The organism is Wolbachia endosymbiont (group A) of Lypha dubia (genome assembly GCF_964028575.1).
Lineage (GTDB): Bacteria > Pseudomonadota > Alphaproteobacteria > Rickettsiales > Anaplasmataceae > Wolbachia > Wolbachia pipientis.
Genome location: NZ_OZ034796.1, coordinates 1 through 230,686 on the forward strand (window position 1 = coordinate 1; position 230,686 = coordinate 230,686).

General features: G+C 35.9%; 210 protein-coding genes, 10 tRNA genes and 21 pseudogenes (1 of these 241 cut by a window edge). 120 read left to right on the top strand and 121 right to left on the bottom strand.

Features of this window, described 5'->3' with window-relative positions; translation table 11 throughout:
- The 10 genes from ABWU72_RS00005 to ABWU72_RS00050 form a co-directional block, all read left to right on the top strand.
- Nucleotides 1–947: glutamate--tRNA ligase (locus tag ABWU72_RS00005; RefSeq protein WP_353283752.1), on the top strand; the 947-nt coding region annotated here is incomplete at its 5' end.
- 20 nt (nucleotides 948–967) lie between these two features.
- A complete protein-coding gene (locus ABWU72_RS00010) occupies nucleotides 968–1,123 on the top strand; it encodes a hypothetical protein (protein ID WP_265041105.1) in 156 nt (51 codons plus the stop codon).
- Between the two features lie 112 nt (nucleotides 1,124–1,235).
- Nucleotides 1,236–1,412 carry a hypothetical protein gene (locus ABWU72_RS00015; RefSeq protein ID WP_155968519.1) on the top strand — a complete coding sequence of 59 codons (177 nt, stop codon included), beginning with the start codon at nucleotides 1,236–1,238 and terminating at the stop codon, nucleotides 1,410–1,412.
- A 364-nt stretch (nucleotides 1,413–1,776) separates the two neighbouring features.
- Complete coding sequence (gene dnaE, locus ABWU72_RS00020; RefSeq protein ID WP_155969603.1) at nucleotides 1,777–5,106, top strand: DNA polymerase III subunit alpha; 3,330 nt, start codon at nucleotides 1,777–1,779, stop codon at nucleotides 5,104–5,106.
- Nucleotides 5,107–5,154: 48 nt separating this feature from the next.
- Nucleotides 5,155–5,928 (top strand): 30S ribosomal protein S6, encoded by a 774-nt coding sequence (locus tag ABWU72_RS00025; protein WP_155969085.1) that lies wholly within the window; start codon nucleotides 5,155–5,157, stop codon nucleotides 5,926–5,928.
- Complete coding sequence (gene rpsR, locus ABWU72_RS00030) at nucleotides 5,928–6,203, top strand: 30S ribosomal protein S18 (protein WP_007548890.1); 276 nt, start codon at nucleotides 5,928–5,930, stop codon at nucleotides 6,201–6,203. The genes ABWU72_RS00025 and rpsR overlap by 1 nt, the downstream gene beginning before the upstream one ends.
- Before the next feature lie 7 nt (nucleotides 6,204–6,210).
- Nucleotides 6,211–6,765: a 50S ribosomal protein L9 gene (gene rplI, locus ABWU72_RS00035; protein ID WP_007548891.1), complete on the top strand. Its 555-nt coding sequence runs from the start codon at nucleotides 6,211–6,213 to the stop codon at nucleotides 6,763–6,765.
- A gap of 32 nt (nucleotides 6,766–6,797) precedes the next feature.
- Complete coding sequence (locus ABWU72_RS00040) at nucleotides 6,798–6,995, top strand: hypothetical protein (protein WP_246484351.1); 198 nt, start codon at nucleotides 6,798–6,800, stop codon at nucleotides 6,993–6,995.
- Nucleotides 6,992–8,284 carry an adenylosuccinate lyase gene (purB, locus tag ABWU72_RS00045; RefSeq protein WP_155969087.1) on the top strand — a complete coding sequence of 431 codons (1,293 nt, stop codon included), beginning with the start codon at nucleotides 6,992–6,994 and terminating at the stop codon, nucleotides 8,282–8,284. The genes ABWU72_RS00040 and purB overlap by 4 nt, the downstream gene beginning before the upstream one ends.
- Nucleotides 8,284–8,356 (top strand) — tRNA-Met (locus ABWU72_RS00050). Before purB ends, ABWU72_RS00050 begins: the two co-directional genes overlap by 1 nt.
- Before the next feature lie 170 nt (nucleotides 8,357–8,526).
- Here the strand turns inward: ABWU72_RS00050 and ABWU72_RS00055 are convergent.
- Nucleotides 8,527–9,783, bottom strand: a complete 1,257-nt coding sequence (locus tag ABWU72_RS00055) for an iron-containing alcohol dehydrogenase (RefSeq protein WP_155969089.1) — start codon at nucleotides 9,781–9,783, stop codon at nucleotides 8,527–8,529.
- A gap of 42 nt (nucleotides 9,784–9,825) precedes the next feature.
- Here ABWU72_RS00055 and dapE point away from each other — a divergent pair, with 42 nt between their 5' ends.
- Together dapE and ABWU72_RS00065 are read left to right on the top strand one after the other, a co-directional pair.
- On the top strand, nucleotides 9,826–11,022 hold the full coding sequence (dapE, locus tag ABWU72_RS00060) for a succinyl-diaminopimelate desuccinylase (RefSeq protein ID WP_155969091.1): 1,197 nt from the start codon (nucleotides 9,826–9,828) through the stop codon (nucleotides 11,020–11,022).
- A gap of 265 nt (nucleotides 11,023–11,287) precedes the next feature.
- Nucleotides 11,288–12,091: pseudogene (locus ABWU72_RS00065) on the top strand (IS110 family transposase); the annotation flags it as partial.
- A gap of 21 nt (nucleotides 12,092–12,112) precedes the next feature.
- Here the strand turns inward: ABWU72_RS00065 and ABWU72_RS00070 are convergent.
- The gene (locus ABWU72_RS00070) at nucleotides 12,113–14,158 is read right to left on the bottom strand and encodes a recombinase family protein (protein WP_236514263.1); all 2,046 of its coding nucleotides are present in this window, start codon (nucleotides 14,156–14,158) and stop codon (nucleotides 12,113–12,115) included.
- A gap of 373 nt (nucleotides 14,159–14,531) precedes the next feature.
- Here ABWU72_RS00070 and ABWU72_RS00075 point away from each other — a divergent pair.
- A pseudogene (locus ABWU72_RS00075) lies at nucleotides 14,532–14,744 on the top strand (IS110 family transposase); the annotation flags it as partial.
- A 45-nt stretch (nucleotides 14,745–14,789) separates the two neighbouring features.
- Here the strand turns inward: ABWU72_RS00075 and ABWU72_RS00080 are convergent.
- From ABWU72_RS00080 to icd, 4 genes are all read right to left on the bottom strand, one after another.
- Nucleotides 14,790–15,719: a patatin-like phospholipase family protein gene (locus tag ABWU72_RS00080; protein ID WP_264735396.1), complete on the bottom strand. Its 930-nt coding sequence runs from the start codon at nucleotides 15,717–15,719 to the stop codon at nucleotides 14,790–14,792.
- Nucleotides 15,720–16,129: 410 nt separating this feature from the next.
- Nucleotides 16,130–16,768 (bottom strand): endonuclease III, encoded by a 639-nt coding sequence (gene nth / locus ABWU72_RS00085; RefSeq protein WP_006279797.1) that lies wholly within the window; start codon nucleotides 16,766–16,768, stop codon nucleotides 16,130–16,132.
- Nucleotides 16,769–16,807: 39 nt separating this feature from the next.
- Nucleotides 16,808–18,139 carry a DnaJ domain-containing protein gene (locus tag ABWU72_RS00090; RefSeq protein ID WP_353283753.1) on the bottom strand — a complete coding sequence of 444 codons (1,332 nt, stop codon included), beginning with the start codon at nucleotides 18,137–18,139 and terminating at the stop codon, nucleotides 16,808–16,810.
- Nucleotides 18,140–18,222: 83 nt separating this feature from the next.
- The gene (icd, locus tag ABWU72_RS00095; RefSeq protein WP_155969097.1) at nucleotides 18,223–19,659 is read right to left on the bottom strand and encodes an isocitrate dehydrogenase; all 1,437 of its coding nucleotides are present in this window, start codon (nucleotides 19,657–19,659) and stop codon (nucleotides 18,223–18,225) included.
- Nucleotides 19,660–19,804: 145 nt separating this feature from the next.
- On the opposite strand from icd, the gene ABWU72_RS00100 reads away from it, so the two are divergent.
- A complete protein-coding gene (locus ABWU72_RS00100; protein ID WP_155969099.1) occupies nucleotides 19,805–20,347 on the top strand; it encodes an RDD family protein in 543 nt (180 codons plus the stop codon).
- A gap of 49 nt (nucleotides 20,348–20,396) precedes the next feature.
- Nucleotides 20,397–20,753 carry an RDD family protein gene (locus ABWU72_RS00105; protein WP_246484352.1) on the top strand — a complete coding sequence of 119 codons (357 nt, stop codon included), beginning with the start codon at nucleotides 20,397–20,399 and terminating at the stop codon, nucleotides 20,751–20,753.
- On the opposite strand, the gene ABWU72_RS00110 is transcribed toward ABWU72_RS00105, so the two are convergent.
- The 4 genes from ABWU72_RS00110 to ABWU72_RS00125 form a co-directional block, all read right to left on the bottom strand.
- Nucleotides 20,674–21,165: an IS630 family transposase gene (locus ABWU72_RS00110; protein ID WP_155968340.1), complete on the bottom strand. Its 492-nt coding sequence runs from the start codon at nucleotides 21,163–21,165 to the stop codon at nucleotides 20,674–20,676. The genes ABWU72_RS00105 and ABWU72_RS00110 overlap by 80 nt on opposite strands.
- Before the next feature lie 19 nt (nucleotides 21,166–21,184).
- The gene (locus ABWU72_RS00115; RefSeq protein ID WP_155968342.1) at nucleotides 21,185–21,532 is read right to left on the bottom strand and encodes an IS630 transposase-related protein; all 348 of its coding nucleotides are present in this window, start codon (nucleotides 21,530–21,532) and stop codon (nucleotides 21,185–21,187) included.
- 401 nt (nucleotides 21,533–21,933) lie between these two features.
- Nucleotides 21,934–23,337 (bottom strand): transcription termination factor Rho, encoded by a 1,404-nt coding sequence (gene rho, locus ABWU72_RS00120; protein WP_007549497.1) that lies wholly within the window; start codon nucleotides 23,335–23,337, stop codon nucleotides 21,934–21,936.
- A 199-nt stretch (nucleotides 23,338–23,536) separates the two neighbouring features.
- Nucleotides 23,537–24,139 carry a cell cycle transcriptional regulator TrcR gene (locus ABWU72_RS00125; RefSeq protein ID WP_010082495.1) on the bottom strand — a complete coding sequence of 201 codons (603 nt, stop codon included), beginning with the start codon at nucleotides 24,137–24,139 and terminating at the stop codon, nucleotides 23,537–23,539.
- Between the two features lie 320 nt (nucleotides 24,140–24,459).
- Here ABWU72_RS00125 and ABWU72_RS00130 point away from each other — a divergent pair.
- The 5 genes and pseudogenes from ABWU72_RS00130 to trpS all read left to right on the top strand — a co-directional run.
- Nucleotides 24,460–26,271: pseudogene (locus tag ABWU72_RS00130) on the top strand (SurA N-terminal domain-containing protein); the annotation flags it as partial.
- Between the two features lie 401 nt (nucleotides 26,272–26,672).
- The gene (gene rpsP / locus ABWU72_RS00135; protein ID WP_006279266.1) at nucleotides 26,673–26,993 is read left to right on the top strand and encodes a 30S ribosomal protein S16; all 321 of its coding nucleotides are present in this window, start codon (nucleotides 26,673–26,675) and stop codon (nucleotides 26,991–26,993) included.
- A 10-nt stretch (nucleotides 26,994–27,003) separates the two neighbouring features.
- A complete protein-coding gene (locus tag ABWU72_RS00140; protein WP_010962840.1) occupies nucleotides 27,004–27,990 on the top strand; it encodes a polyprenyl synthetase family protein in 987 nt (328 codons plus the stop codon).
- A gap of 61 nt (nucleotides 27,991–28,051) precedes the next feature.
- A complete protein-coding gene (locus tag ABWU72_RS00145) occupies nucleotides 28,052–28,621 on the top strand; it encodes a nucleotide exchange factor GrpE (protein ID WP_155969407.1) in 570 nt (189 codons plus the stop codon).
- A gap of 17 nt (nucleotides 28,622–28,638) precedes the next feature.
- Nucleotides 28,639–29,637 (top strand): tryptophan--tRNA ligase, encoded by a 999-nt coding sequence (trpS, locus tag ABWU72_RS00150; protein WP_353283754.1) that lies wholly within the window; start codon nucleotides 28,639–28,641, stop codon nucleotides 29,635–29,637.
- A 175-nt stretch (nucleotides 29,638–29,812) separates the two neighbouring features.
- On the opposite strand, the gene ABWU72_RS00155 is transcribed toward trpS, so the two are convergent.
- From ABWU72_RS00155 to ABWU72_RS00165, 3 genes and pseudogenes are all read right to left on the bottom strand, one after another.
- Nucleotides 29,813–30,574 carry an alpha/beta hydrolase gene (locus ABWU72_RS00155; protein WP_012673268.1) on the bottom strand — a complete coding sequence of 254 codons (762 nt, stop codon included), beginning with the start codon at nucleotides 30,572–30,574 and terminating at the stop codon, nucleotides 29,813–29,815.
- Between the two features lies 1 nt (nucleotide 30,575).
- Nucleotides 30,576–31,103 (bottom strand): c-type cytochrome, encoded by a 528-nt coding sequence (locus ABWU72_RS00160; protein WP_010082469.1) that lies wholly within the window; start codon nucleotides 31,101–31,103, stop codon nucleotides 30,576–30,578.
- 440 nt (nucleotides 31,104–31,543) lie between these two features.
- A pseudogene (locus ABWU72_RS00165) lies at nucleotides 31,544–32,799 on the bottom strand (IS4 family transposase).
- A 181-nt stretch (nucleotides 32,800–32,980) separates the two neighbouring features.
- On the opposite strand from ABWU72_RS00165, the gene ABWU72_RS00170 reads away from it, so the two are divergent.
- The 5 genes from ABWU72_RS00170 (at nucleotide 32,981) to ABWU72_RS00190 (ending at nucleotide 36,517) form a co-directional block, all read left to right on the top strand.
- Nucleotides 32,981–33,145 (top strand): hypothetical protein, encoded by a 165-nt coding sequence (locus tag ABWU72_RS00170; RefSeq protein WP_162829040.1) that lies wholly within the window; start codon nucleotides 32,981–32,983, stop codon nucleotides 33,143–33,145.
- A gap of 452 nt (nucleotides 33,146–33,597) precedes the next feature.
- Nucleotides 33,598–34,251: a hypothetical protein gene (locus ABWU72_RS00175; protein ID WP_174515724.1), complete on the top strand. Its 654-nt coding sequence runs from the start codon at nucleotides 33,598–33,600 to the stop codon at nucleotides 34,249–34,251.
- A complete protein-coding gene (locus ABWU72_RS00180; RefSeq protein WP_155969411.1) occupies nucleotides 34,248–34,793 on the top strand; it encodes a hypothetical protein in 546 nt (181 codons plus the stop codon). The genes ABWU72_RS00175 and ABWU72_RS00180 overlap by 4 nt, the downstream gene beginning before the upstream one ends.
- Nucleotides 34,794–34,895: 102 nt before the next feature.
- Nucleotides 34,896–36,164 carry a proline--tRNA ligase gene (gene proS / locus ABWU72_RS00185; protein ID WP_155969413.1) on the top strand — a complete coding sequence of 423 codons (1,269 nt, stop codon included), beginning with the start codon at nucleotides 34,896–34,898 and terminating at the stop codon, nucleotides 36,162–36,164.
- On the top strand, nucleotides 36,161–36,517 hold the full coding sequence (locus tag ABWU72_RS00190; protein ID WP_151807997.1) for a holo-[acyl-carrier-protein] synthase: 357 nt from the start codon (nucleotides 36,161–36,163) through the stop codon (nucleotides 36,515–36,517). The genes proS and ABWU72_RS00190 overlap by 4 nt, the downstream gene beginning before the upstream one ends.
- A 168-nt stretch (nucleotides 36,518–36,685) precedes the next feature.
- Here ABWU72_RS00190 and ABWU72_RS00195 read toward each other — a convergent pair whose 3' ends face one another.
- Nucleotides 36,686–36,928: a WPE palindromic element domain-containing protein gene (locus ABWU72_RS00195; protein ID WP_174515723.1), complete on the bottom strand. Its 243-nt coding sequence runs from the start codon at nucleotides 36,926–36,928 to the stop codon at nucleotides 36,686–36,688.
- 89 nt (nucleotides 36,929–37,017) lie between these two features.
- On the opposite strand from ABWU72_RS00195, the gene ABWU72_RS00200 reads away from it, so the two are divergent.
- Nucleotides 37,018–38,514 (top strand): proton-conducting transporter membrane subunit, encoded by a 1,497-nt coding sequence (locus tag ABWU72_RS00200; RefSeq protein WP_010962853.1) that lies wholly within the window; start codon nucleotides 37,018–37,020, stop codon nucleotides 38,512–38,514.
- Here ABWU72_RS00200 and ABWU72_RS00205 read toward each other — a convergent pair.
- A complete protein-coding gene (locus ABWU72_RS00205; RefSeq protein ID WP_010082435.1) occupies nucleotides 38,511–39,173 on the bottom strand; it encodes a hypothetical protein in 663 nt (220 codons plus the stop codon). The two genes, ABWU72_RS00200 and ABWU72_RS00205, sit on opposite strands and share 4 nt — an antisense overlap.
- 293 nt (nucleotides 39,174–39,466) lie before the next feature.
- Here ABWU72_RS00205 and ABWU72_RS00210 point away from each other — a divergent pair.
- Nucleotides 39,467–40,299 (top strand): annotated as a pseudogene (locus ABWU72_RS00210) (IS5 family transposase).
- A gap of 26 nt (nucleotides 40,300–40,325) precedes the next feature.
- On the opposite strand, the pseudogene ABWU72_RS00215 reads toward ABWU72_RS00210, so the two are convergent.
- From ABWU72_RS00215 to ABWU72_RS00230, 4 genes and pseudogenes are all read right to left on the bottom strand, one after another.
- A pseudogene (locus tag ABWU72_RS00215) lies at nucleotides 40,326–40,955 on the bottom strand (hypothetical protein); the annotation flags it as partial.
- A 73-nt stretch (nucleotides 40,956–41,028) separates the two neighbouring features.
- A complete protein-coding gene (locus ABWU72_RS00220) occupies nucleotides 41,029–41,850 on the bottom strand; it encodes a DNA polymerase III subunit delta' (RefSeq protein WP_155969419.1) in 822 nt (273 codons plus the stop codon).
- Between the two features lie 17 nt (nucleotides 41,851–41,867).
- Complete coding sequence (locus ABWU72_RS00225; RefSeq protein ID WP_006280292.1) at nucleotides 41,868–42,455, bottom strand: L-threonylcarbamoyladenylate synthase; 588 nt, start codon at nucleotides 42,453–42,455, stop codon at nucleotides 41,868–41,870.
- 118 nt (nucleotides 42,456–42,573) lie between these two features.
- Nucleotides 42,574–43,044, bottom strand: a complete 471-nt coding sequence (locus tag ABWU72_RS00230; protein ID WP_010082479.1) for a hypothetical protein — start codon at nucleotides 43,042–43,044, stop codon at nucleotides 42,574–42,576.
- Between the two features lie 75 nt (nucleotides 43,045–43,119).
- Between ABWU72_RS00230 and miaA the strand changes: the two genes are divergently transcribed.
- Nucleotides 43,120–44,004: a tRNA (adenosine(37)-N6)-dimethylallyltransferase MiaA gene (miaA, locus tag ABWU72_RS00235; protein ID WP_155969421.1), complete on the top strand. Its 885-nt coding sequence runs from the start codon at nucleotides 43,120–43,122 to the stop codon at nucleotides 44,002–44,004.
- Here the strand turns inward: miaA and ABWU72_RS00240 are convergent.
- The 3 genes and pseudogenes from ABWU72_RS00240 to ABWU72_RS00250 all read right to left on the bottom strand — a co-directional run.
- Nucleotides 44,001–44,285, bottom strand: a pseudogene (locus ABWU72_RS00240) (hypothetical protein); the annotation flags it as partial. The gene miaA and the pseudogene ABWU72_RS00240 sit on opposite strands and share 4 nt — an antisense overlap.
- Before the next feature lie 122 nt (nucleotides 44,286–44,407).
- Nucleotides 44,408–45,712 carry a group II intron reverse transcriptase/maturase gene (ltrA, locus tag ABWU72_RS00245; RefSeq protein WP_017531706.1) on the bottom strand — a complete coding sequence of 435 codons (1,305 nt, stop codon included), beginning with the start codon at nucleotides 45,710–45,712 and terminating at the stop codon, nucleotides 44,408–44,410.
- Between the two features lie 460 nt (nucleotides 45,713–46,172).
- A complete protein-coding gene (locus ABWU72_RS00250) occupies nucleotides 46,173–46,742 on the bottom strand; it encodes a hypothetical protein (protein ID WP_353283755.1) in 570 nt (189 codons plus the stop codon).
- Nucleotides 46,743–47,038: 296 nt separating this feature from the next.
- Between ABWU72_RS00250 and recG the strand changes: the two genes are divergently transcribed.
- Nucleotides 47,039–49,060: an ATP-dependent DNA helicase RecG gene (gene recG, locus ABWU72_RS00255; RefSeq protein WP_038199133.1), complete on the top strand. Its 2,022-nt coding sequence runs from the start codon at nucleotides 47,039–47,041 to the stop codon at nucleotides 49,058–49,060.
- 291 nt (nucleotides 49,061–49,351) lie between these two features.
- Here the strand turns inward: recG and ABWU72_RS00260 are convergent, their stop codons facing one another.
- The gene (locus tag ABWU72_RS00260; protein WP_155968519.1) at nucleotides 49,352–49,528 is read right to left on the bottom strand and encodes a hypothetical protein; all 177 of its coding nucleotides are present in this window, start codon (nucleotides 49,526–49,528) and stop codon (nucleotides 49,352–49,354) included.
- Nucleotides 49,529–49,655: 127 nt separating this feature from the next.
- Between ABWU72_RS00260 and ABWU72_RS00265 the strand changes: the two genes are divergently transcribed.
- Nucleotides 49,656–49,856, top strand: coding sequence for a hypothetical protein (locus ABWU72_RS00265; RefSeq protein WP_213863044.1), 201 nt, complete (start codon nucleotides 49,656–49,658; stop codon nucleotides 49,854–49,856).
- Between the two features lie 270 nt (nucleotides 49,857–50,126).
- Nucleotides 50,127–50,414: a hypothetical protein gene (locus tag ABWU72_RS00270; protein WP_155969365.1), complete on the top strand. Its 288-nt coding sequence runs from the start codon at nucleotides 50,127–50,129 to the stop codon at nucleotides 50,412–50,414.
- Between the two features lie 15 nt (nucleotides 50,415–50,429).
- Here the strand turns inward: ABWU72_RS00270 and ABWU72_RS00275 are convergent, their stop codons facing one another.
- The 3 genes and pseudogenes from ABWU72_RS00275 to cutA form a co-directional block, all read right to left on the bottom strand.
- Nucleotides 50,430–50,879 carry a hypothetical protein gene (locus ABWU72_RS00275; protein ID WP_231115844.1) on the bottom strand — a complete coding sequence of 150 codons (450 nt, stop codon included), beginning with the start codon at nucleotides 50,877–50,879 and terminating at the stop codon, nucleotides 50,430–50,432.
- Nucleotides 50,880–51,014: 135 nt separating this feature from the next.
- Nucleotides 51,015–51,089, bottom strand: a tRNA-Gln gene (locus ABWU72_RS00280).
- Nucleotides 51,080–51,385, bottom strand: a pseudogene (gene cutA / locus ABWU72_RS00285) (divalent-cation tolerance protein CutA); the annotation flags it as partial. The pseudogene cutA and the gene ABWU72_RS00280, both read right to left, overlap by 10 nt.
- A gap of 177 nt (nucleotides 51,386–51,562) precedes the next feature.
- Between cutA and ABWU72_RS00290 the strand changes: the two are divergent.
- A complete protein-coding gene (locus ABWU72_RS00290; protein WP_213863596.1) occupies nucleotides 51,563–51,865 on the top strand; it encodes a hypothetical protein in 303 nt (100 codons plus the stop codon).
- On the opposite strand, the gene walE1 is transcribed toward ABWU72_RS00290, so the two are convergent.
- On the bottom strand, nucleotides 51,840–53,363 hold the full coding sequence (gene walE1, locus ABWU72_RS00295) for an actin bundler (RefSeq protein WP_155969361.1): 1,524 nt from the start codon (nucleotides 53,361–53,363) through the stop codon (nucleotides 51,840–51,842). The genes ABWU72_RS00290 and walE1 overlap by 26 nt on opposite strands.
- Before the next feature lie 155 nt (nucleotides 53,364–53,518).
- On the opposite strand from walE1, the gene ABWU72_RS00300 reads away from it, so the two are divergent.
- The 8 genes and pseudogenes from ABWU72_RS00300 to terL (ABWU72_RS00335) form a co-directional block, all read left to right on the top strand.
- On the top strand, nucleotides 53,519–53,734 hold the full coding sequence (locus tag ABWU72_RS00300; RefSeq protein WP_006279848.1) for a hypothetical protein: 216 nt from the start codon (nucleotides 53,519–53,521) through the stop codon (nucleotides 53,732–53,734).
- 82 nt (nucleotides 53,735–53,816) lie between these two features.
- On the top strand, nucleotides 53,817–54,851 hold the full coding sequence (gene hflK, locus ABWU72_RS00305; protein ID WP_010962866.1) for an FtsH protease activity modulator HflK: 1,035 nt from the start codon (nucleotides 53,817–53,819) through the stop codon (nucleotides 54,849–54,851).
- A 2-nt stretch (nucleotides 54,852–54,853) separates the two neighbouring features.
- Nucleotides 54,854–55,726 (top strand): protease modulator HflC, encoded by an 873-nt coding sequence (gene hflC, locus ABWU72_RS00310; protein ID WP_155969359.1) that lies wholly within the window; start codon nucleotides 54,854–54,856, stop codon nucleotides 55,724–55,726.
- A gap of 3 nt (nucleotides 55,727–55,729) precedes the next feature.
- Entirely contained in the window at nucleotides 55,730–57,214 is a 1,485-nt protein-coding gene (locus ABWU72_RS00315; protein ID WP_012673276.1) for a DegQ family serine endoprotease, read from the top strand.
- Between the two features lie 116 nt (nucleotides 57,215–57,330).
- A pseudogene (locus ABWU72_RS00320) lies at nucleotides 57,331–58,495 on the top strand (WPE palindromic element domain-containing protein); the annotation flags it as partial.
- A 51-nt stretch (nucleotides 58,496–58,546) separates the two neighbouring features.
- Complete coding sequence (locus tag ABWU72_RS00325; RefSeq protein ID WP_155968342.1) at nucleotides 58,547–58,894, top strand: IS630 transposase-related protein; 348 nt, start codon at nucleotides 58,547–58,549, stop codon at nucleotides 58,892–58,894.
- A 28-nt stretch (nucleotides 58,895–58,922) separates the two neighbouring features.
- The gene (locus ABWU72_RS00330) at nucleotides 58,923–59,405 is read left to right on the top strand and encodes an IS630 family transposase (protein WP_231115908.1); all 483 of its coding nucleotides are present in this window, start codon (nucleotides 58,923–58,925) and stop codon (nucleotides 59,403–59,405) included.
- A gap of 5 nt (nucleotides 59,406–59,410) precedes the next feature.
- Nucleotides 59,411–59,726: pseudogene (gene terL / locus ABWU72_RS00335) on the top strand (phage terminase large subunit); the annotation flags it as partial.
- A 54-nt stretch (nucleotides 59,727–59,780) separates the two neighbouring features.
- Here terL (ABWU72_RS00335) and ABWU72_RS00340 read toward each other — a convergent pair.
- The 12 genes and pseudogenes from ABWU72_RS00340 to ABWU72_RS00395 all read right to left on the bottom strand — a co-directional run.
- Nucleotides 59,781–61,967 (bottom strand): hypothetical protein, encoded by a 2,187-nt coding sequence (locus tag ABWU72_RS00340; RefSeq protein ID WP_353283756.1) that lies wholly within the window; start codon nucleotides 61,965–61,967, stop codon nucleotides 59,781–59,783.
- Between the two features lie 43 nt (nucleotides 61,968–62,010).
- Nucleotides 62,011–62,244 carry a hypothetical protein gene (locus ABWU72_RS00345; protein WP_353283757.1) on the bottom strand — a complete coding sequence of 78 codons (234 nt, stop codon included), beginning with the start codon at nucleotides 62,242–62,244 and terminating at the stop codon, nucleotides 62,011–62,013.
- Between the two features lie 106 nt (nucleotides 62,245–62,350).
- A complete protein-coding gene (gene ltrA, locus ABWU72_RS00350; protein WP_017531706.1) occupies nucleotides 62,351–63,655 on the bottom strand; it encodes a group II intron reverse transcriptase/maturase in 1,305 nt (434 codons plus the stop codon).
- Between the two features lie 826 nt (nucleotides 63,656–64,481).
- On the bottom strand, nucleotides 64,482–65,264 hold the full coding sequence (locus ABWU72_RS00355) for a hypothetical protein (protein ID WP_353283758.1): 783 nt from the start codon (nucleotides 65,262–65,264) through the stop codon (nucleotides 64,482–64,484).
- Nucleotides 65,239–66,918 carry a recombinase family protein gene (locus ABWU72_RS00360; RefSeq protein ID WP_353283759.1) on the bottom strand — a complete coding sequence of 560 codons (1,680 nt, stop codon included), beginning with the start codon at nucleotides 66,916–66,918 and terminating at the stop codon, nucleotides 65,239–65,241. The genes ABWU72_RS00355 and ABWU72_RS00360 overlap by 26 nt, the downstream gene beginning before the upstream one ends.
- A 214-nt stretch (nucleotides 66,919–67,132) precedes the next feature.
- Entirely contained in the window at nucleotides 67,133–68,749 is a 1,617-nt protein-coding gene (locus ABWU72_RS00365) for a recombinase family protein (protein ID WP_353283760.1), read from the bottom strand.
- Nucleotides 68,658–68,909: a hypothetical protein gene (locus tag ABWU72_RS00370; RefSeq protein ID WP_353283761.1), complete on the bottom strand. Its 252-nt coding sequence runs from the start codon at nucleotides 68,907–68,909 to the stop codon at nucleotides 68,658–68,660. The genes ABWU72_RS00365 and ABWU72_RS00370 overlap by 92 nt, the downstream gene beginning before the upstream one ends.
- A 186-nt stretch (nucleotides 68,910–69,095) precedes the next feature.
- Nucleotides 69,096–69,659, bottom strand: coding sequence for an ankyrin repeat domain-containing protein (locus tag ABWU72_RS00375; protein ID WP_353275780.1), 564 nt, complete (start codon nucleotides 69,657–69,659; stop codon nucleotides 69,096–69,098).
- A gap of 195 nt (nucleotides 69,660–69,854) precedes the next feature.
- A complete protein-coding gene (locus ABWU72_RS00380) occupies nucleotides 69,855–70,553 on the bottom strand; it encodes an ankyrin repeat domain-containing protein (RefSeq protein ID WP_353283762.1) in 699 nt (232 codons plus the stop codon).
- 192 nt (nucleotides 70,554–70,745) lie between these two features.
- Nucleotides 70,746–71,897, bottom strand: coding sequence for a phage tail protein (locus ABWU72_RS00385; protein ID WP_353283763.1), 1,152 nt, complete (start codon nucleotides 71,895–71,897; stop codon nucleotides 70,746–70,748).
- Nucleotides 71,897–72,679, bottom strand: coding sequence for a baseplate J/gp47 family protein (locus ABWU72_RS00390; RefSeq protein ID WP_353283764.1), 783 nt, complete (start codon nucleotides 72,677–72,679; stop codon nucleotides 71,897–71,899). Before ABWU72_RS00390 ends, ABWU72_RS00385 begins: the two co-directional genes overlap by 1 nt.
- 2 nt (nucleotides 72,680–72,681) lie before the next feature.
- A pseudogene (locus ABWU72_RS00395) lies at nucleotides 72,682–72,891 on the bottom strand (baseplate assembly protein W); the annotation flags it as partial.
- Between the two features lie 370 nt (nucleotides 72,892–73,261).
- Here ABWU72_RS00395 and ABWU72_RS00400 point away from each other — a divergent pair.
- Entirely contained in the window at nucleotides 73,262–75,307 is a 2,046-nt protein-coding gene (locus ABWU72_RS00400; RefSeq protein WP_236514263.1) for a recombinase family protein, read from the top strand.
- A 17-nt stretch (nucleotides 75,308–75,324) separates the two neighbouring features.
- Here ABWU72_RS00400 and ABWU72_RS00405 read toward each other — a convergent pair.
- From ABWU72_RS00405 to ABWU72_RS00495, 19 genes and pseudogenes are all read right to left on the bottom strand, one after another.
- Nucleotides 75,325–75,417 (bottom strand): annotated as a pseudogene (locus ABWU72_RS00405) (baseplate assembly protein W); the annotation flags it as partial.
- 37 nt (nucleotides 75,418–75,454) lie between these two features.
- Nucleotides 75,455–75,709 (bottom strand): PAAR domain-containing protein, encoded by a 255-nt coding sequence (locus ABWU72_RS00410; protein WP_353283765.1) that lies wholly within the window; start codon nucleotides 75,707–75,709, stop codon nucleotides 75,455–75,457.
- A 3-nt stretch (nucleotides 75,710–75,712) separates the two neighbouring features.
- On the bottom strand, nucleotides 75,713–76,177 hold the full coding sequence (locus ABWU72_RS00415; RefSeq protein ID WP_353283766.1) for a phage baseplate assembly protein V: 465 nt from the start codon (nucleotides 76,175–76,177) through the stop codon (nucleotides 75,713–75,715).
- Entirely contained in the window at nucleotides 76,164–76,640 is a 477-nt protein-coding gene (locus tag ABWU72_RS00420; RefSeq protein WP_410530105.1) for a hypothetical protein, read from the bottom strand. The genes ABWU72_RS00415 and ABWU72_RS00420 overlap by 14 nt, the downstream gene beginning before the upstream one ends.
- Nucleotides 76,637–76,957, bottom strand: coding sequence for a hypothetical protein (locus ABWU72_RS00425; RefSeq protein ID WP_353283767.1), 321 nt, complete (start codon nucleotides 76,955–76,957; stop codon nucleotides 76,637–76,639). The genes ABWU72_RS00420 and ABWU72_RS00425 overlap by 4 nt, the downstream gene beginning before the upstream one ends.
- A gap of 192 nt (nucleotides 76,958–77,149) precedes the next feature.
- On the bottom strand, nucleotides 77,150–77,452 hold the full coding sequence (locus ABWU72_RS00430; RefSeq protein ID WP_353283768.1) for a hypothetical protein: 303 nt from the start codon (nucleotides 77,450–77,452) through the stop codon (nucleotides 77,150–77,152).
- 6 nt (nucleotides 77,453–77,458) lie between these two features.
- Nucleotides 77,459–77,845 carry a VOC family protein gene (locus ABWU72_RS00435; protein WP_353283769.1) on the bottom strand — a complete coding sequence of 129 codons (387 nt, stop codon included), beginning with the start codon at nucleotides 77,843–77,845 and terminating at the stop codon, nucleotides 77,459–77,461.
- Between the two features lie 52 nt (nucleotides 77,846–77,897).
- Nucleotides 77,898–78,899 (bottom strand): annotated as a pseudogene (locus ABWU72_RS00440) (major capsid protein).
- 48 nt (nucleotides 78,900–78,947) lie between these two features.
- Nucleotides 78,948–79,319, bottom strand: a complete 372-nt coding sequence (locus tag ABWU72_RS00445) for a head decoration protein (protein ID WP_353283770.1) — start codon at nucleotides 79,317–79,319, stop codon at nucleotides 78,948–78,950.
- 113 nt (nucleotides 79,320–79,432) lie between these two features.
- Nucleotides 79,433–80,518: a S49 family peptidase gene (locus tag ABWU72_RS00450; protein WP_353283771.1), complete on the bottom strand. Its 1,086-nt coding sequence runs from the start codon at nucleotides 80,516–80,518 to the stop codon at nucleotides 79,433–79,435.
- Nucleotides 80,515–81,930, bottom strand: a complete 1,416-nt coding sequence (locus ABWU72_RS00455; RefSeq protein ID WP_353283772.1) for a phage portal protein — start codon at nucleotides 81,928–81,930, stop codon at nucleotides 80,515–80,517. Before ABWU72_RS00455 ends, ABWU72_RS00450 begins: the two co-directional genes overlap by 4 nt.
- Nucleotides 81,930–82,961 (bottom strand): YhcG family protein, encoded by a 1,032-nt coding sequence (locus tag ABWU72_RS00460; RefSeq protein ID WP_264374238.1) that lies wholly within the window; start codon nucleotides 82,959–82,961, stop codon nucleotides 81,930–81,932. Before ABWU72_RS00460 ends, ABWU72_RS00455 begins: the two co-directional genes overlap by 1 nt.
- 26 nt (nucleotides 82,962–82,987) lie before the next feature.
- Nucleotides 82,988–83,206 carry a gpW family head-tail joining protein gene (gene gpW, locus ABWU72_RS00465; RefSeq protein ID WP_353284050.1) on the bottom strand — a complete coding sequence of 73 codons (219 nt, stop codon included), beginning with the start codon at nucleotides 83,204–83,206 and terminating at the stop codon, nucleotides 82,988–82,990.
- Nucleotides 83,199–85,016, bottom strand: coding sequence for a phage terminase large subunit family protein (locus ABWU72_RS00470; RefSeq protein WP_353283773.1), 1,818 nt, complete (start codon nucleotides 85,014–85,016; stop codon nucleotides 83,199–83,201). Before ABWU72_RS00470 ends, gpW begins: the two co-directional genes overlap by 8 nt.
- A 316-nt stretch (nucleotides 85,017–85,332) precedes the next feature.
- Complete coding sequence (locus ABWU72_RS00475) at nucleotides 85,333–85,824, bottom strand: IS630 family transposase (protein WP_155968340.1); 492 nt, start codon at nucleotides 85,822–85,824, stop codon at nucleotides 85,333–85,335.
- 19 nt (nucleotides 85,825–85,843) lie between these two features.
- Nucleotides 85,844–86,191 carry an IS630 transposase-related protein gene (locus ABWU72_RS00480; RefSeq protein WP_155968342.1) on the bottom strand — a complete coding sequence of 116 codons (348 nt, stop codon included), beginning with the start codon at nucleotides 86,189–86,191 and terminating at the stop codon, nucleotides 85,844–85,846.
- 51 nt (nucleotides 86,192–86,242) lie between these two features.
- Nucleotides 86,243–86,653 (bottom strand): annotated as a pseudogene (locus ABWU72_RS00485) (hypothetical protein); the annotation flags it as partial.
- 19 nt (nucleotides 86,654–86,672) lie between these two features.
- Nucleotides 86,673–87,911 carry a DNA modification methylase gene (locus ABWU72_RS00490; protein ID WP_353283774.1) on the bottom strand — a complete coding sequence of 413 codons (1,239 nt, stop codon included), beginning with the start codon at nucleotides 87,909–87,911 and terminating at the stop codon, nucleotides 86,673–86,675.
- A gap of 126 nt (nucleotides 87,912–88,037) precedes the next feature.
- Nucleotides 88,038–88,496 (bottom strand): Holliday junction resolvase, encoded by a 459-nt coding sequence (locus tag ABWU72_RS00495; protein WP_353283775.1) that lies wholly within the window; start codon nucleotides 88,494–88,496, stop codon nucleotides 88,038–88,040.
- Between the two features lie 831 nt (nucleotides 88,497–89,327).
- Here ABWU72_RS00495 and ABWU72_RS00500 point away from each other — a divergent pair.
- A complete protein-coding gene (locus ABWU72_RS00500) occupies nucleotides 89,328–90,332 on the top strand; it encodes a virulence RhuM family protein (RefSeq protein ID WP_410530106.1) in 1,005 nt (334 codons plus the stop codon).
- A gap of 1,139 nt (nucleotides 90,333–91,471) precedes the next feature.
- On the opposite strand, the gene ABWU72_RS00505 is transcribed toward ABWU72_RS00500, so the two are convergent.
- A complete protein-coding gene (locus ABWU72_RS00505; RefSeq protein ID WP_353283776.1) occupies nucleotides 91,472–93,028 on the bottom strand; it encodes an ATP-binding protein in 1,557 nt (518 codons plus the stop codon).
- A 129-nt stretch (nucleotides 93,029–93,157) separates the two neighbouring features.
- Nucleotides 93,158–94,462, bottom strand: coding sequence for a group II intron reverse transcriptase/maturase (gene ltrA, locus ABWU72_RS00510; RefSeq protein WP_017531706.1), 1,305 nt, complete (start codon nucleotides 94,460–94,462; stop codon nucleotides 93,158–93,160).
- Between the two features lie 792 nt (nucleotides 94,463–95,254).
- On the opposite strand from ltrA (ABWU72_RS00510), the gene ABWU72_RS00515 reads away from it, so the two are divergent.
- Nucleotides 95,255–96,169, top strand: a complete 915-nt coding sequence (locus tag ABWU72_RS00515; protein WP_353283777.1) for an Rpn family recombination-promoting nuclease/putative transposase — start codon at nucleotides 95,255–95,257, stop codon at nucleotides 96,167–96,169.
- Nucleotides 96,170–96,172: 3 nt separating this feature from the next.
- Here ABWU72_RS00515 and ABWU72_RS00520 read toward each other — a convergent pair whose 3' ends face one another.
- The 3 genes from ABWU72_RS00520 to ltrA (ABWU72_RS00530) form a co-directional block, all read right to left on the bottom strand.
- On the bottom strand, nucleotides 96,173–98,239 hold the full coding sequence (locus ABWU72_RS00520; protein ID WP_353283778.1) for an ankyrin repeat domain-containing protein: 2,067 nt from the start codon (nucleotides 98,237–98,239) through the stop codon (nucleotides 96,173–96,175).
- A 56-nt stretch (nucleotides 98,240–98,295) separates the two neighbouring features.
- The gene (locus tag ABWU72_RS00525; RefSeq protein ID WP_353283779.1) at nucleotides 98,296–99,261 is read right to left on the bottom strand and encodes a DEAD/DEAH box helicase family protein; all 966 of its coding nucleotides are present in this window, start codon (nucleotides 99,259–99,261) and stop codon (nucleotides 98,296–98,298) included.
- Between the two features lie 498 nt (nucleotides 99,262–99,759).
- Complete coding sequence (gene ltrA, locus ABWU72_RS00530; protein ID WP_353283780.1) at nucleotides 99,760–101,538, bottom strand: group II intron reverse transcriptase/maturase; 1,779 nt, start codon at nucleotides 101,536–101,538, stop codon at nucleotides 99,760–99,762.
- Nucleotides 101,539–102,504: 966 nt separating this feature from the next.
- Between ltrA (ABWU72_RS00530) and ABWU72_RS00535 the strand changes: the two genes are divergently transcribed.
- The 3 genes from ABWU72_RS00535 (at nucleotide 102,505) to ABWU72_RS00545 (ending at nucleotide 107,814) form a co-directional block, all read left to right on the top strand.
- On the top strand, nucleotides 102,505–103,932 hold the full coding sequence (locus ABWU72_RS00535) for a hypothetical protein (protein WP_353283781.1): 1,428 nt from the start codon (nucleotides 102,505–102,507) through the stop codon (nucleotides 103,930–103,932).
- Between the two features lie 276 nt (nucleotides 103,933–104,208).
- Nucleotides 104,209–104,403 carry a hypothetical protein gene (locus ABWU72_RS00540; protein WP_353283782.1) on the top strand — a complete coding sequence of 65 codons (195 nt, stop codon included), beginning with the start codon at nucleotides 104,209–104,211 and terminating at the stop codon, nucleotides 104,401–104,403.
- Between the two features lie 33 nt (nucleotides 104,404–104,436).
- Nucleotides 104,437–107,814, top strand: coding sequence for a hypothetical protein (locus tag ABWU72_RS00545; protein WP_353283783.1), 3,378 nt, complete (start codon nucleotides 104,437–104,439; stop codon nucleotides 107,812–107,814).
- A 226-nt stretch (nucleotides 107,815–108,040) separates the two neighbouring features.
- On the opposite strand, the gene ABWU72_RS00550 is transcribed toward ABWU72_RS00545, so the two are convergent.
- Nucleotides 108,041–110,113, bottom strand: coding sequence for an ankyrin repeat domain-containing protein (locus tag ABWU72_RS00550; protein ID WP_353283784.1), 2,073 nt, complete (start codon nucleotides 110,111–110,113; stop codon nucleotides 108,041–108,043).
- A gap of 620 nt (nucleotides 110,114–110,733) precedes the next feature.
- Nucleotides 110,734–111,183, bottom strand: a pseudogene (locus tag ABWU72_RS00555) (hypothetical protein); the annotation flags it as partial.
- A gap of 522 nt (nucleotides 111,184–111,705) precedes the next feature.
- Here ABWU72_RS00555 and ABWU72_RS00560 point away from each other — a divergent pair.
- From ABWU72_RS00560 to ABWU72_RS00570, 3 genes are all read left to right on the top strand, one after another.
- Nucleotides 111,706–112,995, top strand: a complete 1,290-nt coding sequence (locus ABWU72_RS00560) for a hypothetical protein (protein ID WP_353283785.1) — start codon at nucleotides 111,706–111,708, stop codon at nucleotides 112,993–112,995.
- Nucleotides 112,996–113,415: 420 nt separating this feature from the next.
- Nucleotides 113,416–113,610, top strand: a complete 195-nt coding sequence (locus ABWU72_RS00565; RefSeq protein WP_265031946.1) for a hypothetical protein — start codon at nucleotides 113,416–113,418, stop codon at nucleotides 113,608–113,610.
- A gap of 37 nt (nucleotides 113,611–113,647) precedes the next feature.
- A complete protein-coding gene (locus ABWU72_RS00570; protein WP_353283786.1) occupies nucleotides 113,648–116,131 on the top strand; it encodes a hypothetical protein in 2,484 nt (827 codons plus the stop codon).
- Nucleotides 116,132–116,311: 180 nt separating this feature from the next.
- Here the strand turns inward: ABWU72_RS00570 and uvrB are convergent, their stop codons facing one another.
- Nucleotides 116,312–118,219 carry an excinuclease ABC subunit UvrB gene (uvrB, locus tag ABWU72_RS00575; protein ID WP_353283787.1) on the bottom strand — a complete coding sequence of 636 codons (1,908 nt, stop codon included), beginning with the start codon at nucleotides 118,217–118,219 and terminating at the stop codon, nucleotides 116,312–116,314.
- Between the two features lie 395 nt (nucleotides 118,220–118,614).
- Nucleotides 118,615–118,908: pseudogene (locus tag ABWU72_RS00580) on the bottom strand (transposase); the annotation flags it as partial.
- Between the two features lie 112 nt (nucleotides 118,909–119,020).
- Between ABWU72_RS00580 and ABWU72_RS00585 the strand changes: the two are divergent.
- Nucleotides 119,021–119,834, top strand: a pseudogene (locus ABWU72_RS00585) (IS982 family transposase).
- Between the two features lie 41 nt (nucleotides 119,835–119,875).
- Nucleotides 119,876–120,094 (top strand): transposase, encoded by a 219-nt coding sequence (locus tag ABWU72_RS00590; protein WP_065095234.1) that lies wholly within the window; start codon nucleotides 119,876–119,878, stop codon nucleotides 120,092–120,094.
- A 344-nt stretch (nucleotides 120,095–120,438) separates the two neighbouring features.
- Here ABWU72_RS00590 and ABWU72_RS00595 read toward each other — a convergent pair whose 3' ends face one another.
- The 4 genes from ABWU72_RS00595 to ABWU72_RS00610 form a co-directional block, all read right to left on the bottom strand.
- Nucleotides 120,439–120,825 (bottom strand): cytochrome c-type biogenesis protein CcmH, encoded by a 387-nt coding sequence (locus tag ABWU72_RS00595; RefSeq protein ID WP_015589263.1) that lies wholly within the window; start codon nucleotides 120,823–120,825, stop codon nucleotides 120,439–120,441.
- Nucleotides 120,809–121,849: a hypothetical protein gene (locus ABWU72_RS00600; RefSeq protein WP_155969178.1), complete on the bottom strand. Its 1,041-nt coding sequence runs from the start codon at nucleotides 121,847–121,849 to the stop codon at nucleotides 120,809–120,811. Before ABWU72_RS00600 ends, ABWU72_RS00595 begins: the two co-directional genes overlap by 17 nt.
- Nucleotides 121,850–121,851: 2 nt before the next feature.
- Nucleotides 121,852–122,211, bottom strand: coding sequence for a ferredoxin family 2Fe-2S iron-sulfur cluster binding protein (locus ABWU72_RS00605; protein ID WP_155969176.1), 360 nt, complete (start codon nucleotides 122,209–122,211; stop codon nucleotides 121,852–121,854).
- 96 nt (nucleotides 122,212–122,307) lie between these two features.
- On the bottom strand, nucleotides 122,308–122,430 hold the full coding sequence (locus ABWU72_RS00610) for a hypothetical protein (protein WP_007549233.1): 123 nt from the start codon (nucleotides 122,428–122,430) through the stop codon (nucleotides 122,308–122,310).
- A gap of 770 nt (nucleotides 122,431–123,200) precedes the next feature.
- On the opposite strand from ABWU72_RS00610, the gene ABWU72_RS00615 reads away from it, so the two are divergent.
- Genes ABWU72_RS00615 through ABWU72_RS00625 form a run of 3 tightly spaced genes read left to right on the top strand, consistent with a single transcriptional unit; the run spans nucleotide 123,201 to nucleotide 125,688 of the window.
- Complete coding sequence (locus tag ABWU72_RS00615) at nucleotides 123,201–124,754, top strand: Mur ligase family protein (protein ID WP_353283788.1); 1,554 nt, start codon at nucleotides 123,201–123,203, stop codon at nucleotides 124,752–124,754.
- 6 nt (nucleotides 124,755–124,760) lie between these two features.
- Complete coding sequence (locus ABWU72_RS00620; RefSeq protein WP_155969172.1) at nucleotides 124,761–125,351, top strand: COQ9 family protein; 591 nt, start codon at nucleotides 124,761–124,763, stop codon at nucleotides 125,349–125,351.
- A 4-nt stretch (nucleotides 125,352–125,355) separates the two neighbouring features.
- The gene (locus ABWU72_RS00625; RefSeq protein WP_006279274.1) at nucleotides 125,356–125,688 is read left to right on the top strand and encodes a hypothetical protein; all 333 of its coding nucleotides are present in this window, start codon (nucleotides 125,356–125,358) and stop codon (nucleotides 125,686–125,688) included.
- On the opposite strand, the gene rsmD is transcribed toward ABWU72_RS00625, so the two are convergent.
- The 8 genes from rsmD to ABWU72_RS00665 form a co-directional block, all read right to left on the bottom strand.
- A complete protein-coding gene (rsmD, locus tag ABWU72_RS00630; protein WP_006280837.1) occupies nucleotides 125,646–126,194 on the bottom strand; it encodes a 16S rRNA (guanine(966)-N(2))-methyltransferase RsmD in 549 nt (182 codons plus the stop codon). The two genes, ABWU72_RS00625 and rsmD, sit on opposite strands and share 43 nt — an antisense overlap.
- Nucleotides 126,195–126,316: 122 nt before the next feature.
- Nucleotides 126,317–126,949: a hypothetical protein gene (locus ABWU72_RS00635; RefSeq protein ID WP_010082417.1), complete on the bottom strand. Its 633-nt coding sequence runs from the start codon at nucleotides 126,947–126,949 to the stop codon at nucleotides 126,317–126,319.
- A complete protein-coding gene (locus tag ABWU72_RS00640) occupies nucleotides 126,939–130,643 on the bottom strand; it encodes a type IV secretion system protein (protein ID WP_155969170.1) in 3,705 nt (1,234 codons plus the stop codon). The genes ABWU72_RS00635 and ABWU72_RS00640 overlap by 11 nt, the downstream gene beginning before the upstream one ends.
- Before the next feature lie 89 nt (nucleotides 130,644–130,732).
- Nucleotides 130,733–133,678, bottom strand: a complete 2,946-nt coding sequence (locus ABWU72_RS00645) for a type IV secretion system protein (RefSeq protein WP_155969168.1) — start codon at nucleotides 133,676–133,678, stop codon at nucleotides 130,733–130,735.
- The gene (locus ABWU72_RS00650; protein ID WP_174515792.1) at nucleotides 133,675–136,062 is read right to left on the bottom strand and encodes a type IV secretion system protein; all 2,388 of its coding nucleotides are present in this window, start codon (nucleotides 136,060–136,062) and stop codon (nucleotides 133,675–133,677) included. The genes ABWU72_RS00645 and ABWU72_RS00650 overlap by 4 nt, the downstream gene beginning before the upstream one ends.
- A gap of 9 nt (nucleotides 136,063–136,071) precedes the next feature.
- Complete coding sequence (locus tag ABWU72_RS00655; RefSeq protein WP_213863603.1) at nucleotides 136,072–138,636, bottom strand: type IV secretion system protein; 2,565 nt, start codon at nucleotides 138,634–138,636, stop codon at nucleotides 136,072–136,074.
- Nucleotides 138,629–141,034, bottom strand: a complete 2,406-nt coding sequence (locus tag ABWU72_RS00660) for a VirB4 family type IV secretion/conjugal transfer ATPase (protein ID WP_010962886.1) — start codon at nucleotides 141,032–141,034, stop codon at nucleotides 138,629–138,631. Before ABWU72_RS00660 ends, ABWU72_RS00655 begins: the two co-directional genes overlap by 8 nt.
- Nucleotides 141,035–141,043: 9 nt before the next feature.
- Nucleotides 141,044–141,340, bottom strand: coding sequence for a type IV secretion system protein VirB3 (locus ABWU72_RS00665; RefSeq protein WP_007548615.1), 297 nt, complete (start codon nucleotides 141,338–141,340; stop codon nucleotides 141,044–141,046).
- 108 nt (nucleotides 141,341–141,448) lie between these two features.
- On the opposite strand from ABWU72_RS00665, the gene ABWU72_RS00670 reads away from it, so the two are divergent.
- A complete protein-coding gene (locus tag ABWU72_RS00670) occupies nucleotides 141,449–142,984 on the top strand; it encodes a lysine--tRNA ligase (protein ID WP_155969159.1) in 1,536 nt (511 codons plus the stop codon).
- Between the two features lie 301 nt (nucleotides 142,985–143,285).
- Here ABWU72_RS00670 and ABWU72_RS00675 read toward each other — a convergent pair whose 3' ends face one another.
- Nucleotides 143,286–143,462 carry a hypothetical protein gene (locus ABWU72_RS00675; protein WP_179945715.1) on the bottom strand — a complete coding sequence of 59 codons (177 nt, stop codon included), beginning with the start codon at nucleotides 143,460–143,462 and terminating at the stop codon, nucleotides 143,286–143,288.
- Between the two features lie 141 nt (nucleotides 143,463–143,603).
- On the opposite strand from ABWU72_RS00675, the gene ABWU72_RS08190 reads away from it, so the two are divergent.
- The 3 genes from ABWU72_RS08190 to ABWU72_RS00690 all read left to right on the top strand — a co-directional run bounded on the left by ABWU72_RS08190 (nucleotide 143,604) and on the right by ABWU72_RS00690 (nucleotide 145,784).
- Nucleotides 143,604–143,765, top strand: a complete 162-nt coding sequence (locus ABWU72_RS08190; RefSeq protein WP_010962888.1) for a hypothetical protein — start codon at nucleotides 143,604–143,606, stop codon at nucleotides 143,763–143,765.
- A gap of 140 nt (nucleotides 143,766–143,905) precedes the next feature.
- Complete coding sequence (locus ABWU72_RS00685; protein WP_353283789.1) at nucleotides 143,906–144,184, top strand: hypothetical protein; 279 nt, start codon at nucleotides 143,906–143,908, stop codon at nucleotides 144,182–144,184.
- Nucleotides 144,087–145,784 (top strand): recombinase family protein, encoded by a 1,698-nt coding sequence (locus ABWU72_RS00690; protein WP_353283790.1) that lies wholly within the window; start codon nucleotides 144,087–144,089, stop codon nucleotides 145,782–145,784. Before ABWU72_RS00685 ends, ABWU72_RS00690 begins: the two co-directional genes overlap by 98 nt.
- 225 nt (nucleotides 145,785–146,009) lie before the next feature.
- Here ABWU72_RS00690 and alaS read toward each other — a convergent pair whose 3' ends face one another.
- Nucleotides 146,010–148,652, bottom strand: coding sequence for an alanine--tRNA ligase (gene alaS / locus ABWU72_RS00695; RefSeq protein ID WP_155969157.1), 2,643 nt, complete (start codon nucleotides 148,650–148,652; stop codon nucleotides 146,010–146,012).
- Nucleotides 148,653–148,817: 165 nt separating this feature from the next.
- On the opposite strand from alaS, the gene ABWU72_RS00700 reads away from it, so the two are divergent.
- From ABWU72_RS00700 to gpmI, 7 genes are all read left to right on the top strand, one after another.
- Nucleotides 148,818–149,261, top strand: a complete 444-nt coding sequence (locus tag ABWU72_RS00700) for a PAS domain-containing protein (RefSeq protein WP_155969155.1) — start codon at nucleotides 148,818–148,820, stop codon at nucleotides 149,259–149,261.
- 98 nt (nucleotides 149,262–149,359) lie between these two features.
- A complete protein-coding gene (gene rpmI / locus ABWU72_RS00705) occupies nucleotides 149,360–149,566 on the top strand; it encodes a 50S ribosomal protein L35 (RefSeq protein ID WP_007548610.1) in 207 nt (68 codons plus the stop codon).
- Between the two features lie 20 nt (nucleotides 149,567–149,586).
- Complete coding sequence (rplT, locus tag ABWU72_RS00710) at nucleotides 149,587–149,952, top strand: 50S ribosomal protein L20 (protein WP_006279340.1); 366 nt, start codon at nucleotides 149,587–149,589, stop codon at nucleotides 149,950–149,952.
- A 12-nt stretch (nucleotides 149,953–149,964) separates the two neighbouring features.
- Entirely contained in the window at nucleotides 149,965–150,864 is a 900-nt protein-coding gene (fmt, locus tag ABWU72_RS00715) for a methionyl-tRNA formyltransferase (RefSeq protein WP_155969153.1), read from the top strand.
- Nucleotides 150,865–150,944: 80 nt separating this feature from the next.
- The gene (purH, locus tag ABWU72_RS00720; protein ID WP_353283791.1) at nucleotides 150,945–152,456 is read left to right on the top strand and encodes a bifunctional phosphoribosylaminoimidazolecarboxamide formyltransferase/IMP cyclohydrolase; all 1,512 of its coding nucleotides are present in this window, start codon (nucleotides 150,945–150,947) and stop codon (nucleotides 152,454–152,456) included.
- Between the two features lie 633 nt (nucleotides 152,457–153,089).
- Nucleotides 153,090–153,161, top strand: a tRNA-Asn gene (locus tag ABWU72_RS00725).
- Between the two features lie 33 nt (nucleotides 153,162–153,194).
- Nucleotides 153,195–154,715: a 2,3-bisphosphoglycerate-independent phosphoglycerate mutase gene (gpmI, locus tag ABWU72_RS00730; protein ID WP_155969149.1), complete on the top strand. Its 1,521-nt coding sequence runs from the start codon at nucleotides 153,195–153,197 to the stop codon at nucleotides 154,713–154,715.
- A gap of 39 nt (nucleotides 154,716–154,754) precedes the next feature.
- Here gpmI and fabD read toward each other — a convergent pair whose 3' ends face one another.
- Nucleotides 154,755–155,735 (bottom strand): ACP S-malonyltransferase, encoded by a 981-nt coding sequence (fabD, locus tag ABWU72_RS00735; protein WP_155969147.1) that lies wholly within the window; start codon nucleotides 155,733–155,735, stop codon nucleotides 154,755–154,757.
- Between the two features lie 128 nt (nucleotides 155,736–155,863).
- Here fabD and rpmE point away from each other — a divergent pair, with 128 nt between their 5' ends.
- The 3 genes from rpmE to ABWU72_RS00750 all read left to right on the top strand — a co-directional run bounded on the left by rpmE (nucleotide 155,864) and on the right by ABWU72_RS00750 (nucleotide 158,438).
- On the top strand, nucleotides 155,864–156,067 hold the full coding sequence (gene rpmE, locus ABWU72_RS00740; protein ID WP_007548602.1) for a 50S ribosomal protein L31: 204 nt from the start codon (nucleotides 155,864–155,866) through the stop codon (nucleotides 156,065–156,067).
- Between the two features lie 38 nt (nucleotides 156,068–156,105).
- Nucleotides 156,106–156,891 (top strand): NAD kinase, encoded by a 786-nt coding sequence (locus ABWU72_RS00745; RefSeq protein WP_155969145.1) that lies wholly within the window; start codon nucleotides 156,106–156,108, stop codon nucleotides 156,889–156,891.
- An 83-nt stretch (nucleotides 156,892–156,974) separates the two neighbouring features.
- The gene (locus ABWU72_RS00750; protein WP_213863604.1) at nucleotides 156,975–158,438 is read left to right on the top strand and encodes a hypothetical protein; all 1,464 of its coding nucleotides are present in this window, start codon (nucleotides 156,975–156,977) and stop codon (nucleotides 158,436–158,438) included.
- Between the two features lie 240 nt (nucleotides 158,439–158,678).
- On the opposite strand, the gene ABWU72_RS00755 is transcribed toward ABWU72_RS00750, so the two are convergent.
- Together ABWU72_RS00755 and ABWU72_RS00760 are read right to left on the bottom strand one after the other, a co-directional pair.
- Nucleotides 158,679–158,843 carry an IS3 family transposase gene (locus tag ABWU72_RS00755; RefSeq protein WP_353283792.1) on the bottom strand — a complete coding sequence of 55 codons (165 nt, stop codon included), beginning with the start codon at nucleotides 158,841–158,843 and terminating at the stop codon, nucleotides 158,679–158,681.
- Nucleotides 158,833–158,997: a DDE-type integrase/transposase/recombinase gene (locus ABWU72_RS00760; protein WP_156768648.1), complete on the bottom strand. Its 165-nt coding sequence runs from the start codon at nucleotides 158,995–158,997 to the stop codon at nucleotides 158,833–158,835. Before ABWU72_RS00760 ends, ABWU72_RS00755 begins: the two co-directional genes overlap by 11 nt.
- A gap of 57 nt (nucleotides 158,998–159,054) precedes the next feature.
- On the opposite strand from ABWU72_RS00760, the gene ABWU72_RS00765 reads away from it, so the two are divergent.
- Together ABWU72_RS00765 and ABWU72_RS00770 are read left to right on the top strand one after the other, a co-directional pair.
- A complete protein-coding gene (locus ABWU72_RS00765; protein WP_155968342.1) occupies nucleotides 159,055–159,402 on the top strand; it encodes an IS630 transposase-related protein in 348 nt (115 codons plus the stop codon).
- A 28-nt stretch (nucleotides 159,403–159,430) separates the two neighbouring features.
- A complete protein-coding gene (locus ABWU72_RS00770; RefSeq protein ID WP_353284051.1) occupies nucleotides 159,431–159,913 on the top strand; it encodes an IS630 family transposase in 483 nt (160 codons plus the stop codon).
- A gap of 89 nt (nucleotides 159,914–160,002) precedes the next feature.
- Here ABWU72_RS00770 and ABWU72_RS00775 read toward each other — a convergent pair whose 3' ends face one another.
- The 4 genes and pseudogenes from ABWU72_RS00775 to ABWU72_RS00790 all read right to left on the bottom strand — a co-directional run bounded on the left by ABWU72_RS00775 (nucleotide 160,003) and on the right by ABWU72_RS00790 (nucleotide 161,767).
- Nucleotides 160,003–160,356 (bottom strand): IS3 family transposase, encoded by a 354-nt coding sequence (locus tag ABWU72_RS00775; protein WP_080717636.1) that lies wholly within the window; start codon nucleotides 160,354–160,356, stop codon nucleotides 160,003–160,005.
- Nucleotides 160,341–160,643, bottom strand: coding sequence for a transposase (locus ABWU72_RS00780; protein ID WP_353283793.1), 303 nt, complete (start codon nucleotides 160,641–160,643; stop codon nucleotides 160,341–160,343). The genes ABWU72_RS00775 and ABWU72_RS00780 overlap by 16 nt, the downstream gene beginning before the upstream one ends.
- 72 nt (nucleotides 160,644–160,715) lie before the next feature.
- Nucleotides 160,716–161,368: pseudogene (locus ABWU72_RS00785) on the bottom strand (IS630 family transposase); the annotation flags it as partial.
- 33 nt (nucleotides 161,369–161,401) lie between these two features.
- Nucleotides 161,402–161,767: a transposase gene (locus tag ABWU72_RS00790; protein ID WP_155969141.1), complete on the bottom strand. Its 366-nt coding sequence runs from the start codon at nucleotides 161,765–161,767 to the stop codon at nucleotides 161,402–161,404.
- A 279-nt stretch (nucleotides 161,768–162,046) separates the two neighbouring features.
- On the opposite strand from ABWU72_RS00790, the gene ABWU72_RS00795 reads away from it, so the two are divergent.
- Nucleotides 162,047–162,223, top strand: a complete 177-nt coding sequence (locus ABWU72_RS00795) for a hypothetical protein (protein WP_179945715.1) — start codon at nucleotides 162,047–162,049, stop codon at nucleotides 162,221–162,223.
- Nucleotides 162,224–162,511: 288 nt separating this feature from the next.
- Here the strand turns inward: ABWU72_RS00795 and ABWU72_RS00800 are convergent.
- Nucleotides 162,512–162,584: transfer RNA gene (locus ABWU72_RS00800), tRNA-Gly, on the bottom strand.
- A 172-nt stretch (nucleotides 162,585–162,756) separates the two neighbouring features.
- On the opposite strand from ABWU72_RS00800, the gene ABWU72_RS00805 reads away from it, so the two are divergent.
- From ABWU72_RS00805 to ABWU72_RS00845, 9 genes and pseudogenes are all read left to right on the top strand, one after another.
- A complete protein-coding gene (locus ABWU72_RS00805; protein ID WP_015589270.1) occupies nucleotides 162,757–163,377 on the top strand; it encodes a ribonuclease D in 621 nt (206 codons plus the stop codon).
- Between the two features lie 116 nt (nucleotides 163,378–163,493).
- Nucleotides 163,494–163,817: a thioredoxin gene (gene trxA, locus ABWU72_RS00810; RefSeq protein WP_007548839.1), complete on the top strand. Its 324-nt coding sequence runs from the start codon at nucleotides 163,494–163,496 to the stop codon at nucleotides 163,815–163,817.
- 42 nt (nucleotides 163,818–163,859) lie between these two features.
- Nucleotides 163,860–163,936: transfer RNA gene (locus tag ABWU72_RS00815), tRNA-Ile, on the top strand.
- A gap of 78 nt (nucleotides 163,937–164,014) precedes the next feature.
- Nucleotides 164,015–164,671, top strand: a complete 657-nt coding sequence (locus tag ABWU72_RS00820; protein WP_155969607.1) for a CADD family putative folate metabolism protein — start codon at nucleotides 164,015–164,017, stop codon at nucleotides 164,669–164,671.
- A 39-nt stretch (nucleotides 164,672–164,710) separates the two neighbouring features.
- Nucleotides 164,711–165,097 (top strand): dihydroneopterin aldolase, encoded by a 387-nt coding sequence (locus ABWU72_RS00825; RefSeq protein WP_007548841.1) that lies wholly within the window; start codon nucleotides 164,711–164,713, stop codon nucleotides 165,095–165,097.
- Entirely contained in the window at nucleotides 165,094–166,374 is a 1,281-nt protein-coding gene (gene folP / locus ABWU72_RS00830) for a dihydropteroate synthase (protein ID WP_155969139.1), read from the top strand. The genes ABWU72_RS00825 and folP overlap by 4 nt, the downstream gene beginning before the upstream one ends.
- A complete protein-coding gene (locus ABWU72_RS00835) occupies nucleotides 166,371–166,859 on the top strand; it encodes a dihydrofolate reductase (protein ID WP_155969137.1) in 489 nt (162 codons plus the stop codon). The genes folP and ABWU72_RS00835 overlap by 4 nt, the downstream gene beginning before the upstream one ends.
- 1 nt (nucleotide 166,860) lies before the next feature.
- Nucleotides 166,861–167,589 carry a putative folate metabolism gamma-glutamate ligase gene (locus tag ABWU72_RS00840; protein ID WP_155969135.1) on the top strand — a complete coding sequence of 243 codons (729 nt, stop codon included), beginning with the start codon at nucleotides 166,861–166,863 and terminating at the stop codon, nucleotides 167,587–167,589.
- Nucleotides 167,590–167,705: 116 nt separating this feature from the next.
- A pseudogene (locus ABWU72_RS00845) lies at nucleotides 167,706–168,165 on the top strand (winged helix-turn-helix domain-containing protein); the annotation flags it as partial.
- 26 nt (nucleotides 168,166–168,191) lie between these two features.
- On the opposite strand, the gene ABWU72_RS00850 reads toward ABWU72_RS00845, so the two are convergent.
- Nucleotides 168,192–168,683, bottom strand: coding sequence for an IS630 family transposase (locus tag ABWU72_RS00850; protein ID WP_155968340.1), 492 nt, complete (start codon nucleotides 168,681–168,683; stop codon nucleotides 168,192–168,194).
- Between the two features lie 19 nt (nucleotides 168,684–168,702).
- Complete coding sequence (locus ABWU72_RS00855; RefSeq protein ID WP_155968342.1) at nucleotides 168,703–169,050, bottom strand: IS630 transposase-related protein; 348 nt, start codon at nucleotides 169,048–169,050, stop codon at nucleotides 168,703–168,705.
- Nucleotides 169,051–169,087: 37 nt separating this feature from the next.
- On the opposite strand from ABWU72_RS00855, the pseudogene ABWU72_RS00860 reads away from it, so the two are divergent.
- The 3 genes and pseudogenes from ABWU72_RS00860 to ABWU72_RS00870 form a co-directional block, all read left to right on the top strand.
- Nucleotides 169,088–169,327, top strand: a pseudogene (locus ABWU72_RS00860) (IS630 family transposase); the annotation flags it as partial.
- 33 nt (nucleotides 169,328–169,360) lie between these two features.
- A protein-coding gene (locus ABWU72_RS00865) for an IS5 family transposase (RefSeq protein ID WP_236515026.1) occupies nucleotides 169,361–170,187 on the top strand; the annotation gives its coding sequence in 2 pieces (ribosomal slippage) (nucleotides 169,361–169,748 and nucleotides 169,748–170,187; 828 coding nt in all).
- Between the two features lie 16 nt (nucleotides 170,188–170,203).
- A pseudogene (locus ABWU72_RS00870) lies at nucleotides 170,204–170,512 on the top strand (transposase); the annotation flags it as partial.
- Nucleotides 170,513–170,825: 313 nt separating this feature from the next.
- Here ABWU72_RS00870 and ABWU72_RS00875 read toward each other — a convergent pair.
- Nucleotides 170,826–171,002: a hypothetical protein gene (locus tag ABWU72_RS00875; RefSeq protein WP_155968924.1), complete on the bottom strand. Its 177-nt coding sequence runs from the start codon at nucleotides 171,000–171,002 to the stop codon at nucleotides 170,826–170,828.
- A 419-nt stretch (nucleotides 171,003–171,421) separates the two neighbouring features.
- Here ABWU72_RS00875 and radA point away from each other — a divergent pair, with 419 nt between their 5' ends.
- Entirely contained in the window at nucleotides 171,422–172,765 is a 1,344-nt protein-coding gene (gene radA / locus ABWU72_RS00880) for a DNA repair protein RadA (RefSeq protein WP_151808023.1), read from the top strand.
- Here radA and ftsY read toward each other — a convergent pair.
- A complete protein-coding gene (ftsY, locus tag ABWU72_RS00885; protein WP_353283794.1) occupies nucleotides 172,752–173,663 on the bottom strand; it encodes a signal recognition particle-docking protein FtsY in 912 nt (303 codons plus the stop codon). The two genes, radA and ftsY, sit on opposite strands and share 14 nt — an antisense overlap.
- 180 nt (nucleotides 173,664–173,843) lie before the next feature.
- Between ftsY and iscU the strand changes: the two genes are divergently transcribed.
- From iscU to hscA, 4 genes are read left to right on the top strand one after another with little or no spacing between them, the layout of a single operon-like run.
- Nucleotides 173,844–174,227 (top strand): Fe-S cluster assembly scaffold IscU, encoded by a 384-nt coding sequence (iscU, locus tag ABWU72_RS00890; protein WP_151808025.1) that lies wholly within the window; start codon nucleotides 173,844–173,846, stop codon nucleotides 174,225–174,227.
- 12 nt (nucleotides 174,228–174,239) lie between these two features.
- Nucleotides 174,240–174,653, top strand: coding sequence for a HesB/IscA family protein (locus tag ABWU72_RS00895; protein WP_155968926.1), 414 nt, complete (start codon nucleotides 174,240–174,242; stop codon nucleotides 174,651–174,653).
- The gene (locus ABWU72_RS00900) at nucleotides 174,646–175,104 is read left to right on the top strand and encodes an iron-sulfur cluster co-chaperone HscB C-terminal domain-containing protein (protein ID WP_155968928.1); all 459 of its coding nucleotides are present in this window, start codon (nucleotides 174,646–174,648) and stop codon (nucleotides 175,102–175,104) included. The genes ABWU72_RS00895 and ABWU72_RS00900 overlap by 8 nt, the downstream gene beginning before the upstream one ends.
- Entirely contained in the window at nucleotides 175,082–176,830 is a 1,749-nt protein-coding gene (hscA, locus tag ABWU72_RS00905; RefSeq protein ID WP_155968930.1) for a Fe-S protein assembly chaperone HscA, read from the top strand. The genes ABWU72_RS00900 and hscA overlap by 23 nt, the downstream gene beginning before the upstream one ends.
- 7 nt (nucleotides 176,831–176,837) lie before the next feature.
- Here the strand turns inward: hscA and lepB are convergent, their stop codons facing one another.
- The 4 genes from lepB to ABWU72_RS00925 form a co-directional block, all read right to left on the bottom strand.
- Nucleotides 176,838–177,584, bottom strand: a complete 747-nt coding sequence (gene lepB / locus ABWU72_RS00910) for a signal peptidase I (protein WP_155969584.1) — start codon at nucleotides 177,582–177,584, stop codon at nucleotides 176,838–176,840.
- A 771-nt stretch (nucleotides 177,585–178,355) separates the two neighbouring features.
- Nucleotides 178,356–178,487, bottom strand: a complete 132-nt coding sequence (locus ABWU72_RS00915; RefSeq protein WP_255317428.1) for a hypothetical protein — start codon at nucleotides 178,485–178,487, stop codon at nucleotides 178,356–178,358.
- Between the two features lie 45 nt (nucleotides 178,488–178,532).
- Nucleotides 178,533–179,420 carry an aspartate carbamoyltransferase catalytic subunit gene (locus tag ABWU72_RS00920; protein ID WP_353283795.1) on the bottom strand — a complete coding sequence of 296 codons (888 nt, stop codon included), beginning with the start codon at nucleotides 179,418–179,420 and terminating at the stop codon, nucleotides 178,533–178,535.
- A 203-nt stretch (nucleotides 179,421–179,623) separates the two neighbouring features.
- Complete coding sequence (locus ABWU72_RS00925) at nucleotides 179,624–180,649, bottom strand: extracellular solute-binding protein (RefSeq protein WP_095866589.1); 1,026 nt, start codon at nucleotides 180,647–180,649, stop codon at nucleotides 179,624–179,626.
- A gap of 854 nt (nucleotides 180,650–181,503) precedes the next feature.
- Here ABWU72_RS00925 and terL (ABWU72_RS00930) point away from each other — a divergent pair.
- Complete coding sequence (terL, locus tag ABWU72_RS00930) at nucleotides 181,504–182,967, top strand: phage terminase large subunit (protein ID WP_155968932.1); 1,464 nt, start codon at nucleotides 181,504–181,506, stop codon at nucleotides 182,965–182,967.
- Nucleotides 182,968–183,376: 409 nt separating this feature from the next.
- Here the strand turns inward: terL (ABWU72_RS00930) and ABWU72_RS00935 are convergent, their stop codons facing one another.
- A complete protein-coding gene (locus tag ABWU72_RS00935) occupies nucleotides 183,377–184,354 on the bottom strand; it encodes an LD-carboxypeptidase (protein ID WP_155968934.1) in 978 nt (325 codons plus the stop codon).
- The gene (gene lipB / locus ABWU72_RS00940; protein WP_155968936.1) at nucleotides 184,354–184,971 is read right to left on the bottom strand and encodes a lipoyl(octanoyl) transferase LipB; all 618 of its coding nucleotides are present in this window, start codon (nucleotides 184,969–184,971) and stop codon (nucleotides 184,354–184,356) included. The genes ABWU72_RS00935 and lipB overlap by 1 nt, the downstream gene beginning before the upstream one ends.
- Before the next feature lie 251 nt (nucleotides 184,972–185,222).
- Here lipB and ABWU72_RS00945 point away from each other — a divergent pair, with 251 nt between their 5' ends.
- The 3 genes from ABWU72_RS00945 (at nucleotide 185,223) to ABWU72_RS00955 (ending at nucleotide 187,124) form a co-directional block, all read left to right on the top strand.
- Nucleotides 185,223–185,456 (top strand): DUF6290 family protein, encoded by a 234-nt coding sequence (locus tag ABWU72_RS00945; RefSeq protein WP_010081986.1) that lies wholly within the window; start codon nucleotides 185,223–185,225, stop codon nucleotides 185,454–185,456.
- Nucleotides 185,453–185,695: a type II toxin-antitoxin system RelE family toxin gene (locus tag ABWU72_RS00950; protein WP_227738598.1), complete on the top strand. Its 243-nt coding sequence runs from the start codon at nucleotides 185,453–185,455 to the stop codon at nucleotides 185,693–185,695. The genes ABWU72_RS00945 and ABWU72_RS00950 overlap by 4 nt, the downstream gene beginning before the upstream one ends.
- 235 nt (nucleotides 185,696–185,930) lie before the next feature.
- Nucleotides 185,931–187,124: a phage portal protein gene (locus tag ABWU72_RS00955; RefSeq protein ID WP_353283796.1), complete on the top strand. Its 1,194-nt coding sequence runs from the start codon at nucleotides 185,931–185,933 to the stop codon at nucleotides 187,122–187,124.
- A 54-nt stretch (nucleotides 187,125–187,178) separates the two neighbouring features.
- On the opposite strand, the gene ABWU72_RS00960 is transcribed toward ABWU72_RS00955, so the two are convergent.
- Both ABWU72_RS00960 and murJ read right to left on the bottom strand, forming a co-directional pair.
- A complete protein-coding gene (locus ABWU72_RS00960) occupies nucleotides 187,179–189,722 on the bottom strand; it encodes an AsmA-like C-terminal region-containing protein (RefSeq protein WP_353283797.1) in 2,544 nt (847 codons plus the stop codon).
- 3 nt (nucleotides 189,723–189,725) lie between these two features.
- Entirely contained in the window at nucleotides 189,726–191,213 is a 1,488-nt protein-coding gene (gene murJ / locus ABWU72_RS00965) for a murein biosynthesis integral membrane protein MurJ (protein ID WP_010962984.1), read from the bottom strand.
- 150 nt (nucleotides 191,214–191,363) lie between these two features.
- On the opposite strand from murJ, the gene ABWU72_RS00970 reads away from it, so the two are divergent.
- From ABWU72_RS00970 to ABWU72_RS01030, 13 genes are all read left to right on the top strand, one after another.
- Nucleotides 191,364–191,439: transfer RNA gene (locus tag ABWU72_RS00970), tRNA-His, on the top strand.
- Nucleotides 191,440–191,504: 65 nt separating this feature from the next.
- Complete coding sequence (locus ABWU72_RS00975; protein ID WP_353283798.1) at nucleotides 191,505–191,960, top strand: hypothetical protein; 456 nt, start codon at nucleotides 191,505–191,507, stop codon at nucleotides 191,958–191,960.
- Between the two features lie 111 nt (nucleotides 191,961–192,071).
- Complete coding sequence (gene mnmG, locus ABWU72_RS00980) at nucleotides 192,072–193,994, top strand: tRNA uridine-5-carboxymethylaminomethyl(34) synthesis enzyme MnmG (protein WP_155968945.1); 1,923 nt, start codon at nucleotides 192,072–192,074, stop codon at nucleotides 193,992–193,994.
- A gap of 8 nt (nucleotides 193,995–194,002) precedes the next feature.
- Nucleotides 194,003–195,670: an aminopeptidase P family protein gene (locus ABWU72_RS00985; RefSeq protein ID WP_155968947.1), complete on the top strand. Its 1,668-nt coding sequence runs from the start codon at nucleotides 194,003–194,005 to the stop codon at nucleotides 195,668–195,670.
- Nucleotides 195,671–195,791: 121 nt separating this feature from the next.
- Nucleotides 195,792–196,157, top strand: a complete 366-nt coding sequence (locus tag ABWU72_RS00990; protein ID WP_155968949.1) for a hypothetical protein — start codon at nucleotides 195,792–195,794, stop codon at nucleotides 196,155–196,157.
- Between the two features lie 397 nt (nucleotides 196,158–196,554).
- Nucleotides 196,555–197,199, top strand: a complete 645-nt coding sequence (locus tag ABWU72_RS00995) for an alpha/beta hydrolase (protein WP_015589325.1) — start codon at nucleotides 196,555–196,557, stop codon at nucleotides 197,197–197,199.
- Between the two features lie 5 nt (nucleotides 197,200–197,204).
- Nucleotides 197,205–198,020, top strand: a complete 816-nt coding sequence (locus ABWU72_RS01000) for an SDR family oxidoreductase (protein ID WP_155968951.1) — start codon at nucleotides 197,205–197,207, stop codon at nucleotides 198,018–198,020.
- 232 nt (nucleotides 198,021–198,252) lie between these two features.
- Nucleotides 198,253–198,537 carry a transposase gene (locus tag ABWU72_RS01005; RefSeq protein WP_265031984.1) on the top strand — a complete coding sequence of 95 codons (285 nt, stop codon included), beginning with the start codon at nucleotides 198,253–198,255 and terminating at the stop codon, nucleotides 198,535–198,537.
- A gap of 88 nt (nucleotides 198,538–198,625) precedes the next feature.
- Complete coding sequence (locus tag ABWU72_RS01010) at nucleotides 198,626–198,973, top strand: IS3 family transposase (RefSeq protein ID WP_082246251.1); 348 nt, start codon at nucleotides 198,626–198,628, stop codon at nucleotides 198,971–198,973.
- Between the two features lie 3 nt (nucleotides 198,974–198,976).
- Nucleotides 198,977–199,141: a hypothetical protein gene (locus ABWU72_RS01015; protein ID WP_153296803.1), complete on the top strand. Its 165-nt coding sequence runs from the start codon at nucleotides 198,977–198,979 to the stop codon at nucleotides 199,139–199,141.
- The gene (locus ABWU72_RS01020) at nucleotides 199,131–199,295 is read left to right on the top strand and encodes an IS3 family transposase (protein WP_151807939.1); all 165 of its coding nucleotides are present in this window, start codon (nucleotides 199,131–199,133) and stop codon (nucleotides 199,293–199,295) included. Before ABWU72_RS01015 ends, ABWU72_RS01020 begins: the two co-directional genes overlap by 11 nt.
- A gap of 214 nt (nucleotides 199,296–199,509) precedes the next feature.
- Nucleotides 199,510–202,095, top strand: coding sequence for a DNA polymerase I (gene polA, locus ABWU72_RS01025; RefSeq protein WP_353283799.1), 2,586 nt, complete (start codon nucleotides 199,510–199,512; stop codon nucleotides 202,093–202,095).
- Between the two features lie 49 nt (nucleotides 202,096–202,144).
- Nucleotides 202,145–203,347 (top strand): hypothetical protein, encoded by a 1,203-nt coding sequence (locus ABWU72_RS01030; protein ID WP_353283800.1) that lies wholly within the window; start codon nucleotides 202,145–202,147, stop codon nucleotides 203,345–203,347.
- 20 nt (nucleotides 203,348–203,367) lie between these two features.
- Here ABWU72_RS01030 and ABWU72_RS01035 read toward each other — a convergent pair whose 3' ends face one another.
- The 4 genes from ABWU72_RS01035 to ABWU72_RS01050 all read right to left on the bottom strand — a co-directional run bounded on the left by ABWU72_RS01035 (nucleotide 203,368) and on the right by ABWU72_RS01050 (nucleotide 205,745).
- Nucleotides 203,368–204,147 carry an exodeoxyribonuclease III gene (locus ABWU72_RS01035; RefSeq protein ID WP_151807813.1) on the bottom strand — a complete coding sequence of 260 codons (780 nt, stop codon included), beginning with the start codon at nucleotides 204,145–204,147 and terminating at the stop codon, nucleotides 203,368–203,370.
- On the bottom strand, nucleotides 204,147–204,854 hold the full coding sequence (locus ABWU72_RS01040) for a uroporphyrinogen-III synthase (RefSeq protein ID WP_155968957.1): 708 nt from the start codon (nucleotides 204,852–204,854) through the stop codon (nucleotides 204,147–204,149). Before ABWU72_RS01040 ends, ABWU72_RS01035 begins: the two co-directional genes overlap by 1 nt.
- 244 nt (nucleotides 204,855–205,098) lie before the next feature.
- Nucleotides 205,099–205,590 carry a hypothetical protein gene (locus ABWU72_RS01045; protein ID WP_155969024.1) on the bottom strand — a complete coding sequence of 164 codons (492 nt, stop codon included), beginning with the start codon at nucleotides 205,588–205,590 and terminating at the stop codon, nucleotides 205,099–205,101.
- A 70-nt stretch (nucleotides 205,591–205,660) separates the two neighbouring features.
- A tRNA-Leu gene (locus ABWU72_RS01050) sits at nucleotides 205,661–205,745 on the bottom strand.
- 62 nt (nucleotides 205,746–205,807) lie between these two features.
- On the opposite strand from ABWU72_RS01050, the gene tldD reads away from it, so the two are divergent.
- The gene (gene tldD, locus ABWU72_RS01055; protein ID WP_353283801.1) at nucleotides 205,808–207,226 is read left to right on the top strand and encodes a metalloprotease TldD; all 1,419 of its coding nucleotides are present in this window, start codon (nucleotides 205,808–205,810) and stop codon (nucleotides 207,224–207,226) included.
- Between the two features lie 286 nt (nucleotides 207,227–207,512).
- Nucleotides 207,513–208,760 carry an IscS subfamily cysteine desulfurase gene (locus ABWU72_RS01060; RefSeq protein ID WP_151807811.1) on the top strand — a complete coding sequence of 416 codons (1,248 nt, stop codon included), beginning with the start codon at nucleotides 207,513–207,515 and terminating at the stop codon, nucleotides 208,758–208,760.
- A 34-nt stretch (nucleotides 208,761–208,794) separates the two neighbouring features.
- Here the strand turns inward: ABWU72_RS01060 and ABWU72_RS01065 are convergent, their stop codons facing one another.
- The 5 genes from ABWU72_RS01065 to ABWU72_RS01085 form a co-directional block, all read right to left on the bottom strand.
- Nucleotides 208,795–209,706, bottom strand: a complete 912-nt coding sequence (locus ABWU72_RS01065) for an Rpn family recombination-promoting nuclease/putative transposase (protein WP_155969034.1) — start codon at nucleotides 209,704–209,706, stop codon at nucleotides 208,795–208,797.
- Nucleotides 209,707–209,949: 243 nt separating this feature from the next.
- On the bottom strand, nucleotides 209,950–211,113 hold the full coding sequence (gene dxr, locus ABWU72_RS01070) for a 1-deoxy-D-xylulose-5-phosphate reductoisomerase (protein ID WP_353283802.1): 1,164 nt from the start codon (nucleotides 211,111–211,113) through the stop codon (nucleotides 209,950–209,952).
- A 72-nt stretch (nucleotides 211,114–211,185) separates the two neighbouring features.
- A complete protein-coding gene (locus ABWU72_RS01075; protein WP_155969038.1) occupies nucleotides 211,186–211,683 on the bottom strand; it encodes a hypothetical protein in 498 nt (165 codons plus the stop codon).
- A gap of 320 nt (nucleotides 211,684–212,003) precedes the next feature.
- Nucleotides 212,004–212,705: an ABC transporter ATP-binding protein gene (locus tag ABWU72_RS01080; RefSeq protein WP_353283803.1), complete on the bottom strand. Its 702-nt coding sequence runs from the start codon at nucleotides 212,703–212,705 to the stop codon at nucleotides 212,004–212,006.
- Entirely contained in the window at nucleotides 212,698–213,480 is a 783-nt protein-coding gene (locus ABWU72_RS01085; RefSeq protein WP_006280452.1) for an MlaE family ABC transporter permease, read from the bottom strand. The genes ABWU72_RS01080 and ABWU72_RS01085 overlap by 8 nt, the downstream gene beginning before the upstream one ends.
- Before the next feature lie 332 nt (nucleotides 213,481–213,812).
- Here ABWU72_RS01085 and rpmF point away from each other — a divergent pair, with 332 nt between their 5' ends.
- The 3 genes from rpmF to ABWU72_RS01100 are packed head-to-tail and all read left to right on the top strand — an operon-like array spanning nucleotide 213,813 to nucleotide 215,992.
- Nucleotides 213,813–213,995 (top strand): 50S ribosomal protein L32, encoded by a 183-nt coding sequence (rpmF, locus tag ABWU72_RS01090; protein WP_041573607.1) that lies wholly within the window; start codon nucleotides 213,813–213,815, stop codon nucleotides 213,993–213,995.
- Nucleotides 213,996–214,005: 10 nt separating this feature from the next.
- A complete protein-coding gene (gene plsX, locus ABWU72_RS01095) occupies nucleotides 214,006–215,043 on the top strand; it encodes a phosphate acyltransferase PlsX (RefSeq protein ID WP_353284052.1) in 1,038 nt (345 codons plus the stop codon).
- Entirely contained in the window at nucleotides 215,036–215,992 is a 957-nt protein-coding gene (locus ABWU72_RS01100) for a beta-ketoacyl-ACP synthase III (RefSeq protein WP_155969044.1), read from the top strand. Before plsX ends, ABWU72_RS01100 begins: the two co-directional genes overlap by 8 nt.
- Before the next feature lie 734 nt (nucleotides 215,993–216,726).
- On the opposite strand, the gene ABWU72_RS01105 is transcribed toward ABWU72_RS01100, so the two are convergent.
- The 3 genes from ABWU72_RS01105 to mnmE all read right to left on the bottom strand — a co-directional run bounded on the left by ABWU72_RS01105 (nucleotide 216,727) and on the right by mnmE (nucleotide 219,375).
- Nucleotides 216,727–217,743 (bottom strand): NAD(P)/FAD-dependent oxidoreductase, encoded by a 1,017-nt coding sequence (locus ABWU72_RS01105; RefSeq protein WP_155969045.1) that lies wholly within the window; start codon nucleotides 217,741–217,743, stop codon nucleotides 216,727–216,729.
- Between the two features lie 168 nt (nucleotides 217,744–217,911).
- A tRNA-Ser gene (locus tag ABWU72_RS01110) sits at nucleotides 217,912–217,999 on the bottom strand.
- Nucleotides 218,000–218,046: 47 nt separating this feature from the next.
- Nucleotides 218,047–219,375 (bottom strand): tRNA uridine-5-carboxymethylaminomethyl(34) synthesis GTPase MnmE, encoded by a 1,329-nt coding sequence (mnmE, locus tag ABWU72_RS01115; RefSeq protein ID WP_155969046.1) that lies wholly within the window; start codon nucleotides 219,373–219,375, stop codon nucleotides 218,047–218,049.
- A 131-nt stretch (nucleotides 219,376–219,506) separates the two neighbouring features.
- Here mnmE and nuoI point away from each other — a divergent pair, with 131 nt between their 5' ends.
- The 5 genes from nuoI to infC are packed head-to-tail and all read left to right on the top strand — an operon-like array spanning nucleotide 219,507 to nucleotide 222,749.
- The gene (gene nuoI, locus ABWU72_RS01120) at nucleotides 219,507–219,989 is read left to right on the top strand and encodes an NADH-quinone oxidoreductase subunit NuoI (protein WP_038199316.1); all 483 of its coding nucleotides are present in this window, start codon (nucleotides 219,507–219,509) and stop codon (nucleotides 219,987–219,989) included.
- Nucleotides 219,989–220,111, top strand: a complete 123-nt coding sequence (locus tag ABWU72_RS01125; protein WP_255322257.1) for a hypothetical protein — start codon at nucleotides 219,989–219,991, stop codon at nucleotides 220,109–220,111. The genes nuoI and ABWU72_RS01125 overlap by 1 nt, the downstream gene beginning before the upstream one ends.
- A complete protein-coding gene (locus ABWU72_RS01130) occupies nucleotides 220,105–220,320 on the top strand; it encodes a hypothetical protein (protein WP_155969049.1) in 216 nt (71 codons plus the stop codon). Before ABWU72_RS01125 ends, ABWU72_RS01130 begins: the two co-directional genes overlap by 7 nt.
- The gene (thrS, locus tag ABWU72_RS01135; protein WP_353283804.1) at nucleotides 220,317–222,218 is read left to right on the top strand and encodes a threonine--tRNA ligase; all 1,902 of its coding nucleotides are present in this window, start codon (nucleotides 220,317–220,319) and stop codon (nucleotides 222,216–222,218) included. The genes ABWU72_RS01130 and thrS overlap by 4 nt, the downstream gene beginning before the upstream one ends.
- A 12-nt stretch (nucleotides 222,219–222,230) precedes the next feature.
- On the top strand, nucleotides 222,231–222,749 hold the full coding sequence (gene infC / locus ABWU72_RS01140) for a translation initiation factor IF-3 (RefSeq protein WP_006279610.1): 519 nt from the start codon (nucleotides 222,231–222,233) through the stop codon (nucleotides 222,747–222,749).
- A gap of 28 nt (nucleotides 222,750–222,777) precedes the next feature.
- On the opposite strand, the gene nuoF is transcribed toward infC, so the two are convergent.
- The gene (nuoF, locus tag ABWU72_RS01145; RefSeq protein WP_155969053.1) at nucleotides 222,778–224,031 is read right to left on the bottom strand and encodes an NADH-quinone oxidoreductase subunit NuoF; all 1,254 of its coding nucleotides are present in this window, start codon (nucleotides 224,029–224,031) and stop codon (nucleotides 222,778–222,780) included.
- A 19-nt stretch (nucleotides 224,032–224,050) separates the two neighbouring features.
- Nucleotides 224,051–224,123, bottom strand: a tRNA-Lys gene (locus ABWU72_RS01150).
- Nucleotides 224,124–224,443: 320 nt separating this feature from the next.
- On the opposite strand from ABWU72_RS01150, the gene ABWU72_RS01155 reads away from it, so the two are divergent.
- The 4 genes from ABWU72_RS01155 (at nucleotide 224,444) to ABWU72_RS01170 (ending at nucleotide 227,040) form a co-directional block, all read left to right on the top strand.
- Nucleotides 224,444–224,519: transfer RNA gene (locus ABWU72_RS01155), tRNA-Ala, on the top strand.
- 212 nt (nucleotides 224,520–224,731) lie between these two features.
- On the top strand, nucleotides 224,732–226,204 hold the full coding sequence (locus ABWU72_RS01160) for a magnesium transporter MgtE N-terminal domain-containing protein (RefSeq protein ID WP_213863613.1): 1,473 nt from the start codon (nucleotides 224,732–224,734) through the stop codon (nucleotides 226,202–226,204).
- A 45-nt stretch (nucleotides 226,205–226,249) separates the two neighbouring features.
- Nucleotides 226,250–226,702 carry a hypothetical protein gene (locus ABWU72_RS01165; RefSeq protein ID WP_353283805.1) on the top strand — a complete coding sequence of 151 codons (453 nt, stop codon included), beginning with the start codon at nucleotides 226,250–226,252 and terminating at the stop codon, nucleotides 226,700–226,702.
- Nucleotides 226,703–226,803: 101 nt separating this feature from the next.
- Nucleotides 226,804–227,040 (top strand): hypothetical protein, encoded by a 237-nt coding sequence (locus tag ABWU72_RS01170; RefSeq protein ID WP_353283806.1) that lies wholly within the window; start codon nucleotides 226,804–226,806, stop codon nucleotides 227,038–227,040.
- A gap of 6 nt (nucleotides 227,041–227,046) precedes the next feature.
- On the opposite strand, the gene ABWU72_RS01175 is transcribed toward ABWU72_RS01170, so the two are convergent.
- Together ABWU72_RS01175 and ABWU72_RS01180 are read right to left on the bottom strand one after the other, a co-directional pair.
- A complete protein-coding gene (locus ABWU72_RS01175; protein WP_155968340.1) occupies nucleotides 227,047–227,538 on the bottom strand; it encodes an IS630 family transposase in 492 nt (163 codons plus the stop codon).
- A 19-nt stretch (nucleotides 227,539–227,557) separates the two neighbouring features.
- On the bottom strand, nucleotides 227,558–227,905 hold the full coding sequence (locus ABWU72_RS01180; RefSeq protein ID WP_155968342.1) for an IS630 transposase-related protein: 348 nt from the start codon (nucleotides 227,903–227,905) through the stop codon (nucleotides 227,558–227,560).
- Nucleotides 227,906–227,943: 38 nt separating this feature from the next.
- Between ABWU72_RS01180 and ABWU72_RS01185 the strand changes: the two genes are divergently transcribed.
- The gene (locus tag ABWU72_RS01185; RefSeq protein WP_353283807.1) at nucleotides 227,944–228,126 is read left to right on the top strand and encodes a hypothetical protein; all 183 of its coding nucleotides are present in this window, start codon (nucleotides 227,944–227,946) and stop codon (nucleotides 228,124–228,126) included.
- A gap of 97 nt (nucleotides 228,127–228,223) precedes the next feature.
- Here the strand turns inward: ABWU72_RS01185 and ccmE are convergent, their stop codons facing one another.
- The 4 genes in view from ccmE to ABWU72_RS01205 are tightly spaced (at most 12 nt apart) and all read right to left on the bottom strand, a layout consistent with a single transcriptional unit that may run on beyond the window.
- Nucleotides 228,224–228,616, bottom strand: coding sequence for a cytochrome c maturation protein CcmE (gene ccmE, locus ABWU72_RS01190; protein ID WP_155969452.1), 393 nt, complete (start codon nucleotides 228,614–228,616; stop codon nucleotides 228,224–228,226).
- Complete coding sequence (locus ABWU72_RS01195; RefSeq protein WP_182158513.1) at nucleotides 228,600–228,737, bottom strand: hypothetical protein; 138 nt, start codon at nucleotides 228,735–228,737, stop codon at nucleotides 228,600–228,602. The genes ccmE and ABWU72_RS01195 overlap by 17 nt, the downstream gene beginning before the upstream one ends.
- Nucleotides 228,734–229,585: a biotin--[acetyl-CoA-carboxylase] ligase gene (locus tag ABWU72_RS01200; protein ID WP_155969450.1), complete on the bottom strand. Its 852-nt coding sequence runs from the start codon at nucleotides 229,583–229,585 to the stop codon at nucleotides 228,734–228,736. Before ABWU72_RS01200 ends, ABWU72_RS01195 begins: the two co-directional genes overlap by 4 nt.
- A 12-nt stretch (nucleotides 229,586–229,597) precedes the next feature.
- Nucleotides 229,598–230,686, bottom strand: the 3' portion of a protein-coding gene (locus ABWU72_RS01205) for an NADH-quinone oxidoreductase subunit N (protein WP_155969448.1). The gene runs 288 nt beyond the window's last position; only the last 1,089 of its 1,377 coding nucleotides appear in the window; the start codon falls outside the window, past its right edge; the stop codon is at nucleotides 229,598–229,600.

Below are 230,686 nucleotides of genomic sequence, written 5' to 3' on the forward strand. Positions count from 1 at the left end.
CTGAGCAAGAGAAAATTAGTTATGAGCAAGAAGGAAGAAGACCACATTTTAGATTTAAGTTGGATAGAAATGAAGTTGTTAAATGGAATGATGAAGTTAAAGGTGAAATAAATATTGCAACAAGTCACATCAGCGATCCTGTGGTAAAAAGAGAAGATGGAATTTACACATACATGTTACCTTCTGTTACTGATGATGTTGACTTTAATGTAACTCATATTGTACGCGGGGAAGATCATGTAACTAATACCGCAGTGCAAATCCAAATGATTAAAGCATTAAAAGCGAAAATCCCTACATTTGCTCACCTTTCTCTGCTACATTTTGATGATAGCAAAATATCCAAGCGAACCGGCGTGCTGGACATTAAATCTATAAAAGAAGATGAAATTGAACCGATGGCACTAGTTAGTTATTTAGTGAAGCTTGGAACATCCAATCCAATTGAAGCTTGCGCCTGTATGCAATCTTTGATTGATTCATTTGACATTAAAAAATTTAGCTCAGCATGTACGCAATTTAGCTTGAGTGAAGCATACAAGCTAAATAGCAAAGTGCTGCAACAAATGCCATTTGAAATTATACAAGAACGTTTAAATCAAATTGGAGTGGACTCCTCAGAGTTTTGGTATTTTATAAAGAACAATATAGAAAGGTTTTCTGAGGTGGCCAAGTGGTGGAAAATATGCAAATCCGATATAGAGCCTGTGATTCTTGATAAGGAGCTTATAAAAATTGCGTTCAATGCATTGCCCCAAGGTGATTGTAATGAAAACACGTTGTCAGAATGGGTCAAAACTATTCGACAAACAGTGGATATAAAGGCAAAAAACCTATTTACGCAGTTGCGTTCAGCTTTAACAGGAACAGAAACAGGACCAGAGCTCGCTAAATTATTAATTTTTATCGGCAAAGAAAATATCATTGCAAGGTTAAAAGAAAAGTGAAAACTAAAGAATTATAGCTAATGCAATCCCTACGTCATACCGCGATTCATTCGCGGTATCTCTTAGCCGCTAACAAGCAGCGGGATGACGATTGTCAGGGTGTCATCCAAGTAGCCTCTTTCTTGTCATCCCAGTGTCTGGGCACTGGGATGACAAAAAAAGGAGCACTGGAATGACAGCAATCTACGTCATACCGCGATTCATTCGCGGTATCTCAGCCGCTAACAAGAGATCCCGCTAGCGGGATGACGGTTGTCGTTTAGCCATAAACATTAAGAAATTTACCAAATGAAAAAAAAGGCAAAAGAAGCCCCGTGGTTATTATCCGCTTTAAAATATTGGCGTTTTTTATGTTTTAAACGCTTGACAAGCGAGATTCAGCCGCTTTTAATTGCAACTAACTTACGCTGCAAATGTTTAAGAAATTTACTAAGCAGAAAAAAAGACAAAGAATCCCCGAGTTAGCTAGTCTTTTACTATCTCTGTCGAGTATTGGCATTTTTTGATGTCTTGTAACGCTTTATAAGCGCGTTCAGCTTATTTAGATAAAAATCTAGATGTAGATGAAGTTTTGTAAAGACATACAGTATCTATATACTGCAAAAAATTGAACATAAGACGCCGATACATTAAGTAATCCTTACCTTTTAATCTGCAGATTGGCGAAAGCAAATACAATAGCTTCACTATCATGATAAGGGAGCTGGCGGAGTTTGTCAAGTAAGTTTTTGTATTTTAATTTTAGAATTTTATAGGCTTTTGTTCTCATGAAAATTATGTTCTCATGAGTAAATTAATGTTATCCTTTTTTGTTGATCTAAAGTTTCTTATGTTCATACACTTACGTGTTCATAGTGTTTATTCGCTGCTTGAAAGCTCGGTTAAAATTGAGGAGCTGATCGGCCTTTGTTTGCGAAATAAAATGCCAGCGGTTGCAATTACTGATTCAGGTAACTTGTTTGGTTCACTTGAGTTTGCAGAATATGCAGCAAGTAGAGGAATACAGCTAATAATAGGATGCAATATTATAGTTAAACATTCAGAACAAAATTTACCTATATTATTGCTTGCAAAAAATGAGCAAGGGTACACTAATTTAGTCACTTTGGTGAGTGAGTCTTTTAGAAAGCGCAAGAATAATAGCGATATTCCTTACGTTGATTTTGATGAGCTATTAAATTTAAGTGTAGGTCTGATCGCTTTAACCGGTGGATGTTTGGCTCAACTATTGTTGGGGCAAGATAAAGAAACGGTTGAAAAACTGCTTTCAGCATTTAATGGTCATTTATATGTTGAATTGCAGCGTCATGGGCTGAATAAAGAGCTAGAGCTTGAAGAAGCTTTGATAGACTTTGCTTATCAGCGCAATATACCACTAGTTGCAACGAACGATGTGTTTTTTCCAAATAGGTCTGACTATGAGGCTTATGATATATTAACGTGTATATCGGAGGGGAGTTATGCCCTGGAGAATAACAGAAAGAAGTTAACTACCGAGCATTACTTCAAGTCTGTGGCAGAAATGGAGGAGCTGTTCAGCGACATTCCCGAAGCAATTCATAACACTTTAGTGATAGCTAAGCGGTGCTCTTACATGCCAAGAAGCAGGCAGCCTATTTTGCCTAAATTTCCTTGTCGAGAAAATAAAACTGAGAATGAAGAACTGAGGGAGCAGGCAGTTGCAGGATTAGAATTCCGTATTGCGAATGAGACAGACATAGACCTTAAACAATACTACGATCGGCTGAATTACGAACTGAGTGTGATAACTTCGATGAACTACGCTGGCTACTTTTTGATAGTTTCTGATTTCATTCGTTGGAGCAAAGCAAATGGCATTCCAGTTGGTCCAGGAAGAGGCTCTGGTGCAGGCTCAATTGTTGCTTGGGGCTTACAGATTACAGACCTTGATCCAATAAAGTTTGGCCTAATATTTGAAAGATTTTTGAATCCTGATCGTATATCGATGCCTGACTTTGATATTGATTTTTGCCAGGAAAAAAGAGACCTGGTTATTGATTATGTTCAGAAAAAGTACGGTTATGTTGCTCAAATAATCACTTTTGGAAAATTGCAGGCAAGGGCAGTATTGCGTGATGTTGGGAGGGTATTACAAATGCCTTACTCTCAAGTGGATAAAATATCTAAAATGGTTCCATTTAATCCAGTAAATCCTGTAACTTTATCGCAAGCGATAGAGTTTGATCAAAATCTGCAGAAAGAACGGGATAGTGATGAGGTAATTGCAAAGCTTCTTGATATATCTCTTAAGCTTGAAGGAATATATCGTCACGTTTCAACCCATGCTGCTGGAATTGTAATATGTGATCAAAAGTTGGAAAATTTTGTTCCTGTGTATTATGATCCAAATTCAGCTTTGCCAATCACTCAATACAGCATGAAATATGTGGAGAAAGCTGGGCTAATAAAATTTGATTTTCTTGGGCTTGGTACGCTAACGCTAATAGATCATGTGTGTCGTTTAATTAATCGTGATAGACAAAAGATCGATATTTCTTCAGTTCCTTTAGATGACCAAAAAACCTATGAGATGCTCTCAAGCGGTGATTCAATTGGAGTGTTCCAGCTTGAAAGTTCGGGAATGAGAGAAGCTTTAATTAAACTAAAACCGGACTGCATTGAGGACATCATCGCTTTAATCTCTCTTTATCGTCCAGGACCTATGGATAACATTCCAACTTATGTTGCAAGAAAACATGGACTTGAAAAGCCAGATTATATTCATCCATTACTTGAGGGAATATTAAAAGAAACGTTTGGGGTAATAATCTACCAAGAACAGGTGATGGAAATAGCGCGTATTCTCTCTGGATATAGTCTCGCAGAAGCAGATTTGCTAAGACGTGCCATGGGTAAGAAAATCAAGGAAGAGATGGATAAACAACGTGAACTTTTCATCCAAGGGGCAACGAAGAATGGCGTTGATTATGACAGGGCAAGTTATATTTTTGACCTTGTTGCAAAATTTGCTGGTTATGGGTTCAATAAATCTCATGCTGCAGCATATGCGGTTATATCTTATCAAACGGCTTACCTTAAAGCTAATTATCCATTAGAATTTTTTACAGCACTAATGAATCTGAATATTGATGATAGAGATAAACTGAATTTATTTTATCATGCAGCAAAGTTTAGTGGCGTTACCGTTCTTTCACCTGATATAAACAAGTCTCAAGCTGAATTCTCAATAGAGGATGAACGCATACGTTATGGTATTGCTGCCTTGAGGAATGTTGGTTTTTCTATAGCGGAAGGAATAGTGAACGTACGTTCAAGCGCTTGTAAGGACATATGGGAATTCATTCAAAATTCAGGTCATATAATAAATAAGAGAGCGCTAGAAAGCCTGATTAAATCCGGAGCATTCGATAGCGTGCATAAGAACAGAAAGCAGCTATATGAGTCAATGGACATGCTGATTTACTTTGCAAATAAAAACAAACAGGATAGAGAATCAAGTCAAGCTGCTTTGTTTGGTAGTCTTGATGTCCTCAAACCGAAACTTGAGAATGTGGAAGATTTTGATGAGGAGGAAAAATTAGAACATGAGTTATTTTCACTAGGATTTTATTTAACTAATCATCCACTTGAAAAATTTAGAACTCTTCTGGAAAAGTTAAATATTGGGTTTATCGGAGAAAATAGAACAGCAAAAACTGCTGGGGTAATATTAAATGCACGTATGAGAACTTCAGAGCGTGGAAGGTTTGTTATCCTTACACTTTCTGATCCCCATAACGTTTCTGAAATAGCATTCTATAATAATGAAATAATAGAAGAAAAAAGAGATTTATTTTCACCAGGAACATTTGTGATAATTGATCTTGAAGCTTCGGAAAATACGACAAGATTAGCAGGCAAGGATATATCTGAGTTTACAAAAAGAGTCACTTCTATAATAAAAGAATTAGTTCTCACCACTGAGTGCACGGATTCGCAAAAAGCCGCTATGGAATTAAACACAATATTGAAAGATGAAGGCAGAACCAAAATAATGCTAAAACTTCTTCTCGAAAAACATAAAGTGAGCATCTTATTACCAGGTGCATACTCAATTGCTCCTCAAGTTATTTATGAAATATCTAACTTAAGCTGGATTAAAGGCGTAGAAATTAATACAAATAACTTGCTTATATAAAAAAGCTTTATATAATGAAATATTTAATCGGTATTAAAGGAAGATATAGTGAATCTTTATGAATTTACTTTTATAGCACAACAAGGATTGTTACAGCAAGAAGTAGAGGAGATGGTCCAAGAGCTAGCTGTTTCATTGAAAAATATTAAAGCAGATGTTATGTTCCAGCAAATCAGGGATATTCTGAAAAAAGGAAATGACAAGCTTACAACACAAGAGTTAGAAGTGCGTGCTGAAAACATTAAAGAAGGTCTAGTTGCTTACTCTGATTTCTTGGAAGATCTTACAAAAATTTTATGGGTTGAATTGGAAGAAGATCTTTCAAATTTGAAAGAAGTGAAGTCAAAAATCGATAAAGAGTTGAAAGATGACCTAAAAGATTTAGGAATAATGCAAGATTTTACAAAATTTCTAGGAGGCAGTACTAAAAGTGCGTTTATCCATAACGCAGTAAATGCTTTGAAGAGAAATATTTCAGAACATCTAATAAAGATTTTTCAAGATATTTTGAAAGATTTTAGAATAAACGGTCCAACTCAATCGAGCAAAGCGTTGGAAATGCTTTTGAAAAACATTGAAGCATCAGGATTAATCAAGTATGAACATTGGGGTCTTTTGGATTTTGCATATCACAAAAATAAAATGAAGAGCGGTCATTATTGTATAATGTGCATAAGTTCTACTGCAAGCATTCTGGATGAATTTATGCGTAGAATGAAACTTAATGAGAACGTTATTCGCCACTTTCCTGTGCAGGTTGATAAAATTTTTGAAGGTAAATCTCATATGATGAATAAACAAATTGAGGAGCAAAGCGCATAATGATGAAAAGACGAAATAGTTTTAATAATTCTTACGTATCTGTAAATAATAGGACTGGCTTTAGGCGTTCTAAAGTTTGCCCTCTTGCTGCGTCTAAAGATGAAGACATAGATTATAAGAATATAGATTTATTATCCAAGTTTACCTCTGACTATGGTAGGATATTACCTAGAAGATTAACAGGCGTATGTGCAAAAAAACAAAGGAAGTTACGCTTAGCGATTATAAGGGCACGTTTTTTAGCTCTTATTCCTTACTGTACTAAAAAAGTTTAGGTAATTTATGTTGATAATTTTAAAGGAAAATATAAGGACTTTAGGTAAGCTTGGTGAAGTTGTCAAAGTTAAACCAGGTTATGCACGTAATTTTCTTTTTCCACAAAGAAAAGCGGTGAAAGCTACCAAGGAAAATTTAACAAAGCTAGAGGAGCAACGTTTATTACTGGAAGAAGAGAATATAAAAAGATTAAATGTAGCAAAAGAGCTTGCGTTGTCACTACATGATAAGTTTGTGGTATTAATAAAGCAAGCTTCAGAGGATGGTAAAATTTTTGGTTCTGTAACAACACGTGAAATTGCGAAAATTTTACTACAAGAAGGACATGTGATAGATCACCGTAGTTTATCTTTTGGTGGAATAAGCATCAAAAACTTGGGTGAATACCAAGTAAACGTAGAATTACATAGTGAAGTAGTAGTACCAATTACTATATACGTCGTGAAATCCGAAACAGATGCAAATGAGCTAAGGCAAGTAAAATTGCAAAATCAGAAATCTGAGCAACAAGAGGCAGAGCAAGATGCGAATAAAGAAGCTGCTGATGGTGATGATAGCTGATCCCTTGTTATAGCCGAAAAGAAATGTCTGCCATGGCTAAGCTGGTGTCATCCCAGTGCTCCCCTCCTGTCATCCCAGTGCGTGACACTGGGATCCAGTTTATTTCATCATGGACATTATTTTATGCTTCTAGAATCCGTTGTCCATTGAATAATTTGCAAATACTTTTATATCTGGATTCCAGTGTCACGCACTGGAATGACACCATTATTGGAATAAATCAAAAATGATTCCCCGCTATAGCAGAAAAGAAATGTCTTCCATTTGGGAGGAAAATAATAAATTTAATATATGGCTTAAAATAGAAAAATTAGCGTGTGAAGCTCAAGCAAAGTTAGGAGTGATTCCGAATAATATTGCTGAGAACCTCTCTGGTGCTATTGAATTTGATGTTGAATGTATCAACGAAATTGAATCCATTGTAAAACATGATGTTATAGCTTTTCTGACATATGTTGCTGAAAAAGCGGGAGTTGATGTTCGTTATCTCCACTATGGAATGACAAGTTCTGATGTTTTGGATACATGCCTTGCGGTGCAACTGAAAGAGTCCTGTGATATTTTGCTCGAGAATCTAAAAAATTTACTTGCAGCATTGAAAAAAAAAGCTGAGGACTATAAAGATATTGTTTGTGTTGGACGCAGTCACGGAATGCATGCAGAACCAACAACTCTTGGAATAAAATTTGCCAGATTTTATGCTGAATTTAAACGCAATTATCAGAGATTAATTAGCGCGCAAAAAGAAATCTCAATTTGTAAAATATCAGGTGCGGTAGGCAATTTTGCAAATGTTGATCCGTTTGTTGAAGAGTATGTAGCGAAAGAAATGGGACTCATACCTGAAACCATATCATCTCAAATCATTCCTCGTGATAGACATGCCATGTTCTTTTCAGTTTTGGGAGTGATTGCAAGCTCAATGGAAAATATTGCAATTGAAATTCGTCATTTGCAAAGAACTGAAATCGGCGAAATTTCTGAGCATTTTTCCACTGGGCAAAAGGGGAGTTCTGCTATGCCGCATAAGTGTAATCCTATTTTAAGTGAAAATTTAACTGGGCTCTCACGTTTAATACGCAGCTATGTGTTTCCTGCGTTAGAAAATGTTGCATTGTGGCACGAACGTGATATATCACACTCGTCTGTGGAAAGATGCATTGCTCCTGATGCTTGTATAACAATGGATTTTGCTTTAGTGCGATTAACAGATTTGATAGATAAATTGGTGATCAATAAGGAAAACATTGAAAAGAACTTAAATTCTTCAAAAGGTTTAGTTTTCTCACAGCGTGTATTGCTTGAGTTAGTAAATAGTGGTTTGGCGAGGGAAGAGGCGTATAAAATTGTTCAGAGCAATGCAATGAAAGTGAAACAAAACAACAGTGATTTTCTGGCCGAATTGAAACAAGATAAACTCTTACTTAAGGTTATTAACTCGGAAAAACTTGAATCTTTGTTTGATTTGAAATACTATACAAAACATGTAGGTCACATGTATAGCAAGGTTTTCAATTAGGCTGAGTAGCTCAGTTGGTAGAGCAGGAGGATCATAATCTCTTGGTCGGGGGTTCGAGTCCCTCCTCAGCCACTCGCACTAAACTATGTTTAGCAAGATAGTGCTATTGGTGAAACCCAGTGTCAACTACTTGGAGTGAGTTGTGTATCCACTCAGGTGAAGAGACAATGGATAAGAAATTGTGAAAAGGGTTTAGCTTTTGGCCTATGATCTCTTTAAATGACAGAATTTCACTACAAAACTTAACTTTCTTCTATGCAGTTAGCTAAGTCAAGAAAGGTGAATCTATCTCTTGTTGTAAACGCAAGATCGACCACTTTACAATATTGTTCTTTATTCCAACTGAGGTGCTCTGGTAAGTGTGGAATTGATAGATCTTCAAATATTTTTTGCAGGTGTTTTGCAGGTAGTAAATTTTGCTTAATTAAACTGGAAATATTATGCCATTCTTTACAAATAATCTCTTGGATTTTTTGCTGCATAATTTGCTTCTGTTCAAAAGTTCTTACAAATTCGATATTATCAAAGCACTGAGTTATATGTTTTACATCTAAAGTGGTCGGTTTGATAATCGGGTTTTGTATTGATAATATCTTTTCCTGCAAATTAGCCATGGTAATCGTCGTAACAGCAATTTTTTCGCCATGTAGTAAGGAATGATCTCTTGTTACCATTTCCATTGCGTGAGCTATCATATGCTCTCCTTGGCTTGCAGAATAGCTGCCTTTTGATATTACCATTCCAAGTCCTGAAATTAGTAGAACTTCCATAAGTAATAGGACCACTTTTCTACTTCTTTTAGTAAGCGCCGTATACTCTCTTAGCAAAATTTGCTCCAAATCGCGAACAAGTGTAAAAGGTAATTCATTGTATTCTGTGCCAAGCAACAAATGAGATAGTAGCCAGTCAGCCTGAACTGTTGAACGACAAATGAAATCTGCAAATCCGCTTAATGTGAGACGCAGTGGTGCATTGGCAAGTATGTCTATATCTATATATACTGCTCTTGGAAGATGTGCTTTGAACGATTTTTTATATCCATTTACTAATATTGAAGCATTTGCAGAGGTATATCCATTCATAGAAGCGGCTGTTGGGAACGATATATAATCTTTTTTCTCGAGGTAGCTTGCATATTTGCAGATATCGTTAACAGTGCCGCTACCAAATGCAACTATTAAGTCACTGTCTTTTGCTTTGTTTCTAACTAGATTTACGGTTTCAAGAGAGGCAGCTCTGCTTGGTGTCATTTCTCCACCTGGTGTCATTCCAGCGCGTGACACTGGAATGACAGGTGGGGCTGGAATAATTAAATGAGAAATTTTATTAAATACGTTTTTGTTTAAAAGTTTTGCTGTATTTTCATCTGCAACTAGAAAGATGTCATTTCCGTGTCGTGTGCATATTTCATAGATATCATCAGCAAGGTGGTAATCTGTTATTACTTCCCTTAGAAAAGTTTGTTCGGCTTGATGTAATATTTGTTTTAAATAGTGCATAGAGTGTTTACAATATAGCAATATAAGTATTTTAAGATTGACATGAAAATTGACCCTGTAGAGCTAACTAAGAAATTGATCTCTTTTGAGAGTATAACACCAAGGGACGGCGGGGCAATAGAGTATATAGCAACAATCTTCAAGAAGAGTGGCTTTGATTGTGAAATTTTAGAGTTTGGTGATAAAGTTAAAAATCTTTATGCGAAATATATAAATGGAGTACCAAATTTGTGCTTTGCTGGGCATGTTGATGTTGTACCACCGGGTCAGTTAAAAGATTGGGCATTTGGTCCATTTAATCCAGAAGTGAGGGATGGTATATTATATGGAAGAGGGGCGGCTGATATGAAAAGCGGAGTAGCTGCGTTTATTGCTGCTATGGTAAATTTGATTGCAGAGAAGTTTCAATTTAATGGTTCGATAAGTGCATTGATTACCAGTGCTGAAGAAAGCACGGAAGAATATGGAACAAAGGCAGTTTTGGAATGGATGAAAAGTAAGCAAAAAAAGGTGGATTTCTGTGTGGTTGCTGAACCAACCAGTAGTGAGAAATTAGGTGATACCATAAAAATAGGCAGAAGAGGTTCTGTAACATTTGAATTAATTTGCCATGGAAAACAAGGGCACGTTGCCTATCCAGACCTAGCAGATAATCCAATATATAAGGTAATATCGATATTGAGTAAGGTAAAAAATACTACTTTTGATCATGGTAATAAATATTTTCAGCCTTCACATTGCGAAGTTACTACTATCGATGTTGGAAATAATACTAGCAATCTAATACCTGGTTCAGCAACTACACGTTTTAACATTCGATATAACAATGAACAAACACCGGGTGGCTTATATAAGCTGATTGATGAAATATGCTCCAGTGTAACTAACGATTATAAACTTTCTGTGCATAGCAGCAGGGACGTTTTCCTCTCTACTCCCGATAGAAATACTGATATTATGCTTGATGCGATAAATAAAGTTACCAGTATTGATGCTGCGCTGAGCACAAGTGGTGGCACATCTGACGCTGCGTTTATCAAAGATGTTTGTCCAGTGATTGAATTTGGTATAATCAACAAAACCGCACATCAGATAAACGAATGCGTATTAGTAAACGATATACACAAGTTAACAGCTATATATAAGGAATTTATAGAAAATTATTTCAATCCCACTAATAAAATATTAAATCAGGTCAACGTGATTAGTAATATATCTAGTGGTCCATTGTTAGCTTAGATGTAATCAGATCTCTTGCATAACTGTTGTTTGAATAATAACTTATATCTTGTAAAAAGCATCTAGTGTTTTAAGCTTAAGCATTAGGTGGAGAAGGGAAGAACTCTGAATCGTAACTTAGATATAAAATCTGTTTACAAGATAAGAGCCCCCTTCTCAAAAGTTTAGGCTGGACGGTATCATAGAAAGACCTCAATGGTTCTAATTCTGTATTCATAAGGTAACCCTTACTTTTCATTTTAAATAGTAACGTATGGAGTTATATATGATCAACAACTTTCTTGGTATAGATGTTTCAAAAGAACGCTTTGATGTTTTTCTTTCGTTTATAAGTAAAAAAGGAAAACGTGAAGCTAGGAAAAGGAAATTTAAAAATGATGATACTGGATTTCAAGGTCTGCTGGACTTTCTACAAAAACATAACGTAGAAAAAGTAAAAGCTTGCATGGAATCCACCGGTTGTTATAGTGAAGCTTTAGCTGAATTCCTTTACAAGGCTGGATATTTTGTTAGTGTTGTAAACCCAGCTCGCATAAATTTTTATGCAAAAAGTAAGCTCGCACGGCAAAAGAATGACCAGTCTGATGCAGAGATTATTGCTGATTATTGTCAAAGACAAGAACCTACTCGTTGGACACCACCTTCTCCTGAAATGAAAAAATTAAAACATCTTTATCGTTGCTCGGTTGCGTTAAAAGACGAGTTAACATTAGTAAATAACCACTTAGAAAAAAAAGAGAGACTGCCTGAAGAAGTTGCAAATGCTTGGGAAGACCTTGCAATGAATATAACTCAAAAAATAGAAACAATAAAAAACTCCGTACGTGAACTATTAAATCAACACAAAGAATTGTTGGAAAATTTTCAACTTCTATTGACTATTCCAGGCATAGGAGAAGAATCAGCAATAGCTATTTTAGCTGAAGTTTCTGACATAGAGGCTTTTAGAGATGCCAGGCAATTGGCGGCGTATGCAGGTGTTATACCACGAAATATGACGTCAGGTTCCTCTGTATATGCCAAGCCTAAGCTAAGTAAGTCAGGTTCACGGACATTGCGTAAGGCTCTTTGACTATGCATGTTGATACTCCTATAAAAAATTTATATTGTTGAATTTGCCATTTTTAAAATCCATCAGAATTTTAATAGTTTCTGGTTTATCCTCAAATAAGTATTTGCCCTTGGCTTTACTATCATCTTTTCGTATTTTAATTTGACCACTATTGATTTTATGGTAAAGCCAATTCCTAGAAACTTTGAGGATCTTTGCAACTTGTGTAACAGTAAGGTAGCCAGGTGCAAGGAGACGTGGTTGATGTCTTTTTCGAAAAATATCATTTTTTAATCGAATACTTTCGACTGTACTTCTTAAAACAACATTTTTCTTTGGAGAGCGATATCCTTGTTTTTCTAAGTACTTGGCGATTTCTATATCTGATTTACCCTCCTTACTTAACTTTATTATAAGCTGTTCCATTTCTGTTGCTGTGGTTAATTCATAAAAGGATTTTACTGGAATAGGGACATGAAAAGTAGTAGTTTCTCCACCATGCCATACAATACGTATTTGTAAGCAATCGCGTTTGATCCGGTGTGCTACTACCTTATCAATTATGCAACGAAGAAAGGATTTTTGCTGCTGACTTGACAGAACTGACTTATGCCAAATTTCAGGTAATTTCCTACCCACATCTAAAAATACTGTTTTCAGCTCTTCAGATAATTGAAGATTAGGTTTCTTTGGATGTTGACGTTCGAATGTAATTTCTGCTTGCTTGAGTTCGTTCAATGCTTGTTCCCAACGTTTTTCAAGTTCTGCAGCTACAAGACGATTATCAGGATCAACTTGATTAAATTGTCGTTCTGCCAACTTAGCTTGATATCTCAGACGTTCTAATTGTTGCAAATGTACTTTATTAAGGGCTTGTTCAGATTGTGACTGTGAATCAATAGCATTAGTATAAGCATCTAGTTCAATTTGACTAAGTGCTGCAAAAAATTTAGAAACCACTGCACAATCGATAATATCAGTTAGTAAACGCTGACATACAGGTTCATGATACTTTCGTTGCAGGTAATTACACATATAATAGTTTCTTTCTTTATATCGCATTGTCATTTTGTATCCACATTCTCCACAATAGATTATTCCCTGCAATAATGCTTCTCCTGATCTAGCTATGCCACGCGTGCTATTGTATTCATACTTTGCATAATTGTCTTTTAGTGTCATCTGAATTTTTATAAAGCTTTCCCAATCTATATAAGCTGGATATTTATCTTTTATTAAAATTTTCCATTCTTCCATTGGCATGCTTTTTGTTGTTTTTTCAGCAGAGGATATTTTATGACTTCTAGTACGACCATAAACAAATGCTCCAGCATAAGCTGGATTTTTAAGTATCGAGAGAATTTTTCCACGTGTCGGTTTTTTCCATTGCAACTCTTTAAACTTATCATACCTAGGAATAGTAAGTTGATGGTCATTAAAATGCTTTAGAACTTTTGATGCTGCTCGTTTCTCTAGAAAAGTTTCAAAAATAAGCTTAATACGATGCTGAACTTCAAGATTATGATCCTTATGTACTGAACCATCGGTATGACGAATAAGACCAACTGGAAGAGATAAGGCTAAATCACCTCGTGCTGCTTTATTCAATAATCCAGCATTTAGTCTAGCTCTTATAGTAGATAACTCCATTTCAGCAAGTTGCCCTTTTAGACCCAGTAATAATCGACCATTAATGGTACCAGGATCATAGATACCATCACGATCAGCTATTAAACACTGTTTATAGCCACATATATCTAGTAACGGATACCAGTCAGAACAATTGCGTGATAAACGGGTTACATCATAGGAAAGTATGATCCCTACCTTCGCTAAAGTGACTTTAGTAACAAGTTCTTTAAATCCTTCACGCTTTTCAGCACTAGCACCAGTTATACCAAGATCAGTGTCAATTATAATAATACTATCAGCTTTCCAGCCAAGATCAATTGCCTTTTGTTTCAGCGCATACTGCAACTCTAGACTTTCTTGATTGCTTAATATTTGATGATGTGTTGATTGTCTGATGTAAATTATCGCTTCGCGTGCTAAATGTTGTGCTGTGATTAGCTCTGATGTACTCATGGATAACCTCTTTGGATACTAATAATATATTTTCTAAAACTTCTGACTTAAAACGTTGTGGCATTTTCTGCCACACTTGACATGATTTACATGGCATAATTTATACTCCTTTGCTAGAGAAACAAACTCGTATAATGAAGTCCATGTTAACTTGCTGGTGAGAAAATCTTGCTTACTAGCTAAGTTAGTAGAAAAAAATGGAATATGTAGAGTGATGTCATCACGATAAATAACAGATACATTACCACCTTTGTAGGCTGTTGAACTGAAAGATGATACGGGAAAAGTTCTGCCAAATAGTGGATGTGTTGGATCTGTAACTGTAATTTCTTTGGCTACTTGATTGTTGAAGGGGGTATTAAGGTGACTGATCGTTTATTTTCCTGCTATAGTAGCTAAAAATCACAACTCTATTATTAAGACTTACTGCGAAAGATTAAAGGAAAAAGGCAAGCATAATATGGCCGTTGTGGGAGCTGCAATGCGTAAATTACTCCATATAGTTTTTGGTGTTTTAAGTTCAAGGAAGGCTTTTAATCCAGATCATATCAAGAACTATAGAGTTAGGAGGTTTACTGAAGCTTAAAAGGAAACGTTCAAAAATGCGAGTTCTAGATTAAAAGGTTAAAGTTTATGATACTACTGTACAGAATTTATCTATTGCTTTTTGATTACATTCAATCATCGTTTGTGCTTCTTTTTTTAAACACTTGATATTTTCGTATGTTGTATTGTCCATCTCCGTTGATGCTACTTTTAGCTGCGATTGAATTCTGATATAGCTATTGTTAATAATCTGGTCTAACTGATAATTTACACAATCTAGTCCAGAGGCAAACATTACGTTTATCAATGGCTTAATCCAGGATATTTTGCCAAATCTTTTCGATCTGAGGTATTTAATGGAATGAGACGATCTGCCAGTACCGATGGAAAGAAGTACTACATCATCGTTAGGAAATAGCTTTCTGCTGCTTGCATAGCTACATGCTGCTGGATTATTGGCAAAAACTCCTCCATCTATTAATACCATTTCCTTTTGGTTGACTTTTAAATATTTAGGTGCAAAGTAAGTAGGTGCTGCAGTTGCTGCTCTCAATACATCCCTTAATTTAATAAAATTTCTATCCTCTTTCCAGCTTTTGAAGAAAAATGGGCAGTTATTGTGAATATCGTAACTCGTAATCAACACATTACTTAAAGTGTTTTTAAGGATATCATCGCCAAAATATTTATGAAGTACATACTCAATATTTTTACTGGGGTATTGTGCACCGTTAATCCAAGAAAATATTGATCTTCTTAGAAATGAAGACTTAAAAATATAAGGTCCGTACTCCTGATAAAGATTAACCAAGTCATCAGCTGAATATTGTAGCTTTCCTTTGCTATCTTTTTTACATAGTCCTGCTACAATAGTAGCACCAGTTGAAGTACCCACCAATAAATCAAAAATTTGAGAAATAGGTTTACCCGTTTTTTGCTCTATTCTGGATAATATCATTGCTGGAATAATTCCTCTTATTCCACCACCATCAATTGAGAGAATATATTTTGTCATTTGTACTAAACTTTAGATGTTTTTGAGTATCTTTATTACCTGGTTACTCAAAATTGCTGCTTGTTTTATAAGAGATAGATTCGCTGAACGTATAACTGATGCACTGCCTCTCACATTGACTTTAACAGAGTTGCTTAGTAACTTTGTAAAACAATTCTCATAAAATAAGAAGGCACAGTAAAAAATTGGTGTAACTGTGTATAAGTACGCCACACAAACTGAAAGTACTTATACACAGTTACACTAATTTATAGAAGGTATCAGCCTAAATTAAAACTTTTTGTTATTTTTTATTCTTTTTAGCTAAATAATTTGTTGACAATAAAAACGGTATCTTGTATCATTCCAGCAAAATGTGTCAAGTAAGTTTTTTCGTTTCTATAGCTACTTGGATGACAAAAGAAGAAATACTAGACTTTATACCTTTTGCACTCAAATTCACATAAATCATGAATTATGCACGTTTCACACGAAGGTTTCTGTGCTTTGCAAACATATCTACCATGCAAAACTAGCCAATGATGAGCATAAAGCAGGTATTTTTTGGGAACCACATTTAAAAGAGATTGCTCTGTTTTAAACACATCTTTTTCTTTCACAAGCCCAATTCTATTGCTCACTCTAAAAACGTGAGTATCAACTGCCAATGTTGGAATGCCAAGCCCTGAATTTAAGAACACATTAGCGCTCTTTCTCCCCACTCCAGGCAAAGACACCAAATCATCAAAATTAGTAGGTACTTTGCTGTTGTATCGTTCTACCAATATTTTACTAAGCCCGATTATATTTTTTGCTTTGGAATTATATAAACCAATACTGCTTATGCATTTTTTCAGCTCACTCTGCCCAAAGCTCAGCATTTTTTCTGGCGTATCAGCGATATTAAATAGTTCTCTTGTAATTTTATTAACGCTTACATCAGTTGTCCGCGCTGATAAAACTATCGCAACCAGTAACGTAAAATGATTGGTATAATTTAGCTCTATTTTTGGCGCAGGATTTGATTGTTGAAACTTTTCAAATATTAGTTCTACTTTTTTTGAGTCCATGCATAGAGCTAAAAGTTTATACTATACCGTAATATTCTACTATGCAAATTCAACCGCTTGAGGTCTAGGTGGCTGTTCAGTGTTAACATCAGACATATTAGTGTTCACTTCATCGAAATTCCTCTCAGCAAATTCGCTTGCCACCTCTGTAAAACACTTTCTAACAAGAGGCATAATTATTGGCATTAATAGCCTTCGTGGATCATACCGTCCTAACAGATCAGTTTCCTTTTGCACTCTATCTCTTAGATCTTCCTCAAGTAAATCTTTCATGTGTTTTTCAGTGTATATTTCACAAGCCTTTGAAAATGTAGGACTAAATATCTCAGTAGCTAGCAGTACTAACAATGACAAAGTACCAAATATTGTCACATCAACATAAAAACTGCCAGAGATAAAACCCTCTATCATTAAAGAAGTAAAAAAGACAGGCAAAGGGTAAAAAACAAAAAGCTTATAGCATAAGTAAATACAATTTATTCTATTTACATATTGATCAGTAGAAATTTCAGAGTTTTTGTATTTTTTTTCGTAATGTTGTGTTAAAGCAGATAAAATCTCTGTCATAATAAGATTTAATGCTACTAGTGGCAAGCATAAACACATCAAGGTATCACTGGCAATTAACCAAGTAGGCAAGAAACAATAGCAATAAATTGCTTCAGCAAAAGCTAAAAAAAGTAAATACTTTACTTTTTTCTTTAAAGTACTAGATAGCAAATCGTCTCTACGCTTTATAAACTTTTGCATTAGCGCTTGTTTGTCTTCCCTTATTAAACTTCCATTCTTTGTTAAAGGGGCGATATAACTAAATAATTGTATGTTAGGTTTAAGCAAGTGTTCGTCAAGCTCATTTCTCAGCTCTTTGACTTTATCATCGAAAAGTGAGCTATATCTTGGCCAAGAATTTATATAATGGATTAATTTATTTTGGTGTTGCAGATCCTGTATTAGCGAGCTGCTTTTTTTTTCAAGTATAGAAGCAAGCTCAGCAAAATTCCTTCCTCTAACTTCCTCTTCAGTGATATTCAATTTTTCAAATAATTTCTTCCTATAATGGAATTCACGCGCTGTTAAATGCCCATCACTTTCAGCATCAACGCTAATTTTAACACAAGGGTCCCCTGACTTTAAAGGTTCAATATATGCATTTAATTCTTTATAAGCTTTGTCAAGATTTTTAAATCTTTCTTCATTTCCACCTTTATCAGGGTGGTGTACAAGAATCAATTTTCTATATTGTTTTTTTAAAACGCTACTAAGCTCTTGATGATCCTTACCTATAACTTGCTTAGCTTCTATTTCCAATACGTTGAACAGATCAGCATTATCACAAAACTCCTGACCAGTTAACTTAAAATGTTGACCCATTACTACATCTCACATAAATAAATTATATCTCTAGTATAATCTATTTAAATGTTTTATGCAATCATAAGAATGTCAAACGATCATTAAGAGAAAAACCCCTCTTTCCCATCATACAAATACAATTTGTCCATTCTCACCACGTCAAAATTGTGTTCTTCGAGTTTGATTAGCAAGTTATTTACATCACTATTTGTAATAGCTTGCTTTTCATTATTTGCGATAAACCTATAGGTTATTTGGTCACTTGAAGGTTTTGAGTTTCCTGGCCAAATCGCAAGTCCTTTTGAGTATATTGCTATCATTTGCAGATTACTTGATTCAAATAATCCTACTATTTGATCAACATTACTGGATTTGTCCCAAGCGAGAGTTATATCACTACCCACTAGCTTTTTAACTTTGTAATCTTGTTCGTAATTGTCTTGTACTTTATTTATTTTACTATCCAAATTTATTTTACTATCCGAACCACTGCCAATTATAAGCTCAGCAGGTTTCTTTCCTAAATTATCTATAACAGCTTCTGCAAATTCTTTGGTACCAACTTTCTGTTTACTTCTTTTCTCCTTATATAAATCGGCAGTGTGTATTCCATCCTCCAAAGTCTTGAGCCATGCATCGTAGATTAGTTTTGCAGTACCCACTTGACCTATGTAAATTAGCATATGCACTGCAGCATTTAAAAGACCAGAAGGATTGGCTATGTTTTTTCCTGCAATATCAGGGGCAGAACCGTGCACTGCTTCAAACATTGCGTATTCATTCCCGATGTTGCTACTTCCGGCAAGCCCCACAGATCCAGAGGTTTGTGCGACTATATCTGATAATATGTCGCCATATAAGTTCTCGGTTACTATAACATCAAAATTCTCCGGTTCTGTTGCAACACGCGCCATTCCAATATCAACTATATAATGTTCTGCCTTTATATCTGGGTATTCCTTTGCAATGCGATCAAACGCGGCATGGAAAGTTCCGTCAGTCATTTTCATGATGTTATCTTTAGTCAGGCAAGTTACTTTTTTTCTGTTGTGTTTTTTTGCATATTCAAAAGCGTACCTGCATATCTTCTCTGAGCCAGATCTAGTAATAATTTTAGTGCATTGGTAAGAGTCACCAGTGAGCCTATGCTCTATTCCGGTGTAAACGTCCTCTTCATTTTCACGTATCACTACGATATCAAACTTATCGAATTTATTTTCTATAACAGGATGATATGAAATGCATGGTCTGATATTTGCATACAACCCTAGATTTTTTCTGAGTGCAACGTTTAAGCTTTTGTGCCCTTTACCTTGAGGAGTTGTTGTCGGAGATTTTAATAATATTTTTGTCCTTTCAATTGATTCCCAACCACTTGGAGAAATTCCGTGAGACCATTCTTTACTGTAAACACGCTCCCCTATTTCAATAATATCTATTGAGATTTCCGCTTCTGCTTCGCGCAATATCGACAGCACCGCTTCCATGATTTCTGGTCCGATACCGTCGCCATATGCAACTGTGATTAGTGTTGACATAACTTCCCTAGTTATAAATGATTTAATATTAATTTAAATAATAGAGTGGCACAAGTAGCTAATATTACCCAAGTTAGTATATTTACGGTTATTTAATAACGTATTTTTATATCATATGATGATATTATGAAATATAGGTGGGGTTATGAATACTGAAATAAATGTTAAAGTAAATTATGTAGGATTTACAAGGCGTATTGTAGCAGAAATACTTGACCTCATCATATTTTCCCCTCATTTTATCTTCGGTTTTATCTATGGTGTATTCATCGTATCATTACAAGATCAAGATAAAGATAAAGACTCTTTTCAGGAACTTGCACAACTAGCAACAGAAATACCATTTATAGTTTCTACAGTGGTCGCAACATTAGTACTAACAATATCCAAAATATTAATGGTAACAAAACTTGGTGGTACCCCAGGAAAACTATTGTGTGGTATGCATATTAAAGATGCTAATACATTTACAAATGTTACCCTTATGCAAGCAACAATAAGATGTATTTCTAAGGGAAGCATCTGGATTATTTTTCGCTTTTTGCTTCATCTGCATTATCATGGTTATACTTTTCTATATCTTTTAATTGTGCTAATTTTATTTTTGTTTGCAGTATTTGATCAACGCAAACAGACTTTTTACGATAAAATTGCAAAAACAGTAGTGATAGACTATAAATCTAGTTGATATTTTTCTTTATAGGTAGTACATGGATAAAAAAGTAAACTACTCAACGATGACAAGACGTACTCTAGCATTTATAGTTGATTGTATTTTATTTATCGCAATACCATTTGGTTTAATGGCGGTGGGTTTCTCACTTACACACGCAATACAAGGGATCATGGGTGCAATAATTGTAATCACCACGATTGTATTTTCTTTATTTTTAATGATACCATGTATATTTCATATATTCATGCTAGTAAAATTTGGCGGCACTCCAGGACACTTGTTATTTAGCATGCGTGTAAAAGACAAAGATACATTTGAGTCAATCACTATAGTATTTTCTAAAATGAATGATAAATTTCCATTATGGTATTACCAACCAAAAGTTGTAAGTCTGTATATTTATGCATTAAAGGTCTGAGGCGGCTTTTGATGGTATTCCAACAATGCTCTATAGGGTTCAAATCTGGTGAATATGTTGGTAGATAGAGCAAACGGCATCTAGCATTATCTATTAACTCCTTTGTTTTGGGAGTTTTATGGAATGTGGCATTGTCCATAACTATTGTAGTACCATGTGGCAATTTAGGTAATAACATCTTCTCTAACCATGTATTGAATACCTCTTTGTCACACCCACCTTTGAAAGTCATTGGTGCAATAAATCTCTTTCCAATCCACCCGCCTATTATACTGATTCTCTCTCGTTTTCTTCCTGGAATATCTGCATAAATTTTCTTTCCTATTGGAGCACGTCCATACTCTCGGTATAACCTATTATCAACTCCTGCTTCATCTATATATAAGATGCTGGAATGGTCTATTTTTGAGATTTTATCGGTAAATCGCTGCCTATCTTCTTGATTGCGCTCTTGATATAGTGTAACTTTTTTTTAAAGTAATTCTTAGCTGTTTCAGCCTATACCAAATTGAATTTATTCCAAATCCAAGATTTTGTTTCATCTCTGCCAGCGTATGATCTGGATTCTTTTTAACATATTCTTCGAGTATTTTTGGGTCTATTTTTCGAATAAAGCTGCCGTTTTTCGATGGCCTTAGGCTTTCACCAGCGGCTTTCTTTCTTAACCAGCGGTACAGAGTTGCTATTCCTATCTCCAAAAGCTCTGCCACCTCAACCTTTGACTTCCCTTTTTCTATCATCGATACTGCCCTTTCCCTTAAATCCACACTATACGCCATTATAACTCAAATAGCTTATTATACCTTTATCATTTACTTTGGGAAGTACTATACAATGCAAGCAATGAAAAGGACTATAGCTCTTTTTATAATTTATTGCATATCACTTTGTAATCCCATTTTATTCTTAGCTATACTAATCTTAGTTTTAGTATGTGCAGTAGGTGATGAACATAAACAAGCTTTTCACGACAAAATTGCAAACACGGTAGTGATAGATTATAAACCTAGTTGATATTTTCCTTTAGCTGTCTGCCACCAAGGGTGTCATTCCAGTGTCACGCGCTAACTTAAGGTAAATTGCCAACTTAACTATAAATATATTTTGGTAAATCCAAATTATTTTAGCTATAAGAGCGTTTTACTTTTTGCTCAGCATATCCATCATAACTGGCTTACTTTTAGTGATTCATGGAGTTAAAAAAGTCAGCATTGCTCTTTGTTAAAAGTAGTTTGTCACGTAAAAATTCCATTGCTTCAACGGGTCCCATAGGATTGAGTATCCTACGCACCACCCATATTTTATTTAGTATAGCCTTATCAACTAATAGCTCTTCCTTCCTTGTTCCGGATTTTGTAATATCAATAGCTGGAAATATACGTTTATCAGAAAGTTTTCTATCAAGTATGATCTCAGCATTTCCTGTACCTTTAAACTCTTCAAAAATAACTTCATCCATTTTTGAACCAGTCTCTATAAGAGCTGTGGCGATTATAGTTAAAGAACCCCCATTCTCAATATTACGAGCTGCTCCAAAAAAGCGTTTTGGTCTCTGCAGTGCGTTTGAATCTACACCACCAGTTAGAACTTTCCCAGACGAAGGAATAACCGCATTATAAGCACGTGCAAGTCTAGTAATATTGTCAAGTAGAATTACCACATCTTTTTTATGCTCAACCATTCTTTTAGCTTTTTCTATTACTATTTCAGCAAGCTGTACGTGACGGTAAGCAGGCTCATCGAATGTAGAACTTACTACCTCACCTTTTACAGAACGTATCATATCTGTTACTTCTTCAGGTCTTTCATCTATAAGTAACACTATTAATTCTACTTCAGGGTGATTTATAGCTATAGAGTTAGCCATTTGCTGAAGCAATACTGTTTTTCCTGTGCGAGGTGGAGCAACTACTAACGCTCTTTGACCTTTTCCAAGAGGAGCTACTATATCTATAGCACGCATGCTTAAGCCTTTTTTATCATCACCATTATTACACTCAAGTACTATGCTTTCCTCAGGATAAAGAGGAAGCAAATTATCAAAATGGACGTACTTTCTTAATTCACTTACTTCAGTAGAGTTTATACTTTGAACCTTAGTTAAAGTAAAATATCTCTCTTTATCACCAGGTGGCCTTATTTCTCCATATGCCATATCTCCTGTACGTAAATTAAACTTCTTTATTTGCCCGTTAGAAATATAAACATCATCGGTACTTGGGGCATAATTTGCACTTGCTGAACGTAAGAAACCAAAACCATCAGGCAATATTTCCACTATTCCACTCCCTGTGGTTATGCCTCCTTCTTCACTCATTTTTTTCATTAAGCTGAATATTATTTCCTGCTTTAGCATTCTACCATTGCTTTTACCGTTAGTTGAAATTTTTCTTTCTTCAGCTAACTCTAACAATTCTTCTGCTGTTTTCTCTTTTAATTCGCTCAGATCTAATGTTTTTCTGTTTTTCTCAGTACCTTCATTGACCATCTGTTTTACTGTATCGTTATTGTAAATTTGCTCACTTTTTTCAGGTTGAGCTGTAACCTTTCCTTTTGCCAAAACATCTTCATTGATTGTTGTCATAATCCTCCAAAAATTTTAATTGATGCTTACTAACCTAAAATGTGACTATAAGATAATAAATTAGGCTGAGTTAGTTTCAGTGCGTATTAAGCTTAATTATCATTAAACCCCGTACTTTACTTACATTATACTAATAAACACTAGCAAGTCAAGTTAATTTAATGTTAACAAAACACAAAAATTTGAGGATTTTCAATAGCTATTCTTTATATTTTTTTAACCTTTCTTGCTTCTCCTCTTCTACTTTTGCTTTTTCCACTTCTGCTTCTAAATTTTCTTGACTACATAAGCCGAGTAGTACAGGATCTTGGGGTTTTATATTTTGCATGTTATGATGAGATCCATCTCTTACCTGCTCAACTGTGTAATTTGTTGTACTAATTAATTTAGCTATAACGTTATTGTCCAAGATAGGAAATTTTTTTACTAAATAATAAATCGCATCAGGTTTATCTCTACGTCTTGCCGTAGAGGCAAAGCCAAGAATGCTACCAATCGCTTTACTCCTTTTTTTTATATTTTTTATAATCAAATTTGGTACACGATTTGGATTTTTTTTGCAATCATCGATTTCTTTTTCAGTAATTATTCCAGAAATAATAGGGTTATATTTTTCTACTTCTATTTCCTCATCAGCTATGTCTTGTACTTCTTCAAGGGCCAATCTGCAACATTGTGCTATTTGATTAAAAGTTAAACCAGTGTTGTCTACTAACCAAGCAGCTATTTGCACTAGAAACTGTTTATTTCTATCGTTATTGCCCTTAGAAGATTCCATTGACATCAAAAAAGCATCTCCCATTTAAAGTATCCCTTACTGTTATACAGAGCTAAAATATAAACTATTAAAACTAAAAAAGCATTAATTTTGTCATTCAATAACTTTTTGTTTGTCACTTCCCACCTCTTAAGTTAATTAAATGCGCTTACCTTTAAGCATATTTCAAACAAAATATTTCCCCTTCCTAAGGTATAGTATAACTCAGTTAAACATATGTTCCTATTTAAGATTAGAGAGTTAAATTTTAAGTTAATATATTATATATATTATCTAATAAAGCAACAGGTTTACAAGTATTAAATTATCACTATTCTATAATTAACCATTAATTAACTGAGTTTAAAATGAATGTTAAAAATTTTTTCACTAAAATAACCGTTGTCCTTTTAGCTTGCTTGTTAATCTTTGTGGGAGTTGGCAACCTTTTATCAGGTGATGATGAAAAAGAAGAGGTAGCTAGGGTTGGAAAAGAAGTTATAACGTCAGATGAGTATAAGTCGCTATATCAAAATTATGGAAAACAAATTTCTGGATCTGATGCGAGTAGAGAACAAGTAAAAAAGCTGAAATATGATTTGCTTAACGCACTTATAGAGCAAAAACTATTGTTTAACCTAACTAGTGAGCTGGGGTTGACAGTTGGAGAAGAATCTATAAAAAACCATATTAAAAACACCAAATACTTTCAAAATGATAAAGGTGAATTTGACAAAAATAAATTCTATGAAACGCTAAATGACCTGCATATGACAGAGAAAGAGTATATAGCAAAGCTAGAGAAAGTCCTGCCTGCAATGATGTTCATGACTTCATTATTTAAAGATAATTATCCAGTAACTTTTGGCGAGAAAATTGATGAGCAGATATACAAAAGTCGCTACCAAACTAGAGTAGTTGATATTGTTAAAATAACTGAAGATGCAGTTACAAACATTCCTGAACCAGATGATCAAGCCTTACTTGATTTGTACGAAAGAAATAAATCCCATTTTTATTATCCTGAGTATCGAACTGCGCAATATATTTCCCTAGGCCAAAAGTATTTTGAAGATCAAATCAAGATCTCAGATGAAGAAGTTGATGGTATAATAGAACAACAAGAACTTAAAAATCAAAGAGATATATTCAATGCAATATTTTCTACCAAAGAAGAAGCTGAGACAGCAAGAAGAGCATTTGAGGAGGGTAAAACAAGCTTTGAACAGATAGTAGAAGAGTTTGGCAAAGCAAAACTTGAGGAAACTAGAGTAAATAATATAACTAAGGATTTTTTACCAGAAGACGTGAGAGAGAAGGTATTTGCTCTTAAAGTAGGTGAAGTAAGTGAAGTTTTAGCAAGCAGTTTTGGTTGGCACATAGTAAAAGTGGAAAGTGCGCATCAAATCTCTGATGAAGACTTAGTTGATTTAAAAAAAGACATAAAGTCAGTTCTAACTAACCAAAAGTCTTTTGAAAGAGTCAATGATTTCATAAACCAAGTGAACTATAAGATATACAATGGTTCAGAAATTGAAGAAATATTGAGTGAATATAATTTACCTATACAAACTATTGGTCCAGTAGATGCGAGTGGAAAAGATCAAAGCGGTAATAACGTAGGAGATTCTGGTGATTTGATTTCTTTCATTTTTTCGCGAGAAAAGGATCAGAAAGGTTATTTTAAGGGCGTTGGGGACGCTGTTGTTAGTGTAAAAATCATCGATATCGTTCCACCTAAATCACAAAGTTTTGAAGAAGGCAGGGCATTAGCGGTAGAGCTTTGGCGTAGTGAGTTTATAAAAGAAAGAATGTTTAAATTCGGGCAAGAGGTTGCAGTTCAACTAAGAGAAAAAACAGATTTGGAAGAAATTCAAGGTGTGGAATTAGTTAAAGGTCAGCAGATGCACCGCAATAAAGTGGATCAACAAAACTACCCCTTTTCTTTTGTAGAAGAGATTTTCAATATGAAAACAACTGGTTCAGTGACAGATCCTATTCAATACAATAATGAAATTATAATAGGTGTTCTAAAAGAAATGCATTCATCAAATGGCAAATTAAACATGCTTGACACTGGAAAACGTGTGATGATATCGCTAAAAGAGCAATTAATTAGCTATCTGGAATCAAAGTATAAAGTCGAAGTTAATCACGCTATACTTGATGATATATAGTCAAAAATCTTATAAGTTGCTTCAAACGCATCCAGTGCCCAGACACACAACTGTACGAACATTTCGATTTGAGAGCAATCTTCACTAGAAAGGATGTCATCCCAGTGCCCAGACACTGGGATCCAGGAATTTTATTAAGTTGGTAAGCATAAAAGTAGCCGTTTTATGTTAAAATACAACGTTTTAATGATTAAAAAAAGGCTGGATTCCAGTGTCAAGCACTGGAATGACACCATTTGCTGTGCAATTTACCTTCAAAAATGAATGTTCGTATAGCTGTGCGCCCGGCACTGCCCTACATTATTGGTAATTATATTATAAGGTGCAAAAGTTGTATAATTCATTTGACTTAAAACGGCTCATTGTATAAAATTGTGGCTAATATATGAATAAAGGTTAACATGGCAGTTAAAATAAGGTTGGCGAGGTTTGGCGCAAAGAAACGCCCTTTTTATAGGATAGTTGTAGCTGATTCACGAGCACCAAGAGATGGGCGTTTTATTGAGAAAATAGGACAATATGATCCAATGTTACCAAAAGACAATAAAAATCGTGTTGTGGTGAAAGCTGATAGATTAAAACATTGGCTAAGTGTAGGCGCGCAGGCAACTGAAAGAGTACTGTGGTTTATCAAAAAAGGCATAGTAACTTTAGAAACAGAACCAAAGAAAACAGAAAAGAAGAAAGTAGAGAACGAGAAAGCACAAGGGCAAGAGGCATAAGTCTCTTAAAATGCTAAATACTGATTTAACAAACAGCGATAAATTAGACGATATTGTATCTTCTGATTTGTCAGCTATGAATGACTTTGTCTTCAAAAATGTCAATGATGAAGATGCTAAGCTTGCTACTGATATTATATCTCATCTTGTTAGGTCAGGTGGAAAAAAAATAAGGCCTAAACTAGTTTTTATTATATGTAAAATGCTAAACTATTCTGGGGAGAATAGGATCAACGTTGCTGCATCGGTAGAGTTTATACACAATGCTACTTTACTTCATGATGATGTGCTCGATGAAAGTGAGGCACGCCATGGAGTTAAAACAGCGAATAAGATTTGGGGAAATAAATCAAGCATTTTAGTTGGTGATCTATTGTTGACTCTAGCATTTAGATGGCTTATAGAGTGTGGAAATTTAAATATTCTCTCTATTTTATCTAAAGCATCGCATTTACTTGTGAAGGGTGAAATAAAGCAGATGACAGCACGCTTTGACCCCCACACAGTCAGGGAAAATTATTTTGATATCATTGGAGAAAAGACAGCATCTTTATTTTCTGCATGCTGTGAAGCTGCATCAACAGTATCTGGTGCAACAAATGACGAAACAGAGAGGCTAAAGAATTTTGGTTTTAATTTTGGTATGGCATTTCAAATAGTTGATGATATGCTCGATTATACTGCTAATCAAGGCACTTCTGGAAAGCAAGTCGGAAAAGACTTTTTCGAAGGTAAAGTCACCTTACCTGCTATTATAGCATACGAAAAGGGCAGTCCAGCAGAGCAAAAATTCTGGGAAAAATGCTTTTCTTCAGCTAGACACAATTTTGACCAAGCATTACACTATATTAATCACCATAATGCCATTCAGCTTTCTATGGAAAAAGCTAGACACTACATTAATATGGCACAAAATGATATTAGTACTTTTTCTGATTCTTTTTATAAAACTACTTTAATTAACTTTTTAAATGCGAGCATAGAAAGACGAATGTAGCTGGCGCTTGATATTTTCAGATTAATTGTTATATATTTATTAGATTCTTAAGGGTAATGATATGTCAGATAGCAGTAAGGAGAAAAAGAAGAAGTTTGCTGATATGGTAAGTAGGCAGAAAGGTGACGACCAACAAAGTGATAACCATAAGCAAACTGATGATTTAAATGAAGATCTCAATACATTAAGAGAACGTGCAGCTCAGCTTGAAGATCATTTACGCCGTGCTGTTGCAGATAATGAAAACGTCAAACGTATAATGCAAAAGCAAATTAGCGATGCAAGTGACTACGCAGTCACAAAACTTGCACGTGATATGATCGACTCGTGCGACAATTTAAAAAGAGTAATGGAAATTTTGAAAGACGGTGATCCTGTTCATGAGGGGATTAAAGTAGCTTATCAAAAAATTATAAATGATCTAAAAAAACATGGAATAGAGGAAGTAGATCCACTTGGTGAGCTTTTTGATAGTAATTTACACCAAGCTGTTGTGGAAAGAGAAGACAATGAAAAAAAGCCTGGCACCATTGTAGAAGTACTACAAACTGGTTATACTATCAAAAATAGGTTGCTCCGTCCTGCAATGGTTATTCTTTCTAAGAAATCTGCTGATTGTGGAAGCGATTAGCATGAGGTAAATGTATAATGACAAGTATTGTCTTTTCAGGTATCCAGCCAAGTGGCGTACTACATTTAGGTAATTATCTTGGTGCAATCAAACAGTGGATAGACTTACAGGATAAATACAAATCTCTTTTTTGTATTGTCGACCTACACGCAATCACAGCAAATAAGCTTCCCGCAAGTGAATTAAAAAGTAATATTTTCAAAACAGCAGCAGCTTATATTGCATGCGGAATAGATACAGAAAAGTCCATTATTTTTAGTCAGTCCACAGTTAGTGGTCATGCAGAACTGGGCTGGCTGCTTGGATGCTATACACCAATTGGTTGGCTTAATCGCATGACTCAATTTAAAGATAAAGCTGGCAGCGATAAACAAAAAGCCTCTCTTGGATTATATAGTTATCCAGTACTTATGGCTGCAGATATATTGTTGTATCAAACTAAATACGTTCCTGTTGGTGATGATCAAAAACAGCATTTGGAGCTTGCACGTGATATTGCATCAGCTTTTAACAATCATTATAAGCTGGATTATTTCATCGTACCTGAAATCTTAACTTTGGATTGCACATCAAGGATAATGAGCTTAAGGGATGGCACAAGCAAGATGAGTAAATCTGATCCTTCAGAACATTCGTGCATTCACCTTGATGATACGGATGACTTAATTGTCAAAAAAATAGAAAAAGCAAAAACAGATTCAATTCTAGGCTTTGCTACTTTAAAGTGCCGACCAGAAATAAGCAATTTGATAAACATTTATTCAGTGCTTAGTAATGTAAATGCAGAAAAAGTATGTGAAGAAGTGAACAAACATGACATGAAGCACTTCAAAAAAGAGTTAGCTGATTTAATTATCAGTGTTATATCACCCATACGTGAGAAAATGAATGATCTTTTAAAAGACCAATTCCATTTACATGAAATATTAAAAAAAGGCACAAAGAAAGCAGCAGAAATTGCAACCCATAATATAAAAGAAATCAAGGATATTATTGGATTTGCTCAATATCTGTAAGGTTCCAAAGTGTGATGGTGCGAACCGTCATACCGCCGCGGTATCTCAGCCGCTAACACGTAGCGGGATGACGGTTTTTCAAATTGTCGGTAAATCTAAGTCAGTTTAGCTATAGGCAGCAATTTTCTGTATTTATTTTAAGTTGAAGAAAGCTCAAATGAAAAATCGTGTTTTGCTAAAAATCACAGAATGCAGTCTGGTTACAAAATTCTCTAATGGTCTTAAATAAAACTTCCAGTGAATGATTGTCAGACATATTGTGCTCTGCTGATTTTATTAAGTGTACTTCAACATCGGTTGACTTAATTTTTTCAGCTAAATTCAATGAAGTTTGATAAGGAACATCTTTATCATTAATGCTATGCAGCAAGCGCACAGGACAGTTTATATCTATTGTCTTTTTGTTTAAAAGAAGGTTCTTTCTGCCATCTTCGATCAAATTTTTAGTTATTTTGTATGTACAATGCTCTGAAGTAAAATCTATTACACCTTTAGAATCTAGTTCTTCTTTTTGCTTGCCTGACAATTGCTTGAATATCAAATCTTCAGTAAAATCGGGAGCAGACGATATACCAATTAGTGCTGCAATTTTTTCTGGAAATTGAAGGGCAGTGAGCAACATCAGCCATCCTCCCATACTTGAACCTATAATTATTTGTTTATCGCTAGTTAATTCACTCATTACTTTAGCACAATTTTTTTGCCAATCACTTATCGTGTAATCAATAAAATTACCACTTGAATGACCGTGACCAAAATAATCAAATAGCACAAGTGCTACGTCATTTTCTTGGCAAAATTTGTAAATAGCAGTTGCTTTAGTTCCATCCATATTGGATGCAAATCCACCGAAAAAAACTACAGAAGCTTTCTTTCCTTGTAGCTTTCGATATGCTATGTGACCATTATTTCCATCAAACAATTTACAATAATCCATACTACTTTGGCAAAGCAACCGGGCTATCACTCAATTGATGCAAATAACTAACTAGATCTGCAATTTCTTGTGGATTGGAAATACCTGCAAATGCCATACGTGTACCTTTTATATAGGCTTTTGGGTTCTTTAAAAAGGCAAATAGCTCCTCATACCCCCATTTTCCACCTCTTTCAAGCACTGCTTTTGAGTAATTGAATGAGTTACCAAGATGGGCCTTTTTATTTCCAACTATGTTCCATAAGTTTGGTCCTACTTTATTCATTCCACCTTTCTCAAAACTATGGCAGGCTATACATTTTTTTGCTGCTGATTTACCTTTCTCAAAGCTAGCATTCTGCATGAGCGCTCCAATATCAAGCGCCACTTGCTCGATTTTTTGCTGGAACTCATTGCTGCCAGCAGCTACTATCGTTTGGTGTTCAATCTTATATTCTTCTGGACTGTAAAGCATATCAACTACATTACTAACTATCATAATGATTAGCCCAGAAAGTAAAATCGATGCTGCAATCTTATTAAGCTCCATAGTTAATTTTTATTAAGTAATGTTACTTAAATTATGCGAATATTTTCGCAAATAGCAACCAATTACCTTGAAGCTCGCTAAAGATGAGAGTCTCTATAGCTGACCCAAGAAAGGTTTTCCTACGTCCATACCGCCGCGAACCGTCATACCGCGATTCATTCGCGGTATCTCAGCCGCTAACAAGAGATCCCGCTAACAAGTAGCGGGATGACGAGGTTCACTGCCATTAAGTTAAGGAAAGAATGGTTAAAAACTGAACTAAAAAGTCAGAAATAATTAAGGATTTATGACAAATGCTGAAACAGAATAGAGTAAACTTTAAAGCAGATAAACTCTGAAGTGTAAATTACTTAAGAAACAGTTTGTTTAGAAGTCATTTTACAGGAGCTATGGCAATAAGCTACCCAGTTATTATCAGAAGATATGAATACTACCTCTAGTCAAAATATGTGTTTTCTAACCCTTTTTTGGTAATTGAACGAACGAAGATAAGGTACCTTATGACGATCAACTTTCCTTCCCTTTCTTACCGCCAAAGTGTTCATCAAAAATAGCTTTGATAATTGATCCATAATGCAGTCAGTATCTGATTCCGTAGCAAAAATGTCGAAAGCCAAGTTTTTGATCGCGTTAAATGAGACAGATTTGTTAATGCTCCTCTTAAGCTTATCATCGGTTAAGTCCATATTCAACGCTTCTTCTACATCTTCTGTCATAACACTTTCTAGGTTGCTAATAATGATAGCTGACCAAAAATCCTGTTTAACAGACTCAACACTTTTTCCTGTAAAATTTTCTAGACTTAGTCTTCCTTTGAGTTTTGCAAAAAATGTCTCAACTCCCCAGCGTAAAAAATATAACTCCTTAAATCCTCCAGTTTGAAACTTTTGTTCATCCATTAATGATGTAGCTAACACTTCAATTTCACCAGATGGCAGTACCACTTTGAAGCGTTATTCCACTATTTTCTTGTTTTATCTTACGCTGAGCACATATGGTAACCTCAACACTAGATGGGCTTTTTTCTTCAAACATAGCATTCACTTCATTAAAAGATGATCTGGGACATCGAATGACATAAGCAATTTTTCTTTTTGTAAGGCTAGAAAGAAATTTATAAGATAAATATACAAATCAGTAAGTCATTAGTATTTACAACTTTAAGCATTTCATCTGCTAAGTTAATTTCATGAGTGTTACCTCTATCTAACACTGACCTTATGGCAACATTATTTAGCACATCTTAACAAACCGCAAAGGTTGCACTTGCATAATCACCTAAATCTTTTGGTTTTTGGTTACGTATTTTTCTTGAGCCAAATTCATTTTTTATTTCAACGCTTGTTGGTAAAATGATTTTGGAGGCATCAAGAGCTCACACTCTAAAGCCAAAACAAGTTTTAAATTTTTGGTCTTGGTAGTACAAGGAAACCACACCTTCGTTAATTTCTGAAAATGCACTGTGTTTCATTTTTTTTCTTGCTTGACTAAAAGCACTAGCAGTAACGGTATAGTCTTTTTTCCTATATAAAATAAATTCGTTTAGTATTACTTGCAGCGACTTTACACTTTTTCTTAAAATTAAGATAAATATGTCAATAAAAGATAACTTCCTCTTTCTCATAAAATCTTTTGAAGATGATTTATGGGATTCTATAAATTCTAGACTTGCCAATTCATTTTGAATAAATTTTATTACTGCCTTTTTTACTCATACTACCTTTAAACTTATTGGTATACATCATTATCCCATAAAATCTATCTTTTTTCCTTAACTTAATGGCAGTGAGACGAGGTTATCGTCATGCCGCCACGAACCGTCATACCGCGATTCATTCGCGGTATCTCTTAGCCGCTAACAAGTAGCTGGATGACGATTGTCAGGGTGTAATCCCAGTGTCCCTATGATGTCATCCCAGTGCCCAGACACTGGGATCCAGGAAAGTTTGCTTGTAAGCAAGCAAACTAGCACAGAAAGTGGTTACAACATTTTCGATGAGATTATATGGAAAACTGGATCCCAGTGTCAAGCACTGGGATGACAAAAAAAGGAGCACTGGAATGGCACCATTTGTTATGTTTAACAAAGTTCGTACTTAGCTTCATGTTAGCCATAAATATTTAAGAAATTTACCAAATGGAAAAAAAGGCAAAAGAAGCCCCATGGTTAACTAGTTCTGACACTGGTTTCCATCCAAGACGGCAGTAGCCCCTTCGGTGTCATTCCAGTGTCAAGCACTGGAATGACACCATTTTGGATGGAAACCAGTGTCAAGCACTGGAATGACAAAGGAGAGCAGTGTCAGCTACTTGGATGACACCTTTTTTCTACTTAGTGTGGGTTATACAAGAAGTCTATTGTATGGCTATTGCTGGTCGTATATTACTTATAGCTTATCTATTCAAATTGCAACTTTGTTTTTCATAATTAATTATTGACAGAAATTATTAATTGGGTTATTATTAAATTATCGTTAACAAGTGAGGCAAAGAAATGATGATATCCAATAATTCTTCATTGCTAAAAGATAGTCAGGAGCTTACTAAAACTAAGCAGACTATATGGAAACCTTTAATTGCTGTTTCATTATTATCTATATTTAGTTTCATATCTGGTCAATATCTTCCTTATGTTATTATAGCAGTTTCTGGTTCTGGTCCTATTGCAGCAGTTCCTTTAGCAATTTTTGCTGTTTCTACGGTTGTTGCACTTATTTCAGTGACATATCTTGTTAAACTGGCTATTTCTAGAGATGATAATAAGAAAGAAGTAGGTCTTAATGGACAGAAATTCGGCCATACTCCATCTCAAGAACCACAAAAATTTGTGTGTAAAAATTGTACTAATCTGGAGAATAAATCAAATGTACCTACTCCTCAATCACCTCCAGTAACATTGGGTACACAACCAAATCCAAGTGTCAGTGTACCACCGCCACCACCTCCTCCATTGCCACAAGATGCTGCACTACCACCTCCGCCTCCGCATTTTTTTACAGCTTCCAAGCGTACGGAGCAACCTAAGAATGATGCACCGAAGAAGGCTGGTGAACCTGAGAATAATAATCATTCTACTCTGTTTGAACAGATAAGAGGAGGTACTACGTTAAAAAGAGTGGGCAGCAACAAAATTTTACAAATGAATTGAAAGCAAAATTAGAAAGTAGTGGGGGCACTGACAAAAAAGAAACACCAGAAGAGTTTGCTGCAAGAATAGATAGGGAGCAAGCAGAGAGAAAGAAGTCGGATGATAATGATTCAGATTGGACAAAGAGACTTAAGGAGAGAGCAGCAGTCATGCAACTCTCAGATAGTGAAAGTGAGCATTCTGATTCTATTAGCGATTCAGATTGGACTACAGATGAAAGCAAAGACACACAGAAAGAGATAGAGCAGGAAAAAGAGGAGCAGACAAAACACACAAATTCCCCATCAAGCAAGGAAGAAGGAAGCGGGGGTCTTGACAGTGGTATAGGATCTAGAGCCACATCTCCGATACATCCTGAACAAGAAACAGAGGAGTCACCGGTACCGCCAAGTTCGTGTGTTGATTCACCACAAGTAAATAATGTTGACTCAGTGGATAATGAGGTGCAAGATTCACCTCCTCTTTCTGTTGAGGATCGCATAGCACAGTTTGGTGGAAAAGCGTTGCGATGCCAAAAGGAAAATGTTGTACAAGGACTATGATAACTATGAAATGGTCAGCCATGCACTTCCCTTCCTTTTCAAAATAAGTTTACCTACAGGTCTGATTGTATTAAGATTACTTAATACAATCAGATCTATTATATGCGCTTATCCAAATATTACCTGCCAACTCTAAAGGAAAAGCCTGCCCATGCTAAAATTATCTCCCATCAATATTCTTTGCGTGCAGGTTTAATAAAGCAGATAGCATCTGGCATCTATACGTGGTTACCACTTGGTCTCTTAGTGCTTAAGAATATTGAAGATATTATCAGAGATGAAATGAACAAATCCGGTGCTATTGAAGCATTAATGCCTTGTGTGCAACCAGCAAGTCTTTGGCGAGAATCAGGGCGTTACGATGATTACGGTAAGGAAATGCTACGCATAAAGGATAGGCATGAGGAAGATATGCTTTTTGGTCCAACGCATGAGGAGATAGCAACTGATTTAATTAGAGATGTGGTAAAAAGTTACAAAGATTTGCCACTTTGTTTATACCAAATTCAATGGAAATTCCGTGATGAGGTAAGACCACGTTATGGTGTTATGAGGGGCAGGGAATTTTTGATGAAGGATGCATACAGTTTTGATGTAGATTACGAAGGTGCACTGAATTCATATAATTTGATGTACAAAACTTACATAAAAATCTTCAAACGCATGGGATTTACTCCAATTGGAGTTCGAGCTGATACGGGGCCAATTGGAGGAAATTTGAGCCACGAGTTTCATATATTGGCAAACACTGGTGAGAGCACTTTATATTATGACAATAAATTTTCTGAACTACTAGAGAGTGAAGATATTGAAAGTTTAAAGAGTATATACGCAGTTGCAGATGATATGCATGATCCTGAGACTTGCCCTATATCACAAGAGCAGTTAAATGTTAGTAAAGGTATTGAAATAGGGCATATTTTTTATTTTGGCGACAAATATTCAAAGCCTATGAAGGCAAGTGTTACTTCTCAAGATGGAAAAAATGTCAATATACATATGGGTTCGTATGGCATTGGGGTTTCAAGGCTTGTTGGTGCAATAATAGAAGCTTTTCATGATGATAAAGGAATTATCTGGCCAGAATCGGTGGCTCCTTTCAGAATTGGTTTAATCAATTTACAAACGAAAGTAACGGAGGCTGCAGATAAAATATACAAAGCTTTGAAAAGCGATGAAGTGCTTTACGATGATACGGAAGGGAGTGTAGGAGTAAAATTTTCTAGAATGGATCTGATAGGCTTGCCGTGGCAAATAATTGTCGGAAAGAAAGCAGTAAGTGAAAATATAGTTGAAGTAAAAAATAGAGCAACTGGAGAGGTAAAGGAAATGCAGATTGAGGAAGCAATAAATCACTTTAGCGCAAAATGATACACGGTATCGGCACTGACATAGTATATATACCAAGAATATTGAGAATATTACAAAAATACGGGGAAAAATTTCTCAATAGAATCTACACTGAAAAGGAAATAGAGCTAAGTAGAAAGTATAATAGTCAAGAAATGCGAGCAAGGTATTTTGCTAAACGCTTTGCAGCAAAAGAAGCTTTTGTTAAAGCACGAGGTAGTGGTCAGGGTATTACAATGAAAGATATAGAAATATACAATGATGTAAGAGGCAAGCCATATCTTACCGTTAGCAAGGATTTTATCTCCAAAATTCATCTTTCTTTAAGTGACGATGGAGATTACGCTACTGCATTTGTTGTAATTTGCGTCTAGCAGATATTTTCAATTTATGCAGTTGACTTTGTGCTATCTATATAGCTAAACTGACTTACGACAATTTGAAAAACCGTCATTCCGCTACTAGTTAGCGGAATCTATGCTGAGATACCGCGGCGGTATGACGGTTCGCGGTGGCATGACGATAAGCTCGTCATCCCGCTACTAGTTAGCGGATGAGATACCGCGAATGAATCGCGGTATGACGGTTCGTGGTGGTATGACGTAGATTGCTGTCATTCCAGTGCTTGGCACTGGAATCCAGCCTTTATTATGCAGCCACTTAGTTGAAATTAAGTTTTCTGGATCCAAGTAGTCAGGGCACTGGGATGACATCTTTGTTGTGTTTAACAAAAACAAATGTTCGTACAGTTGTGGAATGAATCGCAGTATAGCTATAGCATACACAAACGACTAGTTTGCCAAAAAAACATAGCGGTTTTTCTATGATTTTAGTATAATTCTAGCTTTACCTAAACAAAAAGATGAATTATTTAATGGACTGTGTTTTAACGTCTCTTTCCTTACCATTTTCAATTACTGAGAATTATTTATTAATTACTGCGTTGATTCCACTTTTAAGTGCGTTAGTTATTTTTTTTACTGGTAAATGGCCCGGAGTGAACAATAGTATTACTGTCACTTCTTCTGTACTTCTGTTTACGTATACGTGTCTGTGCACTTTATATTGGGTATATGGTGATCATTCTCAATTTATTCTCATGGATTTTGGTAATAATTTGCACATTAGTTTAAAGCTAGAGTCTACCGGAGTAATATTCAGTTTATTAATATCGTTTTTATGGGTGCTGACCAGTATATATGCAATATGTTATATGCAGAATAACTATGCTGATAGCAATCACTCAAGTTTTCTATGCTTTTTTTCAATATCGATTGGCTGTGCAATGTTTATTGCTTTTTCTGGAGACTTGCTCACTACATTTGTCTTTTATGAGCTTCTAACTATTAGTACATACCCTCTGGTTACTTACAACTCAACAAATGAATCAATGATTGCAGGACGCTATTACTTTGGCGTGCTATTTTTCTCTTCTTTGGTATTATTTTTTCCTGCAATAGGCCTTTTATATCATGAATTTCATACTTTAGACTTTGTAAGCGGTGGAATATTCAAATTTGATACTTCACTCATCACTTTCATTGCAGTGTGTTTTGCTATGCTGATTTACGGAATAGGAAAAGCTGCATTAATGCCAATGCATTTTTGGTTACCAAAAGCAATGGTTGCACCAACTCCTGTGAGTGCACTACTGCACGCTGTTGCTGTTGTGAAATCCGGAGTTTTCATCATCATAAAAGTTATATTATACACTTTCGGCGTCGATAACATGCAACGTTTTGTGCAGCAAAATTGGTTTGCTGGAGGGTGGCTTCCGTACGCTGCTGGATTTACTATTATTACTGCATCATTGATTGCACTAAAGCAAAAAGAATTAAAGAAGTTGCTTGCTTACTCTACCATCTCTCAATTGTCGTATATTATATTATTCGCTTCAATTTTTAGTGATCTCAGCATGAGGGTTGCAATTTTTCAATTAGTTTGCCACGCATTTGCAAAAATCACTTTGTTTTTCGTTGCCGGAGCAATAATAACGAGAGCAGGTGAGAAATATATAGATAAGATTTACGGTATAGGACGCAGTATGCCAATTAGCATGACAGCATTTGCTATAGGTGCATTGTCTATGATAGGGGTGCCGCCTGCTCCGACTTTTTGGGGTAAATTTCTCATTTTTCAAGCTGTTTTCAACTCTGGCAATGTAATACTTTCTGTGTTTGTAACTCTAGTGTTAATTGTTAGTACTATACTCAACGCTCTGTACTTTTTACCGATAATTTACAATGCCTTTTTCTTAAAACCTTCTCAGAATTACTTTATTAAAAAAACACCAATTCTTCTAGTTTTACCTCCAGTTATTACTGCTATGTGCACTTTGGTTATTTTTTTTAGCTACCAAGTAATATTTTAAAATCTGTATTTATAACCATTAACAATAAATTTAAATGGTATTATACCAGCCAGAGTTGCTTTTATATTCGACAAAGTGAAGCTAATCTCCACAGTATCCTCCTTATTTTGCTCGGTTGTAAAAACTACAGTAGCATTTCCAGCAAATGTAACTAAGTCCTTGGTCGATCGATCAATAGATAATGTTATTACATTTATGTTGGCGATTTTTCTTTTAGATAAAGACAAATTACCAGCTTCATTATTCGTTTTTTCCTGAAAGCCTTGATAGATTTTATGTATAGAATTGTTTCTTATAAAATTTTCTTGGTACTTCGGTTCAACGATCTTAATGGACTCGTATATTTCAATGTATTTACTTATTAAGTACCTCGCTGTGGAAGTGTATTCATCTTCCTTTTTACTGAAACTAAGCTTATGCATTGCAGAGAACTCATCTTCTGTGTGGTTCATATACTTCACAAAATTTAAATCTTTTTTAATAGGAAATAACAGGTATATGTTTAATGTTAATAAACATAAGCATACTAGGAGAAGCGATACTATTAATGCCATCCAAGATCTTTCTGCTACACAAAACAGATACCTATGGCAGTACCATTCGACTGCTTTACTGAAATAACTTTTGTTTTTTACTGATTCAAGCAATTTATCTTCCATAACACAATACTACCAGACCTAATCGGATCATTATAATAACAATAAGCTTAGATACTCTAAAAAAAACTTTAAAATATGTCTAAATTTTCCCAAATAGGATGAATGATTATATCACCTTGTTCTGCAATGAGGTAGAATTTATCGATTTTGCTCACATCTATATTTATCATTTTTACACTGAAATTTTCAGGATCATAAGTATTACTTTCTACACTTTTGTGATAATTATAATAAGAGGTTGTCCGGAAACAAGTAAAAGGCTATAATATCTGAAATTTTAGTACGGGGTAAAGATGAGAAAAAAGTATCCAACAGATCTAAGCGAAAGGGAATGGGCAAGAATAGAAAAACACTTCAGAGTATCATACAAGAAAGGAGGAAGGCCGCCAAAGTATAGCAAAAGAGAAATATTAGAAGCAATTTTCTATGTATTGCGTACAGGGTGTCAATGGCGGTATTTACCAAATGATTTTCCGCTATGGAAGACTGTGTATGAGCAGTTCAGGCAATGGAAGAAGCAGGGAATTTTTGAGAAAATGAATTATGAAATTACAAAATATAGTAGAAGAAAAATAGGAAGGAATGAGCAGCCGAGTGCCTGTATAGTAGATAGTCAATCTGTAAAGACTACAGAAAAGGGGGGATCAAAGGCTATGATGGAAGTAAAAAAGTAAAGGGTAGAAAAAGGCATATAATTACAGACACTCAGGGTTTTATACTAGGTTGTTACGTAGGCGCTGCTAACGAAAATGATAGAGATGGTATTAAAATAGCATTAAACAATATGAGAACAAAATATACTAAAGTTAAAAAAATGTGGGCTGACATGGGATACCAAGGAAGAAATTTAAAGAATCACATAAAGGAAGAATATGACATAGATATTGAAATTGTTAAAAGGCCTCCATGTAGATTTTGGGTGCACAAAGATACGCCACCTGAGCTACTACCAACAAGAGAACAAGGGTTTAAAGTACAGCCAAGAAGATGGGTTGTAGAAAGGACTTTTGCTTGGGTTAATAGGAATAGAAGGCTATCGAAGGAGTATGATTTACTCACAACATCCACTGAGAATTTCATATACCTAGCTATGAGTAGGGTTATGTTAAAGAGGGAATATGCTTGAATTTACTAGTTTCCGGACAACCTCTAATGTAATTTATTTTGATCATCAAAATAACCAAATTCATCAGCAAAGGTTCCCACTTTTCTACCTTTACCACTTTTGACTAGCTCAAATAGATCAATTACATGGTTTTGGGATCCAGGCTCAATAGGCCCTTCTGCAGCAAAAAATTTAGGTGCATGACCAATGTATTCCTTAAATTTTAGATTATGAGTCTTTTTTACACTACCAAAATCCACAAATTTATATTCATCTGAAATACCAGAATATTGTGGATCATACTTTTTATATTCAAAAAACTCATTACCTAAAAAATTACAAAACGTTAATTTATAATTATCATGATCGGATTTTACGACTTTAAGGTAATGAAAATCTCCAGGAATCTTTACTTCCTCTTCCGTAATATGATTACGTACAACAAGCTCACCATTTAGCATATGATAGCCAATTTTTGGCAAAGTAGCTATATTGATTGTCTTGTTTAGCTTAAAATTTGCTTCATAAATGCCACTTAACAACTCCTTTCCTTTTTCTAGGGTTATGTCTTGATCTGAAGCTATATTCTTAATTAAGCTTAATTTTTTCTGCATGTTCAATATGGCTTTCGTCAAAACTTCTATTGATTGCCATACAGTTAATTTATTATCAGTCAAATTATATACTTCGAGTATTAAATTAACAGAATTTTATCATGAATTTATGTTAAAAGTATTATACTTTGTAAACTTATGTCATGATATTAACTACATTAGCTAAAACATGCTTTTTATCTAAGTGGAGTTGCTTTGCGGCAACGAAAAGTTCATCTATTTTTTTCCACTGACTTAGCAGAATTTCAACACCATTTACCTCTCTCTTTATGCTTTCTAAAATGAAGGCCTGAATTATATATGATGCTAGTTCTAGTTCGATTTCGCTATTAATTACTTTATTAATCATATTGGGATTCTTTAAATCATGAAGAAATTTATAAAAGCATTTGTATGCTTCATAAGCATCACTACTTATTGTATTTATTATCATTCCTGGCATTCCAGGAAATAAAGTAATCATTTCGTCAAACGTTTGATTATCAAATTTACATTGAGATGAAGCAACTTGCTTTGTTTCATCATAAGTTAATGGGAGTAAATTTAGCTGAAAGCACCTACACAAGATAGTGGTTTGTATATCATATGGCTTATGGCTAATTATAAATATCTTAGAATTTTTTGGCGGCTCTTCTAATATTTTCAATATTGCGTTTTTAGCGTGATTAGTCATTGCCTCTAAGCTATCTATTATAGCTATTTTGTGTTCTGATTGAATGGGACTTAAGTGTAGAAAGTTTTTCATTTCTCTGACTTTTTCTATTCCGATAGTATCACCTTCAACAATGTGTAAGTCCAATGCTACTTCATTATAGTTTTTTATGAGTAACCAATTGGAGAAGGATTTTGCAAGTGTTGCTTTTCCTATACCTCTTTTACCACAGATCAGCCAAGACTGAACAGATAAGTTGTTCATTATTTTTTTTTTGGCTTGGTTGTGGCCTATTACTTTTTTCATTCTTTCTCCTATAGATTTTAGTTTGAAAATGCGTTGTTTACTGTTTGTAATGAAATTGCACCTTCCCTTAAAACCTTAATCTTATCTTCGGTTAAGTCAATAATAGTAGATTCTATACCAGAAACTAGTTCGTCATCTTCAATCACTACAGATAAATGTTGCTTAATGGATTGTGGTATATCGTTTGCCTTACATACACTTTCTTTTCCTGAAATATTTGTACTAGTTGCAACTATTGGAACTTTCAGTTTGTTTAGTATTGAAATTGCAATAGGATGCTCAGGAATTCTGATACCTATACTATCTTTAAAGAATTCGTTTGGCAATATGTTGTTGTTTTTAAGTGGTAAAATATAGGTAATTGGTCCAGGAGAAAAGTGGTTTATTAAATCAATATATCTTTCCTTTACCTTTGCTATTTTTGTCAAATTGTAAATATCACTAACAAATATAGACAGTGGTTTATTTTGAGAGCGTTTCTTTATCTGATATATTTTTCCTATAGATTCATTATCTAGTGCATTACAAGCAAGAGCATACACTGTTTCTGTTGGAAAACACACTAATAAATTGTTCTGTATTGCATTTATTATTTTAGATACCATATAGCTAAAAACTTATTCATAACAACTAGATCAGTTTTGTTGCACTGTATCTTATATAGTAACTGCTAGTTTTTGTAAACGTAATGCAACGCAGCTTACCATTTGTTATGCAGATTTGCTACAACCCAAACTCTTCATTGACTTTATCAATTATTGCCTGTGGTGGATCCTCTCCCCATCCTGAATACAAAATCTCTCCATAGTCTGCAACATCTATAGAGCCAGTTCTGCTTTTTGCTAGAAACATTTCTCTTTTCTCTTTATCAACTAATACATAATGCCACGCTGATTTTCCACGATCTTTACCACGGACTAAGTATATAAGATCTGACCTACTTCTTTTTGTTGCATCAGCAAAAGATCTTTCATTGACAGTTCTGCTTTTACTTTTTATGCCGCCACTTTCAGAAAAAGCTTCCTTGGATTCGGTTTTTTTGCCTGCTAATTCAGAAATTTTTCCTTTTTCCCCTAATGCCCGTTCTTTGGTGTTTTGAGACGAATACTTACTGGAAAAACCTTCCCCTGTACCGCCAGGAGTCCTGTTTGTGAAACGCTTAGTAAATGAATTATTGTCGTTGTTTTCTGCCATAAAAATCTCCAAACTTTAGATTGTAGAATCCAAACTTTTACTACACTTTATCATATGTTAATTAAATTAATATAAATGAAAAATAATATAGTAATTATTACAGGAATTACGGCCTCAGGTAAATCAGAATTATGCGATAACCTGATAGAAAAATATGGAAATATTAGTATAATAAATTGTGATTCAAAGCAGGTATATGAAGAAATTCCCATAATTACTGCTCAACCGCCAAAGCAAGAAGAATTTTATAAACTATATGGTTATGTTTCAGCAAAAGAAAATTATTCCGTGGGTCTATGGTTAGAAGATTTAGAAAAAGAAGTTAATCACGCATTAGAAAATGCTCAAATACCTATCATCACTGGAGGAAGCGGGCTTTACATCAGCAGTTTAATCAAAGGCTTATCATCAATGCCACAAATAAGTCAGGAAGTGAGGAAAAATGTAAGCGAATTAAGGAAAAATTTAAGTAAAGAGGAGTTTTACAAATTAGCGCTAAGCAAAGATCCAAGGATTCAAGGTAAAGTGTTCATGAATGACTCGCACCGCCTTTCAAGGGCACTTGAAGTTATCACTGAAACTGGCAAGTCAATTTTTGTATGGCAAGAGAATAGACAGCCTCCTTTATTCAATAATTTTAAGATATATACAATTCTGCCTAAACGTGAAGATGTATACCGAAAAATAAATTCTCGTTTCATTACAATGATTGAAAATGGAGCAATTGATGAAGTAAAAAAGCTACTTAGCATGAACCTAGCCCCACATTTGCCAGCTATGAAAGCACACGGAGTGCCAGAAATTATAAAGTACTTGAAAGGTGAGATTACTTTAGACGAAGCGATACAAATTGCTCAAACAAACACAAGACACTACGCGAAACGTCAGTATACCTGGTTTAAAAAACAATTTCTAAATGCTGAAGTGATTGATTGTGCAAACAAGCTCAAGATATTTTAATTCAGGCCGTGCTCATTACTACGAATAGGGGGTTCCATATTTTCCAGATGGTCGCTTACTTCTAGTGGATCGCCTAAACCATGCTCTATTTTTATTTTAAAAAATCCAAGCCTCTCGCAAAATTTCTGAAAACACTCTTTTATAACGTCAAACAAGTTTTTATCACCTATATTATAGTCCTTCAGTCTCTTAGGAACAGTAAGTGACAATTTACCATCTTCATATGTTACATTTTTATCACCTTGAGACTTAAGTGTGAATTCTAGCGAGCTATCCAATTTGTTTGGTAGAAGTCATAGTTTTAAATCCTCCTGATTAAGTTTTATCGCTATGACTCCCCCACCAGAACCGTGCTTGCAGCTTTCCCGCACACGGCTCCACAATGTAGTATTCACAGCATTTCCTATTTTGTATATAATGAGTAGCATATTCTTGGTTTTGGTAATGGATTAACTTGTAGATAGTGTATAAATTGCTTTGAATTCATACTCTTCTTCTGACTACGTCGGTTTATCCATTTATACGCTAGCTTGATTACCCGCCAGAAGAATTTATTCAACCACCGGTAATTTCCGCTAACTCCGAAGTAGTTATAGTGTCCTGTTAGTTTTGCTTTAAGTATTGACCACCAATCTTTAAGGTGAACTTTATTTCGGATCTTTTTCACCCATTCTTTGATTTCTTTAAGTTTTCTAGATAGATTTTCTTTCGAGGTTTTATGACCTACCATTACTCTACCTTTACGACTCCTTGTACCATAATGGGTGAATCCTAGAAAGTTGAAACTTTCCGTTTTTCGTTTCTCCCTTATTCCTTGTTGCCACTCCTTTTTGCCAAACTTTACTATTCTTGTTTTGTCTTCAGATATTTCCAGTCCAAATTTTCCTAGCCTTTGTTTCAGTGACTCTAAGAGTTCTCTAGCATCTTTTTCTCTTTCGCAGCAAATCAGGTGATCATCTGCATACCTAACTAGCTCCATATAACCTTTAGATCTTAGCTTGAATTTCTTTTCAAACCACAAATCCAGCACATAATGCAAGTATATATTAGCTAGTATAGGACTTACTATTCCCCCCTGAGGTGTGCCTAGTTCAGTTGCTTCATAATGTCCTGCTTCGACTACTCCTGCCTTAAGAAATCGTTTTACTAACCACAGTATGTTTGGGTCTGTTATCCGTTCTCTCAAGCATCTCATTAGCCATTTGTGCTGGACATTATCAAAGAATTTCTTGATATCAACTTCTACTACATAGTTAGTTGGTCTGTACATAACTGCTTTATTTAGTGCATTTACCGCTTGATGACAGCTTCTACCAGGACGAAAACCATATGAGTTATCCAGAAAGTTAGCTTCATAAATATTTTCTAATATCTTCTTCAGCATTATCTGGACTAACTTATCTTCTGTAGACGGTACTCCAAGCCCGCGTTTCTCTTTGCTTCCAGCTTTTGGTATATATACTCTTTTCACTGGTTGCGGTTGATATCGCTTTCTTTTCATACTATCCACCAGAGTGTTGAGCTTCTCTTCAAGATTTTCTCCATAAGCTTCTACTGTCACCTGGTCTATACCGCATGCTTTGTTATGCTTTAGCTCTTTATAACATTCAGCAAGATTCTCTGCGTTTATCAGATGAATTAACGATGTAAATTTCAATCGTTTATCTTGCCTGGCTCTTACTGCTATCTGATTTAGTTTTCTTTGCACGTTATTCCAACCTCCGTTGTATTGGCATAGCAATTCCTAAACCAGTCACTATATTGCTGACCGCTTCCCCTTGTATGTGGCTTTCCCACACTCTGAGTACTATCAATCAGTCCGACTTCCTTTATATCTTCCGTCAGTACTCGCCTTTGTTGACTTGTTCCAACGTACCTTAATAGGAATACAAAGGATCTCCCAAGTTTACGTAAACTCCATCTCAACACGTGATACGGCCTCAGATCCCGATAGAGTGAGTGATAACTTGCCCTATTGTTACCCTTCTTGCTGTCTTCCACTATATGCAACGTGTCGACCTCTATGACATCGAGAATTTCGGGACTCAATACCTTCACTTTCGTTGTACCCTGTGTTGTCCATTCCACTAGCTTTACTACGCTCGTTACCTTACGCAGCATAGTGGTTTGTTCCAGCCTGCTGGCTAGGCTTTGCCTGGGTTGGATTTTCACCAACTGGACTTTACGCACTTTGCTTGGCGCACACATAATTCTTCTTCCAGTTCTGCAAAAGTGCGAACTGCAATTTTTTCTTCAATTCTGATTGCCGCATGACTTGGATCACTACAATTAATATGTGTTACATGATTAGACTGAAACAATAACCCATATGTTTCAGCTAAATGAAGGATAGGTCCTCCTTTACCATACAATGCACCCACATAAGCAGCCTGGTTACAATTAGTGATTAGTTCTTCTAGAATAGAATCATTTGGAACTTCTGCTTCAGCATATTCAAATAGCTCTGTAAAAACTTGTTTTACAAATTGGCGGTACTTATTTTTGTCATTTGAAATGAGGTTGGTATGTTTATTATATAATTCATCAACAAGCTCTTTTGTTATAACTTTGTTCTGAATAACAAGTTTCATTCTTGGAAGATCTACGTACATAGTTGCACCAGAATTCGCTTCAGCACTATCTTTACCAGCCCTCAACCTGCTAAAACCAAACTTTTCTGCTTGAGCTCTTAGTGTAACTATTGGATTTTCCTTTTCTTTTGGTGTAGAGCTGTTCATCATTAATACCTTGATATAGACTGCTAATGGTATAATAACACATAAAAATGATTAATAAGTTAATAAAATACCTACTATAAGCCCTATGATAGCAAATATAGTTAGGGGTAACTTAGGCTTACCGACGATTTTAAAAACAACAAATTCGTCATTCCGTTACGTGTTAGCGGCTGAGATACCGCGAATGAATCGCGGTATGACGTTAGAGAGCTGTGCTAGCTATAGTGCATACCTGACCATAAGGTGACAAGATTTTAAAAAGGCTCTATAACAGTTTTACACATGTATGAATCTCAATGAGCAATCAGATTTTTCTAAATAGCAGGCTGGAGAATATACCTAAGTTTCATTCCGCAATATTACCTAAACTTTGTGGTGGGGACAAGGTGGTGGATCTGCTGTTTTATAAGCCACTTAGTTATGTGGATAGAAGCAAGTTACTATCTGATGCTCGAGTTGGAGAATTTACAACTTTCATTGCAAAAGTTTATGAACATCAGTCGCCCACTTTTAGAGGTAGACCATATAAAATAGTCGTTGAAAGTGAGAGTCAGTATATATTCATAGTCTTTTTTAATTACTCAGTTAAGTATTTATATAAACTATTTCCAATTGGAGCGAATGTGATCATCAGTGGCAAACTCGAAAAATTTGCTGAACATTGGCAAATTACTCATCCAGATTACGTGTCGCTTGACATCAACCAATTTAAAGAAATAGCTTGCATAGAGCCAGTTTACCAATTATGCCGTGGCATTACCAATAAGCGCATTGGGAACATAATAAGCTCTAATCTAAAAGAATTGCCTGATTTACCAGAGTGGATAGATGATACATTAATCAAGCAAAAAAAATGGTTAAGTTGGAGGGAAAGCATCATAAAGTTGCACAGACCAAGCTCATTGGTGGAAGCTGAGGTTTGTAGAAAAAGGCTTGCTTATGATGAATTGTTTGCGTATCAGCTAGCGCTGAAACTTGCAAGAAAAAATCATGTGAAAGAAAGGGGAAGAGAATTTATAATATTGAGTAAATATAAAGAGCAAGTTTTAAATGAATTGTCGTTTCAATTAACAAATGATCAAACTCGTGCAATAGATGAGATCTCAGAGAGACAAAAATCCAAGTATCGCATGATAAGCTTGCTGCAAGGTGATGTTGGTAGTGGCAAAACCGTAGTTGCACTTTTTGCAATGATAAATGTGGTAGAAAACAACATGCAGGCAGCTCTAATGGCACCGACTACTATCTTGGCGGAGCAACATTATAATTGGATTGAGGAAGTTTTATCCTGTACCGATATAAAAGTTGCGCTGCTTACTGGTAAAACTTCGCGCAAGGAAAGAAAGATTATCATGAACGAACTTGCAAGTGGTGTTTTAAATATAGTGATTGGCACTCATGCACTATTTCAAGCTAACGTTACATTTAAAAATTTAGGGCTTGCAGTCATAGACGAGCAACAGCGATTTGGAGTGATGCAGAGAAATCGCTTGGTAGGAAAAGGAGAAAATGCCGATATACTTTTCGTTACTGCAACTCCCATTCCAAGAACTTTGCAGCAAGCTATGTATGGTGACGTTGAATGTTCAATTTTGAAAGAAAAACCAAAATCCAGATTGCCAATAAAAACTGTAACTATGAACATTAGTAGGGTGCCAGATGTTATTGAAAAGCTAAAAGGTGCTATAAACAGGGGCGAAAAAGCATATTGGATTTGTCCATATATAGAAGAAAACGAAGAGACCAATATTGCTGCAGCAGAGATGCGTTTTCAGGAATTACAAAAAACATTTCTTGATAAAGTCGGGATAATACACGGAAAATTGACTCAGGAGCAGAAAGATCAAGTTATGTTTTCCTTCAAAAGGAATGAATTTTCTCTGCTTGTTGCAACCACTGTGATAGAAGTTGGTATAGATGTGCCAGATGCAACCATCATGATTATAGAAAATGCAGAGCAATTTGGGTTATCACAATTGCATCAGTTAAGAGGCAGAGTAGGGCGAGGAAACAAGCCATCTTTTTGTGTATTATTATACGATAATTTAAGTAAAAGCTCATCTTCAAAGTTAAAGATCATGTGTGAGTCACAAGATGGATTTTACATTGCTGAAAGGGATATGATGCTAAGAGGCAGTGGAGATATTTTAGGCACAAAACAATCAGGATGTATGGAATTTAAATTTGCTGATTTATATCAGGACAAAGAGCTGCTCAATCTCGCGTATAATAACGCAAAAGGCGCAATGGCTGATTTTGAATTACTGCTTGATATATTTGAATATAGGAGTAGATTACATTTTTCAAAATTTCAGTAGGAAAACCAGGTAGCCCGCAGAAACGAAAAAACTTCCTTGACAAACCTCGCCAGCCCCCTTATCATGAAACTGAAGCTATTGTATTTGCTTTCGCCAATCTGCAGATTAAAAGGTAAGGATTACTTAATGTATCGGCGTCTTATGTTCAATTTTTTGCAGTATATAGATACTGTATGTCTTTACAAAACTTCATCTACATCTAGATTTTTATCTAAATAAGCTGAACGCGCTTATAAAGCGTTACAAGACATCAAAAAATGCCAATACTCGACAGAGATAGTAAAAGACTAGCTAACTCGGGGATTCTTTGTCTTTTTTTCTGCTTAGTAAATTTCTTAAACATTTGCAGCGTAAGTTAGTTGCAATTAAAAGCGGCTGAATCTCGCTTGTCAAGCGTTTAAAACATAAAAAACGCCAATATTTTAAAGCGGATAATAACCACGGGGCTTCTTTTGCCTTTTTTTTCATTTGGTAAATTTCTTAATGTTTATGGCTAAACGACAACCGTCATCCCGCTGCTTGTTAGCGGGATCTCTTGTTAGCGGCTGAGATACCGCGAATGAATCGCGGTATGACGTAGATTGCTGTCATTCCAGTGCTCCTTTTTTTGTCATCCAAGCAGCCTCCTATGGTGTCATCCCAGTGCCCAGACACTGGGATCCAGCATTTCATGCAATCCCATCAAGAACGTTGTATTTTACATAACACTTTTATGCTTACCAACCCAGTGTCCAATCAAAATTCCTGGATCCCAGTGTCTGGGCACTGGGATGACATCATAGGGACACTGGGATGACACCATAGGGGCACTGCCGTCATAAAGGAACCAGTGTCAGCTACTTGAATGACATCATGGGGGCGCTGGCCTGACAACCGTCATCCCGCTGCTTGTTAGCGCCGCGGCGGTATGACGGTCCGCTGCTTGTTAGCGAGATACCGCGAATGAATCGCGGTATGACGGTGTAATGACGGTCAAGTAATTCGTTATCCCGCTGCTTGTTAGCGGAATCTGCTGTGGCGACATAAACTCAAATCATTTCAAATTTCAATCCAAAGAGGTATCATTATGTCAAACAACTTCAATTTTAAAGAATTTTTTAACCACTATGAAACAAATAGTACGTCAGATGATATACAAAGGTATTATTTGCTGTGGAAATCAGTAATAGCGCAGGCAATGATTGATGCAGCAAGTAACTGTAAAAAAACAGAAAGCTTGGTAGAAAAACGTAAGGCAATTTCTTGGTTGTCAGACTTTAGTCAAGATTTTGTGCACACATGTATATTGGCTGATTGTGATCCGATATACGTAAAAAATAAAATACAGCCAACCTTAAAAAGCCTTACTAGATAAAGCCTTTTTATATACTTAATGAGGTTTACTCCTTTTACCGAAAAAAATATAATTCAATCTCCTATCTATAGTTGCCTCTATATCTTTGATTAATAGCTGCTTTATCATGTTTACTTTTCGCTTTGCATCTTGAGCTTGACGCTCATTGTTACCACTGTTATTGCTGTAATTATTCTTATCACTATAACTACTGCCACTTGTGTTACTGAACTCACTACCCTTTTTTCTTCTTGTGTTGAGTATCTGTATTATCTTTTCCTTTAAAAAGGACTTCCAGCCTGTGCCAAGTAATAACTTATAGAGAAAATGCGGAGTAAGAAACGCCACTAATATTCGAATAGAAATTCCGTAACCGAGATCTTCCCTATTTTCATAATACCACTTGCAATATTGAAACAAACGGTAAAACGCATTTTTGAAAGAGCAAAATTCTACAGCATACCAAAAACCATTGCTGAGAAACATGAGCACAATGCTGAATGTGTAAAGATACATTGTGAAGAGAAACAGTTTCACAATTATATCTTTTAGACTACCTAATATATAATTCAATAATCTTAATTTATAGAAAAGTGATATCATTTCACACCCACTTCAATATGGCTGGGGTGGAAGGATTCGAACCTTCGCGTGGCGGTATCAAAAACCGCTGCCTTACCACTTGGCTACACCCCAATACTACTTACATCAATAACACTATTAGCCCAATTAGTAAAAGATTTATTTGCTTTTTCTATGGGCATCACAGCAATAGCTGGCTGATCATAAGAATGCATTGCTTCGATTTTTTCTACAATTTTATCAACTTGATCATTCCTGCTCTTCATAATTGCCACTACTTCACAACCACTGTTAATTTCACCCTTCCATAAATACAGAGAATTTACTTCAGTTACACATACAATTAACTTCTCGTTTAACAATTCTTCAGAAATAGTTTTAGCCTCATTTAAATTTGAAAAAGTTGAAAACTAAATTATTCATTAGAATCTATATAAACGCATTGCTACTATACTCCACTCAGGTTTATTCATCAAGAGAAAATAACGCCAGCGCGTACTGTATGAACATTTGTTTGCAAAGGTAGTATGTTAAGTGTTATAGCTAGTTTGCCTCAAACGTAAAGGTGTCATCCCAGTGCCCCTGTGATGTCATTCCAGTGCTTGACACTGGAATCCAGTTTTCCATATAATCTCATCGAAAACGTTGTAACCACTTTCTATGCTAGTTTGCTTGTAAACAAGCAAACTTTCCTGGATCCCAGTGTCAGCTACTCGGATGACACCTTTCCTAGCAGAGAAATCACAATGTTCATACGGTTGTACGCATACCGCTGGGATCTAGGATTTTTCTATAGTTTAAAAACAAAAAAAGGACGTTACTCATTGAGTAACATCCTTTTGGAGAAGGTAGAAGTTTTACTTATTACACTGTTCCTGGAGTTGCTGTAGCTCTTGAGTTGACAGGTTCTGCACTAGGTTGATCTAGAGATGCGCGTCGTTTTGCCAACTTTTCTTCGAGTTCTCTGTCAAATTCTTCTTTTAAAGGAAGAACTTGTTTTCTTGTTAGCGTAGAAGAACCAGAACCCATTCCACTATCAGTAGAATTACTGTGAGTGAGAGTTCTGTTACTCAAACTATCCAGGTTTTGCTCCACAATAGGATCACTGAGAACATCTTCACTGAAAGAACTTTGTCCATTTAAGTTAGTCAATGAGGCGCTTCTAGGTAGTTCTGGTGGAGCAACTGGAGTAAGCTTAGGAGTTAAGCTACTAGATGAATTGCTTCTACGGACTGTTGCAAAGTTCTGAGAATCTGAATCAGAGACAGTAGCAGTACTTTCAGTTCCTATAGAATTTAGTGAATTGCTTTTTGACAAGCTGTTAGATTGTTCAGAGCCTTTTCTTCCCAGTGAAGAGAATGATGATGACACAGACCTAGTTAAACTTTTGACAGAAGGCCTGTTAGCTTTTTTCTCTGCTCTGTCAAACATATTGCTTACGCTTGAGTACAAATGATTTTCTCTACATTCTTTAATAACCTTCTTAATTTCATCGTAATGTTCAGAGAAAACACTGTCGATGAAATAACTACCTTTAGGTAATGACCTTTGTGTTAACAAGTTATGCAAGCTTTTTTCATTTAAATTATTAATGAATTCTTTCTGTACTTGCCATCCAGAAGTATGTTCAATCTCCCCTGATTTTGCCTTCTCTGCCATTTTTAAATCAATTTCTGACGATATTCCAGAAAGTACATTTTTCACTAACCCAGAATTATTTCCTTTATCAGCAAAAATTGCTTTCATATCATTTCTTATTTCGTCAGATTTCTTAATTGCATCTGGAGTAAACCTTTTTACCTTATCTAAATAGTCCGTCTCACCAGATGCCTTATGGAACTTATTTGCCACTCCTTCGCCTACAAAACTAGCGCCTTTTTTCAGTGAATCTACTGAATGTTCATAACCTTCTTTCACCTTATCTTTAACATGCACAGCACCATCTCTAACTTTTCCGGCAGCGTATGTTGATGCGTCCTTAACTTTCCCAGCAGTATATTTCACCCCATCAACTGTTTTTTCTGCTGACCACTTGAGCCCTTTATATCCAGATTGAACTGTTTTTACAGCGACTTTTACAGCGAAATATAAAGCAAGACCAACTATAGCACCTGGTATAGCAAGTGTTGCACCAACTGCCAAAAGTGGTAGTACTGCCGTAAATAATCCACTTGCTGCACTTACTACAAGAATCTTATCTCCTTGTTTCATCTTAGAGAATTCTGTATCCCCTTTTAACAGGTCAGTAATTCTTTCTTTTAGCTTCTTGGGATCATTAGCAATATCTGAATTTGGTAGATTTTGCATCGTTTTATTCAAATCAAAACTATCTTCTGGTTGGTTTTGTTGAGTTCCAACAGAATTTGAATTTTTTTCATTATGTAACATTTTAAACCTCACTATTAATTAAATATATTATAATTGTATTCCTTGATTCTTAAGTTAGTGTTAAATTGATTGCCAGTATTTATTTGTCTTCAAATAATTTCGCTTGACGTGTTTTGTGGTAACGTAGAAAATTAGGTCAAGAAGCTGCAGCATTTATGAAGTATAGAAAAAGAACACTCATCTTTTTGGCTGTTATAACTTTAATAATAATAGCTTTACTATTTAGGTATAATTCCCATTTTCACAAAGACGTAGTGCACTTAAAGAGTGACAACAAAGAATTCAAAAAAAAGCCAGAAAATTCCATAGAGTCAACCATACTACATAGAGAAAAGGAAGTGTACGATCATGTTTTCCATCCTGATGATTAATTTGTAAATAAAATAGCAATTTATGTTTGCATTTTCTTATTAAAGAAGTAATATTAGCGTATTAATTATAGAATCAATCATTATGTTTGATGATAATAATCCTTGGAATCTGGGGAAGAAACCGGTAGGGAACAAAACTCCTAATAATGAAGATATTTTAAGTAAAGCTGTATCTGATATAAGGTTCTTTCTTAATGGATTAACCAGAAACAGGGGCAAAAAACCTTATTTCATCATTTTCATTATTTTGCTGTTCTATGCTTGCACTGGCTTTTATATTGTCCATCCTAGTGAAGAAAGTATAGAACTTACCTTTGGTAAATATTCTAATACAGAAACACCTGGTTTGCGTTATCACTTCCCCTACCCTATTGGCAAGGTTTTTAAAGTGAACGTTAAGGAAGTAAATCGTGAAGAAATTGGGGTAAGTAGTTCTTATGGGCGAGATACAGATCGCGGTGAAGGCGTGATGCTAACTGGAGATGAAAATATAGTCAACGTTAACTTCGAGGTTCAATGGCGCGTTAGAGATGCTAAGGACTATTTATTCAAAGTGCGGGATTACAAACCCGGTTTCAGTGTTAAAAATGCTGCTGAAAGTGCCATGAGAGAAATAATAGGTAAAAATACGATCTCTTTTGCACTTGGTCAAGGCAGACCAGAAATTTCTAGAGATACTAGAATTCTATTGCAGCAGATTCTTGATGGATACCAAATGGGTATAGAGATTTTATCTGTTCAAATGAAAAAAATTGATCCACCAGAAAAAGTCATTAGCTCATTTAGAGATGTACAAAGTGCTCGTGCAGACAAAGAGCGTACTATAAACGAAGCATATGCTTATAATAATGATATTATACCTCGAGCAAAGGGTGAAGCGATAAAGATAAAATTAGATGCACAAGCATATGAAAATGAAATAATAAATGAAGCAAAAGGTAATGCAAATCGCTTTTTATCTCTTTATGAGGAATATAGACAGAATCCTTCTCTCGTTAAGAATCGTATTTATCTTGAAACTATGGAAAATATTTTCAGTAAGGTAGACAAAGTTGTTGTAACTGATGATCTGAAAGGTATGTTTTCTTATTTACCTCTTACAAATTTAGGAAAATAACCATGAGTAGTAATATTAAAATTGTTTTTGTTTCTGTATTTGTTGTTTTATTGATTGCTTTATCTAATTCAATATTTGTTGTGCAAGAAACAAAGCAAGCAATAGTTATACAACTGGGTAAAGTTGTAAGGGATGTTAGGGAAAGTGGCTTATATTTTAAGTTGCCATTCATAAATAGTGTAGAGTTTCTTGATAAAAGAGTTTTAGATTTAAGTCCTGATAAGATCCCAAGGGAAGTGATAACAGCGGATCAAAAACGTATTATAGTAGATGCGTATGCAAAATATAAAATAACAAATCCTGTTACTTTTTACCAGGCTGTGAGGAATGAATCAGGTCTGGTTAGAAGATTATATCCGGTTATAGAAGCTCACATAAGAGAAAATATAGGCAGATTTTCGTTGATTAGCTTGTTGAATGAAAAAAGATCAGAGGTTATGCAATTGATTCAGCGTGGAGTTTATTCTGAAGCTGAAAAATTTGGCATAGAAATAATAGATGTAAGAATTAAGAGAGCAGATTTACCAGAAGAAAATAGTTCTGCAATATTTCGCCGTATGCAAACTGAAAGGGAAAAAGAAGCAAAAGAAATTAGAGCAGAAGGAGAGCAAGCTGGGCAGGAAGTTAGATCAAAAGCTGATAAATTAAAAAGGGAAATTATCTCCAGTGCAGTAAAAGAATCGTACGAAATAAGGGGCCGTGGTTATGCTGAAGCAACTAGAATTTATAATGAGGCATTTAAGGTTGATGAAGAGTTCTTTAACTTTTATCGCTCTATGAGCGCTTACAGTAAATCATTTGCCGAAAATAATACTAAATTTGTACTTTCACCAAACAATAACTTTTTAGATATTTTAAATAAAGGATGGAAATAATTTATGAAAAGTAAGGCATTTATTTTATCTATATTTGCATATTTTCTAATTGCGTTTTCTTCGTATGCTAATATGTTTGATTGGAATGCAAAAAAGGTCGTTGATGCTAGCACTACTGCATGCAACTGTAATCAAGGACTTGCCGATTTAGTGGAAGAACTCATTCCTGCGGTTGTAAATATTTCAAGCGAACAAATCATCAAACAAGAAAATAACAGTAGAACTAGAGTTCCATCTATGCCAGGAAATAATTTTTTTGATGATTTTAGAGAGTTTTTTGAGCATTTTGATCAGTTTTTTATGGATAGGGGCCCTAGTGTTAACAAAGAGGTGGTGTTGCTTGGTTCTGGGTTTATTATAGATAAAGGTGGAACTATAGTAACCAATTATCACGTTATTAAAAACGCCAAAGATATCACAGTTACTATGAACGATAATACTTATTTCAAAGCAGAAGTTTTAGGCTATGATGCAAGAACTGATCTTGCTGTGCTTAAGATTAATTCTGATAAAGATCTTTCTTCTGTTGCATTTGGTGATTCTGATAAAGCAAGGGTTGGTGATACGGTTATGGCAATAGGTAACCCATTTGGTTTGGGTGGCTCTGTAAGCACAGGAATTATATCTGCAAGGTCCAGGGACATTAGTATTGGCACTATGAATGAATTTATTCAAACTGATGCTGCAATTAATAGGGGTAACTCTGGAGGACCGTTATTTGATTTAAATGGAAAAGTTATAGGTATTAATACTGCTATCTATTCTCCATCTGAGTCTGGCGGCAACGTGGGTATAGGTTTTGCCATACCATCTAATTTAGCTATGTCAATTATTGACACATTAAAAAGTGGCAAAAAAATAAAACATGGTTGGCTTGGTGTGCAAGTTCAGCCTATAACGAAAGAATTTGCTGAGTCCTTGGGTTTAAAAGATATAAAAGGCGCATTGGTTGCAAGTATAGTAAAGGATAGTCCTGCAGAAAAAGGTGGGATTAAAGTAGGTGATATATTATTAGAATTTGACGGTAAAAAAATCGATAGAATGACACAATTACCTCAAATGGTTTCAAGAGCTGGACCTGAGAAAAAAGTGCAAGTTAAGTTACTTAGAAAGAGCAAAGAGGTTAATATTAAAGTTGTGATCGGAGAATCTACAAATGATGGCCAAGATAACAATCAAGAAGAAAATAAATCAACATCTGATTATGTAACCGGTTTAACTGTCTCAAATCTGCCAAAAGAATCAAAAGAAAGTAATCCTACAAAAGGTGTGATAGTTACCAATGTAGATAGTAACAGTAATGCCACGCTGCGTGGTATTAAAAAAGGAGACATTATTATCCAATTAGATGGAACCGATATAGAAAATACTAATGATTTTCAAAAACAAGTTGATTCAGCAGTAAAGAAAAACGGTAAAGATTCAATAATGTTGCTCATTTACCGCAATGGAAATCAATTCTTTACTTCGATAAAGTTGAAGAAATAGCACTCGTAGGTTATTTACTAAATTAGCAGCATTGTAAGCCTGTCATTATAACACCTCAATCTTACAAGACAAATCAAAACTATTAAAGTCTACATTCCATTCACTAAAATACACATATGGATAATATAAATTTTCTAAAATTCATTGAACTGTGCTTTCAAACAGTGGTGCCGGGATGTGAGTATAATGATTATCAGTACATAAAAGTCATAGCAGACAGGCTGGAAGCAGCGAATGCTGGCGAAGTAAGGCGCATAATATTCAATATGCCTCCGCGTTCAATGAAGTCCATATGTATGAGTGTTGCGTGGCCCGCATGGATACTGGGCAACTGCAAGAATAATAGTTGCAAGTTATTCTAAGTTGCTTAGTGAAAAACATTCGCTTGATACGAGGTGCATAATGCAATCTGATTGGTATAAAGAACTATTTCCAGAGGTAGAACTATCCAAAGACCAGAACACTAAATATAAATTCCAAACAGTGCAGAGAGGATACAGAATCGCAACATCAGTTGGAGGAACATTAACCGGTGAAGGTGGTGACTTTATTATTGTGGATGATCCGCTTAACCCTGCTCAAGCTTTGAGTGAAACATTTAGAAAACGTGCCACAAACTGGTTCGATCAGACTTTAGTAACGAGACTCAACGATAGAAAAAAAGGAGTAATTGTGCTTGTGATGCATAGGCTCCACCTGGAAGACTTAACTGGGCACCTCTTATCTAAGCCAAAAAACATATGGCATCACATTTGTTTGCCAATGATTTCTGAAAATAAGGAGGTTATTTATTCAATTAATAACCATACTGGTGTCATTCCAACCCCCCCTCCTGTCATCCCAGTGCCCAGACACTGGGATCCAGAAAATTCAACCGCAAAAGACTGGATTCCAGCATCAAGTGCTGGAATGACACTACCTGCAAGAGTATTATACTCAAGAGAAGAGAATGAGTTATTATATCCCCTGGAGGGAGGAAGAGAAGAAGTTGAGATGATAAAAGTTGAACTCGGGAGTTACGCTTTTGCTGCTCAATACCAACAAAACCCCCTGCCGCTTTCAAGTGGTATAATAAAACAAGAGTGGTTAAAGCGCTATAAAAATTTCCCTGATAATCCCTCACATGTAACTCAAAGCTGGGACACTGCAGTTTCAACAAACGATTCCAGCGACTTTAGCATCTGCACCACCTGGGCAAAAATAGATAATAAATTCTATTTACTTGATGTATATCGAGCAAAGCTTGAGTACCCAAAGCTTAAAGAGCAAGTTCTGTCACTATAGTACTTCCCAAAGTAAATGATAAAGGTATAATAAGCTATTTGAGTTATAATGGCGTATAGTGTGGATTTAAGGGAAAGGGCAGTATCGATGATAGAAAAAGGGAAGTCAAAGGTTGAGGTGGCAGAGCTTTTGGAGATAGGAATAGCAACTCTGTACCGCTGGTTAAGAAAGAAAGCCGCTGGTGAAAGCCTAAGGCCATCGAAAAACGGCAGCTTTATTCGAAAAATAGACCCAAAAATACTCGAAGAATATGTTAAAAAGAATCCAGATCATACGCTGGCAGAGATGAAACAAAATCTTGGATTTGGAATAAATTCAATTTGGTATAGGCTGAAACAGCTAAGAATTACTTTAAAAAAAAGTTACACTATATCAAGAGCGCAATCAAGAAGATAGGCAGCGATTTACCGATAAAATCTCAAAAATAGACCATTCCAGCATCTTATATATAGATGAAGCAGGAGTTGATAATAGGTTATACCGAGAGTATGGACGTGCTCCAATAGGAAAGAAAATTTATGCAGATATTCCAGGAAGAAAACGAGAGAGAATCAGTATAATAGGCGGGTGGATTGGAAAGAGATTTATTGCACCAATGACTTTCAAAGGTGGGTGTGACAAAGAGGTATTCAATACATGGTTAGAGAAGATGTTATTACCTAAATTGCCACATGGTACTACAATAGTTATGGACAATGCCACATTCCATAAAACTCCCAAAACAAAGGAGTTAATAGATAATGCTAGATGCCGTTTGCTCTATCTACCAACATATTCACCAGATTTGAACCCTATAGAGCATTGTTGGAATACCATCAAAAGCCGCCTCAGACCTTTAATGCATAAATATACAGACTTACAACTTTTGGTTGGTAATACCATAATGGAAATTTATCATTCATTTTAGAAAATACTATAGCTGCAAGATGGACGCCACACGCAATTTTGATCGAAGCAAAAACGAGTGGTCAACAATTAACACAAGAGCTAAAGGCAAATAGCGATCTACCGATTATCGAAATAATTCCACACAATGACAAACTCACTCAAAATTGTTCCGGTGATAGAGTCTGGTAGGGTTTTTTTGCCACAGCAAGCAGTATGGCTCAGCGATTTCGAGTACGAAATTTTAATGTTCCCAGAAGCTCGCCATGATGATCAAGTGGATAGTACCGCGCAATATCTGCAATGGATGAGAAAAACTAACACCAGTGCTTTCAGGGTCAGGGATTTTGGCTCCAACCCTAATAAAACACTTGGGTGGATATCTAAAAACCTAAATTTATTTTCTCAAAGCCTCTGATACAGGCTCTACCTCACACTCTTTAACCTCTGAAGGGACACTTCCCTTATGTTGCACAGCAGGAGAACCCATAGAACAAAAACCACTATCTCTATCAACTTTTTTAGAACTAGAGTTATCAGGTGACGATAATTGTGCTTCTGCAAGTCGCCGTAACTGTGATTCTTCACTCTCACATAGAAATCTGCTTAGCTCCCTTTTCCCCGAAAGAGTACGCGTCAAATATAAATGCCACTCCTCCCCAGGGGAGAAATAGTTGGAGTTTAGCTTCTTTCGCTCCTCAGGAGAAAGAAATGGGCGTAGTTCCTCTCTCTGATCAGGATTAAGACGTTGTTGCCACTCTGGTACACCTTCATGCGTAGGAGAAGTCACCGCTGAGGGTGGATTACTTTTTGCTTTTATTCTGCCTGGGAATGAAGAAGATGATTCAGAAACAGGTAGTTTTTCAGGTACAGAACCCCCAGGAGCACTTACACTTGAAGATATCGAATACACCGAACCACGTCCTTTGTTATTTCGCTTAAGAGAAGGTAGCACATTGCCTTTTAGTTTTGACCACATACTACCTATAGACGAATTACTACACAAAAGACCATCCCCATGTTTCTTCTCCGGAGATTTACTATCTTGTGGCTTTGCTTTAGAACACTCATCACTACTTTTTCGATCACTTTCATCAGTAACTTGCTGTTTTTCAGGTTCCTCATTACAAATGTTCTCCGTATCTTTTAGAGAATCTTCAGAATTTAAGAATGTTGAACTATCCCATGCTCTAAAAGAAGGAATCGATGATGATCTTTTCTGATCCGGAATATTAGCCTCTGTTAGCGTACCTTCACCAGCACTTAGATCTCTAGATATCCCTGGAACACCACAACTAGTTGTAGCATAACTCAGATCTGTCAATGGCCTATCACTCGTTCTAACTGAATTTACATAATTGAGCAACCGCAGTCCTTCTTCTTTTTCTGATCCTTGCCTGGGAGAATCCTTTACTCCACCCTGACTACACGTGGGAGACTCCAATTTCATACCTGACAGTTCAGTCGATGGTGATCGTGACAATGCTCGAAAACGAAGCTCAGGGTCAATGGACAGTTCATGGTCTTTGTTGATTACAGAGTTTTTTATTATTTTGGTTATCACACAGTGAGAAATTTCTTTATTAGAAAAGTCTATGCCATATATTCCACTGTCTCCACATATTGGTAATTCTGCTTGAACTTTACTATAAAGATTATTAAATACAGCATAATTGAATGCATAACTTAGTTTAAGAGCTTCTTCACTTGCTAATATCCTAGGCTCTCCATTATCTAATACAACAGGTATAAGAATTTTGGCTGTTTTTTCATTTAAAGGGAAATTACGAATAAAGCCAGCCACTGTCACTCTTGTCGCTTGACCAATAGATTCTATTATCATATCTTTAAATAACTTCACTTTATAATTAGCACTACTTTCAACTCCAAGATACATACCTACAAGCCATGCCTTATACCGTGTTACACTATCAATAAAACGAGCGTCATCAAAAACATCTTTGATATATACACTATTGTCTTTAACCTTTAAAGGCTTCTTAGGAACATTTTCATATCTTTCTCTCATCCTTGATAAAAACTTACTCTTAAATTGCTGACTTAATTCTTTATTATCAAATTTAGAACAACACAAATATTTTCCCTTATTAAATGGTACAGTTGTGCTGCTAATTTGCATATCTTCTCGAATATCTTTTGCAAGTGAAGAAGCCAAATGAGACTTTAGATTGAAAATTACGCCATCATCTACAGATGTTACAAACTTAATACTACCTTGTTTATCTACGAACCAATCTCCTTTATAGTTCTTAAGTGGAAAAGATTCAACATCTTTATAGTTTTCAAACGGAAAAGAATTAACATCAAAAATTAGCTTAGCTGTATCCAATATTTCTGCTTTATTACCTTTTTCAATGCCGTAGAATTCACGTATTATCTTCCTTTTTATACTGTCCAGATATCTTCTACACTGATACGTACCCATACTCTTATCAAATGAGACTACAATATAGTCCTCCTTGCCCCTGCTTTGCAGCGTAAAATTAGTTTTAACTGTATTACGAGCATAATTATGTACATTAAAAGCACTAACCAATGCTCTTACTGTTTCTCTATTAGGCATACCAACCTCCCCATTTTTAAATTACAACAACTATTCTTTATTACTACCTTTTGTTACCGCTACCAACTCCACTAGAGCTTGACCCGCTCATAGAACTGCTAGGCTGCTCAGACTGACGTTTCCTTTCTTCTATTTTCCTAGCTGTATCACGATGATCATCAAACCTTTCTTTTTCCACCGAAAGTAATTTTCCACCACCTGGTGCTGTATTCTCACGCTTCCACTTTTCAGCATCAAAACCTTTTTTATCATTACCGCTATGTTTGGTAGAAGTCATAGTTTTAAATCCTCCTGATTAAGTTTTATCGCTATGACTCCCCCACCAGAACCGTGCTTGCAGCTTTCCCGCACACGGCTCCACAATGTAGTATTCACAGCATTTCCTATTTTGTATATAATGAGTAGCATATTCTTGGTTTTGGTAATGGATTAACTTGTAGATAGTGTATAAATTGCTTTGAATTCATACTCTTCTTCTGACTACGTCGGTTTATCCATTTATACGCTAGCTTGATTACCCGCCAGAAGAATTTATTCAACCACCGGTAATTTCCGCTAACTCCGAAGTAGTTATAGTGTCCTGTTAGTTTTGCTTTAAGTATTGACCACCAATCTTTAAGGTGAACTTTATTTCGGATCTTTTTCACCCATTCTTTGATTTCTTTAAGTTTTCTAGATAGATTTTCTTTCGAGGTTTTATGACCTACCATTACTCTACCTTTACGACTCCTTGTACCATAATGGGTGAATCCTAGAAAGTTGAAACTTTCCGTTTTTCGTTTCTCCCTTATTCCTTGTTGCCACTCCTTTTTGCCAAACTTTACTATTCTTGTTTTGTCTTCAGATATTTCCAGTCCAAATTTTCCTAGCCTTTGTTTCAGTGACTCTAAGAGTTCTCTAGCATCTTTTTCTCTTTCGCAGCAAATCAGGTGATCATCTGCATACCTAACTAGCTCCATATAACCTTTAGATCTTAGCTTGAATTTCTTTTCAAACCACAAATCCAGCACATAATGCAAGTATATATTAGCTAGTATAGGACTTACTATTCCCCCCTGAGGTGTGCCTAGTTCAGTTGCTTCATAATGTCCTGCTTCGACTACTCCTGCCTTAAGAAATCGTTTTACTAACCACAGTATGTTTGGGTCTGTTATCCGTTCTCTCAAGCATCTCATTAGCCATTTGTGCTGGACATTATCAAAGAATTTCTTGATATCAACTTCTACTACATAGTTAGTTGGTCTGTACATAACTGCTTTATTTAGTGCATTTACCGCTTGATGACAGCTTCTACCAGGACGAAAACCATATGAGTTATCCAGAAAGTTAGCTTCATAAATATTTTCTAATATCTTCTTCAGCATTATCTGGACTAACTTATCTTCTGTAGACGGTACTCCAAGCCCGCGTTTCTCTTTGCTTCCAGCTTTTGGTATATATACTCTTTTCACTGGTTGCGGTTGATATCGCTTTCTTTTCATACTATCCACCAGAGTGTTGAGCTTCTCTTCAAGATTTTCTCCATAAGCTTCTACTGTCACCTGGTCTATACCGCATGCTTTGTTATGCTTTAGCTCTTTATAACATTCAGCAAGATTCTCTGCGTTTATCAGATGAATTAACGATGTAAATTTCAATCGTTTATCTTGCCTGGCTCTTACTGCTATCTGATTTAGTTTTCTTTGCACGTTATTCCAACCTCCGTTGTATTGGCATAGCAATTCCTAAACCAGTCACTATATTGCTGACCGCTTCCCCTTGTATGTGGCTTTCCCACACTCTGAGTACTATCAATCAGTCCGACTTCCTTTATATCTTCCGTCAGTACTCGCCTTTGTTGACTTGTTCCAACGTACCTTAATAGGAATACAAAGGATCTCCCAAGTTTACGTAAACTCCATCTCAACACGTGATACGGCCTCAGATCCCGATAGAGTGAGTGATAACTTGCCCTATTGTTACCCTTCTTGCTGTCTTCCACTATATGCAACGTGTCGACCTCTATGACATCGAGAATTTCGGGACTCAATACCTTCACTTTCGTTGTACCCTGTGTTGTCCATTCCACTAGCTTTACTACGCTCGTTACCTTACGCAGCATAGTGGTTTGTTCCAGCCTGCTGGCTAGGCTTTGCCTGGGTTGGATTTTCACCAACTGGACTTTACGCACTTTGCTTGGCGCACGCATATTGCCTCCTAAGTAAAAATATTATGTAACTAATATACTAAAAATAAAATTAAGTGCAAGCATTTTTTTATATTTTTTTTAAAAAAACTTTATTCACTCTTTTTCATAAAACTCAACTTTCAAGATTCCAGCGTCACGCGCTGGAATGACAAGTCATTGGCAACCCTAAGTTCCCTACGTCATACCGCGATTCATTCGCGGTATCTCAAGCATAGATTCCGCTAACACGTAGCGGAATGACGAACTGTCGACATCTATCTATATGCCCCTGGATTCCAGTACTGGAATGACACCCTTTTTTGTCATCTAAGTATTAGCTATCCCCACTATGGTGTCTTTCCTACTGACTGACCTTCTGCACATTTCTCAACTTTTACATCATTAGTCAATTCTTTTGGTGGTTGAGCATTATTCACAGAACTTTCATTCTCAGGACCATTCCAAAAACCAACTGTAAAATCAAGTCTCTCAACAGGTTGCTTTTTAGCCTCTATGTTAGAAGCAGATTTTCCTGGAGTACTTCCACTAGCTTTGTCAGGTTGCCTTGGATCAGGAACAGGACTCTTAGCAGATTGATTCGAAGCTTTTTTGTCAGAAACAAAGCTTTGAGCAGATTGGCTTGAAGCTTGATAGGTATTATTGTTATCTTGCTCTATCATTTTTCTCCAATCACTATTGCATCCATAAACCTCTTTTCTCCCCTGCCCCGTCCCCGTCGTATTCGTTGCAGTCTTTGGAGCAGGTGGACACACCTCTTTCTCCGGCTTCGCTTTTTTATCTTCTTTATTTACTTCTTGTTTTGGCAAATTCTCAATATCCTCCTTACCTCTATCATGTGTTTGCACAAAAGGTACTCGATCTTTCAGAGAATTTGACAAAAGATCAAGTTCTGGTTTGCTCAGAACAACTGGCCTTACAAATCCTGGTGAAATTTCAAAAAGGAAAACTGGCACTTTAGGTTTTTCTCTTTCGTCTAACTTGATTTCTACGTTTTCGCAAACTTCTTTATTTTCTTCCTTTAATGATGTTTTTTCTGCTTTTTTATCTTCTTTTTCTGTAGATGCCTCTACCGCAGCCGCCAACTCAACTCCAAACATCTCTGCGAACATTGTAACAATCCATCCGACAACGGCCATTTGTAACCTGAGTTTCAGGAACCCTAGGACAATGTTGCACATTTTGATTTTGCCCACTCTGAGCAACAAATTCCTTTATTCGAAATACTATAGTGACATCATCAACGTTAACCTCTATCCTCTTAACTAATTTCCTTATTACACTACGCTTTTCTAACCAATCATATTGATCAATCTCTGACTCGATTCCGGAAGAAAACTTCTTTATGCTGCTTATGATCATTGCAAACTCTTGCTGTGTCTCTTTCTGATCTTTCATTCTTTCTTTTTCCTCTTCCACTTCTTTTAAGTGTACTTTCATTTCTGTGATTCTTGACTCAAATTCCTCTTGATTTATGTACTCGTTAGTATAACTATCAATCAGCCTTGAAATGCCTCGTTTTAATTTGCTTTCTTGCCTCTCAAGATCTTGCTCCAATGGTGACTCTCTCCTTCCCTCCAGTCTTTGTTGGTATTCATTCATCATCCCTTCCGGCTCATTCAATATGCTTCTTACTTTTTCCCATATAGCCATCTCTAATACATCTGCATGGACCGGTTTACTGTTACATATTCCCCTAACACTACTGCTAAAAGCATATATGGTGCTACAACGATAATAGTAGTTAATCCCTCCTTTTTTTTTACTCCCACCACGCACACCGCAATAAGCATATCTACAGTGTTGACACACAATTAAACCTTGTAGCAGGTACGCTGCTTTCCTTTTCTGTATTCTCGCTCTTTCTCTATTTTCAGCCAGTTGTTCTTCCACTGCATTAAATAATGCCTCATCTACTATCCTTGGTATTGGAATGTAAATCCAATTCTCTTTGCTTGGATAAGTAAGAGAACGCTTTTGCTGGCTGCCAGCATTTCTTTGTGGTCTTATTCTTGGTTTTGCTGGATTTGACTTTGTTTTACCAAATGCTGCTTGCCCTTTATACGCAGGATTTTTTAATATCTGCTGGATGGTGCTTCGGTTCCACATCTCTCTTCCTTTTTGTGTCCTTACCGACCTTTCTTTTAGCCTACGTATTGTTTCATTAATGCTTACTCTTTCTTCACCTATCCACATGAACAGTTTTTTTACTATTCTCGCCTCTTCTTCATTAATTTCAAATCTCCTTTCTTCACCTGTTGTGCCACTCTTTATATATCGATAACCATAAGGCGCTATAGCCATTACACTTATACAGCCTTTTCTTGCCGCATGCAGTCTTCCTCGGCGATTCCTCTCCATAATCTTTGCTCGTTCATACTCTGCTATTGCTCCTTGCATTTGTAGTAGTAAATTAGATTCTGGACTATTACCAACCTGATGGTTTAAAAAGATCACCTCTGCTCCTGCTTTTTGAAATTCTTCCAGCAATATCATCTGATGTACGTAATTACGTGATAACCTATCTGGTGAGTGAATATACACTTTATCAATTTTCCCTTCTGCTACTTTATCTCTTAATTCATCTAAACCAGGTCGCTCTAATTTTGATCCACTATACCCATTATCTATGAATTTTTGCTCATTTAGTAGCTCTTGCTTATCCTCATTAATTCTACGCTCCAACTCAGCTACTTGACTTTCTATTGTTCCTTCTTGTACTTGCCTCTTCGATGAAACTCTTGCATATAAGCTCACTACTTTCATTTCCACCTTTCTTTCCTCCTTTAACTTCTCACACTAAACTCATAACAGCTTTTTACAGTTTGTTGTTCTTACAGTTAGTAGCTCTTCTGTGCAAAACTACCTACTCTCATTCTGTCTTACAATTTTTCCTACAAATTCACCTTTTGTTTTCCCCGTCTACTATATCAATTCTTTTTTATTGACCTCGCCTATTTCTATCATAAATTGCTGCACCTTACTCGCTTTCTGGTCGTGCAATTCTTTCTCTGATAGCTTGTATATCTTGATTTTGTTTATTTTTGGTAACAAATTCTTTTATTCGAAATACTATAGTTATATTATCAACGTTAATCTCTATTCTCTCAATTAACTTCCTTATTACACTACGTTTATCTAACCAATCCAATTGATCTAGCTCTAATTTTATCCCAGAATAAAACTCCTTTATGTTACCTATTATATTAGTCAACTCTTCCTGTACCTCTTTCTTATCTTTTATCCTTTTCTTTTCCTCTTCCTTTTCTTTTAATCGCTGTTTCATTCCTTTGATTCTTAACTCGAATTCCTCTTGATTTATATACCCACTTGCATAACTATCAATCAGCCCAGAAATACCTCGTTTTAATTTGCTTTCTTCCCTCTCAAGACCTTCCTCCAATAGCAACTCTTTACTTCCTAGCAGGTGCCGTTGATATTCATTTATCAACCTTTCTGGTTTCTTCAATATACCTTTTACTTTTTTCCATATAGTTGTTTCTAATGCATCTGCTTGCACCGGTCTGTTGCCGCATGCTTCCTTATAACTTGGAGCAATACAACAATAATAAGAATGATAGTAGGTTCCCCTCCTATTTATAGTAGATGCACCGCAATAAGCATATCTACAGCGTTGACACACAGTTAAACCTTGTAGCAGGTACGCTACTTTCCTTTTCTGTCTTTTCACTCTTTCTCTATTTTCAGCCAGTTGCTCTTGTACTGTATTAAACAATTCTTCATCAACTATTCTTGGTACTGCAATATAAATCCAATTCTCTTTATCTTGGGAGTACCTAGAACAACTTTTCTGCCTACCAGCATTCCGTTGTGGCCTTATTTCTGGTTTTACTTGGCCTGCCTTAGTCCTGCCATACACTGCTTGCCCTTTGTATACAGGATTTTTTAATATCTGACTGATGGTGCTTCTGTTCCACCTCTCTTCTCCTGTTTGTGTCCTTATTGACCTTTCTTTTAGTCTACATATTACCTCTATAGTTCTTATTCTTTCTTTCCCTACCCACATGAACAATTCTCTCACTACTTTTGCTTCCTCTTCATTAATTTCAAGTTTCCCTTCTTCACCTGTTGTGCCCTTCTTTATGTATCGATAACCATAAGATGCTTTGCCTATTACACTGACACTGCCTCTTCTTGCCGCATGGAGTTTTCCCCGCCGATACCGTTCCATCATCTTCGCTCGTTCATACTCCGCTACTGCTCCCTGCATTTGCAATAGTAAGTTTGACTCCGGACTTTTATCCGTTTTATAGTTTAAAAAGATTACCTCTACTCCTGCTTTTTCAAATTCTTCGAGCAAGATCATTTGATATACAGTTTTTCGTGATAACCTATCTGGTGAATGAATATAAATTTTATCAATTTCTCCTTTTCCTACTTTATCGCGTAACCTATCTAAACCGGGACGCTCTAAATCTGATCCACTATACCCATTGTCTATGAATCTATACTCATTTAGTAGCTTGTGCTCATCTTCACTAATTCTACGCTCCAACTCCGCTATTTGACTCTCTATTGTTCCCTTCTGTGCTTGCTTTTCTGATGATACTCTCGCATATAAACTCACTACTTTCATTTATTTCTTTCTCTCTATTTTCTTTTTTTCTCTTTATTGATCTCTCTATCAGTTGCCCGTATACATCCGATAAGCGTTTATCTGCTAACTCATCAGGCTCATATCGACAGATCACAGTTAACGTTCTTTTTCTCATAGTTTCTCCTGTAAATGTTTTCATAGTTCAGGAGCCTTACTACTCCCTTTTTCCATAAATCCATTACTCTTGCGAAAAAGACGCAACTGTGTTTTGTTTTACTTTTATGCACAATTTTGGAAACACATAGCGCTATCTTTCATCTATTAAGCTCTCTTCCAAATAATTGTCCCTTTTCCCTCAACGGTTTTCTCTCTTTCCTTCCTTTTCTCACTTTTCTTCCATAACCTTCTGCTTCGCCACTAACTCTCTTATTATCTCCTTAGTCTTTGCCATATATGCCAGATCTATTGGTGTATATCCTTTATGATCTCTCGCATTTACATTACCTCCCGCTTCTAATATCGCTCTCACGTTCCCTATTTCCCTCATAAATACCGCACTATGCAATGGCGTTCTTCCTATGTAGTTCCCAGTATTAACATTTGACCCCGCTTTTATTAACTCCCTTACTGTCTTTTCACAACTCATTAAGCTCGCACTATGTAATGCCGTATATCCTCCATCGTCTATAGCATTTACATTTGCTCCTCCTTCTATCAGTACTTTTACATTTTCTACCTTTCCATAGAATGCTGCTAGGTGTAATGGTCTGTCTCCGTTATTATTTTCTATATTTATTTCTGCTCCTTTTTCTATTAGTAACTTTATTACTTTTTCATCAGAAAGGTATGCTGCTAAATGCAACACAGTGTTGCCATCTTCTCCTCTCTCATCTATTTTTCTAAATGAATTCTCCTTTAATTTTTCCAGTCTTTTATTTAAATTGAACATTTTAGTTACCCCACTATAAAAACCACAAAATTTTAGTGCTTGGTAAATTTTTTTTGTTTACCTACCACTATTCTAGCTATGCCTGTTTTACCATCAAAAGCAAGTTTTTTTTTACAAAATATACACATTTTTTTCGAATATTATATTAAAATATAAATCTATATACTTAACCTATTAAACAAAAGCAGACCTGCCTTACCTTTCATCAAGTTCTTTAATCATAGTGTTCATCTTGCCCACCACCCTGCTTATTACTTTGTTAAAATCTTCTATTATTAGCGACTTATCTCTTTTTCTTATTTCTTCTAAACTTACTACCTTCCCTTTTAACTTCGGTAAAAATTTTCTACTCCATACATCTACCATTTCTCCAACCGACTCCACTACTTCATCGCATATCTCTGGTGTATTCTTTATTTCAGCAGCATTTTTTTCCAGGAAACTTACTATCTTTGTATGCCTTTGTGCATAGTACAGCGGACTATTGCCATATCTATCTCTTGCATTAACATCTGCTCCGGCTTTTACCAGCTCTTCTACTGCTCCTTTTCCTCCTGTTAGACACGCCAAGTGTAGTGGCACTGATTTATTGTTAGATGTTGCATTTATATCTGCCCCGCTTTCTATTAGTACTTTCACATTTTCTCTACTTCGTACTAGTGCAGCTAGGTGCAATGCTGTTTCTCCTCTATTATTTTTTGCGTTAAGATCTGCTCCTCTTTCTACCAATAATCTTACTATTTTTTGGTTGGACATCTCTACTGCTCGGTGCAATATTGTTTCACCACTTTCATTTTTTTCATCAATCTCTTTAAATAAGTTATCTGATAACTTTTTTAGTTGCTTATAAAAAGCATCCCTGCTTTCCTTACTGAACTTTATTAACTTCTTCATTTTATACCCCACTATAAAAACATACATAAAATGGCCAATTTGGCTCATTCTAGCGTAAAGCAAACTTCTTATGTTTACCCACTACTATTCTAGTTATTTCTGTTTTAGTATAAAAAGGCAAGTCTTTTTTCGCGTAGTACACCTTTTTTAACTAAATACTAATATAGTATATGAAGATATAAATATATATACTTAATGCATTAAACATATTACTTGTTTTTCTTCCCAGGACCTGTTCAAATGTCGATGTTCGTGCCACGTTAGTACACCTGGGTAAAACACTAAAATGTACCTTTCTAACTCGTGTATTGCGTCCTTTTGTTTTAAATCTAAATCGCTTTCATAATAAACATAGTGTTCTGCTATACCAAATCTTATTATTTTGGGGGTAGAGAAATTCTTTACTTGATAGTGGTGAACGGCAAAAAATCTTTCTAAAATTGGCTTGTATTTTAAATTCCACAGTTCTTCAGATAGTTTGTGGTCATTCAAATAGAACTTTTCTCCACATTCTTCTACACTCGTAACCGGAAAACACGCGTTTATTTCTCCTAAGTTCCAGCTATCTGATAATACTATCTGCGCTTTAGCAAACTTAATCTCAGGTAATAAGCTCTGTGGTAGCGGATATAGCGCTTTGAAGTTATACCACACATGATTTCTTTCATAAATACCGTTGTAATTCTTTGTGTGAGGCTCGGTTTCTCCAAGGATTGCTACATCTAGGCGATATATATCATTGCTAAAAACTTGTTCATAATGATCGCGTAGATAGTTTTCTACAATCCTCACAACTGGACCACTAGACCTGAAAAAATTTACTCTTCCAAATGATAACACTGGTCCATCTTCTTCTATTTTTACACCTGAGTAATCCGATAACAAATTTCCAAAAAAACTTTCATCTAAAATAAATCTTCCAATATTATAGTGGTCGTTAAAAATCCTCATTAGTCTCGATCTTGCAGGTAATGATAGCTTTGCTAGTTCTACTACTGCATCTACGAAGAAGTCATTTGCTACATCTTTTATTCCTATCTGCAACTCAAAGAAATGTTTTCCAGGTGGTTCCTCGATAATTGTAATATCTTCTATATTTGCCCACTTTAATGCTATTTTCAGTGACGCCGGTGTTCCTTTTAGTCTTTGAAATTTTACTCCTTCTTTAATCGATTTCTTCTTATCCTTCACCCATGATAGAATTTCTTCTAGGCCATATTCTTCAACCAACCACGGTAATACTTTTTCCCCTGGGCTAAATTTAAACCCTCTGATACAACCAGGATCTACTTTGTAATCGATTGCATCAACCAGCGCTTTTTCTTGCTTTGTTGCATTTAGCATTAATTTAACTCAACATTTAAACTTTTTAAGAAAGCGCACTCATTCCCCAGTACCACAACGTCCTCTTTTGGCTCGATTAATTCTACGTTTTCTACCCCTTCTACAAACAGGTTGGCTATAATCCATGATTTCGTGACTTTCCATCCTAATCTTTTCGTTGTTTCAAATTTTTCTATAAATTTCTTCTTCACCGTTTCAATAATGTCTGGTCTTTTAATGCTAATTTTACTGTGGATAACTATTTCTATAATATTGCAACTTACCACTTCAATTGTATCTGTTAAAATCCTCACATCCTCCCTGTTTAGCTGATTTTTGACAATTTCTAGTAATTCTTCTTGGGGTATGCCAGTTGTGGATAATTCTGTTGATAAGATTGAAACTTGTACTTTTCCTGGTACAGGCGATTCTACTAATGCATCTTTAACTCTTGTATCTGCTGATAATGCATAATACCGATAATTTCCTCCTGTGCTCCATCCTATTATTTTTGCCTTGATCCTTTTTCTAAATTGTTCATCCTTTTCCCCGTTCTCCCTTTCCACTCCATAAAACTCAGCTAAATTATCAAGATCATTTCCCGTCGCAAACTTAAGTAAATTACTTTTTACCGCTTCGTTTATTCTTTCTCTCAGCAAAAGTTCTCTCCATGCTGCTACCTCTAAAATCTTTATCGCTGGATCACTTTCTACCAATGCTGTAAAACCTGCGTCTCGACTCACTAATTCTTCCTTCATCCGAGACAAAATTTCTTCGAAGTTCAATGGTTCAGGCTGCTCCATCTTTATACTACAATTCCTTCAAAATGAATATTTTTCCCATTTGGTAGATAAATACCATCTAATGAAATATTGACCTTTCCTTCTTTCACTTCTGTTATTTTTACTTTTTCTAACTTAAATCTCTTTTCCCATTTTTCCAGTGCTTCCGCTGTTGCTGCGTAAATTTCCAGCGTAAAATCACGATTTACTGGCTTATCTACTAATTCAACGATCAGTCACCTTAATACCCCCTTCAACAATCAAGTAGCCAAAGAAATTACAGTTACAGATCCAACACATCCACTATTTGGCAGAACTTTTCCCGTATCATCTTTCAGTTCAACAGCCTACAAAGGTGGTAATGTATCTGTTATTTATCGTGATGACATCACTCTACATATTCCATTTTTTTCTACTAACTTAGCTAGTAAGCAAGATTTTCTCACCAGCAAGTTAACATGGACTTCATTATACGAGTTTGTTTCTCTAGCAAAGGAGTATAAATTATGCCATGTAAATCATGTCAAGTGTGGCAGAAAATGCCACAACGTTTTAAGTCAGAAGTTTTAGAAAATATATTATTAGTATCCAAAGAGGTTATCCATGAGTACATCAGAGCTAATCACAGCACAACATTTAGCACGCGAAGCGATAATTTACATCAGACAATCAACACATCATCAAATATTAAGCAATCAAGAAAGTCTAGAGTTGCAGTATGCGCTGAAACAAAAGGCAATTGATCTTGGCTGGAAAGCTGATAGTATTATTATAATTGACACTGATCTTGGTATAACTGGTGCTAGTGCTGAAAAGCGTGAAGGATTTAAAGAACTTGTTACTAAAGTCACTTTAGCGAAGGTAGGGATCATACTTTCCTATGATGTAACCCGTTTATCACGCAATTGTTCTGACTGGTATCCGTTACTAGATATATGTGGCTATAAACAGTGTTTAATAGCTGATCGTGATGGTATCTATGATCCTGGTACCATTAATGGTCGATTATTACTGGGTCTAAAAGGGCAACTTGCTGAAATGGAGTTATCTACTATAAGAGCTAGACTAAATGCTGGATTATTGAATAAAGCAGCACGAGGTGATTTAGCCTTATCTCTTCCAGTTGGTCTTATTCGTCATACCGATGGTTCAGTACATAAGGATCATAATCTTGAAGTTCAGCATCGTATTAAGCTTATTTTTGAAACTTTTCTAGAGAAACGAGCAGCATCAAAAGTTCTAAAGCATTTTAATGACCATCAACTTACTATTCCTAGGTATGATAAGTTTAAAGAGTTGCAATGGAAAAAACCGACACGTGGAAAAATTCTCTCGATACTTAAAAATCCAGCTTATGCTGGAGCATTTGTTTATGGTCGTACTAGAAGTCATAAAATATCCTCTGCTGAAAAAACAACAAAAAGCATGCCAATGGAAGAATGGAAAATTTTAATAAAAGATAAATATCCAGCTTATATAGATTGGGAAAGCTTTATAAAAATTCAGATGACACTAAAAGACAATTATGCAAAGTATGAATACAATAGCACGCGTGGCATAGCTAGATCAGGAGAAGCATTATTGCAGGGAATAATCTATTGTGGAGAATGTGGATACAAAATGACAATGCGATATAAAGAAAGAAACTATTATATGTGTAATTACCTGCAACGAAAGTATCATGAACCTGTATGTCAGCGTTTACTAACTGATATTATCGATTGTGCAGTGGTTTCTAAATTTTTTGCAGCACTTAGTCAAATTGAACTAGATGCTTATACTAATGCTATTGATTCACAGTCACAATCTGAACAAGCCCTTAATAAAGTACATTTGCAACAATTAGAACGTCTGAGATATCAAGCTAAGTTGGCAGAACGACAATTTAATCAAGTTGATCCTGATAATCGTCTTGTAGCTGCAGAACTTGAAAAACGTTGGGAACAAGCATTGAACGAACTCAAGCAAGCAGAAATTACATTCGAACGTCAACATCCAAAGAAACCTAATCTTCAATTATCTGAAGAGCTGAAAACAGTATTTTTAGATGTGGGTAGGAAATTACCTGAAATTTGGCATAAGTCAGTTCTGTCAAGTCAGCAGCAAAAATCCTTTCTTCGTTGCATAATTGATAAGGTAGTAGCACACCGGATCAAACGCGATTGCTTACAAATACGTATTGTATGGCATGGTGGAGAAACTACTACTTTTCATGTCCCTATTCCAGTAAAATCCTTTTATGAATTAACCACAGCAACAGAAATGGAACAGCTTATAATAAAGTTAAGTAAGGAGGGTAAATCAGATATAGAAATCGCCAAGTACTTAGAAAAACAAGGATATCGCTCTCCAAAGAAAAATGTTGTTTTAAGAAGTACAGTCGAAAGTATTCGATTAAAAAATGATATTTTTCGAAAAAGACATCAACCACGTCTCCTTGCACCTGGCTACCTTACTGTTACACAAGTTGCAAAGATCCTCAAAGTTTCTAGGAATTGGCTTTACCATAAAATCAATAGTGGTCAAATTAAAATACGAAAAGATGATAGTAAAGCCAAGGGCAAATACTTATTTGAGGATAAACCAGAAACTATTAAAATTCTGATGGATTTTAAAAATGGCAAATTCAACAATATAAATTTTTTATAGGAGTATCAACATGCATAGTCAAATAATCGAGAACCATACTCTCTTCTCATAATACGTGATCCAATGGGAGTGGTTAAAATATCAGTAATTGATTGTTTTAAATGTTCTATTCCTTCCCACTAGTAGCACTCATACCACGCATCTTTTTTACCCTGCAAATACATTTTTGCTATCACCCATCACATGGAAACCACACGATACCAAGTCTCCTGTTCTCGTTACCCCAATACCATTCACAAATACGCTGTTTGATCCTTGTGTTATCGTCTCTCCCAGAGTTACAATATCACCTTTTCGACACACAGATCTTCCTTTCTCAAAAACATCGCTGCTTCCACTCATACAAACATGTGCCGGTATTCCACTGCAATAATCCCCTATACAAACGATTGCTTTACCCATATTTTAGTTTAAATCTATTCTTTTTCCTTTGAGTTTTATTCCTTTTTTTGTCATCTCTATGCTTGATTCTCCTACTTTCAACGTTATTTTATCTACTACATCTATCTCTAAATGATGTTTATCTTTATCGTACAATAACTTTGTCCCATCTTGAAATTTTACACTACTTATTTCCTTTTTATTCTCTGGAGGCGGATATTTCTCCTGATATATTGCCGGTAACACCACTCCCAAAGACAATTCTCCAAATGGCGATAATACTATTACTTGCTCATCAATATTCGGCAAAAACCAACTTCTATCTTCTCCTGCTCTTGCCGTTATCCACGGAAGCCAATCGGTTAAAAATTCTCCTACTTTTATCCTTACTCTTGCTTTTTTATAATCTATCTCTTTTACTAGACCTATACGAATAATGTTCGCTAGCCTTCTATTTAGCTCTGCAATAGCAAAATTATGGTCCAACATGCACGTTTCCTATTTCGATAGTATGTGGCATAATACCGGCTGACCATATAGATTTGCCTACATGCACCTCATGAACCCATTCTATTAACCACACAAGATACGCATCTAATTCTGGTCTAAACTCATCTACTTCCGCTGATAAGAACTCTCCTGGTGAAATATTTTCTATGCCCCAAGTGTTTTTATTTACTACTCTTGCAATTTCTGCCGCTAATGATCTCACAACTAAAGAAGCATTCTCTATTGTGCTATCAACTATCACTCTTGCCTCAAATCTTGCTCTCAGGGCTAACTCCTCTGTTCCCGGATCTTTTCCTGGTTCTAAACTTGCAAGCTCTACAAATACTGCTGGGGCCGTTATCGTTGTTCGTATTACTGGATACACTTCGCACGTTTGTATTGCTGGGATTTCTTCTTTTAGCGTTGTGCAAATTGCCTCATGTAAATTGTTCCAAAATATCATTTCATTTGCCTCAGTTGTTGCAGAAAACACATTTCAAATACCAATTCTGCATTATTGTCAACTATCTCTTTGATTGTTTTCCAAGCATGGCTGTTTTTTTTAATTTCATCTATTGGCAAAGATGTAACGTACCTTCTTCTGAATATTCCTATATGACCATTTTTCATCGTTGCTTTGAATGCTCCTTCAAACATACGGCTCCCTACTTTTGCTCCTATTGCCGTCTGCTTTATACTTCCTAGTTTTGCTACTCCTACCCACTGGGAACGATCTAGGGTTATTACTGACTTTAAACTTACCTTATTTGCTTTACGCACTCTTAGCTTTCTTCTAATGACTTTTTGTGGTATTTTCCTTTCCTCACTAACTCGTTTAACCGTTTGTGAACTTACCCACTACGCTGTTTTGTTTAATGCCCTCATCGTCGCTTTTTCCACTTTTTTCCTTTCAGCATCTATACTTTGTATTACCTTTTCAATACTACCGGTAACTTCAACGTTAATACGCATCTACACCCCCACTGCATGTATTTTCCATACCATTCCTGAATTATCCCTAAGTGGCGGTGAGTGTACTCTGTATCTACAACTACCTATGGAAAAAGTATCTCCTACCATTGGCTTTAATACATCAAACACACTTACTTCTAAAGTCAAAATTTCTCCTACAAATTGTCCTTCACCAATCTCGTATAATTTATCTGGCTGTTGCTTTAATATCTGCACCAGGTATGACTTATCCTTTGACTCATACAACGCTTGTTGTCCTAGATGTTCGAAGCAATCTTTAAATAATTTTGATATGTTTTTCACCTTCTGCTACTTTTTCAATGGACTGGAGAAACACCACTGAATACCGTATTCATCCTTTACTACACCAAATCTGTAACTCCAAGGCATATCACCTAATGGCATTTCTACTTTCATCCCTTTATTTATTGCTTTATCAAACGACTCTTCAGCATTTTCAACGTAGACACATAGCTTAGCAGTTTGTAAAACATTCCCACCAGCGATAGAATTACTTTGTACATCATCAATATATATTAATGAATCACCTATCTGTATTGCTGCATGCATTACTATATTCTTATTGTTTTCATCAAAGTGAATTTCCAATATTTTTGCATTCAAGGCTTGTTTATATAATTCAATAGCAGACGTGGCAATTAATATTGGAATTATTTTTCCTAATAGTTCTGTCATATTTTACATATAAATAAAAATATACTACTAAGGCTACAATACTTTCACAAATTTACACGGTAATTTTTACCAAAACGGCAGGACGGTGACACATCGGCAAAGGGTTGGATTGGGTATGAAGGTCAGTCCCTCTATCAAATCTTCTTGGCTCTTGTTTTGCATATAATGGCTGACCAAGCGTATTCACCGTCTCATTAAAGTCTGCTGGGGCAAAGTAAGTAGTAAATGTGCTCGCTGTACCAAGTGGAAAACAGTGTCCGGTATTTCCTTCAATAAATCTTCTTACATTTCCTTCAGGGTCGGTTGCTTGTCCTCTATACTCCTCAAATGTTATTCCACAGAACGTAAATCCTGATCTCATGTCATTCCTCAGCGCTGCCCCTTCTTGCTATCTCTCGTATGCTTCTTTTACTTTGGCATGCGAAGTTAATGCATCGAAAAACTCTGGACTTACCAGCGCATGAATTCCGGTCATATATTCACCACTTAAGTTATCCTCAACATGACGCAATACTTCCAGACACTTACGCTTTACATCGGTGGTTGCTGTTCCAAGTGCAAAATTTACTACTTTTGGCGTAATTTCAAATTCGTTGTAAAGGTTTAATAACTCTGACCCATCTGCATCAAGAATGATTCCCTTCAACGCCCCCATTCGCAAATGTTCTAACGTTATTGCATGTTTGTTTCTCATCATCTGCAAATGATCCGTTATTACATCTGCCAATGCTTTCAGCTCATTCTCTGACCCAAATGCCCTTATTCCCTGTACTTCCTCTGGTAACACTACATCATCATGCGGAATATGTGGAATGGTAAAAGTTCTTATTTTCCGTTTTCCACGTTTTCCCACTGTTGCTGGTGCTCCTGGCACTTGTGTTGGTAATAAAGTTAAAACTCCGTGGTGTTCTTCTATTGTAATATGTCGAAATCTTACCGATCTACTTGGAAATAAATTTAAATTTTCTGTTCGACCATAATTTATCGGCAATATGTTCATTGCATTTGTTAATGCTGTCATACTAAATGCTGGATTTGTAAATGGATTTTGCATGTTTTTCCCCTTTTTTCCCTATTAATTTAAGTTGAGTTGAGTTAAAGTTTAGACACCTTTGCGAATGATGATGCCACGTGCTTCAAGTTGCTTTATTGCTGCAGCTTTTTGCTCCTCAGTGATATTTGCTGGCCATACAACTGCATGATCTGCTAACATTGCTATACGTGTAATGATTACTGCTTTGGTATTTTCTTTTGCGCTTACATCACTTGTTATTACACCTATCGCTGTTTGCGTGCCGTCTGTAGCTGTTGGATTTAAGGACTTAATTAGACCGTCTTTAGTATCACAACCAACAACTGTACCAAGTTTAAGGTTTTGCCCCTTTACTACCGTTATTTGATCTCTTGAATATAGATTTGATGCCTCATACTTTAATAGGTCACCAAGGTTATTTTGTTCAGTTATACAACTCATAAATTTTTCTCCTTAATTGTTTTACCGCCGCGTATGTTAGCGCTATATACGGCGGTTATAAAACTTTATTTTACCGCGGCGTATGTTAGCATTATATACTGCGGTTAAGACCGTCAAATGCCTGATTTTGCTCGACTTTTCGCTACCTGCATCATCAAGTCTTCCGGTGTGCTTTGCGGTATTGTACTCAAAATCTCTGTCTTCTTCGTTCTCTCCGCCAGTATCGACATTAATATCTCTTGGGCTTGTTTTGCGTTTACATCCTGCTCGATAAATTCTCCTATCTTCTCTGGCATCTTTGACAAATTACATAATCTTATTACCTCTAATACTTCCTTGCGGCAGCTTTCGTACCCTAAACATCTTCCTTGCTCAATATCTATTGCTTGTTCTTTTATCTCAGTTTTAGTCATATTTCTCCTATAATTATCTATAAATTCTGAAAACGTTGTAATTCCATCAGCAAGTCCTATCTCTATTGCTCTCTCACCAAAATATAGCCCTGCTTCTGTTGATTTGATTCTTTCCGTGGACAAATTTCTGTTTCGTGCTATGAGCTGGACAAACATCTCATATAGGCGGTCTACTTCTCCTTGCAAGCTTTCCAAACTTTCTGATGTTATTGGCTCATGCGGATTTAAATCGTTTTTTCGACTTCCTGCAAATACTGTCGTATATTTTATTCCTTGTTTTTCATCAAACTCACTTTGGTCTATATGGCTTGCTATTACTCCTATGCTTCCTATACCTGAAGTCCGGCTTATATATACCTTTTCAGCACTTGACGCTATTGCATACGCTGCAGAATATGCATCATCATTTGCTATCGCTATTATCCTCTTTTTTCCACTTTCCCTGGCACTGTAGATAAAATCAGCAAGGTCGAATATACCGTTTACTTCTCCTCCAGGGCTATCTATATCCAAAATTATTGTTTCTACTTCTTTATCTATTAAAGCTTCTTCTATCTCTTCACGTATCTTCTCATATGATGTCATCCCCAACACATCATCAAAAGCTTCTGAATTCTTTGTCAAGATTCCATGTATTGGTATGACTGCTATTCCCTTTTTATTATTTCTTACTGCATGTTTTATGTTTTTAAACGTGGGATGCTTTCCTGCATGTAATGACAATAGATCAAAACTTCTTTGCTCCATCATTACCGGTCTGTTCAGCCACATTGCTTGTTGTTTCATGTCATTTCCGCAAAACTACTTTGTACATCAGAATCAAAACTTAATCCCAGTTCACTTGCACGTCTTTGATCTTCAGCAATTTCTTGGTCGACTTCTTCTACATCATAACCAAGTTCCGAAACCACTTCTGACCTGCTCTTAAACCCATTCCTTACTGCCATTTGCTGTGCTTGCTGGTCTTTCAGTGGATCTACCCAATCAAATCCTTGTGCTATCCATTTTACTTCTTCTTTTCCCCCTTTTTTTTCACCTATGTCCAATTCTCCAGATAGTATTGCTAACTCTAACCACCTATCCCATACCGGACGGCAAAATTGAAATACCATTATGTTATGCTGTAACATTCCGCACCTCCGCCGAAACTCTATTAACCCTGCTCGGATTGATGAATAATTGACACCCGTTAAATCCCCTGTTAGCTGCTCATACGTTATCCCCATACCTACTGCTATTGCTCTGAGCTGCTGTTTCATGAATGCTTCATAACTTCCTCCAACATCTGATGGTTCCGAGAACTTGATATCTTCTCCGGGATCAAGTAATTGCATAGTCCCAGGTTCTAAACCTGACAGCGCTACTCCATGTTCATTACTCTCTCCTTCTCCCATGATGTTTGCTTCTGGATCGAGTCTCGTAATAAACCCTGCAAACATTGCAGCAGTCTTTTTTCGTACTAATTCTGCATCATCGTATTGATCAAGTTCATAGAGCTTTAACAGTACTGTAGAAAGCCATGGTACTCCCCGAATCTGCCCAGGTCTTAGTGGTCTGTAAATATGTAAAACATCATTTGCTGGCACTCTAACTGATTCTCCAAATGAGCCTTCACCAGGGTGCTCTCGAAAAAGGTAATACGCTTCTCTCTGCCCAAGTCTATTGAACTCAATCCCGTTTCTAATTACATTACCATTTGCAAGGGTTTGATTGCTCTTATTGTCTAAATGCTCCGACTCAAGTACTTGTAATTGCAACGGCACACAAAGACCATCTTCTCGTTTTCTCGTTCTCAGCCGTACAAAACATTCCCCTCCTTCTATCATGCTCCTACAGACCAATGCCTGCAACCCGTAAAAATCACTCATTCCGCTACTGTCTGCTTCATCTGTCCATCTCAGCCATAATTCTTGGACTTTTTTCCGAAACTCTGCATCTTTGGCTTTTGACTGCGGTTTTATTCCTGTTCCAACAGAGTTACTTACTATCGTATCGATGATGTTTGCTGCATAGGAGTTCTTTCTTACCATATCACGTGAACGACTACGCAGGTGCTCAAGGCTTTGAGACAGCAAATTGTTTATACTTCCTGACTCTGGTTGAAAGTGCAATAATCTTCTTCCTGAACCTGATGCATCCCACGCTGAGCTCTTGATTTTTGGTTTACGGAATAATTGTTTGAATGATTTTAGTAGCATTACTTTTCCTTGTCTGAAACTTTTGATAATTCAGCTTCTAATTCTTCTATTGTTGGCAGAGCTGTTTTTACCTCTTCTGGTAGATTTTCAGTGATTTGATACTCTGCTAACCCTATTGGCTTGTTCATGTCACGTAATGCATACTCGGCTACAACACCAACTTTAGAGCGATAGAGGATAAGACCAATAGATTGATTATCACCTGGCTGTCTTAATAAATCATCAACTGCTGAAAGGTAAAAATTCATCTTTCCAGTGTATTCTGGCTTGAATTTCCCTGCTTTTAGTTCAATTACAATATAGCAACGAAGCTTAACGTGGTAAAAGAGCAAATCCAAATAGAAATCTCTATCTTCAACCTGTAAATGGTACTGCCTTCCTAAAAATGCAAACCCTTCACCAAGTTCTAAAAGGAAACGTTCTATGTGAGCTACAAGAGCTTTTTCTACTTCCCTTTCATGCGCTTTTTTACCAAGACTCAAAAAATCAAATACGTAAGGATTTTTAAGCGTTTGCTGTGCTAAATCTGATTGAGGCGATGTAAGCTTATTCCTAAAGTTTGTTATTGCTTTACCTTCACGTTTATACAAATTTGTTTCAATTTGCATCGACAAGATATTGCGAGACCAGCCGTGTTCACGCGACTTTTTAGCATACCAAAATCTTTCTTCTTTGTTTTTAATTTCGTACATTATTACGATATTGTGACCCCAAGGTAATTGGTCAACAGCTTGTTGACGAATTTCGTTTTCGCTATATTCTTCCGCAAACCTTCTCATATACTTTAGATTTTGAATGCTAAACCCCTTCATATCAGGAAAAGCATCTCGCAAATCTTTACTTAGTTGTTCAATAACTTTCGCTCCCCAGCCATATTCTTTTTGCCGTTTTAAGATTTCTGTACCAGTATAATGATAAAGCAAAATAAGCTTACTATTAACCGCAAGTGCTGCTTTGTAACGATTAGTAGCAATATAACCTTTCAACTGCTCTAAAAATTCTGTATATTCTTTTCCTATAATTTTTGTCATAGTGTTCCTTTCAACGATTTTTATCATTATATGATCCCTTTATTCGTTGAAATCACAATCTTTCTCTTCACACCTGCAACTTTTAGCTCAGCTTTAATTCGTTGTCTTAAATCCAATAGATCTTTTATCTGAATTTCTGCGTACCTAACCACATGATCACCATATGCAATCGATACTACTCTCTCTCCGCTCTGTAGCTTCCTTATCGCTTCTTCAACTTGGGCTAAATATTCTTGGCTATACATCATCATTCAACCATTGACTTCTTCTCACTCTTTTTGACTTTTTAGCTTTTTCACCTTCCCATTTACTCTCTGACCAACGATCAATCCCCAGGGCAATAGACGCTGCTCTTGCGTAAATTCGGCAATCTAGTACTTCATTTCGATCTCTTATCTTTTGCCACTCTTGTTTGGTATATCCTTTTACTACCTTGGTAATTAATTGCTCTGCAGTTAGTTGCTTAAAATATTCAGGTGGATACTCTGGAAAATGACAATACCCTGGCGCCCCTTCTGTTAAAACATTAAGTAATTGAAAAAGCTCGGACTTTAATATCGATACTCCAACTGGCCACAGCTTCATTCCTCTCTTTAGCTTTTGTCCGCTAACTGTTACATCTACTCTACTTGGGCTGCTCAGTGGCACTAGCGCTTTATTTGCCCCTTTTACTGCCATTACTCTTCCAGAGCCTTGATGACTTCTTACCCAGTTGTATACCTCTTGTGTTGCATACCCGGCATCAATTGCCATCATGCTTATCATGTATTCAAGCCCATTTTCACCGATAAAATGATGATTTAATAATTCCGAAAGTTTTCCCCATACTTCTTCTCCTCCAGGATCTCCTTCAAATACCTGGTAGTCTATTGACCAACTTTCTCGGTTTCTTCCCCATGCTACAATTTCTGCCTCTAAACGATCTTTTTGTACATCAACCCCTGCCGTTAACACTATTTTTCCACCTTTTGGCACCATGCCTATCGGAAAATTTTCTCGACGCTCAAATAGTTGCTTCCAATCTGGTACTTCTCCCTTATCTACCCAGGTTTCTCCCAGTGTTGTATTTATCCAAACTTTCAGTAATTGTTCATTTTCCTTTGCATGCAGATAATCTTCCACTGCTTGTTTCCAACTATACCAGCCTACTGGGCTATATAAGCTTGATATGTGAAAACCTATTACTTTATCATTATTACATTCTGTGTTTGTTGCTCTCCATTCTCCACGGGCTAGCATCTCTGTTTTCTGATGATTTTTTATTTCTCCCCTACACTCTATGCAAACGTAGTGCGCTGTTGCTGGATTCTTTTCTTCCCACTTTATTTGTGGCCATTTCAGCACCTGATAGTAATTACAATGCGGACAAGGAACAAAAAAGTAACGTTTGTCTGAACTCTCAAATTCTTTTTCTATTCTGCTTATTCCGTGAACCGTCGGTGTTGATACCAAAAAAATCTTTCGACGAGCAAAAGTATTAGTTCGGGCTATGCTGAGTAAAACTGGATCTCCTTCTCCTCCTGAATCTCCTGGATACGCATCTACTTCATCAAGAAAAAGATATTTTACTGGCATAGAGCGCAGACCCACTGGACTATTGGCACCTGTTACTACTACCGTTCCTCCCGGAAACTCTTTGCTCTGCACAGTATTCCCTGAATCTCTCGATCTTGGGTCTTTTACCTTACTTTTTAAACATGGCGTTTCTTCAATCAGTGGCGCAAATCTTCCTTTTGACCAACGTTTTCCCATTTCTACTGTTGGCTGCACTACCAGCATTGGCCCTGGTGTTTGGTCGATTACATAACCTATCCAATTATTTCCAGCTTCTGTTCCTCCTATCTGCGCTCCTTTCATGAATACCACTTTTTCAACTGGTGAGGACGGAGAAAGCGAATCCATTATTTCTCTCAGGTACGGCGTTCTTTCTGTCCTCCATTTTCCTGGTTCTGATGATGCTATCGTTGAAAGTTTACGATTCTTATCTGCCCACTCTGATACTTTAAGCGGTGGATCTGGCCTTAGCCCTGCATAAAAACTACTGCTATAGATCATAGTGTTATTTGCTGCTGAAATTTTGCTACTTTCACATCGGTCAGAATAGAACGTTTGCAGTGGACATCAGTTAGCAAAACAACTGAGAATAATGACTGCAATTATTCCTGCATACGCTGTAGAAATAGAGATAGCTATTGAGCCTATTATTATAAGGCGTCTACTAATTTTCTTTAATAATTTTAAATTATTTGAATATAAATTAACAGTAGTCATTAAAATGTATTTTTCGATAATTCTTCGAGGGCATTGGTAATCTCTTCTGTTAACGTTTTATGGATCTTCTCTGTGTCGTTCATCGATGCTATAGTATTTTCTAAAATGAATGATAAATTTCCATTATGGTATTACCAACCAAAAGTTGTAAGTCTGTATATTTATGCATTAAAGGTCTGAGGCGGCTTTTGATGGTATTCCAACAATGCTCTATAGGGTTCAAATCTGGTGAATATGTTGGTAGATAGAGCAAACGGCATCTAGCATTATCTATTAACTCCTTTGTTTTGGGAGTTTTATGGAATGTGGCATTGTCCATAACTATTGTAGTACCATGTGGCAATTTAGGTAATAACATCTTCTCTAACCATGTATTGAATACCTCTTTGTCACACCCACCTTTGAAAGTCATTGGTGCAATAAATCTCTTTCCAATCCACCCGCCTATTATACTGATTCTCTCTCGTTTTCTTCCTGGAATATCTGCATAAATTTTCTTTCCTATTGGAGCACGTCCATACTCTCGGTATAACCTATTATCAACTCCTGCTTCATCTATATATAAGATGCTGGAATGGTCTATTTTTGAGATTTTATCGGTAAATCGCTGCCTATCTTCTTGATTGCGCTCTTGATATAGTGTAACTTTTTTTTAAAGTAATTCTTAGCTGTTTCAGCCTATACCAAATTGAATTTATTCCAAATCCAAGATTTTGTTTCATCTCTGCCAGCGTATGATCTGGATTCTTTTTAACATATTCTTCGAGTATTTTTGGGTCTATTTTTCGAATAAAGCTGCCGTTTTTCGATGGCCTTAGGCTTTCACCAGCGGCTTTCTTTCTTAACCAGCGGTACAGAGTTGCTATTCCTATCTCCAAAAGCTCTGCCACCTCAACCTTTGACTTCCCTTTTTCTATCATCGATACTGCCCTTTCCCTTAAATCCACACTATACGCCATTATAACTCAAATAGCTTATTATACCTTTATCATTTACTTTGGGAAGTACTATAGTAATGCTGATACTCTGTCTGGGATATTCAAAAGATTGTTACGAACCACTCTTGCCACGTTAAATGCTTCGGTTTTTACTTCTTCTACTGAGATAAGTTCACCAATTTCAGCTTTTGCCTTTGCCTCCAGCAGTCTTCCCCGCTCCATCTCGTTTTTAATCCGAGTTTTAAGCAACATCGTGGAAAGTTCATTATTTCCTCTTTTTTCCCCTTCTTCTCCGCCTTTTCTCCTCAGTGGTTGACTTGGATCTCTAATTGCTTCTATTGCTCTATTTGCTTGTTCTCGGTCAATCAAACCATCCTCCAGCTCAACTATTCCTTTCTTTACTAAATAACAGACGTATTGCTTTGAAACTCCTAGTTCTCTTGCCCATTCCGTCTGCGTTACTTTCGACCCTCCTCTTTCCACTTTTTTTCCTCTTTTTACCTTACTGTCTTGATTCTTGAATTTGGGCAAAGGTTTTGCCAGTATCCGAAAGTATCGCTTCTCTTCCCGTATATACTCTCCAGCGCTTTATGGATATATCAACAAATTTGGGATCAAGTTCTACGGTTCTACAGATTCTTCCTGTCCTCTCACAGGCAATTAATGTACTTCCAGACCCGCTAAATGGATCAAGAACTATGTCTCCTGGTCTACTGCTGTTTACTATCGCTCTCTCCATTAACTCCACTGGTTTCATCGTTGGGTGCAGCGAGTTGTACGTTGGCTTATCGTAAAACCAGAGATCACTTTGATTACGGCCTCCATGCCACTCACGTTTATTGCCGTTTTTCCAACCATAAAGTATTGCTTCGTATTGTCTTTGATAATCAGATCTCCCTAGTGTAAAATGATTCTTTGCCCAAATGATGAATGTCGACCAACGACCACCTGCTTCTTCAAATACTTTTTGCAAGGTTGAAAGCTCAGATGATGATGCACAAATGTAAATTGCCCCTTTGGTGTATGCTAAAACGTGAGAACAAATGTCATACAGAAAAAGTTCGTATTTTTCACCTTGATCATCGTTTAATATCTTCTTGTCTTCTCTTTCCTGACTGTCACCATATGCTACGTTATACGGAGGGTCACACACGGTAATATCTGCCATTTTATCGTCTAATACCGCTTTAAATGATTCAACCAGACAACTATCACCACAGTAGATTCTATGACCACCTAAAATCCACAGATCCCCTGGTTTTGTTATTTCCACTTTTTTGTCATCACCAGCTAAATCAGAAAATTTTTCTCCCTTTTCCCCTTGTTCTTCCCTTCCATCAAGGTTATCAAGAAAGCGTTGGACTTTTTCTAGCTCAAATCCAGTCATTTTGAGGTCAAACTCCAAATCTTCTAACTCTTGAATTTCCACTTTTAAAAGCTCATCGTCCCACTTTGCCCAGTTAGCTGATTGATTTGCTAGTAACCGAAAAGCCTTGGTTTGTGCTTCACTTAAATTATCACTGAGCACTACTGGAATACTCTCCATGCCCAGTTTTCTTGCTGCTTTAAGTCTTAAATGACCATCAATCACAGTGCCATCGCTTTTTGCAACTATCGGAATACGAAAACCAAACTCCCGAATTGAAGCGCACATTCTGTTTACTACATCGTCATTCTTACGAGGGTTGCGCTCATATTCGACAAGATTTTCAATAGGATAGTAGTGTGTTGCTAAGTTCATATTAGTGTATTAAATTGCTATGTTTAAATTCTTAACAAAAAGTTAACAATTAAAATACTTCTGACGCTAGAGAGGGCCCGGGGTTTCGCTCCCAAATCAGCCTGACTGGCGGAAAGGACCCACTTCCTATGTGCTATCTAGCATGTTAAAATCTTTACTAAAATTATTAACATAGAACATCAACGCCAAAGCATCAGCTTCATTATCGTCTTGAGGGAAAAAACCTTTGCCTTTCACAGCTTCAATTACTTCACCCTTACTTGCATTGCCTTTGCCTGCTATGAAACGTTTTATCGTCTTCACCGGAACACCTTTGTATGGTATATGATGCTTTTCACACCAAGTAGCTAAAACGGCAAAGAAACCACCATAACAATGCGCAGCATCTGTTCCTAAATGTCTTCTTACTTCCTCAAAATACACTGCAGAAATATCTTTCAAAGAATTAAGCCAATTACTAAAACTTAAAAAGCACATTCCACCTCCACTAAAGCGGCTACCATGAAAGTTTTCACTCCCACTTTGAATTACTCCGTCTTTGAGAATTGCCCAGCCTGTTTGTTTGCCGAGATCGAGTGTTAGCATTTGCTATTATTTAAAACTGCAAGTAGCACTAAATATCATTTGGTTCCTTCAAAATACGCTATGAATGGGTTTTTGTTGGCCAATGACAAGAATCTTATGCTACCTACCTTAGTTAGGACTTGCTATTATATATATTCACCGATTTTACAAAAACTGTTCACTTTTTTTTAATTTTTCTTTGCAAAGCGTAAAAAACGTGCTAAACTCACTCATGAGTTTACTATACAGTAATAGAATTACTAAGAATGCCATTTATTCGAGTTCTAAGGGGCATTATATGCGTTCTTTGGTAATGGTAGTACCCTAAAGTTGCATCTAACCTTAAAACAAAGTTTTTACCTCATCTAAAAAAATACAAATTCTCAATTACGTAACTTACCAAAAGCCTAAATTTCTTTTGCTTCCTTCAATCTTTTCTACTCTGTTTATTTGCCGACTTTTGTGTTTGAAGCACATCTACACTCAATGCCCCTATACTCCGGATTTCTCACCACTTTTTCCGGGATTTTCTGAAAAAAAGTTAAAATAATTTGAATGCAGCTCAGAAATTAAAGAGAGCCTAAACTTTAAGAACCCGCTAAACGGAAGTCCGACCTCCTAGACACCTTACTATTTGAGTTGTTTCCATTTTGGAAATAACTGTTTACTGGAGCTGAGAAGAGGTCACATGAATTTTTGATAAAACAGACATTCCCCCTCTATCTAGCCCATTAATAAGTTATAATAGCCCTCTAAAGACGTTTTAAAGAATTTAGTTGCAGTAGAGACAATTAATTGGTTAAATTCCTATTGATGATCAATGGTTTGTTTGTAAGTTATAGGAGATAGATAATGGATGAGAATAAGATTGTATTTTATACTACTCCAGGTGGAAATATAGAAATTGAAGTTTTATGCAGAGATGAAAATCTTTGGCTTACGCAAAAAAGGATGGCTGAATTATTTGATGTACAACTGCCAGCTATTAGTAAGCATATCAAGAACATATTTGAATCTGGTGAATTACAGGAAAAAGAAGTTGTTTCCACTTTTGAGGTAACCGCTGCAGACGGTAAAAATTACCCAACACAACTTTACAATTTAGATACAATTATAGCTGTTGGTTATCGAGTTAATTCTAAAAAAGCAACATCTTTCAGAGTATGGGCTACAAAAGTTTTGAGGGATTTTATCATCAAAGGATTTGCATTAAATAGTGAACGATTAAAAAACGGAGAAAAATTTGGCAAAGATTACTTCAATGAATTACTTGAAAAAATCAGGGAAATACGAGCATCCGAACGTAGATTTTACCAGAAGATTACAGACATTTATGCCGAATGTTCTGTAGATTACGATCCAAATTCAGAAATAACAAAACAATTTTACGCAAAAGTACAAAACAAATTATATTGGGCAATTTATGGTTTAACTGCAGCAGAGTTGATATGTTCTCGGGTTGATCACAAAAAACCACATATGGGGCTAACTACATGGAAAGATGGTCCAGGTAAAAAAATTCACAAGAGTGATGTAAGTATTGCGAAAAATTACTTAACTGAAGAAGAACTAAGTGAACTAAACCACATTGTTTCGATGTATCTAGATTATGCAGAACTTCAAGCAAAAAAGAATCGGCTGATGAAAATGCAAGACTGGGCTGAAAAATTGGATGCATTTCTATTGTTCAATGATTATGAAGTACTTAAAGATGCCGGTAAAGTTAGTGCTGAAGTTGCAAAAGCCCTGGCTGAAGGAGAATACGAAAAGTACAGAGTTATACAGGACAAATTACATGAATCTGATTTTGATGAATTAATTAAAGCAAGTAAAGAAAGTGAGAAAATAACTATCTAACTACAACAAAAACCAGCTTGTAGTTGAGTTATCTGTGTTTGACATCTTGTTTACCACCTTTTGTTTTAATTTTAAGGGGGGTGAAAAATTGTCCCCTCCCTTCAGAAAGCCCTATATCTCTGCTTTTTTTGACTACTACAAAAGAAGCTTTTCTGTTGGAGACGTAAATAAACTTTGCTCTTTGTCTCCATTTTAAGCAGCAATCAAATTTTACGAGCTTCTGTCTCTTCTTCTATGGCAGTAACTTCAAACTTTTTTCCTTTAGCTTCATCTACAATTTGCTGATAAAGATTGTTTCATCACTGAGAGTTTTGCAATCAATTGCTCAGAGGTTTGCAATAAAAGTTGTTGTATTCTCATATAGTCTCCATTAACCCCTTCACAAGTTGTTCAATCTTTTTTGAAAAATTTTCTTTGCAACCAACAAAAAAACATGATAGACTAGCTTTAGGGTTTTTTGTAATAAATAAAAATTTGAGATAAAAAATAATTTAGAAATGCCTCATAATCGATTTTTAAGCTACCTTACATGAGCAACTTAGGTCTTGGTGGTATAATTGTACCCTGAAGTCGTAGAATCGTTTTAAAACCGCATTAGCAGACCAACGTTTATTTGAGTTTTATCAGCATAAAAAAAAGATGAGAGTAAGAGCCTTTTAAAAACGCACTAATTGTATTTTTCATTAAATGTAAATATCTTAATAATATTTTGTGGCAGCCTTTCTGGACTTCTTTCTTTTTGCTGTTTAAGTTATTGTACTTTATCTGTATTTTACTATTATTTTATATTATCTATTATTATTTATTACTATTATATATATATAATATATAAGGGTTTTAGGAACGTAGAATCCGCTATACTGGCTGACTTCAGACACATAATAACTAGGAACACTTTTAGGAATAGAGGGCAAAAGGTTAGGATTCAAGCGATCTTTAGCTTCCTAGTTTCTCATTACTTATTTAGTAACCAAGGAATCAGGAATATAATTCAACCATTTGATGTCTTATCCCTTTTTAATTGAAATCATAACTTATAATAGGGTTGTGGCTCCGAAGTTAGATTGAGTAGATGGTAGATTGAATAGAGAAAATAGGGCAACTCTAAAATATTTAAAGAGCCACCCATAAAGAAAGACTTATCCTAACATTAAATTTTGCCTATAGCTAAAATCTTCAGCTCCAAGAGTGAACTTTCCTATACCACAAGCAAATGGTCCAGTTGGAATGTCAAGCCACTTATCCTCTTTTGCACCTGTAGACATTCCTTTAACTAACTGCTTTGCTTGTAAAAGTTCCTGAACTATACGCTCTAGTCGATCTCTTCCCATGCTGTGAAAAACTTCAGGTAGTCTATGCCGTTGTTTATATACTCCTGTGCTTCCTGTGTGAGTAAATGGATGTCCTGAAGCAGCAGATCGTGTAATTGCATCAGTAAGACATATTTTAAGGTCTTTTTCACTAGCATTTTTAACTGTTAGTTGTATTGTTATATCTTCTAGTAGCCCTGTTTCCTGATTTCTTAGGTAAGTTCTTACAGTGCGATCAGCTAAACCATTGGCCTTCACAACTGCCCCATGAAACAAAGCATTCTGTCTTGGTGTTTCTCCTACTGCCTTAAAGATTTCTAGCCTAGCTGTATTTTCTATTGGCCAAAAAGCGTATGAGCATCTAACACCATTAACAAGAGCAGAGGTACCTCTAATTGCATCGCGTGCTTGTTCAGCAGTTAATATTGGTTTTTCTCCTTTTGGCTTTCTCATGTGATGAGCAGTAATTATCGAAGCTCCAGTACTACATGCTAAATCAGATAATAAGCACATTAGATAATCCCCTACAGCAGGATCAGCATTTATATCTGCATGGATAAATGAAGCAAGTGGATCAAATACTATCAATTTCAGATCTTTAATTTCCTCGAGCTGTTTCATTACGGATTCGAATTCAGAAGAAACTTCGACGATTTTACCACGAACATTTCTGAGTATTGTAAGTGATCCTCTGACGTTTGGCAGTGGTACAATAAATAATTTATCTTTATGTTTCAACCTTTCACACTTAGGGTCAAGTCGTTCTAAGCGGCGGTGTATCTCACTTGCATCATCTTCTGCTGAAAAAATCACTACTGATCCATGTTCAGTAACAAGTGAACCAAAGCCACACATCTGATCCTTATCACTTGCAACCTTAAGCGCTAGGTCAAGAAGAAGCATACCTTTGCCTGTATCTCCCATTGCTGCTATTATTGAAGTAACACCTAAAGGAAATAGACCTTCAACAAGAAACTTTTGCTCTGGTACCGGACCTACAAAGCGCTCTGCACTCCAATCTAAAATGTTAAGTGGCTGTTTTGTGGATCTTTCTAAACTTTTCATATTTGAAGTATCAGTAGCTGGAGTATCAATAGTAAGTAACGGAGTTGAAGCTAAAAACTCTTTGACATCTATACCTTCCTCTACACAATCAGCAGCATCCCATTTCTCAGGTTTACCTTGCGGAATCTCAAGAACAGCAAGTGATGCAACTCCAATTTCTAAAAGCTTATTTCCAACATTTTTAGCATATTTGGCACCTGCTTCATCATTATCTGGCCAAATAATAATATGTTTACCTTTAAGTGGTGACCAGTCTGTTTTATCAATTGGTGCGTTTGCTCCAGACATTGTTGTTGTAGCTGTGATACCTTGTTCTATCAAGCTTTCTGTTTGGTAGAAGTCATAGTTTTAAATCCTCCTGATTAAGTTTTATCGCTATGACTCCCCCACCAGAACCGTGCTTGCAGCTTTCCCGCACACGGCTCCACAATGTAGTATTCACAGCATTTCCTATTTTGTATATAATGAGTAGCATATTCTTGGTTTTGGTAATGGATTAACTTGTAGATAGTGTATAAATTGCTTTGAATTCATACTCTTCTTCTGACTACGTCGGTTTATCCATTTATACGCTAGCTTGATTACCCGCCAGAAGAATTTATTCAACCACCGGTAATTTCCGCTAACTCCGAAGTAGTTATAGTGTCCTGTTAGTTTTGCTTTAAGTATTGACCACCAATCTTTAAGGTGAACTTTATTTCGGATCTTTTTCACCCATTCTTTGATTTCTTTAAGTTTTCTAGATAGATTTTCTTTCGAGGTTTTATGACCTACCATTACTCTACCTTTACGACTCCTTGTACCATAATGGGTGAATCCTAGAAAGTTGAAACTTTCCGTTTTTCGTTTCTCCCTTATTCCTTGTTGCCACTCCTTTTTGCCAAACTTTACTATTCTTGTTTTGTCTTCAGATATTTCCAGTCCAAATTTTCCTAGCCTTTGTTTCAGTGACTCTAAGAGTTCTCTAGCATCTTTTTCTCTTTCGCAGCAAATCAGGTGATCATCTGCATACCTAACTAGCTCCATATAACCTTTAGATCTTAGCTTGAATTTCTTTTCAAACCACAAATCCAGCACATAATGCAAGTATATATTAGCTAGTATAGGACTTACTATTCCCCCCTGAGGTGTGCCTAGTTCAGTTGCTTCATAATGTCCTGCTTCGACTACTCCTGCCTTAAGAAATCGTTTTACTAACCACAGTATGTTTGGGTCTGTTATCCGTTCTCTCAAGCATCTCATTAGCCATTTGTGCTGGACATTATCAAAGAATTTCTTGATATCAACTTCTACTACATAGTTAGTTGGTCTGTACATAACTGCTTTATTTAGTGCATTTACCGCTTGATGACAGCTTCTACCAGGACGAAAACCATATGAGTTATCCAGAAAGTTAGCTTCATAAATATTTTCTAATATCTTCTTCAGCATTATCTGGACTAACTTATCTTCTGTAGACGGTACTCCAAGCCCGCGTTTCTCTTTGCTTCCAGCTTTTGGTATATATACTCTTTTCACTGGTTGCGGTTGATATCGCTTTCTTTTCATACTATCCACCAGAGTGTTGAGCTTCTCTTCAAGATTTTCTCCATAAGCTTCTACTGTCACCTGGTCTATACCGCATGCTTTGTTATGCTTTAGCTCTTTATAACATTCAGCAAGATTCTCTGCGTTTATCAGATGAATTAACGATGTAAATTTCAATCGTTTATCTTGCCTGGCTCTTACTGCTATCTGATTTAGTTTTCTTTGCACGTTATTCCAACCTCCGTTGTATTGGCATAGCAATTCCTAAACCAGTCACTATATTGCTGACCGCTTCCCCTTGTATGTGGCTTTCCCACACTCTGAGTACTATCAATCAGTCCGACTTCCTTTATATCTTCCGTCAGTACTCGCCTTTGTTGACTTGTTCCAACGTACCTTAATAGGAATACAAAGGATCTCCCAAGTTTACGTAAACTCCATCTCAACACGTGATACGGCCTCAGATCCCGATAGAGTGAGTGATAACTTGCCCTATTGTTACCCTTCTTGCTGTCTTCCACTATATGCAACGTGTCGACCTCTATGACATCGAGAATTTCGGGACTCAATACCTTCACTTTCGTTGTACCCTGTGTTGTCCATTCCACTAGCTTTACTACGCTCGTTACCTTACGCAGCATAGTGGTTTGTTCCAGCCTGCTGGCTAGGCTTTGCCTGGGTTGGATTTTCACCAACTGGACTTTACGCACTTTGCTTGGCGCACGCATATTGTCACCTTTGTTGAAAACTAGTATATTAAATGTCTATGATGTGACAAGCTAAAATGGTAAGTTTTAAAAGTTCACACCTAAAATAGGTATAATTCATGGGCTGGGCTTGTAAGCTGCTTTATAGCAGAAAGATGTACAAAAGGACCTCTAAGATGCGTAGTAGCATTCTAAAGCCATCTATGGGAGACATTAACGCATTCAAAACTTAAAAAAATAAACTAAAAATAAAAAACTTGAACATTTCTTCACAATTGTGTATAATTATTAATGCTTTCTAGGTTAATTCATCATGGCTTTTTCTAAATTTCTAGATCCTAAATTTGACCTGTCCTTCAAACGAGTGTTCGGCACTGAGAAAAATAAGAATATCCTTATTCACTTTTTAAATGATATCTTAGGCTTTACTGGTGTTAACACTATACAAGATGTTGAGTTTCTTAGCACTATCATGAATCCTGAAATTGCTTCTGATAAACAAAGCATTGTTGATGTTCTTTGTAAGGATTCATACGGAAATAGGTATATTGCGGAAATGCAACTCGCTCGTGATAAAGGCTTTGAAAAACGTGCCCAACTTTATGCTGCTAAAGCTTACTCCAGACAATCTGGCAGTTACATTGATTTTAAGAAAGTATTCTTTATTGCTATTTCTAATAGTACGTTATTTCCTCCAGAGGTTGAATACATTTCCACTCATAATATACGAGAGATAAAAACTAATGGCCATTATCTAAAGGATTTTCAATTCGTCTTTATTGAGCTGCCGAAATTTACAAAAAACAGAGTAGAGCAACTAGAGAGCACAGTAGAAAGGTGGGTTTTCTTTTTTCGGTATGCAGAAAATACTACAGATGAAGACCTAAAAGATATTGCAGAGAAAGCCCCAATAATAAAGCTAGCATATGATGAATTAGACAAATTTAGTTGGAATGAAAAGGACCTAGCGGCATACGAAGAAAGAGTATTGAGTGTACAGAAAGAAGCTGCTATTTGGGAACAACGTCTTGATGATGCTTCTGCTAAAGGTAGGGAAGAAGGCATCCAAATCGGCCATGAAAAAGGCAGAGCGGAAGGGAAAGAGGAAGGCGAACAACATGCTAAAATAGCTATAGCCAAAAACTCACTCAAGGCCGGTGTCTCTATTGATATTATAGCTGAAATCACTGGCCTTTCCCTTGATGAAATCAAAAAGTTAAGAAATTAAATTTCACGTAGTTGAAACTTGAGCCTGAGCCAAATTATGAGGAGTAGTAACATCATTAAAACTACTTCTAGGCTGAGGGTTTTCTTTAGCATATTTGAGTCGTTTAAATATTTCAGAATCTACACCTATATTCTTCTTAGCATAATCATATAAGAGCTGCAGTAACTTTCCACCAGCTTTAATAGCAATTTTAAGAGTCGTATTTTTATCATCACCATCTGGAGAGTAATTCAAACTTGGCTTAAAACCATATTTACTTTTTGGTTTTAGTAAATCCTTTATCTCTTTTAGTAATGTACCTAGCTTACCCTTACCTTCTTCTTCTGTTGCTTCTTTTACTTTTTTAAACAACTTTTCATCTTGATCTTTTTTTTGAAGAAATATTTTTTGATTTTTGCTCTTCTTAAAAGATTGAAGTTCTACACAACCAACATTAACATTCGGGCTAGCAAGTAGACATTCGGTTATTCTAGAATTGTTCGCAATTTGTAGCGCTAACTCCAAAGGAGTAAAATTTTTCTCCCCCCTAGCATTAACATCAGCTCCTTTTTGGAGAAGAAGTTCAATTACATACAAGCATTTACTTTTTTCATGTGATGATAACGCAAAGTATAAAGGAGTATTACCACCATTATCCTTAGCATTAACATCAGCTCCTTTATCCAGCAAAAGCTTAACCATATTCCCATTACCTTGTCCTGCTGCTATATGTAAAGGAGTACAACCATTATGACCCCTAACATTAACATTAATTCCTTCCTGTAACAAAAATTCAACTAAATTATAAAAACCTTTTGCTACTGCACAATGTAATGAAGAAATAGGATTTTTTTTATCTTTTTTTTGCAAAAGCGTAACAAAAGGACGAAGAGCCTTCTTATAAAAAGATAAAAGATTTTTCCTTTTATGCCCTTCTAACATTTGATTAAATAAAACTACTACATTAGATATATCCATTGTTTTAAATTGTTTTATTAAACTCATTTCATCAGAAGCCAGAGCTTTTAATGAGAACATGACCTCTCGAAAATGTTCTTCTTCCCCTTTACGTAGCAATTTTTCTGCTATATTTTTAGCTTGCTCCATGTTTTCTTTCTCTATTAAATTTAGTGCTATATTTTTAGCTTGTTCTATGTTTCCTTCATCTATTAAATTCAGTGCCATATCTCTCCATTCTTCGGGAGAAGATTCTTCTTTCTTAATATCCTCTATATTAATTATTTTCTCCCCTTCTGGTTTTATTACTTGCAATAAATTACACTTTTTTTCATCATCTATAATATAAACATTATCGATAGCACGAGTAACTCCGACATATAGAGCATTCATATAGAATTTATATTCCTCAAAAGATTTATCTTCCTTATCCTTATTTCTTGAAGTGTTAACATCCTTTTCATTATATGAACTACGAACTTCACTAATAGTATTTTCAATCTCCTTCTCATCTTTATTTGGACATGCTACACTCAATATTTTATTATAAGCTTTATCAGATGTGAACTTGTAAAGAATCACATTTTCAAACTCTAAACCTTTGGCTTCATGTATATTAAACACAAGCGGAGTACCAAATAATTTACGAGCATCTTGTTTATTCTCATCATCCAGAACTAAAATAGCCCAATTTATCGACTCAGATACTTTTTTTGCCATTTCCTGTTCTTTATCCTTAGCAAAAAAGCTAACATTACCCGTGTTTTTAGTATCGTTTGTCATGAAAAAAGCTTCTCTTTCATTCGCTGTTAATTTATCTTCTGAAGCAAAACAATAATTCTTAAGGTGTAATATACGATTGGCGAGTTCAATAACTTGCTCACTATTACGGTAGTTCTTGTCGAGAGTATAAAAAATCTCTGACTCATTGTTCTTTACATATCCATTTTGACCGAGAAAAGACTTTAACCTAGATTTAGAGAAAAAACTAGGGTGTATCACTTGATTAGCATCACCACATAATAAAAAGTTACTCTTATTCTCATCTTTTAAGCTCTTTAATATTAGATCTAACACGCTTTCAGTTAAATCCTGAACTTCATCTACAACAACCGCATCATAATTAGCCTGCACCTTTTGAATACACTCATGGGCGATGAGACTAGTATCATAATATCCAGAACTTTTTTCTATAAATTTCTTGTATTCTCAAAAAGGCTATAGATATTAGCTCTTTTCTCTTTAAGAAATATAGCTTGTCTATCTCCTAACTCTTCATACTGCTTCCTTCCTAAGCCTCCTCCCGCTATCACAGCTATAAATTCTTCGAATATTTTATCTCCGTCTTTTGCATACTTCCTGAATTTACCTTCCTCACATTTTTTGTTGAACCATAAAAAAAACTCTCTCCTATTAATTGGCTTCTTTCCTTCTACATCTTTTTTTGCTACCTTTTCAAAAAATTCATGAATGGATAAAAAATCAATTTCTTCTGGAATATAAGTCTTTAATTCATCAGTAGTTTCATCATAGCGTTCACATTCAAATAACTTTTTCGATTCATTTACAAGATTTTTAGATTTTGTAATATATAGAACTTTTCCTCCCTTGAATTTCTCTTGTATCTTTTTAAGGCTTTCCAAAGTCACTGATGTCTTTCCGCTGCCAGCAGCTCCACTAATAATTAAAGGTAGTCTACACTCTTCAGTACGTTTAATTATACCTTCCTGTGTTTCACTGAAAGTAACAAGCTTACCAAGCCAATTAGCTCGCTCAAGATCTTTAACCTCAACTATATCAGAAGATTTTTCAATTGCTTCTTCTTCTGTTTCTTTTATTTCTATGCTTTTTGTTTTGTCTGTACTTTTAAGAAAGCGTGAGTTCTCGTAATCATGATTTGGTATTACTTCTAATATAACAAAGACATCTTCGCCATTATGCTCTATACTCGTAAATAATAACCTGTCACTATCACTTAATTTAGCTCGAAGATATTTAATGCCTCCTCTACTAGATATGAGTTTTATATTCCCCTGACATGTAAGTTTATTTTCTTTTAAGTCTTTAATTGTTGTATTGAACTTTTTCCTTAAAAAACTTTCACCATTACCTAAATCATGGTCATTAAACTCTTTGTAAAAAAATATAGTGCTCATAACTTTTAGCTTCAAAATAATCTTAACAATCAGACTTCACTCTTAAGGGTATCATGATATCTCTGATTTGTCAATTTTATCAGTAATTTAACTAACTCCTTTATATTCTTAAATCTCTCTTTATAAGTCCTGACTAGCGTATAGAAAACCTTCTTATTAGTATTTAATTTCTATTATTGCAGAATACCAAAAAATATTTTTGTGTAGAATTGAAAGTAATCATATACATCAAATTAAGGAAAAGTAGCATGAGAAAAGAAGAGTGGTAAAAACTGATCTTAGCCAAAAAAGTGGTGGAAAAGTTAGGAATGTTTTTGCAAAAAGGACGATATTAATAAAAAGAATTTTATTCTATTTGAGATATAAAACTATCATAAATTTTCCTTTTATTTCCGAACAAATTACTATTAATTTAGCAAAATATATCACTAATAACTTAAATATTATAACCATGTTTAGCAACAGAAACCAGCAAGTGTGTTATCTAAGTGAGGAAAGTCACCTCTCCTCACTCGACTTCAAAACCGGACCTGATAGTTTCCCATCATCCGGCTTCTCTCTAATTTGGTGCTTGTCATACATACTTCCATGTAATTGATCGTGGCAGTGCTTATGAAGCAAGGATAGATTTTTCATGTTATTATTGCGTCTATTGCGATCTTGATGATGCACATGTGCTAAATCATCAAACCTAAACCAAAGATAACAGTAATTACATTTACCTTGCTGTAACTTCAGTAATTTTATTACTCGTGACGATCTTCCTGGCAGTTTACTTAAACGACTTCCCCAATACGGCCAATCTCCATCATATGGAGATCTATTTCCATTTACTTTGATATGTCGTTTAATAGCATGATCCCTATGTCTAATAAGATATAGCTTGTTACTTACCATATACCTCCAATTGTCGTTACCATACTTTTTAAAGTATTTTCTTTTGACCCAACACCTTCTTTTGTCATGGTGTCTATAGACAGCCCATTTCCAAAGTTTGTTATGCATAGAGTAGTCTAATAAGTTAAAGACTTTACTTGAGACTACCGAGGTGTAATATTGGCTCCAACCCCTTATTATTGGATTAAGCTCTTTTATTACAGCTTCTTGTGGTGCTGCTCGCAACTCTTTAAGCTTATGTTTAATAGATAACAAGTGTTGGCTTATAGATTTACGACTTGGTTTAATCAATAACTTGTAACCTCTCTTATTTTGACGTGTTTGATAATGCCTTATTGAAAATCCAAGAAAATCAAATCCTGGCTTTTCCCCATTTAGGGATTTTAGTGTATGTGCAATTCTTGTCTTTGATGACTTTAATTCTAATCCGACGGGTTTTAGCCATTTTTCAATTAGAACCTTTGCCTTCAGGACAAGTTCTTCGCTCTCGTGTAAAACCACAAAATCATCGGCGTACGTAATTACACTAACTGAATTTTGTGCCTGTTTGCGAGATACTCTACCATATTTCTTTTTCGCAGATTGGAAAAGTTCTTCCTTAAGTTCTTCTTTGATATTTTGTTCTAGTCCATATAGTGCTACACATGCAAGTAATGGAGAAATTGCTCCACCTTGAATTGTGCCACGTTTAGTGGGATTAAACTTTTTATCTTTCATAGTGCCTGCTTTCAACCATCCTTTTATAATTCTCTTTAGAGTTGGTGTGGTATTAAGTTTTTCAAGCAGTGCAGAATGTTTAATATTATCAAAGCATCCGGAAATATCAGCATCCAATATAAATGCTGTTTTCTGACCAAGTGCGATAAATATAGCTGCTATTGCATCATGACACGATCTACCAGATCTAAAACCGTAAGTGTTAGGCTCAAACTTTGCTTCCCATTCCGGTTCTAGTGCCATTTTGACAAGTGTTTGCTTTGCTCTATCTGCTATTGTAGGAATACCGAGCGGGCGATACTCCGATGGCCTATCAGATTTTGGGATCCTTACCCGTCTTGATGGCTTTGCCTTCTCTCTTATATTTAAAGAATTTGCTAATAGCAATCTTTCCTTTTTATTAAGATTAGACTTTCCATCAATACCTGCAGTCTTTTTCCCTCTGTTGTCCTGAGTTACCCTCCTAACAGCGAGCATTCTTGCACTTGTTGATTTTAGTAATAATCTCTGAAGTTTATGCATCTTCTTGATATCATTACATTTAGAAGCTCGGTAAATTCGTTTTTGTAGCTTAAATGAAGATTTCTCCAGCTTGCGCCAGGGGGTTTCATTCCATTCATACCTAACATTTTGTTGGCTCATAACATATTCACTACTATTCACAACTTTACCTTCCAAACTACAGTGTTTACGTCTGCATATCCCAAATATTACTTTAGGCATTAGCTTCTTAAACAATCCCTCCACATAGAAGCATTCAGTGGACCACCTTCTTAGTTATCCTTTTTAAACAAAGGATAATAAGAGCTTCTGTGTGGTTACTCCGTTCCATGAAATCGTTTCACGTTAGACTTAGGTTCTTACTATTTGCCGGGAGATTGAAAACATCTTAATTGGACGTTCTCATTCCAATTATTCATTCCTCCATACCTTTTGGTTTATGCGTATCAACTTTATTTCGCATATCACAAATAACGACAATTCTGACATAAGTTCCTTTCGTAACCATATCTAACTTTCTTAGGGGGATTTATTACAAAGTTTAATATTACCCCTTTTTAATCCATGCTTGCACCCTAAAAATTCGCCACTTTCCTAAAGTGTGGATTATGCTTTCAACCCGATGTTAGGGCGGATGGAATTTAACCATCACGATTTCACGACTTTCGGGTCGCACGAGAACTGTTCGTTTTGGAATCGCGTGGTCTAGAGTTAAGATCTTGGATATTTTTGAGCACCTTTAGTAAGTAAGCGTTTCCTCCATTTTCAAGTTTGAGGTTTAGTCACTATTTGTATTGCTCTGCCTCTGGTGCTCTCTCCTTTGATAGTAATTTTTATATCATTACACTCCAAATACAATATGTTGCACAATGTTATGCCAGAGAGTATAATAAACAAATACTTTACAAGAAAAAGTGGTAGTGGAGGCAAAAGTGAACATTAATAAGAAGGAAAGCGCATGCTAGAGCTTGAAAAAGCAGCAAGAATATTATTGAAAGGTTAAAAAGCGTATGATATAATATATATAGTGTAAAGATGTAAATAATTTTATTGACATCTTTACGTTAATACTTCTTAAATGTTTAGTACTATAGAATTAAATTATTAAGCTTTATGAGTGGAGTAAAAATGGTAGAAAGTTTTACAGGCAACAACAAAGACAATAATTTAATTGATGGGGCAAAAATAATGGAAAATTTTTCAGGTAATAACGAAAACGGTAGCTCAATCTTCCAAGGAAAAATCAGGGAGCAAGATTTCTCTGCGGAGCAGAAGCTAAACGAACTAAAAGCAGCCATAGAGGAGCTTGACAGACAAGATTTGCTCAGAAGGCTCGAGTGTGAGCGTCAGGCTTCTAGTTGTATCGATGAAATATCATCTCAAGCAGAGCTACATATCGAAGATGGTGATGAGGATTACTTCGATTGTGAAAAACCACTGGGAGATTTCTGGAATTTCTTTGAATCTCTCTTCAACCTCTTTGAAGTAGATGTAGATGATCCGAAAATCTACCAAATGCTCAAGGAGAAGAAAGAAAAGAACCTGATTGCTGCGATAATGAAGTTTTTGCGTGATAAGCTTAAGGAGTTAATCAAGAAGATCTTCACAAGTAATTTAGATTTGAGTTGGGACAAGAGGTTGGACAAAGAGATAAAAGAATTGCAGGAGAAATTGGGCAGTGGTGAGTTGTCAGAAGAAGAGTTTGCAAGGGTGTTCGAAAGGCTCAGTTTGTTGCAGGATCTTAAACTAAAGTTACAAATGGCCGTTACTGGATGGATTATTACAATGTTCGCAGAGATGTTTGGGGTTGAGCTAGCAGCTATAGTAGAGGCATCTAAAGAAGAAACAACTAAAGCAGAAGATAAAAAAGCAGAAAAAACATCATTAAAGGAAGAAGCAATTAAAGAAGTTCATAAAGATATAGAAATCAAGGTAGATGAAAGAGAAAAGCCTAAAGTGCCAGTTTCCCTTTTTGACGCTTCATCTGGATCTGTAAGGTCAACTCCTCTGAGAAAACCAGAACTAGATCTTTTACAAAAATCTATGAAAGAACTAATGCTTAAAGAGGTTATAAAGGAGGAGATCCGCGAGATAAAACCAAAAGTGGAAGAAGAGAAAAAAGCGAAGCCGGAGGTAGCTGTGTGTCCACAGAAAGTTCCGGAGAAGAAGCCCGTGGTGAGTGGAATAAAATTTGATTCTGAAGGTCTAGAAGAGAATATTGCTTTCAAAGAAAGGGATACGAATACTAGTGTTAATGGAAGAGGAATCACGCTGGTCACTAATGTACAAGGAAACAAGCTTGATAATGGGAAGAAAAACGAGTCTGCTAGTTGTGCAGAAAGTCGTCTGAATGGTAATGTTAATAGTGTTAATAAGAAAGAAGCGGATAACCTTTGCACCGAACTTGCAAAAGAACTTGCCAATTTTAAAATAGGTGTTTGGAAAGGTGCTGAGAATGAAGGTTCTGTAAGTAATGTTCAACCACCAAAAGGATTGACTAATGATGTCAAAGTTGAGAAATGTGTAGAAGGTCAGTCAGTAGGAAAGACACCATAGAGGGGATAGCTAGTACTTAGATGACAAAAAAGACTGGATCCCAGTACTGGATGACACCCATAACCTTGTCATTCCAGTGCGTGACACTGGAATCCAGGGGCATAGAGATAGGTGTCGACAGTTCGTCATTCCGCTACGTGTTAGCGGAATCTAGAAAACTTAAGTTTTATGAATAAAGAATGAATAAAATTTTATGCTAAAAAATATAAAAAAAGTGCTTGCACTACAATTTATTTTTAGTATATTAGTTACATAATATTTTTACTTAGGGGCAATATGCATAGTAATAATGATAAAAAAGATAGCGATAAAGGGTTTACTCCAAGCAGCAGGTATGAAAAGTATAGCGGTTCTAATCCAGTGATGCTTGAGGCACGTGAAAGACAGAGACGTGAAAGTAGCAAGCCTAGCTCGCAAATGGAGAGTAGTAGTTCTACTAGTGCTGGCAGTAGTAAAGGTAAAAGTAAGTAATGTTGTTTCATCACAATTTTAGTAGGGGTAGTTATGGGTAATTCTACAAAAGAGCTAGTTAACGCATTTAACTTAAATAATTATGGTATTGATAAGGTCAATACTAATTTTACTGTAGAAGGTAAAAAGATTGTTGGTTTATTTGCTAGTGGTACTAATACAAAAGAATATCTGCGAGAAATAGGAGAGGAGATAATAAAGCAACACTATGGTACTAAAGAGGTAGCAAGTAGATATTATAACTTAAACTGTTTCCCATTTGTTCTAGGTGCTAATCCTGATAAAGAGGATTTAGGTAATGGCATAGTGAAAGTGAAGCTTGCAGATTCTATGGATCCTGCAGTAATTCATAACTTGGAGATTCATTTTGCTAATGAGTTTAAAAGTTTTGTGGGAGTGAAAGTGGCTGCACGTCTACAAGAAGAAGTAAAGATAACTAAGAAAGAAGCATATGAATGGATAAGAGGAACTGTTCAAACAGGAGCAATAGGTAGTCCTTATCTATACTGTATAGCTTTTAACAACGAGTACCTCGAAAAAAGGTATTTTCCGAGGATTTTTGAGCTGTTTAAGAGTCTTTATATCAGTGAATTTAACTCAAGGTTAGAAAATTGTGGCCTTAAGAGTTCAGACTTTTATGATAATAAAGATGGTATGTTATACATTAAAAATGTGAGTGATAAAGTAATCAAGAGTGTAACAGGATATGTTAAAGGGCGAGTAGCGCTTGATTTTAGAACTCCAGGCAGCGTAGAGTTTAAAGTCGAAAATTGTAAAAATGTTCTTAGTGAACTAATTCTTGAAGCGACAGGAAAGTTTGTTGACGGGTATGATTATGATGATTTTACAGACGAAAAGAAAATAAAGAATGGGCATAGTTTTGCCCTTATACCTTTCATAGAAGAGAATGGTCAGTTGAAATCTTTAAGTTTTAATGATGCAGGGAAAATTAATAGAGTATTTAATAAAGAAATACCTAATGGTTTTATAAATAGTAATTTTATAAGTGATATTAGAGGCAAAACTGCAAATCTACAATTTGCTGATTGTAAAGAACCAGTTTATGCTTTCTCTAATAAACAGATTGCTCTTCTACTTCCTATAATCATGCAGTCTCCAATTGCATATAATCAAATAAACGGACGTTTTGAATTTGCAGTTGATCTTGAGAATTTTAAGAGACGTGGCTCGAGTCGATCCTCTTCAACAGTAAATTCTCCACTCAATTCTCCTACACATGCAGGCCCGAGTGGACTAAGAACACCGCCCAACCAAAGAAGAAGCATAGATAGTGGTATTGGTGAGTCACCTCCGAAACCTAAGGATTCTGGTTCTTCAAGTGGTGGTCCAAGTTCTGGCTTAACTGAATTGTCATCACCGACACAGGAGTTTCCCACGCGGAGTCAGGATGGAGTATTAAAGGATTCTCCCAGGCGAGAGTCGGAAAAGTTCCCTGTGTTGCTTCCGGTAAATCAGTTGGATGTTCCTGGAACGAGTAGAGAGTTCCTGCCACGGTCACATCTGAGTTCTTCTGTGACTAATCCACATTCATCGGAATGTGTAGGTGCTGCTCAAAATGTGCAAGCAGGGACTAGTGCTTGGGCTCAGCCAATGGGCGCTTGGCCATTACCGGCTTCAAGTGCAGAACCCTCGTTATGGCAACCGAGTAGACCTTCATCATGGAAAGGTGCTAGTGAAAGTGGATCAGCATGGACTAGTCAGCCAATAGGCTTTTTGTCATCACAAAGCACGTCAGGAAATCAGTGGATGCCGTCACAGCAGCTTACTGAACCAGGACCTAGTTGTTCATTTTGGCAAAAACCTTCACAGGTGAGTTCTTTTATGGTTAATGAATCTTCGTCATCTGGATGTAAAATTAGTAATGAGCTTCCACCCTCGAATAAACTTAATAATAAAGAAAAAGAGTTGATTGAAGCATTGCTTTATACATTCAACTTAACGAATTATACTTTTGGTGATGTTTATACTAACTTTTTTGCAAAAGATGGGAAAATTGTTAGTTTACTCCATGATAATGTTGATAGAGAGAAATATTTACAGAAGGTAAAAGCTTCTATAATAAAAAAGTATTATGAAACTAAGAAAGAAGCAAGAGAACTTTACGATCTGGATGAGTTTCCATTTAAACTTAATTGTGAAGAAAAACAAGGAAAAACAGTTGTTGCTAATATAAGTAGTGGTGCTTTATCTAACTTAAAAATCCTTTTTAGTCAGAAGTTTGGGAAAAACGTAGATGCTATTGACATTAGTGCCGTCAAAAAGGTAGAGAAACGTGAAAAGGACGAATGGGTAGATCGCCAGCTATTGAATAAAGATTCTCTTGAAGAAGCATGTCAGGATTGTTTTCCTGATGAAGAAGCAATGAAAATAATTCCAATTGCATTTGAAGAAGGTGAATACGTGCTTGACCGTAGTCGTGACACTTGTGAAGTAAAATTGTTGCTCAGAGAGCAATTACGACGGTTTAGAGATACATCAGTAGCTGGAAAGGGGGAGTCCGGTGATAAACCTCTTACCGAGGAAGAAGAAAAGTTGTCTAAAGCATTGCTTTATTGGTTTAACTTAAATAATTATGCTGTGGATCCTCCTCATACTAACTTTATTGTAAAAAATGGGAAGATTGCTAGTTTAATTGATGATAGTGTTGATGTAAAAGAATATTTACAGGAGGTAATAGATAAAACGAAAGAAGAGTATTGTGTCAATAAGAAAGAGGCCTATGATCTCAATGAGTTTCCATTTAAATTTCTTTCTAATTGTGAGAAAAACCAAGAAACAACAGTTGTTGCTAATATAAGTCGTGGTGCCTTACTTAACTTAAAAGAACTTTTTAGTCAGGAGCATGAGGGAAAAGTAGAAATAAAAGATATCGACATTAACATCGTCAAAAAGGCAGTGAAATCTAAAAAGGACAAATGGGTAAATTTTCAGGTGCGAGAACATGGGTTATCCCCTAAAGCAGCAATTGAAACCTGTTATCCCGATGAAAGCGCATTAGAATATATTTCAATTACAAAAGGCGAAGGTGGACACTGGATTGACCGTAATTATGATGCTTCGGAAGTAAAGTCGTTTAGGGAAGAGCGATGGCCTGCTAAAGGTACGTCAAAAGCTGAAAAGATGAAATCCGAAGATAATAAAGACAGCGGTTACTCTTCCGGGTTCGTAACTGATGCTGAAAACGTAAGCTCTAAAGCTGAGGCAACAACAAGTAGTGGTTATGAGTCTATGGATTGTGAGAATACTGGAAGAAAATCGCCAAAACGTAAGTCTCCATCGCCTGAAGATGGAGGCAATCCAAGAAAATCTCCGAAAAGAGATTCTTTACCACTTTCAAGGCTGGAGTCGTTAAGTTTGAGTAGTTCCTCTTATCAAATAGGTAAGTGTTAGGCTTATTAATTTCACTGCTCTCAGCCACCCAAGTGTTTTATTAGGGTTGGAGCCAAAGTCTCTGACCCTGAAAGCACTGGTGTTAATTTTTCTTGTCCATTGCAGATATTGCACGGTACTATCCACTTGATCGTCATAACGGGCTTCTGGGAACATTAAAATCTCATACTCAAAATCATTGAGCCATACCGCTATAACTAATTTCTTAAAATCTTACCTGAATAACTTAACCCCCTAAAGCTACTTCTCTATTCTGCTGCAAACGAACTTGCGTAAGATTAGTAGATAGATCATCCTTAATAGTCTCGGTTGTCTCTGTAGGTACATTACCATTTTTTTTTAAACCTTTAGCTTCTATAGCTTCCAGAACACTTTTTCCTCCCAAAAGACAGTTTTCTCCTAAACTTTTCTTCTCAGCTTTTAACTTGTTAAGCCTTGCTTCGCTCTTCTCATCAATTTCTACTTCTATTTTATTACCACCTTTCTTACTAGGACTCAGATAAATACTAATCTCTCCTACCTCAGTGGTAAAAGACATTTCAATGCTACCTTCTAAGATATCTTTATAATTTCTTTTTCCGCCTACGCTTTCAACTCTTACTATACTCTCCCCAATTTGAAGTATGCCGACTTTTAAATTTAAATCTTTATCTTTTAAAGCTTCAGCTTTGTTAAAGATTTTCACAGGTTCAATAATACTATCTTGTGGATATTCTATACAAAAGTGTCCGTTATCTATTTCTGCTTTAAAGTCATACTCATGAGTTTGCTTATTATTTTTGTTTACAATACTTTCATACGCTAAATTATTAAGTCTTGAAATATTTTTATCCCTTTTGCTTAAAATATCTTCATCCTTGCAAATTATATTTACAAAATCATCATGCTCGTTTTGAGTGAATTCATTTAAAGTTGCACCTCCTGATATTATATGTGACATCTTTGTCCGTTCTATGAATTCAGGAATCCGAGTAGTATCATATGACAAAAATAGTTTTCGCAATGTACTAATCATAAGGTCCACAAAGGATTCGTAGTTTTTATATGGAAAAGTGAACATTACTCCTTGATCCAGCGCTTGGCGTATAACTTCATCAAATTCTTCTTCACATTTTTTATAATAATCTTCATCTTTATCGCAAGTTTTATCTAGATCACCATGAATCTCGTATATTTTTTGCCAAATACTGTCATACTTTTCTCTTTCTACTTTATTCAGTTTTATTTTAGCTAAAGAAAAAGAATCTTTTTTTCGTATTACGTTTATGTTTCCATCATATCTTAAATGACTGTGGCGTGTACCACAACTTGTATCATAATGATCAATATTATCATAGTCCGAACTGTCTTCTGAGTCCTCACTCTCTGACGAACTACTAACTTCTAGCAACTCTGAGCTTTTCTGTTGATCTTTAAAAATCCGGTTGTCGTTGTTAGGGCTCTTTGCCGGATTCTCTTCATTTCCACGAGAATCATCTGAACCATGGCCCTGATCCTTTTTTGCATTACAATCACTCAATTCAGCAGGCTTTGCCTGACTATCATCACCAGAGCTATTTGAACAATCGTTTCTTTCACCTACCGAACTATCAGGTGTTGCCGGATTCCCTTTATTTTCATGAGAATCATCTAAACTATGGCTCGAATCCTCAATAGCTTGACGGCACTCATCTTCAGTAGCATATTCAGATGGTGGAGTCTTTCCACTTTGACCTTGCACATTTGGATTAGCACCCGCTCCTAAAAGAAGTTCTCTAGCTTGAAGGCAGTTATTTTTAGCAGCATAATGTAACGGAGTCTTTCCACTTTGATCTTGCACATTTGGATTAGCTTTTATTACTTCTAAAAGAAACCTTATACCGCTAGTATCGTTACATTCAGCAACGTAATGTAACAGAGTTTTTCCATCTTCTCGGTTTTGTACATTTGGATTAGCTCCTGCTTCTAGAAGAAGAATTATATGTCGAATATTATTTAATGGAGCTCTATTGCTTTCTAAAATGTCAGATAATTTTTCATCTAAGTAATATGACAGAGTTTTTCCATATCGGTTTTGTGTATCTCGATCAGCTCCTTCTTGTAGAAGAGACATTATACGTTGAATATCATTGAGATTATCTAATAGACCTCTATTGCTTTCTAACTGATCTAAAATGTCACCTAATTTTTCATCTTGGTTCTGTATATTTGGGTCAGCTTCTGCTCCTGAAGGAGACGTTATATCTTGAATATTGCTGTCGCTTTTTTGCTGACCTAAAATGTTAAGTGGATTTTCATTTGATCTTGCTACCTCAACCATATTTTATAACCATTACTCACTAATTCTTTAGTGGTTACCATAGTACACAGGTAAGTCAATAAAAAAATACACCTTTCCTTCTTCAGTTCTAAAACATTGTCAAAAGTCTCAAAAAGATGAGTTAAAAAGGGTTCTGCTTCCAACTTTTTTGCTGTAAATTTTTGCAAAATTTTAAAACTCACATCTACTCTATTATAGTATTCTTGGCAACTAATTTTATGTCAACATTAAAAATCTTACTATTACCCACAAATAAAGACATGGTATTGTATTTACTCAAATAATTTTATTAACTTGAAAGATTATTAGATTAAAATTATTAAATTAAGAGTTATAATTTTAGCAACTAAAAGCTGTAAGTTGCACCATATAAACAGTTATTTCAAGCAAAAGTTATACCATTAAGAGCTATGCAACAAACGTTCATATTTGTGGGTAATGTAAGTTCGTACGGGGAAGTTATAGAAATGACACTCAATCGCAAGGGCTATGACTTCTACCAACCAGACTTTTCGTATAGCTTCTAGGTTCAAGCTTTCAATTTGCCTTTGAGCGCAGAAACTCCCTAGAAATCACGCTTTTGAACTCTATATTATTTTTTGTAACATTGTCGTAGGCGTTAGATCTTGCAATGCAGTTAATCTTTCTAACGCCCTTGCAAACTCTTCTTCTGATAACTCACCACTGCCTAATTTTTCCTGCAATTCTTTTATCTCTTTGTCCAAGCTCTGATTGAAACTTAAATCGCGTGCAAAAATCTTCTTGATTAACTCCTTAAGCTTATCACGCAAAAACTTAATTATCGAAAGAAGCCAATTTTTTTCTTTCTTCTCCTTGAGCATTTGGTAGATTTTCGGATCATCTACATCTACTTCAAAAAGGTTGAGGAGAGATTCAAAGAAATTCCAGAAATCTCCGAGTACTCTTCCTTTTTCACCAGTGAAGTAATCCTCATCATCACCTTCTCCGATATGTAGCTCTGCTTGAGATGATATTTCATCGATACAACTAGAAGCCTGACGCTCACACTCGAGCCTCCTGAGCAAATCTTGTCTGGTGAGCTCCTCTACGCACTGCCTCTATTGCTCTGATATAGCTAAAGTGACTTACGATAATTTGAAAAACAAAAATTCGTCATTCCGCTACTTGTTAGCGGAATCTATACCGCGAATGAATCGCGGTATGACGTAGGACTGCTGTCATCCCAGTGCGTGACACTGGGATCTCGTTCCTTAACTTTATAGTGTAAATTATTTCAAATTGTGTCTAGCTGCAAGTATAATAATTTCCATTTATAGATAAAGTATGTTGCAAATGTTATGCCAAAGAGTATAATAAAATCTATATCAAATACTTTACAAGAAAAAGTGGTGATAGAGGCAAAAGCAAATATTAATAAGGATAATTTAAGAAAAGCGCATGCTAGAGTTTGAAAAAACAGCAAGAATAAAAAATATTATTGAAAGGTTAAATGGCGTATGATATAATATAGTGTAAAGATATAAATAATTTTATTGACATCTTTACATTAATACTTCTTAAATATTTAGTACTGTAGAATTAAATTATTAAGTTTTATGAAGGGAGTAAAAATGGTGGAAAGCTTTTCAGGTAACAACAGAGGCAGTAATTTTATTGAGGAGGCAAAAATAATGGAAAATTTTTCAGATAATAACGGAAACGGTAGCTCGATCTTCCAAGGAAAACTCAGGGAGCAAGATTTCTCTGCAGAGCAGAAGTTAAATGAACTAAAAGCAGCCATAGAGGAGCTCACCAGACAAGATTTGCTCAGAAGGCTCGAGTGTGAGCGTCAGGCTTCTAGTTGTATCGATGAAATATCATCTCAAGCAGAGCTACATATCGGAGAAGGTGATGATGAGAATTACTTCACTGGTGAAAAAGGAAGAGTACTCGGAGATTTCTGGAATTTCTTTGAATCTCTCTTCAACCTTTTTGAAGTAGATGTAGATGATCCGAAAATCTACCAAATGCTCAAGGAGAAGAAAGAAAAAAACCTGATTGCTGCGATAATGAAGTTTTTGCGTGATAAGCTTAAGGAGTTAATCAAGAAGATTTTTGCACGCGATTTAAGTTTCAATCAGAGCTTGGACAAAGAGATAAAAGAATTGCAGGAGAAATTAGGCAGTGGTGAGTTATCAGAAGAAGAGTTTGCAAGGGCGTTAGAAAGATTAACTGCATTGCAAGATCTGAAACTCAGGTTACAAATGGCCGTTGTCGGATGGATTGTTACAATGTTCGCAGAGATGTTTGGAGTTGAGTTGGCGGCTGCGGTAGAGGCATCTACAGAAAAAGAAGATAAAAAAGCAGAAAAAACATCATTAAAGGAAGAAAATAAAGAAGTTTGCGAAAACGTAGAAATGAAAGTGGATGAAAGAGAAAAACCTAAAGTGCCAGTTTTCCTTTTTGAAATTTCACCAGGATTTGTAAGACCGGTTGTTCTGAGCAAACCAGAACTTGATCTTTTACCAAAGCCTATAATGCCTTCTATATTTAAAGAGGTTATAAACAATGAGAACCGCGAGGAAATAAAACCAAAAGTAGAAGAAGAGAAAAAAGCGAAGCCGGAGGAACCGAAGAAAGAGGTGTGTCCACAGAAAGTTCCGGAGAAGCCTAGGGAGGAGGTGCCAGAAAAAGTACAGAGTGCAGGTTCTAGAACTAGTAGCAAGAAATCAAGAAAAATCAATCGGGATAGCTTTCCTGCACACAATTATCCAATTGGTGATTGGCAAGAGCAAGCTTCTAATGGAAAGTCTAATGCTAGTACTGCTCAACCACCAAAAAGATTGATTGATGATGTAAAAGTTAATAATCATGTGGATTCAATAGGAAAGGCACCAGAAAAAGCACCATCGAGGGGATAGCTAGTGTTAGCTTTAGATGACAAAAAAGACTGGATCCCAGTGTCTGGACACTGGGATGACAAGAAAAAGAGGTACTGGTATGACATTAAAGAGTAGGGATTGATGGCAAAGAGAAATACAGGTGTCATTCCAGCGCGTGACGCTGGAATCCAGGGGCATATAGATAGATGTCGACAGTTCGTCATTCCGCTACGTGTTAGCGGAATCTATGCTTGAGATACCGCGAATGAATCGCGGTATGACGTAGGGAACTTAGGGTTGCCAATGACTTGTCATTCCAGCGTGTGACGCTGGAATCTTGAAATTTGGGTTTTATGAAAAAGAGTGAATAAAATTTTTTAAAAAAAAATATAAAAAAGTGCTTGCACTTAATTTTATTTTTAGTATATTAGTTACATAATATTTTTACTGGGGGATAATATGGATAGTAATAAAGGTTCAGGTTATGAAAAACGAAAATATGGCGATAATACTGCACCAGGAGGAGGAAGAATTAGAGCGGATGCTATAGATCCAAGGAGAGTTGATGACTTTACAGAGAGAATTAAGCGTGAGGAGGAGAGAAGGAAGCAAAATCAATCTAGTGGTCAAGGTAGTGGCAGAAGTGGTAAGTAACAGTAAATTTATGGTAATTTGAATAGGGAGGGGTATTATGCCTAATATAATGAATCAAGAATTAGTAAGAGCATTTAACATTATTCTTTGTCATAATGAGGTTGCTATTACTAATCTTATCGTACAAAGCACAGATCAAACTTTTCTTAAGAAGGAAGATCGTATTGTTATCTCATTTGATAAAAATATGGATGTTGGTCAATGCATGAAGTACTTGCACAATATAAAGAAAAGCATAGTAGAAACATTTTGTGGGAGTGAAAGTGGTGCTAATATGTCTTTTAATACACAGTTTTTTCCTTTTAACCTTAATGAAAGGCAGTTAACTAAAGATAAGGAGGGATATAAGTTTTCAGTGCCAATAGACAAAGGTGTAGTTTTTAATCTAAAATGTTTGCTAGCCCATGGGCTTGCAAAAGATGCAAAAGAGGATATGGGAAACGAATTTGGTGAGAGATGTATGGAAGGGCGCGTATATGATGTACGTTTTGACAGGAAATCTTATCTATATTGTATGCGTTTCTATGATAAAAAGTTACAAGATTATTTTGTAGAGTCATTCTCGTCAAGGATAAAAAATTATAAAAATGGTCCTAAAAGCACTAATGATTTTTTGAAAATCAAGGACAATTGTGTGTATATAAAGGGGAGCATCTTTAATAAGGCTAAGTTCATTAAGGACATAGTAAAACACAAAGCATCTTTGGAATGTCGTGATTTTGAGGTTACAAGTGCTGAGGATGAAACTGTTGAGAGTCTAAAGTTTCCAGTGATTGATTTGTCTCGTACAGTAGGTATACCAATTAATTCTGTACTTCATGTTTCTTATACAGGCAGTGGTGAAAATTCAGTTCTTATACCTGCTGCTAAGGAAATTATTGATAATATTATATATTATAAAATTTTAAGCAAGGAACAAGCGGATGATATTAATAAAGTATTTGGTATGACCGTGTTAAATAATGTTGAAGATTGTATTTCACCAAAACATCTACCAGTATTTGGCAGGAGAGGAATATACGGAATAGATTTTGCTAATCAAGACATTTCTTATTGTGTGCTGAATAAAATCATGGAAAGCTCTGTAATCAACAAAGACCATGAACTGGCCATTGACCCTGAGCTTCCTCGAACGCTATTAGCTGAAGCATCACAGACACGGGGGTGTCCCAAGCGAAGTCGTGGTAAAGGGTTAGAGAGGCCTCCCAGGCAAGGATCGGAAAGAGAGGGAGGAAAAGGGGGGCTGTTTCAGTTGGTGCCGGGGAAAATAGATTCAAGTCAATCCACTGGTGATCAATCACAGCTATCTTCCGGGGAAATAGATCTAAGTCAATCCACTGGTGATCAATCACAGCTATCTTTAGGTGCTGGTGAAGGTACGCTAACAGAGGCTAATATTCAGGATCAGAAAAGATCATCATCGATTCCTTCTCTTAGAGCATGGGATAGTTCAACATTCTTAAATTCTGAAGATTCTCTAAAAGATACGGAGAACATTTGTAATGAGGAACCTGAAAAACAGCAAGTTACTGATGAAAGTGATCGAAAAAGTAGTGATGAGTGTTCTGAAGCAAAGCCACAGAGTGAATCTCCGAGTAGCCGGAAAGGGTCAGAAAGTAATTCGTTTTCAGGTAGTAGTACTTTATCAAAAAAATCTATTATGCCAGAGCTAGAGAAGTTGTTTATATTAGAGCTAGAAAAGTGGTTCCTATATTTTCAGCAAAATGGCAAAAAACTTGACTCGACGCGTTCAACTCATGAGCTTTCAAGTAAAAAAACAGCTACTTCATCAGAAAGAAAAGTAAAAAGTAATTCACCCTCAAAAGTGACTCCTGTTACTGAAGTACATACCGAAAACAAGCCTACTGAATTAAATGATAGTATTACAGAACTCCCGTCACAAGGTACCGTAGGCAAACTAAACATGCCCGGGGACCGTAGTTCTAAAATTTCTGTAGATAGTGGTTTAGGGTCGCTTGAGCGGGGACAGTCACCGTCGCTTATTGAAGAGTTTAGTGATTCACTTCAGCAGACACCGTTAATAGTTGATAAACTTGAAAATATATTTAGTAAATTATTAAGTGTTGTTCACAATCTATTAAAAAACCCGGCTTCTCCTACGCATAAAGATGTGTCGGGTGGACTAAAGTTGCAACAACATCTTGATTCTGATCAGAGAGAGAAACTATACAAAGCTCTTTCTTCTAAGATGAAGAAGAAGCTAGATTCCGAACTTTTTCTCCCTGAGTACGAGAAGTTACTATACCTACTTTATGTTGATAAGAGGGAGGTGCGTTTGCTTCTTTCTCCTCCTGGGGAAGTAGAGCAAGTGTGCTCAGTTCTTCCTTCTGAGGAGAAGGAGCAAGCACAATCAAGTTCTTCTGAGGAGGTAGTACGCTTATTTCAGGAGTTCTTTAGTAATCAAAAAGTTAGTGATAACTATCTTACAAGTTCTAAGATAGATTCTCCTGAGATCGAGACATGCTTGAAAAAAGAAATTTCTCAAGCGGTTTGTACCTAATCCACTGCTCTCAGCCACCCAAGCGTTTTATTAGCTGACCCTGAGAGCACTGGTGTTAGTTTTTCTCATCCATTGCAGATATTGCACCGTACTAAATATTTAAAAAGTATTAATATAAAGATATCAATAAAATTATTTACATTTTTATACTATGCCCATAGCATCATATATTACTTAACCTTACAATAATTTTTTTATTCTTGCTGCTTCTTCAAACTCCAAATTTTTAGCATGCTCTATCATTTGCTTTCTCAAATCATCCTTATTAGTATTTACTTTCGGTTCTGCTATTGCCCTCTCCTGTAAGGTGTTTGATATAGGTTTTATTATAGTCTTTGGGACAATATTGTGCAATATATTATGTTCTTCTTGTTTTTTTCTTCTTCTTTCGGTCTCTCTTAATGCACGGTCCAGAGAACCAGTGATTTTATCTGCATACAAAATTACTCTACCTTCAGCATTACGCGCAGCACGACCGATCGTTTGAATTAATGAAGTTTCTGATCGCAAAAATCCTTCTTTATCAGCATCCAAAATTGCAACCAACCCACACTCTGGAATATCAAGACCTTCCCTCAGCAAGTTAACACCTACTAAAACATCGATTTCTTTAGATCTCAATTTGTATATAATTTCTATTCTCTCCAGCGCAGCAATATCAGAATGCAAATAACTCACTTTCATATTCAATTCACTCATATATTCAGCTAAATTTTCAGCCATTTTTTTCGTCAATGTAGTGATTAAAACACAAAATCCCTTCCCTATTGTCACTTGTGCCTCATGAATTACATCATCAATTTGACTCTCTATTGGTTTTACAATGCAGATTGGGTCTGTAAGCCCTGTTGGACGGATAACTTGCTCTATAAATACATTATTGGTCTTTGCCAACTCATACTTTCCTGGAGTGGCTGAAATGTAAACAGTCTGCGGCCTAACTCCCTCCCACTCTTCAAATTTTAATGGACGATTATCAAAAGCGGAAGGGAGCCTGAAGCCATAGTCGATCAATTTCTTTTTACGCGCCTCATTACCACTGTACATCGCACCAACCTGAGGAACGGTGACATGACTCTCATCAACAAATAAAATTACGTCTTTGGGTAAATATTCAAACAAAGTAGGTGGTGGATCCCCAGCTTCCATTCCATAGAGATAACGCGAATAATTTTCAATACCTTTACATATTCCTGTTGTTCTCATCATTTCGATATCAAAATTAGTGCGTTGCTCGAGGCGCTTTGCTTCAACAATCTTGTTTTGCGAGTAGTAATAATCCAAGCGTTCATGCAGCTCTTTTTTGACTAGTTCAATTGCCTGCAACAAAGCCTCACGCGGGGTTATGTAATAGCTATTTGGAAAAATGGTGATTTTATTTACGCCTTTGGTAACATTGCCCGTTATAGCATCAACTTCAGAAATTTCTTCTATTTCATCGCCAAATAACGATAAACGCCAAGCTTTATTTTCATAATGGGAAGGAAATATATCAACAATATCGCCGCGCACTCTGAAATATCCTCTCTCAAACCTGGCATCAGAGCGCTTGTATTGAAGATCAGTTAAGTTGCTCAGGAAATCATTAATACGAATTTTATTTCCAACACTAAGCGGTATGATCATGCTGCGGTAGCTCTCAGGCGAACCAAGACCGTATATGCAGGAAACACTGGCAACTACGATCGTATCCCTGCGCTCCAAAAGGGAGCAGACGGTGGAATAACGCAGCCTCTCAATTCTTTCGTTAATTGCAGAATCTTTTTCGATATAAGTATCAGTTTGTGGTAAATAGGCTTCAGGTTGATAATAATCATAATAAGAAATGAAGTATTCAACAGCATTATGGGGAAACAATCCTTTCATTTCCTCATAAAGCTGTGCTGCTAAAGTTTTATTGTGTGCCATAATTAATGCAGGCCTGTTTGTCCTTGCAATAACATTTGCCATAGTAAAAGTTTTCCCAGAACCAGTAACTCCAAGCAAAACCTGATCTCTTTTATTGCTATTTAGCCCTGCAATTAAGCTATCGATTGCCTGTGGTTGATCCCCAGCCGGTTGAAAATGTGTAGCGATTTGAAATTTCATAGACTTTACTTACTATCTTTGATTCATTGTATAGTAAACACTATATTGCTTTTAAGATAAGTTGTATAGCTATCGTAAAGCCATAAAACATTAACCAACAATGTCATGCAAGTAGCTGACACTGGAATCTTGTTTCAATGTTAAACAAAATACCATAGAATTCAAGAAGACAATTCCTAAAAAATTCCTACATCCAAAAAAAGGCAAAATGCTGCTTGAATAAGCTAAATTTTTTTAGATGCAAAAACAATAAAACATAGTTGATACTAAAGTTATAGTACTCCTATGACAACGTTACAAAAATTAAGGAAATGGATAGCTCTGATCAATTGGAATAGTATTTTCAGGTACCGGTGGTCAATATGACATTTTTAAAATAAAGATTTAGAACCTGTTTAAAATCTTCTCAATAGAAGAGAAATGAAGGAAAGAACGACCATTTGTAGGCTAGTGTTAAGTTTTCGCTCGCAATTTTTCCACAATCGTCTGCATTTTTCTAACCAAGCGAAAGATCGCTCTACAACCCATCTTTGTGGCAATACAGCAAAGGAATGTAATTCACTTCGTTTTATTACTTCTACAGTTGCTCCAATAATCGTTTTTATTTTAGTTGCAAAATTTTCTCCTGTATAACCTGCATCGACCAGTATATTTTTAACTTCCGAGAGGTTTTCTTTTGCGCTTTCAACCATTCTCACAACACTGCTAACCCCAGTTGTAAATTAGAAAAAATAGAAAAGGTAAGGAAATAGGGTAAACTCCGAGGTATTTGATATTCATTCCTAAAATAGGAGGTTACCAATGAAAGAAAAAGTAACAGAAATCTTTTGTATAGTCGATGATTTTTGCAATACAGTCGATGAAAATTTTGCAGAAAAACTTCTACCAAGTGGCAAAAAACCAACCAGGACGCCAGAGATTACGCATTCAGAGATTTTTACCATAATATTGCTATATCAAGTGCGACAATTTTAAAATTTTCTATGTGCATTATTTGAAATTATTATACGAATCAGCGTTTCCAAAATTGCCATCCTATAGTAGGTTTATCAGGTTAAAATCGCGGGTTTTATGGTATTTAGCGCTCTTAATGCAATGGTTTTGCGAACAGTCAAAAGTGACAGGGATTTCGTACATAATCTATCGCTGTTTGCCATCCAAAAAGGACCTCGAGAAACAAAGTTTTCAAAGGGTTGGCAAAGATTGGAAAGACTACTTATGGGTGGTTTTTCGGTACATCTAGTAATCAACGAAACTGGCGAAATTCAAGGGGTTACGGTGACAAAAGGCAACGTTGATACCTGTGCCAAATTTAACTCAGAAATTGACTGGATTATTGTTTAGAGATAAAGGATATATCAAAAAAGATCTTTTTCACGAATTATTCGATAGAGGGTTAAAGCTTGTAACCAGTATAAAAAAGGGTATGAAAAACTCATTAATGGCGCTAAATGAGAAGATTTTGTTAAGAAAAAGATCGATTATTGAGACAGTTTTTGGCTCTCTGAAAAACAAATTTGAGATTGAGCATACTCGCCACAGATCACCGATAAATTTTTTGGTACACATTTTTTCTACGCTTGTTTCATATTCCATACAGCCGCTGCATTTCTAAGCTTTACTTCGTTGGCTAATCCGCAACTGGGGTATATAGGGTTGACACCAAGGCAATATTCTTCTGGAGAAGTTGATCGGCATGGCAGCATATCAAAGATGGGACCAGCGGAATGTAGAAGTATGTTATATGAAGCTGCACAAACAATGCTTACAGTTACCAAGAGGACATTTAAATTAAAAAACTGGGGTTGCGAAGAAAAAAGGAATGAAAAAAGCAATTGTAGCAGTAGCAAGAAAATTAGCTGTAATTATGCATAGGATGTTGGTTGATAAAACAGAATTTTATTATCAATAAACATCAAAAGAGCATAGGACAATAATTTTATTGAAAATAAAGATAGCAATGCCGATGGAAGGGACAAGCAAGAACTTAGTTAGACTTCGTGGTAAATATGTTGCCGTCCACTTCCGCCTAACAAGTATAATGCGGCTTGACAAATTTATTGTCATCTCAGACCGCGGAGAGAACCATATGCTACTTTTAACTTATGTAAAATTACCAAGGATTATGGAGAAGATATGCTGTTTTGATTTGTGTGAAAATTATTGTTGACTTATGTGCAATTAGAGAACCTAAGTCACTTTAGCTATATATAAAAGGTTTAAGTGGTTGTATTGATGTATCTTTGTATTAAAAAACACCCAATAAGCAGAGTTGTAAGTGGAATAAACCACAAAATGTAAGTGCTAGATTTTATAGGCGGTACGATTATAATTGAATTGCCGTAAGAATTTTTTAACTCTGAGATTATCTCTTCATCTGTGTATCCATCATTGATTTTTTTACGAATTGCTTCTCGCATATCATACGCGATCTGAGATCCAGATTCAGACAATGATTCGCCAGAACATATTGGACACCTTATTATTTCAAATAAACTGGTTGCTCGTTTTTCCATGCTTTTATCTCTGAGTTTATTATCCAGAGTAAAAGCGTTTACGCCTGAGTGGAATATCAATATGAAAAGTAAACTAACTACTGCTCTCATCCTTGGTTAATTGGGTTATTTTACTGAGCTGGTTCATAAAATCAGTGGTGGATAACTTTCCAATAAAGCTTGACCCTACATCATCATCGTACTTTATTGAAAATTGAATGCCATCATCAGTTGTTTTTTCTGATAAGGAAGACATTAATTTTTCAAACGCATCTGAAGTTTTTGAGTCACCAATCATAAACGAGATTAATTCTTTATAATTTGATATAGCCACGTTGATTTTGTCTTTAAATGAAGACGTAACCAAATTATAATTTCGCACTCCACCATCTGCAGCAAGAGAAAAATTATTACTTTGAATTAAAAATTTCTCTATGTTGAAATTAATTCTGGAAGCTGAGATGTGGTTTACAAATTCGTAATCAAATTTAGTGTCGATACTAAGGTAACTTTCAGGACTTGCAGTATTTTTATACCGATAAGTATAAAAATCAAATCCTAGTTTAGTATTTCCACTTGGTTCTTTATCGAGGTGAAATTGAATGTAATTGCTTTTATCATTCACTTCAGTTATAACACTTTGCTGATTTTCTAAAACATCACATTTTAATCCATAATCTTCGTAACGAAGTGTATCTATATAGTCTATCACGGTACTATTTTTGTTGAATCGCAATGAAGATGGTAAATCGTTTAGTCTAACAACAAAGTGGCTGCTATCGTTTGTGTGGCATTTTATATTCTTTTTCTCATCACCATGAACAGCAATATTGACTTCATTGCTTGGTATGTAGATATATACTGATTTATCAAACAATCTATTTTTTATCAATAAAGCATCAGATGAGATGGTTAATTGCTCATTGGAAAATTTTGGGTTTGTCACACGAAAAATTAGGTTAGAAGGAAATCCACTAAAATCATGTGAAATATCAAATTTTTCGTCGTTAATGTATAGTATTGTTTCAGCTAAAAGATTTTTTACCTTACATGCAGAAAAATACCAAAAACCACTATACGCTACAGGAATAAACAAAAGTAAAGAGATGATAATATAGATAAAAATCTTACGCATAGCTAATCACTCCCCTGTTTATCCAATGATATATTTCTTGTACCCCTTGGTATGGTTACACACAAGCCGTCGATATCTTTTGTGATTTTTATTTGGCACCCAAGTCTTGATGTCTCTGTTAAGCCGAAAGCTAGGTCTAACATATCATTTTCCTCATCAGATATGGGATTATGCGTTTCTACAGCATCATAAGATTTTGGATCAACAATCACGTGGCATGTAGAACAAGCAAGAGAGCCTTCACATGCACCTTCAAGCAGATCTGGATCACTTCTATGGGCTAAATTGAGCAGAGTTTCTCCCTCTGCAGCTTCATAACTTTTCTTACTCCCATCAGGTAAAATAAAAGTAACAGATGGCATATTATTCCTATTAAAATCCTTACTAATTTCTCTATATCCTACAGGTAATAACTAATATTTGCAAACTCTTTGCAATTCCAGTGCCTATATTTCTTGTTATCCAAGTAGCTCTTTGTTGTCATCCGAGTAGCTGACACTGGTTCCTTTATGACGGCAGTGCCCTCTTCTTGTCATCCCAGTGCCCTGATTACTTGGATCCAGAAAAAAGAATGGTGTCATGCAAGTAGCCTCCTTCTCCTGTCATCCGAGTAGCTGACACTGGGATGACACCCCACTTAACCGTCATACTGCCGCGGTATCTCTTAGCCGCTAACAAGCAGCGGGATAACGAGCTTATCGTCACGCCGTCGCGAACCGTCATACCGCCGCGAACCGTCATACCGCGATTCATTCGCGGTATCTCAGCCGCTAACAAGAGATCCCGCTAACAAGCAGCGGGATGACGATTGTCGTTTAGCCATAAATATTAAGAAATTTACCAAATGAAAAAAAGGCAAAAGAAGCCCCGTGGTTGGCTAATTACTTACATTATACTTTCAAGTATGGCGTTTTTTTATTCTAAACGTTTAATAACCGCGATTCAGTTGCTTTTAAGCCGCAACTAATCTAAATTATAAACATTAAGAAATTTACTAAACAGAAAAAAAGGCAAAAGAAACCCTAGGGTAGCTAATTATTCACTATCCATTTTTTAAGTTGGCGTTTTTTTATGTTTTAAATGCTTTATAAGCGCATTTTAGCTTATATTAGGTAAAAACCTAGAAATTTTATAAAGACATAAGGTGCACATAGTGCAAAAAATTAAACATGAGACGCCAGATACGTGAGTTTTTTTGTCATTTAATCTGTACAGAGAAGATAAATAAATAGCTTCAGTTTCATGATAAGGGGACTGGCGGAGGGTGTCAAGTAAGTTTTTTCGTTTCTATTGAATGACAGTTGTAACCTATGCAAGAAGTCTGTTGTAGTTTGTACGATATCTTTATAAAATGGTTCACATAAGTTATCTAGCAGTGCAACTAAACAAATACAAAAATCAAAACGTCGCGGTTTTTGGTCTTGGTAAAACTGGTTTATCCGCCATTAACGCTCTAACAAAGAGTGGTGCAAGAATATATGCATGGGATGATCATGAAGAGCAAATAGCAAATGCAAAAATGATGTATAAAAAATGTAATTTTATTCATCCCAAGGAATACAATTGGCATGAGATCAGTGCATTGGTTTTAAGCCCTGGAGTGCCAACAGAGCCACATTGGATAGTAAAACTTGCAAGGAGATTTGATTGCAAAATAAAATCAGACATTGAGCTATTTCTTGAAGCTAAAACTACGAACCAGAAGGTAATAGGCATCACAGGAACAAATGGTAAATCAACCACTACATCACTAATAGGGCACATATTAAAATCTGCAGGGAAAAAAGTAGCTATTGGTGGAAATTTAGGCGTTCCTGTTTTGGATCTAGAAAGAGATGCAGAAATTTATGTAATTGAATTTTCCTCTTTTCAATTGGAGTTGATGAATGAAATTAACGTGGACATTTCAGCACTGCTCAATATTACACCAGATCACATAGATAGGCATGGAAGTATGGAGAACTACATAGCAACTAAATTAAAACTGATAAACGGTAGTGAGGTTGCCGTAATAGGATGTGACAATGAGATTACTGCTGATATATTCAACAAATTCACTGGAGACAAAATTCCAATCTCAGTAACATATTCCCCGATGTCATTCCAGCGCGTGACGCTGGAATCCAGAAAAGAAAAACCATTGCCAACTACTCAGATGACAGAGGGTGGTGCAAGAGATCTAATATCATTGGCAGGTAACAATTTGCTTGATTATAGTGAACAGATTACTGGTATAGATCGAAATTATCTGGATCCCAGTGTCAGCTACTTGGATGACAAAAGGGGCACTGGGATCCAGAAGATCTCGTTAAAACTAGAGAATCATAGCTTATCAGTAAGCGACGTGAAAATAAACCTAATATCCAACGCAGAAAACATAGCAGCCACATATGCCGTATGTAAGGTACTTGGAGTAGATAGCAACACTTTTATCAATGGAATCAAGTCCTTTTCAGGACTGAGGCATAGGAATGAACTGCTTGGCAAAATAAGAAATGTGTTTTTCGTGAACGATAGCAAAGCAACTAATGCAAAATCGAGCGAAAAGGCGATCTTATCTTATGAAAACATAAATTGGATCGCTGGTGGAAGAAGCAAAAAAGGTGGAATAGAATCATTAAGCAAGCATTTTACAAGGGTTAGAAAAGCTTTTCTTATTGGAGAATCAACCGAAGCTTTTGCAAATGTTATGGAGAATAAAGTAGATTATGTTAAATGTTGCAATCTAGAAGATGCATTCAGATTGGCTTTTGAAGAGGCCTTAAATAGCGCAGAAGAAGTAACAATATTACTTTCTCCCGCGTGTGCTTCTTTTGATCAATGGAAAAATTTCGAGGAACGTGGTGAAGCATTTTGTAGAATGTTTGAAAATCTCAGGTACAATCACACATGCTGTTTAGTATGATGTTGCGTGGAACAAAAGTTAATAATAGATAAGCTAATTAGGGTTATTCCATTTGAAGGGATAAGCGATGAAACCCTATTAAAGGTGTGCACTGACCTTAATCTAGCTAATAGCTTTTGCAAATTTCAGAATGGAATATATAGCGCTTTGGAGCACATAGCAGAGGACTTAAATAGCTCAATGGAAGCTGAACTAAGGAATTCTAATTTAGAAGATATGAAAGTGCGAGAGCGAGTAAAGTTAGCCATTCAAATATACCTTTCAAACTATGCTAAGCTACCGAATTATAGAGAACTTTTAAAAAATGTTTTATCATTCTCCGTATCACCAAAAAATACATATTTTTCTAGTAAACTTTTATACAGAACTATTAGTGCGATTTGGTATGGCATTCATGACCAATCAACAGATTTTAACTACTATACAAAAAGAGCAATATTAGCTGGAGTGTACTTAAGTACGATACTTTTTTTTATCAATGATTATTCAGAAGATTTTGCGGATACTTTATCGTTTCTTGATAACCGTATCAACAATGTCATGACATTTCAAAAATTCAAAACTCGCTTAAAAGGAATCATAGGAAATTTCTTATAAGCTATTGATTGTTGGTAGAAAAGTACTTGAGCACGATCCTGAAAAGGTTTGTGAAAATAAAAATATTCATGCTGATCATAAAGAACATTTAGTTTATCGTGAGGATAATAATGGTACAACAAAATACACCAGTTACGAAGAAAAAGAAAATAAATTTATTGAAGAAGCACATGAATATTTAATAGACTCTGAATTTAATAAAAATTTTGATCTAGGGCAGTACAGAATAAGTAATTTCTCCGGAAACTTGACGAAAATAGAACTGGAACTCATCAATGAAAAGTATATGCAAGTTCAAGTTAATAGAGAAAGAAAAATTATTCTCGCTATACCGTAGGTGCGTTCCAAGATTATACTGAAGTTTTTATTGCACTCAAAATCTTCGTTTTTCCTAATCTCTAGAATTATCAATGCATCATCACTTAACCAGCCTGAGTGAGCTAGTCCATTCAACGTTGATTCAACTAGATTGCTATTGTAAGGTGGGTCTATAAAAACTATGTCACATTTTGAAATAGGTTGTGGTAAGCAGTTAGCACTGCAGCAAATTAGCGTAACATTGTCCGTAATTCCAAAATCTTTTGCTGTTTTTTTAGGCAATTGCAAATTGTAATAATCTGAATCTACCATAAATGCATGTTTAGCGCCGCGAGAAAGCGCTTCAAATGAAAAAGAACCACTACCACAGAATAAATCAAGTACATTCAAGTTATAAATAGGTTTTCTTGAGGAAAGCATATTAAATATTGCTTCTCGGACAATACTCATAGTTGGCCGTGCAGCTAAATGCTTACCTGTAGTTATTTTTCTTCCGCGATATTTGCCTGCAATGATGCGTAGCATATTAAATAAGCTCCAAAATAATTAATTATTTATACTATATGATTAATGTCAATATGGCTTTAGCAGTTTAATAGAGAGAAGCTATCGAGTCGCTTGTAAGAAAAACACAAACACAAGACTCATCAGTTATCTTTTTCTGATTTGCCTGCTGCATTAATTGCTTGACCAATCTCATCTTGTAAATCATCATGATCATTTTTTTCATCATGATTTAGCCCTTCAATTCTGCTTTCTAACTCTAACTTAATTATAGTATTGATTTTATCTATATTATCAAGAAAGCCTCTACATTCTTCTTCACTATACTCTTCACCAGATGCTTTTTTTTCAATAAATAGGTTTTTAAATCCTGCTAGATCAGAATTCTGATCGGTATTTAGTACAACATTTCTCTCTATGAAGCTAAGATCTGACAGCAGTAAGCTAACCTCTAACAGATCTTCACTTTTCACGCTTTTAAGGTCTTCAAGACTTTCTAAAATACTAAACACCTTAATCCTTTCTTGTACAATCTCTTTGTCTTCCTTATCAAATTCAGACAATAAACTATGATTATCTACAAATTTCTCACTCAAAGCTTTATTCAATTTAGCAAAATTGACATCCTTGTCAAGTGATGTGTTATCCCGCAACAAGTCTACCCTTGCCCTACGCGCATTTAAAATGTCGTCGTAGTCATTTAACTTTATGTTGCCATCTTTGTCTTGCTGCAATTTATAATAATCAAGGCCTTTGAAATTTTTATTAGTCTTCATCTTCAATCCTCTTCTCATCTCCTTTTGCATCTGGTTTCCTCATTGGTTCCGGTAATTTCCTTTTACTGTCTTCTCGATTTCTTTTTTCCTCTCTTTCAGCACGTTTTTTTATAGCTTCCTGGGTATTCATTTCAAAAAGTGCCTTAACGTACTCTTCTGGATTTTTTGGTTCTTTAAATAAAGGCTTAAGATTATAAACTTCGTCTTTTCGATCTCTTTCTTCTTTTCTTCTAGCTCTTTCAGCACGTTTTTCTACAGCTTCTGGAGTGTTCATTTCAAAAAGTGGTGAGAGGTTGTAAACTTTATCTTGATTTCTTCTGCCTTCTCTTTCAGCACGTTTTTCCATACCTTCAAAAGCAGATCCAAAATCATCAATTTCATCTGAACCTTTTGGTTCCGTGCCTAAATTTCGTGTCACTTCATTTGATTGATCAGGCTTATCTTCTTCTGTTGGCTGATCATGCTGTAGTTGATTAGGCTTGTCTTCTTGTTCTGTGCTTAGTTCTCGTACTACCTTATCTGGCTGACCTCCCCCTCGTAGTCGAAGAGGGTCGCCTTCTTCTAGTGGCTGATCATGGTTATCTCTTACTAGTTCCGTGCCTAACTCTCGTTCTACCTTATTTGATTGATCAGGATTGTCTTTTTCTGGTTCTCTCTTACGGCCTATGGTGTCATCATGAAGCTTATTCAAGAAATCTTGCCTATGCGATTTTGCTCTAAAAAGTAAGTTATTTGGATAACCATCTTTTTCTCCTGTACGGCGGCTAACTCCTATAGAATCAAGGCCATGCTCCCAAGTAAACTTCATAGCATCTTCTATTGTATAGCCCAAATGTGATCCTACGTATCCTTTATAATAATCTAAATATTTACCGATCCTTCTGTGTGTAATATCTTCCTTATCAACTCCAAATGCCCTGTAGATCTTTTCCTCAAGTTTATCAACGTCATTTTTAGGTGATGTTGCAAATTTTGTTGCTTCAATAGTAGCACCTACAAATTTACGTGGCACATCAATAGCGTATTTCAGCACTCCTCCAACTCTTGGTACTCTCCCCAGCAGATTAGCTGCACCTCCGGCTAATCTATCCGGTAAATGAGTAGCCCAACTGCCTAAAGACTCAAGTCCTCTACCAGCAAAATTTTGCCACTGCTGTTTGAATCCTTCCATTATGCCAGTCAAAGGCGATGCCTGATACATACTAGATATATTGTAAACGCTGAATCCACCACCAGCGATACTTGAGCCCATTTGTTGTACGAACGTGCGTAAGGAGAACATTAAAAATGAAAGCAAGAATAGTATAAAGATTTCCCCTGCATTGATTAAATAACCTCTCTGTATGTCTTGCACCCTTTGGTAATCACTATTTTCTTGATAGTTTCTATTTACCTTATAAAAATTCTGTGATTGGCAGCTCCCATCTTGTCTAATTATATCTTGCACTAAAGACTTTATTTCACTTTTTAAACTTGGCTGTAGAATTACTTTTTCTATGATTTCCTTGTAATTAGTACACCTGCTTTCATTTCCTGGCTGCTTACAATAGATTTCTGTCTTTTTACTTATATTATTAATCAATAATAAGATATCAGCTTTTTCTGATGCATGGGATAAACTATTTGTTAAACGCACTAAATCTTTTACACTACAGCTATTATCTACTACCATATCACTTTCTGCAATATAATGGTCTGCTGGATTCTCTTTAGTACCAGGAATTGGGTTAAAGAAAGGATAATCTATATAACGAAACCCTTTTTCAATGTAATCCGGTGGAAGAGGGATATACCCAGCACCGCCAGTAAATTTTATTGTACCACCTTCTCTGCTTATCTTTTCTATACCTTCTATGTTCTTATCTACGTTCAGCGGAGAAGCTTCTCCAAGAGTGTAAGGTACGAAAATTTGCCCTGGGGTCCAACCAAAGTACTGCTTATCAACGATACAAAAACCACCAAACACCCATTTTGGAGCACATAACCTTACCTCAAACCATTTATTGTAGCATACAGTAAAACCTAACTGCCTATAAAAGGTATTCATTATAATGGAAGCCAGTAATGACAAGAGAGCAAATATCATAATCGACTGTAAACAAAAGCTGATGCAGAATTTTATCCAACCTTCAAATAGACTTTTCAGCGGTGAAAATAAAATAGAAATTAGAAACAGTGGCATAATGGCTATAAGAAAAGCTATACCCATAAAACCAGAGAGAAATATTATGTAAGCATATAAGCACAGCAAGAAGTATAGCACAATCCCTATGAAAATTGCCGGTATCATAAGAAGGCTTGCCCACATTTGGTAATGTAAAAACGCTGCAAACTTTTTCCAAACAGAATAAGCAAAAAACTTATTGAACATGTCCTCCATGAAGCTAAACAACTTAGCTTCATCTCCTTGAGCAATACTTCCGGTGTTCATGTTGGGAGCAAAATTAGTAATTATACTTATCAATTGTTCAAGACCTTTAACGAATAAAACAAGAAAATGATCATAGAAAAATCTAAAACTTCCAGGAGATATAAGCACTATTACTAGAGTGATTTTCATCATTCTGATGAGCATATCATGCTTAGTTTCTTGTATCATGCCAAAAAGATAAAGAAGCGATGAAATCATTACAAATAGAACAAGCAAGGAAAGAACAAAATTGTGAAAGCTCGTACTTTTTTCAGCTATATTTTCGAACATAGCTTGTGCAACTGCAGGATCATTGCTATTAAAATGTTCTTTGCAATTTTCGTTAATCAATAATACACATTTTAGATAGTTATAAATGTAATCAAAAAACCCAAAACTACTTGGCTGCTGCACTCCACTTAAGAACTCAAAAGAGTAGCCACCTACATTATCTAAGTAATATCTATCTAATATTTTTACATATATTTTCCATCCCTTTTTTAACTTCAACTCATTACAATTTCTGTCTTTTAATTTAGTGCTATCTCTGTCTAAAGTAAAAAGACCGCTCCCATTTTCTGCCACGGAGTTGTAACCTAGATGTACAGTAGGATATTGAGGATCGCGCATTAACTTTAGATTTTCGTTAGGATCATCTTTCCCCGTTTGAAACAAAAGATAAGCACCATGACCATTGGTAAACCAACATGGAGCACCACGTGATACTGTATTTGCGCTATCATCTTCATTAATGCACTTGCAATTTACAGTGCAACTTGTATCAGACTTACTTGAAAATTTTTGTATGCTAGGTTTATAATCATTACAAACTAAGTGAAAATTAGGTAAACTATTATCACTTTGTTTACCTTCAAATTTAGTTGCATATTTTAACTGCTCCAAGCTTTGTAAGGTATAACTGCCTTTTTTAGATTCCTTCTTGTTATTATTACTCCAAGATGTCCATGCACCATTTACTCGCACTATTAAGCTATCTCCATTGGTTTCTAATCCAGTATCTTTCCACTTCACCACTTGGTTATGGTGAAAACCAGAATTAATTTCACCAGTGTCAGGATCAATAACGCTTTCATCTTCACCTTCTGGAATAAAAGCATCATGATCGCTTGAAAAATGAGCGCTTACTGCAATAGGTTCAGGACCAAAATAGTCAGCAGATATGCACCTTGGAAAAGGCATATCGTTCTTACTACAACCTGTGATCAGCACATAAGCTGCAAGAAGTAATACCCTAAACCAACATTTGCCTAAACGTGATTGCATATCTAAACTTTTTCCAAATACAGAATAAATTTCTAAAACTTTACTTAAAATATCTTTTTAATTAGTTACTCCATAACATCATTCATATCTTACTCCTCTCCATTTTCTTCCTTGTTTTTAGCTTTAGCACTAGGATCACTTCTTATTGTTTCATCAGAATTTTTTTGCTGATCTGATTGTTTTAATGTTTTAGGTCTATCACTCGTTGTTTTATCAGAACTTCCTTTAGAATCTTCTTTTTTGTCTGGTTGCTTTGGTGTGTTAGGTAATTTAGCCTCAATTTTTCCCCGATCTTTACTCATTTTCTGCTTGATACTCTGTATCATACTTTGGGTCTTATCATCAAGGCCAACGGTTGACAGCATAGCTTGCGATGCGCTCTTAGCAACTGTACCAACACCGCCAGTAACTCCATAACCAGAGCTAAATAGTGTTTGTACCATAGTTTCCGATATAGAAACAAAAGCTTCCATTGCACCGGCAATAATGAGGTATGTAAACGCCTGGATTAGGTCTATAGGTAATGCTGCAAAGTGTCCACCAGCCCTTTCTCCGGTACTGAGTGCAACATCAACGCTAGTGCCAGGACTGTATCCAAGAGGCAGTATTGATTTCATCAAGCACAGATCATACGATAAGAAATTTACGCTAATTAAACATTGATAGCATGCAGAAAAATTTGTGAGGTTATATAAAACTGAATACATCAACTGATTTAAAAGAGATAAAAATGAAAATAAAATGACTGGTTCTAATGAAACATGAGCCAACGTTTTTATCCAATTATCAAACAAGGGTTTAGTCTTTTGAAATAGAATAAATACGATAAATAAAGGTGTTAATGACAGTAAAAACGCTACTAGAACAGTAGATATTACATATTTCAATGTAGCACTAATAATGCATTTTAAAAACGCATAAGTAGCGCAGAGTATTGCCAAAAATGCAATAACGCCAAAAGGACCAGAAAGCATCAACGATAAAAACTTTAGCCAAGTTTCTGCTGTGAATAATACTCCTGCTGTCAAGTCTAAGAATGCAAATTTTCTCTCCCCTTCTCCTACATAGCCAGAAAAACTATCAACTAAATAAGTGCTACCATCTATAAAAAGTCTGGATAAAGTTGTACCAAAAAGTTCCCAGCTTCTATCGCTAAAGGCAAAAGCTATAAATGCTATCTTGAACATTCTTACAATGAAATCAAATTTACTTAGCTGTATTGTTCCAAGCATATAGCCAACGACAGTAAATATAACGTATAGAGTAAGCAAAGCTCTTACCCCTTGAAGAAGACCTCTTACATATCCTTTGTATGAATCTTTAACGCTGTCCCCAATTACTTCTTCTTTTATAAGTTTAAATACCCCGTTTACATTCGATGAAATAAAATCATTAATTTTTCTTTTAACAAATAAAGTTACTGTGTACTTATTATTTTCATAATATTTGCCATTTTTATCTGTAATGTCATCTCTCTCTACGTTGCTTACATTGATGCCGAAATATATCTTCTTAGATTCTTTGTTCTGAAAGTGTTCTCCGCTTATTACATCTAATATGGTGTACTCATCTTTTCCGTTTACTCTTTCTCTCACTCCTACCACTTTAAAATCATTAGTTCCCACACCATGCAAATCTTTAGGTGGCTCATCACCTAAATATACATATAATTTTTCGCCATTAATATATTCACATGATCTAGTCACTTTAACATGGTACCCTCCTCTATTATAGTAATAATGACCATAATCTGCGATAGCGAGCATCACACTACTACCGGGCGTTACCTCGTCATTTACTGGATAATCATTGTTCAATTCCAGAGAAAAATCCTCGAATTTATTGTTATCGCCAATTTGCGAACACATATTATCCCCTTTTGCACCCTCTTTCTTTGGAAGACATTGAATACCTTTAGCGGTATTTTTATCATCAGGATCACCAATTTTTGCAACAAGAGCCTCAGCCCAAGATTTATCATCTTCAGTAAAACTACCTGCTTTAACATTCCCTTCCATTTTTTCTAGATAAGAATACATATCACATTTATTTCCTTTATCGTACTTCTTATACCTTATAGAGGAGACACAGTTCCGTTCTCCTGCTTGACCTAAACCATAGTTCCATATACCCTTCTCAGTATAGCATATATTTTGATGGTAGCAGTTAAGCTCATAGGAGGAGTACTTTTTTCTCTCATCAAGACTACAGTTTTTTCCATCACATAACTCGTTCAATCCTATTTTAGCGCGGCGTAAATCAAGTAGTGAACCATATACCCATGGTTCGTTGTCTTGAATATAACCTTTATTAAAATGCACCTTATTATCATATGGGGTATACCCATTGCCAACTAGCACTTTGCTTTCCTTTGCTTTTGTTTTATCAAGAGGTAAAAATTGTATTTTATTTTTTGTACCATCTTTACCATCACAAAAAAACTCTCCCCCCTGATGTACTTCACTCACTGTAGCTTTCTTATATACAGTTTCCTTACGATCATTTTCTACAGCTTTATAACAATTGTCATCAAAATTGATGCCTTTCCCTTCTGGATTGTCGTAATCAATTGTTATTTTTCTGGGAACTAAGCTGAAGCTTAACTTGTCACCAGGATTTACTTTAATTCCAGTGTCCACATAACGTCTATTGCTGCCAAATCCTTTGCCACCACATAGTTCGTTTTTACTTTCATTAACACCATAATTGTTAGGTACACTATTAATATCCGCAGCCTTACTATAATTTGGTTCTGAGCCATCAGCACAAAAGCTAGCTGGCACAAGTACTTTCCTTGGATTTTTGTCTTCTTTAAAAGGGCAAAAATTTACTGATCCATCGAGGGTGAATTTGATTTTCTCACCCTGACTAATTACCTGACCAGAATCAACCCAATGAATTTTATCGGCTTTACGAACTGGAACATCCACATTAACGCTGGTGTTTTTGCTCTGCAACCCAGGCTCGACACAATCCATATTACAACCAGTGATTGCAAGACACAGTATCAATAATAGTGATCTTTTACTTATCATTGCTGTCTTCCTGGTTGTGGTATCTGAGGCGTTGACCTTTGAGTCCCTTGTGGTATTTGAGGTCTTGACGTACCTGACTGTTGAGAGGCATCTCCTCTTTCTCTTCTTTGAACGCTTTGTTCATCTAACCCTACTGTTCCCATTAAGCTTTGTTGATACTGTCTTCCAGGTTCGCTTGCTACATAAGCACCAAACAACGAGTCAGATATTGCCGAAGAAGCTTCAACTAAAGCTTTCATAGCGTGTCCCAAAATAACAAAAGCCATCATAGCGGTAATATTAGGTGTATATTTGGAAGCATAACCATAAAAAATACAAGGGTTAAAAATCTTTAGGTTAATATTAAGTATACATGTAGAGCAGACCTCAAAATCAAATACTGAATACACAATATAATCCATAACCTGACTTATCAGTGATATAAAAATTAAAAGGACCACTGGATGAATTGCAAATCTTGCTAAATTTTTAACCCAGTTTTGAAACATCTGCCTAGTATACGCAAATAAAAGACAAATAATAAAAATAGGTGCTAAAGAAAGTAATAACGCAACTATTGCTATAGATGTAATAAAAGAAAATAAGGCATTAAAAATAGATAAGCTCACTGTGATTAAACCCCAAATCACCAAGCAAAAAGATACAATGCCCAAAGGGCCAGAAAATATAAGAGATACTATTAACAATACTGAATGCGATGACAAGAACCTATTGAACGGCAAATCAAGAAACTCAAAAACATTTGAAGTAGTGCCTCTAAAATTTGCTATTTCTATTAGTTGTTTTGGAGTGTTAATAAATATAGAGAATGCGTTGTTATAAAAAAAGTCCCAGCTATTATCCTGCAATAGCTGAGCGATGATTCCTATCTTTACGCATATAATTAAAAACTCATATATAGAAATATGAGTTAATCCAAAAAAGTAATAAAGAGTATATAAGATTATATATAGTACTAATAGTGATATTATAGTAGATCTAATGGTATTTGTTCTGCTTGATTTTATAAAACTTTCGTAAAGAGACTTTACAGGACTAGTATCAGAGTGAATTGCGTTAGGGTCTTTATAATTAGAGCCGAAAAATGCAGTTTTCACTTTTTCATCAAAGAAATTATATATTGCACTAAAAGTTTTTGTAGGTGGCTCTTGAGTTGTTAGGTTAATGCTAAACTGACCTTCATTTTTGTAATCGCAGCCATGGTCTCTTATTCCGTAATATATGGTGCCTGTTTTGTCTTTTAATTTTCCTTTCAAGTTTTCCATGTCATGAACTTTGCTGATATCTACAGATATATCCGCTTGATTTTCACCAGGCTTATGCTCAGGGAATTTATCGGAAACACTTATATACAAGCTATTTTCCAGACTATGGTTCTTCGTTACTCTTATGTTGAACCCGCCTTTGTCATTTGTATTGTAGCAGCTCTTGTCATTTCTGCTACATAGACTAAAAGTTAAACTTGGTATTTGATGGTCATTCTCCATCTTATGATCACAACTAGTACATAAACCACCACCTGGAATGTGTTCAAGAGTTTCATTATCCATACCAACTTTTAGAAATGTAATGTCAGTTTTTACCTGTTTTCCCTTTAATACGTTACTAATAATTTCAGCAACAACAGATTCACCACTAGAATTTAAAGCATTGAATAGCTCAATTTCTATATTATTATATTCAATATACACGCAATCCTCGCCTCTACGACCAGAAGAAAATTTACATATACGTCTACAGAGTGAATTTAAAATGTGCGTATCTATCTTACTTGCACTGCTCTCTGAAAGCTTGCTGCAATCTATATTCTCTCCTTGTTTTATAGAGTTAATAATATTTTCAATTTCCTTTTTTCTTTCATCTTGATCTAACTTCGAAAACCAGTACTCTCTTCCACTCAACCATTGCGCATCGCCTATTATATATTTATTAGGACATATCCCATCCTTGCCACCTTGGCATTTCTCTTGATTTAAAACATGTGCAAAATGTTCCGTTTCTTGCTCGCTACACTTTTCGTCGATTTTCAAATACCTGATTTTTGTCTCACTCTCTTTATCTTTACACACTTTACTTCCAATCACACTAAAGCTTATCGTATCGCCTTTTTTAAGTGTAAATGGTAATGCAACGTCATTTCTCCCAGGCCCAATTGCAAAATCTGCATACTGCTTAGGACAAAAATTAACCTTACTAGGCACTATATCAATCTCTGTTACTCTTATTCTATCTGAGATATTAACACCAGAATCAACCCATTTCTGCTCTGTTGACACTATATCTAGTTTTTCACGCAAACCTGATAAATTTTCTGGCTTAATACAGTGATGTTCCCCGCAGCCTGACAGAAAAAAAAACGGTATTATCAGCAAAAATTTTAGCATAAATCCAACTCATTCAGTGCTTTTGTTAACACTCTCGGAGCTACTAGAACCAGAACCTCGAGATTTACTCTTGTCTCCACCACTCAACTTCTTAGCAGCAGCACCAGCAACTCCAGCAACACCCCCAGCAGCAGCTTTGGCAGCAGATAAAGCTTTGCCCACCATTTGTCCAGGTGTCTGACCTGAGCCAAGTGCTGCTCTATGGTTACCAGCAAGTTCAGCAGCCATGCCAGGAAGAATGTTTAAAAAGTGGTAAAAGAGGAATAATACTAAACACAATTTTAATAATTCTCCGATGAGAGAGCTGCCAAACTCCATGTATGTAAAGTCGAATAGACCAAGTATGCTGCTCTTTTTAAAGCTATAATTTTGCATCATACATGCAAGAGTAGTTTCATTTTTATCACATTCCCCATCTTTCAATTTAAACCACTGTTTTTTCTTACTATATGAGATTTCTGCTTGTTTCTTTTCATATGACTTGTCCGGTTGTTCATTTTTATATGACTCGTCCAGTTCAAAATTTAAATTTTTAAAATAGATTTTATCACATGCTATGAACATAAAGGACAAAAACGCAAAAAGGATAACCGGGTATAAGCTATAGGTAATCAACTCTTTCACCCAGCCTTCAAAATATCCTTTGGTGTGTTGGAATAAAACCATAGGAATGAACAAAGGTGATAAAATGATGATTACACTTAAAGCAACTAGAGATAAAATAAATACATAGCACAGCCACAAAATAACCATCATCATCAGAACGGCCATAAATATACAGACAAGAGCTACTAAAATTTGTCCACCAGCAAAAATAATACCGATTACCGAACCTGCAACTAATAAGACAGGAGCAGCACCAAGCAAGACTGCTAACGTTGCAACACCTCCAGTACCAATTTTGCCACCAATTCCATCTAAAGGGGCACCTAAATAAAATAAAATTCTACAATCAAGCCTATCCCAAGGTGCAAGATAACTGTAAGATACCCTCTTTCCTGCACGAGTATATTCATAATCTGTACCTGCTTTATAATTACATATGCCTTTACTTTCAGATGATGCTTTTAGCACTATCTCTGACAAACCATTTGAGAGACGAGTTAATTCTCCATAATAATGAGACATGGTACTGCCTGTTGTGAAGTAAATCACTAAAGCGAATTTTATGATCAACATATACATTTCTTGAGGCCTCTGAACTCCACCAGACATGGCTTTTATAGAGAACAGTATTAAAGCTAAAACTAAAACAGCAGTTACAGTGTTTTTCAGCCTTTTCTGTGCTACAGATATAAAACTCTCACCATTTGGTGCACCTTTACCTGCAACTAAATTATCTAACGATTCCTTAATGCATTGCACTATCATAGAAGTTACGGGAATAGGAGCTAATGATTTACTCCCTGCCTGGTTATAACAAGCTTCAGAAACATACGAGCTAAAACAGCCAGCATTATCATAACCTACAAAAATTTTCCCCCCTTGTCCGTTGAGTCTTTTTTCTTTAGATCTGATAATAGTTTTATAGTCATCATTATTACCAATAGGAACTTTTTCCTCTCCTGTACCATCTTTATTTTTGAATATCATCACAGATTTTTCACACATAGGAGCAAGTGGGTCAGGTGGCAATTCCGTGCACCCCATATCAACCCCTTGCGGCCAAGGAGTCATTTCGATACCAAGCATGCTAACACTGGCTAACTCCACACATAATCTGCCCGTTTTTCTCACTGCTTTGAATGTAGCTCCATGTATGGGTTCGCTCTGTCCTGCTTTGAGAACTCTACATTCCAGACCACCATCAACCTTCGAGGACCATGACCCATCTACGTATCCAGTGTCTTTCTCCCTGACATCAAAGTCTATGTATCCAGGTTTTCCTCTGGAATTAAAGTCTACCTTATTAAAAAGATTACCAAAAGTTAAAGGGTTTCGATGACATACTTCTATATATTCACTGTATTGCACACCATTTTTTGGCCAGTAATAACTCTCTGTACTCTCCTGAACGTTAGAATTTAAGGCTTCTTTTTCTGCTCTTTTCCCGTCATAATCTTTTTTGTTCACGTCTTCCCGAGCTTTATTTTGCAAACAAGAAAAATATTCCTCTTCTGTTTGGTAATTTTCATTGGTGCAGCCACTATAACCTGTGTCTTCTAATTTAAAATTTTTGTATTTTCCATCATGATCACGTGCAACTGGGTGTTTAACAAAACTATGTTCACAAACAACAAGCCCTCCTATCGCTTTCCAGACTCCAACAATTGCAGCTATCATTCCAACAATAACAAGAGCGGTAAACAAACCAGCAGAAGAAACGATCAAAACAATGCCAGTAAATATTGCGCCAACAGCAATCGCTATTCCAGCAAGTGCTGCAGCTGTTTTAAACGCTCCACAATCAGGATTAGAGGCACGACTAAAACTGCCAGTGGAATTAAATCTGCTAACAAATTCTGTCTTGTCAGTACCACTTACTCCATCTGCAAGCACTGGATATGAGAGTAAAAAGTCTATATTTAGTAAAAATATCGCAATTAATAGCAATGACAGCTTAGTCTTAAACATTTTTTACCTTCTGATAAAATATAGGCAACCATACTTTTGGGTTGTCCCCAACTTCATTTAATATATCGTGTAACAATAGAACACTTTCTGCACGTCCGGATAATACGTTGATTATATCATCCAGGCCTTTTAAGTCTATTCTAGCTACTACAGCATTGACTCCTTGTTTCACCAAAAAGAATCTAGTACTCGGATCTGTGTGCTTAATTAATATATATTCACGTTCAGTTAACATAAAAACATCCCGATAGACACTAGTAGCTTTCAGATTTGGTAAAAAAATCTGTGTCGCTGTTTGTTGTACAAGCGTATCGCTAATAGTACTTTTACTTGCATCCTCAACACTCTGAGTAGCAAAAATCACAAAAGCATTTAGTTTTCTCAGTACCTTCAACCAGTCTTTTATCTTGGGTGCAAAAACTGGATTATCTATTAACGCCCATGCCTCATCAAGAACGATAATAGATGGAGTGCCATCAAGAGATATACTAATCCTATGAAATAAATAAATCAAGACCGGTCCAAGAGCAACAGGATCTTTGAGCAAGCTAGCCATCTCAAAACCAAATACTCTTGCTCGTGAAAAATCTAGCAAATCTTCTTTATTGTCAAATATTGCAGCATGAGAACCATTATCATGCCACATAGATATTGCCCCAGCTAGAGTATCAGGACCTGCAAGCCCTAAAAACGGTACGAGGTTTCTCAAGAATCTGTCTTCTTTTCTTAATTTAAAATTTCCTTCAATTGCATCATTAATTCGTGCAATATCTTCTGAAGTAAATTTATCATTATATACCGAAATTAAAGACTTTATCCACTCCATTAAAAATGTTCTATTATCAGAGGTATCATCAAGTTGTAAAGGATTAAAATTTGTTTTAGTTCTTGGTTCTATTACAGTATAGATACCACTAAGTGCTCTTAAGAAAATCTCTGCACCGCGATCTTTATCAAAAAAGAATATCCTTGGAGAAAACTTCATCGCTTGGGCACACAGGAAATTCATTAAAACAGTTTTACCAGCACCAGTTGGGCCAATTATCATAGTGTGTCCAACATCCCTTATATGAAAGTTGAAAAAAAATGGAGTACCAGATGTCGTGTCAAAAACTGTAACGGCATCTCCCCAGTGGTTATTGAATTTATTACCAGTAGGATAATTATGTTGAGATGCAAATCCAGCCAAATTAAGACTACTTATTGTAGCTTTTCTCACTATATAATCGAAATTACCAGGAATTTGCGCCCAAAATGCTGGTTCAAGGTTAACTCTCTCACGTATAGGGTAAACACCGCAATTAGAAAGCTCTGATTCTACCAACGACAGAGCGTTATCCAATGATTTAGGACTTTTTTCTATACATAAAATAGTCAGGTGATGTTGACCAAACGCAATCTTACCACTCATTGCGTCATCAAGCGCTTGAGAAATTTCTGCTATTTGAGAAATAGCTTTATCTGCAGACTGTATCATTCGATTTTGCTGTATCTGCATTTTTCCAATCGCCATTTGCCTGTTTATAAATTGAAAAGATTGCGTAATTATAAACTCGTAAGGAAGTTGTAAAAACGAATCAAGCATTCCTGCAGAAGTATGATTTCCATATTCTTTGATACTAATTATTCCAGCATATTTACTCTCATTATGAGTCACAACCTGTATCATCTTACGGCCAAAGAATAACCTATGTACTGGTAAGTATCTTGATATTTCAGTTCTTAGCGGAAAAAGCGTATTTGTAACGAAGCCACAATTTACGATTCTAGATAGAAACTCCATTATTTCGCAGAACAAACCATCTGGAGTTTCTTTTACTCCAAGAATTTTAGGCGAATAATTTCTAAGGCTTGTCACTACACGATTTGTCGTTTCCTCTAAATCTTCATACGTGGCACGTATATCACTTTCCCAAGCATGTTTTGAAGTTACATGTCCGAATTTTTTTAGTAGATGTGACAAAAATTCTACTCCTTTTGTGTCCGCTCTACGGATAATCGTAATGTATAGGTCATTAATAAATGATTGCCTTGTTGCGTGTTTTTCTCTCCATTTTAGATTTACGTGATTAGCGAAAAAATTCGGCAAACCTTGACTTGCAAATTCATCAGAAAAAATATTTTTCTTACGTCTGATAGTATGAAAATACAAACTAAATGCCGGAGATGAAATGCTTCTTAGCATCTGATTCCTGATGTTGTTCTGTATGACTAAATCCTCGTCATCGGCAGTTTCAAATGCAAAACCACTTAATTTTATAACCTTAACCAACCAATTTTCTTTTGTCATCAAGGTTGTGCTATTCCAATAGCAAGAATAAGGAATAAATTCAGCAGCGTGAACTTCCCTGTTCAGAGTAGATTTATTCTTTGATTGAATAGCCCTAAACCTCAGCATCACACAACGTTAAGCAATATCATAAGAATTGGCTCCATGGTAAAAACGATTTAAACATTTCGAGCACTTTCCCAATTTTACCATAAATAATTCAATAAACAACGGTTCTTTTGCAGAAGCTATATAACCAAGTCCATGTATACCTGGTAACATTAAGAGAATCACTCTTAAATCATTTGAATTAATGAAAATTAGCATGCAAATCAGGACGTTTAATATTGCAAACATATAACTCACACCAAAGAGCATTGCAGGTCTTGTAAGACCTTTAAATAATTGATCTGTTTGTATACTACCTGTGGACATATCTTTAACCTTCTAATAATAGCTCTAACACTAATACTATATCATTATATTAAAAATCCATTGAAACTAGTAGCACTTTAAGTTAAGATACATTATTTAATCTCGATAATGACAAGTTGGCCATTTCAAGAAGCAGAAAAAATATTGCAAGAGTTTCCTAATAAAAAAGAAATAATATTTGAAACTGGTTATGGACCCTCTGGTTTACCCCACATAGGAACCTTTGGAGAGGTTTTCCGCACTACAGTTATTGTAAATGCATTAAAAAAAATAGCTCCTGGTATAAAAACCAAAATCATTGCAGTTTCAGATGATATGGATGGTTTGCGAAAAATACCAGATAATGTGCCAAATCAAGAGATGCTAAGAGAGCACTTAAATAAACCATTGACTATGATACCTGATCCATTTGGCACTCATCAGAGTTATGGTCATCATATGAATTCATTGTTGTGTAAATTTCTTGATATGTTTGAATTTGAATACGAGTTCAGGAGTGCAACAGAGTGTTATAAATCTGGCGTTTACGATGAAAAACTTTTACTCTTACTGAAAAATTATGATAAAGTAATGGACGTAATGCTTCCATCATTTCGGGAAGAAAGACAGCAGACTTATAGTCCATTCTTGCCAATATGCCCAAAAACTTCTCAAGTTTTACAAGTTCCAGTAATTGAAACAAATACAGAGAAAGGAACAATCACATATGAAGACCCAAACGGGGAAAAAATAGAAGTTCCAGTGACAAAAGGAAAATGTAAACTGCAATGGAAACCTGATTGGGGAATGAGGTGGGCCGCATTTGGAGTAAATTACGAAGCTCACGGAAAAGATTTAACTCCATCTGCTGTGCTTTCAAGTCAAATATGTGAAATACTTGGAGAAAAGCCACCACTTCTGTTTTGCTACGAGTTTTTCCTTGATAAAGAAGGAAAGAAAATATCAAAATCAAAAGGAAATGGCATTTCAATTGAAGAGTGGCTAACTTACGCACCAACAGAGAGCTTAGCATTGTACATTTTTCAGAGTCCTAAAAAAGCTAAACGTTTATATTTTGATGTGATACCAAAATCAACTGATGAATATTTAGAATTTGTAAAGCGTTATCATGAGAACAAAGAAAAGGATATAAATAATCCTGCTTGGCACATTCACCAGGGCAATGTTCCCAGTATAGAAACTTCAGGCATAAATTTCTCACTACTTTTAAACCTAGCAGCAGCTTGTAATGCTGAAAACAAAGAGATCCTATGGGGTTTTATATCCTCTTATGCACCAAACGTTACACCAGAAAATAATAAAATGCTTGATAGACTTTCAGACTTTGCAGTAAAGTATTATCACGATTTTATCAAGCCAACAAAATCATATAAAACTCCAAATGAAAAAGAAAAAGCAGCGTTACTAGATTTGAAGGACACTTTACATTCTCTATCTACAACTGCTACTGCTGAAGAAATTCAATCTCAGGTATTTTCTATTGGAAAAAAATATGATTACACCAACTTACGTGACTGGTTTCAGCTATTATATGAAACGTTACTTGGCCAAAAAACCGGTCCAAGAATGGGATCTTTCATAAAGCTTTACGGAATAGGTAATACGATTTCTCTCATAGAAAGCGCTACTAAATGTATACTTTAGAGTTTACCTCCTTTCATTTGAGCTCTTTAGTTTTAATAAGAATTCCTTGACAAACTCCGCTAGCCCCCTTATCATGAAACTGAAGCTATTGTATTTGCTTTCGCCAATCTGCAGATTAAAAGGTAAGGATTACTTAATGTATCGGCGTCTTATGTTCAATTTTTTGCAGTATATAGATACTGTATGTCTTTACAAAACTTCATCTACATCTAGATTTTTATCTAAATAAGCTGAACGCGCTTATAAAGCGTTACAAGACATCAAAAAATGCCAATACTCGACAGAGATAGTAAAAGACTAGCTAACTCGGGGATTCTTTGTCTTTTTTTCTGCTTAGTAAATTTCTTAAACGTTTGCAGCGTAAGTTAGTTGCAATTAAAAGCAGCTGAATTTCGCTTGTCAAGCGTTTAAAACATAAAAAACGCCAATATTTTAAAGCGGATAATAACCACGGGGCTTCTTTTGCCTTTTTTTTCATTTGGTAAATTTCTTAATGTTTGTGGCTGAACGACAACCGTCATCCCGCTACTTGTTAGCGGGATCTCTTGTTAGCGGCTGAGATACCGCGAATGAATCGCGGGATGACGGTTCGCGGCGGCATGACGATAAGGTTTATACCTTGTCATCCCAGTGCTTGACACTGGGATCCAGCTTTCTTTATAAATTCACCAAAAGTGCTTCATTCTATAACGCAAAACCCATACTCACCAAATCCAATGCATTACTTGCAATTAAGTTTCCTGGATCCCAGTGTCTGGGCACTGGGATGACACCATCATAAATACACTACCGACAATGTTGCAAAAAACATAAAAATAAAACTAGAGAAAACCATTTCTCGAAAACTTCTGTGTCCAGAACCAAGAGTCCGATTTACTTATAGCGCTAATAATCAATTAACCATCGGCTTTAAGGAATGATATGAACATATTATTTCAAGGAAAAGTCATGGGAAACAAGAGATTAGCTATACGAATTAGCTGTAGCTATGAACCTAACCGGTTGGCAGAACAATGCTTATCAGATGCTTATGAAAAGGTAGCATCAAAGGAAATAAGTCAAAAAAACTTAAAACATAAAAATGGGATTCAAGGAGGGTCAAATGGTAACAGTATGTTTATATGCGAGAGTTTCTTCGGGGAAACAAGTAGAAGGAAATACGATAGAAAGTCAAATTGCAGCTTTAGAGAAGCAAATTAATCTGGACGGATACAAATTGTTAAGTGAGTATAAATTTATTGATAACGGCTACAGTGGATCTCATTTAGTCCGCCCTGATTTAGAAAAATTACGTGATAAAGTAACAGAAGGTAAAATTGATAAGATTTACATTCATTCTCCTGATCGTTTATCTAGAAAATATGCATATCAAATGGTGCTGATTGAAGAATTTGAAAGAGCAGGAGCAAAAGTGGTTTTTTTAAATTATGAGATTAACGGTAACCCAGAATCTCAATTACTGTTACAAATGCAAGGTATGATAGCAGAATATGAACGTGCGAAAATTATGGAACGAAGTCGTCGTGGTAAAATCTATGCAGCTAACAAAGGCTGTGTAAATGTAATGGGAGGGGCTCCTTATGGTTATCGTTATATAGATAAACATATGGGAGGAGGACAAGCTTTATTTGAGATTAACGAAGAAGAAGCTGATGTCGTTCGCAAAGTATTTTTGTGGGTAGGCAGAGAAAGAACAAGTATTGGGGAAGTATGTCGTCGGCTAAATACTATGTCCATTAAGACACAAAAAGGAAAAGAACGCTGGAATAAAGGTACAATTTGGAGTATGTTGAAAAACCCTGCTTACAAAGGACAAGCAGCCTTTGGTAGAAGAAGGTTAGGAGTAAGATTAAAACAAGTAAGACCACAGAAAGGCTCTTGTGAGCAGCCAAAAAGTAACCATTCTGTCTATCCTGTTGAAAAAGCAAATTGGATTTATATTAAAGTGCCAAATATAGTAGATGAAGATATATTTGATATTGTTCAAGAACAATTAGCTGAAAATAGAAAAATAGCAAGGACAAGAAAAAGAGGAGCAAAGTACTTACTACAAGGTTTAGTCATATGTAAGCGTTGTAATTACGGATGTTACGGAACTTGCATGAAAAGTAGACGAGAAGAAGAAGGTGGCCATTATGCATATTACCGTTGTAGTGGTAAAGATTCTTACCGTTTTGGTGGTAATAAGATTTGTGACAATAAACTCATCCGCTCAGATGCATTAGAAACAGCTGTGTGGGAAGAGGTTAAGCAGTTATTGAAAAATCCAAACAGGGTTTTAGAAGAATACAAGCGTAGGCTTTCAGAACTAAAAAAATCATCATTGGATCAAAAAAGCGACCTGCTAGAGAAACAAGAAAATAAATTAAAACGTGGTATTGCTAGACTTATTGATGGTTATGCTCAAGAATATATCAATCAAGAGGAATTTGAACCACGAATTAAAGCAATGAAACAAAGCTTAAAAACAATTGAAGAAGAGAAGAAAAAGATATTTTATCAAAAGGAATTAGAACAGGAGGTAACTCTGGTTGTGACCAATTTAGAAGACTTTTCTTCCAATATTACGTTAAACCTTGATAACGCAGACTGGCTAACTAAACGTGATATTATCAGAACATTGGTCAAGAGAATTGAAATTAACCTTGAGGACGTAAATGTGGTATTTCGCGTAAAAGAGCTACCGAACTCTTCTGGACATAATGGAGAGGAAAATAAAAATTTGCAACATTGTCGTAGGTGTAAAGGAATCAGTGTCAGCTACTTTCATGACACCATTCTTTTTCCTGGATCCAAGTAGTCGAGCTACTTGGATGACAGCTAGCCTGACAACCGTCATCCCGCTAACAGGTAGCGGGATCTATGCTAAGAGATACCGCGAATGAATCGCGGTATGACGGTTTGCAACGGTATGACGGTTCGCGGCGGCATAGTAATTCGTCATCCCGCTGCTTGTTAGCGGGATCTCTTGTTAGCGGCTAAGAGATACCGCGAATGAATCGCGGTATGACGGTGTAGACGATGGTTAAGTATCCCGCTGCTTGTTAGCGCCGCGGCGGTATGACGGTTCGTGGTGGTATGACGTAGAGTGCTTAGAAGCTGCTATTTTGCTATAAATGGCTGTAATGGCATCATCTATTTTATTGCTATCACAGCCTGTTTGTGCAAATTCAGCATTCCCACCACAGTTCTTTTCAACTGCTATGGATATTAGTTCTTTTGCGCTAATCTTATTGATTAAGTCTTTACTTACTTTAATAATCAAGACTGTTTTATCTTTTTCTGTTGCCGTGAAAGCTATTATCGTTTTTGGTTTTTGTTGCTGCAAAACAAACTCTCTTATTACATTTGCTGGAATATCAGTGAAAGTGTGGCTTATAAAATTTATTCCATTTATTTCGGTGCTTTTTATATTCTCTGCACTCACAAGCTTTTTATATAGGTTTTTTATTTTGGTTTCGGATTTTTTGTGTTCTTGACTTAAAATACTTAATCTGCTTGTTATTTCACTCACTGGCGCTTTTACGAATTCTGCAACTTTTTTTAAGTTAATTTCATTATCACGTACATAATTGATTGCTTCCTGACCAGTTAAAGCTTCAATTCTCCTCACTCCAAAAGCAACAGAACTCTCTGTTACTATCTTAAATAAACCGATTTCTCCAGTATGTTCAACGTGTGTGCCACCACACAGTTCCCTTGAATCTCCAATCTTCACTACTCTTACTTGGTTGCCATATTTTTCACCGAATAACGCCATAGCTCCTTCGTCTATTGCCTGATTCATGCTCTGAATTTTTGTAGACGTAGAAAGGTTTTCTCTGATTAGAGAGTTTACCATATCTTCTACTAAGAATAGCTGATCCTGAGTAACTTGAGTGTTATGACTAAAGTCAAATCGTAACTTATCCGGTGCAACTAGGGAACCTTTTTGAGTGACATGATCACCCAAGATTTTTCTCAATACAAAGTGCAAAAGGTGTGTAGCTGAATGATTTCTTCTTAAGGTTTGCCTTCTTTCCTTATCTATGCTTGCTGTAACTGTGTCACCTTTACAAATTGAACCGAATTTAACTATGCATCTGTGCAAACATAGGTCATTAACCTTATTGGTATTCTCGACTATAATAATACTTCTACCAGGTTTGATCAGACTGCCAGTATCTCCCACCTGTCCACCTGACTCGCCATAAAAAGGTGTTTTATCAAGTATAATGGTTATCTTTTCTCCCTCCTTTGCAGAATCAATTACTTCATTTTTGGAGGAAACTATAGCTAGTATTTTCGCATCACTTACTTCATTGAACTCATAACCAACAAATTTTGTTTTGCCAAATTTATCAATCAAATCAAACCACACTTGCTCAACAGATTTTTCACCAGATCCAGCCCATTTAGCACGTGCTCTCTCTTTTTGTTCTTCCATTGCATCATCAAAACCCTTCTGGTCAAAATTTATTTTTTTCTCTTTTAAAATATCAAGTGTAATATCCAAAGGAAATCCGTAGGTGTCATATAGCTTAAACGCTGATTCTCCAGGCAAAGTATCGCCTGGTTTTAAATCTGCAGTGAATTTCTCCAGGAGATTGATACCTTTCATCAAAGTGTCTTTAAAGTTTTCTTCCTCTGATTTTAACGTCGTTTCTATTAAGCTTTTAGCTCTGATCAATTCAGGATAAATATCCCCCATATAAGCCGAACTCGTGCTATCTATCAGCACCGGAAAAACGCGATGGAGTAGGGAATCATTATATCCAAGCAGGTGGATATAACGCGCGGCTCTCCTAATTAATCTGCGTAATACGTAATTCCTGCCTTCATTTCCAGGGAGCACCCCCTCTGCGATGAGAAATGCAGCCGCGCGAAGATGATCTGCTACGATCTTATGCGCTATTTTATTTTCTGTTCTTCCACAATACTCTTGAGATTTATTTATCAGAGCAGAAAATAGATCAATATCATAGTTATCATGGACGTTTTGCATAACAGCCGCTATTCTTTCAAGGCCCATTCCAGTATCGATGCATTTTTTTGGCAATTTGTGTAAATTACCTTCTTCATCTTTGTTAAACTCCATGAATACCAGATTCCAGATTTCAACAATTCTATCGCCCTCTTGTAAATTAGGACTCCCATGGTCATAAAAAATTTCAGAACATGGACCGCACGGACCAGTGCTTCCCATACTCCAAAAGTTATCATCCGTTGTAATTCTTATGATTTTATCACTTGAAAAGCCACTTATCTTACGCCAAATCTCGTACGCCTCATCATCAGTATGGTAAACGGTTATGGATAGTCTGTTTTTATCAAGAGATAACTCCTTAGTGATAAATTCCCACGCAAATTCTATCGCAGTTTCCTTAAAGTAATCACCGAAGCTAAAATTTCCGAGCATTTCAAAAAATGTGTGATGCCGAGTTGTATAGCCAACATTTTCAAGATCGTTGTGTTTACCGCCTGCTCTTAGGCACTTTTGACTTGAAACAGCACGCTTCATTTCAGTTTTTTGAGCACCAGTAAAAATATTTTTAAACTGCACCATACCAGCATTTGTGAACATGAGCGTTGGGTCATGTTCTGGAATCAAAGGAGAAGAAGAAACCTGCTCGTGGTCATTACTTACAAAAAATTTTATAAATCTTTCTCTGATTTCGTTTAGCTTCATCGTTTTTATTGAGGTTATCTATAAATAATAAGTTGTAATGGAAATAAAATCAATACCACTCTCTAGATCTCAGAACTTCTAGTGACATGCACCTTGTGGTAAGAAAAAATCAATATATTCACGATAAATTTACCTCATATCTGTGTTTTATATGTGGAAATTAGAATGGAAATTTATGTAGGCAAAGAAAAAAGAATAGCAAATGTGGTGACTCAACACTGGAATGACATAAAAGGATCAGACAGAGATTGGCCAGAAAGGCATGAAATAGACACTGCAGAAATAATGGAATCATGGCAGCATTGTTTTGTCATTGAAGTCAAGGATCAAGGTTATATTTGTGAAAATGCAGGAGAAAAGGCTGTTGAATTCTATGGTTTTGAGAAAAAGACGCACATTGATAATAAGTATGCAATTGATGCACCATTTTTGCGACTATATAAAATAGATGCAGTTATTGATAAACTTGATACTGTAATAGAGAGTAAATGCCCGATCAATGAAGAGGAAGAAAGTGAAAGTGTTAAAATGAGGCAAGTATTGTTGCCACTTGGGAATAAAGAAGGTATAACACACATATTGGGCGTAATTACTTTTAAACTCCTTTAATATACAATTTTAATTTGATTCTTTAATAAAATTATTTATACTAATGCTTAATTACTATTAAAGAACTCAATAGTAGTGCTTGTAAATTTATTTGGAATATGAAGAAAATAAAATTAAAAACCAAATCTTCTGTGAAAAAGCGCTTTCACCTTACAGCTAAGGGTAAAGTTATTTCTACTCAGTCAGGCAAAAGGCATGGCATGGTAAAGAGAAGTAAATCTAATATTCGTAATCAGCGCGGTACAACGATTCTTGGTAAATCTGACTCGCGTATAGTTAAGCTTCATATGCCTTACGGTATTTAACAAAATGGAGGTAAAATAAAATGGCTCGGGTAAAACGTGGAGTCACTACTCACGCTCGTCATAAAAAAATATTGAAACTGGCAAAGGGTTATAGAGGGCGCGCAAAAAGTTGTTATAGAATTGCATTACAAAGAGTTGAAAAAGCACTGCAATATGCTTATAGAGACAGAAGAACCCGTAAACGTGATTTCCGTAGCTTATGGATAATACGTATTAATGCAGCAGCAAGAGAGCATGGGCTTACTTATGGTAGGTTTATGCATGGTCTTACACTTGCCGGCATTGATTTAAATAGAAAAATTCTTGCTGAGATGGCAGTTAATTATAAGGATGATTTTGCCAAATTAGTAGAAACTGTAAGTGGTAAATTAGCGGAGAATTCTTAAAGCAAAAACACCATGAGAATTATTTTCATGGGGTCACCAGAATTCGCTGTTAGTACGCTAAACTTACTATTGAAATCACAGAATAAAATAGTAGCAGTATACACCAAGGCTCCAAAACCTTCAGGGCGTGGACAGAAGCCAACGAAATCTCCAGTACATGTTATCGCTGAAGAAAGTAACATAGAGGTATGTACTCCTATCTCTCTAAAGTTTTCGGCAGAGCAAGGAAAATTTAGAAATTTCAAACCAGACGTTGCAGTTGTTGCCGCGTATGGATTGATACTTCCAAGAGAAATTTTGAATATTCCTAAATATGGTTGTATTAATATTCATCCTTCATTACTACCAAGGTGGCGTGGTGCAGCCCCGATACAGCACACAATTTTAGCAGGAGATCAAGAAACCGGGGTTAGCATTATGCAATTGGATGAAGGATTAGATTCCGGCCCTATTTTAAAACAGGAAAAATTTCTTATCGAAAAGAACGATAATTACAAGACATTGCATGATAAATTGTCTGAATTAGGCAGTGATTTACTGCTTGAGGTGTTAAATGAAATTGAAAAACAGGTTCCTATAGAGCAGAGCGATAATGATGCATGTTACGCTAACAAAGTGGAAGACTATAAAATTTATGCAAGTGATGCTTGTGAAGTTGCTTATAGAAAGGTTAAAGCGTTTTACCCAAAAGCATTCATTAAGATAGAAAATAAACGTATCAGGATACTTGATGCTGACTTTGAAGCTCTCGCTTCAGAACAAGGTAAGATTGTTAACGATAATATGCACATAAGTTTAAAAGGTGGCACTTTAATTCCTAAAGTTGTACAAATGGAAGGGAGAAATCCTTGCAGTATTGAAGATTTTATTCGTGGCTTGAAATCAAGCATGGTAAAAAAATTTATAGAATAGACTGCTTTAAATTAGTGTAGAAATGTAATAGCTAAATTTCCTTTTCTTAGATATAATCTTAAAAAACTTTCCATATAAAAATGAAAATAAAAAGAGCTTTAATATCAGTATACGATAAAACGAATATAATTGATCTTGCATCGTTTTTAACGCAGCAACAAATAGAAATTCTTTCAACGGGCAATACTTATAAAGTGCTATCTAGTGCAGGAATAAAAACACAAGAGGTCTCAGATTACACACAATTTCCAGAGATACTGGGTGGTAGAGTGAAAACTTTACACCCTAAAATTCATGGAGGAATACTTTATGATCGAGAAAAGCATAAAAAGGAAGTGCAAGATCTAGGTATTGAGCCAATAGACCTGCTTATAACTAACCTATACCCATTTTGGGAGACGGTGAATAGCGATTCAAGTGAGGAGCAAATTATAGAACAAATTGATATCGGCGGGGTGGCGTTAATTAGAGCCGCAGCAAAAAATTTTCATTTTACTTCAGTTATTTCTAGCATTCAAGACTATGAAGCACTGAAAGCTGAGATGATAGAAAATAACAATAAAACAACATTGGAATATAGAAAACACTTAGCAACCAAAGCATTTGCTCTCACTGCACACTACGATTCTAATATTCACAGTTGGTTTTTATCCCAGAGTAAAAATAATGAGTTACCAGAGTTTTTTGCTCTATACGGGCATAAAGTACAAGAACTCAGGTATGGTGAAAATCCCCATCAAAAAGCTGCATTTTATAGTAATCAATTTACAGAATATCCGTTGGAAAAACTACATGGAAAAGAGTTGAGTTATAATAATATAGTAGATATAGAATCCGCACTTAACATAACTTCTGAATTCGAAGAACCTGCAGCAGTGATAATCAAGCATAATAACCCATGTGGCGCTGCTATTGGTAATAATGCTTTGGAGGCATATGAAAAAGCTCTATCGTGCGATGAAGTAAGCAGTTTTGGTGGTATAGTTGCCTTAAACCGGGAGATAGATTTAAAGCTAGCAGAAAAATTAAACGAGATATTTTTGGAAGTAGTGATAGCACCATCGGTAAACAATGAGGCACTAAAAATTTTACAAAGAAAGAAAAATTTAAGAGTGATTATTCATAAATCTTTTCAACAAAATGTGAAATACCAAACTAAAAATGTTGTTGGTGGGTTTTTGGTGCAAGAAAATAATGACCACACAATAAAAGCAGAACAAGTAACAGAATGCAATGCAACAGAAAAAGAAAAGGAAGATCTTATTTTTGCCTGGAAAATATGTAAACATGTGAAATCCAACGCAATAGTTATAGCAAAAGATGGTTGTGCTATTGGCATCGGCGCAGGGCAAACAAGCAGAATAGATAGTGTGAACATTGCAGTGAAAAAAGCAGGTGAAAAATGTAAAGGTGCAGTGCTTGCTTCAGATGCATTTTTTCCATTCCCAGATAGCATAGTAGAAAGTGCAAAACATGGAATTACAGCTATAATTCAGCCCGGCGGCTCGCTGAAAGATCAAGATGTAATAGCAACCGCAAATGAAAATAAAATTGCCATGTTTTTCACTGGCGTTCGCAGTTTTTTCCATTAGGCTTTGTGTCTTATCGTCATACCGCCACAAACCGTCATACCGCGATTCATTCGCGGTATCTCTCAACATAGATCCCGCTAGCGGGATGACAAATATACCGCCGCGGCGCTAACAAGAGATCCCGCTAACAAGCAGCGGGATGACGAGCTTATCGTCACGCCGCCACGAACCGTCATACCGCCGCGGTATCTCTAGATCTCGCTAACAAGCAGCGGGATGACGGCTGTCGCTTAGCCACAAACGTTAAAAAATTTACCAAATAAAAAAAAAGGCAAAGAAGCCCCGTGGTGCGAGTTTTGACCCTCTAATACTTTAAATTGGCGCTGTAATAATGTGCTAACGCTTAAAATAAGCGCGATTTGGCTGAATGTAGAAAAAATTAAAAAGACATGCAGCCGCTATAATTTTATGTAATCCGCCAATAGATACTCCAAGTTTTTTACTGAATTTTTGTTATTGAACCCGCGCGGATCAAAAACAAGTTTTGAGTCAGAAATACCCTTAATAGTACAATAAGGGGGCTGGCGGAGTTTGTCAAGTAAGTTTTTTCGTTTCTGTGACCAGTTGGACTTAAAGTCTACACAAAAAACGTTTACAACCAACGTTCAACATGGTAAATTAAAAACGGTTTATTCCTCGGTAGCTCAGTGGTAGAGCAGTTGGCTGTTAACCAATTGGTCGCTGGTTCGAATCCGGCCCGGGGAGCGTTTCTCTGTGAAATTCTAGTGTTGATTTTATATGAACATTAAATCAGTGGTTTTATGTATACTAGATGGCTGGGGAAATGGAATAGAGAATAATAAATACAACGCTATCAGCAACGCAAATCCACCCTGTTGGCAATATATTAGCTCTAATTATCCAAAATGCAGTTTATCCGCCTGTGGAGCTGATGTGGGGTTACCTGGTGGTCAAATAGGTAATTCAGAAGTTGGCCATATGAATATTGGCAGTGGTAGAGTAGTAATGCAAAGCCTTCAGCGCATTAATCAAGAGATTGGAACAATAGAAAACAATGTAAATCTACAAAGTTTTATTAGTAATCTAAAAAGTAAGAACGGAGTATGCCATATAATGGGATTAGTGTCAGATGGCGGTGTTCATTCGCATCAAAAGCATATTTCAACTTTAGCAAATAAAATATCACAGCATGGAATAAAAGTGGTGATACATGCATTTTTAGATGGCAGAGACACATTGCCAAATTCAGGAAAAAAATGCATTCAAGAATTTACAAAGAGTATAAAGGGAAATGACACAAGAATTGCTACTGTTTCTGGGCGTTACTATGCTATGGACCGTGACAACAGGTGGAAGAGAACAATCGAAGCTTATGAGGCTATCGCATTTGCAAAGGCACCTTGTCATGATAATGCAGTATCGTTGATTGATGAAAATTATCAGAATAACATAACTGATGAGTTTATCAGGCCCGCAGTAATAGGTGACTATCAAGGTATAAAACCAGAAGATGGAGTGCTGTTGGCTAACTTTCGTGCTGATCGAATGATACAATTAGCAAGTATTTTGCTAGGCAAAACAGACTATATTGAGGTAGCAAAACTCTCTTCAATTCTAAGCATGATGAAATATAAAGAAGATCTCAAAATTCCTCATATTTTTCCTCCTACTTCTTTCGCTGATACTCTAGGACAAACAATAGCAGACAATAAATTGCAACAATTACGTATCGCCGAAACCGAGAAATACGCTCATGTGACTTTCTTTTTCAATTGTGGAAAAGAAGAACCTTTCTCTGGCGAAGAAAGAATACTCATTCCCTCACCAAAAGTTCAAACTTACGATTTGCAGCCCGAAATGTCAGCCTTCGAGCTCACAGAAAAGCTTGTAGAAAAAATTCATTCCCAAGAATTTGCACTGATAGTTGTAAATTACGCTAATCCTGACATGGTAGGGCATACAGGTAATATAAAAGCAGCCGAGAAAGCTGTGCTAGCTGTAGATGATTGTCTTGCAAAAGTGCTGAATGCTGTTAAAAAGTCAAGCAACACCGCATTAATTGTTACTGCAGACCATGGTAACGTGGAATGTATGTTCGATGAAGAAAATAATACACCTCATACAGCACACACTCTAAATAAAGTGCCATTTATTGTGTCTTGCGATAATCTAAAACTAAGAGACGGAAGGTTATCTGACATTGCCCCTACTATTTTACAGCTACTTGGAATTAAAAAACCAAACGAAATGACAGGCAGTTCGTTGATTTCTTGCATTACCCTCTGTCATTCCAGCTAAGCAGCGTTATGCACCGGAATGACATCAAATAGATGTGTTTTAACTTAATCCAACTTTTAAATTTTTTGCTGTTAGTACTAATGATTCATTAAAGAAGCTGTCAATATCACCAATACTATCTATATTTTTTGTACTGATAGATTGGTCAATTCTTTTGACCAAATTAGATAAAACTTTATTAGGGCCAATTTCAACAAATTTGTTAATGCCACGGCTTGACATATACAAAACCATTTCTCTCCATTTCACTCTGCTTACAACTTGCTTGGCGAGTAAAGTTTTTATAACTTTGGGATCACTCTCCTCTTTAGCTGTAACATTTGATATCAAAGGAACTATAGGACGGGTTATTTTAATACCCTTCAAAAACTCCAAAACTTTTTCATCAGCAGGTTTCATAAGAGATGAATGAAAAGGCCCACTAACCTGTAATTTAATTAGTTTCCTCACACTCGAGTTTTTGAATAAATCGGGTAACATCTCAAGAGCTTCTCTAGTGCCACTTATAACCACTTGTCCGCCACCGTTATCGTTTGCAATTTCACAAATTCCGTCAATTTGAACTGATTTCAATATATCTTCCACTTCATTTATCTCTGCTCCAAGCAACGCAACCATTCCGCCTTTACATTTCAGTGAAGCTTCATGCATTGCTTCGCTGCGAACTTTCAGCAGCTTGATTGCAGACTCAAGCGTTAACGCTCCTGCAGCACACAGCGCTGTATATTCGCCAACTGAATGCCCACAAACATATTTAACATTGTGATCAGTGAAAAGAGATTTGCCAAACACATGCTCCATAACACGTAGCATTGCAATTGATACTGCCATTATAGCTGGCTGAGCGTTTTCTGTAATGGTTAATTCTTCAATAGGACCGTTGAAGATTAAATGAGACAGCTTTCTATCCAATATGCTATCTACTTCATTAAATACTTGTCTTGCAACGGAAAACTCACTATATAAGCTCTTTCCCATTCCTACAAACTGAGAGCCCTGACCAGGGAAAGCGAAAATCATGATAATTATTACTTATTCCTTATTAAGTATAAGATTTTATTTATTTTTTGTCAATATTTTAGAATAATGATTGACTTAGTGAATTAAGTTCACTAGAATGTTAACTGACTAAAAGTTTATAAACAACAATGAATTATCATAAAATTATTATAGTTATGACAGACGGTCAAGAGTTTGAAACTCGTTCCACTTATGGAAAGGAGGGAGATAGGGTAAAACTTGATAGAGATCCTCTTACTCACCCTGCATGGACTGGAAGTTTGACAAGCGGGTTAGCAAGTAAAACTAGCAAATTAGCTAAGTTTAACGATAAATATGGAAGCATTTTCTAATTCTCCTCCTCTTTAAGTTTTAGAGAGTTTACTGAAGCATGCATAAATACAAAAATATAGGCTATGTTGCTTCTCCATCACCAAAATCGCAGGAAGTATCTAAACTATTAAAGAAACTTAATTTTATCAATATAACAGAAGAAAATAAGTCCGAAATCGATCTATTGATAGTTGTTGGCGGTGATGGCTTTATGCTACGCACTTTGCACAATTACGTCATAGAAAATAAAAACATGCATGTGTATGGGATAAACACTGGCAATGTTGGGTTTTTGATGAATAAATGCTTTAAAGATTTAATTGATCATATAGAGCATGCAACTTCAACTCAGTTAACTTTGCTAAAAATGGAAGCAACAGACACAAGTGGCAAGAGATATCATTACATAGCAGTAAACGAAGTATACGTTTTTAGAAAAGCGAACCAAATAGTAGAGATGAATATTACTATTAATGATAAGCTAAAAGTAGAAAAATTTAGAGGGGACGGAGTAATATTATCTACCCCCACAGGCAGCACTGCATACAACTTCTCTGCCGGTGGCCCAATCTTGCCGCTAAATTCAAATTTACTTGCACTCACTTCTATCAATAGCTATTACCCAAGGCATTGGAATGGAGCGTTAATATCAAACGATACAATCGTACAAATTGACATTAACGACACAAAAAACCGTCCAGCACTTGTAGTATCAGATTACAAGGAGTTTCATAATATATCACAGATAAAAATACAAAAAGACCACGAAAACACAATAACTTTGCTTTTTGACAAAGATTACCCTCTGAATGAAAGAATCTTTGATAGACAATTTCTATACTAATAATTATCCGTAAATTGGTATTTACTATATCTTAATAACTATAGCGTAATCAATGCAGCATAGTAATTAACTTTGGAGTGAATATGCATGGGTCAGTCGAAAAATCAACAGTAAAATTAACTTCTTACGAACAAACAGGTGACAATAGCAAGATAACACTAAAAGATCCACCATCGCCTGAAGAAGCAGGAAATGCTATCTCAAGTGTACTGAATGTAGTACCACGTGTGCAGGGAATGTCACATGAAGAATCAGATGATGAGGAAGTGGATCCTACTTATGCATCTGTAAATCGACAAAAAGATGGTGATGGAGCACCACCGATTTTGCCAAAAGCTCCAGGTTTACAAGACAAAGAAGACAAAAATTTGTTTGGTCTTAGTACTGAAGTACTACCTCCTTCCCTAGAAGAAACAAAAGGTGAGACTCATGATTGGGTATCACAAACAGCAAGTTTAGGTTTAGAAGGATTATCTGGTAATGGATCAGAAGAACATATTTATGCAGTTATAAACCCAAATACAAAATCTTCGAAAAAGAGTTTAGACAGTGAAATAGGTGGTCAAAACTCAAAAGATGATTTAGGTGCGTCTTCAAATACTTTACCATCGTATAAAAGCAAAGATGACTCTGAAGAGTCTTTGTCACTAAATTCTGATATAGGTAGCACAACAAATAAAAAAACAAACAGATTTTTGCCAAGAGCAAAATATGCCATGCAGCAGAAGGGCTTTATAATTTTTACTGCAAGTGCTATTATACTCAGCACATCTGCAGCTTTATTATATTTACAAGATAAAGCAAAATTTATTGCATTTTTTACAAACAGCCCAAAATATATCACTATACCAGTTATCGCACTTGCTGCATTGCTTACAATTGGTCCAATATTTTTTGCAACAAGGCAATTTATAGATACTGAAGAACATTCCATTCAAAAAAAAGATGCGGATAAAATTTTAGCTGAGGTGTTGGAGCACCAGCCAAAAGATAAAGCTATAAAATCTGTAAGACTGGAATATAGCAATGGCACTCATTCAAATTTTGTACTTAATGCTTGGGAAGCTAAACGAAGCTTCATTAACATTGACGAAAAAGTAGTTAGTAGAACTAATAAAATAGAATCAGTAATTAACGACAGACCAATATTTACTGCATTATTTACTGGTGTAGTTGCTGCAAATATAGCGCTTCCTCTATGGCTATATGCGGAAGGCGGTGTTAATAACGTACAAAAATTTTACCAAAACCCTTTGACTAATAACATAGGATTATCATTACTTATAGGTTCTGGTATACTTGCATTATCAATTATATGTCTTGGCGTGCATTATTATAGAAAAACAAATTGCACTAACCTTATATATTCTGAAGAAGAGATTGATCCTAAAGATGTTAATGGGAAATTTATTGAGGAAATAAAACGAGAAAGAACAAATGTTCTTGGGGAAAATCACAGTAAAGACGCTAAACGCAGCAGCTTAACGCTTGAGCAAGTTGTGGTTCAATCTCATAATTGTAAGGATATTGTTTATAGTGTCGGTTAATAAAATGCATGATATAGCTAGTGCAGCCCTACGTCATACCGCTGCAGACCGTCATACCGCGATTCATTCGCGGTATCTCTAGATCCCGCTAACACGTAGCGGGATGACGATTGTCAGGGTAGCACCTCCCTCCCCTGTCATCCAAGTAGCTGACTGACCTTACCCAGAAAAAGTGGAGAGAAAGTTTGGAATGTTTTTCACAAAGAGAATGATGAATCAAAATGCTCAGGAATGCAATAGTTAATAGTGACGTTGTTTGTTATAAAAAATTTCTATATATTCAAATATAGCAGTTTTGATATGCTGTTTAGAGTGCCGAGAGGTGTCTATTGGTAACTCCCTTTTTAGAGGACTGAAGAAGCTTTCCACAACAGAATTGTCGTAACAACAACCTTTATAACTCATCTATGTTTTTTATGGATAAGAGATATTGATAACCTTGCGAAGTATATTGTGAACCTTGATCACTATGTAATAGTAGATTTTTGGCAGGTTTACGCTTGTTAACGGCCATTAATAAAGAGTCCATAACCAATTGTTTATTTATTGAACTGCTCATTAACTATAGTACTTCCCAAAGTAAATGATAAAGGTATAATAAGCTATTTGAGTTATAATGGCGTATAGTGTGGATTTAAGGGAAAGGGCAGTATCGATGATAGAAAAAGGGAAGTCAAAGGTTGAGGTGGCAGAGCTTTTGGAGATAGGAATAGCAACTCTGTACCGCTGGTTAAGAAAGAAAGCCGCTGGTGAAAGCCTAAGGCCATCGAAAAACGGCAGCTTTATTCGAAAAATAGACCCAAAAATACTCGAAGAATATGTTAAAAAGAATCCAGATCATACGCTGGCAGAGATGAAACAAAATCTTGGATTTGGAATAAATTCAATTTGGTATAGGCTGAAACAGCTAAGAATTACTTTAAAAAAAAGTTACACTATATCAAGAGCGCAATCAAGAAGATAGGCAGCGATTTACCGATAAAATCTCAAAAATAGACCATTCCAGCATCTTATATATAGATGAAGCAGGAGTTGATAATAGGTTATACCGAGAGTATGGACGTGCTCCAATAGGAAAGAAAATTTATGCAGATATTCCAGGAAGAAAACGAGAGAGAATCAGTATAATAGGCGGGTGGATTGGAAAGAGATTTATTGCACCAATGACTTTCAAAGGTGGGTGTGACAAAGAGGTATTCAATACATGGTTAGAGAAGATGTTATTACCTAAATTGCCACATGGTACTACAATAGTTATGGACAATGCCACATTCCATAAAACTCCCAAAACAAAGGAGTTAATAGATAATGCTAGATGCCGTTTGCTCTATCTACCAACATATTCACCAGATTTGAACCCTATAGAGCATTGTTGGAATACCATCAAAAGCCGCCTCAGACCTTTAATGCATAAATATACAGACTTACAACTTTTGGTTGGTAATACCATAATGGAAATTTATCATTCACTTTAGAAAATACTATACCATGCGTGAATATAGATCGATTATTGTTGCCAAATATAGCCATCCTTCTTTGGTTTTTATATAAGTAATCCCATACTTTATTTGGTTGATCGACAATAAAGTTTTGGTCTAATATATTGGGAGCTACTGTCCGTTTGTTGTTTCTTAATTTTAAATTTTCTTCTCAATATAGCCTGAATACCATTTTTCTGCATAATACTTTGCACTGTTTTTAAGTTGCAACTTTTACCCAAAGCCTTCAATTCAGCATGAATTTTAGGAGCTCCATATCTACATTTAGAAACTTGATATATTTTTTGAATAGCTGCGAGTAGCTCTTTATTTGCTGATTCTCTACTGCTTATTTTTCTTGTGGTCCACTTATAGTAGCCACTAGCAGAAAATCCTACATAATTCCTGTACTTTATAGCAGTTACTATATAAAAAAATATTTTACTCTTTTTGACTGGCCAGGGCTTTTTTTTAAATGTCTCTTTCCCTTGTTACTCTTGCTTTGTAAATCAAACCTCTCTTTGTCGTAAGGAGCCATGTTACCTCTACCTGGAAATGCATTTGCCGCTGACTTTTTTTCGTTATATTTCTTCATCCATTTTCCTAATACACTATCCCTTATTCCTAGATCTCTTGCTACTTTTGCAACTGGTTGACCTACCTTTCTTTGTTCATTTGTCAGCTTAACAGCTTCCAATTTGAATTCTGCCGTATATTCTCTTGCCATTTCTAATCCTCCAAAATTTTATTTTACCCGAAAAAACTCCTTTCTTTCTCTCCACTTTTTCTGGGTAAGGTCAGTCTGTCCAGGTTCCAAGATCGGTGTCAAAAATTGCTCAACCCATCCATTAAAAACATCCATATTACAGTGGCCTTCAAAGGTTAACGGAACAACTATCTTTCTTCCACTTAAGGCTGCAACCATACTGATTCGTTGAGTTTTCTTTCCAGATTTTAAGGCATAAAACCGCTGTCCTTTCTGGCAATATCCGTAGGGGTAGTCTTCGGTGTTATCAATGCCAGACTCATCTATATACACTAAGTTTTTAGGTTCTTTTGTCGCTATAATTTTCAAAAATTCAGCACGTTTTTCTTCGTTTCTTTCCTTGTATCCATATGTCTTTTTTTGCGCGTAAATCCAATTTTTTTAAGGGCTCGATAGATCGTTTGGATACTAACGTTGTTCCAAAGTTTAGCCATTTCCGATAGAGTCTTTCCTCCGTGTTCTCTGGCAAATTTGGCAAAGGTATCCCAGTCGGTAATTTTGTGATTGTAACCCCCATTTCCAAGTTTTTTTGATTGAAAGTCTCCTGTTTCTTTTCTTCTTTGCTGCCACTCCCATAAAGTAGTTCGTCCAATCTTAAATCTTGCTGCCACTGTTTCTCTGCTTTCTCCTTCGTCTAGCGCTTCCATTGCTTTTTTTCTTAAATCATAACTATATGCTGCTGGCATTCAACCTCCTTATCATCATCTACCCTTATCCTATCACATCCGGACTTTTATGGAAAGAGCTATATTTTTATCAATTCTGCAATCATTTATCTTAATATTAAGTTTCTTAAACCTTCTTGATGCTTGTGAATAGCTGATAACTGCCAAATCTCTTCCTATTTGTTGCAAATACCCTTTTATAAACCCGACTGTTTGTCTTAAACCAATTCTAAAGAAACTGACGATTATATGCACCAAAATCACAACTTTATCACTATAAATATAGTTGCCGCCCTGCATTTTTGGACAATTCTCGTACCAATTTTCTATGGCGTCATTGATATAACAAAAAATGCTTCCTCTTTCTTGGAGAAATTTGTTATATTCATGGCAGTTACTGACTCTCATTTTTTGTGGCATATTTTTTCTTCAACAGTTAAATGGCTATTTATAATGAATTTTGTCAGTAACTGCCAGTTCTTTTCACTTGAGCGATGCAACAAAGCCCACTGGGATCCAGGAAACTTAACTTTACACCAGGTAATAAGAACTGGATTCCAGCGTCACGCGCTGGAATGACAGCAGTCCTACGTCATACCGCGATTCATTCGCGGTATCTCAGCCGCTAACAAGAGATCCCGCTAACAAGTAGCGGGATGACGGTTGTCGTTTAGCCATAAACATTAAGAAATTTACCAAATGAAAAAAAAGGCAAAAGAAGCCCCGTGGTTATTATCCGCTTTAAAATATTGGCGTTTTTTATGTTTTAAACGCTTGACAAGCGAAATTCAGCTGCTTTTAATTGCAACTAACTTACGCTGCAAACGTTTAAGAAATTTACTAAGCAGAAAAAAAGACAAAGAATCCCCGAGTTAGCTAGTCTTTTACTATCTCTGTCGAGTATTGGCATTTTTTGATGTCTTGTAACGCTTTATAAGCGCGTTCAGCTTATTTAGATAAAAATCTAGATGTAGATGAAGTTTTGTAAAGACATACAGTATCTATATACTGCAAAAAATTGAACATAAGACGCCGATACATTAAGTAATCCTTACCTTTTAATCTGCAGATTGGCGAAAGCAAATACAATAGCTTCACTTTCATGATAAGGGGGCTAGCGGAGTTTGTCAAGGGATTTTTGACGAAATGATTTTGAAAGCAAAGAGCGGGAGAAGGGGTTCGAACCCTCGACCTCAACCTTGGCAAGGTTGCGCTCTACCAACTGAGCTACTCCCGCAATTAAATTAACCTAAATTTACTTAATTATAGGCATATACAGCGATTTGTAAACCCCGTGTACATGAAAAATGTGAGAGCCCATAAATTTGCGTGGTTCCTTCTATGATCTTTTCGTATACTTAAGGCTCATTTTTGATTATCATAAGTTTTTAATTATTCCACAAAGCTTTATGGGAATATTTTTATATAAAGACGACTTGCCAGCTAGTTCAATACCAGATGATGTAAGGTCTATAGCTGTTGATACCGAGGCAATGGGGCTACTTCATAGCAGAGATAGATTATGCCTTGTGCAGCTCTCTTTTAATGATGGCAACGCTCACTTAGTTCAACTCAAGAACGATTATACAGCGCCAAATTTGAGAAAAATATTAGAGGATAAAAATATAACTAAAATATTTCACTTCGCGCGATTTGATGTGAGCATAATACGTTATTACTTGGAAACTTGGGCACTTCCGTGCTATTGCACAAAGATAGCTTCACGTTTAGTTCGCACTTACACAGATAATCATAGCTTAAAAGAGTTGTGCTTAGAGCTGCTTGATACCAAACTAAATAAGCAGCAGCAATCTTCTGATTGGGGAAATGAAAATTTAACAGACAAACAAAAAAGTTATGCTGCATCTGATGTTTTGTATCTCCACAGGATAAAGGAAAAGCTAGACTTAATGCTGGAACGTGAAAATAGAAAAGAATTGGCCCAAAAGTGCTTTGAATTTCTTCCTACTCGTATTGAGTTAGACTTAATGGGTTGGGAAAACGTGGATATCTTTAACCACCAGATGTAATAGAAGTTTTTTGTTTGTGCAAAACACTTTAGGGCAATTTTTCAAGCTCTGCGGTAAGAATTTAGTTGATTAACTGCTAATAGATACGCTATATTTTACAAAAATTTAGGTATTTTATGAGTGATGATATTACATCGGTAAATGATCAAAATTTCAAATCTGAAGTCACTGACTATAAAGGGTTCGTGCTGGTAGATTTTTGGGCAGAATGGTGTGGGCCATGCAAAAGTCTAATGCCACGTATAGAACAATTGGCTAAGGATAGAAAAGGCAAGATTAAGATCTGCAAATTCGACATAGATGAAGGGACTGAAGTGCCAAGTAAGTATGGAGTGCAATCTATACCCACTTTAATCATATTTCAAGATGGTAAGGAAATTGCACGCAAAATTGGTGCAACAAATGATTTGTCAAGTTGGGTTGATAGTGAAATAAGCTAATAGACAAATTTGCTTTTGTGTGTATTATAAATATTGATAAAAGGGATTGTAGCTCAGTCGGTTAGAGCAGTTCGCTCATAACGAATTGGCCGTAGGTTCGAGTCCTACCAATCCCACCATTGTATTGATCTTAGCATGATCGTAACAATGAGAAAACTATAGTATATGAACTATATATTAATGTAATGGGGGAAATGATGGAATTTACTAAGTCTCTAAATAACAAGTTAGATGAATTGCACTTACTAAATCATCCATTTTACCAGTCATGGAATACAGGAAGCTTAAGCTTGCAAGCTTTACAAACCTATGCTAAAGAATATTATCACCACGTTGCTGCGTTTCCTCGTTACATCAGTGGTATACATTTTTTGTGCCCAGATCTAAAAATGCGACAGGTTTTACTTGGTAATTTAATAGAAGAGGAACAAGGTGATGAAAATCATCCAGAATTATGGCAACGTTTTGCTGAAGGGCTTGGCGTTGCGCGATCTGATCTTCGTGAAAGTGCACAGATTAAAGAGACACAGGAGTTAGTTGATGGTTACTTTGATATTGTAAGATCAGGTTTTGCGGCAGGTCTTGGAGCCTTGTACGCTTACGAACGTCAAACTCCAGAGGTTTCCAAGTCTAAAATTGAAGGTTTAAAAAAACACTATTCAATAAGTGATGAGCGTTCTCTTCAATTTTTTACGGTCCATATGCATGCTGATGAATGGCATTCTGAGGAATGTGCAAATCTTATTGAAGATCTAGATGAAAAAGAGCAAGATAAAGTTATGCAGGGTGCTCAAAAGGGAGCAAGGCTCTTGTGGGGTTTTCTTGATGGAATGATGAATGCTAGCGTGTGTTAGTAGTTGTAAGTAGCTTAAACTCAGTGATGTTGGAATGCAATGTCTGCATGTAATCTTCTTATATCTGACTTACGGCTTTGGGTTCATTTAGGCTATAGTGCAGAAGAGAAGTATCATTCTCAATTAGTTAGTGTTAATATTGATTTTACCTTTAAATCCCCCCCTTTAGGACTTACAACTGACCGGCTTGAGGATACTATATGCTACTTGGAGGTAGTTCAGAGTATTCAATCTCTCGTTCAAAGCAAGCAATTCAACTTAATCGAGCATTTAACTCATGATATATACAGGACCATTAATAACCTTGTGATGCAAAAAAAGCTTATTATTTCTTCTATAGGCGTAACTATTCACAAAGTTGCACCACCTGTCCCCAGTGTGCATGGAGGTGTTTTCTTTACTTATCGTAATGCGTTGCAAGAATGATTTACATTTCTATTGGCTCAAATATGGGGAATCGCTTTTCCCATTTACAAAAGGCTGCTCAGTTACTGCAGGAACGCTATTTTAAAAATTTAAAATCTTCAATTATTCTGGAAACTAAGGCTATTTTACCAAATGATGCTTCACCTGGGTGGGACAGGCCATTTCTAAATATGGTTGTGTATGGAAGTTGTTCTTCTTCTCCTGAAGAGCTGTTAAAGGGCCTTAAACAAATTGAATGTGACATTGGCCGTCTGCAGGTCTATGAAAAATGGGCACCTCGCGTTATTGATTTGGATATTTTGTTATGGGATGACCTGACACTTGATACACCCTACCTTAAGATTCCTCACCCAGAATTGATAAACAGACCATTTTTGCTTCACTTGATGACAATGCTGAACCCTATGGCAGTAGTTAACAAAACGTTTGGTACTGTTAACCCTAACATTAAGGATTGCTTTTTAAGGAGTTTTACGCTTTCACCAGAGCTTGTAGGTATTGTCAATATTACTCCTGATTCATTTTCAGATGGTGGTCTTTATTATGATGCAGATCAAGCAACCAAGCAGGCACTGCGGCTGTTATCAGATGGTGCAAGCATAGTTGAACTTGGTGCTCAATCAACAAGACCTGGCTCCTCAATACAAACTCCAAAAGCAGAGTATGCACGCTTAAAACCAGTGCTTGATGACCTTAATCAATATATGAAAGTTGGTGACATTAAAGTCAGCATTGATAGCTTCTGGTCAGACGTTATTTTAAATGTTTTGGAACACTACAACATTGCCTGGGTAAACGATCAGAAGGGAGATCTAGATGATAATACCTTAAAAGCGATTGCTAGCAGTGGATGTAGTATCGTTATTATGCATTCACTCTCCATACCACCACATAGTGACAACATTATCCCAAGTGACATTGATCCAATTGATACCATAAATAATTGGGCAGAAAAGAGCATTAACAGGTTACTTGCCCTAGGTTTTGATCAAAGCTCGATCATTATTGATCCTGGTATTGGTTTTGGCAAATCTATGTACCAGAATATCCAGATTTTACGCAGTATAGAAACGTTACAAAATTTTGGCTGCAAAGTTCTGGTTGGTCATTCTAGAAAGTCATTTATTTCTTCTTTTTCTACAGAACCTGTCTTTAACCGAGATTTAGAAACAATTGCTTTATCATCTGCATTGCACAACAAGGTTGATTTCCTTCGAGTGCATAATGTGCGTGATCACATGCGATTCTTTGTAGCTCAAGCTGCTTTACAGGGATGATAGTTATCGGAATTATGGCTGTTGATCCCAAGGGGGTAATTGGAATAAATAATAGATTGCCCTGGCATTATCCAAGTGAGTTAGATCATTTTCGTCAGGTGACTGACAAACAAGTTATTGTTATGGGGAGAAAGACATTTGAAACTATGCCTCAAGACATATTAGGGAATCGTATTCCTATTGTTTTTTCTCGTGACAAATTAAATTCTTGTTTTAACAGAGGAGTAAAATGCACTATTATTTCTTCTATGCAAGAGTTTTTGTCAATCCAAAGTAATTGGATTTACCCTCAAATCTTTGTGATTGGTGGAGCACAAATAGCGCATCTTTTTTTGGAGTATGATCTAATCTCAGAATTTATCATAACAGAAATTCACAAACCCTATAAAGGTGATGTATATTTCAACTTAACACTTCTTAGTGGATGGAATAAAACTATTCTCACCAAAACAAAAGATTATACTATATGCAAGCTAACACGTTAATATGCATATTGAAGCAATTTATACCCACCGCATTGAATATGGAGAAGTATTAGAGCAGGTTCTTGATCGCTATGTTTCAGAGCTGCTAAGAGAGGAAGTTGTTCTTGCTATCACATCAAAAATCATTTCAATTTGTCAAAAACAAGTGGTTTGCAAAACTGCTTGTTCTAAAGAAGAGCTAATCAAAAGGGAAGCTGATGCAATTGTTGATGTGGCTCACAGTATCTGTTTAACGATTAAAGATAATATCTTAATTCCATCTGCTGGTATTGATGAATCAAATGGTAATGAGGTGTATATTCTATATCCAAAAGATGTTCAGAAAACAGCTCTGTCAATATGGAACTATCTCAAGACAAAACACTGCATAAAACATCTTGGTATTTTGATTACAGATAGTAACATAACACCTATGCGCCTTGGGGTTACGGGCGTTGCTCTTGGTTGGTGTGGATTTGAACCATTTTATTCCTATATAGGCAAGCCAGATCTTTATGATCAACCACTGCAAGTAACACAAGTCAATCTTCTTGATGCGTTGGCAACGTCTGCTGTTTTAGTTATGGGAGAAGGGGCGGAGCAAACACCAATGGCAATAATTAGTGGCGCACCAAAGATTCACTTTCTTACTCGTCCGCCAACTACAGAAGAAGAAAAAAGTGTGAAGATATCTATGGAAGAGGACCTTTACTCTCCTCTCCTCATGCGAGCCCGCTGGTTAAAGAGTTAAAGAGGAACTTAAAAATTTGCTATTAGACTTCTTATACCAATTCCCGCTACACAAGTAACGGATAGACAATAATAGAAAAAAAGCCATACTGAAGTAAGTAAAGTAGCGAGGTTTAAATGGCATTAAGATCAAAATTATTGGATGAAAAAGTGGTGGAATCAGCAAAAGAAATGCTGAAGAAAGTAAGAAATAACGCATATGTTGCAAAAAAACTAAATGCTGTAATTGCAGCAAAAAAGCACAGTATAACAGCCGTAGCAAAGATATGCTGCATTTCAAGAAAGGCACTTACTGCATGACCTAAAATTTGGCAGAGAAGAAAAATTATTTGCTCCGCCTCAACGCCGTAGAAAAACTATATTGAATCAAAGTCAACGTGAACAAGTTGAGGTGTGGATAGAGGAAAACCCCAATATTACTATAAAAGAAATGAAAATAAGAATTCAAGAAAAGTTTGGTTTGAATATCAGCAAATCTACAGTACACCGTAATATGCAAAGAATGAAATTCTCATATATCACACCAAGACCAGTGCATAACGGACAAGATAAAAGTAAACAAGAGGAATTTAAAAAAAAATCTTAATGAAACTATAGTATTTTCTAAAATGAATGATAAATTTCCATTATGGTATTACCAACCAAAAGTTGTAAGTCTGTATATTTATGCATTAAAGGTCTGAGGCGGCTTTTGATGGTATTCCAACAATGCTCTATAGGGTTCAAATCTGGTGAATATGTTGGTAGATAGAGCAAACGGCATCTAGCATTATCTATTAACTCCTTTGTTTTGGGAGTTTTATGGAATGTGGCATTGTCCATAACTATTGTAGTACCATGTGGCAATTTAGGTAATAACATCTTCTCTAACCATGTATTGAATACCTCTTTGTCACACCCACCTTTGAAAGTCATTGGTGCAATAAATCTCTTTCCAATCCACCCGCCTATTATACTGATTCTCTCTCGTTTTCTTCCTGGAATATCTGCATAAATTTTCTTTCCTATTGGAGCACGTCCATACTCTCGGTATAACCTATTATCAACTCCTGCTTCATCTATATATAAGATGCTGGAATGGTCTATTTTTGAGATTTTATCGGTAAATCGCTGCCTATCTTCTTGATTGCGCTCTTGATATAGTGTAACTTTTTTTTAAAGTAATTCTTAGCTGTTTCAGCCTATACCAAATTGAATTTATTCCAAATCCAAGATTTTGTTTCATCTCTGCCAGCGTATGATCTGGATTCTTTTTAACATATTCTTCGAGTATTTTTGGGTCTATTTTTCGAATAAAGCTGCCGTTTTTCGATGGCCTTAGGCTTTCACCAGCGGCTTTCTTTCTTAACCAGCGGTACAGAGTTGCTATTCCTATCTCCAAAAGCTCTGCCACCTCAACCTTTGACTTCCCTTTTTCTATCATCGATACTGCCCTTTCCCTTAAATCCACACTATACGCCATTATAACTCAAATAGCTTATTATACCTTTATCATTTACTTTGGGAAGTACTATATTGTCATGTATCCTGAAAAAGAGCTATTTTTCTTCGATGAATCGCGGTTTGGCACACATTCAAAGATTGGACACGGGTGGTTTAAAAAAGGCATTAGGACACAGGTTAAGGTAAAACTAGGTAGGCAAAATTTTTATCTCTATAGTGCAGTTAATCCCAGAAATGGAGAAAGTTCTAGCTCAAACGTCAATACTGATTGTATGAATAGACTTCTTTCAAAATTGTTAGAGGGAGTGTAAGATGAAGTATTTGAAAGCATGAAATATAAGGAAATAGAAAAGTTAGAAGGAGAAAAGTTTCGACGTTTAACAGGGGTAAAAAAAGCAACATTTGAGCAAATGGTAGAAATTCTAGAAGTGGAGGATAAAAGAAAAAAAGCTAGAAGTGGAAGAAAAAGTAAACTTTGCATAGAAGAAAGGCTACTTATGGCACTGGAATATATAAGAGAATATCGTACATATTTTCATATTGGGCAAAGCTATGGCATGAGTGAAAGTAACAGTTTTAAAATAATAAGATGGGTAGAAGACATATTAATAAAACATCCAGATTTTGCATTACCAGGAAAAAAAGAGCTATTAAAGAGTGATGTAGAATATGAAGTTTTAGTAATAGATGGAACTGAAACGCCAGTAGAGAGACCAAAAAAAAGCAAAAGCCCTTCTACTCTGGAAAGAAAAAAAGGCATACTATAAAAACACAAATAGTAACAGAGAGGAAGAGTAAAAAAGTCATATGCACATCTTTCTCGAATGGTAGAAAACACGATTTTCGGATGTTTAGAGAATCAAAGGTAGCAGTATTGCCGCAAACTAAAATCTTAGCTGATGCCGGCTACAGGGGAATGCAGAAGATACACAAAAATGTTGTATTACCGCACATGAAAACGAAAAAGAATCCGTTAAGCAAAGAACAAAAAAAAGAGAACAGAGCACTTATGAGCCAAAGGGCAATTGTTGAAAACGTAATTGGCTTATTGAAAAGGTTTAAAATCATCTCGGACAGGTATAGAAACCGACGAAAACGTTTTGGTTTAAGGTTTAATTTGATTGCTGCAATTCACAATTTTGAGCTCCCTACATGAATTTTGAAAGAAGTCTAATATATTCCTTGAGCAGATGTCACAATATTTAGGAACAAGGGAGGCATTTCTTATCATGGATTGTGCTAGTTGGCATAAGTCAAAAAATTTAAAAGTACCTAAAAATATCGACATTATATACCTACCACCATACTCACCTGACCTCAATCCTGTTGAGAGGTTTTGGTTATATATAAAACAGAACATTTTGCGTAACAAAATCTACGACACAATTGCTTTGCTTGAGAGCGCTTTGTGCAAATTTATTACCTCTCTTTCTCACTCCACAATTAAAAAACTCTGCAATGCCGCTTATTTGATTCACTAGTAATGAGAATTGGTATTACATAACCATATAACATTGGGAATAGAAACAAAAAACTTACTTGACAAACTCCGCCAGCGCCCTTATCATGAAACTGAAGCTATTGTATTTGCTTTCGCCAATCTGCAGATTAAAAGGTAAGGATTACTTAATGTATCGGCGTCTTATGTTCAATTTTTTGCAGTATATAGATACTGTATGTCTTTACAAAACTTCATCTACATCTAGATTTTTATCTAAATAAGCTGAACGCGCTTATAAAGCGTTACAAGACATCAAAAAATGCCAATACTCGACAGAGATAGTAAAAGACTAGCTAACTCGGGGATTCTTTGTCTTTTTTTCTGCTTAGTAAACTTCTTAAACATTTGCAGCGTAAGTTAGTTGCAATTAAAAGCAGCTTAATCTTGCTTGTCAAGCGTTTAAAACATAAAAAACGCCAATATTTTAAAGCGGATAATAACCCCAGGGCTTCTTTTGCCTTTTTTTTCATTTGGTAAATTTCTTAACGTTTGTAGCTAAACGACAACCGTCATCCCGCTACGTGTTAGCGGCTAAGAGATATCGCGGCGGTATGACGGTTTGCGGCGGCATGACCTCGTCATTCCCCTACGTGTTAGCGGGATCTAGAGATACCGTGACGGTATGACGGTTCGCGCGGTGGCATGACCTCGTCATCCCGCTACGTGTTAGCGGGATCTATGCTTTGAGATACCGCGAATGAATCGCGGTATGACGGTTCGCGGCGGCGTGACGATAAGCTCGTCATCCCGCTACTTGTTAGCGGTATCTAGAGATACCGCGAATGAATCGCGGTATGACATAGGGAACCCTTTCTTGGGTTAGCTATAGATTTACTTCGCATATTCAGCTAATTTTTATTACAATTACAACAAGATAATTTTGGCTTTGATGAAAACTGTATATGTATGTCAATCCTGTGGTCACAGCACTGGTAGGTGGGTAGGGAAGTGCATCGCATGTGACAATTGGGATACAATTGTTGAGGAAATAGCAGTAAAAACGGGCAAAAGAAGTATATCTGCACCAATTTTAATAAAGACGTTATCGGGTAGCGAAATTATCACTCCAAGTCGTTTTTTAACAGGAATAGAAGAATTAGATAGAGTTTTTGGTGGGGGTATCGTTCAAGGTGCTAGCATTTTAATTGGTGGCGAACCTGGAATTGGGAAATCCACCCTTTTGCTTAGAATTGCAGCTAATGTTGTGCAACTTTCCTCTTTTGAATGTCTTTATGTATCTGGCGAGGAATCTTTAGAGCAAGTGAGTCTCAGAGCAAAGCGTCTTAAGATAAATGAACCTAAAATTAAGCTTTTGTCTACAGTGTCTTTAACTGATGTAGTAGCAACAATAAAGGAAAACAAAAGTATTAAATTCTTAGTAATTGACTCTATACAAACAATGTATGATAGCAGAATTACATCAGCACCAGGAACTGTAACTCAGGTCCGCACTTGCGCTCATGAATTAACCATTCTTGCGAAACAATATGGTATTTCTCTCTTAATAGTTGGTCATATAACTAAGGATGGACAAATAGCTGGACCTAAAACTTTGGAGCATATGGTGGATACGGTATTATATTTTGAAGGTGAAAATAGCAATCAATACCGCATTTTACGCACTATTAAAAATAGATTTGGCCCTGCAAATGAAATTGGTGTTTTTGAGATGTCTGAAGCAGGACTTGTGCCTGTTGATAACCCATCATCATTGTTTCTGATGGCCCATGACAGAGAAGTAGTTGGCAGCGCCGTATTTGCAGGAATTGAAGGTTCAAGACCAATTTTAATGGAAGTGCAAGCATTAATAGCAGGGACTAATATGGCAACCCCAAGAAGGGCAGTAGTTGGGTGGGATATTAATAGATTGGCTATGATCATCGCAGTGCTAAATGCTCGTTGCAAAATGTTTTTGCATGATAAAGAGGTATACCTAAACATTGCAGGGGGACTCAAAATACAGGAACCATCTGCTGATCTTGCTGTTGCTGCTTCCCTTATTTCAAGTGTAGTAAATTTACCGCTGCCAACTTCTTCAATAATCTGCGGTGAAGTTGCACTTTCAGGAGAAATTAGGAATGTCTCGCATGCTGATCTCAGACTAAAAGAAGCACAAAAGTTAGGATTCAAAAAAGCAATTATGCCTAAAAATGGTAATTACTCTTCTCACGATATTGAGATAATTAAGCTTGGTCACGTAAGGGAATTAAGAGAAATTTTTAATTACAATTAAATAACGCTTCAGCAAATTCTTTGCTAGTAAACTCCCTTAAGTCCTCTATATTTTCGCCAATTCCTATAGCATGTAACTTTATCTTATAAGCTTCTGCAAGTCCAATTACCACTCCGCCCTTAGCAGTGCCATCTAACTTTGTTACGATTAGCCCGGTAACATTAACCATTTTGCTAAATGCTTCTAATTGGCTATAAGCATTTTGGCCGGTAGTTGCATCAAGAACTAAAATAACGTCATGAGGGGCAGTATCATCCAATTTCTTTATCGTTCTATATATTTTTGATAACTCCTCCATAAGGTTCACATTATTTTGCAGCCTTCCTGCTGTGTCAATTAGAACAACATCAACGTTATCCTTTATAGCTTGACTTACAGCTCTATATGCCACACTTGCAGAGTCGCTACCGTACTCTCCAGTAACAATCAAGCAATCAGAACGTTCTGCCCAAATGTTTAATTGCTCACTAGCAGCAGCTCTAAATGTGTCGCATGCAACAAGCATAACGGATTTTCCCATTTCCTTATATTTATATGCAAGCTTACCTATAGTTGTGGTTTTACCGTTACCGTTTACTCCGCATACCATTATTATATGTGGTTTTTTATTTAAAATTAACGGCTGTACAACTGGGCTCAATATAGCTTCTATTTCGTTCATTAACTGCTGCGAGATAATATTATGTTCAACTTCCTTGTCAAACTTGATGCTTGTGAGCCTATCGATAATCAACTTAGAAGTTTTATGACCAATGTCCATGCTAATTAGCAATTCTTCTAGCTCGTCTAAAAGCGACTGGTCTAATTTTTTTTTGCCAGAGAAAATACTTTTCACTCCTTCGCTAAAGCGAGAAGAAGTTTTTAACAGGCCTTTATAAAGATTACCAAATAAACTCAAGGGAATGCTCCTTTTAAAATTACAATATAAAGAATGACATGCACTGCGTGTATTTGTAAAGTTAAATACACTCACTTTTGTGTTATTCTGTGAGTAAAATATACCGTTTGCTAGTGTATTTTACTTTAGTTTTTAACCTAAATATGTTATAATGTAGAATAGCGGTTCACAGGTAATTTTATGAGTTATAATGAGAAAATTTTAGATCATTACGAAAATCCAAGGAATGTTGGCTCTCTGGATAAAAATGATCCAAGTGTTGGCACTGGTCTAGTTGGTGCACCATCGTGCGGTGATGTAATGAAATTGCAGATAAAGGTCAATGACAAAGGTGTTATTGAAGATGCAAAATTTAAAACTTTTGGTTGTGGTTCTGCCATTGCTTCAAGTTCCTTGTTAACAGAGATGATAAAGGGAAGAACCATCAGTGACGTTACACAGATAAAGAATACTCAAATAGTGGAAGAGTTGTCTTTACCTCCAGTGAAGATACACTGTTCGGTACTTGCTGAAGATGCTATAAAGGCTGCTATTCATGACTATCAAAGTAAACAAAAGAATTAAGAAGCTACGAACATGGGTGAATATCAAGAAGTAGGCGGAGGTGAAACTGTAAAAAAGAATAAAAAACTTATCACTATAACTGCGGAAGCAGTAGAAAGGATAAGGTATTTATTAAATCAAAAAAAGCATGCTAACCTTGAGAAATCAGAAGAAGCAATAGGAATAAGAGTGCTAATTAAGCAAAAAGGATGTTCTGGTTTAAAATATGATATTGAATATGCATATGATACTCGTCCTTTAGAGTCGGTAATTGAAGAAAACTGTAGTGATGGCCAAAAAGTTAAAGTGTTGATCGACCCAAAATCCGTCATGTTTATTCTTGGCTCTGAAATGGATTATGTAGAAGAAAAATTTTCATCGGGTTTTGTTTTCAAAAATCCTAATGAGAAAGGAAAATGTGGTTGTGGAGAGAGTTTTCATGTCTAGCAACTATTTTGCATTGTTTGAAATTGAACCAGCTTTCAATATCAGCTTTGATGAGTTAGAGAAAAAATATATCGAGCTAAGCAGGACTGATATAAATGAAAGACAGTCCCAAAACATGGAAAATATTAACAGAGCTTATCAGATACTAAAGTCACCGCTAAAACGTGCTGAGCATTTGCTGGATTTTTTTGATGTGAAAAGCCAAAAGGACCACTTAAATTCTGAAATATTAAGTGAATCAATGGAAATAAGAGAGTATTTGCTGGACTGCGACGATCTACAATTTGCAAGCAGGATGGTTGATGAAAAAATAAAAGATTGCGTTAAAAACCTAATTAACACTTTTGCTGTAAAGAATTTTGATGGAGCTGCTACACAAGTCTTAAGATTGAAATATTTATATAAGTCATTTGAGGAGGTGAAAAAGAATGCAACCAATTCAAATTTCTGAACCAAATTCAAGTGAAGTAGTTTTTGGTATAGACCTTGGCACTACCAATTCTTTGATTGCTATGGTAAATAAAGCTGGTAACGTGGAGATATTTAAAGATGAACAAGGAAGAGAACTGCTGCCTTCTGCTCTTTCATATGAAAATAATACATTGAAAACTGGCTACGATGTCGGTCAAAATGCAATCTACTCAATAAAGCGTTTAATGGGTAAAAGTGTTGAAGAATTAAATAAAGAAGGCCTCAATTTTGAAATAGATCATGAAAGCGAAAAAGTTATTAGAATAAAATGCGCAGAGGAAAAGTATCTGACTCCTGTTGAGATTTCTGCTGAGATATTAAAAGCTTTATGTGAGAGGGTAAAAAAGTCTAAGGGACTGGAAGTAAAAAAAGCAGTGATTACTGTGCCAGCTTACTTTGACGATTCAGCACGTAACGCAACTAAATATGCGGCAAAATTAGCTGGAATAGAAGTTCTTCGCCTCGTTAACGAGCCAACCGCTGCAGCGCTTTCTTACTCCATTGAAAAGAACAATAGCAGTGGAATATATGCAGTTTATGACCTTGGTGGTGGAACATTTGATATTTCGATATTGAAATTGCATCAAGGAGTGTTTCAAGTCCTTGCGGTTGGTGGTGACACCAAACTCGGCGGTGATGATTTTGATCATTTGCTGAGTTCAATTGTGATTGATAAGTATAGAGAAAAGACGGCTAAGCAACTAAATTCCTTACTTATCGAATCACGCTCTGTGAAAGAGTACCTAAGCAATCACACTATAGGTATCTTTGAATTTAATGTTAACGGCAAGCCATTTGAGTGCGAAATTACCAGAGAAGAATTCGAGCAGGCAATCAGTTCTTTGGTCAATAAGACTATCAATATAGTCACTCGTACTATAAGCAACATAGATCTTAAAATTGATAATATAAAAGGAGTAATTTTAGTTGGTGGTGCAACTAGAACACCATTGGTTCAAAATTCACTAGTCAAACTCTTTGGAAATAAAGTACTAAATGACGTGGATCCAGATAAAGCAGTTGCCATTGGGGCAGCTCTGCAGGCTCATGATTTAACTTCGAGCTCAAAAGATAGGAATATTCTCCTGGATGTTCTACCTTTATCACTTGGCATAGAAACTATGGGAGGTATAGTTGAAAAAATCATACCAAGAAATACGCCACTACCAGTTTCAGAGATAAAAGAGTTTACAACTTATGTTGATGGGCAAACAGCAATGAAAATTCACGTTTGTCAGGGAGAACGTGAAATGATAGAGGATAACAAATCTCTAGCGCAGTTTGAACTGAAAGGTATACCGCTACTGCCTGCAGGTTCTGCAAGAGTTGAAATAGAATTTACAGTTAACGTTGACGGAATATTGACTGTTACTGCAAGAGAAAAAACCACCAGAATCGAGCAGACAGTTGAAGTAAATTCAAGTTTTGGCTTAAGTGAAGCCGATATTCAAAATATGGTTAACCAGTCAATAAACAGCTTTGATGAAGATATGAAGGCTCGTTCCCTTGCAGGCGCTAAAATTAATGGAAATAAACTCATACACTTGGTTGAAAACAATAATAACTTTTCCACTGATCAAAAGTTGAAAAACCTATTACAAAATGCAAAAAAAGCTTTACAAGGCAATGACTTGAATGAAATTAACAACACTATCGCCGAGTTAGAAAATTCTTCTTTAGAGTTGTGTGAATTAACAAATAGGTAGAAAAAGCTTACACAACCTTGTGCAATACCCTATTTAATCTCAAAGCAACAGGTAACCTGAAATTAAATGGTAACCAATCGACCTTTTCTAATTTAAATGATAAACCAACTATGCTTACACGCCCAATGATATTTTCCATTGGTACAAAACCAACTTCAGGAAACCTGCTATCTAAAGAATTATTTCTATTGTCTCCCATAACGAAAAATTGATCGTTAGGTACATAATAAACCGGAGTGTTATATGATAGCTTATTAGAAATGTCATCTACCAAAATCTCATGTTCCTTGCCACTTAAAAGCGTTTCTATATATCTTGGTATGTTACGATTTGACTCATAATCAAAAAAACTTTCAATTTGCCTTCGCTCTACTTTCTGATCATTTAGGTATAATTCTCCCTCTATCATTTGCACTTTGTCACCTGGTGTTCCTATTACTCGCTTAACAAACCTGATGCTGTCATTTCTTGTGGGTTTGAAAACTACTATGTCGCCACGCTTTGGAGGGGTATAAAAAATCCTGCCGCTAAAAATGTTTGGAGAAAATGGAAATGAGTGTTTACTGTAACCGTATGAATATTTACTAGTAAAAATGTAATCCCCTTCAAGTAGGGTGCTTTTCATTGAACCAGAAGGTATATGAAATGGCTCGAATAAAAAACTACGTATTGACAGCGCAATCAACAGTAAAAAAAACAATGAAGATAAAAATCTTCCCGTTCTTATCACCCAGTTTTTGCTTAGTTCTTCCAACTTTTCCAACTTTGTTTTTCTTATAGATTAAGCTTATTATAATACATAAATTAAAAAATGGTAATATGAAATTTTACTTGTGAATGTTATTCCTCTATTCAAAACAATTTTGAAAAGGCGGTTCATTTCTTTCAACGGTGTCATCCAAGTAGCTGACACATAACTGTACGAACATTGCAATTTGCAGGTGGCAGATGAAAGTAGCTGATGCACATCTGTACGAACATTTGCTTTTGTTAAGGTAATATGGTGTTATGAAAGTAGCTGACACTGGAATGGCTTTGTTGCATCGCTACTTATGAAAGGCTAACTATAGTTAGGATTATAAGCAACCTATTGAAAATCTTGTTTTTTTGCAATCAATCTGATCAAATTTAAGAATAGTAATTTGTTATTTATATTAATAAATTTAATTCTATTGAAAATAGCTAAAGCATTGAAATTCTTGAATTTTAGCCGGATTGGTAAATGGTAGTGAAATTTCTTTTACTCAAATTTAGGTATTCATTGACCGTTCTTGTTATAAATACCAGAATAATAAGCTACTGATATTCCCTATCTTTTTTATCTTTAATCCATCATAGCTAGCGATGCAACAAAGCCCACTGGAATCCAGGTTGTAACCGTTCACGGATTGTGAGAATGAATAAAGAACTAAGCAGTCGTAACTTTTGGAAGGGATTTTGGCCATTGAGACGTGATGTCAAAAATATCGACAACATTCTTTCCACAAATCTTTCTCCATGTTCCGACCAGGTGAAAAAGCTGTTTTTACGATAGCCGTCTAATTTGCCGTTCTGCAAGGTTGTTGATTGACTTCAGGCTTTCGTAAAAACTTCCACACCATATCCTCGGCCTTAACATCTTAATGGCCATTCTCAAACCATTTACAAGCCTTGTCATTTCATGCCCCCCCTTTTTGCATTAGTTGTGTAGCATCTTTTAATATTAGCAAGGCCTATAATAGTGCAACACTGCCTTACGTATTGCCAATCCAAATTCTACTTGCTGTAAAATAACACAATCTGCTACATCGCTGCTAATCTCAATCCCTCTGTTTATTGGACCTGGGTGCATAACAATCGCATCTGGTTTTGCGTATGATAGCTTTTGTGAATCAAGTCCATACAAATAAAAATATTCTTTCTCTGAAGAACTATTATTCATGCGCTCTTTCTGCAATCTCAAAAGCATAATTACGTCAGCATCCTTTATACCTTCAATTAATGAATAATGGACTGAATCTACTTCAGGAAAATGCTTACAAATCAAAGTTGGTGGTGCGACCAAGTTTATCTCTGCTCCAAACATTTTTAGCAATCTTATATTTGATCTTGCAACTCTACTGTGCAGAATATCTCCACATATCACAACTTTGAGGTCCTTTATTTGCTTTTTGTGATTGCTGATTACAAGATAGTCTGCAAGAGCTTGAGTTGGATGTTCACTACTTCCATCGCCTGCATTGATTAGCGAGCAGTTAACATACCTTGCCAGTGTATTAATGATACCACTACTTTTATGCCTGATTATTATGTAATCAGGATTCATTGCATTTAATGTTTTGATCATGTCTTTTAGATCTTCTCCCTTGTTAATAGAAGAAGATCTTATTGGCAAAGTTACAACATTTGCTCCAAGGCTTTTTGCTGCTATTTCAAAAGACGCAAGTGTACGCGTTGAATCTTCAAAGAATAAATTTATTACTGTCTTATTTTCCAAGATATGACTATTTGCAACTTCTTTTTTAAGGTACTGGTTGGCCAACTTAGTTATATTTTCTACATCATCGACTGTAAGGTCTGAGATGTTTAACAAATTCCTTCTCTTGTTCATAGTTTCCTTTTCAACTACTTGAACCTATTCTACTTTCTTATTACCTTTTTTCAATAGACTTCTTGTGCAGCAATTGTTTTGGTGAAAGAACGGAAAAAGATAGTAAAGTCAAAATTAAGTTAGAAGGAAGAAAAAGTTCAGCGAGTCAAGAGTAAGGTATATTAGCATAAATCTTTCATCCCAATGTTTAGTGGCGCTGGGGATTACTTCCACTTACACTCATCCGCTATCATAACAGCCTCAAAAAGATGCTTCTCAAGTTCACTTAGAGGCAAATCACTTTGTGAATAATTTCCCCAAGATTTTAGTATATCGGAAGTTTCAACGCCTTCAATAATAGGATATTCTTGGTTTTTTTTAGCGTATAACTCTTGAGCCTGCTTGCTTACTAAAAATTCCAATAAGACTATAGCATTTTCCCTGTTTTTTGCGTTTTTTGTTACTGCTGCACCACTGATGTTTACCATTACACCGTGATCGTTGCGATTAGGAAAAAAAGCCCCTAGCTTGTCTGCAACATTCTTTTTATTTTCTGATAAAAGAATTCTCGCAAAGTAGTAGCTGTTTACTATTGCAACATCTCCCTCACCCGCTGCTACGGCGTAAATTTGATCAGTATCACCACCACTTGGTTTTCTTGCCATATTGCTCACAATTCCGCTTACCCATTCTTTCGTCTTTTCAAAACCATTATTTGCAATCATAAAAGCAATTAACGATCTGTTATATGGACTTGTAGAAGAACGCACTAATATTTTTCCTTTCCATTTTTCATTTGCTAAATCTTCATAAGTACTTAAGTCCTTAGGGTCTACTGACTCTTTATTGTAAACCAATATCCTAGCTCTTTTTGTAAGACCAAACCAATAATCTTCACTGTCTCTAAATCTTGCAGGTATAACACTTTTTAAAACCTCTGAATCTACTTGAGATAAAAGTCCTCTTTTTTTTGCTAGAATTAAGTTGATTGCATCAGCAGTCAAAAATAAGTCAGCTTCACCACCGTTTTCCATTCGTGAAAGTAGCTGAGAATAATCATCAATGATGTAACGTACTTTAATACCTGTATTTTTCGTGAATTCATCAAACAAAGTACGTACTAATTCTTCTTTGCGCGATGAATAAACATTTACCACTTGTGAGTCATTAGTTCCGTCGTTTCTGTATAAATAAGTAATAACTATCAATATAATTGCTATTAAGGATGTGAATATAAAGGCTTTTTTCATATTGGATAAAAAATAACTTCTTTCAGTTAAAGTTACCAAGATGGTACAACTTTAGCAAGTGTAAAGTTCGTTAGATAAATCATAAAAACTTGCTTGACAAGCCTTGCCAGTCCCCTTATCATGAAACTGAAGCTATTTATTTATCTTCTCTGTACAGATTAAATGACAAAAAAACTCACGTATCTGGCGTCCCATGTTTAATTTTTTGCACTATGTGCACCTTATGTCTTTATAAAATTTCTAGGTTTTTACCTAATATAAGCTGAAATACGCTTATAAAGCATTTAAAACATCAAAAAACGCCAACTTAAAAAATGGATAGTGAATAATTAGCTACCCTAGGGTTTCTTTTGCCTTTTTTTCTGTTTAGTAAATTTCTTAAACATTTATGACTAAAGGTTAGTTGCATTAAAAAGCAGCTAAATCGCGGTTATTAAGCGTTTAGAATAAAAAAACGCCATACTTGAAAGTATAATGTAAGTAATTAGCCAACCACGGGGCTTCTTTTGCCTTTTTTTTATTTGGTAAATTTCTTAATATTTATAGCTAAACAACAACCGTCATCCCGCTACTTATTAGCGGCTGAGATACCGCAGCAGTATGACGGTTCGCGGCGGCATAGTAATTCGTCATCCCGCTGCTTGTTAGCGGGATCTATGTTAAGGTATAGTAGGGGATCTATGTTAAGAGATACCGCGAATGAATCGCGGTATGACGGTGTAGATGATGGTTAAGTAATTCGTCATCCCGCTGCTTGTTAGCGGGATCTAGAGATACCGCAACGTCTCACCTATAGCCTTCAGTGCTCCTTTTTTTGTCATCCCAGCGTCACGCGTTGGTTTCAACATTATATCATGAACTTTCTAAAATTCATTGAACTGTGCTTTCAAACGGTGGTGCCGGGGTGTGAGTATAATGATTATCAGTATATAAAAGTCATAGCAGACAGACTTGAAGCGGCAAATGTTGGCAAAATGAGGCGAATAATATTCAATATGCCTCCGCGTTCAATGAAGTCCCTGTGCGCTAGTGTTGCGTGGCCCGCATGGATACTGGGAAATCAGCCAACTGCAAGAATAATAGTTGCAAGCTACTCTCGGCTGCTTAGCGAAAAGCACTCGCTCGATACAAGATGCATAATGCAGTCTAGTTGGTATAGAGAGCTGTTTCCAGAGGTAGAACTATCCAAAGATCAGAATACCAAATACAAATTTCAAACAGTGCAGAGAGGATACAGAATCGCAACGTCAGTTGGAGGGACGTTAACAGGTGAAGGTGGTGATTTCATCATCGTGGATGATCCACTGAGTCCCGCCCAAGCTTTGAGTGAAACGTTTAGAAAGCGTGCTACAAATTGGTTTGACCAGACTTTAGTAGCCAGGCTCAACAATAGAAAAAAAGGAGTAATTGTTCTTGTGATGCACAGGCTACATCAAGAAGATTTAACCGGGCACCTTCTCTCCAAACCGAAAAACATATGGAACCATACTTGTTTACCGATGATATCTGAAAATAAGGAGATTATCTATTCAATCAAAAAGCCAGCGCCTCCTTTTCTTGTTCCTGTCACCCGAGTAACTACAAATGAGTACAAAAGCTGGATTACAGCATCAAGTGCTAGAATGACACCACCCGTAATATTATACTCAAGAGAAGAAGGTCAGTTGCTATATCCCCTCGATGGAGGAAAAGAAGAAGTTGAGATGATAAAGGTTGAACTTGGAAGTTACGCTTTTGCTGCACAATATCAACAAAACCCTCTGCCACTTTCAAGTGGTATAATTAAACGAGAGTGGCTGAAGCGCTATAGAAATTTTCCTGACAATCTCTCGCATGTAACTCAAAGCTGGGACACTGCAGTTTCAACAAGCAACATGAGCAACTTTAGCGTCTGCACCACCTGGACAAAAGTGGGCAATAAATTCTATTTACTCGATGTATATCGCGCAAAGCTTGAGTATCCAAAGCTTAAAGAGCAAGTTCTGTCACTAGCTGCAAGATGGACACCGCACGCAATTTTAATCGAAGCAAAAACAAGTGGTCAGCAATTGGTGCAAGAGCTAAAGACAAACAGTGATTTACCAATTATCGAAATAGTACCACATGATGACAAACTCACTCGATTTTATCAAATTGTTCCGATTATAGAGTCTGGCAAGGTTTTTCTGCCGCACCAAGCAGTATGGCTGAACGATTTTGAGTATGAGACTTTAATGTTTCCTGAAACTCGACACGATGATCAAGTGGATAGTACCGTGCAATATTTGCAGTGGGTGAGAGATAGTAGCTCTAGGGTCGCAGCTTTACGGGCATTGTGATTTGAGTCTACCAGATCCAAGTAGTCAGCTACTTGCATGACACCCTGACAACCGTCATCCCGCTACGTGTTAGCGGGATCTAGAGATACCGCGAATGAATCGCGGTATGACGGTTCGTGGTGGTATGACGGTTAAGCAATTCGTCATCCCGCTACATGTTAGCGGGATCTCTTGTTAGCGGATGAGATACCGCGAATGAATCGCGGTATGACGGTTAAGTACGTGTTAGCGGCTAAGAGATACCGCGGCGGAATGACGGTTAAGCAATTCGTCATCCCGCTACATGTTAGCGGGATCTCTTGTTAGCGGATGAGATACCGCGAATGAATCGCGGTATGACGGTTAAGTACCTGTTAGCGGCTAAGAGATACTGCGGCGGTATGACGTAGAGCTCGCGTTAGCTATAAGATTAGCTAACATTCTGCACGTCCATAAAAAACAAACCTTCTTTTTCGTCTTGAACGCTAATAATAGCGTGAGTGTTAAAAGGTAAAGGATCATTTGTATGTCCATGGCCTACCCCTTTCATTGTAAATACAGGAAAGTTAACACTTTTTGCAAACCTTTCTTTTACAACTTCAACAAGGTTATCGTTATAGCAGTTAACGAAATCCCCAAAGATTACTGCATGTACTCCATCAAAGATGTGAGCTTGTTTTAGGTGATCTAAACTGCGCTCTATTGCGTATGGGTAGACTCTTATGTCCTCTAAAAATAGAATTTTACCTTTCGCATTTATTTGCCAAACAGTTCCTATACTGTTTTCAACTAAAGTCATATTACCACCGATGATTTTAGACTTTAATTTGCCATCTTTTAGTCTAATGCCATTATTTATCGTCTTTAGGTTATCAAATCTGATAGAATCCCGCTTGTTAAGAATTAACTCTTTCAATTTTTCAACAGAGCTTTCAGAAACGGAGTTATTTACTATCATTTCCAACATGGTGCCGTGAAGAGTTTGCCAATCATATTTAGCTTGTAGATGGATGTGCAAGGCAGTTATATCGCTATAGCCTATGAGGATCTTTTTGTTTTGAGCAATCCTTTCTTTTTTATCATTGGGTAACTTTTCTAGATAGGGAATTAACCGAGAAGCCCCTTCTCCTCCTCTGATACACCAGATTATTTTACTATCATTAGTTAGTGCACTAATCAAATCATTTGCTCTGAATTCATCAGAGTTGGAATAAAATGGATTATCATTACTATATATTTTCTCCGAAATATGGGGATTAAAATCCAAAGCTTCTACATATTCTTTTATAGTAGTCAGATCTAATTCTTTTCCCTTCGAAGAAGGAGCAATAATATCAACTTGGTCGATTGCATGAATACCTGTGTTAGCACATAAAGTGAGAATGAAATATAAAAGGTAAACAATCATTAAAATATCTTATAAAACTCTTTTTTTAGTATATCATCCAATTCAGAGAGTGGAACTTTCACTCCTAGTTCTTCCATTGACGTGACGCCATAATCTTGCAGTCCACAAGGAATAATGCCCTTATAGTGAGAGAGGTTGGGGGAGACATTAAGCGCTATGCCATGATAAGTTACCCATTTTCTTAAACGGATACCAAAAGCTGCAATTTTTTTTTCTACTCCATTGTTATTCACCCAAACACCTATTCTATCCTCTTTAAATTCTCCAAGTATATTAAATTGCTTTAAAACATTTATTATCCACTTACTTAGGTCTCTAATATATAGCTTTATGTCGCATTTATTTCTTTTTTTAAGGTTTAACATTAAATATATGATGCGCTGTCCTGGACCATGATATGTGTATTTGCCACCCCTGCCTGTTTTATATATAGGAAATAATTTTTCAACAACGTCGTCATCTGTTGCACTGATTCCTGCAGTATAAAGTGGAGGGTGCTGGAGTAGCCATACTAATTCGTCTGCTGAATTATTGTAAATTTGTTGAATTTTTTCTTCCATAGATTTTACGGCACAGTTATAATCAATAAGCTGATTAGATATTAGCCATTCTATCATATTCTATTTCTTTTTTTTTAGTATAGCAGTTCGTTTTTTCCTGTTATTCCAGTGTGTGACACTGAGCGCAGCCTTTCTTATTCCTAATATACTTAATACTAACTTCTGTGCTATTTCTCCTTAACAAACATAGTACATGACAAATGTTTAATTATTTGTCAACACAGGTCCTCTTTACGTATAGGCAACTTTTTTTATTGAAAAATTCAGAAAAATGTTATATAATTATTAGTAGATTTTAGGTAAAATATATGGCAAACTCAAAATTTAGCATAACTTTCAACAACGAAATTTCAGAGTGTCTTGCTGGACTGGCTAAAATAAGAAATAAGTCCATTAAAGAACTAACAGAGAAGCTAATACAAGAAGCAATTGAAAATGAGGAAGATAAAATACTAATTGAGCGTGCTGCTAAACGTAATGTTTCAGGTGTAAAGAAAATTAGAAGTGAGGATGTAGACTGGAATACAATATTATCTTCATAGAAAGCGTTCTTGAGAAAGACCTTCCAGCTCTTCCAAAAACAATAAGATTAAGGATCATAAATGCGATAAATAAGCGCCTTACAGTTGATCCCATTAACCTTGGTGAGCCATTATATTACAGATTTAAAGGACAAAGAAGATTAAGGGTAGGTGATTATCGCGTTATCTATTCCGTAAATATTATAAAATATGAAGTGGTTATCACAGAGATAGGACACAGAAAAGATATTTATAAGTAAGTACATCATATAAATATTAAATATATTTTTACTCCTTCCTGATTCATTTTCTACCTTAGGTGGCTTCGCTCAGCTCAAAAAAAAAGCTCATTCTTTTTGCTACCCCTTATTGTGCCTGCCATTTAACTATTGTGTAGAGATTGCTCTCAAACATAATGTTCGTACGTTAGTATATCCTTCCTGTGACACCAATTGATATAATTCTACCACAAATTCAATTTTTTAGGAGGCATATATGAATCTCAATATTTTTCAAAGAAAAAAAAGCGCAGTATTTACTAAATATTCTGCTTTGCAGCTAATGATGGAGCCAAGTTGGAGTAAGCGTGATTATGTAAGTTTTGCTGAGGAAGGTTACATAAAAAATGTTATTGCCTTTCGAGCAATTAATATGATTGCAAGTGCTGCATCTTCGGTACCTTTTACTCTCTGCCAGCTTACTGAACAGGGAAAATCGCAATTAAAAGCCCATCCATTACTGAAATTACTTTATTCTCCTAATCCAATGACATCAAAATCGGAATTTATTGAGGGGATTGTAACTTATCGGTTAGTTAACGGCAATTCTTATATATTGATGATTGAGTCACAGAATAGTAGAAAACCACCAACAGAGCTTTATCTTCTGCGCCCCGATAGGGTTGAAATTGTTCCAGGGAGAAATAACGTTCCTTATAACTATCGTTATGCCATAAATAACAACAGTTATGACTTTAAAGTTGATAAACTAACCGGACGTTCAGCAGTGTTGCACCTAAAGACCTTTAACCCTTTAAATGATTGGTATGGGTTATCACCAATTGAGGCGGCTGCATATAGTATAGATCAGCATAATCAGGCTGGTGGTTGGAATCAAGCAATGTTGCAAAACGGAGCAAGACCAAGTGGTGCAATAGTTGTAAAATCAGCAAAAGATGGAAGTGGTGGAAGTTTAAGTCAAGAGCAGTACCAACGCTTAAAAGCGCAGATAAATGATCATTATTCAGGTTCTATAAACGCTGGAAGACCGATATTGCTTGAAGGAGGCTTGGAGTGGAAAGAAATGAGCTTATCGCCAAGGGATATGGATTTTATTGAGTCCAAACACAGCTCAGCTCGTGATATTGCGCTAGCTTTTGGCGTTCCACCGCAATTGCTTGGCATACCGGGTGATAACACTTATAGCAATTTAGTCGAAGCACGCTTATCCCTCTGGGAGCAGACGGTTTTACCAACGCTAGAAAATATTATCTGTCACCTGAATTCTTGGCTAACACCAAAATTTGGTGAAGATCTGTGCTTGTCGTATGACAAAGATGCAATAGAAATTCTCATGGAAAAGAGACAAAAGTTGTGGAAATACGTAGAAAACGCAAGCTTCATGACGCTCAACGAAAAGAGAGAAGCATTTGGCTTGCCACCACTGCCAGGTGGTGATGAGTTAGGTTAAGTTTGTATCCGTTCAGATGAGTTTATTGTCCCCTAAACCGTACACCTAAGTAAATTAACTATTTTTTTTGCCAACCAGAGCGGTGAAGATTTGGTCTACATCAAAACTCATCTTAGGACGCCAAATAGAGCCATCCAAATGCATATCGATATAGATTGGATTACTATAGTTTGGTGGTATGAAAAAGAACCTGAATATAGAAGCTAAAGCGAAGTTAGATAAGGTTAAATTAGAAGAGATCGACCCTGATGCTTGATCAATCCCGAACTGTAAACTAGTTGAACATATACCACTCTTAATACTTGCTTTTCCGCTAATATTTTCAAAAAATGTTTTACCATTATATATATCAATATAAGCAAGTGTGGAAATTTCAGACTTATTCTTACTGCTTAACAAATTAGTGATAAATGAATTGAAATCTACATTAGTAACTTCTATTCCTTGCGCTTGTAAGTTTACATCTCCTGATAAGTTACTAGCCCAATCATGAAAACTTTTTCCTTGAGTTTTGATTTCACCATTTAAGCTTACCTGACCATTTACATTGTCAATTCCTATAACCTTACCAATCTTTTTAGTGTCCAAATTTACAATAGAAAACCTTGTATTTATTGAGTCTGATCTTAAATAACCCTGAAAAAACACTTGCCCGCGTTCTAATACGTAACTTGCCTGCCTGATAGTGATAGTGTTGTTTCTCATTACCGCATCCAAATTAAAATCTTTCAAAACATTATGCTCGGTTTTAAATTCTGCAGTATTGATTTGCACATTTGCATCAAAGCCTTCTTTGTCATCCAAAAAATCAAGCTGCTTTGTTGACCATTGAATTTGATCTATCTCATTTCTTGAATTTCTTTTCGTCTCTACTAAATTTGGTAATGTAATAATTTTTCCATTAAATTTACTGCCCGTAAGGTTAACATCTAATAAAGGTTTGGCGTATTTTTGATCTGCTAATATTTTTGCATTACCGGTAATATCGAAATCTTCTCCAGATAGTTTTATTTTATCTGCAACTAGCTTACCTTTTTCCATTTTCAGCAAAAAATCCAAATTTTTAATTTTCGTATCATTCAATGTAAGGTTATTAACACGGGCCTTTATATTTGCATCATACTGAAAATTTTTCAGCCATTGCATTTTAGGTAAACTGCTAAATAATGAATGATCATATTTATCTGCATCAAGATTATGCATGCTAAATTCACCATTGACCACATTGTGTTTTTTTGTATGGCTTACTCTAATTGACCCTTGCAAGGATTCCTTATTATTTAGCAGTCTAATGTCTGAGATAGATAATATTCTTGGTGCAAGGTGCAGTTTAGAACTTAGTGTAAATTGATTTTTCTGGTTTTCTTTCATCTTTATAGAAGGGAAAAAACATGAAATGAATGACTCAAAATCATTTCCTTCGACTAATAAATCACCGTTGAATTCAGATAGGACATTATTGTTTGAGATCTCTCCTGATAAGTAAGATATATTATTGATTCCAGGAAATTTAAGAAGCGTATTAACTTTTACTTTGCCATCAGTGGATTTTAGTACAGCACGGAAATTGTCCAATATTTTGTTTTGATATTGAATGTTAGAAGCTTCCATATTAAAATTTAAGCTCAAGTTCTTTGGCACAACTGCTCTAAAACATTCCAGAAGATCCTTCATATTCATTGTTCTTTGTGAATCATTTTGTATGGAATCTAAATCAACTTTACTGAAGCTAATATTGAAATTAGTGTGATTGCCTTTTCTATCATTTTGTATTGTACCACTGGCTTGCATGCTTTTGGAATCAATTTTTAGGTCAGTTGCCGTAAACTCACTTTCATTAAGACTTATATTGGATGATATCTTGATATTTTCGCTAGGAATAACACAAGAGAGAAAGCTAAGATTAATGATTTTTGCTAAATCACTCGCAAAACCAGAACTATTATTGATCGTTAGTGTTAAATTACCCTGGAGTTCTTCTTGATTTCTATTACCTGTAAATAGCAAATTTACAAAATTTGATTCAACACTAATGTGTACATTCTTTTTTGTGATATCAACCTTTCCTGAAAAATCGTAATTATTATCACCTACCTTTACTTTACCAAAAAACTGCTTATTTTTTTTTACAGCAACTTCCTTTATGTTAACAATATCAGCGAAATCATTCTTGAAACTTACTTGGCTGTCTTTTATTACTATATTGACTGTGTTACCACTGGCGTTTGTATTTATAATATTAAGTAAATTTTCTTTGTTGCTTTTCATGCCAAACAATGTGATTGACTTTGGTTGCAACGAAAATAAAAACAACGATAGGAACGATGGCCTTATTTCAATTTTTCTTACACTAATTAAATCTGACAACTTTTGCTCTTTATTTTCGTTGTATTGTACGTATACATTATAAATAGTGAGCTTTGGGGTAATCAACGAAACTTTAATTTTTCCCCCAATATGCACTTTAGCATCATACGTCTTCTCTAACTCTTTTATGATATATTTCCTGTAGCCACTCCAATCCTTAAAAGTTGCAGCAACATGCATGAGAATTAATAGCAGTGAGATTGATAATATAGCATATAAAGAAAGTCTCATAATTTACACATGCTTAAAGTTTCCCTTAAATATTAAATAGAGAATACCAAAATAAACAATAACACTCAAAGCTATTAAAGTCGTTAAATAAACAATACGAGCCAACATTTTATCAAAAAATAATCCTGCCAACAAAGAATTAAAAATATAAAGGGCTATTGACATGACTGCCGTTGCTACAAAAATTTTCATGACATTTAACAATAACGCTTGGCTAACCTTATACATTTTATTTATTGTTAAATAACTAATTAATAGAATAGAGTTTATCCAAGTGGAAACGGAAGTAGCAATAGCAATCCCCGTATGCTGATACTCGTTCATTAACAAAAGGTTTAGCACTACATTAATTCCAAGACACATTAGCGAAAATATGGTTGGTATTTTCAGATTGCCTTTAGCAAAAAATGTAGGTAGCAATACTTTATTTATAATAAATGCAGGTAAAGAAAGAGAAAATGCTATTAAAGTGGGAACAGTTTGCTGCACTGCATAATGATCAAACCGGCCGTAAGAAAAAAGCGTAAGTAAAATTATGTCGGGAATAATGATAAAGGCAGCAGTTGTTGGCATAATTAACATTAATCCTATGTTGAGAGCCTTGTTCTGTATTTTGACTATATTTTCAGTATTATCCACCTGTTTTGAAATTAAAGGAAGAAGCACTGTACCAATTGCAGTACCGATTATTCCCTGCGGTAGTTGATTTAGTCTATCGGCATAATATATATAGGACACCGCATTTGGTATAAAACTCGCCATGATTGTATCAATCCATAAGCTTATTTGAGTTACACAATTGTTGATAATTGCAGGTATCACACGCTTAAAAAATAACCTTACTTCATTGCTTAATTCAAGGCTAAAAGAAAAAGCTGCCTTTAACTTGTATGCACTAAATAGTATCAAAAGTAGCTGGAAAATTCCTCCTATAAGGACAGCTATAGAAAGGTTGTGCGCTGGAGTTTTTACGTAAGGCACAAACAAACTGATGATTAAACAGAGATTCAAAACGATTGGTGCAATAGCTGTTGAAGCAAAATGCTGCTTTACTTGCAGCATTCCACCAATAAGTGATGCAATTGAAACAAAGATTATGTAGGGCATCATAATTCTTGATAAAGTAACAGTAAGGGTAAACTTACTTTGGTCAAATCCAGGAGCAAAAATTTGAATCATATAAGGGGAGAAAGTTTGCATGATAAGGCAAAAAATTACTAAGATAATAAACGTAATGGATATTACACTACTTGCAAAATTAAATGCCTTCTTATTATCATATGATTCTGTCGAGTATAACGGTATGAATGAGGTAGTGAACGCTCCTTCTGCAAAAAATGCTCGAAATAGATTGGCAAAGCGAAACGAAGAAAAAAATATGTCTGCAAGAGAGTTTGCACCAATAACTGTAGCAATCAATACATCTCTTATTAACCCTGAGATCCTTGAAATAGCCGTAAAAAAACTAAATGTGAAAATACTTTTAAACATACCACTACTTCATTAGTGTCAATACAATTAACTATAATGGTAAAAGTATCAATGAAAATATTTATTGGCTAAACTTAAAACCCTCTGCAAAAGGAGAGTTAAATAATCAATTGACTATTTGCGCTCTTATGTTAGAAATTTTATATCTTGGCGGGCGTAGCTCAGTTGGTAGAGCGTCAGTTTGTGGTACTGAATGTCGCCAGTTCGATCCTGGTCGCTCGCCCCACTAAAATTTTCTGCTTGACGGAGATATGAACAAATGGTAATATATCAATTAATTAGGGAGGTTATATGGATGACGGCACTAAAAGTCTTTTAATATTTTGTGGCGCAGCATCGGTAATAGGTGCATTTACAGGTCTGGGATTGAGTTTTACAGCTTTATCACCTTTGGTTATAGGTGGTGCCGCCATTCCTGTAATATTATTAACTGCATATTCTATATGCAATAGTGTAAAAGAAGGAAAATTCTCCAAAAAAGGTCTTTTCGGGGTGGCTTGTTTTTGCGTTACAAGTGCTGCAATTGGAGTTGGCCTTGCTGCAGCCGCAACTGCTATTTTTCCTGGTGCAATGCTTGGAATGGGCTCTGCAGCTTTAGCAGGTGCAACAATAGGAGTGATAGCACTGATAGCAGGGTTATTTGCAACCAAGGCTATAATATTTGCTGCTGAAAAAGTGAATGAATATATTATATCACCTATAGTTGAGTGTTTTTCTTCAAAAGAGAAGGGGTACAAACCAGTTTAAGCTAACCAAGTAAGCTTTTCTGTTATTCCAGTGTGCAACATTGGAATAACAAGATTTGACATTAACCGCTGATAATCGGAATATTAGTAGGGTACGAATTACTTAAAAAGCATGCATAAATATGACGTAGTGGTAGTAGGTGGTGGTCATGCAGGATGCGAAGCGGCTGCTGCGGCAGCTCGCCTTGGTACAAACACGCTGCTTATAACTCATAAAATTTCAACTATAGGGGAAATGTCCTGCAATCCAGCAATCGGAGGAGTTGCAAAGGGTGTTGTAGTCAGGGAAGTTGACGCTCTTGATGGAATAATGGGAAGAGCAATCGACCGAGCAAGCATACACTCAGTCATTTTAAATAGCAGCAGAGGTGCGGCAGTGTGGGGACCACGTGCACAGGCAGACCGAAAATTATACAAGCAAGCAATACAGGAAATTATTCTAAATTATAACAATTTGACGGTAAAAGAAGAGTCAGTTGACGATTTCCTTATAGAGAGTAATAACAATGGAGAATTGTGCATTAAAGCTGTAATAACAAGCTCAGGGGAACATATACTAACAGGTAAAGTCGTTTTAACCACAGGAACTTTTCTGCAAGGTGTAATTCATATAGGAGAACAAACAACCCCTTCAGGGAGAATGGGAGATAAGCCTGCAGTAGAACTTGCAAATACGTTGAAGAAATATGATTTTAGATTAGGTAGACTGCGTACCGGAACTCCACCAAGGCTTGATCGTGGCACTATAAATTGGTCAATATTGCAAGAACAAGTGGGTGATAATCCACCTGTGCCGTTTTCTTATCTCACAGAAAAAATTAACCAACCTCAGGTATCATGCTTTATTACCCATACTAATGAAAATACGCATAAAATAATTAGAGAAAATCTTCATAGGTCAGCTTCTTCGTATCTAAGTGACGTTGTTGCGCCAAGATACTGCCCATCCATTGAAGTTAAAGTTAATAAATTTGCAGAAAAAAGTAGTCATCAAATATTTTTAGAACCAGAGGGCTTGAATGATGATACTATATACCCGAACGGAATTTCAAATTCATTGCCTATTGAAGTGCAGTGTGAAATGATAAAGAGTGTCAAGGGACTTGAAAATGCAGAAATACTAAGGCCTGGATATGCAGTTGAGTATGACTATATTGATCCACGAGAACTAAGCCATACTCTTGAAACTAAGAAAATTAAAGGCCTATATTTTGCTGGCCAAATTAATGGCACCACTGGATATGAAGAAGCAGCAGGGCAAGGAATTATTGCCGGGATCAATGCAGCACTTTCTGCATTTGAAAAAAAAGAAAGCTTTGTTCTCCATCGTACAGATTCGTATATCGGTGTAATGATAGATGATCTAGTCACCAAAGGGGTGATCGAACCTTATAGATTATTTACCTCACGTGCAGAATATAGGCTAGCTATCAGGTCAGACAATGCAGATAGAAGATTAACACAAAAAGGTTATGATATTTCCCTTGTGTCGCATGAGAGATACTCTGTTTTACAGAATAAACTTAAATCTATTAAGCAACTTGAAGAAAAACTAGAGAGTTTGACGATTACTCCTGAGCAGCTTAGGTCTTATGGTATCAAAATATCTTATGATGGGATAAGAAAAACGGCTCTAGATCTACTTAGCTATCCAAATATCGACTGGAATAAATTACAAGAAATATGGCCGGAGTTAAGCAGCGTCACGCGCTGGGATGACACCGCAGTGGGTAGCATAACTAAGAATGAAATATGCGAAGCGGTTGAAATTGAAGCAAAATACAAACCTTATCTAATAAGACAAGAAGCAGATATGAAGTTTTTACGAGAGGAAATCAATACTCAAATTCCAATCAACTTCAACTATTCACAAGTTAAAGGCCTGTCAAGTGAAGTAATAGAAAAGTTGCAGACGATAAAACCAGCGACGATTGGCATTGCAAAGCAAATACAAGGCATCACTCCTGCAGCGATAGTGAGCATATTAGTGTATTTGAGAAACAGGAAAACGAAAGTGGCTGCTAATTTTGTATGAGGTGTTCTATGTCAAAAATCGAAGAATTTCGTTCTTTTATGCACGAGATAAACGTTGATGCATTTATGTTGCATACTAAAGATGAATATTTAAATGAGTATTCAGAGGAGCTAACAAAGCTGTGTGGCTTTACAGGAACAAATGGGCTACTTATCGTTACAAAAGACAACAAGTGCCCATTTTTTACGGATGGACGCTATATTACACAAGCTCGCAATCAGCTCGATCGGGGCAATTTTCAAGTATATAATATACAAGAAGAGGATCCACGCGAATGGATAAAAGCAAACTTAACATCGACTGCCTCACTAGGTTATTATTTGCAATATTTTACCATCGAAGATATAAGAAAGTATGAGAATATCTGTAAATTAATACCCTGTTTAGCTGGAAAAAAAAGTGACTATCGAAAACAAGCAGTGGTTTTACATTCTATTAAATATGCTGGTAAAAGTAGTAAGGACAAATGTGAAAAAATAGCTAGAAGCGTAGATAAAGGAGCTGAAGCAGTGCTTTTAACTGATCCAAATTCAATTTCATGGTTATTAAATTTAAGAAACGAAAATGCTAAATATACTCCATGTATATTGGGTCGTGCTATATTGTATAAAAGCGGTAATGTTGATTTGTTTATTCAAGATAAAGAACATTCAACTATAGAAGCAAATTTAGGCAATCATGTAAATATTTTTGATATTAGTGAGCTAGAAAATTCGCTGCACAAGCTAAATTCAATAGTTATAGATCCAAACACAACTCCAATGAGTATCATGGCTGTAATAAAAGATAAACAGGTAGCTGAGAGAGAAGATCCTTGTCTAATTTATAAAGCAGCAAAAAACCAAACTGAAATAGCTGGGGCTATAAATGCGCATATCAGAGATGGAGTGGCAGTTACAAATTTTCTATCTTGGCTTGAAAATAATGTTGGTACAGAACTTGAAGCTGAAGAAAAGATTTTAGAATACAGAAAAGAGCAGAATTTGTTTAAACAATTGAGCTTTCCAACAATTTCCGCATTTAATGAAAATGGTGCAATAATTCACTATCGTGCAAGCAGTAAGACGAATAAGGTAATTCAGAAAAATGGACTATATTTGATTGACTCTGGTGGCCAGTACCTTGACGGCACAACTGATGTGACAAGAACTGTAGTAGTTGGTAATCCAACTGATGAACAAATAACCCACTATACAATAGTACTCAAAGCTCACATTGCTATAGCAAGTGTCGTCTTTCCCCCCGGCACTACTGGTGGAGAATTGGATATATTGGCACGTACGCATTTATGGAAATTTGGAATGGACTATATGCATGGTACAGGGCATGGAGTAGGAAGTTACCTATCAGTACACGAAGGACCACAAGCAATATCAAAGGGAAATAAAGTGAAACTCACGCCAGGCATGATACTATCCAACGAACCTGGCTATTACATTCCGGGAGAGTATGGAATAAGGATTGAAAATCTGATGTATGTTGATAAACATGAAAATGGTTTCTTGGGGTTTAAACAACTAACCTCTATTCCGTATGATAGAAGGCTAATAGATGTGCAAATGCTTACTAAAGATGAAATTGAATGGATAAATAGCTATCATCAATTTGTCTATAAAAACTTAGAAAATAGCGTCAAAGATAAAGGGTGGTTAAAGAAAGTATGTGACCCTTTATAAGCAAAGGAGCATTTTTTATTATTTAAAAAGTATTAATGCAATTGTAACAGGTATCTTGTATTGTTTTTAATTTTAAAACAATATATAATAGAAAACACGTATTTTTAGGTAGGTTATAATTATGACAGACAAAGGGCAAGAAGATGAATTTATGAAGCAGTATATGGATACTTGCAAAGAGCAAATAGAAAAATTAGCCAAGGATCCTGAATTGCTTAATCAGGCTTTAAAACCATTTATGCAAATGTCTCAGCAGCTTATGGCTGGCGGTATGTTAGAAGGCGCTATGCCTAACATGATACCTGATTTGGGTGGTATGGATATCAACAAGATGATTGCTCAGATGAAGGAAATGATTGACTACATAAGAGGTAACTATAAGGAACTAATGAAAGAGCGCAGCTCGCAAATTCAAGAGCTTGATGAATCCAGTAAAAAGCTAAGAGGCTTAGTTAAAAAATTGATAGAAAAGATCGAAAGTAAGTAAATAACATCTGGATTTCTGTCATTCTATATACAACTTTCTAGTTGGACGGTAAGTCGAGGTCAATTATTGATGCCATGCAAGTAGTGTAGCTACTTGCATAGCATTTATACCAGTTTTCGTAAATAAATAAGGTACGTTGCTTAAGGCTGCAGTTATAGTGAGGTATTTTTTCTAGTTTGTTTTCTTATTTCTGAGGTTTATAGCTAAGGTTTTCCCTACGTCATACCGCGATTCATTCGCGGTATCTCAGCCGCTAACGAGTAGCGGAATGACGGTTTTTCAAATCGTCGATGAACCTAAGTTACTTTATCTGTAGTATCGGGAACGTAATTGCACATTGGTTTTACAAATTTGAAAATTAGTGTTAAATAAAAATATAAACGCAAAAGGAAAAGAAATGATTGAACTTAAAGGCCCAGAAATTTGTGCAGGCGGAAATAAGAAAAATTTGATTATTTTTTTACATGGTTGGGGCTCAAGTGGCGATAATTTCATTCACCTTGCTAAAGTTATGAGCAAGTTTTTACTGGGTTCATATTTTGCAGTACCCAATGCTCCGTTTGAAAGAGAAATAGGTGATGGTTATCAGTGGTTCAGCTTGGAAGATCGTAGTGAGGAAGCGCTATATAATGGAGTAAAAAATGCTACATCAATTGTAAATCATTTCATTGATACAAAATTAAAGGAGCTTAATTTAAAAGATACGCAACTTTCTTTAGTTGGATTTTCTCAAGGAGCAATGCTTGCAATACATACAGCTCTCACCCGCTCTCAATCCTGTGCATCAGTTGTTGCATACTCTGGTAGATTTCTTTCACCTTCAAAAACTGCACCAGAGATCAAGTCAAAACCTAACATATGTGTTATCCATGGTGATGCTGACGACGTGGTACCTTTTTCGTCCCTCGACTTAGCGGTTAAAGCTCTGAAAGAAAATGGAGTAAATGTTGAAGGACACCCAATTCATGCATTAGGGCATATTATCAATGAAGAGGGAATAAAATTAGGAGTAGAATTTATCAAGAAGAATTTTAAAAATTAATTTTCATGCACTTGTTTTGCTTTGGTTATGGATATGTAGCTAAATTTTTATCGAAAAAATTACTGAACTTAGGTTGGAAAGTCAGTGGCACATCAAGAAGTAAAGATATACAAAATGTAATCCTCTTTAATTATGAGAAGGTTAGCCAAGATCTGCTTAAAAGCGCAACGCACGTTTTAATTTCTATTCCTCCAGATGGTGATGATGTTGTGGAGAGATACGGTGATTGCCTGCAAAATGTAAAATGGCTTGGTTATTTGTCTGCAACTAGCGTCTATGGTGATCACTCTGGTAATTGGGTGAATGAGGAATCTGAAACAAAACCTATAGAAATCAGAGGAGAAAAACGCCTTAAATCTGAAAGGAAGTGGCTAAATAGCAAACTGCCTGTACATATTTTTCGTTTAGCTGGAATATACGGTCCTGGTAGGAACGTGTTAATTGACTTGCAGCTTGGCAAAGCAAGAAATGTGAAAAAAGAAGGGCATTTTTTTTCTCGTATTCACGTTGAAGATATATCGAATATTCTATTTTCTTCCATGCAAAACATAAAACCTGGTGAAATATACAATTGTGCAGACGATTTACCCACTACACAATCTGAAGTGGTAATATATGCGACCAAACTTCTCAATGTTAGCCCTCCAGAACCAATTGAGGCTTCTCCCCTACCAGATTATGCACAGAGTTTTTATTTAGGATCAAAAAAAGTAAGTAATGTTAAAATTAAAAAAGATCTTAATGTCTCTCTAATTTACCCTAACTACAAGGTGGGATTAGAAAGTTTGCATGTAAAAAAAACTGAAATCACATCAGAATGATAGATAGGCTTATTGTCACTGCCATTAAGTTAAGGAAAGAATGGTTAAAAACTGAACTAAAAAGTCAGAAATAATTAAGGATTTATGACAAATGCTGAAACAGAATAGAGTAAACTTTAAAGCAGATAAACTCTGAAGTGTAAATTACTTAAGAAATAGTGACCTTACCCAGAAAAAGTGGAGAGAAAGAAAAGAGTTTTTTTGGGTAAAATAAAATTTTGGAGGATTAGAAATGGTAAGAGAATATACAGCAGAATTCAAATTGGAAGCTGTTAAACTGGCAAATGAACAAAGAAAGGTAGGTCAACCAGTTGCAAAAGTAGCAAGAGATCTAGGAATAAGGGATAGTGTATTAGGAAAATGGATGAAGAAATATAACGAAAAAAAGTCAGCGGCAAATGCATTTCCAGATGTAGCACCTTATGACAAAAAGAGATTTGATTTACAGAAAGAGTTAGCAAAAGTAACAAGAGAAAGAGACATTTTAAAAAAAGCCCTGGCCAGTCAAAAAGAGTAAAATATTTTTTTATATAGTAACTGCTATAAAGTACAGGAATTATGTAGGATTTTCTGCTAGTGGCTACTATAAGTGGACCACAAGAAAAATAAGCAGTAGAGAATCAGCAAATAAAGAGCTACTCGAAGCTATTCAAAAAATATATCAAGTTTCTAAATGTAGATATGGAGCTCCTAAAATTCATGCTGAATTGAAGGCTTTGGGTAAAAGTTGCAATTTGAAAACGGTGCAAAGTATTATGCAGAAAAATGACATCAGGGCTATACTGAGAAGAAAGTTTAAAATTAAAAAACAACAAACAGATAATAGAGCTGTAGCTCCCAATATACTAGATCAAAACTTTATTGTTGATCAACCAAATAAAGTATGGGATTACTTACATCAAAACCAAGGAGGGATGGCTATATTTGGCAGCAATAATTCTCACGTATGGTAGTTAATGAGTAGTGCAATAAATAAACAATTGGTTATGAACTCTTTATTAATGGCCATTAATAGGCGTAAACCTGTTAAAAATCTACTATTACATAGTGATCAAGGTTCACAATATACTTTGCAAGGTTATCAATATCTCTTATCCATAAAAAACATAGATGAATCATAAAGGTTGTTGTTACGACAATTCTGTTGTGGAAAGCTTCTTCAGTTCTCTAAAAAGGGAGTTACCAATAGACACCTCTCGGCACTCTAAACAGCATATCAAAACTGCTATATTTGAATATATAGAAATTTTTTATAACAAACAACGTCACTATTAACTATTGCATTCCAGAACAATTTGATGCATCATTCTTTTTGTAAAAAACATTCCAAACTTTCTCTCCACTTTTTCTGGGTAAGGTCATATGTGTACATCCCCATCATGAATGCTATTTTCGGTAAAATCTCTTACAACGCTCAAAAGCAGAAAAACAAAAACTTGATTTTCTCAGCTAAATAGTGGACCATCAAAAGCACGCATAAATATCTACAATGAAAGAAAAAACTTTCACAATCATCGATGGCTATGGTTTTCTTTTCAGAGCTTACTATGTACTACCTCACTTAATTACCACAACAGGAATGCCAATAGGTGGTGTATATGGCTTTCTGAATATGGTTCTTAAGTACATTGCCCATTCGGACTACTTAACTATAGCACTTGATGCAGGGAAAAAGAATTTTAGGCACAATTTATATCCTGAGTACAAAGCGAACAGAGTAACGCCTCCTGAGGATCTAACTCCACAGTTCACCATACTGAGGGAAGCGGTAGAAGCTTTTAACCTCCGCTATGAAGAGATTGAAGGTTATGAAGCAGATGATATAATTGCAACACTAGCTGCAAAATACGCCAACCACCAAGACTTTAAAGTGGTAGTCGTTTCATCAGATAAAGACTTATTTCAACTCTTGAACCACAATATTTTAATATTCGACCCCATTAAAAATATATATATAGATGAAAAACGAGTAGTAGAAAAATTTGGTGTAAACTCACACAAGCTTCTTGATTTATTTTCTCTAACTGGTGATGCATCTGATAACATTCCAGGCGTTCCAGGAATAGGCCCAAAAACTGCCACTAAATTATTAGATGAATTTGATTCATTGAATAATATTATAGAGAACATTGATAACATCGAGCAAACGAGGATTCGTAATATTCTTACCGAACATAAGGAAAAAGCACTAATTTCAAGAGAACTTTTATCACTATGCGAAAAAGTAGACCTTCAACATGATATTGCAAAATATGAAGTCCATTCTCCAAACATGGAGAAATTGTTATCCTTTTTAAAGAAGTATGAATTCAATTCCTTGATAGGGAAAGTGGAAAAGCTTTTTTCCTATAATGGGTCTAGCACAAAAGAGAAAATAGAATATAGTAGTGAAGAGTTAGAGAAATTTTTGGAGCATTGTAGATATGAAGGCAGAATTGCAATTCATTGCCACTTTGAAGACAACTTATTAAATAAAATTTCCTTATCTTATAGCGAAAGTAATATTTTTTATATAGAGCAAGACAGCATACAAGATGCACTCATTATAATTAACTCAACTCTACTCTCAAATGGAGTGCTTAAAATAATACATAACATTAAAGAGATCAGGAAAATCTTCCCTGCAATAGAGAAGATGTTAGATTCAGTTGATGATTTGATGATAATGTCGTATAGCTTGGATACAGGAAAACATGATCACAGTATTCCAAACATAATTGCACATAATTTGAGTGGAGATGTAGAAATTTTCTCGGCAAAAACTTTAATAGCAATTCATGAAAAGCTAAAGCAAAGGTTATTTCAGGAAAAATTGTTCACAATTTACGAGCGCTTCGATAAGCCACTTATGAAAGTAATATTTGATATGGAGAAAAATGGGATATTACTGAACATACAAAAATTACAGGAGCTGTCCGATAAATTTCAGCAGGTAATTGCCGTGCTTGAAGATGAGATATATAATTTGGCAGGAGAAAGATTTAATATTGCTTCGCCAAAACAATTAAGTGATGTTTTGTTTAACAAAATGGGGCTTAATAAAAAGAAAAAGTCAAAAAAATCTGGATCGTATAGCACCAATTATGAAGTTCTAGAGGCACTCGAAGAAGAAGGGGTAGAAATCGCAAGTAAAATTCTAAATTGGCGACATTTAAGTAAATTAAAAGGCACCTACACTGATGCGCTAATAAAGCAAGTTGATTCCATTGATGGTAGAATACACACAAGCTTTTCAACGACTGCAACTGCAACTGGAAGGCTGAGCTCCAGCAATCCTAATTTACAGAATATTCCTATCAGAAGCGAAGAGGGAAATCTCATCAGACAAGCATTTATTGCGCCAAAAGGGCATAAGATAATTTCTGCTGACTATTCACAAATAGAGTTAAGACTCCTGGCACACGTTGCAAACGTTGCAGCATTTAAAGAAGCTTTTGCAAACGGACAAGATATTCATGAGATCACCGCTAGGCAAGTTTTTGGAGTGCAAGAAATAGATGAGCAATTAAGACGCAAAGCAAAATCCATCAATTTTGGAATTATATATGGCATTAGCCCATTTGGTCTTGCAAAGCGGCTTGGAATTACCATTGCGGAAGCTGCTGAATACATTAATTACTATTTTTCCTGTTACCCAGAAATAAAGGCCTATATGGAAAAAGCAGTGTCTATCGCAAGATTGCATGGTTATGTAGAAACTTTGTTTGGCAGGAGATGCTTTGTAAGAGACATAAACAATACAATTCCTTATATAAGACAATTTGCAGAAAGGGCAGCAATAAACGCACCACTGCAAGGAACCGCTGCTGATATAATAAAACGTGCGACAATTCAGCTTTTTGACCAATTGAAAGTAGGTAAAATAATCCTCCAGGTTCACGATGAACTACTGGTTGAAGTAGAGGACGAAAAGGTACAAGAAACAGCAAAACTTATGAAAGATATAATGGAAAATGCAATAGAAATTTCTGTACCACTTGAAGTAGAAATAAAAGTTGGCGACAACTGGGGTCTAAATTCCCTTAATTATGACTTAAACATCGTGAATTCTAGGAGTATAAATCATTTGAACTAATACGAAAAATATGTTAGAATAGAACATAGCAAATGCAAATAGGTCAGCCATGATAGGCCCACAAGTAAAAAGTTCAAAACCTCCAAAGTTACCTACTCAGGTAACTAACAAAGATGAGAAAGTTTTTAAATTTGAAAAAGAGAAACATCAGTTAATCTATCGTACTTTCCTAGATATTTTTAAAAATCCAGAAAAACTAGAAGAGCAAACGAAACAGGAAATAGAAAAGAAGGAACAGGAAATAGAAAAGAAGAAACAGGAAATAGAAAAGAAGAAACAGAAATTGAAAGAAAAACAAAAATTACAGAGTGATCTGAAGTCATTAAAGGAACGGTTACCTCGATTACAGGATGAAAATGAAAAGAAAATTTTTACTTTTGTATTTGAGAATAGTGGAAAGATATTCAACAATGTCAATCCAGAAGATATAAAATCACTCAGTGAAGAGAATTTTTCTCAGTTTTTACTTTCCGTATTTGAGAAAATTAGAGAGAAAAAATTAGCTAATGAGGAGAATCTCAAGAATGGTAAAATAAAAGAAGTAGTAGATGACTGTGTAGCTGATATACGCGGTACAGAAGCTAAAGATTCATCCATAAAGTTTGTATTGGAAATGCTGCTGCTGCTAATTGGAGGGATCAAAATAGACCCGAAAAATATTTCTGGCTCCTTTATGGATGGGATGAAAGAAAAAATACCATTCTTAGGTAAAGACAAGAAAGAAGAGGATGAACCACCACTTAGTGATGAAGAGATGGTAAAAACGTTCTTACGTAAATCTTTATTTCCTATTACTCTTTTTGCTTTTTCAGCATTAATATTTGGCACTGGCCCAATTGCATTAGCAATTAGTGGTGGTCTCCTTGTATGGACTGAAGTAAGTACAATCAAAAGTCTTTTTTCAAATAACAAAAAAGGTACTTTGTATGACCCTAGCTCACAAGATAAAGATGATACAGAAAAGAGAGCAAAATTGAATAAAAAAATTTGCGATGGTATCAATAAAATTTTAGGAACCCCAGTCGAGAAGGCTAAAGGGAGTGAGCAACCCATTTCTGTTTCTGAACAAATTTCCCAAGGAAAAGAAAAGAGTGAACAACAACCTGTTCCTGAGCAAATTTCCCAGGAAAACAACAGGGAAAACGAAGAAAGCAAACAGCAAGATCAACCTTGGACAAGAAAGGAAAACGAACGAAAGGAAGAAAACACAAGCAACAAACAAGCAGGGATTACCCAGGTTTGCCAAAAGTGAGTTGTGTAAGAGGTCTACTATTATTCTATAGCACATACAACAGGAGTATGGTCAGACGGATTTTCTAGCTTACGCAATCTATCATCTATGTAGCATGTTTCCAATTTATCTACAGCTTGTGGTGATAACAGCATATAATCTATGCGCATTCCTTGATTATTTCTGAGTGAATTGCCTTGATAATGCCACCAAGTGAATTGTTGCAAATTTGGGTGAGATATTCTAAACGCATCTTTAAACCCAAGATTCAAGATTGCTCTTAACTTCTCACGTTCTTTTATATGAAAGCACACTTGGCCATTCAATAAATTTGAATCAAAAACATCAATTTCATCCGGTGCAATATTATAATCGCCAGCTATAATAGTTAACTCTTCATTCTTTAACAAAGTGCTCATCCTTTCATATAGATTATCAAAAAACTTGAGTTTATATTCAAATGCTTGAGAGTCCGGGCTTTGACCGTTTGGAACGTATACACTTCCCACCCTTACCTTCTGATTATTGTGCTTTATTATGCACTCTATATAACGCGCTTCTTGATAACCTTCTACAATGTCAATTTTAAACTTTTCCAGTATTGGATATTTAGATAAAACACAAACGCCATTTCTTGCAACTTGTCCATAGATAGCATATTCATATCCTAACTTTTCTATCTCCGCATAAGGAAATTGCTCTTCCGTACATTTTATCTCTTGCAGCAAAACTATATCTATCTGACTATCAACTATAAAACTACAAAGTTGGTTAACTCTTTTACGTATGGAGTTTACATTCCAAGTTGCAATCTTTAGCATCAGCAATCCTTATTAATTATATCAATTAAACTCTCCCCAGTAGGCAACCTCGATGTTATAATTTTTTTCCACTTGATTAACTTTAAACTATCAGCAATGTTTTTACTCATGGTATATGCAACTGTATTATTCATCACATGAGATAGCCCACTTTTTAGAACTAATGAACAAAATACCCTTGCTGTCTGTGAGGAAAAAAAAGCAACACTACCAATTTTACCATCCAACAGTAAATTTTTACACCTATTAGTTAGACTCCTTTTAATGATTGTTTTATAGAGTACAACTTCTCTTACGTTAAAATCTTCTTCAGATAATCTCTTTTTTAGGTCACATGATACTTCTTGTCCTCTTATATATAAGAACTTTATTGCACTTGAATAGTGAGCTTTTATGAATGATATCAGACCATCAACGTTGCTGTCTGCTGAGATTATATCAGAAAATCCCAAATTTTTTGCAGCCTGCATGGTTGAATTACCAACTGTAATAATCGGAAAGTCATCCTCTTTGCATATTTGACTAAAAGCCTTTACACTGTTTTTACTTGTAGATATCACAACGTCAAATTCGTACGCAGATATATCAGGATTTAAGTACTTTATTGTGAATACTGGTTCTATATAAACTTTGTATCCATACTTTCTCAATATATTTCTTGTATTGAACGAATCCAATAAAGGCCTCGTTAATAAAATAGACTTCATTCTGATTTATTTTACTACCAGTAAAATAGTACCCTTTATACACAAATTACTGAATAAAAACTTTTATTTTGATAGCTTGAGCAATTATTCAAGTAATTGATGTGGAAGTAGGAGTACTAAGCGCTCCTACCCCAATAAGCCCACAATTTCTGCTTACACTTTTTTGACGCTAATTACATCGAACTCTTTTGAATGGCTCTCTTCAGTGGAATTATATAGCTAATATTCCTGTATAAGTTAATACTTAAGCTGCTTTTGCAGTTAGGGAGTGGTCATCAGTAGGTTTTTTTGCCTGTGGTTCGCTAATCCTAGTCCGAACGATATTAGTTGCCATAAAGGCACAGCCTAGAATAAAAAAGGCAGTGGAAACAAAAGGAATGATAGGAGATTCAAAGGGCAATATAGGTGTAATTCCTCCTATTAAAAACAAAACGTTAGATGTAATATCAAGACAGATCTTCGTTAGTTTTTCTTGTCCAGGAGTGTTTTCTACACCAAGCTGCTTATTAAGATCACGCTGCCTAAAATGATCAGCTAATGACCATATGTTTAAGGTAGATGAAAGTACACTTAATATAGTGCAGGCAATACTAAAATACAGACTTAAGACAGGAATATTCAAGACCAATGCCGCTGTGTATCCAATGAAAGAGATAGTAGATAGTGTAGTAACTAAGCGTTTCGAGTAAGTTCGTACCTTCTTTCTGCAGGCTAACTTATTTTTTTCACTATACATAGCATGAATATTACCTAATATGTTATATTATAACATTAATTAATTCAATAAGCAATATGGAAGCTAAGAGTGCCCGAGAGAAGACTTGAACTTCCACAACTTAAAAAGTTACTAGCACCTGAAGCTAGCGCGTCTACCAATTCCGCCACCCGGGCTTTTTATAGTTTACTATGTTAAAGTTAAATAATATACTTAAACAATTTTTAGTTCAAAGGTAATGCCAAATCTAGATCAAATATTTTTTGCTCAAAACAATGTTAATATTAATAACGTATATAAAATAGTCAATAACGCTTTGAGCAATAGCGATGGTGGTGAGCTGTTTCTAGAATTTTGCCAGTCGGAGTCCCTGGTTTTTGAGGATAACATATTAAAACACATGGACTTGAATACTAGAAGGGGATTTGGTTTAAGGTCTTTTTGTGAAGATAGTACATCTTTCGTTTGTTCTTCTGAGATCAGCGAAAAAGAAATTAGTAATGCTGCTTCTATGGTAAAAAGCTCAGTGTCTTTAAACAAGACAAATTCAATAAATTTAAACGAAGAGACAAAAAGCCTATATTCGAGGATTAACCCTATAAATGAAATGGATCTGAATTCAAAGATTAAGCTACTCAATGAGGTTAATGAGTATGTAAGGTCCAAAAATAACTGCGTGAAGCAAGTAAAAATAACTCTAAGTGGAGAATGGCAAGTTGTACAAATAATAAAGGGTAATCACAGATTAAGCGATATCAGGCCTCTGGTACGTTTTAATGTGCTAGTCATTGTAGAAAAAGATGGCCGTACCGAAAGAGGTTCTGCAGGGCATGGTGGAAGGGACTCTTATAGTAAGTTTATTTCTGAGAAAAAGTGGAAAGAAGTTGCAAACCAAGCGTTAGAACAAGCACTGGTAAATCTTGAAGCAATTCCAACTCCAGCCGGAGAAATGACAGTCGTTTTAGGTCCAGGCTGGCCAGGAATATTGTTACACGAAGCCGTGGGTCATGGACTTGAGGGCGACTTCAATCGCAAAAAAGTCTCAGCATTTTCAAATTCTGTGGGTAAACAAGTAGCAGCTAGTGACATCACAGTAGTTGATGACGGAACTCTGCCCAATTTGCGCGGCTCTATCAGCGTAGACGATGAAGGCACTCCACCCAGTTATAATATATTGATAGAGGATGGGATCCTAAAAGGATACATGCAGGATCATATGAACGCTAAACTCATGGGTGTAAGCCCAACTGGTAATGGTAGAAGAGAAAGTTATAAAGAAGTTATTATGCCGCGCATGACAAACACCTATATGTTGCCCGGAAAGTATACACCGAAGGAAATAATATCTAGCGTAAAGAAAGGTCTATATGCAGTAAATTTCGGTGGTGGGCAGGTTGATATAACGTCAGGAAAATTTGTTTTTTCATCTTCGGAAGCTTACCTAATAGAAAATGGCAAAATTACACAGCCAGTAAAAGGAGCAACACTAATTGGTGACGGTCCAACAGTGTTGAAAAAAGTATCTATGGTTGGTAATGACTTAAAGTTAGATCCTGGTGTTGGCACATGCTCGAAAGATGGACAAAATGTGCCCGTTGGAGTTGGTCAGCCGACACTCAAAGTCGACGCAATAACTGTTGGTGGAACTGAGATATAGATAAGGGCTAAAACGGATTCCAGCGCACGGCGCACAGCTGTACAAACATTATGATTTGGAAGCAATTGCCACCAATAGGGTGTCATCCCAGTGTCTGGGCACTGCCTTTGTGTTTGAGGCAAAACTGGCTATAACATTTAACACACTGCTTTCGCAAATAAATGTTCGTACAGTTATGTGTCAGCTACTTGGATGACACTTTTGTACTTGATGCAAGATTATATCTTGAAAAAATTAAGTTTTAATGCTATAAAATAATTGTAAATTTTGTCTCCGTGGTAGCTTTATGAATGTTGAAAGTAAAAAAATACACGATGCTAAAATAAAATTACCAATATTTCTTGATTATCAATCTACTACTAAAGTAGATCCCCGTGTTTTAGAGGTGATGATACCTTACTTTGGTGAGTTCAGCAATGCACACTCTCGCAGCCATTCATTTGGTTGGACTGCTGAAGAAGCAGTGGAAAAAGCAAGGAAACACATCGCTGATCTGGTGAACGCAGATAGCAAAGAAATTATCTTTACCTCAGGTGCAACTGAGTCAAATAATACAGCAATCAAGGGCGTTGCTCACTTTTATAAAAATAAAGGAAATCATATAATCACTGTCTGCACGGAGCATAAGTGTGTTCTGGATTCTTGTCGGCATCTGGAAAATGAAGGCTTTAAAGTTACATATTTGCCTGTTAAGCAAAACGGAATTATAGATTTATCAAAGCTTGAGGAAGCAATTACTGATCAAACAATCCTGGTTTCAGTGATGATGGTAAATAATGAAATCGGAGTAATTCAGCCTGTCAAAGAAATTGGTGTAATATGTAGAAAGCATAATATATTTTTCCACACAGATGCAGCTCAAAGCTTTGGAAAAGTTCCAATTGATGTTAATGAGATGTGCATTGATCTTATGAGTCTCTCTAGCCACAAAATTTATGGACCTATGGGAATAGGCGCATTATATGTACGTAGAAAGAATCCTCGTGTTAGGCTGATACCACTAATTAGTGGTGGTGGACAGGAAAGAGGCATGCGTTCTGGAACAGTTCCAACACCTCTTGCAGTTGGTTTTGGTGAAGCGGCACGTATTGCTAGAGAAGAAATGAAAAAAGAAACAACTAGAGTGGAAGAATTAAGGGATATTTTGTATAACAAGATAAAAGAAGCGTTTCCTGATATCGTTTTAAATGGTGATTATGAAAATAGAATTCCTGGCAACCTAAACTTGAGCTTTCCTTATGTTGAGGGTGAGTCTCTCATCATGGCAATCAAGGATTTAGCAGTAAGTTCTGGTTCTGCGTGCACGTCTGCGTCTCTTGAGCCTTCCTATGTCGTACGGTCGCTAAATAATGGCCATGACCTTGAGCATTCATCAATTAGATTTGGCCTAGGCCGATTTACAACTAAAGAAGAAGTTTTGTATGCAGCAGATCTTGTTGCTAAAAATGTTGGCCGACTGAGAGAAATGAGCCCACTTTGGGAGATGGTACAAGAAGGAGTAGATTTGAACACCGTGAAATGGGACTCTCATTAAATGTATCCGTTCCAACTGCAAATGCACTTTGAAATTACTCTGTACCGTTCACACTTAATTCTTCAATCTCACTAATAGAAAGGCCAGTAAACTTGACAATAGTGTTGACATCAACATTATTAGCCAGCATTGCTTTTGCGACTTCAATTTTCCCTTCCTCTTTACCGATTTTGATGCCTCTTTCTTCGCCAATTTGGATGCCTTTTTCAGTAGCAAGGTCAAGTCTGTATTCAAGAATGGCTTCTTCTTTGCGTAGATCCATTATTCTTTCTTCATAAGCTACTAAATCTTTTTCATTCCAGCTAAACCTGTCTAATTCATCGTAGGCTAACTTTATTATTGGTGCTTTTTCTGCTATTTTCCTTAAGTCTTCTTCCGTAGTTTCATCTGCATATTTGAAGAAAAATAACCAACGATCCACTATGCTTTCTAGCTGTTCTTCCTTATTCTTAGGAAATTTAGGTAGTTCAATAAATACAAATTGAAAATCTTTTAAGTCATGCTCATTGGTTTTCTCATCTCTTATAGTGTGGCTGGATATATAATCAAGCTTATCAGGAAATAAATTACAATTAGAGATAGCAATAAAGAAAACCTTCTTTAAATCAATGTACTTACCAGATTTATCAGCTTGCCTTGAGTAAGCCTTAGCAGCATATAATTGAGCTCGTTTTTCGAAGCCTTTATCGCGAGTAAGCTGCATTTCAATCACATACCTGGCCCCACTAGAATCCCTGCAAAGAACATCAACTATACTTTGTTTATCAGATGCAATTTCAGGATCCATTATAGTACTGAGGAATTCCACTTCTTGTATAGTATTTATCTCGGTAAACCCTAAAATATCATTCAAAAAATGTATGAGAATATTCTTATTTTTTTCAGTGCCAAATATTTTTTTGAAGGTCAAATCCAGCTTAGGGTCGAGAAACTTAGATAAAGCCATAGCCAAAGTGCTTAAAAATATTAATAATTATACACTATTATTAACAATTATTCAACCATATTTTTGAAGATAGCTATGCCGCCGCGGCGCTAACAGGTAGCGGAATGACGAATTACTTAACCGTCATACCGCGATTCATTCGCGGTATCTCGGCATAGATTCCGCTAACTAGTAGCGGAATGACGATTGTGTATCGTGCTTTGCTAAAAAAAAAATCACAGAATGCAGTCTGGTTACATTACTCTAGCTATACGCAACAACTTTACTTTCAACAACTTTATTAGCAATAATACGACTTTCATAATCAATATTTATTATATCAGATAGTGAATTAATATCAGTATAACTACCAAAACTTTCCATTGTTGATTCCACTACCTCTACTATTTTTAAAAAGCCGATTCGTGACTTCAAAAATTCATTAACAGCTATTTCATTTGCAGCATTGAGCACAATACTGTTTGTTTGTGGAGCAGAAGAGTTTAACACTGCCATGCTAAGCTTTAGCGCAGGAAAACGCTTATGGTCTGGTTCTTGAAAGGTCAATTTTCCTTGCTTTGTTAAATCTAATTTACGATTTAAAGCTGATCTTTCCGGCCAAGACAAAGCATATGAAATGGGAATTGCCATGTCAGTTTCTGCAAGCACAGCAAAGTTGAACCCATCCTTATAAGTTACAATTCCATGTACTATTGACTCAGGATGCACTACTGCTTCAATTTTATCCGGGCTGATGTTAAACAAGTTATGTGCTTCTATTATCTCTAGTGCCTTATTCATCATTGTTGCGCTATCAACCGAGATTTTCTTTCCCATATTCCAAGTGGGGTGACTAAGCGCCTTATCTACCATAACATTTTTTAATTGCTCAAGGCTATAATTTAAGAATGGTCCACCAGAAGCAGTAAGTATGATCTTTTCTACGCATTTGTCGTCATTTTGCAAAATTTGAAAAATTGCATTGTGCTCAGAGTCAATAGGGATTATTTGTACATTTTTTTCTTTAGCTTTTTTGAGTAATAACTTTCCACCACAAACAATGCTTTCTTTGTTTGCCAATGCAATGACTTTGGTACCGCTTTCTATAACTTCCATAACTGGCCCAAGGCCTGCAATGCCAACTATTGCAACAACTGAGAGATCAACAGGTATGGTAGCAATATTTGTAGTACCAATTGCTATTTTTACATCTGTACCAAGTAGATTTTCTTTTAAATCTTTGTAAAACCTTTCATCGGAGATAGCAACGTATTTTGCATTCAGCAGTTTTGCTTGGTGTGCCAGTAGAGCAAAGTTCGAATGGGCACTTAGTGCTTCCACTTGGTATTCTTCTCTTCTCTTTGAGAGCAAATCTACAGTCTTTTGTCCAATGCTTCCTGTTGACCCTAAAACTGAAACCTTTTTCACTAAGACAAACTCATAACAACAGCAACTTTTCTTATTAGGCCTTCTTCCAACTATTCAATAGTTTTTAAGCGTTTAACCAAGTTCATGCCCGTGGTCATCGCCAACAGATGGTGAAGGACCAGGTGAAAAAGATTGACCATGGTGATCACCTGCATCATGCATGTCTTGCAAACCATCAGCATTATGAGCTATCTCGTTATTGGCATGAGGGTAATCATCTGAGTGATGTCCCTCATCACCATGAGCCATATCCATTCCTTCTGATGGCATATCTTCCCCACCTCCACCTGAAAAATATTCTGCAAGGCCTTCAAGAAGTTTTATGCCAAACATATTACCTGACTTTCCAAACAATGTTACTAGACTACTGCCACTCACCAAACCTTCAAACACGTTACTATAAGCAGCAATTGCTCCTTCATGAAAGTTGAACAACCATTTCATTCCATCGACAACTGTTGAAACAGAGTCACTATGACCAAGACCAAAACCACTTTTCTCACCAGCAGCCTCTTGGTGTTGCTGCTGCGCTTGCCATTCTGCAATATTTGGACCTTGAGCTTCACTCATAAATTTTTACTCTCAACCTTAAGCTATTATTTTATCACAAATATTGCAAAATATCAATAGAGCTTTTGAATATAGCTAATACAAACAATTTCTGTCATCCTATATATAGCTAAACTGACTTACGACAATTTGAAAAACGACAAATTCGTCATTCCGCTACTAGTTAGCGGAATCTATGCCGAGATACCGCGAATGAATCGCGGTATGACGTGTTAGCTATAGGATCCAGTTTGAAAAAAATCTGAATTCCAATGTCCACTACCTTTTACAAAGTTAAAACTTAAAAATATGACTGTTAGCAATAGTGTATATATCTTTAGCTATATATAACGAATGAATTTTTTTATATATTCGTTATTAGTATTTTGTATTCCCTGAACAGTTCCATGGGAAATGATCTCCCCTTCATATAATACTGCTATTTTATCAGCTATTTTAAATACGCTATGAATATCATGTGTAATCGTGATAATTGTAGGGTTAAAGTCTTTAGATAATTTTATTATTATCTCGTTTACTATATCTGACATAATTGGGTCCAATCCTGAAGTTGGTTCATCCAAAATAATGATTTCTGGGTTGTGTGCAATCGCCCTTGCAAGTGCCACTCTTTTTTTCATTCCACCTGACAACTCTATTGGAAACATATCTGCTATGCTTTCCTCCAGTCCAACATCATTTAACTTCTCGATTGCTAGCTGTTTTGCCTCTTTTTTGCTGATATTAAAGCGCTTTTTATAATTAAAAGATATATTTTCCCACACTGTAACGTAGTCAAATAAAGCGGAATTTTGAAATAAAACCCCAAATTTATTTTTGCTTTTACTATTTATTTTAACAGACCCTGAGTCTGGAGCAAGCAAGCCGATAATTGTTTTTGTTAATACAGATTTGCCGCTTCCTGAGCCACCAAGTATGACTAATGATTCCCCTTTTAATATATCAAAATTTAGATCTTTTAGTACTGTCCTATCATCAAAAGATAAGCTTAAGTTCAATATTGATATTATGGGGTTACGCATGTATCAAAGTAATCATGTAGTTTGCTAAAATGATCAGTATGGACGATAAAACAACAGTTGATGTTGTAGCAACACCTACTCCTCGTGCACCTTCTTTGCAATGGTAACCGTAATAGCAGCTTGAGACAGAAATTATGGCGCCAAATACAGTTGCTTTTATTAGCCCAGTTATAAAATCATACGTATTAAAGAACTGAGCTGTGTGTTTAATGTATATATTTAAATTGTGGTTAAATTCGAAGACTGCAGTGATACATCCTCCAAATATTCCTATTAAATCTGCACATACTGTAAGTATGGGAAATACTATGATTGACGCTAAAATCCTTGGTGCAATTAAATATTTAAAAGGGTTGATGTTCAAGGTTGTAAGTGCATCTATTTGCTCGGTGATGCGCATTGTACCAATTTCTGCTGCAACTGATGATCCAACCTTTCCTACCATTATTAAGCTGATCAAAACTGGTCCTAACTCTTTAATGATAGTGATCGTAACAAGTTTGGGTATTATCTGTTCTTGGTTAATTAATGGGTCACTCAAGCTACTTTGTAAAACTATTGCCGCTCCTATAAAAACTCCAGTGAGCCCAACAATTGGCAGAGAGAAAAAGCCTATCTCTATAATTTGTCTTGCTACGTTGCTAAAATAATATGGCGGCACAAGGCAGTGGTATAGAGATTGAATAAAAAATATGAATGCACTACCAAGCCTTAACAAAAAATTGATAAAGTACCTACCAATTATTCTAACACTATTTATATCAAAAAAGCTCACTTTGTATTCATTTTAGCTAGAGTTACTGATTTTATTAAAATTTTTATTAACTTTATCGCAAAGTATAGCTGAGATATGTTTTAAGTTCAATATACTTGATGTTTTAATTTAAAGCTTAACCCAAGAAAGGTTTCCCTACGTCATACCGCAATTCATTCGCGGTATAGATTCCGCTAACGAGTAGCGGAATGACGGTTTTTCAAATTGTAGAGCCACTTTAGCTATAGAACTCAATTACATAAGCAAACCTTACTTATTTTACTATCCCTGTTTACTTCCTGTAAAAAACATGTTACTAATGTATTGTATTTTGTAGTAGAATGGAGGAAATTTTGGCAGTTCCAAAAAGAAAAAAGTCAAAGTCAAGGCGTAATATGCATCGTTCTCATCATGCTATTGAGCCTAAGAATATTGTGGTGTGTTCAACAACTGGGGAATTCATGTTGCCTCATAACGTAGCAGTTGATGGCAGTTACAAAGGAAAACGGGTTTTCATCAAGCAACAGGCGGAGTGACTATTATGATATGTTACCTACGGTCAATAATAATATAGTTATTGCACTTGACGCTATGGGGGGCGATTTTGCGCCTCTTTCCGTAATTCAGGGTGCTGGTTTTTTTTTAGACAACCTTGTTGACCCAGGCATTAAAGTTTTTTTTCATATTTATGGAGATAAGGAAGAAGTATCTCCTTTGCTTTTGAAATATAAAAAAGTAAGTAACAATTCTGAATTTACTCATTGTTCTGACAATGTCCTTGCAAATGATAAGCCATCTTTTGCGCTGAGACATCGTAAAGACTCAAGTATGAAAGCTGCAATTGTTGCAGTGAAAGAAGGTAAAGCTTTCGGAGTGGTATCTTCAGGCAACACCGGAGCGTTGATGGCAATTTCCAGATTTATTTTAGGAACATTACCAAACATTTATCGTCCTGCTATTGCCTCTATCTGTCCAACTAAGACAAAAAGCTTCGCTTTGCTTGACCTTGGTGCAAATGTTGATTGTAATGCCGACTCATTATTTCAATTTGCGTTAATGGGTAGTATATTTGCAAAAATAGCATTAAAAATTGACAATCCTGAAGTTGCTTTGCTAAATATCGGCACAGAAGAAGTTAAAGGTAATGACTCAGTGCGCGGCGCTTTTGAGTTGCTTAAAAACGCTCCAGGCATTAATTTCAAAGGGTATATAGAGGCAAGTGAATTTTTAGAGGGTAATATAGATGTGATTGTTGCTGATGGTTTTGTTGGCAATGTAATGCTCAAAACGGCTGAGGCAACCGCTAGTACCTTTATCAATCTAATAAAGCAGGAAGTATTCAATTCGTGGATAGCGAAAATGCTTGTTGGTATATTGTTAAAATCCAAACTAAATAAAGCTTTAACGCGTTTTAATCCCAAAATTAGAAGTGGAGCTATGTTTTTAGGGCTGAATGGTATCATCATTAAAAGTCATGGAAATTCTGATGCTATTTCTTTTGCCCATGCCATGAAATTTGCAGTAAATGCAATTAGTGAAAATTTAAATCAAAAGATAATTAACGGGGTAAGTCATATTGAATAAAAGTTTCATATTAAGCACTGGATCTTACCTACCAAGAAAAATGTTGAGTAACAACGAAATTGCATCGATAGTTGAGACGAGCGATGAATGGATAAGGCAGAGAACAGGAATAGTTCAAAGGCATATAGCAGATGAAGGAGAACTAACGTCAGATCTAGCTGTAAATGCAGCAAAAAGTGCTATAGAAAAAGCTAAAATTTCAGTAGATGAAATTGACTTGATTATAGTTGCTACAACAACTCCTGATAAAACTTTTCCTAGCTGTGCAACGATTGTACAAAGTAAGTTAAAATGTAAAAACGCATTTGCTTTTGATGTACAAGCAGCATGCTCTGGTTTTATATATGCAGTTACAGTTGCTGATTCGCTCATAAAATCTAACAATAGAATTAAATATGCATTGGTTATAGGTGCTGAAATAATGTCTAGGATTGTTGATTGGGAAGATAGATCAACTTGTATACTCTTTGGTGATGGTGCTGGTGCAGTGGTGATGAAATCAGAAATGGGTAGAAGCGGCATCATATCAACAAACTTACACTCTGACGGCAATGTGGACATACTATGTACGAACGGAGGGGTATCCTCTACTGGTGATTCTGGAAAAATATGCATGAATGGAAGAGAAGTGTTTAAACATGCAGTGGATAAGTTAACAGCCTCAGTAGAGGAAACTCTGAAATGCAATAATTTGAAAATCACTGATATTGACTGGTTAATTCCCCATCAAGCAAACATTCGTATTATTGAAGCAGTAGTAAAGAAATTAGATTTTCCTATAGAGAAAGTGATTAATACCGTTGATAAGCATGCAAACACCTCAGCGGCATCAATTCCACTGGCCTTAGACTATGCAATACAAGAATCAAAAATAAAATCAGGAAATCTGGTACTGCTGATTTCAATAGGTGCAGGCCTGACCTGGGGTTCCGTGTTGCTGCACTATTAGACTTCCTGCATTACCTCCTGTCATCCAAGTACCCTCTTTGTCATTCCAGTGCCTCTTTCTCCTGTCATCCCAGTAGCCCCTTCGGTGTCATTCCAGTCTGGAATCCAGTTCTTATTGTACATTCACCTGGTGTAAAGTTAAGTTTCCTGGATCCCAGTGTCAGCTACTCGGATGACAAAAAAAGGAGCACTGGAATGACAGCAGTCCTACGTCATACCGCGATTCATTCGCGGTATCTCTAGATCCCGCTAACAAGCAGCGGGATGACGGTTGTTGTTTAGCTATAAATATTAAGAAATTTACCAAACGAAAAAAAAGGCAAAAGAAGCCCTGGGGTTATTATCCGCTTTAAAATATTGGCGTTTTTTATGTTTTAAACGCTTGACAAGCGAGATTAAGCTGCTTTTAATTGCAACTAACTTACGCTGCAAACGTTTAAGAAATTTACTAAGCAGAAAAAAAGACAAAGAATCCCCGAGTTAGCTAGTCTTTTACTATCTCTGTCGAGTATTGGCATTTTTTGATGTCTTGTAACGCTTTGTAAGCGCGTTCAGCTTATTTAGATAAAAATCTAGATGTAGATGAAGTTTTGTAAAGACATACAGTATCTATATACTGCAAAAAATTGAACATAAGACGCCGATACATTAAGTAATCCTTACCTTTTAATCTGCAGATTGGCGAAAGCAAATACAATAGCTTCAGTTTCATGATAAGGGAGCTGGCGAGGTTTGTCAAGGAAGTTTTTCTTTCCCGTGAATTCCCTTTGAAGTTGAATATTGAAAATTGACTGGAGAGTTGTGGATTACTTTGTATATGTCATAACAAGCCATGGCGCTCTCGGCAAAACCACTTAATATTAACTTTAGTTTGCCTGAATAAGTAGCTATATCTCCGATTGCATATATTCTATCCCTACTGGTTTTTAAGGTAGTCGGATCAACAACTATGCGGCTATGTTCTAACTGTATACCCCAATTGTTTATTGGACCAAGATTCATTGACAATCCAAAAAATGGCAGCAAAAAATCAGCGGATATTTCTTTTTCTTCCTTAGAGGCAATGTTTTTTACTATCACTGCGCTCAACTGCCCATTACCTCCTGCTAGTTCGTGTAATTGATATGGCACTACCAGTTCTATTTTTCCATCAATTTCAAGTGATTCTAATTTATTTCTAGTTTCAGGAGTGCAGCGAAATTCCTTTCTCCTATGTATCACATAAATTTTCTTCGCAACTTTAGAAAGTTCTACAGTCCAATCAGCGGCAGAATCACCCCCCCCTGCAATGACTATAGTTTTATCCTGAAAATCAGAAATTTTATTTACACTGTAAAATACAGATTTATTTTCATATTCTAATATACCACTTAAGGGTGGACGGTTAGGTTCAAACATTCCATTACCTGCAGCAACAATAACAGCCTTACATTTTACCTCTGTACCTATGCTCGTTATGATAGTAAAGTTTTCACCTTCGTTATTTGAAATCTTTTCTACTTTTTGACTTAAATGGTAAATAGGCTTAAATGGCGAAGCTTGCTCTATTAGCTGCTCAATTAATTTTTGGGCAGTAATTACAGGATAACCAGGTATATCGTATATTGGCTTTTCTGGGTAAAGAGCTGTGCATTGTCCTCCTGCTTGATCCAAAACATCTATTATATGACATCTCATATCAAGCATTCCCGCTTGAAAAGCAGTGAATATTCCAACAGGTCCTGCACCTATTATTACTATATCGGTTTTCATATTCAGATGGTGATCTATTTATAGATATTAGCTTTCTTTGCTAACAAGGTCAATTTACAAAGGGATGTATTTTTAAAAGATGTGGCTAGATTAGACAAGATTTCCAGCGTTATGAACCACATAGTCCAAATAAGCTCTAAAAATCAGCTAGCATAGCGAGATGCTGTGCGGACGGAATGGGATTCGAACCCATGGTACGCTCATCACGTACGTCAGTTTTCAAGACTGGTGCCTTAAACCGCTCGGCCATCCGTCCATTTCTTTTCTATCACAACATTTGATTTTAAGCAATCTATAAAAGCTTTACTTGCCCACGCAAAAGTTGCTAAATATACTGTCCAATATTTCCTCAACATCAATAATTCCTATCACCGCACCAAGTTCAAATGCAGCAAGCCTCAAATCTTCAGATATCAACTCAATTGGATTATCGATATTAAAACGTTGTAAATGTTCCAGTGCTTTCTTCATGTGATTCCTATGTCTTTGCCGAGTGATTACAGGAGTGTCTCTATCATGCCCAAATTTTTCCTCTGCCTTCTCTTTTATGAGAGAGATCAATTTGTTTGTACCTATTCCCTTTAAAATAGAAATAGGTAGAAAATCTATGCCATTAATTTTTATATTGTGATTATTGATAACATCGTCAGCTTTGCTCAATACATAAATAGTATCGCTATTTACAACGTTGCAATTGATATTATGACGCTGTTCAAAAGGAAATAGTTCTATTCTTAAATCAGCTTCAAAAGACCTCTTTTTCGCTCGACTTATACCTTCTGATTCTATTGGATCTGAACTCTCACGAATTCCAGCAGTATCAGAGAGAATGATTGGGTATTCGCCAATGTCAATATGAGCTTCAAGTATATCTCTTGTTGTGCCTGCATATTCAGAAACAATAGCAATATCACGCTTGGCTAAGAAATTAAACAGAGTTGATTTACCGACATTTGGTTCACCAGTTATTACAATATGTAAACCCTCACGCAACCTTTCGCCCCGTCTATTATCATTTAAATGCTCTTGTATCAATCGCACGAGAGATTGCACTTCATTATTAATTTTTTCCAACTCACTTTTTTCTGCCCAAATGTCCTCTGGAAAGTCTATATATGCTTCGATTTTGGATTGTATCGTTATCAATCTTTGCCTCCAATTGCTGTATAGTCTCTCCAATTCTCCTGATATCTGCTTAATCGCTTGTTTAGCTTGCATTTTCGTCTCAGCGTCAATTAAGTCTGCAATTCCTTCTATTTGAGTTAAGTCAAATTTACCATTTAGAAAAGCCCTAAGTGAGAATTCTCCAGGCCTGGCCATAACGAAAATTTTTGATAATTCCTCCAAGATGATTTTTATGACTGCCTTACTTCCATGCACTTGTAACTCTATAACATTCTCGCCAGTGAAACTGTTTGGAGCAGGGAAATAGATGATTATTCCATTATCTATCAATTGATTGAAATCATCATATAGATCAACTAAAGTAGCAAATCTTGGTTTAATTTCTTTCTTAATATGAAAATGATTTAAAGCTTTAAGCGCATAGTTGCCTGAAATTCTAATTACTGCAACTCCTGACTTACCAAATACGGTCGATAAAGCGAAAATAGTTTCATTTGTGTTTGTCATTATTTATATAAACTACTTAGCAATATTACACTTAAGAAACCAAAATACCTAAAAAGTCACCCAGGTGAAAATATTTATTTTGAAAACTGATAATATGATTTATAATGACTGACACAAGTTTTAAATATTTTATGCTCAAGAAATTAGCTTGGTACTGGTCTTTTGTAGAGTTAATTAAAGGGTTTGTTATTACATTAAAATATATGTTTAAGCCAAAGGTTACTTTGAGGTATCCTATGGAGAAGGGCCCTTTAAGTCCAAGGTTTCGTGGTGAGCATGCGTTGCGTAGGTATCCAAACGGTGAAGAACGATGCATAGCTTGTAAATTATGCGAAGTTATCTGCCCTGCTCAAGCAATAGTTATTGAAGCAGAGGAAAGAGAAGACGGTAGTCGCCGCACTACGCGCTATGATATTGATATGACAAAATGCATATACTGCGGACTTTGCCAAGAGGCATGTCCAGTTGATGCAATTGTGGAGGGTCCTAACTTTGAATTTGCTACTGAAACGAGAGAGGAGCTAATGTACAATAAAGAAAAGTTATTGCGTAATGGTGAAGTTTGGGAAGACGCAATTGCACTCAGGTTAAAAAAGAATAGGCCTTATTATTAATGTTCAGAGCTTATAACCCTGTTATCCATTATGATTTAGGGGCAGTGCCCACTAGGGGTGGTGTCATCCCAGTAGCTGATACACAACTGTACGAACATTTGTTTGCGAGGGCAGTATGTTAAATGTTATAGCCTGTTTTGCCTCAAACACAAAGGTGTCATCCCAGTGCTTGACACTGGGGTCCAGGTATAAAAATATTTGCAAATTGTGCAATGGACAACAGATTTTAGGAGCATACGTTAAACTAATTTCCATTATAAAAATAAGATGGATCCCAGTGTCACGCACTGGGATGACAAAGAGAGGGTTAGACAAAAGGGTCGATAAATGATTAGGATTACTTTTTCAGCCGAACAAAAAGTAAAAGAATACAGTGGTAAAGTTACTGGCTTTGATATATTACAACCGGATGTTTTGAAAGAAGCAATTGCCTTTAAGGTAAATGGTGAGTTGCATGATCTCTCACGTGAAATTGAAGCTGATGCAGAGATAGAGGTGATACAACTGAGTGACGAAGCGGGTTTAGATATAATAAGGCATGATGCTGCTCACATAATGGCACAGGCAGTGAAAGAGCTATTTCCTAATACTCAGATTACTATCGGCCCAACAATTCAGGACGGTTTTTACTATGATTTTGCTACAGGTCGTACCTTCACTACGGACGATCTTACCGCAATAGAAAAGAAAATGAAAGAGATTGTAAAAAGTAACCACAGATTTGTTCGAGAAGTTTGGACTCGCAAGCAGGCAATTGATTTCTTTAGTGATATAGGCGAAAAATATAAGGTTGATATTATCTCATCCATACCAGAGGGTAAAAACCTAACTGTTTATAGACAAGGCGATTTTGTAGACCTATGCCGTGGTCCGCACTCACCATCAACCGGCAGAGTTAAAGCGTTTAAACTTATGAAAGTAGCGGGTGCATACTGGCGAGGTGATGCAAAGGGCCCAATGTTGCAGCGAATATATGGCACAGCATGGAGAAATAAGGATGAATTAAACGCTTATCTTGAGTGTCTCAAAGAAGCAGAGAAACGTGATCACCGCAAAATTGCCAAGGATATGGATTTATTTCACATCCAAGAGGAAGCTGTCGGGCAGGTTTTTTGGCATGAACAAGGATATATTCTATATAATGTTCTTGAGTCTTACATCAGAAAGAAGCTAATAAATAATGGCTATTTTGAGGTAAAAACTCCTATTTTAGTAAGTAAAGAGCTGTGGGAAAGATCTGGACATTGGGATAAGTTTCGTGAAAATATGTTTATTGTTGACGAATCTGAGAATAAAAAGTTAGCAATAAAACCCATGAATTGTCCTTGTCATGTGCAGATTTTTAATTCTCACACCAGGAGCTACCGTGATTTACCAATACGTATGGCAGAGTTTGGCACATGCCATAGAAATGAAAGCTCAGGCTCATTGCACGGACTGATGCGAGTGCGTGGTTTTACGCAAGACGATGCACACATTTTTTGTATGGAAGAACAAGTGAATTCTGAGACTATAAAGTTTTGTGACCTTTTAAAAGAAGTATATTCAGAGCTTGGATTTAATGAAATTTCTGTGAAATTTTCAGACCGTCCAGATATTAGAGCAGGTAATGATGAAGTGTGGGATAGAGCTGAAAAAGCGCTGCTTGAAGCCGTTAAAGAAGCGGGCTTGAGTTATAAACTTAACCCTGGTGAAGGTGCATTTTATGGTCCAAAGTTAGAGTTCGTTTTGAAAGACGCAATAGGCAGAAATTGGCAATGTGGAACATTACAAGTTGATTTCATTTTACCAGAACGTCTGGGAGCTTTTTATATAGGGGCAGATGGGCACAAGCATCACCCTGTCATGTTACATAGGGCAATTCTTGGGACTTTTGAGCGTTTTATCGGAATTTTGATAGAAAATTATGCAGGAAAATTTCCAGTTTGGCTTGCTCCAACGCAACTTGCTATTCTGACCATTACAAATGAAGCTGACAGTTACGCCACAGAAATTAGCAATATTTTAAAAGAACAAGGTGTGAGAGTCAAGACTGATTTGACCAATGAAAAAATTAGTTATAAGATACGTTTGCATAGTTCAAACAAGGTTCCTATATTGTGGATTGTAGGCAAAAATGAAGTTACAAGTAAAACTGTGTCAGTAAGAAATTTAGGATCGGAAAGACAGGAGTCTTTTTCTTTGGAAAAGGCTAATGAATCGCTGTTAAAAAGTATTAATTTGAATTAAGGGAGTTAAAGTTTGCAAGTTAAAAAGAACAATAAAAACAGAATTAATGGATTTATCACAGCTAAGGAGGTACGCTTAGTTGATCATAGTGGTGAAATGGTCGGAATCGTGCCAATAGAACGAGCTTTGGAATTTGCACAGGGTGTTGGTTTAGACTTGGTGGAAATTGCACCTGATTCAACCCCTCCAGTATGTAAAATTCTGGATTATAGCAAGCAAAAGTATGATATAAAAAAGAAAGCAAGTGAAGCAAAAAAGAAACAAAAAACATTAACTATAAAAGAAATTAAACTGGGTCCCAATATTGGTGATCACGATTACGGAACAAAATTGCGTCAAGCAAGAGACTTACTTGCCCACGGACATAAAATTAAAGTCACAATGAGATTTAGAGGGAGAGAGCTTATAAACACTGAAGTTGGACTGGAAAAATTAGAACGGCTAATTCGAGACACTGAAGATATCGCAAAGGTAGAATTGGCACCTAAAAGAGAAGGGAATCAATATTTTTTAGCTCTGGTTGCTAAGTAGCAAAACGGCTTAAGAAGTATAAGTAAAGTTAAATTATCGCTCTCTCTTTGATAACATGGCGAAAATGTCTTATTAATCCTTGAATCGGCCAAGCTGCAGCATCGCCAAGTGCGCAAATTGTATGTCCTTCTATTTGAGTTGTAAGGTCAAGCAGCTTATCTATTTCATCAGGCTTAATATCTCCTGCCACCATCCTCTTCATAATCCTCCACATCCATCCAGTACCTTCACGGCATGGTGTGCATTGTCCACAGGACTCATGCATATAAAAGTGTGATAACCTCTCTATTGCAGCTATTATATCAGTTGATTTATTCATCACTATTACAGCAGCAGTACCAAGCCCTGATTGTGCAGTTCTTAATGAATCAAAATCCATTTCAATAGTATCACATATAGATTTTGGAATTAATGGCACTGAAGACCCACCAGGTATTACAGCAAGTAAATTATCCCAACCTCCTCGCACTCCACCTGCGTATTTTTCAATTAATTCACGTAATGGAATTCCGAGCTCTTCTTCAACATTACACGGGTTGTTTACGTGCCCTGAAATACAAAAGACCTTGGTACCAGTATTATTTGGTTTACCAAGAGATGCAAACCATTCTCCTCCGCGATTCAGAATATCTGGAACCATGGCTATAGTTTCAACGTTGTTTATTGTAGTTGGGCAGCCAAAAAGTCCAACACCTGCAGGAAATGGAGGTTTCATGCGAGGAAAGCCCTTTTTTCCTTCAATTGATTCAAGTTGAGCTGTTTCTTCTCCACATATGTAAGCTCCTGCACCCCTATGGATAAACACATCAAGATCATAACCTGATTTGCAGGCATTTTTTCCAATTAAGTTTTCTTTATAGGCTTCCTCAAGTGCCTTTTTTAGAACTAAATATTCATTATAAAATTCACCCCTGATATAAATATATGCAACTGATGCGCTGATCGCTCTGCTGGCCAGGAGAATTCCCTCAAGTAACTTATGTGGCTCATATCGCAATATATCTCTATCTTTACATGTACCAGGTTCTGACTCATCTGCATTGACTACTAAATATGCTTTTGGGAGATTTTTGGGCATAAAGCTCCACTTAAGGCCGGTGGAAAATCCTGCACCCCCTCGACCTCTCAAACCAGATTTCTTTACTTCATCAATGATTTTTTCTGATCCTAAATCCAGTAATTCCTTTGTTTTTTGCCAGCTACCACGTTTTTTTGCACCCTCAAGTAGTGGAGTTTCTTTACCATTTAGGTTGGTGAATATTTTGTCTTGTTCTTTTAGCATGTTTTTCAAAATTTGTGAGTGATCCCGACGCGATTCGAACGCGTGACCCACTGATTAAAAGTCAGTTGCTCTACCGGCTGAGCTACGGGATCATTTCATTTTTCAGCTATACTCAATAGTAATATAGTTTTTATCCGTTTTAATCAAACTAAAATTTTCATGTGTGGTTAAATAAATTATATAATATACTGTGTTAGTGATAATTTAGTTAAAAAATTTTTAAAGGAAAACTTCTTGTTAATTTTTAGTTCACAGATTTATTTGGATGGTGTGACGTATAACGCTAAGGAGACAAAAAAATAGAGAAGTGTGTACACCCTGCAGAATTTGTACACTATTTAGCAATAGCCTAATAGATAAATATTTCTTGCATTTCAGCCTGAGTGATTTATGCTTTAAGCAAGAATTACCTGGGGGTATAGCTCAGCTGGTAGAGCATCTGTTTTGCACGCAGAAGGTCAGCGGTTCGATCCCGCTTGCCTCCACCAGTCTATACAGCTCTAGCCGCCACAAAACCTGTCAAAGCAGCTTATTTTAATCTATGAGGATTTTATACTATTTCCCTGAAAATCTCTATTTCTTTTCGTAACTTTTCTCTACACAAGTAATGTTGGTTATTACAATTGTAATATATACTAACTTAACAATAAATTAATCAATAAATGTTAGAATACTAACAATTAATTTATTGGTAACGCCTATGAGTGGAAAAAAGCATGTTTTTAAGATGATACCTGGAAAAGAGGTGTTTAGAAAAACCCCGACTACAAGGATAAAGTGGCCTGAAGGTAATGATCCTACAATGCCTATTAAAAAAGTTGAGCTTGTATCGCTGGATGATAAAAACGATGTAGTACTAGGCTTATTGACTATAAAACTTTGCAGCAGTTCTTGCCTAGACAGTTACATATGTCTGGAGGAAGAAAATGAAGGAAATCTGGTAGCCAAAGATTATAAAAGTGATTCTAACTTAGATTATGTAAAAAGTAACCATACATTTGTATATTACGGTAATGAGTTGGCTAAGTTATCATATACAAGAGAGCTTGTGCAGCCTTTCAAAACTATGTGTAGCAGTTCTATTAAATCAAAAAAATTGGAATACAAATATGTAACATGGGAAGATTCAGATACTGGCAACAATAAATATTATTTTTCAGACGAGGCAGGAAATATAATCGATTCACCTGACAATGAGGTATTACAAGACATTATGTTATACTACGGTGAGAGACATATAAGAGATGTGCTACTGTTGCTATCAAACGCGTTTACTAAAGTTTTTATTCAGGGCCTAACAGACGATCAACTAAAAACTCTTACCAATACTCTTAGTAACGAGCAACTGCAAAAAATAATTCCTGAACTGAGCTCAAGCCAACTACAGACCTTAGCAGAGAACTTAACAGATGAACAACTCCAAGCTTTAGTAGATCATCTAACCAATCACCAATTACAAACTCTTGCTCAGGAACTAAATCCAGAAAAATTACAAATAATTGTTCCTATTTTAAATGATGCTCAGCTTGAAGCTCTAGTGAGAGGCTTAAATCCAGAACAAGTAAAAGAAATTTTACCTCACTTAAAAGTGGATCAGTTCAAAGCACTTATTAAAACTTTAAATGACGAGCAATTTACAGTGCTTGCAAAAGACTTGGCTGAGCACCACTTGACAATACTCTCCAAAGAATTAGAAGGTGATCAGTTGAAAGCTTTAGTAAATAGTCTGCAAGAAGACCAACTGAAAGACTTAGTTAATAAGCTTGATCCTGAGAAACTCGAAGCAATTGCTCAGGATTTAACTGATTCTAATAGGATCCAGATTATCATTAAGTCTTTAGTTGATAATCCAGAAAAACTTCAAGCTTTTGCTCGCAATATGTCTAATGAGCAGTTTAAAGAACTTTTGGATAACATAGGCGCAGAAGAGCTTAAAGATATTATTCACAAGCTGCCTTATGAAAAGGTGACAGCTGTGATTGGTGATCTTGGCAGTAAAGATCAATCTAAAGCTATTATTGATGCATTAAAAGGGGAACTTGACGAGCAGAGTAAACAGAACAAGGAAATGATTGAGATGCTCAAGCAAATCAAGGACGATATGCCAGAAATCGGACAGGCCTCAGACTTCACAATAGTAGACATTAATAATGACTCACTGTTATTTGTATAGTAGTGATTTATAAAGATAAGTAGTTTTTTATAGGAGGTAACTATTATGAGTAAAAATACAGAATTATATTCTAGTGAAGAAGTTGAATCAAATAATACATTACAACTTCCGAAGCCGGCGTTTAATAAACCAAATTTTGCAATACCAGAAATAAAGAAGATTACTACTAAAAGCGCACCGGATGGAATTGATATAACTAAGGTTATGGAAGAAAAAGAGATTAATGCTATACCGACAATCACGGTAAGCGTTAAGAATCTTAAAAATTTTTATGATGGTCTGATGAAAAGTATTAATAAATATAACGATGATGTAAGTGATGTGATGACAAGCGGCATAGTAGAACCACTGTCATCAACTATAGAAAACATAGGCACAAAGACAAGCGAGATAGACGTTAAACTTAAAGATCTTCAGGCTAGACTTGATGATATACCAGAGATTGGAGAAGCTCCTTCATTACTCCATATTACTGGCGGAGAGAACGGATTGCTTTAATAAAAAAGGTAATAGCTTGCTAGCAGGCTGTTGCTTTCTTTCACATACCATTTCAAGGTAACTAGTTAGTTTCAAAGTTCTAATTTTTTATAGGAGTTAGCATGAATAATAGTAAACAAGAAAGCAAAAACGAACTTAAAGTAATAAGCAAAATAGAAGTTAACGCCAAACCTAAAGGTTATGATGAAACAGTTGCGCGAAATCCAGCGCAGCTTGGTTATGTCCACAAAGCTTTAGATAAATTAATCGCAGAGCTGAACACGAAATTCGTTCCTGAATTGGATGATGTATTGCATAACAATAGCAACTCTATCAGTCAATTAAATGACATGCTATAGTATTTTCTAAAATGAATGATAAATTTCCATTATGGTATTACCAACCAAAAGTTGTAAGTCTGTATATTTATGCATTAAAGGTCTGAGGCGGCTTTTGATGGTATTCCAACAATGCTCTATAGGGTTCAAATCTGGTGAATATGTTGGTAGATAGAGCAAACGGCATCTAGCATTATCTATTAACTCCTTTGTTTTGGGAGTTTTATGGAATGTGGCATTGTCCATAACTATTGTAGTACCATGTGGCAATTTAGGTAATAACATCTTCTCTAACCATGTATTGAATACCTCTTTGTCACACCCACCTTTGAAAGTCATTGGTGCAATAAATCTCTTTCCAATCCACCCGCCTATTATACTGATTCTCTCTCGTTTTCTTCCTGGAATATCTGCATAAATTTTCTTTCCTATTGGAGCACGTCCATACTCTCGGTATAACCTATTATCAACTCCTGCTTCATCTATATATAAGATGCTGGAATGGTCTATTTTTGAGATTTTATCGGTAAATCGCTGCCTATCTTCTTGATTGCGCTCTTGATATAGTGTAACTTTTTTTTAAAGTAATTCTTAGCTGTTTCAGCCTATACCAAATTGAATTTATTCCAAATCCAAGATTTTGTTTCATCTCTGCCAGCGTATGATCTGGATTCTTTTTAACATATTCTTCGAGTATTTTTGGGTCTATTTTTCGAATAAAGCTGCCGTTTTTCGATGGCCTTAGGCTTTCACCAGCGGCTTTCTTTCTTAACCAGCGGTACAGAGTTGCTATTCCTATCTCCAAAAGCTCTGCCACCTCAACCTTTGACTTCCCTTTTTCTATCATCGATACTGCCCTTTCCCTTAAATCCACACTATACGCCATTATAACTCAAATAGCTTATTATACCTTTATCATTTACTTTGGGAAGTACTATAACAGAAGAAAGGAGTAAGCTTGACGAGCTAATTACAAAGGTTGGTGATAAAGATTCAGGTTTAATTGAGAAAATAGATAAATTGAGAGAGGAAGTAGATTCATTCACGGATTCTGACATAATAAATCCCAACACCTTTTTTTCTCCAGAGTTAAATCCACTAGGATAGAAAATAGCTAATAATTAGCAAAAATAAGAAAAAGTAATAGCCCAGTGGGCTATTACTTTTTTCACATACTATTTAGGTACAGTTGGGGTTAGGGAATCTATTTTAAAACTTTCGGCATATAGTTCTCATCATGTTTTGCAAACACTGTATCTGCAAGAAAAGTACTATTATCAAACATTTTACCTTGCACAACAACACCACTTTTTTCTGAAAACATTGGTGGAAGTATTCCCTGGTATTTTACCACAACGCTTTTGTTAAAATCTGTCATTTGAAAAATTACTTCGCTTTCGCTCTGTATCACGCTATTTTCAACAACCATTCCACCAACACGGATTGGCTTTTGATTATTTGGTAAAACTATTGCCTCACTTACTGTATAGAAAAATGAGATATTTTCTTTGAGCGTTGTTAAAATAAAAAAAACTATGCAGCTTAAAAAGCAGAAAATTCCTGAAGTTATAAGTAATCGCTTATGTTTCTTCTTCATTATTATCTTTCAGGCTTTCTAGAATTTTTTTACTTTTAGTATAGCAAGAAATGGTAAAAATCAGTTCTCCGGTAATCAACGTAAAACTAATAAGGTAAGCAAAAATTACATATGTATTCATAATGCATTATCAATAAATAACTCACCTGCATCAAAATAAATTAAGCTTCCATCCTTTTGCTGCAACACCAATTTACCACTTTTATCTATATCAGCAAAAATTCCTTCATACAATTTGTCAGCTAACTTTACACTGATTTGCTCATTCATTTTGAATGCTTTTTTTAACCACATTTCTCTTATAGCATAAAACCCATCAAATAGCCATTGCTTTCTTAGCTTATTAAAATTTATTATTAATTCCTTTAACAGATCCATGTTAGACACAGATTCACCGTAATTGCTAATGCACGTTGTTCCTGGAAGTGGTGCATGATTGACATTAATTCCAATTCCTATAATGAGCCAATTCGAATTAGATCTTTTTTCAAGCAATATTCCGCTTATTTTCTTGCCATCAATAAGGACATCATTTGGCCACTTATACTGGAGATTTAGACCATTTATAAATGACAGTATAGTATTTCCAACAGCAAAAGCAGTAACAAAAGTCAATTCTGTTAATTTGCTAACATCCGCAATTTTATTCACCAAACCCTTCTCTGTCATCCCAGTGCTTGACACTGGGATCCATGCTTCTTGATTCCTAGATTCCAGCGTCACGCGCTGGAATGACACCGAAAGCTGGCTTTCATTCAGATAATCGTTAAAGAGGTTTATTACCAAACTTGCATAAAAATTACCCTCTGGAGAAATCCAGTTTTTTCCAATGCGCCCTCTACCCTCTGTTTGTTTATCAGCAACAATAACGGTTTCATTTGATATTCCTTTATCAATTAAATCCAACGCTTCTTTATTAGTGCTTGAAACTTCTTTGTAATGATGAATATGAAAGCCCTCAGGGATCACCTTGTCAGCCCTTTAGTTCAATAAGTGAGTAAAGACTTCTACATACAAGAAAAGAACGAGGTTGATCAGTGAAGCCACTGAAGTGATAATGAATAGACCCTTAGAATAAGCAACCTTATTACCACTAGCTTTATCAAAATACATAGCTTTTATGATATTTAGATAATAGTAACACGATACAACACTTGCTATTACAAGGATCAAGGACAGGCTGATAAAGCCAGAATTTATTAAACTTTTGAATATAAAAAATTTAGCGATAAAACCTGCAAGTGGAGGTATTCCCGACATCGAGAGTAACAGCACAGAAAGATGAAATGCTACAATTGGGCGCTTCTTCCCTATACCAGATAAATTTGCAATATCACAATCGTCATCGTCAATTTGTACGAGATATGAGAATAGCCCTATGCTTGTGATGATATATATCACCAGATACATTAAGGCACTATCTGTTCCTGCTTGTGTAAAAATAGAAAGTGAAGCAAATATAAAACCAATGTGACCAATTGAACTGTAAGCAAGCAGCCTTTTTAAGTTTTGCTGACGTAAGGCCCCAAAAGCTGAGATAAGCACAGACAATGCTGAAACGTATAAGAAAATAGGCTGAACATAACTTTTTACATTTACTAACTCTTCATTCATCAATCGAATTAAAAATGTTACAAGTGCAGCTTTTGGAGCTGTAGAAAAAAACGCAGTTACTATGGTAGGTGCACCTTGATAAACATCTGGAGCCCACATATGAAAAGGAGCAATAGCAAGCTTGAAACACAAACCAATTAGGATAAAGACTAATCCAAAAACTATTCCATAAGTTATCTGATGGCTTTGCAAGAATGAACCGAGCTCAGAGAAATTGACTTGTCCTGTATATCCATAAAGCAGCGACATTCCATATAGCATAATGCAGGAAGATAGTGCACTAAGTGTAAAATATTTCACTCCTGCTTCACATGAATAAGCTGAATCTTTATTAAAGCTCGCAAGAACATACAAAGATATACTCATCAACTCAAAAGCTAAATAAAAAGAAATCAGACTATTTGCTGAAACCAAAGTTATCATGCCAAATAGCGCAAAAAGAATCAGTATTGAAAA

What these genes read in the sequence shown, in the direction of transcription:
- ABWU72_RS00010 (WP_265041105.1), top strand. Translation starts at nt 968, where the DNA reads ATGCAATCCCTACGTCATACCGCGATTCATTCGCGGTATCTCTTAGCC.
- ABWU72_RS00015 (WP_155968519.1), top strand. Translation starts at nt 1,236, where the DNA reads ATGAAAAAAAAGGCAAAAGAAGCCCCGTGGTTATTATCCGCTTTAAAA.
- dnaE (WP_155969603.1), top strand. Translation starts at nt 1,777, where the DNA reads ATGTTCATACACTTACGTGTTCATAGTGTTTATTCGCTGCTTGAAAGC.
- rpsR (WP_007548890.1), top strand. Translation starts at nt 5,928, where the DNA reads ATGATGAAAAGACGAAATAGTTTTAATAATTCTTACGTATCTGTAAAT.
- rplI (WP_007548891.1), top strand. Translation starts at nt 6,211, where the DNA reads ATGTTGATAATTTTAAAGGAAAATATAAGGACTTTAGGTAAGCTTGGT.
- ABWU72_RS00040 (WP_246484351.1), top strand. Translation starts at nt 6,798, where the DNA reads ATGGCTAAGCTGGTGTCATCCCAGTGCTCCCCTCCTGTCATCCCAGTG.
- purB (WP_155969087.1), top strand. Translation starts at nt 6,992, where the DNA reads ATGATTCCCCGCTATAGCAGAAAAGAAATGTCTTCCATTTGGGAGGAA.
- ABWU72_RS00055 (WP_155969089.1), bottom strand. Translation starts at nt 9,783, where the DNA reads ATGCACTATTTAAAACAAATATTACATCAAGCCGAACAAACTTTTCTA.
- dapE (WP_155969091.1), top strand. Translation starts at nt 9,826, where the DNA reads ATGAAAATTGACCCTGTAGAGCTAACTAAGAAATTGATCTCTTTTGAG.
- ABWU72_RS00070 (WP_236514263.1), bottom strand. Translation starts at nt 14,158, where the DNA reads ATGAGTACATCAGAGCTAATCACAGCACAACATTTAGCACGCGAAGCG.
- ABWU72_RS00080 (WP_264735396.1), bottom strand. Translation starts at nt 15,719, where the DNA reads ATGACAAAATATATTCTCTCAATTGATGGTGGTGGAATAAGAGGAATT.
- nth (WP_006279797.1), bottom strand. Translation starts at nt 16,768, where the DNA reads ATGGACTCAAAAAAAGTAGAACTAATATTTGAAAAGTTTCAACAATCA.
- ABWU72_RS00090 (WP_353283753.1), bottom strand. Translation starts at nt 18,139, where the DNA reads ATGGGTCAACATTTTAAGTTAACTGGTCAGGAGTTTTGTGATAATGCT.
- icd (WP_155969097.1), bottom strand. Translation starts at nt 19,659, where the DNA reads ATGTCAACACTAATCACAGTTGCATATGGCGACGGTATCGGACCAGAA.
- ABWU72_RS00100 (WP_155969099.1), top strand. Translation starts at nt 19,805, where the DNA reads ATGAATACTGAAATAAATGTTAAAGTAAATTATGTAGGATTTACAAGG.
- ABWU72_RS00105 (WP_246484352.1), top strand. Translation starts at nt 20,397, where the DNA reads ATGACAAGACGTACTCTAGCATTTATAGTTGATTGTATTTTATTTATC.
- ABWU72_RS00115 (WP_155968342.1), bottom strand. Translation starts at nt 21,532, where the DNA reads ATGGCGTATAGTGTGGATTTAAGGGAAAGGGCAGTATCGATGATAGAA.
- rho (WP_007549497.1), bottom strand. Translation starts at nt 23,337, where the DNA reads ATGACAACAATCAATGAAGATGTTTTGGCAAAAGGAAAGGTTACAGCT.
- ABWU72_RS00125 (WP_010082495.1), bottom strand. Translation starts at nt 24,139, where the DNA reads ATGGGAGATGCTTTTTTGATGTCAATGGAATCTTCTAAGGGCAATAAC.
- rpsP (WP_006279266.1), top strand. Translation starts at nt 26,673, where the DNA reads ATGGCAGTTAAAATAAGGTTGGCGAGGTTTGGCGCAAAGAAACGCCCT.
- ABWU72_RS00140 (WP_010962840.1), top strand. Translation starts at nt 27,004, where the DNA reads ATGCTAAATACTGATTTAACAAACAGCGATAAATTAGACGATATTGTA.
- ABWU72_RS00145 (WP_155969407.1), top strand. Translation starts at nt 28,052, where the DNA reads ATGTCAGATAGCAGTAAGGAGAAAAAGAAGAAGTTTGCTGATATGGTA.
- trpS (WP_353283754.1), top strand. Translation starts at nt 28,639, where the DNA reads ATGACAAGTATTGTCTTTTCAGGTATCCAGCCAAGTGGCGTACTACAT.
- ABWU72_RS00155 (WP_012673268.1), bottom strand. Translation starts at nt 30,574, where the DNA reads ATGGATTATTGTAAATTGTTTGATGGAAATAATGGTCACATAGCATAT.
- ABWU72_RS00160 (WP_010082469.1), bottom strand. Translation starts at nt 31,103, where the DNA reads ATGGAGCTTAATAAGATTGCAGCATCGATTTTACTTTCTGGGCTAATC.
- ABWU72_RS00175 (WP_174515724.1), top strand. Translation starts at nt 33,598, where the DNA reads ATGATGATATCCAATAATTCTTCATTGCTAAAAGATAGTCAGGAGCTT.
- proS (WP_155969413.1), top strand. Translation starts at nt 34,896, where the DNA reads ATGCGCTTATCCAAATATTACCTGCCAACTCTAAAGGAAAAGCCTGCC.
- ABWU72_RS00190 (WP_151807997.1), top strand. Translation starts at nt 36,161, where the DNA reads ATGATACACGGTATCGGCACTGACATAGTATATATACCAAGAATATTG.
- ABWU72_RS00200 (WP_010962853.1), top strand. Translation starts at nt 37,018, where the DNA reads ATGGACTGTGTTTTAACGTCTCTTTCCTTACCATTTTCAATTACTGAG.
- ABWU72_RS00205 (WP_010082435.1), bottom strand. Translation starts at nt 39,173, where the DNA reads ATGGAAGATAAATTGCTTGAATCAGTAAAAAACAAAAGTTATTTCAGT.
- ABWU72_RS00220 (WP_155969419.1), bottom strand. Translation starts at nt 41,850, where the DNA reads ATGAAAAAAGTAATAGGCCACAACCAAGCCAAAAAAAAAATAATGAAC.
- ABWU72_RS00225 (WP_006280292.1), bottom strand. Translation starts at nt 42,455, where the DNA reads ATGGTATCTAAAATAATAAATGCAATACAGAACAATTTATTAGTGTGT.
- ABWU72_RS00230 (WP_010082479.1), bottom strand. Translation starts at nt 43,044, where the DNA reads ATGGCAGAAAACAACGACAATAATTCATTTACTAAGCGTTTCACAAAC.
- miaA (WP_155969421.1), top strand. Translation starts at nt 43,120, where the DNA reads ATGAAAAATAATATAGTAATTATTACAGGAATTACGGCCTCAGGTAAA.
- ABWU72_RS00250 (WP_353283755.1), bottom strand. Translation starts at nt 46,742, where the DNA reads ATGAACAGCTCTACACCAAAAGAAAAGGAAAATCCAATAGTTACACTA.
- recG (WP_038199133.1), top strand. Translation starts at nt 47,039, where the DNA reads ATGAGCAATCAGATTTTTCTAAATAGCAGGCTGGAGAATATACCTAAG.
- ABWU72_RS00260 (WP_155968519.1), bottom strand. Translation starts at nt 49,528, where the DNA reads ATGAAAAAAAAGGCAAAAGAAGCCCCGTGGTTATTATCCGCTTTAAAA.
- ABWU72_RS00270 (WP_155969365.1), top strand. Translation starts at nt 50,127, where the DNA reads ATGTCAAACAACTTCAATTTTAAAGAATTTTTTAACCACTATGAAACA.
- ABWU72_RS00275 (WP_231115844.1), bottom strand. Translation starts at nt 50,879, where the DNA reads ATGTTTCTCAGCAATGGTTTTTGGTATGCTGTAGAATTTTGCTCTTTC.
- ABWU72_RS00290 (WP_213863596.1), top strand. Translation starts at nt 51,563, where the DNA reads ATGTCATTCCAGTGCTTGACACTGGAATCCAGTTTTCCATATAATCTC.
- walE1 (WP_155969361.1), bottom strand. Translation starts at nt 53,363, where the DNA reads ATGTTACATAATGAAAAAAATTCAAATTCTGTTGGAACTCAACAAAAC.
- ABWU72_RS00300 (WP_006279848.1), top strand. Translation starts at nt 53,519, where the DNA reads ATGAAGTATAGAAAAAGAACACTCATCTTTTTGGCTGTTATAACTTTA.
- hflK (WP_010962866.1), top strand. Translation starts at nt 53,817, where the DNA reads ATGTTTGATGATAATAATCCTTGGAATCTGGGGAAGAAACCGGTAGGG.
- hflC (WP_155969359.1), top strand. Translation starts at nt 54,854, where the DNA reads ATGAGTAGTAATATTAAAATTGTTTTTGTTTCTGTATTTGTTGTTTTA.
- ABWU72_RS00315 (WP_012673276.1), top strand. Translation starts at nt 55,730, where the DNA reads ATGAAAAGTAAGGCATTTATTTTATCTATATTTGCATATTTTCTAATT.
- ABWU72_RS00325 (WP_155968342.1), top strand. Translation starts at nt 58,547, where the DNA reads ATGGCGTATAGTGTGGATTTAAGGGAAAGGGCAGTATCGATGATAGAA.
- ABWU72_RS00340 (WP_353283756.1), bottom strand. Translation starts at nt 61,967, where the DNA reads ATGCCTAATAGAGAAACAGTAAGAGCATTGGTTAGTGCTTTTAATGTA.
- ABWU72_RS00345 (WP_353283757.1), bottom strand. Translation starts at nt 62,244, where the DNA reads ATGACTTCTACCAAACATAGCGGTAATGATAAAAAAGGTTTTGATGCT.
- ABWU72_RS00355 (WP_353283758.1), bottom strand. Translation starts at nt 65,264, where the DNA reads ATGTTCGCAGAGATGTTTGGAGTTGAGTTGGCGGCTGCGGTAGAGGCA.
- ABWU72_RS00360 (WP_353283759.1), bottom strand. Translation starts at nt 66,918, where the DNA reads ATGAAAGTAGTGAGCTTATATGCAAGAGTTTCATCGAAGAGGCAAGTA.
- ABWU72_RS00365 (WP_353283760.1), bottom strand. Translation starts at nt 68,749, where the DNA reads ATGAAAGTAGTGAGTTTATATGCGAGAGTATCATCAGAAAAGCAAGCA.
- ABWU72_RS00370 (WP_353283761.1), bottom strand. Translation starts at nt 68,909, where the DNA reads ATGAAAACATTTACAGGAGAAACTATGAGAAAAAGAACGTTAACTGTG.
- ABWU72_RS00375 (WP_353275780.1), bottom strand. Translation starts at nt 69,659, where the DNA reads ATGTTCAATTTAAATAAAAGACTGGAAAAATTAAAGGAGAATTCATTT.
- ABWU72_RS00380 (WP_353283762.1), bottom strand. Translation starts at nt 70,553, where the DNA reads ATGAAGAAGTTAATAAAGTTCAGTAAGGAAAGCAGGGATGCTTTTTAT.
- ABWU72_RS00385 (WP_353283763.1), bottom strand. Translation starts at nt 71,897, where the DNA reads ATGCTAAATGCAACAAAGCAAGAAAAAGCGCTGGTTGATGCAATCGAT.
- ABWU72_RS00390 (WP_353283764.1), bottom strand. Translation starts at nt 72,679, where the DNA reads ATGGAGCAGCCTGAACCATTGAACTTCGAAGAAATTTTGTCTCGGATG.
- ABWU72_RS00400 (WP_236514263.1), top strand. Translation starts at nt 73,262, where the DNA reads ATGAGTACATCAGAGCTAATCACAGCACAACATTTAGCACGCGAAGCG.
- ABWU72_RS00410 (WP_353283765.1), bottom strand. Translation starts at nt 75,709, where the DNA reads ATGGGTAAAGCAATCGTTTGTATAGGGGATTATTGCAGTGGAATACCG.
- ABWU72_RS00415 (WP_353283766.1), bottom strand. Translation starts at nt 76,177, where the DNA reads ATGTTGGACCATAATTTTGCTATTGCAGAGCTAAATAGAAGGCTAGCG.
- ABWU72_RS00420 (WP_410530105.1), bottom strand. Translation starts at nt 76,640, where the DNA reads ATGATATTTTGGAACAATTTACATGAGGCAATTTGCACAACGCTAAAA.
- ABWU72_RS00435 (WP_353283769.1), bottom strand. Translation starts at nt 77,845, where the DNA reads ATGACAGAACTATTAGGAAAAATAATTCCAATATTAATTGCCACGTCT.
- ABWU72_RS00445 (WP_353283770.1), bottom strand. Translation starts at nt 79,319, where the DNA reads ATGAGTTGTATAACTGAACAAAATAACCTTGGTGACCTATTAAAGTAT.
- ABWU72_RS00450 (WP_353283771.1), bottom strand. Translation starts at nt 80,518, where the DNA reads ATGAAACAACAAGCAATGTGGCTGAACAGACCGGTAATGATGGAGCAA.
- ABWU72_RS00455 (WP_353283772.1), bottom strand. Translation starts at nt 81,930, where the DNA reads ATGCTACTAAAATCATTCAAACAATTATTCCGTAAACCAAAAATCAAG.
- ABWU72_RS00460 (WP_264374238.1), bottom strand. Translation starts at nt 82,961, where the DNA reads ATGACAAAAATTATAGGAAAAGAATATACAGAATTTTTAGAGCAGTTG.
- gpW (WP_353284050.1), bottom strand. Translation starts at nt 83,206, where the DNA reads ATGTATAGCCAAGAATATTTAGCCCAAGTTGAAGAAGCGATAAGGAAG.
- ABWU72_RS00470 (WP_353283773.1), bottom strand. Translation starts at nt 85,016, where the DNA reads ATGATCTATAGCAGTAGTTTTTATGCAGGGCTAAGGCCAGATCCACCG.
- ABWU72_RS00480 (WP_155968342.1), bottom strand. Translation starts at nt 86,191, where the DNA reads ATGGCGTATAGTGTGGATTTAAGGGAAAGGGCAGTATCGATGATAGAA.
- ABWU72_RS00490 (WP_353283774.1), bottom strand. Translation starts at nt 87,911, where the DNA reads ATGAACTTAGCAACACACTACTATCCTATTGAAAATCTTGTCGAATAT.
- ABWU72_RS00495 (WP_353283775.1), bottom strand. Translation starts at nt 88,496, where the DNA reads ATGCTAACACTCGATCTCGGCAAACAAACAGGCTGGGCAATTCTCAAA.
- ABWU72_RS00500 (WP_410530106.1), top strand. Translation starts at nt 89,328, where the DNA reads ATGGATGAGAATAAGATTGTATTTTATACTACTCCAGGTGGAAATATA.
- ABWU72_RS00515 (WP_353283777.1), top strand. Translation starts at nt 95,255, where the DNA reads ATGGCTTTTTCTAAATTTCTAGATCCTAAATTTGACCTGTCCTTCAAA.
- ABWU72_RS00525 (WP_353283779.1), bottom strand. Translation starts at nt 99,261, where the DNA reads ATGAGCACTATATTTTTTTACAAAGAGTTTAATGACCATGATTTAGGT.
- ABWU72_RS00535 (WP_353283781.1), top strand. Translation starts at nt 102,505, where the DNA reads ATGGTAGAAAGTTTTACAGGCAACAACAAAGACAATAATTTAATTGAT.
- ABWU72_RS00540 (WP_353283782.1), top strand. Translation starts at nt 104,209, where the DNA reads ATGCATAGTAATAATGATAAAAAAGATAGCGATAAAGGGTTTACTCCA.
- ABWU72_RS00545 (WP_353283783.1), top strand. Translation starts at nt 104,437, where the DNA reads ATGGGTAATTCTACAAAAGAGCTAGTTAACGCATTTAACTTAAATAAT.
- ABWU72_RS00550 (WP_353283784.1), bottom strand. Translation starts at nt 110,113, where the DNA reads ATGGTTGAGGTAGCAAGATCAAATGAAAATCCACTTAACATTTTAGGT.
- ABWU72_RS00560 (WP_353283785.1), top strand. Translation starts at nt 111,706, where the DNA reads ATGGTGGAAAGCTTTTCAGGTAACAACAGAGGCAGTAATTTTATTGAG.
- ABWU72_RS00565 (WP_265031946.1), top strand. Translation starts at nt 113,416, where the DNA reads ATGGATAGTAATAAAGGTTCAGGTTATGAAAAACGAAAATATGGCGAT.
- ABWU72_RS00570 (WP_353283786.1), top strand. Translation starts at nt 113,648, where the DNA reads ATGCCTAATATAATGAATCAAGAATTAGTAAGAGCATTTAACATTATT.
- uvrB (WP_353283787.1), bottom strand. Translation starts at nt 118,219, where the DNA reads ATGAAATTTCAAATCGCTACACATTTTCAACCGGCTGGGGATCAACCA.
- ABWU72_RS00595 (WP_015589263.1), bottom strand. Translation starts at nt 120,825, where the DNA reads ATGAGAGCAGTAGTTAGTTTACTTTTCATATTGATATTCCACTCAGGC.
- ABWU72_RS00600 (WP_155969178.1), bottom strand. Translation starts at nt 121,849, where the DNA reads ATGCGTAAGATTTTTATCTATATTATCATCTCTTTACTTTTGTTTATT.
- ABWU72_RS00605 (WP_155969176.1), bottom strand. Translation starts at nt 122,211, where the DNA reads ATGCCATCTGTTACTTTTATTTTACCTGATGGGAGTAAGAAAAGTTAT.
- ABWU72_RS00610 (WP_007549233.1), bottom strand. Translation starts at nt 122,430, where the DNA reads ATGACACCATTCTTTTTTCTGGATCCAAGTAATCAGGGCACTGGGATG.
- ABWU72_RS00615 (WP_353283788.1), top strand. Translation starts at nt 123,201, where the DNA reads ATGGTTCACATAAGTTATCTAGCAGTGCAACTAAACAAATACAAAAAT.
- rsmD (WP_006280837.1), bottom strand. Translation starts at nt 126,194, where the DNA reads ATGCTACGCATCATTGCAGGCAAATATCGCGGAAGAAAAATAACTACA.
- ABWU72_RS00635 (WP_010082417.1), bottom strand. Translation starts at nt 126,949, where the DNA reads ATGAAGACTAATAAAAATTTCAAAGGCCTTGATTATTATAAATTGCAG.
- ABWU72_RS00640 (WP_155969170.1), bottom strand. Translation starts at nt 130,643, where the DNA reads ATGCAATCACGTTTAGGCAAATGTTGGTTTAGGGTATTACTTCTTGCA.
- ABWU72_RS00645 (WP_155969168.1), bottom strand. Translation starts at nt 133,678, where the DNA reads ATGATAAGTAAAAGATCACTATTATTGATACTGTGTCTTGCAATCACT.
- ABWU72_RS00650 (WP_174515792.1), bottom strand. Translation starts at nt 136,062, where the DNA reads ATGCTAAAATTTTTGCTGATAATACCGTTTTTTTTTCTGTCAGGCTGC.
- ABWU72_RS00655 (WP_213863603.1), bottom strand. Translation starts at nt 138,636, where the DNA reads ATGTTTAAGACTAAGCTGTCATTGCTATTAATTGCGATATTTTTACTA.
- ABWU72_RS00660 (WP_010962886.1), bottom strand. Translation starts at nt 141,034, where the DNA reads ATGCTGAGGTTTAGGGCTATTCAATCAAAGAATAAATCTACTCTGAAC.
- ABWU72_RS00665 (WP_007548615.1), bottom strand. Translation starts at nt 141,340, where the DNA reads ATGTCCACAGGTAGTATACAAACAGATCAATTATTTAAAGGTCTTACA.
- ABWU72_RS00670 (WP_155969159.1), top strand. Translation starts at nt 141,449, where the DNA reads ATGACAAGTTGGCCATTTCAAGAAGCAGAAAAAATATTGCAAGAGTTT.
- ABWU72_RS00675 (WP_179945715.1), bottom strand. Translation starts at nt 143,462, where the DNA reads ATGAAAAAAAAGGCAAAAGAAGCCCCGTGGTTATTATCCGCTTTAAAA.
- ABWU72_RS00685 (WP_353283789.1), top strand. Translation starts at nt 143,906, where the DNA reads ATGAACATATTATTTCAAGGAAAAGTCATGGGAAACAAGAGATTAGCT.
- ABWU72_RS00690 (WP_353283790.1), top strand. Translation starts at nt 144,087, where the DNA reads ATGGTAACAGTATGTTTATATGCGAGAGTTTCTTCGGGGAAACAAGTA.
- alaS (WP_155969157.1), bottom strand. Translation starts at nt 148,652, where the DNA reads ATGAAGCTAAACGAAATCAGAGAAAGATTTATAAAATTTTTTGTAAGT.
- ABWU72_RS00700 (WP_155969155.1), top strand. Translation starts at nt 148,818, where the DNA reads ATGGAAATTTATGTAGGCAAAGAAAAAAGAATAGCAAATGTGGTGACT.
- rpmI (WP_007548610.1), top strand. Translation starts at nt 149,360, where the DNA reads ATGAAGAAAATAAAATTAAAAACCAAATCTTCTGTGAAAAAGCGCTTT.
- rplT (WP_006279340.1), top strand. Translation starts at nt 149,587, where the DNA reads ATGGCTCGGGTAAAACGTGGAGTCACTACTCACGCTCGTCATAAAAAA.
- fmt (WP_155969153.1), top strand. Translation starts at nt 149,965, where the DNA reads ATGAGAATTATTTTCATGGGGTCACCAGAATTCGCTGTTAGTACGCTA.
- purH (WP_353283791.1), top strand. Translation starts at nt 150,945, where the DNA reads ATGAAAATAAAAAGAGCTTTAATATCAGTATACGATAAAACGAATATA.
- gpmI (WP_155969149.1), top strand. Translation starts at nt 153,195, where the DNA reads ATGAACATTAAATCAGTGGTTTTATGTATACTAGATGGCTGGGGAAAT.
- fabD (WP_155969147.1), bottom strand. Translation starts at nt 155,735, where the DNA reads ATGATTTTCGCTTTCCCTGGTCAGGGCTCTCAGTTTGTAGGAATGGGA.
- rpmE (WP_007548602.1), top strand. Translation starts at nt 155,864, where the DNA reads ATGAATTATCATAAAATTATTATAGTTATGACAGACGGTCAAGAGTTT.
- ABWU72_RS00745 (WP_155969145.1), top strand. Translation starts at nt 156,106, where the DNA reads ATGCATAAATACAAAAATATAGGCTATGTTGCTTCTCCATCACCAAAA.
- ABWU72_RS00750 (WP_213863604.1), top strand. Translation starts at nt 156,975, where the DNA reads ATGCATGGGTCAGTCGAAAAATCAACAGTAAAATTAACTTCTTACGAA.
- ABWU72_RS00755 (WP_353283792.1), bottom strand. Translation starts at nt 158,843, where the DNA reads ATGAGTTATAAAGGTTGTTGTTACGACAATTCTGTTGTGGAAAGCTTC.
- ABWU72_RS00760 (WP_156768648.1), bottom strand. Translation starts at nt 158,997, where the DNA reads ATGAGCAGTTCAATAAATAAACAATTGGTTATGGACTCTTTATTAATG.
- ABWU72_RS00765 (WP_155968342.1), top strand. Translation starts at nt 159,055, where the DNA reads ATGGCGTATAGTGTGGATTTAAGGGAAAGGGCAGTATCGATGATAGAA.
- ABWU72_RS00780 (WP_353283793.1), bottom strand. Translation starts at nt 160,643, where the DNA reads ATGGCAAGAGAATATACGGCAGAATTCAAATTGGAAGCTGTTAAGCTG.
- ABWU72_RS00790 (WP_155969141.1), bottom strand. Translation starts at nt 161,767, where the DNA reads ATGCCACAAAAAATGAGAGTCAGTAACTGCCATGAATATAACAAATTT.
- ABWU72_RS00795 (WP_179945715.1), top strand. Translation starts at nt 162,047, where the DNA reads ATGAAAAAAAAGGCAAAAGAAGCCCCGTGGTTATTATCCGCTTTAAAA.
- ABWU72_RS00805 (WP_015589270.1), top strand. Translation starts at nt 162,757, where the DNA reads ATGGGAATATTTTTATATAAAGACGACTTGCCAGCTAGTTCAATACCA.
- trxA (WP_007548839.1), top strand. Translation starts at nt 163,494, where the DNA reads ATGAGTGATGATATTACATCGGTAAATGATCAAAATTTCAAATCTGAA.
- ABWU72_RS00820 (WP_155969607.1), top strand. Translation starts at nt 164,015, where the DNA reads ATGGAATTTACTAAGTCTCTAAATAACAAGTTAGATGAATTGCACTTA.
- ABWU72_RS00825 (WP_007548841.1), top strand. Translation starts at nt 164,711, where the DNA reads ATGTCTGCATGTAATCTTCTTATATCTGACTTACGGCTTTGGGTTCAT.
- folP (WP_155969139.1), top strand. Translation starts at nt 165,094, where the DNA reads ATGATTTACATTTCTATTGGCTCAAATATGGGGAATCGCTTTTCCCAT.
- ABWU72_RS00835 (WP_155969137.1), top strand. Translation starts at nt 166,371, where the DNA reads ATGATAGTTATCGGAATTATGGCTGTTGATCCCAAGGGGGTAATTGGA.
- ABWU72_RS00840 (WP_155969135.1), top strand. Translation starts at nt 166,861, where the DNA reads ATGCATATTGAAGCAATTTATACCCACCGCATTGAATATGGAGAAGTA.
- ABWU72_RS00855 (WP_155968342.1), bottom strand. Translation starts at nt 169,050, where the DNA reads ATGGCGTATAGTGTGGATTTAAGGGAAAGGGCAGTATCGATGATAGAA.
- ABWU72_RS00875 (WP_155968924.1), bottom strand. Translation starts at nt 171,002, where the DNA reads ATGAAAAAAAAGGCAAAAGAAGCCCTGGGGTTATTATCCGCTTTAAAA.
- radA (WP_151808023.1), top strand. Translation starts at nt 171,422, where the DNA reads ATGAAAACTGTATATGTATGTCAATCCTGTGGTCACAGCACTGGTAGG.
- iscU (WP_151808025.1), top strand. Translation starts at nt 173,844, where the DNA reads ATGAGTTATAATGAGAAAATTTTAGATCATTACGAAAATCCAAGGAAT.
- ABWU72_RS00895 (WP_155968926.1), top strand. Translation starts at nt 174,240, where the DNA reads ATGGGTGAATATCAAGAAGTAGGCGGAGGTGAAACTGTAAAAAAGAAT.
- ABWU72_RS00900 (WP_155968928.1), top strand. Translation starts at nt 174,646, where the DNA reads ATGTCTAGCAACTATTTTGCATTGTTTGAAATTGAACCAGCTTTCAAT.
- hscA (WP_155968930.1), top strand. Translation starts at nt 175,082, where the DNA reads ATGCAACCAATTCAAATTTCTGAACCAAATTCAAGTGAAGTAGTTTTT.
- ABWU72_RS00915 (WP_255317428.1), bottom strand. Translation starts at nt 178,487, where the DNA reads ATGACAAGGCTTGTAAATGGTTTGAGAATGGCCATTAAGATGTTAAGG.
- ABWU72_RS00920 (WP_353283795.1), bottom strand. Translation starts at nt 179,420, where the DNA reads ATGAACAAGAGAAGGAATTTGTTAAACATCTCAGACCTTACAGTCGAT.
- ABWU72_RS00925 (WP_095866589.1), bottom strand. Translation starts at nt 180,649, where the DNA reads ATGAAAAAAGCCTTTATATTCACATCCTTAATAGCAATTATATTGATA.
- terL (WP_155968932.1), top strand. Translation starts at nt 181,504, where the DNA reads ATGAACTTTCTAAAATTCATTGAACTGTGCTTTCAAACGGTGGTGCCG.
- ABWU72_RS00935 (WP_155968934.1), bottom strand. Translation starts at nt 184,354, where the DNA reads ATGATTGTTTACCTTTTATATTTCATTCTCACTTTATGTGCTAACACA.
- lipB (WP_155968936.1), bottom strand. Translation starts at nt 184,971, where the DNA reads ATGATAGAATGGCTAATATCTAATCAGCTTATTGATTATAACTGTGCC.
- ABWU72_RS00945 (WP_010081986.1), top strand. Translation starts at nt 185,223, where the DNA reads ATGGCAAACTCAAAATTTAGCATAACTTTCAACAACGAAATTTCAGAG.
- ABWU72_RS00955 (WP_353283796.1), top strand. Translation starts at nt 185,931, where the DNA reads ATGAATCTCAATATTTTTCAAAGAAAAAAAAGCGCAGTATTTACTAAA.
- ABWU72_RS00960 (WP_353283797.1), bottom strand. Translation starts at nt 189,722, where the DNA reads ATGAGACTTTCTTTATATGCTATATTATCAATCTCACTGCTATTAATT.
- murJ (WP_010962984.1), bottom strand. Translation starts at nt 191,213, where the DNA reads ATGTTTAAAAGTATTTTCACATTTAGTTTTTTTACGGCTATTTCAAGG.
- ABWU72_RS00975 (WP_353283798.1), top strand. Translation starts at nt 191,505, where the DNA reads ATGGATGACGGCACTAAAAGTCTTTTAATATTTTGTGGCGCAGCATCG.
- mnmG (WP_155968945.1), top strand. Translation starts at nt 192,072, where the DNA reads ATGCATAAATATGACGTAGTGGTAGTAGGTGGTGGTCATGCAGGATGC.
- ABWU72_RS00985 (WP_155968947.1), top strand. Translation starts at nt 194,003, where the DNA reads ATGTCAAAAATCGAAGAATTTCGTTCTTTTATGCACGAGATAAACGTT.
- ABWU72_RS00990 (WP_155968949.1), top strand. Translation starts at nt 195,792, where the DNA reads ATGACAGACAAAGGGCAAGAAGATGAATTTATGAAGCAGTATATGGAT.
- ABWU72_RS00995 (WP_015589325.1), top strand. Translation starts at nt 196,555, where the DNA reads ATGATTGAACTTAAAGGCCCAGAAATTTGTGCAGGCGGAAATAAGAAA.
- ABWU72_RS01000 (WP_155968951.1), top strand. Translation starts at nt 197,205, where the DNA reads ATGCACTTGTTTTGCTTTGGTTATGGATATGTAGCTAAATTTTTATCG.
- ABWU72_RS01005 (WP_265031984.1), top strand. Translation starts at nt 198,253, where the DNA reads ATGGTAAGAGAATATACAGCAGAATTCAAATTGGAAGCTGTTAAACTG.
- ABWU72_RS01015 (WP_153296803.1), top strand. Translation starts at nt 198,977, where the DNA reads ATGAGTAGTGCAATAAATAAACAATTGGTTATGAACTCTTTATTAATG.
- ABWU72_RS01020 (WP_151807939.1), top strand. Translation starts at nt 199,131, where the DNA reads ATGAATCATAAAGGTTGTTGTTACGACAATTCTGTTGTGGAAAGCTTC.
- polA (WP_353283799.1), top strand. Translation starts at nt 199,510, where the DNA reads ATGAAAGAAAAAACTTTCACAATCATCGATGGCTATGGTTTTCTTTTC.
- ABWU72_RS01030 (WP_353283800.1), top strand. Translation starts at nt 202,145, where the DNA reads ATGATAGGCCCACAAGTAAAAAGTTCAAAACCTCCAAAGTTACCTACT.
- ABWU72_RS01035 (WP_151807813.1), bottom strand. Translation starts at nt 204,147, where the DNA reads ATGCTAAAGATTGCAACTTGGAATGTAAACTCCATACGTAAAAGAGTT.
- ABWU72_RS01040 (WP_155968957.1), bottom strand. Translation starts at nt 204,854, where the DNA reads ATGAAGTCTATTTTATTAACGAGGCCTTTATTGGATTCGTTCAATACA.
- ABWU72_RS01045 (WP_155969024.1), bottom strand. Translation starts at nt 205,590, where the DNA reads ATGTATAGTGAAAAAAATAAGTTAGCCTGCAGAAAGAAGGTACGAACT.
- tldD (WP_353283801.1), top strand. Translation starts at nt 205,808, where the DNA reads ATGCCAAATCTAGATCAAATATTTTTTGCTCAAAACAATGTTAATATT.
- ABWU72_RS01060 (WP_151807811.1), top strand. Translation starts at nt 207,513, where the DNA reads ATGAATGTTGAAAGTAAAAAAATACACGATGCTAAAATAAAATTACCA.
- ABWU72_RS01065 (WP_155969034.1), bottom strand. Translation starts at nt 209,706, where the DNA reads ATGGCTTTATCTAAGTTTCTCGACCCTAAGCTGGATTTGACCTTCAAA.
- ABWU72_RS01075 (WP_155969038.1), bottom strand. Translation starts at nt 211,683, where the DNA reads ATGAGTGAAGCTCAAGGTCCAAATATTGCAGAATGGCAAGCGCAGCAG.
- ABWU72_RS01080 (WP_353283803.1), bottom strand. Translation starts at nt 212,705, where the DNA reads ATGCGTAACCCCATAATATCAATATTGAACTTAAGCTTATCTTTTGAT.
- plsX (WP_353284052.1), top strand. Translation starts at nt 214,006, where the DNA reads ATGTTACCTACGGTCAATAATAATATAGTTATTGCACTTGACGCTATG.
- ABWU72_RS01105 (WP_155969045.1), bottom strand. Translation starts at nt 217,743, where the DNA reads ATGAAAACCGATATAGTAATAATAGGTGCAGGACCTGTTGGAATATTC.
- mnmE (WP_155969046.1), bottom strand. Translation starts at nt 219,375, where the DNA reads ATGACAAACACAAATGAAACTATTTTCGCTTTATCGACCGTATTTGGT.
- nuoI (WP_038199316.1), top strand. Translation starts at nt 219,507, where the DNA reads ATGCTCAAGAAATTAGCTTGGTACTGGTCTTTTGTAGAGTTAATTAAA.
- ABWU72_RS01125 (WP_255322257.1), top strand. Translation starts at nt 219,989, where the DNA reads ATGTTCAGAGCTTATAACCCTGTTATCCATTATGATTTAGGGGCAGTG.
- ABWU72_RS01130 (WP_155969049.1), top strand. Translation starts at nt 220,105, where the DNA reads ATGTTAAATGTTATAGCCTGTTTTGCCTCAAACACAAAGGTGTCATCC.
- thrS (WP_353283804.1), top strand. Translation starts at nt 220,317, where the DNA reads ATGATTAGGATTACTTTTTCAGCCGAACAAAAAGTAAAAGAATACAGT.
- nuoF (WP_155969053.1), bottom strand. Translation starts at nt 224,031, where the DNA reads ATGCTAAAAGAACAAGACAAAATATTCACCAACCTAAATGGTAAAGAA.
- ABWU72_RS01160 (WP_213863613.1), top strand. Translation starts at nt 224,732, where the DNA reads ATGAGTGGAAAAAAGCATGTTTTTAAGATGATACCTGGAAAAGAGGTG.
- ABWU72_RS01165 (WP_353283805.1), top strand. Translation starts at nt 226,250, where the DNA reads ATGAGTAAAAATACAGAATTATATTCTAGTGAAGAAGTTGAATCAAAT.
- ABWU72_RS01170 (WP_353283806.1), top strand. Translation starts at nt 226,804, where the DNA reads ATGAATAATAGTAAACAAGAAAGCAAAAACGAACTTAAAGTAATAAGC.
- ABWU72_RS01180 (WP_155968342.1), bottom strand. Translation starts at nt 227,905, where the DNA reads ATGGCGTATAGTGTGGATTTAAGGGAAAGGGCAGTATCGATGATAGAA.
- ccmE (WP_155969452.1), bottom strand. Translation starts at nt 228,616, where the DNA reads ATGAAGAAGAAACATAAGCGATTACTTATAACTTCAGGAATTTTCTGC.
- ABWU72_RS01195 (WP_182158513.1), bottom strand. Translation starts at nt 228,737, where the DNA reads ATGAATACATATGTAATTTTTGCTTACCTTATTAGTTTTACGTTGATT.